The sequence below is a fragment of the Sphingomonas sp. Root720 genome (assembly GCF_001428605.1).
Taxonomy (GTDB): domain Bacteria; phylum Pseudomonadota; class Alphaproteobacteria; order Sphingomonadales; family Sphingomonadaceae; genus Rhizorhabdus.
On the sequence record NZ_LMID01000010.1, the window covers coordinates 1 to 225,141 of the forward strand.

General features: G+C 67.2%; 214 protein-coding genes and 1 pseudogene (1 of these 215 only partly in view). 101 read left to right on the forward strand and 114 right to left on the reverse strand.

Annotated features, from left to right (window positions below):
• Positions 1 to 88: 88 nt before the first annotated feature.
• Positions 89 to 844, reverse strand: a complete 756-nt coding sequence (locus tag ASE22_RS07355) for a TlyA family RNA methyltransferase (RefSeq protein WP_056356848.1) — start codon at positions 842 to 844, stop codon at positions 89 to 91.
• A 149-nt stretch (positions 845 to 993) separates the two neighbouring features.
• Positions 994 to 3,366, reverse strand: coding sequence for a hydrolase (locus ASE22_RS07360; RefSeq protein WP_056356853.1), 2,373 nt, complete (start codon positions 3,364 to 3,366; stop codon positions 994 to 996).
• A gap of 193 nt (positions 3,367 to 3,559) precedes the next feature.
• On the opposite strand from ASE22_RS07360, the gene ASE22_RS07365 reads away from it, so the two are divergent.
• Complete coding sequence (locus ASE22_RS07365) at positions 3,560 to 5,452, forward strand: hybrid sensor histidine kinase/response regulator (RefSeq protein ID WP_056356855.1); 1,893 nt, start codon at positions 3,560 to 3,562, stop codon at positions 5,450 to 5,452.
• A gap of 52 nt (positions 5,453 to 5,504) precedes the next feature.
• Here ASE22_RS07365 and ASE22_RS07370 read toward each other — a convergent pair whose 3' ends face one another.
• Both ASE22_RS07370 and ASE22_RS07375 read right to left on the reverse strand, forming a co-directional pair.
• Positions 5,505 to 5,978 (reverse strand): NUDIX hydrolase, encoded by a 474-nt coding sequence (locus tag ASE22_RS07370; protein ID WP_056356857.1) that lies wholly within the window; start codon positions 5,976 to 5,978, stop codon positions 5,505 to 5,507.
• On the reverse strand, positions 5,975 to 6,394 hold the full coding sequence (locus ASE22_RS07375; RefSeq protein ID WP_056356860.1) for a secondary thiamine-phosphate synthase enzyme YjbQ: 420 nt from the start codon (positions 6,392 to 6,394) through the stop codon (positions 5,975 to 5,977). Before ASE22_RS07375 ends, ASE22_RS07370 begins: the two co-directional genes overlap by 4 nt.
• 166 nt (positions 6,395 to 6,560) lie before the next feature.
• Here ASE22_RS07375 and ASE22_RS07380 point away from each other — a divergent pair, with 166 nt between their 5' ends.
• Positions 6,561 to 8,276 (forward strand): ATP-binding protein, encoded by a 1,716-nt coding sequence (locus tag ASE22_RS07380; RefSeq protein WP_056356863.1) that lies wholly within the window; start codon positions 6,561 to 6,563, stop codon positions 8,274 to 8,276.
• Positions 8,277 to 8,279: 3 nt separating this feature from the next.
• Here ASE22_RS07380 and ASE22_RS07385 read toward each other — a convergent pair whose 3' ends face one another.
• Both ASE22_RS07385 and ASE22_RS27125 read right to left on the reverse strand, forming a co-directional pair.
• Positions 8,280 to 8,729, reverse strand: a complete 450-nt coding sequence (locus ASE22_RS07385) for a DUF3617 domain-containing protein (RefSeq protein WP_056356867.1) — start codon at positions 8,727 to 8,729, stop codon at positions 8,280 to 8,282.
• Positions 8,730 to 8,797: 68 nt separating this feature from the next.
• A complete protein-coding gene (locus ASE22_RS27125) occupies positions 8,798 to 8,983 on the reverse strand; it encodes a hypothetical protein (RefSeq protein ID WP_056356870.1) in 186 nt (61 codons plus the stop codon).
• Between the two features lie 69 nt (positions 8,984 to 9,052).
• Between ASE22_RS27125 and ASE22_RS27565 the strand changes: the two genes are divergently transcribed.
• Entirely contained in the window at positions 9,053 to 9,352 is a 300-nt protein-coding gene (locus tag ASE22_RS27565; protein WP_056356874.1) for a hypothetical protein, read from the forward strand.
• 53 nt (positions 9,353 to 9,405) lie between these two features.
• Complete coding sequence (locus tag ASE22_RS07400) at positions 9,406 to 9,672, forward strand: hypothetical protein (RefSeq protein ID WP_056356875.1); 267 nt, start codon at positions 9,406 to 9,408, stop codon at positions 9,670 to 9,672.
• Positions 9,673 to 9,742: 70 nt separating this feature from the next.
• Here ASE22_RS07400 and ASE22_RS07405 read toward each other — a convergent pair whose 3' ends face one another.
• On the reverse strand, positions 9,743 to 9,985 hold the full coding sequence (locus tag ASE22_RS07405) for a hypothetical protein (RefSeq protein ID WP_056356877.1): 243 nt from the start codon (positions 9,983 to 9,985) through the stop codon (positions 9,743 to 9,745).
• A 139-nt stretch (positions 9,986 to 10,124) separates the two neighbouring features.
• Between ASE22_RS07405 and ASE22_RS07410 the strand changes: the two genes are divergently transcribed.
• Entirely contained in the window at positions 10,125 to 11,930 is a 1,806-nt protein-coding gene (locus ASE22_RS07410) for a gamma-glutamyltransferase family protein (RefSeq protein WP_056356879.1), read from the forward strand.
• 231 nt (positions 11,931 to 12,161) lie between these two features.
• Here ASE22_RS07410 and ASE22_RS26745 read toward each other — a convergent pair whose 3' ends face one another.
• From ASE22_RS26745 to epsC, 4 genes are all read right to left on the reverse strand, one after another.
• Positions 12,162 to 12,800, reverse strand: coding sequence for a hypothetical protein (locus ASE22_RS26745; RefSeq protein ID WP_156397547.1), 639 nt, complete (start codon positions 12,798 to 12,800; stop codon positions 12,162 to 12,164).
• A gap of 190 nt (positions 12,801 to 12,990) precedes the next feature.
• On the reverse strand, positions 12,991 to 14,385 hold the full coding sequence (locus tag ASE22_RS07415; protein WP_056356881.1) for an alanine/glycine:cation symporter family protein: 1,395 nt from the start codon (positions 14,383 to 14,385) through the stop codon (positions 12,991 to 12,993).
• A gap of 248 nt (positions 14,386 to 14,633) precedes the next feature.
• Complete coding sequence (locus ASE22_RS07420) at positions 14,634 to 15,242, reverse strand: RBBP9/YdeN family alpha/beta hydrolase (protein ID WP_056356883.1); 609 nt, start codon at positions 15,240 to 15,242, stop codon at positions 14,634 to 14,636.
• Positions 15,232 to 16,206 carry a serine O-acetyltransferase EpsC gene (epsC, locus tag ASE22_RS07425; protein WP_056358643.1) on the reverse strand — a complete coding sequence of 325 codons (975 nt, stop codon included), beginning with the start codon at positions 16,204 to 16,206 and terminating at the stop codon, positions 15,232 to 15,234. The genes ASE22_RS07420 and epsC overlap by 11 nt, the downstream gene beginning before the upstream one ends.
• 153 nt (positions 16,207 to 16,359) lie before the next feature.
• Between epsC and ASE22_RS07430 the strand changes: the two genes are divergently transcribed.
• The 4 genes from ASE22_RS07430 to ASE22_RS07445 all read left to right on the forward strand — a co-directional run bounded on the left by ASE22_RS07430 (position 16,360) and on the right by ASE22_RS07445 (position 18,854).
• Positions 16,360 to 16,737: a winged helix-turn-helix domain-containing protein gene (locus tag ASE22_RS07430; protein WP_056356885.1), complete on the forward strand. Its 378-nt coding sequence runs from the start codon at positions 16,360 to 16,362 to the stop codon at positions 16,735 to 16,737.
• Between the two features lie 63 nt (positions 16,738 to 16,800).
• Positions 16,801 to 17,553 carry a molybdate ABC transporter substrate-binding protein gene (modA, locus tag ASE22_RS07435; RefSeq protein WP_056356888.1) on the forward strand — a complete coding sequence of 251 codons (753 nt, stop codon included), beginning with the start codon at positions 16,801 to 16,803 and terminating at the stop codon, positions 17,551 to 17,553.
• Positions 17,554 to 17,556: 3 nt separating this feature from the next.
• Positions 17,557 to 18,222, forward strand: a complete 666-nt coding sequence (modB, locus tag ASE22_RS07440; RefSeq protein WP_056356891.1) for a molybdate ABC transporter permease subunit — start codon at positions 17,557 to 17,559, stop codon at positions 18,220 to 18,222.
• Complete coding sequence (locus tag ASE22_RS07445; RefSeq protein ID WP_056356901.1) at positions 18,219 to 18,854, forward strand: ATP-binding cassette domain-containing protein; 636 nt, start codon at positions 18,219 to 18,221, stop codon at positions 18,852 to 18,854. The genes modB and ASE22_RS07445 overlap by 4 nt, the downstream gene beginning before the upstream one ends.
• 21 nt (positions 18,855 to 18,875) lie before the next feature.
• On the opposite strand, the gene ASE22_RS07450 is transcribed toward ASE22_RS07445, so the two are convergent.
• Together ASE22_RS07450 and ASE22_RS07455 are read right to left on the reverse strand one after the other, a co-directional pair.
• Positions 18,876 to 19,079 carry a hypothetical protein gene (locus ASE22_RS07450; RefSeq protein WP_056356903.1) on the reverse strand — a complete coding sequence of 68 codons (204 nt, stop codon included), beginning with the start codon at positions 19,077 to 19,079 and terminating at the stop codon, positions 18,876 to 18,878.
• 136 nt (positions 19,080 to 19,215) lie between these two features.
• Positions 19,216 to 20,802 (reverse strand): MFS transporter, encoded by a 1,587-nt coding sequence (locus tag ASE22_RS07455; protein ID WP_235536258.1) that lies wholly within the window; start codon positions 20,800 to 20,802, stop codon positions 19,216 to 19,218.
• Between ASE22_RS07455 and ASE22_RS27570 the strand changes: the two genes are divergently transcribed.
• From ASE22_RS27570 to ASE22_RS07465, 3 genes are all read left to right on the forward strand, one after another.
• Positions 20,684 to 20,956, forward strand: coding sequence for a hypothetical protein (locus ASE22_RS27570; RefSeq protein ID WP_235536259.1), 273 nt, complete (start codon positions 20,684 to 20,686; stop codon positions 20,954 to 20,956). The two genes, ASE22_RS07455 and ASE22_RS27570, sit on opposite strands and share 119 nt — an antisense overlap.
• Before the next feature lie 182 nt (positions 20,957 to 21,138).
• On the forward strand, positions 21,139 to 21,633 hold the full coding sequence (locus ASE22_RS07460) for a PilZ domain-containing protein (protein ID WP_056356905.1): 495 nt from the start codon (positions 21,139 to 21,141) through the stop codon (positions 21,631 to 21,633).
• 161 nt (positions 21,634 to 21,794) lie between these two features.
• Positions 21,795 to 22,160, forward strand: a complete 366-nt coding sequence (locus ASE22_RS07465; protein WP_056356907.1) for a PilZ domain-containing protein — start codon at positions 21,795 to 21,797, stop codon at positions 22,158 to 22,160.
• A 25-nt stretch (positions 22,161 to 22,185) separates the two neighbouring features.
• Here the strand turns inward: ASE22_RS07465 and ASE22_RS07470 are convergent, their stop codons facing one another.
• Genes ASE22_RS07470 through pip form a run of 3 tightly spaced genes read right to left on the reverse strand, consistent with a single transcriptional unit; the run spans position 22,186 to position 25,291 of the window.
• Entirely contained in the window at positions 22,186 to 22,884 is a 699-nt protein-coding gene (locus tag ASE22_RS07470; protein ID WP_056356909.1) for a 2OG-Fe(II) oxygenase, read from the reverse strand.
• Positions 22,885 to 22,903: 19 nt separating this feature from the next.
• Positions 22,904 to 24,328 (reverse strand): amino acid permease, encoded by a 1,425-nt coding sequence (locus tag ASE22_RS07475; protein WP_056356910.1) that lies wholly within the window; start codon positions 24,326 to 24,328, stop codon positions 22,904 to 22,906.
• Between the two features lie 6 nt (positions 24,329 to 24,334).
• Positions 24,335 to 25,291 carry a prolyl aminopeptidase gene (gene pip / locus ASE22_RS07480; protein WP_056356912.1) on the reverse strand — a complete coding sequence of 319 codons (957 nt, stop codon included), beginning with the start codon at positions 25,289 to 25,291 and terminating at the stop codon, positions 24,335 to 24,337.
• A gap of 25 nt (positions 25,292 to 25,316) precedes the next feature.
• Between pip and ASE22_RS07485 the strand changes: the two genes are divergently transcribed.
• The 4 genes from ASE22_RS07485 to ASE22_RS07500 all read left to right on the forward strand — a co-directional run bounded on the left by ASE22_RS07485 (position 25,317) and on the right by ASE22_RS07500 (position 30,476).
• The gene (locus tag ASE22_RS07485; protein WP_056356915.1) at positions 25,317 to 26,579 is read left to right on the forward strand and encodes a M24 family metallopeptidase; all 1,263 of its coding nucleotides are present in this window, start codon (positions 25,317 to 25,319) and stop codon (positions 26,577 to 26,579) included.
• Positions 26,580 to 26,645: 66 nt separating this feature from the next.
• Entirely contained in the window at positions 26,646 to 28,118 is a 1,473-nt protein-coding gene (locus tag ASE22_RS07490) for a CYTH and CHAD domain-containing protein (protein ID WP_056356918.1), read from the forward strand.
• A 37-nt stretch (positions 28,119 to 28,155) separates the two neighbouring features.
• Positions 28,156 to 28,746: a murein L,D-transpeptidase catalytic domain family protein gene (locus ASE22_RS07495; RefSeq protein ID WP_056356921.1), complete on the forward strand. Its 591-nt coding sequence runs from the start codon at positions 28,156 to 28,158 to the stop codon at positions 28,744 to 28,746.
• 131 nt (positions 28,747 to 28,877) lie between these two features.
• A complete protein-coding gene (locus ASE22_RS07500) occupies positions 28,878 to 30,476 on the forward strand; it encodes an NAD(P)/FAD-dependent oxidoreductase (RefSeq protein ID WP_056356925.1) in 1,599 nt (532 codons plus the stop codon).
• Here ASE22_RS07500 and ASE22_RS07505 read toward each other — a convergent pair.
• Positions 30,473 to 30,694: a DUF2093 domain-containing protein gene (locus ASE22_RS07505; RefSeq protein ID WP_056356928.1), complete on the reverse strand. Its 222-nt coding sequence runs from the start codon at positions 30,692 to 30,694 to the stop codon at positions 30,473 to 30,475. The genes ASE22_RS07500 and ASE22_RS07505 overlap by 4 nt on opposite strands.
• Positions 30,695 to 30,750: 56 nt before the next feature.
• Entirely contained in the window at positions 30,751 to 31,776 is a 1,026-nt protein-coding gene (locus tag ASE22_RS07510; RefSeq protein WP_056356934.1) for a potassium channel family protein, read from the reverse strand.
• A 104-nt stretch (positions 31,777 to 31,880) separates the two neighbouring features.
• Between ASE22_RS07510 and ASE22_RS07515 the strand changes: the two genes are divergently transcribed.
• Positions 31,881 to 32,816 carry a DUF808 domain-containing protein gene (locus ASE22_RS07515; protein ID WP_056356936.1) on the forward strand — a complete coding sequence of 312 codons (936 nt, stop codon included), beginning with the start codon at positions 31,881 to 31,883 and terminating at the stop codon, positions 32,814 to 32,816.
• Here ASE22_RS07515 and ASE22_RS07520 read toward each other — a convergent pair whose 3' ends face one another.
• Entirely contained in the window at positions 32,817 to 33,812 is a 996-nt protein-coding gene (locus ASE22_RS07520) for a GlxA family transcriptional regulator (protein WP_056356938.1), read from the reverse strand. It abuts the gene before it with no gap.
• A gap of 129 nt (positions 33,813 to 33,941) precedes the next feature.
• On the opposite strand from ASE22_RS07520, the gene ASE22_RS07525 reads away from it, so the two are divergent.
• Together ASE22_RS07525 and ASE22_RS07530 are read left to right on the forward strand one after the other, a co-directional pair.
• Complete coding sequence (locus tag ASE22_RS07525) at positions 33,942 to 34,769, forward strand: alpha/beta fold hydrolase (protein WP_056356941.1); 828 nt, start codon at positions 33,942 to 33,944, stop codon at positions 34,767 to 34,769.
• Between the two features lie 47 nt (positions 34,770 to 34,816).
• Positions 34,817 to 35,593: an SDR family NAD(P)-dependent oxidoreductase gene (locus tag ASE22_RS07530; RefSeq protein ID WP_056356944.1), complete on the forward strand. Its 777-nt coding sequence runs from the start codon at positions 34,817 to 34,819 to the stop codon at positions 35,591 to 35,593.
• Between the two features lie 35 nt (positions 35,594 to 35,628).
• On the opposite strand, the gene ASE22_RS07535 is transcribed toward ASE22_RS07530, so the two are convergent.
• Genes ASE22_RS07535 through bufA2 form a run of 3 tightly spaced genes read right to left on the reverse strand, consistent with a single transcriptional unit; the run spans position 35,629 to position 37,535 of the window.
• A complete protein-coding gene (locus tag ASE22_RS07535) occupies positions 35,629 to 36,375 on the reverse strand; it encodes an HvfC/BufC N-terminal domain-containing protein (protein ID WP_056356947.1) in 747 nt (248 codons plus the stop codon).
• A complete protein-coding gene (gene bufB, locus ASE22_RS07540; protein WP_414886256.1) occupies positions 36,372 to 37,202 on the reverse strand; it encodes an MNIO family bufferin maturase in 831 nt (276 codons plus the stop codon). The genes ASE22_RS07535 and bufB overlap by 4 nt, the downstream gene beginning before the upstream one ends.
• A gap of 57 nt (positions 37,203 to 37,259) precedes the next feature.
• Positions 37,260 to 37,535, reverse strand: a complete 276-nt coding sequence (gene bufA2, locus ASE22_RS07545; RefSeq protein ID WP_056356953.1) for a BufA2 family periplasmic bufferin-type metallophore — start codon at positions 37,533 to 37,535, stop codon at positions 37,260 to 37,262.
• 328 nt (positions 37,536 to 37,863) lie between these two features.
• On the opposite strand from bufA2, the gene ASE22_RS07550 reads away from it, so the two are divergent.
• From ASE22_RS07550 to ASE22_RS07565, 4 genes are all read left to right on the forward strand, one after another.
• On the forward strand, positions 37,864 to 38,214 hold the full coding sequence (locus ASE22_RS07550; RefSeq protein ID WP_235537539.1) for a response regulator: 351 nt from the start codon (positions 37,864 to 37,866) through the stop codon (positions 38,212 to 38,214).
• A gap of 45 nt (positions 38,215 to 38,259) precedes the next feature.
• A complete protein-coding gene (locus ASE22_RS07555; RefSeq protein WP_056550319.1) occupies positions 38,260 to 38,511 on the forward strand; it encodes a hypothetical protein in 252 nt (83 codons plus the stop codon).
• Positions 38,512 to 38,840: 329 nt separating this feature from the next.
• Positions 38,841 to 39,500 carry a pyridoxamine 5'-phosphate oxidase family protein gene (locus ASE22_RS07560; protein WP_082545843.1) on the forward strand — a complete coding sequence of 220 codons (660 nt, stop codon included), beginning with the start codon at positions 38,841 to 38,843 and terminating at the stop codon, positions 39,498 to 39,500.
• The gene (locus ASE22_RS07565) at positions 39,497 to 40,177 is read left to right on the forward strand and encodes a GNAT family N-acetyltransferase (RefSeq protein WP_056356961.1); all 681 of its coding nucleotides are present in this window, start codon (positions 39,497 to 39,499) and stop codon (positions 40,175 to 40,177) included. The genes ASE22_RS07560 and ASE22_RS07565 overlap by 4 nt, the downstream gene beginning before the upstream one ends.
• A gap of 7 nt (positions 40,178 to 40,184) precedes the next feature.
• Here ASE22_RS07565 and ASE22_RS07570 read toward each other — a convergent pair whose 3' ends face one another.
• Together ASE22_RS07570 and ASE22_RS07575 are read right to left on the reverse strand one after the other, a co-directional pair.
• A complete protein-coding gene (locus tag ASE22_RS07570; RefSeq protein ID WP_056356964.1) occupies positions 40,185 to 41,306 on the reverse strand; it encodes a PQQ-dependent sugar dehydrogenase in 1,122 nt (373 codons plus the stop codon).
• Positions 41,307 to 41,408: 102 nt separating this feature from the next.
• Complete coding sequence (locus tag ASE22_RS07575) at positions 41,409 to 41,843, reverse strand: hypothetical protein (protein ID WP_056356966.1); 435 nt, start codon at positions 41,841 to 41,843, stop codon at positions 41,409 to 41,411.
• Positions 41,844 to 42,004: 161 nt separating this feature from the next.
• On the opposite strand from ASE22_RS07575, the gene ASE22_RS27575 reads away from it, so the two are divergent.
• Positions 42,005 to 42,697, forward strand: coding sequence for an Npun_F0296 family exosortase-dependent surface protein (locus tag ASE22_RS27575; protein ID WP_162248292.1), 693 nt, complete (start codon positions 42,005 to 42,007; stop codon positions 42,695 to 42,697).
• Positions 42,698 to 42,715: 18 nt separating this feature from the next.
• Here ASE22_RS27575 and ASE22_RS07585 read toward each other — a convergent pair whose 3' ends face one another.
• The 4 genes from ASE22_RS07585 to ASE22_RS07600 form a co-directional block, all read right to left on the reverse strand.
• Positions 42,716 to 44,068 (reverse strand): amidase, encoded by a 1,353-nt coding sequence (locus tag ASE22_RS07585; protein ID WP_056356972.1) that lies wholly within the window; start codon positions 44,066 to 44,068, stop codon positions 42,716 to 42,718.
• A gap of 87 nt (positions 44,069 to 44,155) precedes the next feature.
• A complete protein-coding gene (locus ASE22_RS07590; RefSeq protein ID WP_056356975.1) occupies positions 44,156 to 45,979 on the reverse strand; it encodes a DUF885 domain-containing protein in 1,824 nt (607 codons plus the stop codon).
• Positions 45,980 to 46,064: 85 nt separating this feature from the next.
• Positions 46,065 to 46,850, reverse strand: coding sequence for a transglutaminase-like domain-containing protein (locus tag ASE22_RS07595; protein ID WP_056358650.1), 786 nt, complete (start codon positions 46,848 to 46,850; stop codon positions 46,065 to 46,067).
• 97 nt (positions 46,851 to 46,947) lie between these two features.
• On the reverse strand, positions 46,948 to 47,592 hold the full coding sequence (locus ASE22_RS07600) for a hypothetical protein (protein WP_156397541.1): 645 nt from the start codon (positions 47,590 to 47,592) through the stop codon (positions 46,948 to 46,950).
• 49 nt (positions 47,593 to 47,641) lie between these two features.
• On the opposite strand from ASE22_RS07600, the gene ASE22_RS07605 reads away from it, so the two are divergent.
• Positions 47,642 to 48,229, forward strand: coding sequence for a hypothetical protein (locus tag ASE22_RS07605; RefSeq protein WP_056550315.1), 588 nt, complete (start codon positions 47,642 to 47,644; stop codon positions 48,227 to 48,229).
• A gap of 181 nt (positions 48,230 to 48,410) precedes the next feature.
• Here ASE22_RS07605 and ASE22_RS07610 read toward each other — a convergent pair whose 3' ends face one another.
• Positions 48,411 to 48,656, reverse strand: coding sequence for a hypothetical protein (locus tag ASE22_RS07610; protein WP_056358653.1), 246 nt, complete (start codon positions 48,654 to 48,656; stop codon positions 48,411 to 48,413).
• 227 nt (positions 48,657 to 48,883) lie between these two features.
• Here ASE22_RS07610 and ASE22_RS07615 point away from each other — a divergent pair, with 227 nt between their 5' ends.
• Positions 48,884 to 49,150 (forward strand): hypothetical protein, encoded by a 267-nt coding sequence (locus ASE22_RS07615; RefSeq protein WP_056356982.1) that lies wholly within the window; start codon positions 48,884 to 48,886, stop codon positions 49,148 to 49,150.
• Complete coding sequence (locus tag ASE22_RS07620) at positions 49,147 to 49,383, forward strand: hypothetical protein (protein WP_056356985.1); 237 nt, start codon at positions 49,147 to 49,149, stop codon at positions 49,381 to 49,383. The genes ASE22_RS07615 and ASE22_RS07620 overlap by 4 nt, the downstream gene beginning before the upstream one ends.
• A gap of 28 nt (positions 49,384 to 49,411) precedes the next feature.
• Here the strand turns inward: ASE22_RS07620 and ASE22_RS07625 are convergent, their stop codons facing one another.
• The 8 genes from ASE22_RS07625 to purT form a co-directional block, all read right to left on the reverse strand.
• Positions 49,412 to 50,206, reverse strand: a complete 795-nt coding sequence (locus tag ASE22_RS07625) for a sulfite exporter TauE/SafE family protein (protein WP_056356988.1) — start codon at positions 50,204 to 50,206, stop codon at positions 49,412 to 49,414.
• Positions 50,207 to 50,222: 16 nt separating this feature from the next.
• The gene (locus ASE22_RS07630; RefSeq protein WP_056356991.1) at positions 50,223 to 50,963 is read right to left on the reverse strand and encodes a 3'(2'),5'-bisphosphate nucleotidase CysQ; all 741 of its coding nucleotides are present in this window, start codon (positions 50,961 to 50,963) and stop codon (positions 50,223 to 50,225) included.
• The gene (gene cysN, locus ASE22_RS07635; RefSeq protein ID WP_056356994.1) at positions 50,960 to 52,873 is read right to left on the reverse strand and encodes a sulfate adenylyltransferase subunit CysN; all 1,914 of its coding nucleotides are present in this window, start codon (positions 52,871 to 52,873) and stop codon (positions 50,960 to 50,962) included. Before cysN ends, ASE22_RS07630 begins: the two co-directional genes overlap by 4 nt.
• Positions 52,873 to 53,796, reverse strand: coding sequence for a sulfate adenylyltransferase subunit CysD (gene cysD, locus ASE22_RS07640; RefSeq protein WP_268797113.1), 924 nt, complete (start codon positions 53,794 to 53,796; stop codon positions 52,873 to 52,875). The genes cysN and cysD overlap by 1 nt, the downstream gene beginning before the upstream one ends.
• 330 nt (positions 53,797 to 54,126) lie before the next feature.
• Entirely contained in the window at positions 54,127 to 54,441 is a 315-nt protein-coding gene (locus tag ASE22_RS07645; RefSeq protein WP_056357000.1) for a UrcA family protein, read from the reverse strand.
• A 161-nt stretch (positions 54,442 to 54,602) separates the two neighbouring features.
• Positions 54,603 to 55,625, reverse strand: a complete 1,023-nt coding sequence (locus tag ASE22_RS07650) for an aldo/keto reductase (protein ID WP_056358656.1) — start codon at positions 55,623 to 55,625, stop codon at positions 54,603 to 54,605.
• Positions 55,626 to 55,682: 57 nt separating this feature from the next.
• Positions 55,683 to 56,066, reverse strand: coding sequence for a RidA family protein (locus ASE22_RS07655; protein WP_056357003.1), 384 nt, complete (start codon positions 56,064 to 56,066; stop codon positions 55,683 to 55,685).
• Entirely contained in the window at positions 56,066 to 57,250 is a 1,185-nt protein-coding gene (purT, locus tag ASE22_RS07660; protein WP_056357006.1) for a formate-dependent phosphoribosylglycinamide formyltransferase, read from the reverse strand. The genes ASE22_RS07655 and purT overlap by 1 nt, the downstream gene beginning before the upstream one ends.
• Before the next feature lie 160 nt (positions 57,251 to 57,410).
• Between purT and ASE22_RS07665 the strand changes: the two genes are divergently transcribed.
• Entirely contained in the window at positions 57,411 to 58,580 is a 1,170-nt protein-coding gene (locus ASE22_RS07665) for a GGDEF domain-containing protein (RefSeq protein ID WP_056357009.1), read from the forward strand.
• Positions 58,581 to 58,589: 9 nt separating this feature from the next.
• Here the strand turns inward: ASE22_RS07665 and ASE22_RS07670 are convergent, their stop codons facing one another.
• From ASE22_RS07670 to ASE22_RS07690, 5 genes are all read right to left on the reverse strand, one after another.
• A complete protein-coding gene (locus tag ASE22_RS07670; RefSeq protein ID WP_056357012.1) occupies positions 58,590 to 58,940 on the reverse strand; it encodes an ArsC family reductase in 351 nt (116 codons plus the stop codon).
• 129 nt (positions 58,941 to 59,069) lie between these two features.
• Positions 59,070 to 60,371, reverse strand: coding sequence for an ATP-dependent protease ATPase subunit HslU (gene hslU / locus ASE22_RS07675; RefSeq protein WP_056357016.1), 1,302 nt, complete (start codon positions 60,369 to 60,371; stop codon positions 59,070 to 59,072).
• A gap of 42 nt (positions 60,372 to 60,413) precedes the next feature.
• Positions 60,414 to 60,965 (reverse strand): ATP-dependent protease subunit HslV, encoded by a 552-nt coding sequence (hslV, locus tag ASE22_RS07680; RefSeq protein ID WP_056357017.1) that lies wholly within the window; start codon positions 60,963 to 60,965, stop codon positions 60,414 to 60,416.
• 119 nt (positions 60,966 to 61,084) lie between these two features.
• Positions 61,085 to 61,420, reverse strand: a complete 336-nt coding sequence (locus ASE22_RS07685) for a DMT family protein (protein WP_200933311.1) — start codon at positions 61,418 to 61,420, stop codon at positions 61,085 to 61,087.
• 46 nt (positions 61,421 to 61,466) lie between these two features.
• Positions 61,467 to 62,123 (reverse strand): cistern family PEP-CTERM protein, encoded by a 657-nt coding sequence (locus ASE22_RS07690; protein ID WP_235537537.1) that lies wholly within the window; start codon positions 62,121 to 62,123, stop codon positions 61,467 to 61,469.
• 515 nt (positions 62,124 to 62,638) lie between these two features.
• Between ASE22_RS07690 and ASE22_RS07695 the strand changes: the two genes are divergently transcribed.
• Both ASE22_RS07695 and ASE22_RS07700 read left to right on the forward strand, forming a co-directional pair.
• Positions 62,639 to 63,580 carry a hypothetical protein gene (locus tag ASE22_RS07695; RefSeq protein ID WP_056357024.1) on the forward strand — a complete coding sequence of 314 codons (942 nt, stop codon included), beginning with the start codon at positions 62,639 to 62,641 and terminating at the stop codon, positions 63,578 to 63,580.
• Complete coding sequence (locus ASE22_RS07700) at positions 63,577 to 64,545, forward strand: 2-hydroxyacid dehydrogenase (RefSeq protein WP_056357027.1); 969 nt, start codon at positions 63,577 to 63,579, stop codon at positions 64,543 to 64,545. Before ASE22_RS07695 ends, ASE22_RS07700 begins: the two co-directional genes overlap by 4 nt.
• Positions 64,546 to 64,547: 2 nt before the next feature.
• Here the strand turns inward: ASE22_RS07700 and ASE22_RS07705 are convergent, their stop codons facing one another.
• The 11 genes and pseudogenes from ASE22_RS07705 to ASE22_RS07755 form a co-directional block, all read right to left on the reverse strand.
• Entirely contained in the window at positions 64,548 to 64,808 is a 261-nt protein-coding gene (locus ASE22_RS07705) for a hypothetical protein (protein ID WP_235537536.1), read from the reverse strand.
• Positions 64,809 to 64,830: 22 nt separating this feature from the next.
• Positions 64,831 to 66,453 (reverse strand): AMP-binding protein, encoded by a 1,623-nt coding sequence (locus ASE22_RS07710; RefSeq protein WP_056357033.1) that lies wholly within the window; start codon positions 66,451 to 66,453, stop codon positions 64,831 to 64,833.
• Positions 66,450 to 67,985 carry an AMP-binding protein gene (locus ASE22_RS07715; RefSeq protein ID WP_235537535.1) on the reverse strand — a complete coding sequence of 512 codons (1,536 nt, stop codon included), beginning with the start codon at positions 67,983 to 67,985 and terminating at the stop codon, positions 66,450 to 66,452. The genes ASE22_RS07710 and ASE22_RS07715 overlap by 4 nt, the downstream gene beginning before the upstream one ends.
• A 53-nt stretch (positions 67,986 to 68,038) precedes the next feature.
• Positions 68,039 to 69,442: an aldehyde dehydrogenase family protein gene (locus ASE22_RS07720; protein ID WP_056357039.1), complete on the reverse strand. Its 1,404-nt coding sequence runs from the start codon at positions 69,440 to 69,442 to the stop codon at positions 68,039 to 68,041.
• A 53-nt stretch (positions 69,443 to 69,495) separates the two neighbouring features.
• A pseudogene (locus ASE22_RS07725) lies at positions 69,496 to 71,747 on the reverse strand (TonB-dependent receptor).
• On the reverse strand, positions 71,744 to 72,220 hold the full coding sequence (locus ASE22_RS07730) for a cytochrome C (RefSeq protein ID WP_235536250.1): 477 nt from the start codon (positions 72,218 to 72,220) through the stop codon (positions 71,744 to 71,746). Before ASE22_RS07730 ends, ASE22_RS07725 begins: the two are co-directional and overlap by 4 nt.
• Before the next feature lie 8 nt (positions 72,221 to 72,228).
• Positions 72,229 to 72,693: a c-type cytochrome gene (locus tag ASE22_RS07735; protein ID WP_156397603.1), complete on the reverse strand. Its 465-nt coding sequence runs from the start codon at positions 72,691 to 72,693 to the stop codon at positions 72,229 to 72,231.
• Between the two features lie 2 nt (positions 72,694 to 72,695).
• The gene (locus ASE22_RS07740) at positions 72,696 to 73,253 is read right to left on the reverse strand and encodes a methylamine dehydrogenase light chain (RefSeq protein ID WP_056357050.1); all 558 of its coding nucleotides are present in this window, start codon (positions 73,251 to 73,253) and stop codon (positions 72,696 to 72,698) included.
• Between the two features lie 29 nt (positions 73,254 to 73,282).
• Entirely contained in the window at positions 73,283 to 73,876 is a 594-nt protein-coding gene (gene mauD, locus ASE22_RS07745) for a methylamine dehydrogenase accessory protein MauD (protein WP_056357052.1), read from the reverse strand.
• The gene (locus ASE22_RS07750) at positions 73,873 to 74,373 is read right to left on the reverse strand and encodes a MauE/DoxX family redox-associated membrane protein (protein WP_056357053.1); all 501 of its coding nucleotides are present in this window, start codon (positions 74,371 to 74,373) and stop codon (positions 73,873 to 73,875) included. Before ASE22_RS07750 ends, mauD begins: the two co-directional genes overlap by 4 nt.
• Positions 74,374 to 74,378: 5 nt before the next feature.
• The gene (locus ASE22_RS07755; protein ID WP_235536249.1) at positions 74,379 to 75,509 is read right to left on the reverse strand and encodes an amine dehydrogenase large subunit; all 1,131 of its coding nucleotides are present in this window, start codon (positions 75,507 to 75,509) and stop codon (positions 74,379 to 74,381) included.
• Between the two features lie 188 nt (positions 75,510 to 75,697).
• On the opposite strand from ASE22_RS07755, the gene ASE22_RS07760 reads away from it, so the two are divergent.
• The gene (locus ASE22_RS07760; RefSeq protein WP_235536248.1) at positions 75,698 to 76,363 is read left to right on the forward strand and encodes a TetR/AcrR family transcriptional regulator; all 666 of its coding nucleotides are present in this window, start codon (positions 75,698 to 75,700) and stop codon (positions 76,361 to 76,363) included.
• On the opposite strand, the gene ASE22_RS07765 is transcribed toward ASE22_RS07760, so the two are convergent.
• From ASE22_RS07765 to ASE22_RS07790, 6 genes are read right to left on the reverse strand one after another with little or no spacing between them, the layout of a single operon-like run.
• Positions 76,358 to 76,810: an aconitase X swivel domain-containing protein gene (locus tag ASE22_RS07765; RefSeq protein WP_082545840.1), complete on the reverse strand. Its 453-nt coding sequence runs from the start codon at positions 76,808 to 76,810 to the stop codon at positions 76,358 to 76,360. The two genes, ASE22_RS07760 and ASE22_RS07765, sit on opposite strands and share 6 nt — an antisense overlap.
• Complete coding sequence (locus ASE22_RS07770) at positions 76,804 to 78,027, reverse strand: aconitase X (RefSeq protein WP_056357064.1); 1,224 nt, start codon at positions 78,025 to 78,027, stop codon at positions 76,804 to 76,806. The genes ASE22_RS07765 and ASE22_RS07770 overlap by 7 nt, the downstream gene beginning before the upstream one ends.
• Positions 78,024 to 78,956, reverse strand: a complete 933-nt coding sequence (locus ASE22_RS07775; protein WP_200933293.1) for an ornithine cyclodeaminase family protein — start codon at positions 78,954 to 78,956, stop codon at positions 78,024 to 78,026. Before ASE22_RS07775 ends, ASE22_RS07770 begins: the two co-directional genes overlap by 4 nt.
• Before the next feature lie 6 nt (positions 78,957 to 78,962).
• Positions 78,963 to 79,865, reverse strand: a complete 903-nt coding sequence (locus tag ASE22_RS07780; RefSeq protein ID WP_056357067.1) for a 3-keto-5-aminohexanoate cleavage protein — start codon at positions 79,863 to 79,865, stop codon at positions 78,963 to 78,965.
• Between the two features lies 1 nt (position 79,866).
• Positions 79,867 to 80,625 carry an SDR family oxidoreductase gene (locus ASE22_RS07785; RefSeq protein ID WP_056357070.1) on the reverse strand — a complete coding sequence of 253 codons (759 nt, stop codon included), beginning with the start codon at positions 80,623 to 80,625 and terminating at the stop codon, positions 79,867 to 79,869.
• Positions 80,626 to 80,643: 18 nt separating this feature from the next.
• Positions 80,644 to 81,099: an acyl-CoA thioesterase gene (locus ASE22_RS07790; protein ID WP_156397539.1), complete on the reverse strand. Its 456-nt coding sequence runs from the start codon at positions 81,097 to 81,099 to the stop codon at positions 80,644 to 80,646.
• A gap of 132 nt (positions 81,100 to 81,231) precedes the next feature.
• Here ASE22_RS07790 and ASE22_RS07795 point away from each other — a divergent pair, with 132 nt between their 5' ends.
• From ASE22_RS07795 to ASE22_RS07805, 3 genes are all read left to right on the forward strand, one after another.
• On the forward strand, positions 81,232 to 83,358 hold the full coding sequence (locus ASE22_RS07795; RefSeq protein WP_156397536.1) for a TonB-dependent receptor: 2,127 nt from the start codon (positions 81,232 to 81,234) through the stop codon (positions 83,356 to 83,358).
• A gap of 67 nt (positions 83,359 to 83,425) precedes the next feature.
• A complete protein-coding gene (locus tag ASE22_RS07800) occupies positions 83,426 to 85,432 on the forward strand; it encodes a S9 family peptidase (protein WP_056550309.1) in 2,007 nt (668 codons plus the stop codon).
• On the forward strand, positions 85,425 to 86,711 hold the full coding sequence (locus ASE22_RS07805; protein WP_056357087.1) for a spinster family MFS transporter: 1,287 nt from the start codon (positions 85,425 to 85,427) through the stop codon (positions 86,709 to 86,711). Before ASE22_RS07800 ends, ASE22_RS07805 begins: the two co-directional genes overlap by 8 nt.
• A gap of 16 nt (positions 86,712 to 86,727) precedes the next feature.
• Here ASE22_RS07805 and ASE22_RS07810 read toward each other — a convergent pair whose 3' ends face one another.
• Complete coding sequence (locus tag ASE22_RS07810; protein WP_056550305.1) at positions 86,728 to 87,468, reverse strand: GntR family transcriptional regulator; 741 nt, start codon at positions 87,466 to 87,468, stop codon at positions 86,728 to 86,730.
• Between the two features lie 16 nt (positions 87,469 to 87,484).
• Positions 87,485 to 88,675: an acetylornithine deacetylase gene (argE, locus tag ASE22_RS07815; protein ID WP_056357092.1), complete on the reverse strand. Its 1,191-nt coding sequence runs from the start codon at positions 88,673 to 88,675 to the stop codon at positions 87,485 to 87,487.
• A gap of 180 nt (positions 88,676 to 88,855) precedes the next feature.
• On the opposite strand from argE, the gene ASE22_RS07820 reads away from it, so the two are divergent.
• On the forward strand, positions 88,856 to 89,776 hold the full coding sequence (locus ASE22_RS07820; protein WP_162248291.1) for an alpha/beta hydrolase: 921 nt from the start codon (positions 88,856 to 88,858) through the stop codon (positions 89,774 to 89,776).
• 54 nt (positions 89,777 to 89,830) lie between these two features.
• Here ASE22_RS07820 and ASE22_RS07825 read toward each other — a convergent pair whose 3' ends face one another.
• Complete coding sequence (locus ASE22_RS07825; protein ID WP_056357098.1) at positions 89,831 to 91,219, reverse strand: L-serine ammonia-lyase; 1,389 nt, start codon at positions 91,217 to 91,219, stop codon at positions 89,831 to 89,833.
• Between the two features lie 381 nt (positions 91,220 to 91,600).
• Between ASE22_RS07825 and ASE22_RS07830 the strand changes: the two genes are divergently transcribed.
• The 6 genes from ASE22_RS07830 to ASE22_RS07855 all read left to right on the forward strand — a co-directional run bounded on the left by ASE22_RS07830 (position 91,601) and on the right by ASE22_RS07855 (position 101,722).
• Positions 91,601 to 92,788: an aromatic amino acid transaminase gene (locus ASE22_RS07830; protein WP_056357100.1), complete on the forward strand. Its 1,188-nt coding sequence runs from the start codon at positions 91,601 to 91,603 to the stop codon at positions 92,786 to 92,788.
• A gap of 108 nt (positions 92,789 to 92,896) precedes the next feature.
• Entirely contained in the window at positions 92,897 to 93,160 is a 264-nt protein-coding gene (locus tag ASE22_RS07835; RefSeq protein ID WP_156397530.1) for a hypothetical protein, read from the forward strand.
• Between the two features lie 214 nt (positions 93,161 to 93,374).
• Positions 93,375 to 95,858 (forward strand): hypothetical protein, encoded by a 2,484-nt coding sequence (locus ASE22_RS07840; protein ID WP_056357106.1) that lies wholly within the window; start codon positions 93,375 to 93,377, stop codon positions 95,856 to 95,858.
• Between the two features lie 171 nt (positions 95,859 to 96,029).
• The gene (locus tag ASE22_RS07845; RefSeq protein WP_056357109.1) at positions 96,030 to 99,041 is read left to right on the forward strand and encodes a hypothetical protein; all 3,012 of its coding nucleotides are present in this window, start codon (positions 96,030 to 96,032) and stop codon (positions 99,039 to 99,041) included.
• 49 nt (positions 99,042 to 99,090) lie between these two features.
• Positions 99,091 to 100,908, forward strand: coding sequence for a caspase family protein (locus ASE22_RS07850; protein ID WP_156397527.1), 1,818 nt, complete (start codon positions 99,091 to 99,093; stop codon positions 100,906 to 100,908).
• Between the two features lie 142 nt (positions 100,909 to 101,050).
• Positions 101,051 to 101,722 (forward strand): Crp/Fnr family transcriptional regulator, encoded by a 672-nt coding sequence (locus ASE22_RS07855; protein WP_235536247.1) that lies wholly within the window; start codon positions 101,051 to 101,053, stop codon positions 101,720 to 101,722.
• On the opposite strand, the gene ASE22_RS07860 is transcribed toward ASE22_RS07855, so the two are convergent.
• The 5 genes from ASE22_RS07860 to ASE22_RS07880 form a co-directional block, all read right to left on the reverse strand.
• The gene (locus ASE22_RS07860; RefSeq protein ID WP_321163670.1) at positions 101,716 to 103,299 is read right to left on the reverse strand and encodes a tetratricopeptide repeat-containing protein; all 1,584 of its coding nucleotides are present in this window, start codon (positions 103,297 to 103,299) and stop codon (positions 101,716 to 101,718) included. The two genes, ASE22_RS07855 and ASE22_RS07860, sit on opposite strands and share 7 nt — an antisense overlap.
• Entirely contained in the window at positions 103,236 to 103,736 is a 501-nt protein-coding gene (locus ASE22_RS07865) for a nucleotide synthetase (RefSeq protein ID WP_235536246.1), read from the reverse strand. Before ASE22_RS07865 ends, ASE22_RS07860 begins: the two co-directional genes overlap by 64 nt.
• Before the next feature lie 9 nt (positions 103,737 to 103,745).
• On the reverse strand, positions 103,746 to 105,320 hold the full coding sequence (locus ASE22_RS07870) for a toll/interleukin-1 receptor domain-containing protein (protein WP_235536245.1): 1,575 nt from the start codon (positions 105,318 to 105,320) through the stop codon (positions 103,746 to 103,748).
• Positions 105,321 to 105,521: 201 nt separating this feature from the next.
• Complete coding sequence (locus tag ASE22_RS07875; RefSeq protein ID WP_056357125.1) at positions 105,522 to 109,733, reverse strand: translocation/assembly module TamB domain-containing protein; 4,212 nt, start codon at positions 109,731 to 109,733, stop codon at positions 105,522 to 105,524.
• Positions 109,733 to 111,763, reverse strand: a complete 2,031-nt coding sequence (locus tag ASE22_RS07880) for an autotransporter assembly complex protein TamA (RefSeq protein ID WP_235536244.1) — start codon at positions 111,761 to 111,763, stop codon at positions 109,733 to 109,735. Before ASE22_RS07880 ends, ASE22_RS07875 begins: the two co-directional genes overlap by 1 nt.
• Positions 111,764 to 112,090: 327 nt before the next feature.
• On the opposite strand from ASE22_RS07880, the gene ASE22_RS07885 reads away from it, so the two are divergent.
• The gene (locus ASE22_RS07885) at positions 112,091 to 113,056 is read left to right on the forward strand and encodes a 2-hydroxyacid dehydrogenase (RefSeq protein WP_056357129.1); all 966 of its coding nucleotides are present in this window, start codon (positions 112,091 to 112,093) and stop codon (positions 113,054 to 113,056) included.
• Positions 113,057 to 113,122: 66 nt separating this feature from the next.
• On the opposite strand, the gene ASE22_RS07890 is transcribed toward ASE22_RS07885, so the two are convergent.
• The gene (locus ASE22_RS07890) at positions 113,123 to 115,390 is read right to left on the reverse strand and encodes an NADP-dependent malic enzyme (protein ID WP_056357132.1); all 2,268 of its coding nucleotides are present in this window, start codon (positions 115,388 to 115,390) and stop codon (positions 113,123 to 113,125) included.
• 187 nt (positions 115,391 to 115,577) lie between these two features.
• On the opposite strand from ASE22_RS07890, the gene ASE22_RS07895 reads away from it, so the two are divergent.
• From ASE22_RS07895 to ASE22_RS07910, 4 genes are all read left to right on the forward strand, one after another.
• Positions 115,578 to 117,389, forward strand: a complete 1,812-nt coding sequence (locus ASE22_RS07895; RefSeq protein WP_056357134.1) for an ABCB family ABC transporter ATP-binding protein/permease — start codon at positions 115,578 to 115,580, stop codon at positions 117,387 to 117,389.
• Between the two features lie 82 nt (positions 117,390 to 117,471).
• Positions 117,472 to 118,560, forward strand: a complete 1,089-nt coding sequence (locus tag ASE22_RS07900; protein WP_235537534.1) for an acyltransferase family protein — start codon at positions 117,472 to 117,474, stop codon at positions 118,558 to 118,560.
• A 115-nt stretch (positions 118,561 to 118,675) separates the two neighbouring features.
• Positions 118,676 to 120,442, forward strand: coding sequence for a DNA helicase RecQ (recQ, locus tag ASE22_RS07905; protein ID WP_056357139.1), 1,767 nt, complete (start codon positions 118,676 to 118,678; stop codon positions 120,440 to 120,442).
• Positions 120,443 to 120,456: 14 nt separating this feature from the next.
• Entirely contained in the window at positions 120,457 to 120,873 is a 417-nt protein-coding gene (locus tag ASE22_RS07910) for a TIGR01244 family sulfur transferase (RefSeq protein ID WP_056357142.1), read from the forward strand.
• Positions 120,874 to 121,006: 133 nt separating this feature from the next.
• On the opposite strand, the gene ASE22_RS07915 is transcribed toward ASE22_RS07910, so the two are convergent.
• From ASE22_RS07915 to ASE22_RS07950, 8 genes are all read right to left on the reverse strand, one after another.
• On the reverse strand, positions 121,007 to 121,702 hold the full coding sequence (locus ASE22_RS07915) for an endonuclease/exonuclease/phosphatase family protein (protein WP_056357145.1): 696 nt from the start codon (positions 121,700 to 121,702) through the stop codon (positions 121,007 to 121,009).
• Between the two features lie 151 nt (positions 121,703 to 121,853).
• Positions 121,854 to 123,203: an ammonium transporter gene (locus tag ASE22_RS07920; protein ID WP_056357148.1), complete on the reverse strand. Its 1,350-nt coding sequence runs from the start codon at positions 123,201 to 123,203 to the stop codon at positions 121,854 to 121,856.
• Positions 123,204 to 123,217: 14 nt separating this feature from the next.
• On the reverse strand, positions 123,218 to 123,556 hold the full coding sequence (locus ASE22_RS07925; RefSeq protein ID WP_056357155.1) for a P-II family nitrogen regulator: 339 nt from the start codon (positions 123,554 to 123,556) through the stop codon (positions 123,218 to 123,220).
• Positions 123,557 to 123,722: 166 nt separating this feature from the next.
• Positions 123,723 to 124,271 (reverse strand): DUF924 family protein, encoded by a 549-nt coding sequence (locus ASE22_RS07930; protein WP_056357158.1) that lies wholly within the window; start codon positions 124,269 to 124,271, stop codon positions 123,723 to 123,725.
• Positions 124,271 to 125,104 (reverse strand): patatin-like phospholipase family protein, encoded by an 834-nt coding sequence (locus tag ASE22_RS07935; RefSeq protein WP_056357161.1) that lies wholly within the window; start codon positions 125,102 to 125,104, stop codon positions 124,271 to 124,273. Before ASE22_RS07935 ends, ASE22_RS07930 begins: the two co-directional genes overlap by 1 nt.
• A gap of 36 nt (positions 125,105 to 125,140) precedes the next feature.
• Complete coding sequence (gene tldD, locus ASE22_RS07940; protein WP_056357164.1) at positions 125,141 to 126,571, reverse strand: metalloprotease TldD; 1,431 nt, start codon at positions 126,569 to 126,571, stop codon at positions 125,141 to 125,143.
• A 73-nt stretch (positions 126,572 to 126,644) separates the two neighbouring features.
• The gene (locus ASE22_RS07945; RefSeq protein ID WP_056357169.1) at positions 126,645 to 126,851 is read right to left on the reverse strand and encodes a zinc-finger domain-containing protein; all 207 of its coding nucleotides are present in this window, start codon (positions 126,849 to 126,851) and stop codon (positions 126,645 to 126,647) included.
• Between the two features lie 52 nt (positions 126,852 to 126,903).
• Entirely contained in the window at positions 126,904 to 127,221 is a 318-nt protein-coding gene (locus ASE22_RS07950) for a hypothetical protein (RefSeq protein WP_056357171.1), read from the reverse strand.
• A gap of 35 nt (positions 127,222 to 127,256) precedes the next feature.
• On the opposite strand from ASE22_RS07950, the gene ASE22_RS07955 reads away from it, so the two are divergent.
• The 4 genes from ASE22_RS07955 (at position 127,257) to nadB (ending at position 131,241) form a co-directional block, all read left to right on the forward strand.
• Positions 127,257 to 127,643, forward strand: a complete 387-nt coding sequence (locus tag ASE22_RS07955) for a reverse transcriptase-like protein (RefSeq protein WP_268797087.1) — start codon at positions 127,257 to 127,259, stop codon at positions 127,641 to 127,643.
• Between the two features lie 98 nt (positions 127,644 to 127,741).
• Positions 127,742 to 128,677, forward strand: coding sequence for an SPOR domain-containing protein (locus ASE22_RS07960; RefSeq protein WP_056357174.1), 936 nt, complete (start codon positions 127,742 to 127,744; stop codon positions 128,675 to 128,677).
• 52 nt (positions 128,678 to 128,729) lie between these two features.
• On the forward strand, positions 128,730 to 129,653 hold the full coding sequence (locus ASE22_RS07965) for an ABC transporter ATP-binding protein (RefSeq protein WP_056357179.1): 924 nt from the start codon (positions 128,730 to 128,732) through the stop codon (positions 129,651 to 129,653).
• Positions 129,646 to 131,241, forward strand: a complete 1,596-nt coding sequence (gene nadB / locus ASE22_RS07970; RefSeq protein WP_056357182.1) for an L-aspartate oxidase — start codon at positions 129,646 to 129,648, stop codon at positions 131,239 to 131,241. The genes ASE22_RS07965 and nadB overlap by 8 nt, the downstream gene beginning before the upstream one ends.
• An 18-nt stretch (positions 131,242 to 131,259) precedes the next feature.
• Here the strand turns inward: nadB and ASE22_RS07975 are convergent, their stop codons facing one another.
• Positions 131,260 to 131,703 carry a hypothetical protein gene (locus ASE22_RS07975; protein ID WP_156397524.1) on the reverse strand — a complete coding sequence of 148 codons (444 nt, stop codon included), beginning with the start codon at positions 131,701 to 131,703 and terminating at the stop codon, positions 131,260 to 131,262.
• A gap of 150 nt (positions 131,704 to 131,853) precedes the next feature.
• Here ASE22_RS07975 and nhaA point away from each other — a divergent pair, with 150 nt between their 5' ends.
• Positions 131,854 to 132,984 (forward strand): Na+/H+ antiporter NhaA, encoded by a 1,131-nt coding sequence (nhaA, locus tag ASE22_RS07980; protein WP_056357188.1) that lies wholly within the window; start codon positions 131,854 to 131,856, stop codon positions 132,982 to 132,984.
• Between the two features lie 13 nt (positions 132,985 to 132,997).
• On the opposite strand, the gene ASE22_RS07985 is transcribed toward nhaA, so the two are convergent.
• Together ASE22_RS07985 and ASE22_RS07990 are read right to left on the reverse strand one after the other, a co-directional pair.
• The gene (locus ASE22_RS07985; protein ID WP_056357192.1) at positions 132,998 to 133,528 is read right to left on the reverse strand and encodes a YceD family protein; all 531 of its coding nucleotides are present in this window, start codon (positions 133,526 to 133,528) and stop codon (positions 132,998 to 133,000) included.
• Positions 133,525 to 134,046: a ubiquinol-cytochrome C chaperone family protein gene (locus ASE22_RS07990; RefSeq protein ID WP_056357196.1), complete on the reverse strand. Its 522-nt coding sequence runs from the start codon at positions 134,044 to 134,046 to the stop codon at positions 133,525 to 133,527. Before ASE22_RS07990 ends, ASE22_RS07985 begins: the two co-directional genes overlap by 4 nt.
• Before the next feature lie 146 nt (positions 134,047 to 134,192).
• Between ASE22_RS07990 and ASE22_RS07995 the strand changes: the two genes are divergently transcribed.
• Positions 134,193 to 134,675 carry an outer membrane protein assembly factor BamE gene (locus tag ASE22_RS07995; protein ID WP_056357198.1) on the forward strand — a complete coding sequence of 161 codons (483 nt, stop codon included), beginning with the start codon at positions 134,193 to 134,195 and terminating at the stop codon, positions 134,673 to 134,675.
• 65 nt (positions 134,676 to 134,740) lie between these two features.
• Here the strand turns inward: ASE22_RS07995 and ASE22_RS08000 are convergent, their stop codons facing one another.
• Together ASE22_RS08000 and tsaD are read right to left on the reverse strand one after the other, a co-directional pair.
• A complete protein-coding gene (locus tag ASE22_RS08000; protein WP_082545837.1) occupies positions 134,741 to 135,736 on the reverse strand; it encodes an NAD(P)H-dependent glycerol-3-phosphate dehydrogenase in 996 nt (331 codons plus the stop codon).
• On the reverse strand, positions 135,733 to 136,767 hold the full coding sequence (tsaD, locus tag ASE22_RS08005) for a tRNA (adenosine(37)-N6)-threonylcarbamoyltransferase complex transferase subunit TsaD (RefSeq protein WP_056358670.1): 1,035 nt from the start codon (positions 136,765 to 136,767) through the stop codon (positions 135,733 to 135,735). Before tsaD ends, ASE22_RS08000 begins: the two co-directional genes overlap by 4 nt.
• A 59-nt stretch (positions 136,768 to 136,826) precedes the next feature.
• Between tsaD and ASE22_RS08010 the strand changes: the two genes are divergently transcribed.
• The 5 genes from ASE22_RS08010 (at position 136,827) to ASE22_RS08030 (ending at position 142,366) form a co-directional block, all read left to right on the forward strand.
• Positions 136,827 to 138,368, forward strand: coding sequence for a hypothetical protein (locus tag ASE22_RS08010; RefSeq protein ID WP_056601394.1), 1,542 nt, complete (start codon positions 136,827 to 136,829; stop codon positions 138,366 to 138,368).
• A gap of 63 nt (positions 138,369 to 138,431) precedes the next feature.
• A complete protein-coding gene (locus tag ASE22_RS08015; protein WP_056357218.1) occupies positions 138,432 to 139,817 on the forward strand; it encodes an MATE family efflux transporter in 1,386 nt (461 codons plus the stop codon).
• 50 nt (positions 139,818 to 139,867) lie between these two features.
• Positions 139,868 to 140,794 carry a hydroxymethylbilane synthase gene (gene hemC / locus ASE22_RS08020; protein WP_056357221.1) on the forward strand — a complete coding sequence of 309 codons (927 nt, stop codon included), beginning with the start codon at positions 139,868 to 139,870 and terminating at the stop codon, positions 140,792 to 140,794.
• Positions 140,791 to 141,480: a uroporphyrinogen-III synthase gene (locus ASE22_RS08025; protein WP_056357224.1), complete on the forward strand. Its 690-nt coding sequence runs from the start codon at positions 140,791 to 140,793 to the stop codon at positions 141,478 to 141,480. Before hemC ends, ASE22_RS08025 begins: the two co-directional genes overlap by 4 nt.
• 31 nt (positions 141,481 to 141,511) lie before the next feature.
• A complete protein-coding gene (locus ASE22_RS08030) occupies positions 141,512 to 142,366 on the forward strand; it encodes a hypothetical protein (protein ID WP_056357228.1) in 855 nt (284 codons plus the stop codon).
• Positions 142,367 to 142,418: 52 nt separating this feature from the next.
• On the opposite strand, the gene ASE22_RS26150 is transcribed toward ASE22_RS08030, so the two are convergent.
• Complete coding sequence (locus ASE22_RS26150; protein WP_082545836.1) at positions 142,419 to 142,589, reverse strand: DUF1674 domain-containing protein; 171 nt, start codon at positions 142,587 to 142,589, stop codon at positions 142,419 to 142,421.
• 82 nt (positions 142,590 to 142,671) lie between these two features.
• On the opposite strand from ASE22_RS26150, the gene htpX reads away from it, so the two are divergent.
• From htpX to ASE22_RS08055, 5 genes are all read left to right on the forward strand, one after another.
• On the forward strand, positions 142,672 to 143,640 hold the full coding sequence (gene htpX / locus ASE22_RS08035) for a zinc metalloprotease HtpX (RefSeq protein WP_056357231.1): 969 nt from the start codon (positions 142,672 to 142,674) through the stop codon (positions 143,638 to 143,640).
• An 82-nt stretch (positions 143,641 to 143,722) separates the two neighbouring features.
• Entirely contained in the window at positions 143,723 to 144,994 is a 1,272-nt protein-coding gene (locus ASE22_RS08040; protein WP_082545867.1) for an RsmB/NOP family class I SAM-dependent RNA methyltransferase, read from the forward strand.
• A 59-nt stretch (positions 144,995 to 145,053) separates the two neighbouring features.
• Positions 145,054 to 145,716: a ribulose-phosphate 3-epimerase gene (gene rpe, locus ASE22_RS08045; RefSeq protein ID WP_056357237.1), complete on the forward strand. Its 663-nt coding sequence runs from the start codon at positions 145,054 to 145,056 to the stop codon at positions 145,714 to 145,716.
• A 10-nt stretch (positions 145,717 to 145,726) separates the two neighbouring features.
• On the forward strand, positions 145,727 to 147,454 hold the full coding sequence (locus ASE22_RS08050) for a heparinase II/III family protein (protein WP_056357239.1): 1,728 nt from the start codon (positions 145,727 to 145,729) through the stop codon (positions 147,452 to 147,454).
• A gap of 82 nt (positions 147,455 to 147,536) precedes the next feature.
• Complete coding sequence (locus ASE22_RS08055; RefSeq protein WP_056357241.1) at positions 147,537 to 148,064, forward strand: glycine cleavage system protein R; 528 nt, start codon at positions 147,537 to 147,539, stop codon at positions 148,062 to 148,064.
• Positions 148,065 to 148,235: 171 nt separating this feature from the next.
• Here the strand turns inward: ASE22_RS08055 and ASE22_RS08060 are convergent, their stop codons facing one another.
• Positions 148,236 to 149,456 (reverse strand): TetR/AcrR family transcriptional regulator, encoded by a 1,221-nt coding sequence (locus tag ASE22_RS08060; protein WP_056357244.1) that lies wholly within the window; start codon positions 149,454 to 149,456, stop codon positions 148,236 to 148,238.
• A gap of 170 nt (positions 149,457 to 149,626) precedes the next feature.
• On the opposite strand from ASE22_RS08060, the gene ASE22_RS08065 reads away from it, so the two are divergent.
• The 3 genes from ASE22_RS08065 to ASE22_RS08075 all read left to right on the forward strand — a co-directional run bounded on the left by ASE22_RS08065 (position 149,627) and on the right by ASE22_RS08075 (position 152,628).
• Complete coding sequence (locus ASE22_RS08065; RefSeq protein ID WP_056357247.1) at positions 149,627 to 150,355, forward strand: Crp/Fnr family transcriptional regulator; 729 nt, start codon at positions 149,627 to 149,629, stop codon at positions 150,353 to 150,355.
• Positions 150,356 to 150,391: 36 nt separating this feature from the next.
• A complete protein-coding gene (locus ASE22_RS08070) occupies positions 150,392 to 150,889 on the forward strand; it encodes a VOC family protein (protein ID WP_235538149.1) in 498 nt (165 codons plus the stop codon).
• A gap of 68 nt (positions 150,890 to 150,957) precedes the next feature.
• Complete coding sequence (locus ASE22_RS08075) at positions 150,958 to 152,628, forward strand: MFS transporter (RefSeq protein WP_056357253.1); 1,671 nt, start codon at positions 150,958 to 150,960, stop codon at positions 152,626 to 152,628.
• Positions 152,629 to 152,646: 18 nt separating this feature from the next.
• Here the strand turns inward: ASE22_RS08075 and ASE22_RS08080 are convergent, their stop codons facing one another.
• On the reverse strand, positions 152,647 to 153,054 hold the full coding sequence (locus tag ASE22_RS08080) for a nuclear transport factor 2 family protein (RefSeq protein WP_321163669.1): 408 nt from the start codon (positions 153,052 to 153,054) through the stop codon (positions 152,647 to 152,649).
• 164 nt (positions 153,055 to 153,218) lie between these two features.
• Here ASE22_RS08080 and ASE22_RS08085 point away from each other — a divergent pair, with 164 nt between their 5' ends.
• The 4 genes from ASE22_RS08085 to ASE22_RS08100 all read left to right on the forward strand — a co-directional run bounded on the left by ASE22_RS08085 (position 153,219) and on the right by ASE22_RS08100 (position 155,884).
• Positions 153,219 to 153,569: a Rieske (2Fe-2S) protein gene (locus tag ASE22_RS08085; RefSeq protein ID WP_056358678.1), complete on the forward strand. Its 351-nt coding sequence runs from the start codon at positions 153,219 to 153,221 to the stop codon at positions 153,567 to 153,569.
• A 75-nt stretch (positions 153,570 to 153,644) separates the two neighbouring features.
• Positions 153,645 to 154,058 carry a nuclear transport factor 2 family protein gene (locus ASE22_RS08090; protein WP_056357256.1) on the forward strand — a complete coding sequence of 138 codons (414 nt, stop codon included), beginning with the start codon at positions 153,645 to 153,647 and terminating at the stop codon, positions 154,056 to 154,058.
• 9 nt (positions 154,059 to 154,067) lie between these two features.
• Positions 154,068 to 155,075: an NADP-dependent oxidoreductase gene (locus ASE22_RS08095; RefSeq protein WP_056357259.1), complete on the forward strand. Its 1,008-nt coding sequence runs from the start codon at positions 154,068 to 154,070 to the stop codon at positions 155,073 to 155,075.
• Positions 155,075 to 155,884, forward strand: coding sequence for a ThuA domain-containing protein (locus ASE22_RS08100; protein ID WP_056357261.1), 810 nt, complete (start codon positions 155,075 to 155,077; stop codon positions 155,882 to 155,884). Before ASE22_RS08095 ends, ASE22_RS08100 begins: the two co-directional genes overlap by 1 nt.
• A 29-nt stretch (positions 155,885 to 155,913) precedes the next feature.
• On the opposite strand, the gene ASE22_RS08105 is transcribed toward ASE22_RS08100, so the two are convergent.
• Positions 155,914 to 156,678 carry an SDR family NAD(P)-dependent oxidoreductase gene (locus tag ASE22_RS08105; RefSeq protein ID WP_056357264.1) on the reverse strand — a complete coding sequence of 255 codons (765 nt, stop codon included), beginning with the start codon at positions 156,676 to 156,678 and terminating at the stop codon, positions 155,914 to 155,916.
• A 74-nt stretch (positions 156,679 to 156,752) separates the two neighbouring features.
• Positions 156,753 to 158,996 carry a TonB-dependent receptor gene (locus ASE22_RS08110; protein ID WP_235538150.1) on the reverse strand — a complete coding sequence of 748 codons (2,244 nt, stop codon included), beginning with the start codon at positions 158,994 to 158,996 and terminating at the stop codon, positions 156,753 to 156,755.
• Positions 158,997 to 159,170: 174 nt separating this feature from the next.
• On the opposite strand from ASE22_RS08110, the gene ASE22_RS08115 reads away from it, so the two are divergent.
• Together ASE22_RS08115 and ASE22_RS08120 are read left to right on the forward strand one after the other, a co-directional pair.
• On the forward strand, positions 159,171 to 160,184 hold the full coding sequence (locus tag ASE22_RS08115) for an NADP-dependent oxidoreductase (RefSeq protein WP_056357270.1): 1,014 nt from the start codon (positions 159,171 to 159,173) through the stop codon (positions 160,182 to 160,184).
• Positions 160,184 to 160,912: an SDR family NAD(P)-dependent oxidoreductase gene (locus ASE22_RS08120; protein WP_056357273.1), complete on the forward strand. Its 729-nt coding sequence runs from the start codon at positions 160,184 to 160,186 to the stop codon at positions 160,910 to 160,912. Before ASE22_RS08115 ends, ASE22_RS08120 begins: the two co-directional genes overlap by 1 nt.
• A 217-nt stretch (positions 160,913 to 161,129) precedes the next feature.
• Here the strand turns inward: ASE22_RS08120 and ASE22_RS08125 are convergent, their stop codons facing one another.
• On the reverse strand, positions 161,130 to 161,609 hold the full coding sequence (locus tag ASE22_RS08125) for a VOC family protein (protein ID WP_235537533.1): 480 nt from the start codon (positions 161,607 to 161,609) through the stop codon (positions 161,130 to 161,132).
• Between the two features lie 26 nt (positions 161,610 to 161,635).
• Positions 161,636 to 162,394, reverse strand: a complete 759-nt coding sequence (locus ASE22_RS08130; RefSeq protein WP_056357279.1) for an SDR family NAD(P)-dependent oxidoreductase — start codon at positions 162,392 to 162,394, stop codon at positions 161,636 to 161,638.
• A gap of 133 nt (positions 162,395 to 162,527) precedes the next feature.
• Here ASE22_RS08130 and ASE22_RS08135 point away from each other — a divergent pair, with 133 nt between their 5' ends.
• Positions 162,528 to 163,334: an SDR family NAD(P)-dependent oxidoreductase gene (locus tag ASE22_RS08135; RefSeq protein WP_056357282.1), complete on the forward strand. Its 807-nt coding sequence runs from the start codon at positions 162,528 to 162,530 to the stop codon at positions 163,332 to 163,334.
• Between the two features lie 38 nt (positions 163,335 to 163,372).
• Here ASE22_RS08135 and ASE22_RS08140 read toward each other — a convergent pair whose 3' ends face one another.
• Complete coding sequence (locus ASE22_RS08140) at positions 163,373 to 165,007, reverse strand: AMP-binding protein (protein WP_056357285.1); 1,635 nt, start codon at positions 165,005 to 165,007, stop codon at positions 163,373 to 163,375.
• Between the two features lie 126 nt (positions 165,008 to 165,133).
• Here ASE22_RS08140 and ASE22_RS08145 point away from each other — a divergent pair, with 126 nt between their 5' ends.
• Both ASE22_RS08145 and ASE22_RS08150 read left to right on the forward strand, forming a co-directional pair.
• Positions 165,134 to 166,318, forward strand: coding sequence for an aromatic ring-hydroxylating oxygenase subunit alpha (locus ASE22_RS08145; protein ID WP_056357288.1), 1,185 nt, complete (start codon positions 165,134 to 165,136; stop codon positions 166,316 to 166,318).
• 40 nt (positions 166,319 to 166,358) lie between these two features.
• Positions 166,359 to 167,120: a sugar phosphate isomerase/epimerase family protein gene (locus ASE22_RS08150; RefSeq protein ID WP_235536243.1), complete on the forward strand. Its 762-nt coding sequence runs from the start codon at positions 166,359 to 166,361 to the stop codon at positions 167,118 to 167,120.
• Between the two features lie 19 nt (positions 167,121 to 167,139).
• On the opposite strand, the gene ASE22_RS08155 is transcribed toward ASE22_RS08150, so the two are convergent.
• Positions 167,140 to 167,826 (reverse strand): SDR family NAD(P)-dependent oxidoreductase, encoded by a 687-nt coding sequence (locus tag ASE22_RS08155; protein WP_056357294.1) that lies wholly within the window; start codon positions 167,824 to 167,826, stop codon positions 167,140 to 167,142.
• A gap of 4 nt (positions 167,827 to 167,830) precedes the next feature.
• Positions 167,831 to 168,535, reverse strand: a complete 705-nt coding sequence (locus ASE22_RS08160; RefSeq protein WP_235536242.1) for a TetR/AcrR family transcriptional regulator — start codon at positions 168,533 to 168,535, stop codon at positions 167,831 to 167,833.
• A gap of 199 nt (positions 168,536 to 168,734) precedes the next feature.
• Between ASE22_RS08160 and ASE22_RS08165 the strand changes: the two genes are divergently transcribed.
• Positions 168,735 to 170,054, forward strand: coding sequence for an aromatic ring-hydroxylating oxygenase subunit alpha (locus ASE22_RS08165; protein WP_056357297.1), 1,320 nt, complete (start codon positions 168,735 to 168,737; stop codon positions 170,052 to 170,054).
• Between the two features lie 157 nt (positions 170,055 to 170,211).
• Here the strand turns inward: ASE22_RS08165 and ASE22_RS08170 are convergent, their stop codons facing one another.
• Together ASE22_RS08170 and ASE22_RS08175 are read right to left on the reverse strand one after the other, a co-directional pair.
• Positions 170,212 to 171,954, reverse strand: coding sequence for a thiamine pyrophosphate-binding protein (locus ASE22_RS08170; RefSeq protein ID WP_162257089.1), 1,743 nt, complete (start codon positions 171,952 to 171,954; stop codon positions 170,212 to 170,214).
• Positions 171,955 to 172,038: 84 nt separating this feature from the next.
• Positions 172,039 to 173,238 (reverse strand): cytochrome P450, encoded by a 1,200-nt coding sequence (locus ASE22_RS08175; protein ID WP_056357303.1) that lies wholly within the window; start codon positions 173,236 to 173,238, stop codon positions 172,039 to 172,041.
• Positions 173,239 to 173,446: 208 nt separating this feature from the next.
• On the opposite strand from ASE22_RS08175, the gene ASE22_RS08180 reads away from it, so the two are divergent.
• Positions 173,447 to 174,301, forward strand: a complete 855-nt coding sequence (locus tag ASE22_RS08180) for a helix-turn-helix transcriptional regulator (RefSeq protein WP_056357306.1) — start codon at positions 173,447 to 173,449, stop codon at positions 174,299 to 174,301.
• A 3-nt stretch (positions 174,302 to 174,304) separates the two neighbouring features.
• On the opposite strand, the gene ASE22_RS08185 is transcribed toward ASE22_RS08180, so the two are convergent.
• Genes ASE22_RS08185 through ASE22_RS08195 form a run of 3 tightly spaced genes read right to left on the reverse strand, consistent with a single transcriptional unit; the run spans position 174,305 to position 176,711 of the window.
• Positions 174,305 to 175,084, reverse strand: a complete 780-nt coding sequence (locus ASE22_RS08185; RefSeq protein ID WP_056357309.1) for an SDR family NAD(P)-dependent oxidoreductase — start codon at positions 175,082 to 175,084, stop codon at positions 174,305 to 174,307.
• 26 nt (positions 175,085 to 175,110) lie between these two features.
• Positions 175,111 to 175,932, reverse strand: a complete 822-nt coding sequence (locus ASE22_RS08190; protein WP_056357312.1) for an SDR family NAD(P)-dependent oxidoreductase — start codon at positions 175,930 to 175,932, stop codon at positions 175,111 to 175,113.
• The gene (locus ASE22_RS08195; protein WP_056357314.1) at positions 175,929 to 176,711 is read right to left on the reverse strand and encodes an SDR family NAD(P)-dependent oxidoreductase; all 783 of its coding nucleotides are present in this window, start codon (positions 176,709 to 176,711) and stop codon (positions 175,929 to 175,931) included. The genes ASE22_RS08190 and ASE22_RS08195 overlap by 4 nt, the downstream gene beginning before the upstream one ends.
• 143 nt (positions 176,712 to 176,854) lie before the next feature.
• Between ASE22_RS08195 and ASE22_RS08200 the strand changes: the two genes are divergently transcribed.
• Together ASE22_RS08200 and ASE22_RS08205 are read left to right on the forward strand one after the other, a co-directional pair.
• Positions 176,855 to 178,264 carry an aromatic ring-hydroxylating oxygenase subunit alpha gene (locus tag ASE22_RS08200; protein WP_056357316.1) on the forward strand — a complete coding sequence of 470 codons (1,410 nt, stop codon included), beginning with the start codon at positions 176,855 to 176,857 and terminating at the stop codon, positions 178,262 to 178,264.
• Between the two features lie 74 nt (positions 178,265 to 178,338).
• Positions 178,339 to 179,031 (forward strand): ThuA domain-containing protein, encoded by a 693-nt coding sequence (locus ASE22_RS08205; RefSeq protein ID WP_235536255.1) that lies wholly within the window; start codon positions 178,339 to 178,341, stop codon positions 179,029 to 179,031.
• A gap of 32 nt (positions 179,032 to 179,063) precedes the next feature.
• Here ASE22_RS08205 and ASE22_RS08210 read toward each other — a convergent pair whose 3' ends face one another.
• Positions 179,064 to 180,164: an acyl-CoA dehydrogenase family protein gene (locus ASE22_RS08210; RefSeq protein WP_056357321.1), complete on the reverse strand. Its 1,101-nt coding sequence runs from the start codon at positions 180,162 to 180,164 to the stop codon at positions 179,064 to 179,066.
• A 159-nt stretch (positions 180,165 to 180,323) separates the two neighbouring features.
• Between ASE22_RS08210 and ASE22_RS08215 the strand changes: the two genes are divergently transcribed.
• Complete coding sequence (locus tag ASE22_RS08215) at positions 180,324 to 181,097, forward strand: helix-turn-helix transcriptional regulator (protein WP_056357324.1); 774 nt, start codon at positions 180,324 to 180,326, stop codon at positions 181,095 to 181,097.
• A 105-nt stretch (positions 181,098 to 181,202) separates the two neighbouring features.
• The gene (locus ASE22_RS08220; RefSeq protein ID WP_056357328.1) at positions 181,203 to 181,469 is read left to right on the forward strand and encodes a DUF2171 domain-containing protein; all 267 of its coding nucleotides are present in this window, start codon (positions 181,203 to 181,205) and stop codon (positions 181,467 to 181,469) included.
• A 51-nt stretch (positions 181,470 to 181,520) separates the two neighbouring features.
• Here the strand turns inward: ASE22_RS08220 and ASE22_RS08225 are convergent, their stop codons facing one another.
• Complete coding sequence (locus tag ASE22_RS08225; RefSeq protein ID WP_056357332.1) at positions 181,521 to 182,195, reverse strand: spermidine synthase; 675 nt, start codon at positions 182,193 to 182,195, stop codon at positions 181,521 to 181,523.
• A 99-nt stretch (positions 182,196 to 182,294) separates the two neighbouring features.
• On the opposite strand from ASE22_RS08225, the gene ASE22_RS08230 reads away from it, so the two are divergent.
• Positions 182,295 to 182,987, forward strand: a complete 693-nt coding sequence (locus ASE22_RS08230; RefSeq protein ID WP_056357335.1) for a pentapeptide repeat-containing protein — start codon at positions 182,295 to 182,297, stop codon at positions 182,985 to 182,987.
• A gap of 51 nt (positions 182,988 to 183,038) precedes the next feature.
• Here ASE22_RS08230 and ASE22_RS08235 read toward each other — a convergent pair whose 3' ends face one another.
• Entirely contained in the window at positions 183,039 to 184,658 is a 1,620-nt protein-coding gene (locus tag ASE22_RS08235) for a GMC family oxidoreductase (RefSeq protein WP_056357337.1), read from the reverse strand.
• Positions 184,659 to 184,786: 128 nt separating this feature from the next.
• Between ASE22_RS08235 and ASE22_RS08240 the strand changes: the two genes are divergently transcribed.
• The 7 genes from ASE22_RS08240 to ASE22_RS08270 are packed head-to-tail and all read left to right on the forward strand — an operon-like array spanning position 184,787 to position 191,564.
• Complete coding sequence (locus tag ASE22_RS08240) at positions 184,787 to 185,194, forward strand: Zn-ribbon domain-containing OB-fold protein (protein ID WP_056357340.1); 408 nt, start codon at positions 184,787 to 184,789, stop codon at positions 185,192 to 185,194.
• Positions 185,191 to 186,336 (forward strand): thiolase family protein, encoded by a 1,146-nt coding sequence (locus ASE22_RS08245; RefSeq protein WP_056357343.1) that lies wholly within the window; start codon positions 185,191 to 185,193, stop codon positions 186,334 to 186,336. The genes ASE22_RS08240 and ASE22_RS08245 overlap by 4 nt, the downstream gene beginning before the upstream one ends.
• Positions 186,336 to 187,544: an acyl-CoA dehydrogenase family protein gene (locus tag ASE22_RS08250; RefSeq protein WP_056357346.1), complete on the forward strand. Its 1,209-nt coding sequence runs from the start codon at positions 186,336 to 186,338 to the stop codon at positions 187,542 to 187,544. The genes ASE22_RS08245 and ASE22_RS08250 overlap by 1 nt, the downstream gene beginning before the upstream one ends.
• Positions 187,545 to 187,563: 19 nt before the next feature.
• Positions 187,564 to 188,535 carry a thiamine pyrophosphate-dependent dehydrogenase E1 component subunit alpha gene (locus ASE22_RS08255; RefSeq protein WP_056357347.1) on the forward strand — a complete coding sequence of 324 codons (972 nt, stop codon included), beginning with the start codon at positions 187,564 to 187,566 and terminating at the stop codon, positions 188,533 to 188,535.
• A 16-nt stretch (positions 188,536 to 188,551) separates the two neighbouring features.
• Positions 188,552 to 189,562 carry an alpha-ketoacid dehydrogenase subunit beta gene (locus ASE22_RS08260; RefSeq protein ID WP_056357350.1) on the forward strand — a complete coding sequence of 337 codons (1,011 nt, stop codon included), beginning with the start codon at positions 188,552 to 188,554 and terminating at the stop codon, positions 189,560 to 189,562.
• 11 nt (positions 189,563 to 189,573) lie between these two features.
• On the forward strand, positions 189,574 to 190,998 hold the full coding sequence (locus ASE22_RS08265; protein WP_056358682.1) for a dihydrolipoamide acetyltransferase family protein: 1,425 nt from the start codon (positions 189,574 to 189,576) through the stop codon (positions 190,996 to 190,998).
• Positions 190,999 to 191,027: 29 nt separating this feature from the next.
• Complete coding sequence (locus ASE22_RS08270) at positions 191,028 to 191,564, forward strand: VOC family protein (protein ID WP_056357354.1); 537 nt, start codon at positions 191,028 to 191,030, stop codon at positions 191,562 to 191,564.
• A 34-nt stretch (positions 191,565 to 191,598) separates the two neighbouring features.
• On the opposite strand, the gene ASE22_RS08275 is transcribed toward ASE22_RS08270, so the two are convergent.
• The 3 genes from ASE22_RS08275 to ASE22_RS08285 are packed head-to-tail and all read right to left on the reverse strand — an operon-like array spanning position 191,599 to position 197,330.
• On the reverse strand, positions 191,599 to 193,038 hold the full coding sequence (locus tag ASE22_RS08275; protein WP_056357357.1) for an efflux transporter outer membrane subunit: 1,440 nt from the start codon (positions 193,036 to 193,038) through the stop codon (positions 191,599 to 191,601).
• A 2-nt stretch (positions 193,039 to 193,040) separates the two neighbouring features.
• Positions 193,041 to 196,178: an efflux RND transporter permease subunit gene (locus tag ASE22_RS08280; protein ID WP_056357360.1), complete on the reverse strand. Its 3,138-nt coding sequence runs from the start codon at positions 196,176 to 196,178 to the stop codon at positions 193,041 to 193,043.
• A gap of 12 nt (positions 196,179 to 196,190) precedes the next feature.
• Positions 196,191 to 197,330 (reverse strand): efflux RND transporter periplasmic adaptor subunit, encoded by a 1,140-nt coding sequence (locus tag ASE22_RS08285; RefSeq protein WP_056357364.1) that lies wholly within the window; start codon positions 197,328 to 197,330, stop codon positions 196,191 to 196,193.
• A gap of 145 nt (positions 197,331 to 197,475) precedes the next feature.
• Between ASE22_RS08285 and ASE22_RS08290 the strand changes: the two genes are divergently transcribed.
• Both ASE22_RS08290 and ASE22_RS08295 read left to right on the forward strand, forming a co-directional pair.
• Entirely contained in the window at positions 197,476 to 198,171 is a 696-nt protein-coding gene (locus ASE22_RS08290; RefSeq protein ID WP_056357367.1) for a response regulator transcription factor, read from the forward strand.
• Positions 198,171 to 199,268 (forward strand): ATP-binding protein, encoded by a 1,098-nt coding sequence (locus ASE22_RS08295; protein WP_235536241.1) that lies wholly within the window; start codon positions 198,171 to 198,173, stop codon positions 199,266 to 199,268. Before ASE22_RS08290 ends, ASE22_RS08295 begins: the two co-directional genes overlap by 1 nt.
• 27 nt (positions 199,269 to 199,295) lie before the next feature.
• Here ASE22_RS08295 and ASE22_RS08300 read toward each other — a convergent pair whose 3' ends face one another.
• The 3 genes from ASE22_RS08300 to ASE22_RS08310 all read right to left on the reverse strand — a co-directional run bounded on the left by ASE22_RS08300 (position 199,296) and on the right by ASE22_RS08310 (position 203,123).
• Positions 199,296 to 200,267: an XdhC family protein gene (locus ASE22_RS08300; RefSeq protein ID WP_056357370.1), complete on the reverse strand. Its 972-nt coding sequence runs from the start codon at positions 200,265 to 200,267 to the stop codon at positions 199,296 to 199,298.
• 209 nt (positions 200,268 to 200,476) lie between these two features.
• Positions 200,477 to 202,075: a cisplatin damage response ATP-dependent DNA ligase gene (locus ASE22_RS08305; RefSeq protein ID WP_056357371.1), complete on the reverse strand. Its 1,599-nt coding sequence runs from the start codon at positions 202,073 to 202,075 to the stop codon at positions 200,477 to 200,479.
• Between the two features lie 52 nt (positions 202,076 to 202,127).
• Positions 202,128 to 203,123, reverse strand: a complete 996-nt coding sequence (locus ASE22_RS08310) for a ligase-associated DNA damage response exonuclease (protein WP_056357374.1) — start codon at positions 203,121 to 203,123, stop codon at positions 202,128 to 202,130.
• A 142-nt stretch (positions 203,124 to 203,265) separates the two neighbouring features.
• Here ASE22_RS08310 and ASE22_RS08315 point away from each other — a divergent pair, with 142 nt between their 5' ends.
• The 3 genes from ASE22_RS08315 to ASE22_RS08325 are packed head-to-tail and all read left to right on the forward strand — an operon-like array spanning position 203,266 to position 206,506.
• Positions 203,266 to 203,727 carry a (2Fe-2S)-binding protein gene (locus ASE22_RS08315; RefSeq protein ID WP_056357377.1) on the forward strand — a complete coding sequence of 154 codons (462 nt, stop codon included), beginning with the start codon at positions 203,266 to 203,268 and terminating at the stop codon, positions 203,725 to 203,727.
• 2 nt (positions 203,728 to 203,729) lie between these two features.
• On the forward strand, positions 203,730 to 205,889 hold the full coding sequence (locus ASE22_RS08320; protein ID WP_156397505.1) for a xanthine dehydrogenase family protein molybdopterin-binding subunit: 2,160 nt from the start codon (positions 203,730 to 203,732) through the stop codon (positions 205,887 to 205,889).
• Positions 205,886 to 206,506, forward strand: coding sequence for a hypothetical protein (locus tag ASE22_RS08325; protein WP_056357380.1), 621 nt, complete (start codon positions 205,886 to 205,888; stop codon positions 206,504 to 206,506). Before ASE22_RS08320 ends, ASE22_RS08325 begins: the two co-directional genes overlap by 4 nt.
• 63 nt (positions 206,507 to 206,569) lie before the next feature.
• Here the strand turns inward: ASE22_RS08325 and ASE22_RS08330 are convergent, their stop codons facing one another.
• The 7 genes from ASE22_RS08330 to ASE22_RS08360 all read right to left on the reverse strand — a co-directional run bounded on the left by ASE22_RS08330 (position 206,570) and on the right by ASE22_RS08360 (position 212,159).
• Complete coding sequence (locus tag ASE22_RS08330; RefSeq protein ID WP_056357383.1) at positions 206,570 to 207,661, reverse strand: 2OG-Fe(II) oxygenase; 1,092 nt, start codon at positions 207,659 to 207,661, stop codon at positions 206,570 to 206,572.
• Between the two features lie 18 nt (positions 207,662 to 207,679).
• Entirely contained in the window at positions 207,680 to 208,435 is a 756-nt protein-coding gene (locus tag ASE22_RS08335) for an anti-sigma factor family protein (RefSeq protein WP_056357384.1), read from the reverse strand.
• Entirely contained in the window at positions 208,425 to 208,952 is a 528-nt protein-coding gene (locus tag ASE22_RS08340) for a sigma-70 family RNA polymerase sigma factor (RefSeq protein ID WP_056357387.1), read from the reverse strand. The genes ASE22_RS08335 and ASE22_RS08340 overlap by 11 nt, the downstream gene beginning before the upstream one ends.
• Before the next feature lie 186 nt (positions 208,953 to 209,138).
• Positions 209,139 to 209,510, reverse strand: coding sequence for a hypothetical protein (locus ASE22_RS08345; protein ID WP_056357388.1), 372 nt, complete (start codon positions 209,508 to 209,510; stop codon positions 209,139 to 209,141).
• Between the two features lie 66 nt (positions 209,511 to 209,576).
• Positions 209,577 to 210,359 carry an SDR family NAD(P)-dependent oxidoreductase gene (locus tag ASE22_RS08350; protein WP_056357391.1) on the reverse strand — a complete coding sequence of 261 codons (783 nt, stop codon included), beginning with the start codon at positions 210,357 to 210,359 and terminating at the stop codon, positions 209,577 to 209,579.
• A 19-nt stretch (positions 210,360 to 210,378) separates the two neighbouring features.
• Positions 210,379 to 211,566 (reverse strand): zinc-dependent alcohol dehydrogenase, encoded by a 1,188-nt coding sequence (locus tag ASE22_RS08355; RefSeq protein WP_056357394.1) that lies wholly within the window; start codon positions 211,564 to 211,566, stop codon positions 210,379 to 210,381.
• Complete coding sequence (locus ASE22_RS08360) at positions 211,566 to 212,159, reverse strand: SRPBCC family protein (protein WP_056357396.1); 594 nt, start codon at positions 212,157 to 212,159, stop codon at positions 211,566 to 211,568. The genes ASE22_RS08355 and ASE22_RS08360 overlap by 1 nt, the downstream gene beginning before the upstream one ends.
• Positions 212,160 to 212,344: 185 nt before the next feature.
• Here ASE22_RS08360 and ASE22_RS08365 point away from each other — a divergent pair, with 185 nt between their 5' ends.
• Positions 212,345 to 212,857 carry a hemerythrin domain-containing protein gene (locus ASE22_RS08365; protein WP_056357400.1) on the forward strand — a complete coding sequence of 171 codons (513 nt, stop codon included), beginning with the start codon at positions 212,345 to 212,347 and terminating at the stop codon, positions 212,855 to 212,857.
• A gap of 389 nt (positions 212,858 to 213,246) precedes the next feature.
• Positions 213,247 to 215,418, forward strand: a complete 2,172-nt coding sequence (gene purL, locus ASE22_RS08370; protein ID WP_056357403.1) for a phosphoribosylformylglycinamidine synthase subunit PurL — start codon at positions 213,247 to 213,249, stop codon at positions 215,416 to 215,418.
• Between the two features lie 45 nt (positions 215,419 to 215,463).
• Here purL and ASE22_RS08375 read toward each other — a convergent pair whose 3' ends face one another.
• Positions 215,464 to 218,121, reverse strand: a complete 2,658-nt coding sequence (locus ASE22_RS08375; RefSeq protein WP_056357406.1) for an EAL domain-containing protein — start codon at positions 218,119 to 218,121, stop codon at positions 215,464 to 215,466.
• Between the two features lie 66 nt (positions 218,122 to 218,187).
• Positions 218,188 to 218,979 (reverse strand): metallophosphoesterase, encoded by a 792-nt coding sequence (locus ASE22_RS08380; RefSeq protein WP_056357407.1) that lies wholly within the window; start codon positions 218,977 to 218,979, stop codon positions 218,188 to 218,190.
• Between the two features lie 228 nt (positions 218,980 to 219,207).
• On the opposite strand from ASE22_RS08380, the gene ASE22_RS08385 reads away from it, so the two are divergent.
• From ASE22_RS08385 to ASE22_RS08410, 6 genes are all read left to right on the forward strand, one after another.
• Positions 219,208 to 220,626, forward strand: coding sequence for an SAM-dependent methyltransferase (locus ASE22_RS08385; protein ID WP_056357410.1), 1,419 nt, complete (start codon positions 219,208 to 219,210; stop codon positions 220,624 to 220,626).
• Between the two features lie 138 nt (positions 220,627 to 220,764).
• Complete coding sequence (locus ASE22_RS08390; protein ID WP_056357413.1) at positions 220,765 to 221,757, forward strand: KpsF/GutQ family sugar-phosphate isomerase; 993 nt, start codon at positions 220,765 to 220,767, stop codon at positions 221,755 to 221,757.
• Positions 221,758 to 221,771: 14 nt separating this feature from the next.
• Positions 221,772 to 222,575: a 3-deoxy-manno-octulosonate cytidylyltransferase gene (locus ASE22_RS08395; RefSeq protein WP_056357416.1), complete on the forward strand. Its 804-nt coding sequence runs from the start codon at positions 221,772 to 221,774 to the stop codon at positions 222,573 to 222,575.
• 9 nt (positions 222,576 to 222,584) lie between these two features.
• Positions 222,585 to 223,610: a phytanoyl-CoA dioxygenase family protein gene (locus ASE22_RS08400; protein WP_056357418.1), complete on the forward strand. Its 1,026-nt coding sequence runs from the start codon at positions 222,585 to 222,587 to the stop codon at positions 223,608 to 223,610.
• Positions 223,611 to 223,677: 67 nt separating this feature from the next.
• A complete protein-coding gene (locus ASE22_RS08405; RefSeq protein ID WP_056357422.1) occupies positions 223,678 to 224,868 on the forward strand; it encodes a hypothetical protein in 1,191 nt (396 codons plus the stop codon).
• An 87-nt stretch (positions 224,869 to 224,955) separates the two neighbouring features.
• Positions 224,956 to 225,141: the beginning of an SLC13 family permease gene (locus ASE22_RS08410; RefSeq protein ID WP_056357425.1), read on the forward strand. Its footprint extends 1,593 nt past the window's final position; only the first 186 of its 1,779 coding nucleotides appear in the window; its start codon is at positions 224,956 to 224,958; its stop codon lies beyond the right edge, outside the window.

Here is a 225,141-nt window from a genome sequence, read left to right on the forward strand (position 1 = left end):
ATGCCCAGCAATAGGATTGCCGGAACGCAGATCAGGGCCCAGCGCATATAGGCGATCCGCAACTGGCGGCGCGATGCCAGCTCAGCCATCAAGCTTCTACTTCCGCTGCCTGACGGACGGCGCCGATCAGGAATTCGACATTGCCCTCCGGTCCGGTGATCGGGCTCGGCGTCACGCCGGCGAGGCGCCACCCCTGCGCCTCGATCCAGGAAGCGACATCGGCGCAGACGCGCTCGTGGACGGCCGGGTCGCGCACCACACCGCCCTTGCCGACTTCGTCCCGGCCCGCTTCGAATTGGGGTTTGATCAGCGCGATCAGCCACGCGCCCGGCTTAGCGAAGCCCAACGCCGCCGCTAGTACCTTGGCCAGCGAGATGAAGCTCGCGTCGCAGACGATGACGTCGACCGCCTCGGGGATATGCTCGCCGGTCAGGAAGCGCGCATTGGTTTGCTCATGGACGACCACGCGGGGATCGGCGCGAAGCTTCCAAGCGAGCTGGTTCGTCCCCGAATCCACCGCATAGACTTTCACCGCACCGTGGCTCAGCAGGACGTCGGTGAAACCACCAGTCGAACTACCGACGTCGATCGCGACAGCGCCCTTGGCGCTCCAGCCGAAATGCTCCAGCCCGTGCGCCAGCTTGATTCCGCCACGGGAAACCCAGGGGTGATCGCGCCCCCGCACCTCGATCGCCGCATCCGCCTTGATCGGCTGCCCCGCCTTCTCGATCTTGCGCTCACCCGAAAAAACGAGGCCGGCCAAGATCAGGGCCTGCGCCCGCGACCGGCTCTCCACCAATCCGCGGTCCACCAGCAACTGATCGGCACGCATGCCCGCCGCCATCGGCTCTCTCTAGAAAATGGTGGGCGATGACGGGCTCGAACCGCCGACATCTTCGGTGTAAACGAAGCGCTCTACCACTCTCAATTTCCGTCTACCCGCGATTGACGGGAAAGTCAAGAACAAAATCAGAACATTGGATGACAGCCGCGTCAGGCCGCCTTGCGCGCCTCGCTTGCGGCCTCGCGCCGCACGACCGGGCGGAAGGCGATGCAAAGCTTGTAATCGCCGCTGCTTGCCGTCGGCAACGGGGGCACCAGCAACGCCGCATCCGGCGTACAGCGGAACAGGTCGCCCGCGATCGGGTCAAATCCCTCCCGGACATGCGGCGCTTCGATGTCGGGCCGGTCGCTCGGCCCCGCTTCCGCGCGCGGCGGATCGATCGGCTGGAAGCTCACATCCTCGATCTGGACCGCCTCGTACGATCCGCCCAGCAACACCGCCACCGTCAGGTCGGTGCGCGCCGGCACGACGAGCCGGTAATAGCCGTCATGCGTCGGATGAGCGGTCATCTCGACCAGGCAGTCCTCGCGCGCATTGGCGAGGATGACGGGCACCGGCATGCCGCCCGCCTGGAAATCGTTCTCGCGGATGTCGAGTGCGCCGCGCACGATCCCGAACAGTGCCAGGTTCAGCGCCAACCCCTGGTCCTGCAGTTCGCCCGGCAGGAACATCCGCGCCGTGCGCTGCACATAATGGAGCCCGCGCCGCCGCAGTCCGCGCGTCGCCCGGGAGCCGTCGAGCATCTTGAGATGGCTCGACGATCCCATATTGGCGTCATGGGTGAAGTCGCCGATCACCGCCACTTCGTCGGCCGACGGCAGATACATGAAACGCGCCAGCACGCCCGCCGCCATCCGCCGGCGGCATTCCGCATCGTCGGAGCGGGCGGTGCGGCCCATCGCGGTCGCCGCATGACCGTAGGCGATGGCACCGGTCTGGATGCGGTCGCGCGTCGCGCTCTGCGCGCCCTTTTCCGCCGGCATCTCGTGGACCGGCTCGCCGTCGGGGCGATAGTCGATCACCGATCCCTTGGCCTGGGTGCAGATCTGCTCGATGACCGCGATCGACGATCCCAGCGCGATCAGCGCCTCGCGGGCATAATGGCGCTTGTCGAACCACCCCTTCTTGTCGAGCCCGGTGGGCAGGTTCTCGCGTAGCAAAAGGTAGCGCCCCGCCACCTCGACGTCCATGCGCGCTTTCAGTACCGGCGCGATCCGATCCTGGACGGTACCGTGATAACCCAGGTCGACGATCATCGCCATGTCGCCGTCCTGCACGCCCGCACGCTTCATATGCGCGATCAGCCGCTCGGCGTTGCGCGCCGACCGGCCGACGATCTTCCGTGCGACCTCATCGTCGAAGACCGCCTTTTCCAGTTCGGGCACATCGCCCTGCGGCCCGACCAGCCTGCGCGCCTCATGCGTATCGAGCAGCAACAACCCCGCCAGCACGTCGAACCGGTGCTTCATCGTGTCGCGCTCGATCTGCGCGCGCACGGCCGCCTCGTCGGTCAGCCCGGCCTGCCCGGCCGTCAACCGGCTGACGGAGATCTCACCCGCCGGAATGTTCGTCCCCAGGGTCTCGAACAGCTTCATCGGCAGATAGCCGTCGCGCATCAGGAACAGCGTCTTGACCGGCCGGCCGCAGCGCTTCGACAGCGCCTCAGCCTCGTCGCGTACCCATTCCGCGAAGCCGTGCAGCATGGGCCCGATCACGTCATGGCCCAGCACGAAGGCTGGGTCCTGCTCCTCGCGCAGCGACAGCAACGGGCGGTGCGGCTGCATTGCCGGTACCGTCTGGCGCGTATTCGCGTCGATCATCACCGCCGCCATCGCCTCGTGCCGCAGCCGGATTTCGGTCGCCGGATCGAATTGCCGGAAATGCGCGGTGCCTATGCCCAGAGCGGCAGGCGCTTCCTGATCGGCACGGATGTTGTCGCCGAGGTGCAGGATCGCCCCGGGCACGACCTCCAGCGCATCGAGCACCGGTACGAACAACCCTTCGGCCTTGCTCATCCCATGGTCGGATGAGGTGAATATGCGGTCGATCGAACCGGCTATTTCGATCCCCGCCGCACGCTCGATCAGCGTGCGTAGCTGTGCCGCGCTGAAATAGGTATCGCTGACGATGATGACCTGTAGACCGCGCGCCTTCGCCGCCGCGATCAGCGCGACGACCGGAGCGAAGGCGAAACAGTGCCGTGCTTCGGCATCCAGTTCGCGTTGCACGGCCTCCGCCAGCGTCGCTTCGTCGGCACCGGGCAGCAGGCCGGCGTGGATCGTCTCGATCGAGACCTCGTTCCGCGCCGTGCGGAAAGCCTCGGTCTTGCGCATCTTGCGTTCGGCAAACACGCGCGGCTCGACCGATCCGCCTTCCATGCCAAGGTCGACGAACACGTCCGATGGCGCCTGTGCGTTCCGCCACAACAGCGTGTCGAAGCAGTCGAGCGAAAGCACCGCCAGATTGGCGGACGCCTGATCGAGCAGGTTGGGGATTTGCTGCGCAAGGACGCTGGTCTTCATCGGTCTTCCATCCGGTGGAGTGTCGCCCCGCTATCCCCGATCCTTCCTAAGATCGCGTTAACCATGAAAATCGCCTGCCCTTGGACTCGATGGGACTTCTTTCTGGAAAATCGCCGATAATGAGTGGAACCACATTCGATCTGCGGGGGTTGATATCCTCGGGCCACTGTGCCCGGGGGACCTTTCGAGCTAGATGACCGATCAATCGACTTTCGATACGCAGGCGACGGAGCAACGCTACCAGCTTCTCGTCAACGCCGTCAGCGACTATGCAATCTACATGCTCGATCCGACTGGCCGGATCATGACGTGGAACGCCGGCGCCCGGCGCTTCAAGGGATATGAGCCCGAAGAGATCATCGGCGAGCATTTCTCCCGCTTCTTCACGCCGGAAGATCGCACCGCCGGCGCCCCCGAGAAGGCTCTCCGCATTGCTCTCGAGGAAGGCCGTTACGAGGCCGAGGGCAACCGTATCCGCAAGGATGGCAGCATCATCTGGGTCCATGCCATCGTCGATCCGATCCTAGGGCCGGATGGCGATCTGGTCGGTTATGCCAAGATCACCCGCGACGTAACCGAACGGCGCGAGGCCGACCGCGCGCTATTCGCCGCCGAGCAACGTTTCCGCATGCTTGTCCAGGGCGTGAAGGATTATGCGATCTACATGCTCGATCTGGAAGGGCGCGTTACCAACTGGAACGCGGGTGCACAGCAGATCAAGGGCTATGCGGCCGCAGAGATCGTCGGTGAGCATTTCTCGCGCTTCTATACCGAAGAGGATCGTATCCGCGGCGAACCGGGCCTCGCGCTCGAAACCGCGTTGCGCGAGGGCCGCTATGAACGAGAAGCTGAACGTGTCCGCAAGGATGGTTCGCGCTTCTGGGCGCATGTGGTCATCGATCCGATCCGCGACGAGAGCGGCACCCTCATCGGTTTCGCCAAGATCACGCGCGACATAACCGACCGGCGTCGTGCGCAGGAGGAACTGGAACAGGCGCGCGCCGCTATCTTCCAGTCGCAGAAGATGCAGGCCCTTGGCGAGTTGACGGGCGGAATCGCCCATGATTTCAACAATCTCATGACGGTGATCCGCGGTTCGGCCGAACTGCTCCAAAAGGAGGATCTCGCGCCCGAAAAGCGTCGGCGCTATGTCCGTGCGATCACCGAAACCGCCGACAAGGCGACCGCGCTGACGGCTAAGCTGCTCGCCTTTGGCCGGCGCCAGTCGCTGAAACCGGAAGTCCTCGATCTCGGCAGCCGCCTCGATGCCTTCGGCGAAGTCCTCAGTCGCACGCTTGGCAGCCATATCAAAGTGCGGCTCGATCTCGCCGTCGATCTATCCCCGGTCGAGGCTGATGCGGCGGAACTGGAAACCGCTTTGCTCAACGCGGCTTTCAATGCCCGCGATGCAATGCCCGACGGCGGTACGCTCATCATTTCGGCGCGAAACGTCAGCGAGGAGGAAGCCGTCCGCATCGCTTTGACCGACAATGGCCAGGGCATCCCGGCCGATATACTGGAACGGGTCTTCGATCCGTTCTTCACGACCAAGCCGGTCGGCAAGGGCACGGGCCTTGGCCTAAGTCAGATCCACGGTTTCGCCGCGCAGACAGGCGGCCGCGCAGAGATCGCCTCGGACATCGGCATTGGAACCACGGTCAGCATCACCCTGCCGGCGACCGACAGGCAACCCGATGGAGGCTCGGCCGTGCGGACGGCGATCGCCAATTGGGAAAGACTCGACGTTCTGTTGGTCGAGGACAACGACAATGTCCGCCAGTTCGCCCGCTCCATGCTGGGCGAGCTACGCGCGGAGGTCACGGATGTCGAAAGCGCCGAAGCGGCGCTGGCTCTTCTTGGACAGCGGCATTTCGACCTCGTCTTCTCGGATATCGTCATGCCGGGAATGAGCGGTCTGGACCTAGCCCGCCATCTCCGCGAAACTGCGCCCGGCCAACGCGTCCTGCTCGCCACCGGCTATAGCCGCGAAGTCGCCGGCGGTGAGGCTGCGGGCTTCCACATCGTTCAGAAACCTTATGGCGCAGAATCTCTTACCGTAGCGATCTCGCTCGCGCTCGCGGATTAGGTGCGGGCTCGTATCGCGTCCCCTGTAGGGGCCAGGGAATGGAATAGGACGATCATTTCGGCAAGGTAATCGTCTCAAGGAGGCGGTCGAGCAGCGGAATCTGGCTGGCCAGCATCATCCCGCGAGCGGCCCCGCTGTCAAACCACCGCGCTGCGTCGATCTCGGGGAAAGACTGAACTCGCCCGCTCCGCGGCGGCCATTCCATCTCGAAGCTGTTGCTGCATAGGGCCGCCGGGTCGAGGTCGGCCTCGACCGCAAAGGCTTCCACGATCTTGCCACCCGCCTGCCGAATCTCGCCGAGCGCCGCCGCCGCTCCCCGGACCGCCATGCCCAGTTCCTCCTCCGCCTCGCGGAATGCCGCCGCCACAGGCTGCTCTCCGGGCTCGATCAGCCCCTTGGGAATCTGCCAGGCGCCCGCATCCTTGTTGCGCCAATAGGGACCGCCGGGATGGACGAGCAGCACGTCGATGGCATGGGCCCGCCGGCGCCAGACCAGCAGCCCTGCACTTCGAAGTGCCCTCTTCATTCGCCGAGCAGATGAAGCGCCAGCGACCGGCGATGCGGCCGACGCCGGTGCTCGAACAGATAGATGCCCTGCCAGATGCCCAGTGCGAGCCCCCCGTCGATCAGCGGGATCGACAACTGCACCTGGGTCAGCGCCGCACGCAGATGCGCTGGCATGTCGTCCGGGCCTTCGTGGTCATGGACATAAGCCACCGGGTCTTCAGGCGCGATCCTGGCGAAATAGCGCTCGATATCGCCCCGCACTTCGGGCGCGGCATTCTCCTGGATCAGCAGCGACGCCGAGGTGTGGCGGCAGAAGATCGTTAACAGACCGTTGCGCATGTCCGCCGCCGCGACCCATGCCGCTATCACGTCGCCAATCTCGATCAGCCCCTGCCCGCATGTGTCGACCTCGATGATGCCATGGGCTTGTCGCATGAACGATACTTCTTCCCCGCCATAGGCCGCGTCAACAGCGTGAACACTCGACCGCCTGGCAGGTTTCCACCCCAATATGCCGGAACGTTACGGTATCGGATGGATCTTTAGGTACGGCGCGGATATGCTAGGAGCGAGTTTCAGTTGTTGCGTTGGGGGTCAAGGCATGCGGCCGGCCGGGGTCGATGGCGATTGCAATGCAAGTGGTCCGCTTGCTGAGCGCTGGTCGCTCCTTGCCTCCGCGATCGAACGGCTGAGCAACGCGCGGACGCTGGACGACGTCACCGGAATTCTGCGGGACTCGGCACGCCGCATCGCTGGCGCCGACGGCATAGCCATCGTCCTGCGGGACGGTAATCTGTGCCATTATGTGACCGAAGACGCGATGGCCCCGCTCTGGGCCGGCCAGCGCTTCCCAATCGAAACATGCATCTCCGGCATCGCCATGCGGGATCGGCAACCGATCGTGATTGGCGATGTGATGGCCGATCCGCGTGTTCCGCACGCCGCCTATGCGCCGACTTTCGTGCGCAGCATGGTGATGGTGCCGATCGGCACGCCCGATCCGATGGCGGCGATGGGGGCTTATTGGTCAGACACGGGCGAACCGGGCGAGGCGGTCGTGACGCTGCTCCACACGCTCGGCCGCGCCGCGACCACCGCGCTGGAGAACGGTCGGCTCTTTGCCGCGCTCGCCGAGCTGAACCGAGTTCTCGACGCCCGGATCGCCGATCGCACGGCTGAGTTGGAGCAGGCCCAGGCAATGATCCGACAGTCGCAGAAGATGGAGACTATCGGCCAGCTCACCGGCAATGTCGCCCATGATTTCAACAATCTGTTGATGCCGATCTTCGGCAGCCTCGATCTGATCCTATCCGGCTCACCACTCGACGATCGCATGCTGCGCACCGTGCGCGTCGCGATGGACGCGGCCGATCGGGCGCGGCTGTTGGTCGATCGCCTGCTCGCCTTCGCCCGGCGTCAGCCGCTGGCGCCGAGCCCGGTCGACATCCGTGCCCTGATCGAAGGGATGCATGATCTGCTCGTCACCTCGCTCGGGGCCCGGGTGGCGCTGACGATCGATGTGGAAGCGGACATGCCGGCCGTTCGCGGCGACCGGCACCAGTTGGAAATGGCGCTGCTGAACTTGGCCGTCAACGCGCGCGACGCGATGCCCGACGGAGGGACGCTCGCGCTATCGGCGCGCCGCGCGCCGGTGGAAGGCCGCCCCTTCGAACTCGCCGACGGCCACTATCTGCGCATCTCGGTGACTGACAATGGTCAGGGCATGGACGAGGCCACCCGCAGCAAGGCCGTCGAACCCTTCTTCAGCACCAAGGGCGTCGGCCACGGCACCGGTCTCGGTCTCTCTATGGCACACGGCTTGGCCGCGCAGCTCGGCGGTGCGCTGGCGATCGAGAGCATGGCTGGGCTCGGCACGACGATCGCCATATGGCTACCGATAGCCCTCGACGAGCCGGCGAGGATGATGCCGGTTCGCGAGGCGCCGCCCGCCTCCGACGAAGGCGGCGGCCTCGTCCTGGTCATCGACGACGAGCCGCGCGTCCGTTCGGCCACCGCCGAAATGCTGCGTTCGCTCGGCTATGATGCGATCCAGGCTCCGAGCGCGCAGGAGGGACTCGCCCTGCTCGACCGCGGGCTCGATCCCGTCATCGTCATCACCGACCATATCATGCCGGGGATGACCGGGGTGGAACTCGCGCTGCATCTGCGTGCTACCCGTCCCGATCTCGCCGTGTTGATCATGTCCGGCTATCAGGGGATCGAGTTGCTCGCCCCCGATATCCCGCGGCTGACCAAGCCTTTCCGTCACGACTATCTCAGCGACGGGATCGCGGCGGCGCGAACGCTGGTAGCCTGACGGTTATTCCCCCGTGCAGGGGCCGAGCCGCCGCCCGGTGCTCGCCGACGTCATACGCATGCTCATCTTGCCGCTCATCACGGCGGTCGATGTGACGTTGAACGATGTCGGCGTATATTTGCCGCTCGCCTGTGCGGTCATCGTCCCGCCATTCTGCGCGCAGGTCATGGCGGTCGAAATGACACCGCCCGTCATCGAATATTTGGTGAAGTGACAGGACGGGTTCTGCTTGAGCATTTCCTGCGGCCCTTTCGCCGCCTGCTCGGGCGTGATGCAATAACTCTGCCGCGTCGTCTTGCCCTTCATCATCGCGGCCACCTGCGGCGGTGCTCCGGGCATGTCGATCGACTGGACGATGACGGTGGCTTCCCACTGGCCTGGCTGGACCTGCGCCTGCGCGGCGGCGGAAAGCATGGCCGCGAAGACGAAAGCGAAACAGTTCGAACGTCGCATATGATTCTCCCCTGCCCCCGCCTGCAATCTGCTCCCATGCACACCGGTTGGGAAGGTCTCTCCTGGGCTCAGGACGCCTTCAGCCAGCCGACCAGAGCCTGGATCTGATTGAGATCGGCGGTGCCGTCATCGGCATTGGCCGTCGGATCGCTCTGCCCGCCTTCGGATCCGACGAAGCTCACCGCGCTCCACAATATGCCGATGCTCCAGAGGAGAGCGAGCCAGCGGCTGCGGAAGAGGGAACTGTAACGCATCGCCTACAGGCTAGCGCCGCGAGGTTAGGAAGCGGTGAACGCGACCGTCGCTATTTAGATCTCTGTGCAGTGCTCGACGTCACGCACAGCGCCGTTGGAATCGCAAGGCGCCGGATCCCCTCGTTGCCGAAGATTTCCGTCGAACGACCGTCATTGCCGAAGGCGCTCTCATTCGACTTCGCTGCGGCGGAAGCTGCGGCGATGCCTGTCCCGCACGACTCCGGCAAGGCTGCCGATTATTGGCGTGTGTCACTCAACGAGCTGAACGTTAACCAGAATTTTCGGGGATCGATATTTGAGCTTCTCTTTGCGGACGAGGATCGCACCTTGTGTTCGAGAGCATTCGACCAAGACATGACGGGCCGTTAACTATTTGTTGGGAAGGTGGTCTCCAATGTGTCCCCTGAAAGGGGTTAAAGGCCATGGGAAGCTTTCTTGCCGGCGGCGCGATCGTGAGCGCCAACGATATGGACGCACTGCTCGATCTCGGCTTCGCCTATTCGACGGGGTCGAAAGGCTATCCCGTCGATTTCGTCACCGCTCACAAGTGGTTCAACCTCGCAGCTCTGGCTGGCTCGCCCCAGGCACAACATTGCCGCGCCGATATCGCAGACCAGATGTCGTCGCGCGACATCGCCGAGGCGCAACGCCGGGCGCGCACCTGGCTCGCCGGGCACGCCGCCCACTGATCGATCGATCGATCGGATGCGCGAGGTTCGCGCGTGCGTAACGGCAGCGCTGGGCGATCGCCCGAGCAGCCTAGATCACGTCCTCTTCGGCTACGACCGGGCGGCTTTCACGGGTGCCGCGAACCCGGCTTTCGGGCTTGTCCGGTTCGGACAGCAGCATGACATGGTCGTCATGCACCTCGACCAGCGTCCCGACGAAGGGAAACCCCTCCAGGCTTCCTGTCACGCGATAGCTCACCAGATCGCCCACTTTGAAGGTTGCCGCGTCGAAGTTGAACTCGAACGGACAACTCCCATCACCCATATTCTGCATTGCCGTCTCTCCTCGCGCCGATCGTAGGGGAAATGACGGCCGTGCATCAAGCGCCGCAACCTCCTCGCTTTCCAAGCGGACAGGGCGCCGATACAACCCGTTCCATCACGTCGACCGCCCTCCATAAAGGACAGCGACCATGGACCGCAGAAGCTTCCTTGCCACCCTTCCCGCCGCCGCCATCGCCGCACCGGCCTTCGCCGAAGCGGCCGTCCTCCCTCCCCGCTGGACGACTGGTGCCGATCGCTTCGAACGCTCCGATCTGCACGGTGGAGACCGCCCGGTCGGCGCGAGCTTCGCCTCGCGAACCGCCGCTTACGGCCTGTCGGGCGCCGCCGGCACCGCGCACCCGCTCGCCACGCTCGCCGGCATCGAAATCCTCAAGAAGGGCGGCTCGGCCGTCGACGCGGCGATCGCGATCAATGCCTGCCTCGGCTTTCTCGAGCCCACCTCCTGCGGCATAGGCGGCGACTGCTATGCGATGCTCTGGGATCCGAAGGCCGGTAAGGTCATGGGCCTCGCGGGCTCCGGCGCCTCGCCGCGCGGCCTCAGCCTGGAAACCGTCCGTTCGCGCGCGAAGGGCGGCGCCTTGCCGCCGCTCGGCGCGGTCACCGTCTCGGTGCCGGGCGCGGTCGACGCCTGGGGCATGCTCCACGAACGCTATGGCAAACTCAAATGGGCCGAGTTGTTCGAGCCCGCGATCGATCTGGCGGAGAATGGTGCGCCGGTTCCCGACATCATCGCTTATTATATCCGCCGCAGCCTGGTGAACTTCCGCAAGCCCGGCGTCGGGATCGAGGAGGTCGACAACGCGCTGCGGACCTATGCGATCAATGGCGAGGGTCCGAAAGCCGGCGGCGTCTTCCGCAACCCCGATCTCGCCAGAACCTACCGGATCATCGCCAAAGGCGGGCGCGATGCCTATTACAGGGGGGAGATCGCCGCGACGATCGACGCCTATTTCCGCCGCATCGGCGGCTGGCTCCGCGCCGGGGACCTCGCCGCGCACAAGGGCGAATGGATCGCCCCCTACAAGACCGACTATCGCGGCGTCGGCGTCCACGCGCTCGGCGCCAACACCCAGGGCATCGCCACCCTCCAGATGCTCAACATCCTCGAGAATTTCGATCTGGAAGGTGCCGGCTTCCAGTCGCCCCTGTCGATCCACCTCCAGGCGGAAGCCAAGCGCCTCGCCTATGAGGACCGCGCCCGTTACTATGCCGATCCGCACTTCGCGAAGGTGCCGGCCGAATGGCTCGTGTCGAAGGACTACGCGGCCCAGCGGGCAAAGCTGATCCGTCCTGACCGGATCAACCCCGACGTCCGTCCCGGCCAGGCGCCGTCGAAGGGCGACACCACCTATTTCACCTGTGCCGACAAGGACGGGATGATGGTGTCGATGATCCAGTCCAATTTCCGGGGCATGGGATCGGGCCTCGTCGCCGACGGCCTCGGTTTCATGTTCCAGGACAGGGGCCAGCTCTTCGCGCTGCAGGACGGGCATCCGAACGTCTACGCCCCCGGCAAGCGCCCCTTCCAGACGATCATCCCCGGCTTCGCGACGATGGGCGACCAGCCCTGGATGAGCTTCGGCGTGATGGGTGGCGACATGCAGCCGCAGGGCCAGGTGCAGATCATCCTCAACCGCCGCGACTATGGCCTGGAGATCCAGGCCGCCGGCGACAGCCCGCGTTGGCATCATGAAGGCTCGTCGCAGGCGATGGGCGAGGACTCCCCCGGCCTTCCGGCCACTGGCCTGCTTCGCCTCGAAAACGGCGTCCCCGAGAAGACTCGCGCGGCGCTCGCCGGCATGGGCTGGACGATCGGTGCCTCGGACGCCGCTTTCGGCCGCTACGAATGCATCGAACACCGCATGGACGGCAGGGACCGGGTCTACGCCGCTGCGAGTGAAATGCGGGCGGATGGGTGCGCTTTGGCTTACTGATGCCAGTCACCCATCCAAATAAGCACCAATAATAATAGAAATTACGATTAATATAGGGATGATAAATACGCGGTGTAATATTCTTTATTTAAAATCCATCCAACTATAATTGGGATAGAAATTATATAGAAGAAAACATATTTTAAAAAATACATTGCGAAAATAGAAAAAAATACTACCAAAATTACCTGTAATAAAATTGGTAAAATTCTATTATCTCTTGTAGCTATATCACCGATTATTGTCATTTCCCTTTCCTTTTTTATGACGATCGATCATATACATTTGCGCGCTAGAAGCATTAACCGGAAAACCAAGCTGATAGGCCGGCCATGATGTATAATGCTTGAGGGAATCTGTAGGAGACGTAATCGTCGCGGTATTTAAATTACCATGTTCACTATCTTTCAAATAGACCTTCACGGCCCTACCGGATGTACCAGGAAGAAGATGTTCGTATGCCGAGGCTGAATGTGTCGAAGTGACCTTCTTCCAATTATCGCGCGAAAAATCAGGTAAGCGGCCCACCCGGGAAAACTCAGAACTCAGACCAACGGTAGCGCCGGATTTTCCTACCCCTTGGATATTGTTCAAGGCGTCGTTCGTGGCCGCTGTCATTCTATCGATGGAAGCACGGTCCGTGGGAATGGAAGCGCTCTGCTTGAAACGGTCGTAAGCATTTTTCAAACGTTGCCCATCGCTCCCCCCCTGCGCGCGGAGCATGTCATAGCCATTCCAATTCGGGTTAGGAGCTTCGGCTAGGCGGATCGGGTGATCCTTTCCCAACTGCCCTATGGTCTCAAGTTCATCGCCCTTACGATCTAGCTCATCCCAACTCATGATCCCCGCGCGGCTCTGCTCGTTGGGCATCCGTCGACCTTCGGGCTGTGCAGCACCTCGCTCCTCGTCCAGCTAGATGACGTTCCCGTTCTCATCGACCCTGAATAACCGGGACATCTTGCCGTCCGCGCCGGGTAGCGATTTGATCTCGGCATATCGATCATAAGCCATGCGAATCTCCACATTCAAAAATAGAACATAGAGTGAACAAAATCAAATCCTATATTGCAACCGGAATCCGGCGGGAGCCTCTCTGCCGCCAGTAATCCCGGACGTCCCGCCGCAATTCTCCCGCGCACAGGAACAGCGCGATCACATTGGGCACGGCCATCAGGAAAAAGCTGCTATCGATGATGTCGATCACCCGGCCGAGATCGATCACCGCCGCCGGCGGCAGCGCGACGACGTAGAGGACCTTGTAGCTCCACCGCGCCCTGGGGCCGTGCCCAAACAGATAGCCCCATGCCTGCAGGCCGTAAAAACCCCAGGCGACCAAGGTGGAATAGGCGAACAGCACCACGACGACCGCCAGCAGCCAGGGAAACCAGGAAGAGACCTGCGCGAAGGCGGCGCTCGTGATCTGGATGCCCTTCAGCCCCGCATCGTCCCACGTCCCCGCCACGACCAGCGCGAGCCCGCCCACGGCGCAGACGATCATCGTACCCAATAGCGGTTCGAACAGCGCCACCATGCCTTCCGACACCGGCTCCTCGGTCCGGGCGAGGCTGTGCGCCATCACCGCCGATCCCACCCCGGCCTCGCTGGCGAACACCGCGCGCCGCATGCCCGCGACGAAGGCGCCGACCGCCCCGCCCGCCGCGGCATCGAGGCCCCAGGCGCCATGCCAGATCCGCGCCAGCGCTGCGGGCACTTCACCCGCATGCAGGATCAGGATCGCTGAGACGCCGGCCAGATAGACCGCGACCTTGAGCGGGGTGAGCCGCTTCGACACCTCGCCCAGCCAGCGCGCGCCACCCAGGGTCACCAGCGCCACCGCGAAGGCGAGGCCGATGCCATAGGCCCAGCCATTGTTCAGGCCGGTGACGACGCTGACCTGCGCGAAGCTCTGGTTGACCTGCACCATCGGGATCGCCCCGAACAGCGCGAAGAAAGCGTAGAAGCCGCCGAGCACCATGCCCAGCCTCGGCAATCCCTTCCGCTCCAGCACCGCCTTCAGCACATACATCGGCCCGCCATGGACATGGCCTTGCGCGTCGGTGACGCGATATTTCAGGCCCAGCGTCACCTCGGCCATCTTCACCGTCATCGCGAACCAGCCGATCGCGAACATCCACAGGATCGCCCCCGGCCCGCCCATCGTCAGCGCGACCGCGACCCCGGCGATGTTGCCGAGCCCGATCGTCCCCGCCAGCGCGGTGGTCAGCGCCGCGAACTGGCTGACGTCACCCTTGGCCTCGCCCTCGCGCGGCTGGTTTCGGAGGATGCGGAAGGCATGGCCGACACAGCGGATATTGGGGAAACCGAGCCACAGCGTGAAGAACAGCATCGGCACGGCGAGATAGAGCACGATCAGCTCGATCTCGACGTCGAGCAGCGGCACCTTGAAGAACACCGCGCTGGTCAGCGCATCGACGGCGCGGTTGAAACTTTCCATCAGGGGAGGATGAACGAGAGCGGGGTCGATGTCATCCGCGTCGCCCGGAGAGTTCCGCTAAAAAGTAACCCTTCGCACGTTCCGATCGTTCATGCAGCCGCCCGCTGCCATCCACTAGAAATCATGTACCATCGCTGCGAACACGATCGCGCACAAATAGAGGCCGCAATAACAGCGGAATCGACACGGCGATCACCAGCACAAGCTGAAAGGCAATCGGGCCCAAACGCCCCTATTCGCGATCGCTCCTACGTTGCAAGCCTCTTCGGCCGCTGCACCGGCAATCCGATCCGAAATGGCGCACTCGCCTCGATCAACTCCTCGAGCAGCACCTCGCCGTCTGGCCAGTCGCCCAGCCCCGACCCGGCGTTGATATGCCCGGCATGGCCGACATCGACGAAGCGGCTCCCCCACGCCCGCGCCAGCGCCTCCAGCCGATCGAACGCCGCATAGCGATCGTTGCGGCTGGCGACGAGGATCGACGGAAAGGGCAAGGACGTGCCCGGCGCCGGAGCGAAGCGGCGGACGAAGGGATGCGCGTCGACCGCGTCGACATCGGGCGGCGCCACCAGCAGCGCACCGCGAATCCGCGCCAGCCGCTCATGCGAGGCGCCGAGCGCCCACCAGGCGATCGTCAGGCAACCCAGGCTGTGCGCCACCAGCACCAGCGGCCCTTCGGTCATCGCCAGCGCCGCGTCGAGCCGTTCTGTCCAGATGCGCCGGTCAGGTTCGGACCAGCAGCCGAGATCGACCCGGCGGCAATCGCCGCGCTTCTCCTCCCACAGGCTCTGCCAATGGTCGGGCCCCGAATTGTCGAGGCCGGGTACGACCAGGCACAGGGGATTTTCACGCGACATCCTCGCCTCCCATCGGCTCGAGCAACGCGGAGGCGGTGGCGCGATACGCGCGCGCCTGGCTGAGCACGCTGCCCGGCGGCACGCTTGTCGTCAGCCAGACATTGCCGCCGATCGTCGATCCCGCGCCGATCGTCACCCGGCCGAGGATCGTCGCGCCGGCGTAGATCACCACATCGTCCTCAACGACCGGATGCCGGGCGATGCCTCGGCGGATCGCGCCGTCAGCATCGGCCGGAAAGCTTCGCGCGCCAAGGGTCACCGCCTGGTAGAGTTGCACCCGCCTACCGATGATTGCGGTCTCGCCGATCACGACGCCGGTGCCATGATCGATGAAGAAGGATTCGCCGATCGACGCGCCCGGATGGATATCGATACCGGTGCGCGAATTGGCGATCTCGGAGATGATCCGCGCGACCAGCGGCGCACCCAGGCCGTGGAGCAGGTGCGCCAGCCGGTGGTGGACGATCGCCAGCACGCAGGGGTAGCAGATCAGCACCTCGTCGACGCTGCGCGCCGCCGGGTCACTGGCATAGGCCGCCTCGACATCGGTATCGATCAGCCGTCGCAGCCGCGGCAGCTCATGTGCGAAATGGCCGATGATCCGCCCGGCCTCGCCGTCGACCAACTCGGGGGAGGTCGCCCCGATCGCATAGCCGAGCTCGAGCCGGATCTGGCCGTAGAGCCGGCTCAGCGCGGTCTGCAGCGTCTCGGCGACGAACGCCTCCTCATTGTGCTGCCGCACGAAGCTCGGCCCCAGTCGCAGTGGGAACAGCGCCCCGCACAGCGCGACCATGATCTTGTCGACCACATGGCGCGACGGGAAACCCGCCGCGCCATGTTCGGCATGACGCTTATGTGCATTACGCCAGTCCTCCCGCGCGTTACGCAGTTCGGAGGCGATCAGGTCGATATCCCAATAATGCCCTGCGGGCGCCTCGATCGGCTCGTCATAGGCGTCGGTCATCTGCCCCTCGTCTGAAAGCATGGCGACGGCTTAGACGTCTTGGCGAAAGGGAAAAGCAATTTTTCTCTATTAAATCGATAGAAAATATATTGGAACCCATCCGCCGCGGCGGATGGGATGACGGGAGCGCAGAGGACTGCTAGGAATCGGCGGATGGTTCCTCGTCTCGGCCCCCTGAAACTCAAGGCGCAGATATTCTGCGGCGACGAACCGGCCATGGGCCCGGGAAAGGCCGACCTGCTCGACGCGATCGACAGCGAAGGTTCGATCTCCGCCGCTGGCCGCGCGCTCGGCATGAGCTATCGCCGCACCTGGCTATTGGTCGACAGCATGAATCGCTGCTGGGCCGAACGGCTGGTCGAGACGACGCCCGGCGGCGGCCAGGGAAGCGGCGCCCGCGTCACCCCGTTCGGCAAGCAGGTGCTCGCGGCCTATCGCGCCCTCGAACGATCGATGCTTGCTGCCGCCGACACCGACGATTTCGCATCGCTTGCCGCCCTGCTGCGGGAACGCCCCCTGCCCCCGGCCTGAGCGCGCTTGCCATATACTGCAGAATATAGCATGCCGCGACGATAGCCTGCGGGAGGTGATCGAATGTCTGCCATCGTCCTGGCCCTTCGCTGGCTGGCCCTGCTGGGGGCGATGCTGTCCGCCCCGTTGCTGGCCGCCGAAACCCAGGTTGCGGTCGCCGCCAATTTCTCCGAGCCCGCCAAGGCGATCGCCGCCGCCTTCGAAAGGGCGACCGGCCACAAGGCGGTCCTCGCGTTCGGCGCATCGGGCGCCTTCTATACGCAGATCAGCCACGGCGCGCCGTTCGAGGTCTTCCTGTCCGCCGACGCCGAACGGCCGACCAAGGCCGATCAGGACGGCCTGGCCGTGTCCGGCACCCGCTTCACCTATGCTATCGGCAAGCTCGTCCTCTATTCGACCATCCCCGGCACGGTCGACGCGAGCGGCGCCGTTCTGAAGAAGGGCGGTTTCGACAAGATCGCGATCGCCGACCCCGCGACCGCCCCCTACGGCGCGGCCGCGGTGGAGACGATGCGGAGCCTTGGCGTCTATGATCGCCTCAAGCCGAAGATCGTCACCGGCAGCTCGATCGCCCAGGCCTATCAGTTCACCTCGACCGGCGCGGCGCAGCTCGGGTTCGTCGCCCTCAGTCAGGTGATTGTCATTCCCGGCGGCTCGCGCTGGATCGTGCCCGCGAAGCTCCACGCGCCGATCGATCAACAGGCCGTCCTGCTCAAGACGGGTGCGCAAAACCCGGCTGCAAAAGCGTTTCTCGCCTTCCTGAAGGGCCCGACCGCCCTCGCGATCATCCGGCGCTATGGCTATGCGACCCGGTAGCTGATGGGTCTCGTCCTCGCGACGACCGCCGAACTGGCGTTCGTCACCACCATCCTCCTGCTGTTGCTCGCCACCCCGCTGGCCTGGTGGCTGGCCCGCTCGCGCCGCTGGTGGAAGGAGGTCGTGGGAGCCGTCACCGCGCTACCGCTCGTCCTGCCGCCCACCGTGATCGGCTTCTACGTCCTGATCGCGCTCGGCCCGGCCAGCCCATTGATGGCCTTGCTGGAACCCTTCGGCATCCGCACCCTGGCCTTCACCTTCACCGGCCTCGTCATCGGCTCGCTCTTCTATTCGCTGCCCTTCGCGATCCAGCCGCTGCGCACCGCCTTCGAGGCGATCGGCGATCGCCCGCTCGAGATCGCCGCGACGATGGGCGCGAAGCCGCTCGACCGCTTCTTCACGGTGGCCCTTCCCCTCGCCCGGCGCGGCTTCCTGTCCGCGGCTATCCTGGTCTTCGCGCATACGGTGGGGGAGTTCGGCGTGGTGCTGATGATCGGCGGCAACATCCCCGGCAGGACCGAGGTGCTCTCGACCCGCATCTACCAGCTCGTCGAAAGCCTCCAGTTCGGCGAGGCGCACCGTATCGCCGCAATCCTCGTCGGCTTCTCCTTTGCGGCGCTGCTTGCCCTGCTGCTCGTCGAGCGCCGGATCGGGACGCCCCGCCCATGACGATCGCGGTCGCCCTCGACGGGAAGGTCGGCGGCGCCTTCCCGCTACGCGTCGCCTTCGAGGCCCCGTCGTCGGGCGTCACCGCGCTGCTTGGGCCGTCGGGCTCGGGCAAGACAAGCATCCTGCGCGCGCTCGCGGGCCTTGAACGGATCGCGGGCACGATCATCGTCGATGGAGAGATCTGGCAGGACGGAGCGACCTTCCTGCCGCCCGAACGACGGCGCATCGGCTATGTTTTCCAGGGCACGGGGCTGCTCCCGCATCTCAACGTCGCCGCGAACCTCGCTTATGCCGAACGCCGCGCCGCCGCCGGCCCCTTCTCCCGCGAAGAGATCGTCGCGCACACCGGCATCGCCTCGCTTCTCGATCGGCGGCCGGCTTCGCTCTCGGGCGGCGAGGCCCAGCGCGTGAGCATCGCTCGCGCCCTGCTCGGTCAGCCCCGCCTGTTGCTGATGGACGAACCCCTCTCCGCGCTCGACACCGCGGCGCGTGCCGAGCTGCTCGAATGGCTGGAAGACCTGCTCGCAGGGATTGCCATCCCCGTCTTCCACGTTACCCACGACCACGCCGAGGCCGCACGCCTCGCCACCCGCACGATCCAGATCAAGGACGGCAGATTGATCGAATCCTGATCCGGCGCAGGCTGCTCGCGATCAATCGAGCCGGCTGGCCGCGATCGAGCGAATGGTCCGAAAGGAACGGTCGGCCGACGCCTTGGCGGCCCTTACGGCGAGAGCCGTCTCCATCGCCGCGGCCTCGCGGTCCAGACTGGCCGCCACGTCGAGCAGGCGCCCTTTTTCCGCTTCGCCGAAGGCGTTGTCTGCAAGCTTCCGTGCCTTGGCGGCTTCCCGCCGCAATTGCTCTGCGCTTCCGGAACTGGACACGATAGGATCTCTCGACGCCAATATACTCGTAATGCGAACGCTTTTGACCGGATCGATATGAACAGACCGTTACGGAACTGGCGATTTCACACGAATTTGCAAAGGCCGTTCAGGCGGTGCGCGTCGGATCGTTCATCTGGGCATCGACCGTCACCGGTTCATGACGGCGCGCGCTGGGCAGCGATCCGGTCTGCCGCTCGATCATCCGGTGGACGCGGAGGGGCATGCCGTCCTTCTGCAACTGCTGGAGCTCGGCGCTGTTTTCGGCATCGGCATGGGTGCGGCGCTGATTGTGCCGGATATAGTCGTGCCAGGTCGCGACATGGTAACGCTCGACCCACAGCTCGGGCTCGTTGAGATCGCGCAGCAGGGTCCAGCCATGCGCGCCGTCGCGACGGCGGATCCGGCGTCGTTCGGTCATCGCCGATAGGAAGGCGACGATGTTGTGCGCCTCGATTCGATATTCGATGGTCACCACCACCGGGCCGCTGCGCGGCTCCAGGGGGACCGCCACCTGAGGTTCCTGCCACTGGCTGAGCGGCGTCAGGTTGAGATCGTCGACCTGCGGCAGCGGCATGACGAAGCCGAGCAGGATGGTGACCGTCAGGAATGCGGCACTGACGAGCAAGCCGGCGGCGACGCCATGGCCGTCGGCGACCATGCCCAGCACCCATGCACCCACTGCCATGCCGCCGAACGCCGCCATCTGATAGACCGACAGCCCACGGGCGACGACCCAGCGCGGCGAAGCGAGCTGCACGCTGATGTTGAAGGTCGAGAGCGCCAGGACCCAGCTGAAGCCCGCCAGCATCAATGCCGCGATGGTCAGGACGATCGAGGGACTGACCGCGGTGATCGCGGTACCCGCCGCCAGCGCGAAGGTGGACAGGCGAACGATCCGCTCGGTCGACAAATGGCGGCGCGCCGGTCCCGACGACAGGCCGCCCACGACGGCACCGATGCCGAAGGAACCCAGCAGCAGCCCGTAGGTCAGTGCCCCGCCTTTCACCAGATCGCGAGCCACCAGCGGCATCAACGCCGAAACTGCATTCGCCGCGAGCCCGAACGCCATTGCGCGACCTACTACGATCCGCAGATTGGGCGACATCGCGACGTAACGCAGCCCTGCCCCCATCGCCATGAACAGCCCTTCGCGCGGCAGCAGCCTGGGCGTCTGTGGCCGCTGCCAGCGCAACAGCACCAGGATCAGTCCGACATAGGACAGGGTGTTGATCAGGAACGCCACCGCAGCCCCCGCCGTCGCCACGATCGCGCCACCGATCGCCGGCCCGGCGGTCCGGGCAGTATTGAACCCCATCGAGTTCAGGGCGACGGCGGACGGCAATTGTTCTCTCGACACTATATCGCCGACCGATGCCTGCCAGGCAGGTCCCCCGATCGTCGTCCCGCAGCCGATCAGGAAGGTAAACGCCAGGAGCAGCCAGGGCGTCAGCCAGCCCTCCCAGGCGAACAGCGCCAGCACAGCCGAGACGCACAGCATGAAACCCTGGGCCACCAGCATCACCTTGCGCCGGTCGAGGTTGTCCGCCATCGCGCCGGCCCACAGCGCCAGCAGCATGAAAGGTAGCACCGTGGACGCCTGGACCAGCGCGACCATCTTCGGTGACGACGTCAGCGACGTCATCATCCAGGCCGCTCCGACCGACTGGATCATCGCGCCGAAATTGGAAACCAGCGAAGCGATCCAGACCGCGCGAAAGATGGGAACATCGAACGGAGATGCCGGGCGCGATCGCGGAGCCGATTGCATGTCGGATGCCATGGGGGTTCCAATGCAGGAGCGGCAGGCTTGTGCCAACACTGTTTCGCAGTGCGTTTCGCCGAGCTGAGGCTGCGGACGATCGTTCCCGTCCCGACATGGCGCGGTTCACGCAAAAATACCCCGGAATTCCTTCCTTCCGGGAATTTACGTATAGGGGAACCCCCGAGTCGTGCCGTGCGTCTCTCCTTCGCATCTTTCACATGAAAGCGTTCCTGGAGAATCGCTTTCATCACCGAGTTCGGATTGTAGATGACTAGCTTTTCCGTTGAATCATCCGAGCGTCGTCAAGCGTTCCGCTTTGCCATCCGGCATCAGTCGCGCCTGCGGCTAACCCTCGAAGGGGCTGCCGACAGCGAAGAGATTGACGGCGTGATGCTTACCGACATCTCCCAACAGGGCCTGATGGCGGCGGGTGCGGGACATCTCGTACCCGGCGCGCTGATCATGCTCGAAGTACCGCTGGTCGGCTGGCGCGAAGTGGAGGTGATGTGGATCGCCGAGAATCGGGCGGGCTGCCGCTTTACCCAGCCGCTCAGCTTCGATGAATTGCGGCTCGCGGCCGCGAGCAGCGAAAGGTTGGCGCTCGAATTTCCGTCGCTGGGTGCAGATATAGCCAGACTTCCGGCCATTGCCCACTCCATGGAAGAGCAGGACGAGGCCGTCGAGGCGAAGCCATGGCTCCTGCCGGTCGGATTGCTGGCTTTTGCGCTACTCGCCGCGCTGGGTTTCATGCTCGTCTACTGAGTACCTCGCCGGTGCAGCTGTCCACGACCCTCCGGCCTCGGACCACCCGAAATCAGCCTTAGCGCCGCGTTCACCAGTTCCCATAAGCGTTCATATGCCGTCGGCGTCTAAATCGTCCTCGCCTGCCTATGTTCGAGCAGGCGAGGAAGGATTGCGTACCCATGTCGATAGCGTCTGTCCTGGGCCTGAAACGCCGGTCCGACCTGCGCCAGAGCGAGCGTAGCCGCGTCCTCCTCACAGGGAAGATGCTGGTGTCGGGTCGCCCCTGTCAGATCCATCTGCTCGACTTGTCCCGCCACGGGGCCCTGGCGCATGCCAGCGAACCGCCGGCGGACGGAGAGATCGTCTGGGTGGTCTGCCGCGGCGTGGAGCTTCTGGCGCGCACCGCCTGGATCCGGGGCAACCGCTTCGGTCTCGCTTTCGACTCCGGCCTGCCGGCGGCGAAATATGAGATCCTCCTGAAGGAAGGGCGCCGCGCCCTTGCCTCCGAGACGCCCACCGTCATCGGCCGGCCCGTCGCCGCCTGACCCGCGGATAGGCTTTCGGTGCGGCTCAGGACGCGTCGTGGAAAATGATCCCCAGCACATGCCGATGCCCGCGACGCACGGTGGCGACGCCATGCCGCATCGTCACCCGATGATCGCCGCGCGATCCGCTGCGTGGCCGATGCGCGACCGCGAAGACCACCGCATCGCCGCATTCGAGCGGCACCACGTCGGCGCGTGACTGCATCCTTGGCCGTTGCTCGGTGAGGATGAACTCCCCGCCTTCGAAATCCCTGCCCCGTTCCGACAGGAGCACCGCCGCCTGCAACGGGAAGACATGCTCGCCGTACAGATCTTGGTGGAGACAGTTATAGTCGCCTTCGCCATAGCGCAGCAGCAGCGGCGTCGGCCGCATTTGTCCCGCACCATGACAGCGCTCGATGAAGTCCGCATGCCTGTCCGGAAAGCGCACCGCCGATCCGAGCCGCGCCTGCCAGCGATTGGCCACCGGCGCGAGCCGCGGATAGAGCGCCGTGCGCAGCCGCTCCACCAAAGGGGGCAGCGGATAAGCGAAGTAGCGATATTCGCCTTGGCCATAGCCATGCCGCTGCATGGTCACCTGTCGGCGGAAACGCTCCTCCTGATCGTAGAGGTCCAGCGTCGCCGCGCAGGCTGCGGCATCCAGGAGCTGGGGGATCAAGGTCCAGCCTCGTTCGTCGAGGTCGGTTGCGGCGCGCTGCCAGTCCTGCTGTTCGATCGCTGTCATCGGCGCTGTCTCGCCGATCCTAGCTGGCCGCGCCTCCCGCTTCTTGCTCCGGCTTTGCCAGCGCGCTGTGTCGGCGCGCATAGCCCAGGTAAATCAGGATACCGATCAGGTTCCATGCCAGGCACCAGAGCAGCGTCTTGGTCGGCAGGCTCGCGAATAGGTAGAGGCAGCCGAGCACCGCGCCGAGACCGACGAGCAGAGCGCCCGGCGCCCGGAACGGGCGCGACAGATCGGGCCGGCTGCGGCGCAGCACGATCAGGCAGGCCCCCACGGCCATGAAGGCGATCAGGGTGCCGGCATTGGCGAGCGCCGCGATCTCGCCGATCGGCAGCAGGCCGGCCAGGATCGCGACGAGCACGGCGGTCGCCGTCGTGATCCGCGCCGGTGTCCCCCGCTTCGATATCCTAGCCAGCGAACTGGGCAGGAAGCCGTCGCGCGCCATAGCGAGGAAGATACGGCTCTGGCCGTAAAGAAAGGCAAGCAGCACCGTCGGCAGCGCGATGACCGCTGCCGTCGCGACGATGCGGGCGACGCCCGGCCGGCCCAGCTCGCGCAGGATCAAGGCCAGCGGCTCGGGGCTGTCGGCGAAGCCCTTGAAGGGGACCGCTCCGATCGCTGCCGCCGCGACCAGGATGTAGATCAGCGTACAGGCCAGCATCGATCCGACGATGCCGATCGCCAGGTCGCGCTCGGGCCGCTTGGTCTCCTCGGCGGCCGTGGAAATCGCATCGAAGCCGTAGAAGGCGAAGAAGATGATCGCCGCCGCCGCCATGACGCCCCGCTGCACGCCGTCGGGTCCTGGCGCCGCGCCGAAGCCATAGGGCATGAAGGGGGTCAGATGCGTCGCATCGAATTGGGGCATCGCGACCGCCACGAACAGCGACAGGGTGGCGATCTTGACGGCCACCAGCACGGTGTTGATCCTTGCGCTCTCCCGCGTTCCGAGCAGCAACAGCCCGGTCACCACGGCGATGATGAAGATCGCGGGCAGGTTGACGAGCCCGCCCAGTTCGGGACCCCGCATCAACGCGGCGGGGAAGCCTATCCCCGCCAGCAGCGGCGAGGCATAGCCGGACCAACCGACGGCAACGGTCGACACGACGAGCGAATATTCGAGGATCAGGCTCCACCCCACCACCCAGGCGAAGATCTCGCCCAGCGCAGCATAGGAATAGCTATAGGCGCTGCCCGCGGCCGGCATCATCGCCGCCAGTTCGGCATAAGCGAGCGCCGCACAGGCGCAGACCGCGCCCGCGATCGCGAAGGACAGTAGCACGGATGGCCCCGCTCGGTCGGCTCCGACGCCGATCAGGGTCAATATTCCGGTCCCGACGATCGCGCCGACGCCGAGCGCGAGCAGATGCGGCCAGGACAAGGTCGGCGGCAGCCGATCTCCGTGCCGCCGAGCCATACCGATCGGCTTGCGCCGCATGAACCCCGTCATTCCTTCCTACCTCCTCGCGAAGCGATCGGTCGCCTTCATCAATTGGTCCAATATGCCCGGCTCGGAATAGGCGTGGCCAGCGCCTTCGATCAGGTGGAAATCCGCCTCGGGCCAGGCTTTGTGCAGCGCCCAGGCGTAATGCGCCGGACACGGCATGTCGTAGCGGCCATGGACGATCACGCCGGGGATGCCGCGCAGCCGACCGGCATCGCGCAGCAACTGATCGGGCTCCAGCCAGCAGTCATGATGGAAATAATGATTCTCGATCCGCGCGAAGGCGATCGCGAAACGGTCGTCGCCATGCTGGCCAGTCAGCGCGGGGCTCGGCAGCAACGTGATGGTCTCGCCTTCCCACAGGCTCCACGCCTTCGCCGCCTCCAACTGCGCGGCGGGATCGTCTCCGGTCAGGCGACGACGATAGGCAGCGACCATCTCGCCGCGTTCCGTCTCGGGGATCGGCGCCACGAATCGCTCCCATTTGTCGGGAAACATCTGCGACACGCCCCATTGATAATACCAGGATATCTCGGCGCGGGTCGCGGTGTAGATGCCGCGCAGGATCAACTCGCTGACCCGGTCCGGATGCGTCTCCGCATAGGCCAGCGCCAGGGTCGAGCCCCAGCTGCCGCCGAACACCATCCATCGGTCGATGCCCGCCATCACCCGGAGCCGCTCGATATCGGCCACCAGGTGCCACGTCGTGTTGGCGGTCAGGTCGGCATGGGGCAGCGATCGGCCGCAACCGCGCTGATCGAACAGAAGCAGGTCGTAGCGCGCTGGATCGAACAGCCGGCGATGATCTGGCGAGCATCCGGCTCCCGGCCCGCCATGCAGGAAGACCGCTGGCTTCGCGCCAGGCGTTCCCACCCGCTCATAATGGATGCTGTGACCGTCGCCGACGTCGAGCATCCCGCTCGCATAGGGCTCGATCGGCGGATATAGCTGACCGGACATTGCTGACATGGCTACAAACTAGCGGAGTCCCACGATGCGCGCCAGCCGACGACAATTCTTGATCGGCGGCGGTCTCGCCGGCCTCGCCATGATGACCACGTCGCCCGGGTGGGCGGCCGACAGCGCCAGCGGCCTGACCCCGATGACGGGCAATGCGAAACCGATCTCCACCGAGGAACGGCTGGGGCGGATCGCCCGGGTCCAAGAACTGATGCGCGCGCAGGATATAGCCGCGCTGTTGGTCGAGGCCGGCTCGTCGCTCCTCTACTTCACCGGCATCGACTGGTGGCGCAGCGAACGGCTGACCGCCGCGGTCATCCCCGCCGACGGCGACGTGCTGATCGTCACGCCCGGCTTCGAGGAACCCTCGATCCGCGAAAGCCTGGCCGTACCCGGCGATGTCCAGGTGTGGCAGGAGGATGAGAATCCGATCGCTCTGATCGGCGACTTCCTCCGGCGCCGCAAGCTCGACAAGGGCGCCATCGCCATCGAGGAGACCGTGCGCTTCTTCGCGGTCGACGGGCTGCGACACGCGCTCCCCGATGCGCGGATCGTCTCGGGCGCCCCGGTGGTGCGCGGCTGCCGGATGATCAAGTCGCCTGCCGAGCTGGCGCTGATGCAGGTCGCCGCCGACATCCAGATCGCCGCCTTCCGCCACATCGCGCCGCGCATCGAACGCGGCATGAGCCAGCAGGACATCCAGGCGATGCTGATCGCCGCCAGCCGCGCGCTGGGCGGGGAAAGCGACGGCGGCCTGATCCTTATCGGCGAATCCAGCGCCTACCCGCACGGATCGCACACCCCGCGCCGGGTTGCCGACGGCGAGGTGATTCTGTTCGACGCCGGCGTCACGGTCCACGGCTATCAGTCGGATATCTCCCGCACGATGGTCTACGGCCGCGCCGCCGACGCACGGCAGCGGCAACTGTTCGATCAGGTCCGGCGCGGCCAGGACATCGCAATGGAAACCGCGCAGGTGGGCACGCCAGCCGGCAAGGTCGACGACGCGGTTCGCGCCTATTACGCTACCCTCGGCTATGGCCCCGGCTACAAGCTGCCCGGCACGCCCCACCGCACTGGCCATGGCATCGGCATGGACGGGCACGAACCGGTCAACCTCGTCCATGGCGAGGCGACGCCGCTGGCACCCGGCATGTGCTTCTCGAACGAACCCGGCATCTACATCCCCGGCGCCTTCGGGGTGCGGATCGAGGATTGCTTCCACATGACGGCCGAAGGCCCGCGCTGGTTCACCCGCCCGCCCGCCTCGATCGACCGCCCGTTCGACATAAATTGATCGAAGTCATGACTTTGACTTCCCGACATTCTATGGTGACGAAAGGCGTGACCGATCCGGACCGAAATGAACCAACCCGTCGAGATAGAACTCAAGCTGGACTTTGATCCGGCCGACCGGGAGAGACTGGCGGCCTGTTCCCTGTTGGGCCCCGCACCCGCGGCCACCCGCCGGTTAGCGGCTACTTATTTCGATACGCCCGCCCGTCATCTCGACAAGGCCGGCTATGCGCTGCGTATCCGCAAGGAAGGCGGCAAGCGAATCCAGACGGTGAAGGCCGCCTCGAGCGACGCCGCCGGCCTTTTCGTACGCGGTGAATGGGAACGGCGGGTCACCACCGATGCACCCGTTTTCGACGATCGATCCGGGCCGTTATCGCAGCTGTTCGAGGCCGATCTACTGGCCAGGGTCGAACCGGTCTTCACCACCGCGATCGACCGGACCGAGGGCCCCGTCGACCGACCTGATGGCAGCCGGCTCGAATATGCGATCGACGTCGGCGAGGTTCGCGCCGGCACGCGCAGCAGCGCCGTCTGCGAGCTCGAGCTGGAACTGAAGCAGGGCACGCCGCAGCTGCTGTTCGATCTCGCCCGCACGATCGGCGAGCAGGTCCCGCTCCGCCTTGGCGTTCTGACGAAATCCGAACGCGGCTATGCGCTCGCGGAAAAGGCCTTCACCGCGGCCGTAAAGGCGGAGCCGCTGAAGCTGGACAGGACCATGGCCGCCGGGGATGCCTTCGCCGCCATCGCCGCCGCCTGTCTTCGCCAGTATCGCCGCAACGAGGACCTCCTGCTGCTGTCGGCCGGGGTCGAGCAACTGCATCAGGCACGGGTCGCGCTGCGGCGCCTGCGGTCGGCCTTCTGGCTGTTCAAGCCGCTGCTGGAGGGCGACGCGCGCGCCGTGACCTTCGCGTCGGAGCTCCGCTGGCTCGCCGGCGAACTGGGCGAGATCCGCGACATCGACGTCCTCGTGCCCCGGCTGGAGGACCCCGCGCGATCGGCCTTGTTTGCCGTCCGCGAGAGCCGCTTCGGCCATCTGCGCAACCAGTTGGACGGCGGCCGGGTCAGGCGGCTCCCGATCGAACTCGCCGAATGGCTGGCGCTGGGCCAGTGGCGAACCGAACCGGCCGATCCAGGCCCGCGCGACCGCGACATCCGCTCCTTCGCCGGCGAGCGGCTCGATCGACTTCGCAGGCGGATCAAGCGCGAGGGTAAGGGCCTGGCCGACATTGGCGACGATCATCGCCACGAGGTCCGCAAGGACGCCAAGAAGCTGCGCTACGCGACCGAATTCTTCATATCGCTGTATCCGGGGCGGAAACCGCGGCAGCGAATCGACCGTTTCCTTGACCGGCTCGAGGCGTTGCAGGACAAGCTGGGACGGCTCAACGACATAGCCGCCGCGCCCGGACTGTTCGAACAGCTGGGGGTGGAGGCCGAACTGCCACTGCCGGGCAAGAAGGAGCGCAAACGCCTGCTTGACGATGCCGAGGATTGTTTCGAAGCCTTCATCGACAGCAAGCGTTTCTGGCGCGACTGAGGCCGCACGCCCGGGTTTCGCGCTTTCGCGCCGGACGATGATCGCCTCGGCGATGGCCGTGCTGGCCATTCCCGCCGTCGCGCGTCAGCCCGGCCTCGCCACCGCTGCCCCGATGATCGACCCGCGCCTGGCCGATCGCGCGCTGGCCGCGCTGTTCCGGCATCACCGCCATATCTGGTCGCGCGACGTCGTGGCGATCGCCGATTTCGGACTCCCCTCCGCGATCCCGCGCTTCTTCCTGGTCGATATCGTGCGGGGCACCACCACCGCGCTACTGGTCGCGCATGGCAAGGGCTCCGACCCCGATCATAGTGGCATGCTTCAGGGCTTCTCGGATGCCGTGGGGTCTGCCGCCACCTCCGAGGGCGCCTATCTGACCGGCGATCCCTACGACGGCATCCATGGCCCGTCGCGCCGGCTGATCGGCCTCGATCCAGGCAATGCCCATGCCGAGGAACGCGCGATCGTCATCCATTCGGCTTGGTACGCCAATCCCGATATGGTCGCGAAGCAAGGCAAGCTAGGTCGCAGCGACGGTTGCTTCGCCTTCGGGGAACAGGATATCGCGACGGTCCTTGCCCGTCTCGGCAAGGGCCGCATGCTTTATGCTGGGAGAGCCGATGGCTGAATGGTTTCGCCGCAACCTGGGCGCGATCAGTGGAGTGCTGGCGTTGATCGCCTGGTTCGCGCTGCTCTACTTCATGTTCTGGGACGTCCTCTGACATTGCCGTCGCCGCGCTGGGCTCGTAAAGGCGCGCCATGCTCCGCATTTCAGAAATCAAGCTGCCGCTCGATCATCCGGCCGAGGCGCTACCCGCCGCGATCGTCGCGCGGCTGGGGATTCCGGCCGCCGATCTGCTGAGCTGGGAGGTCGCCCGCCGCGCCAACGACGCGCGTCGCAAATCGGCGATCCTGATGGTCTACTCGGTCGACGTGACCCTCGCCGACGAAGCCGCGATTCTCGCGCGCTTCCCGGGCGACAGCCATGTCCGCCCCAAACCCGATACCGGCTATCGTCCCGTCGCCACGGCACCCGCCGACGGGGCGCGCCCGGTCGTCATCGGCGCCGGCCCCTGCGGACTGTTCGCCGGGCTGATCCTCGCGCAGATGGGCTTCCGCCCGATCATCCTCGAACGCGGCAAGGTGGTTCGCGAGCGGACCAAGGATACTTGGGGCCTGTGGCGCCGCAACGTCCTCAATCCCGAATCCAACGTCCAGTTCGGCGAGGGCGGCGCGGGCACCTTTTCCGACGGAAAGCTCTATAGCCAGATCAAGGATCCCCGCTTCCTCGGCCGCAAGGTGTTGACCGAGTTCGTGAAGGCCGGCGCACCCGAGGAAATCCTGACCGAGGCTCATCCCCATATCGGCACCTTCCGCCTCGTCTCGATGGTCGAGAACATGCGCGCCACGATCGAGCAACTCGGCGGCGAATATCGCTTCGAGCAACGGGTCGTCGATTTTGATATTCGGGACGGCCGGCTGCGCGGTCTCCACCTCCACAGCGGCGAGGTCGTCGAAACGAGCCACGTTGTGCTCGCCGTCGGCCACAGCGCGCGCGACACCTTCCACGCCTTGCACGATCGCGGCGTCCATATCGAAGCGAAGCCCTTTTCGATCGGCGTCCGCATCGAACATCCGCAGAGCTGGATCGACCGCGCCCGCTTCGGCCCATGCGCCGGCCATCCCGATCTCGGCGCCGCCGCCTATGCGCTCTCGCACCACTGCGCGAACGGTCGCTCGGTCTACAGCTTCTGCATGTGCCCCGGCGGCCGCGTCGTTGCGGCGACGTCGGAGGAGGGCCGGGTCGTCACCAACGGCATGAGCCAATATTCGCGCAAGGAGTTCAACGCCAATTCGGGCCTCGTCGTCGGCATCGATCCCGAGCGCGATTATCCCGGCCATCCGCTCGCCGGCATCGCCTTGCAACGCCATTGGGAAGAGCGCGCCTTCGTCGCCGGTGGATCGAGCTACGAGGCGCCGGGCCAGCTCGTCGGCGACTTCCTCGCGCACCGTCCGTCGACCATGTTGGGCGCGGTGGTGCCGTCCTACAAGCCGGGCGTCCATCTGACCGATCTGGCGGGATGCCTGCCCGATTTCGCGATCGCGGCGCTGCGCGAGGCGCTGCCTGTCTTCGGCCGCCAGATCCCGCGATACGACGATCCCGACGCAATCATGACCGGCGTCGAGACGCGGACGTCGTCACCGATCCGCATCACCCGTGCCAGGGATTTCCAGAGCCTCAACGTCGCCGGCCTGTTCCCGGCGGGGGAAGGCGCGGGCTATGCGGGCGGCATCCTTTCCGCCGCCGTCGACGGGATCAAGGTCGCGGAGGCGGTCGCCCAGAACCTCGTCGGCTAGACGCGACGACGAAGCTTGGCGGCACCACCCGCGGCATGGGCGGCATGCGATTCGGCCGGCCCGCGATAGGGTTCCTGATGCTCGACGCTCCAATAGCGCAGCTCGTTGAGCGGTATGCTCTCGCCCGTCACCGCGCACAGCACATGGTCGCCACGCTGGACGATCGTGAATTGGGGGGTGTCGTACCGCAGGATCGCAAGCTTACCGGAGAACAGCATGGCGACACCCTACAGGACGGGCGCCGGAGACGAAACCCCGTCCCCGACGATCACCGTCAGGCCCTGGGCACGACTTCGACGATCTGGTCGCCGGATTGCAGCTTTCCGGCGGCGATCTCCCAGAAGCCGTGGCATTCGCCGTCGCGGTAGATCCGCAGGCCCAGGCCGGTGGTGATCGCCGCCAGTGGCCTGCCGACCTCGTCCGCGCTCACGACCCGCTCGCGCAGGGTCACCCTTCCATCGGCATTGGCCAGATCGGCCATATAGTCGGCGATATGCGGCCCGTGAGTCGATCCGGCCAGCAGCAGCCCGGCGAAGCTGGCCGGGTTGATCACCGTGTCGGCGCCCGCCTGGCGCGCCAGCGTCTCATTGTCCTCGGATCGTATGACCACGCTGATCGGCGCATCAGGTGCGAACCGCCGCGCGGTCAGCACGATCAGGATCGAGGTGTCGTCGCGACCGGCCGCGACGATGATCGCCTTGGCCTGCGCGACCCTCACCGCCTCCAGCGTGGCATTGCGCGTCGCGTCGCCCTCGATGACGTTGGCGCCGATCGCCTCGGCCGCCCGAAGATTTTCCTGGCGCGGATCGATGACGACGATCTCGGCCGCCTTGGTCCCGCGCCGGATCAACTCGCTCGCCGCTTCGGATCCCGTCGTGCCGTAACCGGCGATCACGACATGGCCGCGCAACGTCCGCTGGATCACGCTCATACGCCACTTCTCCCAGACATGCTTGAGCAGGAATTCATAGGCCGTCCCCAGGAAGATCAGCCAGACGAATAGCCGGACCGGCGTGACGACGAAGGTGTCGAACAGCCGGGCCCGCTCGGTCACCGGCACGATATCGCCATAGCCGACCGTCGTGATCGTGATCATCGTGAAGTAGAGCACATCGACGAAGCTGATGTCGCCGTCGATATTGTCCCTCAGCCCGCCTCGGTCGATCCAGTGCCCCGCCAGCGCGACCGCTATCAGCGCGAAGGCCAGCAGCACCCGCCAGACCAGCGACAGCCAGACGGGCTTGCCGCTCTTGCGGTGGAGGATCAGCCGCTGATCGCGGCCTGGCCTTGGACGGAGCACGGCATCCCTTTCGTTTGACCGGTCACAACGGAAACAGTTCGCCTTTGATCCGTTCGTCGCTCCCTCTACAGGGATGCACGAAGCGCAGGCGGGAAGGAAGATCGATGGCATCGGGCTTGGTCGCATTGCTGGACGATATCGCCGGGCTCACCAAGCTCGCGGCGGCATCGCTCGACGATGTCGGCGCGGCGGCGGGCAAGGCCGGCAGCAAGGCGGTCGGCGTCGTCGTCGACGATGCCGCGGTGACGCCGCGCTACGTCACCGGCCTGACGCCCGACCGCGAACTGCCGATCATCGCCCGGATCGCCGTGGGCTCGCTCCGCAACAAGCTGCTCATCCTGCTGCCCGCCGCGTTGCTGCTCAGTGCATTCGCGCCGTGGGCGGTGACGCCGCTCCTGATGCTCGGCGGCACCTTCCTCTGCTTCGAAGGGGCGGAGAAGGTGATCGAGGCGATCGGCGGCCACCATCCGGTCGAGGAGCATGTCGCGACCACCGACCCGGCGACCCTGGAGAAACAACAGGTCGCGGGCGCGATCCGCACCGACCTGATCCTCTCGGCCGAGATCATGGCGATCGCGCTGGCCGAGGTCACCGATCAGACGATCCCGATACAGGCGGGCGTGCTCGCGGCGGTCGGCATCGCGATCACCATCGGCGTCTATGGCGTCGTCGGGCTCATCGTGAAGATGGACGATATCGGCCTGCACCTCACCCGGCGCGATGCCACCCGGACGGTCGGTACGCTGCTGGTCAAAGGAATGCCGGTCGTGATGCGCTGGCTGTCGATCATCGGGACCGCGGCGATGATCTGGGTCGGCGGCGGGATTCTCGTGCACGGACTCGAAGTCCTCGGCATCCCCGCGCCCGCCCATTTCCTGCATCATCTGAGCGAAATGACCGCCCATGCCGTGCCGGTCGGTGGCGGCGTCCTCGGCTGGCTGGTCACCGCGCTCGGGTCGGGCATCGTCGGCCTGGCCGTCGGCGGCGCGATCGTCCCAATCGTTCACCTGGTCAGCACCTTGCGCGGCAAGGCGCATTGATCAGGCCGCGACGGCAACTTCCCCGCGCCCGACGCCGAAACGCTGGCGATAATCGCCTGGCGACAGGCCGATGAGGCGGTGGAACAATTTGCGGAAGGCGGCAGCATCCTCATAGCCCACCGCCCAGGCGATCTGCTCCACCGGACGCTTGGTGAACTCCAAAAGCTCGCGGGCCTTGCCGATGCGCAGATGCTGCGAATATTCGTTCGGCTTCAACCCCGTCGCCGCCTTGAACCGCCGCAGGAAGGTACGCTCCTCCATCCCGGCCTGTCCGGCCATGTCGGCGACGCTCACCGCCCGCGCACCCTTGGCCTGGAGCCAGTGCTGGACCTTCAGGATCGGCTCGTCGCCATGGGTCATGCGCGGCGAAAAGCTGCTATAGTGCCGCTGCTCGCGGCCCGCCGGATCGACCAGCAGGAACCGGCCAGTCTCGACCATGACGGTCGGTCCGAACAGGCGGTCGACCAGCTTCAGCCCCAGGTCGGTCCACGCCATCAGCCCGCCGGCCGTGATGATGTCGCCATCCTCGATCACGATCTTGTCGGGATCGAGGAGCACGTCGGGAAAGCGCTCGCGAAAGGCGTTGGCGAATAGCCAGTGGGTCGTTGCCGGACGGCCGGAGAGCAACCCGGTCGCGGCCAGTGCGAACGCCCCGCCACAGTTCGACGCGAGGATCGTACCCTGCGCGTGTCGGTCCAGCAGGAAGCGGGCATAGGGCTCCGCCTCCACCGCATCCATCACACCGCTCAATCGGCCCGGCACGATAAGATAGGCGGGATCGCCCGACTCGTCGGCATGGGTGTCGTGGCAGCGGATGAAGCCTCCCTTGTCGTGCAGCCGCCAATGGCTGACCCGGACCGGTTGTCCCCCGTAATTGCTGGCGAACTGGCCGGCGATATAAAGCAGGTCGGTCATGCCGTGGACCATCGCCATCTGGCATCCCGGATAGAGGACCAGACCCACCTCGGGTCGCGCAGCCGCCGCGTTCCGTACCATCGCCAGCTCCTTTGTCGGTTTTGACCCGGATAATGTCGAATCCGCCAATCCCGACACTGCACCATGCCGCCTATTCCTTCAATCACCGGGCGGGAATGCCCCCCACGCTCAGACGGAAGGGACAGAGACATGACCACGATCACCACCAAGGACGGGGCCCGCATCTTCTACAAGGACTGGGGACCCAGGGACGGACAGCCGATCATCTTCTCGCATGGCTGGCCGCTGACAGCCGACGCCTGGGACGCCCAGCTCGTCTTCTTCGCCAACCAGGGTTTCCGCGCCATCGCCCATGACCGCCGCAGCCACGGCCGCTCGGATCAGGTTTGGGACAACAACACTATGGATCAATATGCCGACGACCTGGCCGAACTGATCGAACAGCTCGGCCTGCACGATATCATCCTGGTCGGCCATTCGACCGGCGGCGGCGAGGTTACCCGCTATATCGGCCGGCACGGCACGGCGCGGGTTACGAAGATCGGCCTGATCGGCGCGGTCCCACCGCTGATGCTCAAGACCGAAGCCAATCCGTTCGGCCTGCCGATCGAGGTGTTCGACGGCATTCGCAAGGGCACCTTCGACAACCGCTCGCAGTTCTTCAAGGATCTGTCGATCCCCTTCTACGGCTACAATCGCGAAGGCGCCCTGGTATCCGAAGGCATCCGCGAAGAGTTCTGGCGACAGGGCATGATGGGCGGCCTCAAGGGCCAGCTCGACAGCATCCGCGCGTTTTCCGAAAGCGACTTCAACGAGGACCTCAAGAAGTTCGACGTGCCGACCCTGGTCCTGCACGGCGACGACGACCAGATCGTACCGATCGGCGCCGCCGCGCTCTCGACCGTCAAGATCGTCAGCCAGGCCGTCCTCAAGATCTATGAAGGCGCCGACCACGGTCTGACCCAGACCCACCAGGACCGGTTCAACGCCGACCTGCTCGACTTCATCCAACAATGAAAAATCCCCTCCCTTCGGGGAGGGGACGCCAGACAAGGAAACTCCCCATGTCCAACAAGGCCCTCATCACCGGCGCTTCCAGCGGGATCGGCGAAGTCTATGCCGACCGCCTTGCCCGCCGCGGCCACGACCTCGTCCTCGTCGCCCGCAGCGCCGGCAAGCTCGAAGCCCTCGCCGCCCGGCTCCGCGCCGAAGCCGGCATCTCGGTCGAAATCCTGCCCGCCGATCTCGGCAAGGCCGACGACCTCGCCAGGGTCGAGGCCCGGCTGCGCGACGACACCGCCATCGACATGCTCGTCAACAATGCGGGCGTCGCCGGCGAAGGCCCGTTCGTCGATGCCGATCCGGCTTTCCTTACCGGCCTGATCAACCTGAACATCATCGCCGTCACCCGGCTCGCCGCCGCGATCGCGCCGCGCCTTGCCGCCAAGGGCCGGGGAACCATCATCAATCTCACCTCTGTCACCGCGCTGATGCCCGACGCCTTCACCGCCGTCTATCCGGCGACCAAGGCCTTCGTCCTCGCGCTTACCGAGGCGCTTCAGGTCGAGCTCGGCGCCAAGGGCGTCCGCGTCCAGGCGGTGTTGCCCGGCATCACCCGCACTGCCATCTGGGAGGAGGAGCAGATCCGGAACATTCCGGCAGAGATGGTGATGGACGTCGACGAGATGGTCGACGCGGCGCTGGCCGGGCTCGACCAGGGCGAGAAGATCACGCTTCCGTCCCTACCCGACAATGCCGACTTCGATGCCTATCTCGAAGCGCGGCTCGCACTGCGACCCAACCTGTCGCACCAGCACGCGGCGGCTCGCTACGGCCTCTGAAAGAGGGGGCGGCGTCGATCGGGCGCCGCCTCCGGTCAATCGATCCCGACGACCAGGCCGTCGCCGATCCAGCGCCCGAGCAGCTGGCCGGCGGCGGCAACGCCGCCCTCTTCTCCCAGCAGGTCGATCATCGCTACGCATATCGCCGCGAAACCGGCCCCCGAGCGTGCCAGCGCGATCGCCATCGCCTCGCCGGGCTCGGCCGTGCGAAAACGGGGCATCAGCTCGTTCCGCCATACCAGCATCGTCACCGGTTCGGGCAGAAGCCTGGCGGCGGGCGGCATTTCCCCGGTCGACAGTGCCGACCAGATCGCCGCTGCATTGCTGCGGAAATCCTTCGTGGCCAGCGTCGGCGACAGGCGCAGCACCGCCGTGTCCCAATCGACTTCGCCCAGTCCGGCCGGATCGACCGACGCGGCGTCGGGCCCGACAAAGGCTTCCGACAGGGTCAGGTCCAGCCAGCCGAGCTCGGCGATCTCGGGATCGTCGCGAAACAGCAGATCCAGCGTCTCGGGGAAGTCGCGCGCATAGGCGTCGAGCGTCCAGGCATGTGGCGGCGTGACGTCGATGTGCGCGGCCGTCGTCGACCAGAAGCGCTCGTCTCCGACCCACAGGTGCACGCGCTCGAAGGCCTCGGCCAGGCAGTTGGTCAGGGCGGCGCGGTAATTATTGTGGTAGATCTCGAGTCCGGACCGCGCACCGTCGCCGATGCGCGCCGCGGCATCCTCCGACGATTCCGACAGCCAGGCCCGGAAGTCGCGCTGCATCGCCAGCAGGCTCACGCCGCCCTCCGCACATAGGGGCGTGCCATGTCGCGCGCGACCTGCAACTCCTCCAGCAATTCGGCCAGCGGCGGAATATTATCGTCGCGTTCGATCATCGTCGCAACCGGGCCCACCTTTTCGACAGCCGCCTCATAGAGCGCCCAGACCGGCGGCGGCACCGGCCTGTCGTGCGTGTCGACAAGCAGCTTGTGGCCCTGGCTGTGCCCGGCGAGATGGATCTGCGCGACCCGGTCGGCGGGAATGCCCGCCAGATAGTCGCGCGCGTCGAAGCCGTGATTGGCCGCGCTGACATAGATGTTGTTGACGTCGAGCAGCAGCCCGCAACCGGTACGGGCGCACATGGCGTCGAGGAATTCCCATTCGGTCATCGGCGCGTCGGCGAAGGCGACGTAGCTCGACGGATTCTCGATCAGCATCGCCCGGCCGAGCATGTCCTGCGCAACGCCGATATTGGCGCAGACCAGGTCCAGCGCCTCCTCGGTATAGGGCAGCGGCAGCAGGTCGTGCGAGTTGAAGCCTTCCACCCGGGTCCAGCACAGATGGTCGGACACGAACAGCGGATCGACCGAGTCGACGAGCAGGCGGAGCCGCGCGAGATAGTCGCGATCGACCCCGTCGGCTGACCCCACCGACATCGATACGCCGTGCAGGGCGACGGGATGGCGATCGCGGACACGGCGGAGCGTGTCGCGCGGCCGGCCGCCGGGAACCATGAAATTCTCGGAGATCACCTCGACGAAGTCGACCGCGACGGGCTTCTCGCCGTCGAGGAAGTCGCCGTGGTGCGGCTTGCGCAGGCCGAGACCGAAGATCGCGCTGGTCATGTCGGGCATCGACGGACGCCGGCCGGACGAAACATGTCGTCCGACCGGCTCCAAAGCTTATTGCTTCTTCGGATCGGTGGTGACGCCGCCGGCGGCCGTGCAGGCTTCCGCGGTCATCGCCTTGTAGCCATGGCCCTTGCAGCTATTCTGGCCCTTGCACGAATGCTCGGCGGTGGCACAGTCGGAGGTGCCCTTGCAGCTGTTGACGCCGTAGCAGTGGACGGTCTTTGCTTCCTTGGTGGCACCGGCAAGCGCGGGAGCGGCCTGCATCGCGGCGAAAGCGATGAGCGCGGCGGAGGTGGCGGCGCTGATGCCGGTCTTGACGGTGATCATCTTTCAGTTCTCCCCTGATTATGCCTTCGGTGGCTCGGTCAGATACGCGGTGACCCGAGACCAGGTTACACTGCCGGACAAATATTTCACCAATATAGCAGCGGCGAGTCTCATGTCGTCGAACGGTCGGGCTGGGCCGATATGGATCGGCTGGGCCGGACGATCGTTACCGGGATGTGCCGACGCCTTCGGATGATCGTGCAGCCTTATCCTGGGCCCATGGCCCCAACAGCTGGATTCCATAGCGAGAATCGGGCACCCAAGGATCGACGACATGCCGGTGGGACGAACGGAGTTGCTGGAAAGGACGTTTTCGACCCGTAACCAGATGACCGTTCTCGTCGTCGAAGACGAACTATTCGTGCGCATGATAGCGGTCGATGCCCTCGAAGACGCAGGTTATACGACGGTTGAGGCGCAGGATGCCGATCAGGCGCTCATCCTGCTCGAAGTTCGCGACGACATCGATCTCGTCTTCACCGACGTCAAGATGCCCGGCGCGGTCGACGGGCTGGGGCTGGCGCTTCGGGTGCGCGAGCGTTGGCCCGACCTTCCGGTCATCCTGACCTCGGGACATCTTTATCGGGAGGACACGATGATGCCGGCATCGGTTCCCTTCCTGCAGAAACCCTATCGCGCTGCGACGCTGATCGCCGAAATGGGCAGGTTGCTGGGCTAGTTAGATCGCTTTGGCACCGAATGCCGGGTCGCACGTTGGCCATCCATGCAGAAACAGACTTGCGATGTGGAAAGCGAAGGCCGGCAGCTCGTTCAGTTGGTGCGCGAGGCCGCGCTTCGGCACGCGACCAGCTGGGAAGCGCTTGTCCCCAATGCCTTCGAGATAGATCTGGACGCCGAAGAGGCGGAGGAATCGGCCTATGCCGACATGGCGCTGGCGAAGCGCGCACTGCGGGATCATATCTGCGCCGTCTACGGCATCAGCCTGCGCGAGTTGGGAAGTCTCGCAGCTCCCTGATCGCGAAGCGCCATCGCCGACGATCGAAATGGCGGCAAACCGGAACCTGGCTCGCGCCGGACGGTTGTGAACGGGCCGGAAAAGCCCCCCTACCCCCGGCATTAGTAGAACGAACCCGCCGGGACCACGGCCCGGCGGGTTTTTCCTTTTTCGATAGCGCGGCGGCGAGCCGCCCCTCTCGCGACGGCTCGGAAAATGCGCTATAGCCTCGTCAGGGCACAACGCCGCGCATATTCGGGGGCGGTTTGTGCTTGAGCGTGCCCCGCCCCGCCGTCCTCCAGGGCGGGGCGTCACGCCCACAAGATTATCCGTATCGGGGGTTTTATCTCTTGCCGTCCTCGCCGCCCAGTGCGCGCACGCGCGTCAGGCGCGTTCACCAGCGCGCCTCCTATGATCGCGATACCCTGCATGCCGTGCTCGACGCCGGCACGCTGTGCCATGTCGGCTATGTCTTCGACGGCTATCCCGTAGTGACGCCAACCCTGTACTGGCGCGAAGGCGACGCGATCTACTGGCACGGCTCGAGCGCCAGCCGCGCGTTGCGCGCCAGCGAGGATCTCGATGTCTGCCTGACGGTCACCCACCTCGACGGGCTTGTCCTGGCCCGATCGGCCTTCCACCATTCGGCCAACTACCGATCGGCGATGATCTTCGGCACCGCCCGTCTACTGACCGGCAACGCCGCGAAGCTGGCCAGCCTGAAAGCGATGATGGAGGGCCTCTTTCCCGGCCGCTGGAAGGAACTGCGGCCCGTGAACGAGCAGGAGCTTAGGGCGACCCGGATCCTCTGGATGCCGCTCGACGAAGCCTCGGTGAAGATCCGTACCGGCGACCCGGTCGACGACGATGAGGATATGGGCGACGCGGTATGGGCGGGCGTGGCGCCATTCCGCCTGACTATCGAGGCGCTGGAGCCCGATCCACTTACGCGCGCCGCAACCCGACGCCCGCCCGCCATCACCGATCGACTCGTGACGCCGAAGCGATGAGCGAGCATCCGCTCGACCGGCCGATATGGGACGCGCTGGGGCACCGGCACGCCGGCTTTGCGCTCGGCGACATGCGGGCGCGACGCTATCGCGCCGATATCAGCCCTTTCGCCGCCGCCCGTGACGCCTCGCCCGAAGCGCTGGCGGCGCTGGCCGCACTGCTGCCGACCGAAGGCGGCATCGTCCTGCTGGAAGCCGGGACGATCGCAGTGCCACCGGGCGCCGTCGTCGAGAAGCAGGCGTCGGGAGTCCAGATGGTTGCGGGGGCGCTCGAACCGGACGGCCCCGACGACAGGGTCGTAACGTTGACCGACGCCGACGCGCCTGAAATGCTCGCCCTGGCGACGCTGACCGAACCCGGCCCGTTCCTCGCCAATACCCACATGTTCGGCGGTTTCATCGGCGTACGGATCGATGGACGGCTCGCCGCCATGGCGGGCGAACGGCTGAAGCCGCAAGGCCATTGCGAGGTCAGCGGAGTCTGCACCCATCCCGAGTTTCGCGGGCGAGGCCTCGCCGGCCTGCTCTCCCGCATCGTCGCCAACCGGATCGCCGCGCGGGGCGAGACTCCCTTCCTTCATGCCTATGCGACCAACACCGGCGCGATCCGTCTCTATGAGGCGCTGGGCTTCCGCATCCGGACCGAGGTTTCGGTCCTCGTCCTGCGTCGCGCCTAGAGCCGATCTAGCTTGCCGGCGTTAACTTGAGCAGCCGCCCGCCGTCCTTGTCCTCCAGCACATAGACGGCACCGTCGGGACCCTGATCCACCGCCCGGATGCGATTGCCCATCTGGTAGCGCGCCTCTTCCCTGGCTCCGTCGCCGTTCAGGCCGACAAGGATCAGCATCTCGCCCGACAGCGCTCCGACCAGCGCCTTGCCGCGCCATTTCGGGAAGAGCTTGCCCGAATAGACGAGCAGGCTCGACGGCGAGATCGACGGGTTCCAGCTGACCTTCGGCGCCTCTAGATCGGGCCGGGTGACGTGGTCTGGGATCGGCTTGCCGTCATAATGATCGCCGTTGGATACGATCGGCCAACCATAGTTGCGGCCCGGCAGGACCAGATTGACTTCGTCCCCGCCCTTGGGGCCCATCTCGGCCTCCCACAGCCGTCCCTGTGGATCGAAGGCGAGACCGAGCGGATTGCGATGTCCATAACTCCACACCGCGGGATCGAAGCCTTTCGCCGCCAGCGGATTACCCGGTGCGGGCTTGCCCTCCATGGTCAGGCGCACGACCTTGCCAAGCACGCCGTCGGGCTCCTGCGCGGGGGTGAACTTCTGCCGCTCGCCCATCGCGAAAAACAGATGGCCGTCGGTTGAAAACGCGATCCGTCCTGCATAATGCCCACCACTCTTCAACGGATGCGCACGGTAGAGGGTCGTTACTCCCTCCAGCCGCGCGCCTCCGAGATCGCCAGCCAGCCTGCCCCGAGCCAGGACGACGCCATTGGGTGAGCCCGGTACCGAATAGCTGAAATAGACCAGGCGATTGGCGGGGAAGTCCGGATGCGGCACCACATCTCCCAAGGCCCCCTGCCCGCCGGAATCGACCGCGGGAATCCCTTCGACCGCCGTCCGCCGCCGGCCGTCGGGGGACAGCAGCAGCAGGCGTCCCGCCTTTTCGGTCACCAGCATGTGGCCGTCGGGCAGGAAGGCCATCGCCCAAGGACTTTCGAAGCTCGCCACCGCGACGGTCGCGAACGGCTTGTCGGCAAAAGGGCGGTTGCCGGTGATCGGCGCCTGCGCGGCGAAAGCCGGTACGCCGGCGGCAAGGAGGAACGCGAAGGGCATGGTGAAGCGACGCATCGATCTGCTCCTAGGGATATACGCCCAACGTAGCACCCGTCGGAGAGTTGCGCGGAAAGGAAAGACAAAGGGTTGGCAATCAGGGCGATATACCCGCCCGGCTCAGCGCCTCGCTTCGTTCGGCCGCCCTGCTTCGGCCTGCCGCTTCCGCTCGCTGGGCGGGATGTTGGTGATCGTCGCCGCATATTCGGCGAACAGCACCAGCACCCAGATCTCGACGCCTTTCCATTCACCGCTGACGACCCCCGAGAAGACGTCGAGCAACAGGAGGACCAATGCGACGATCCGGAACCAGCGCATGCTGAAGGCCGGGATATCGGCGCGCAACGACGCAGTGACCATCATGAAGAGGCTGAACAGCCCGGCGATGATCTGCGACGTCAGCGACGTGGCGATGCGCAACTGGTCGAGCGCGGTGAGAAACCAGAAGAGGCGCGAAACCGCATATTGGCTCTGCCGGGTGATCTGGCAGAACTTGATGATCGGCGGCACGAACAGCGTCTTGCCGACCCACACATCGATATCCAGAATGCTCATTGTGGCGATATAGCAGGACTTTAGTCTTATGCCACCGCCGGCCGCCACATCCCGCACTACCGCTCATCGCGCGACGATGATAGACAAGCCGATGGACGGGGGGCGTCCGAGTGTAACGGGGTCGCGTGCGTATGTTTCGTGCAATGATAATCGCCTTGGCGATGATGGGGGGTCTGTCGGCACGCTCGGCCGGCGCCGCGGTCGTGGTGTCGGTCAACCAGGCCGGATCGGCTGCGGCCAGTCTTTCCGGCTATGATTTCTCGGTCGCCAACCTCGACGACGCTCCGAACGGTTTGCCGACCATCCAGTTCGCGGGTTCGTCGATTACGGGCACGGGCATTGCCGGCTTCGTCAACATCGGCGGAGCGAACGTCTATGGCGGTGCGGGCGGCAACGGTCTGTTCGGTACCGTCCAGGGTGATCCGGCGATCTATCAGTTGTCGCAATCGGTCAATTATTTCGGCCTCTGGGGTTCGGCGCTCGACGGCAACAACACCGTCGAACTCTACAACGACGACAGCCTGCTCGGCAGCTTCGCCCTCCAGTCCTTGTTGCAGAACGCACCGGGCTTCGGCAGCGCTTATTATGGCAACCCGTTCGGCGGCGGCAACGGCGGCGAAATGTACGCCTTCTTCAATTTCGAGAGCGATATGGGCTTCAACCGCATCCATCTCGTGCAGAATGGCGGCGGCGGCTTCGAGTTCGATAATCTGACGGTCGGCTCTGCGGTGGTCAGCACTGCGCCCGAACCGGCGAGCTGGGCGATGATGCTGCTCGGCTTCGGCGCGATCGGCGCGACGTTGCGGCGGCGATCACGGCTCGGCGCTTTGCCGCGGTCGGCCTGGGCGCTCTGATCCGGCCTTCGGCCGGCGCTATCGCGCCTGGGACGGCGAGCCTGACCGGTGCCAGTCGCTGATCCGCTGAAAGCCCATGCCAGCGCCCAGCAACAAGGCTTCTTCGGCAGGCCGCCCGATAAGCTGGAAACCCAATGGCAGACCATGCTCGTCGAAGCCGGCGGGTAGGGCCAGGGTGGGGTGCCCCGTCACATTGAACGGCTTGGTGAACCGCGCGCCCATCGGATCCGCCTTCTCCATCGCCGCCGCCCATTCGCCCGTCGTCGGCGTGTCGATCGTCAACACCGGCAGGATGATCAGGTCGGCCACGCCGAACAAGCCGTCGAGCCGCTGACCATATTCGGCTCGGATAGCATCGAAATCCTCGAGATCCTCCGGTCGCATCGACCAGCCCCGCTCGATCGTCGCGGCAAGCCCTGGCCCGTAATCCTCGACATGCAACGGATACCAGGCCGCATGCACGGACGCCGTTTCCCGGGCCTGCCGTCGGGCTGCGACGGCAAGCAGATCCGCGACCGGCGGCATTGCCACCTCGACCGCCTCGACGCCGAGCCCGACGAACAGATCGATCGCCCGCTCGATCGCCGCGCGGCTTTTCGGGCCGGTCCCCTCCAGTTCCCGGCGGTCGATCCCGAGCCTGACACCCGCGAGATCGGCGACCGGGTGGCACGCCTTGCCTCGGCCGATGATGGTCATAGCCGCCGCTAGATCGGCGACGCTGCGGGCCATGGGGCCGACATGGTCGAACGAGCGGGCGGATTCGAACACGCCTTGGGCGTCGACCCGACCATAGGCCGGCTTGAGGCCGCTGACGCCGCAACACAGCGATGGCAACCGGATCGATCCGCCGGTGTCGGTTCCGATCGCCACCGAACAGAAGCCTGCCGCCACGGCGACGCCCGCGCCGGTCGAAGACATCCCCGGGAAAATATCGTCGCGCCATGGCTGGCGCGGAAACGGCCGATCGGCCGCCGGATCGACGAAGGCGCCCGCCGTCGTATAGGTCTTGCCGATCAGCACCGCCCCCGCCGCGCGCAGTTGGGCCACCACGGCCGCATCGCGCCGGGGCAGGCGCTGCGCGAAGCCGCGCAGCCCGACCGTCGTGGGCATGTCGCGGGTCAGGCAGAGATCCTTGACCGTCACCGGGATGCCGTGGAGCGGCCCGCGGTCGATGCCGGCGGCCAGTTCGGCTTCCGCCAACCGTGCAGCGGCCAGCGCTTCCTCGCCCGCCAATGCCGTGAAGGCGCCCAGCGTCCGATCGAGCCGCGCGATCCGCTTGGCCAGCCCGCGCTCGACCTCGACCGGCGACAATGTCCGGTCACGGTATCGCCTGCCCAGTTCGGCCACATCGAGCTCGAACGGCTCTTCCATCGGCTTGCCCTCCCCGCCGGAAGGTTTTCGCCGCCCGGTCGGGCGCCGGCATCGTCCAACTGGACGAGCCCGCACCCGGCACGGTGATCAGGCCAGTAGCGCCTTCGTCCGCGTCTCTACCAGGCGCTCCATCACGGTCAGCGGCATCGCCCCGCTCTTCAGCACGTCATGGAACTGGCGAATGTCGAAGCGACTGCCGAGCGCCTTCTGTGCGTTGGCGCGAGCACGCATCCAGGCCATATGCCCGACTTTGTAGGAACAGGCCTGCCCCGGCTGAGTGCAGTAACGTTCCACCTCGCGTTGCGAGCGGGGCTGGGCGAAGCCCGTCGTGTCAACCATATAGGCGGTCGCCTTGTCGCGGTCCCAACGCTTGGTGTGGATGCCGGTATCGACGACGAGCCGCGCCGCGCGAAACAGGAAGGACTGGAGATAGCCCGCACGTTCGAGCGGATCGGCATAACCCTTCAATTCGTCGGCAAGTTGCTCGGCATAGAGCGCCCAGCCTTCGCTATAGGCGCCGAAGAAGCCGATCTTGCGCAGGGTCGGGATGTCCTTCGATTCCTGCGCCAGGCTGATCTGGAGATGATGGCCGGGAACGCCCTCGTGGAAGGTCAGCGACGGCAGCGTATATTTGGGCCAGTCGCCGACATCCTTGAGGTTGATGAAGTAGATCGCCGGCCGCGTACCGTCGAGCGTGGCGCGCTTGTAATAACCGTTCGACGCTCCGTCCTGGATCTCCACCGGCACCGCGCGGATCTCGAGCGGCGCGGTAGGCACATGCGCAAAGTCCTGCGGCAGCTTCGCATACATCGCCTTCACGCTCTCGTTGAGCGAGGCTATGAGCGCGGCGCGGCCCTCGGCGCTATCGGCGTAGAGCTGCCTGGGATCCCTGTTGAGCGCGGTCAGCCGCTCGCCGATCCCGCCCTGGGTCAGCCCTTGCCCCTTCAGAATACTGTCGAGCTCGGCGCTGATCTCGGCGACCTGATCGAGGCCCATCTTGTGGACCTCCCCGGGGGAAAGGCTGGTGGTGGTGGCCTGCGCCAGCGCGGCCGCGTAGATCGCATCTCCGTCGCGCAATCGCCAGACGCCCGAACCTGGCGCCGTCGTGGCGCGCAGCTGCTTCATCAGCGCGATCTGCCGGTCGAGCGCCGGATAGATTTTGGCCTCGACGACCTTAGCGGCCGGAGCCGAGAAATCGCCCTCTATTCCTTTTTCCTTCGCACGCCGGACCAGCGACCTGACCAGCGGATTGTCTTCGGCTGGCAGGTTGCGCAGCTTCCCGAGCTGACCGAGGGTCAGGTCAATCGAGAAATCCGGGGCGGTGATGCCCCGCGCCGAACGTTCCCTCTGCACTGCGGTGTCTGTGTCCAGCACTCCGGCCAACGCATCGAGCCGGGCCAGATAAGCGTCGCAATCGGTCTTGGTGGCAATCACATGCGCGTCGTTCAGGAAATCGGGCTGTTGAAAATAAGCGCCGCCCTGCTGGAAGATGCGATAGGGCCGCACCACGCTGTCGATCCCGAATCTCTCGGACGCGACGGTCTGGTTGCGAAGCGAGTAGGTGACGATCTCGCGGTTGAGCGCGCCGGCTTCCGACAGCCCTGCAGCCGGAAAGGCCTCGAGCTCGGCCAGCCACGCCTTCGTACGGGCCAGGTCGGCGCGCATCCCAGCGTCGCTATTGTCGTCGAGTCGGCTCTTGGCGGCAGCCCGATCGCCCTTGTCATAGCCGAGCGCGGTACAGAATTCGGGCGAGGCATCGAGCGTGCCGGCGAAGATGCGGTCGAACAGTGCATTGAGCCTCGCGTCGGCTGCCGCCCCCCCGGCGAAGGCCTGGGAAAGACCAGCAGCGGGCCCAAGACCCGCGATCAGGGCAGTGGTGCCGGCGGAGGCGATGAAGGTACGGCGATCCATGGCGATCCCCTCTCGGATCAAGTTTTTGATATGAGGCGATATTAGGCGAAACACCCGTTGCCGCGCCAGAGGGTCTCGCCAGGCTTCAATCGCCGCCGATCCGCTCAACCCTTATAGTCTGTTCGATAAGATCGGCGGCCCCGAAGATCGTCATGAAGGCGATGTCGGTCGCATCCCGCCCCACCGCGATCCGCACCAGGCCGTCGAGCGGGGCCAATTCGGTCGGGTCGACCAGATACCAGTCGCCCGCCAACCAGACCTCGACCACAGCGTGGAAATCCGGCGGATCGAGCTGCCAGGCATAAGCTGAAGCCAGCCGCGCCGGCACACCCGCCGCCCGGGCCAGACTGGCGAGCAGATGGGCAAAATCTCGGCACACGCCCTGCCGGGAAACGAACACGTCGACCGCGGTGGTCCGTGCATCGGTGGAACCCGGACAATAATCGAGATGCTCGCGAATCCAGCGCGCCATCGCGAGGATCTTGCGGCCATGATTATCGCCCGGAAACTCGCGCTCGACAAAGGCCTCGAACCGGTCCGCCTCGCAATAGCGGCTCGGCCACAAATAGGGAATTACACGCGGGGGCAGGTCACGGCGCGGGGTGATCGGCAGCTCGTCAATCGTCACCGGACGCCGCTCGACGTTCACCACGGCCTGATAGCGTGCATGAAAATCGCCCTCGGCGCGCATCCATTGACGCCTTCCGATCCCATCCTCGCCGTCGATCGCCCGCAACGGACCAATGCCATCCACGATCAGGCGCTCGTCGACAGGGCTCTGGTCCGCCATCCGCGCGACCTCGACCGCCAGCAGGAGGTCGACCGGCTCGACCATCGAATAGCGCAGGTCCGTATCGATCTGTAAGCGCATGATCGGATTCCCTTTCGCGCGGCGCACGACGCGCCGCGAAAATGGAGGACCCGGGCGGAGCCCGAAAGTTCCATACGCTTCGCCACCGACCTGCGGATCAGGTCAGCGCGGCAAGGCCCAGCACGGCCGCGTTCATCCGTCGCTGATCCTCCTCCCCCGCGGCGCGCTTCTCCCGGCACGCGGCGATCAGGCGATCGAGCCAGGCCGGACCGAACTCGAAATGATGGTCGACGCACAGGCTCTCGACCGCCCGACGCACGTCGCGCCCACAATCGTCCAGAACCACCAGCCGCCGGTTGAGCGCTGCCTCTAGCTGCGCCGCGCGCTCCGCGTCGCCACCAGCGCCCGATCGCAACACGCCCCGCCCGACCATCTCGCGGTAAAGGCCTCCGCTCGGCGCCAGCTCCGCATAATGCGACCAGTAGAGCTTGGAGAGGACCCGCCCCGCATCGCGCATCGCATCGCCGTCGCGCACCGGATGGGCGAGCAGGCCGGCCAGCCAGGCGCGGCCGACCGCGTCGACCGCCTGCCCAAGATCGCCCGTCCCGATCATCGCGGCGGCCTCTTCCGCCCTGCCGCGTTGCCACAGCCGCTGCGCGGCGGGGTCGAGCGGTCCGGCGCGCAGAGCACGGTGCAGCCGCAATTCCGCCGTGCCGCGATCGAGGCGCGATCCGCCGATCGCTATCAATCGGCCCGCCTTGTTCCGTTCTCCTGCCTTACGCTTGCGTCCAGCTCTTGCCATGATCGATCGCTCCTCATCGCAGGTCGGCCTCCATCTGCCGACAAATTGATTGAACAATTTCGCACAAGATTTACTGACAACCCTGACTGGTGGCGAATGGAACGAACCGATGTCCCTGCCCTTCGAACGCATGCGTGTTCTGCGCGCCCGATCAGGGCTGTCGATGCGCGCCTTCGCGGCCTTGCTCGGCAGTCCGCTCGACACCCGCTACGCCTATTATGAGGAACGCCGCTTCACCGGCCTGCTGCCGGTCGATGCCGCCCGCCGCATCGCCGCCGCCCTCCAGTCTCATGGCGTCGAGCCGCGCGAGGTGTTCGCCCTCGCTGGCTTGTCCAGCGACGAGGCCGAGGTTGAGATCGCATCTCAGGCACCGGCCATCCAATATGTCCGCCTCGACGTTGCCCTTCCTAGTGCAGAAGCGCTGACCCGGATGTTCGAGACCATGCTCGAGGACGAAGTGCCCGCTGCCCGTCGCGACGCGCTCGCGCGAACGCTTGCGCTGCGTCTGCCATCCGCGCTTCAGCGCACGACAGCATCGCCGCCCGTGCCGGCTCGGGAGAGCTGGATTGCTCCTGCCGAAGACGCCGCATCGCCTGCCAGGCATCATAAGCCTCGCCGGCCAGGATCGCACATCTGACGTCGCAAGCCGGGCACTGCAAGGTGCAGCCCGGCGAAGTTCGATAAACCGGCTTTCCCATCGATCGACTCGTTTTTGTTCCCGTTATGTTCAATCCTATCCGCGTAATCCTACTTGTCTAGGATTTTTCCTATCGCTTTGGCAAAAAAAGCCCGCGAGCGACGCGCGGGCTATGGGGCGATCACGACGAACGGGGAACTTCGCGGATCGATCGATAGGGTTGCATGGCCGATGGGGCGGGAATTTCGGGACGATCCAAGACCCCGGCCATGCCAGCGGCCTGCTCCATCCCACGGAAGGAAGGAGCTATCATCCAAGAGGGCGGCATAGGACGAGGCTTTTCCGAAATGCGGACGGCCATCTCGACGAGGGCGTCGAAGGGAAGGCTCTCCGCCTGCTCCAGCCAATTCGTCGTCATCATGTTCATCGCGACTCGTCCTGCTCCTTGGTGCCCGCTCACCCTCTGCACCTCTGCGACGAACAAGAAAATAGGACTCCTTGCGAAGTTACAATTGTTCACACCACATCGAAAAAATCGCCGATTTCTCGGTGCAACACGAGTTTGCAAATGCGCGTCCGGTAACGGACTCCCAGAATTTCGATTGACTTTGTACAAAAATATTGTACGCATCTCGACCTCTTTTCGGAGGCGAGATGACCTTCCACCAATCCATCGACACCGGCTGCCGCGAGGTAGCGGAAATAGACAGGCTCCAGCGTGCCCTGCGCAATCTCCGGCACTGGTCGACGACGGTCGCGACGCGCCGCTCCTACGTCGACGATCGGGGACGACGTCTCTTCGCCACTGCGGCCGGCCTTCGGGAAGCGGCATGGCTCGATTGCCTCCACGCCGCCTACGGGCTGTTCGAGATCGATGCGATCCATCGGGCCTGGACCGATGCGGGCGGGCGCGGCGCATGACGGCCGGCGACGAGCATCGCGGGCTTCGGTTGGCGGCGATCCTGTCGGTCATCGCGCAGGCCGATGAGAAGGCGCATCGCCATGACCGTTCGCGAGGTGACCGAGATCGGCATGCCGAGGCCGCGCAACATGCGGACCGATGCGCGGAGGCGGGTCGGTCGCTTGCCCGGATATTGATCGAAGACGCCTTCCCCGGCGTCAGCTGGGCGATGATCGAGCGCGCCGCCCTTTAGGCGCGGCGAAGCTCCATCGACATTCCGCCTAGACCATCACCAGCTTGATGCCGGTAATGAACAGGATGACCGCCAGACATCGCTGGACGATCCGTTCGTCGAGCATCATCGTCAGCCTCGACCCGATGACGATACCGGGGATAGAGCCGATCAGCAGCATGCCCAGCAGCCGCAGGTCGACGCTGCCCGCGATCATATAACCGATCCCGCCCACCAGGGTGAGCGGCACCGCATGCATGATGTCCGTACCGACCAGCTTTCGCGCGGTCAGCCGCAGCGGATAGAGCATCAGCAACAGCGTGGCCCCCAGAGCGCCCGCCCCGACCGACGTCAGGGTGACAAGCGTCCCCAGAAGCGCACCAGCTGCCATGGTCAGCACCGGCTGGAACCGGATGAAGCGGCGCGCCTTCATCTCGTCGTCGGTGTCGATCATGGCGCTGACGAGCTGGCGGCGGAACAGCGTGGCGAACGAGGTGATGATCAGCATGGTGCCGAGCAGCGTCACGATCAGCCCGCTCTTGGTCTGGTGCCCACCGAACTCGAACAGCAGCAACAGGGTCGCGACCGCTGCCGGAATACTACCCAGGCACAGCCAGCCGACGATACGGTGGTCGGCGCTCTCCTGCCGGTGATGGACGATCGACCCGGCGGTCTTGGTCACTGCCGCGAACCACAGGTCGGTGCCGACCGCCGTGGCTGGCGCCACGCCGAACAGCAGGATCAGGATGGGCGACATCAGCGAACCGCCGCCGACCCCGGTTATACCGACGATGACCCCGACCAGCAGGCCGGCGAGCGCATTGAGCCAATCTACGGCGATCATCAGCTGAGCTGCGCGCTCACGCGGCCGCGCTCGCGCTTCCGACGAGGCGAAGCACCTCCTCGGCCAGATCGGCCGGACAGATCAGCAGGTCGGGCAGCCATGGATTCGCATGGTTGTAGCTCAGAGGTGATCCGTCAATCCGCGAACAGTGGAGCCCCGCTGCGCGGGCGACCGCGACGGGCGCACAATTGTCCCACTCATATTGGCCTCCGGAATGGAGGTAGATGTCGGCTTCGCCGCGCACCACCGCCATCGCCTTGGCGCCCGCGGAGCCCATCGGCACCAGCTCAGCACCCAGTTTTTGGGCGACATCCATCGCTTCGGCCGCCGGCCGCGTGCGGCTTACCAGCATGCGCAGCGTCGCCGGGCGCGGCTTCGGCGGCATCGGCCTGGCCGAATCGAGCGTCAGGCCCAGCCCCGGCAATGCGACCGCGCCGAGCGTCGCCTCCCCGCCGACCGCCATTGCGACATGCACCGCCCAGTCGGTCCGGCCCTCGCCATATTCTCGCGTGCCGTCCAGCGGGTCGACGATCCACACGCGTTCGACCGAGCAGCGTGCGGTATCGTTGACCTCCTCTTCGGAGAGGATCGCATCGTCAGGCCGCTCGCGGCGCAGCGTCTCCATGATGAACGCATTGGCGATGCGATCCCCCTCGACGCCGAGCGCCTTGCCCTCGAAACCGCTGGTTTCCCGCAGGTCGAGCAGCATCCCGCCGGCGCGTTCGGCGATATGGATCGCCAGTTCGACGTCGTTCATCCTTCTTCGCCCAGCAGTTTCGCGATGATCAGCTCGGCAGCTTCCTCGGGCGACAGTGCGGCGGTGTCAATGTGGATCTCCGGCTTCTCGGGCGCCTCATAGGGGCTGTCGATGCCGGTGAAGTTCTTGAGCTGGCCCGCCCGAGCCTTCTTGTAGAGGCCCTTCACGTCGCGCTGCTCGGCATCGGCCAGCGAGGTGTCGATATGGACCTCGATGAACTCGCCGGGCTCCATCATCGCACGCACCATCTCGCGCTCGGCGCGGAAGGGCGAGATGAAGGCGGTGATCACGATCAGGCCGGCATCGGTCATCAGCCGCGCCACCTCGCCCACCCGGCGGATATTCTCGACCCGGTCGGCATCGGTGAAGCCGAGATCCCTGTTCAGCCCATGGCGGACGTTGTCGCCGTCCAGCAGGAAGCTGTGCCGATTCATCCGAGTCAGCTTGCGCTCGACGATATTGGCGATGGTCGACTTTCCCGCCCCCGACAGCCCGGTGAACCACAGCACCGCCGCTTTCTGGTTTTTCAGATCGGCCCGTTTCTCCCGGGTCGTGTCGGTTGCCTGCCAATGGACGTTCTGCGACCGCCGCAGACAGAAATGCAGCATGCCGGCTGCAACGGTCGCGTTGGTCAGCTTGTCGACCAGGATGAAGCCGCCCAAGGTCCGGCTGTCGGCATAGGATTCGAACACCAGCGGCCGGTCGGTCGACAGATTGGCGACCCCGATCGCATTGAGGCTCAGCGTCTTCGCCGCCAGATGCTCCATGCTGTTCACGTCGACCTGATATTTGGGCGACTGGACGGTGGCGGTGACGGTCTGGGTGCCGAGCTTCAACCAGTAGGGCCGGCCCGGGAGCAAATCGCTTTCCGCCATCCAGACGATCGTAGCCTCGAACTGGTCGGCGACCTGCGGCGGATTGTCGGCGATGGCGATGACGTCGCCGCGCGAGCAGTCGATCTCGTCGGCAAAGGTCAAGGTAACCGACTGGCCCGCGACGGCGCTATCGAGATCGCCGTCCAAGGTAACGATCCGGCTTACGGTCGAAGTCTTGCCCGACGGCAGCACCCGGATCGCGTCGCCCGGCTTCACCTCGCCGGTCGCGATCAGGCCCGAAAAGCCCCGGAAGTCGAGATTGGGCCGGTTGACCCATTGCACCGGCAGGCGGAACGGCCTGGCGCGGCTGGCCTGCTGGTCGATCTCTACGGTCTCGAGATGATCGATCAGCGTCGGCCCGGAATACCAGGGTGTCCGCTCTGACTCGGTCGTGATGTTGTCGCCGTTGATGCCGGAGATAGGGATTGCGGTGAAGCTGGTGATGCCGATCTCGGTCGCAAAGGCGCGATAGGCCAGCATGATGCGATCGAACACCGACTGGTCATAGTCGACCAGATCCATCTTGTTGATGGCGAGCACGATATTCTTGATGCCGATCAGGTGCGCCAGATAGCTGTGCCGCCGGGTCTGGGTCAGCACGCCCTTGCGCGCATCGATCAGGATGACGGCGAGATCGGCGGTCGAGGCGCCCGTCACCATGTTGCGGGTATATTGCTCATGTCCGGGCGTGTCGGCGACGATGAACTTGCGCTTCGGTGTCGAGAAGAAGCGGTAGGCGACATCGATCGTGATACCCTGCTCGCGCTCGGCGGCGAGGCCGTCGACAAGGAGGGCGAAGTCGATGTTCTGCCCCTGGGTGCCGACCCGCTTGCTGTCCGCCTCCAGCGCGGCGAGTTGATCCTCGAAGATCATCTTGCTGTCGTAGAGAAGCCTCCCGATCAGGGTAGATTTGCCGTCGTCCACCGACCCGCAGGTGATGAAGCGCAACAGCGATTTCTCGCGCTGCTGCTCGAGATAGGCGGCGATATCCTCGGCAATGAGGGCGTCCGCCTCATATTCATAAGGCGCGGACATCAGAAATATCCCTCTTTCTTCTTCTTCTCCATCGAAGCATCGCCCGCGTCCTTGTCGATCGCGCGGCCTTGCCGTTCGGAGGTGGTGGTGAGCAGCATCTCCTGGATGACCTCGCTCAGGGTGGCCGCCTCGCTCTCGACCGCCCCGGTCAGCGGGTAGCAGCCGAGCGTGCGGAAGCGGATCGAGCGGTCGACCGGCACCTCGCCGGGCTCGAGCGGGAAGCGGTCGTCGTCGACCATCAGCAGCATGCCGTCGCGCTCCACCGTTGGGCGCTGCGCCGCGAAGTAGAGCGGCACGATCGGGATATCGTTCAGCTGGATATATTGCCAGATGTCGAGCTCTGTCCAATTGCTGATCGGGAAGACGCGGATGCTTTCACCCTTCGACTTCTTCGCATTGTAAAGGTTCCATAATTCGGGCCGCTGGTTCTTCGGATCCCAGCCATGCGAGGCGGTGCGGAAGGAGAAGATCCTCTCCTTCGCCCGGCTCTTCTCCTCGTCACGCCTGGCGCCGCCGAACGCTGCGTCGAAACCGTATTTATCAAGCGCTTGCTTGAGACCTTCGGTCTTCCACATGTCGGTGTGGAGGGGACCATGGTCGAACGGGTTGATCCCCCGCTCCTGCGCCTCGGGGTTGTGATAGACGAGCAGCTCCATGCCGCTCTCGCGCGCCATCCGGTCGCGGAGCTCGTACATCGCCCGGAACTTCCACGTCGTGTCGACATGGAGCAGCGGGAAGGGCGGCGGCGAGGGATAGAAGGCCTTGCGCGCCAAATGCAGCATCACCGCCGAATCCTTACCAACCGAGTAGAGCATGACCGGTCGCTCGCACTCGGCCACGACCTCCCGCAATATATGGATGCTCTCGGCCTCGAGCCGCTCGAGGTGGTTCATGACGTCTTTCATGGCCTTTCCTGTACCCACAGCGCCAACCCCGCGCGCCAAAGTAAAAATTGCCGCACGCTTAGGAAAATGTGGAGCTTATTGAATTTTCACTCAACCCAAGCATCCGCTTTATAGCGGCGGCATCCCCTTCTTTTCCATCGTCACCATTTCAGATCGACCAAGAATAGTCAGTTGAAAGTTGATCACATATGGGATGAGCCGTGGTCGACGGCTCGAGAAGGCGCATGGTAGCGCGACGGCCTGGCCCAAGGCTTCCACTCTGATCCGCCACCGGACGAAAAAGGCCGCCAAGGAAGGCTGGAGACCTTCGCCTGGCGGCCTTGGTGGAGGCCATTTATGTCGGCCGGATCAGCGAGCGGCGAGCTTCAGCTCCGAGCCCTGGCCGGCAAGGGCCAGCTTCGCCTTGGCGGTGCCGATCGCGTCGTGGCGGCAGTTGGCGACCTTGATGTTGGTGCCGACGTCGGCCCGGCCACACACCTCGTAGGCGGCGCGACGAATACGGGCGTCGAGTTGGGCGGCACCGGCTTCGCTCTGGATGTTCAGATCGCCATAGGCGACCGGAACACCGACCGTTTCGGCGCGCAGCGGTGTGGCCGCGGCGACGGTGACGAAGGTGGCGGCCAGGGCGAAGGTGCCGGCGACGGTGTTCTTGAACTTCTGCATTTTAAGGTCCCTTTCGATGTGCGTTGTGGATGCCCATCTCTCAGCAGGAACCGTGCCAAATCCATTTCCCTTGAAAAAACCGTGATTTCTTAAAATTCCGAATTCAAGTTTCGCCAATTCTCGTATAAATTTTCCGCTTTCTGGCAATATTTACCAACACGTCAACGCGACGTGACCGACTGGCGGTCGAACATCCAGCCGGGATATTCCGAAGGCAGCGCGCTGGCCGCGCCGAGTGCCGCCAGTTCGTCCGCGCTGAGCGCCACCTGGGTGGAGGCGATGTTGTCGGTCAGCTGGTCGGCCCGCTTCGCGCCGACGATCACGCTGGTTACGGCAGGCTGATGGAGCAGCCAGGCGAGCGCTACCTGCGCCACCGACACGCCCCTCGCCTCGGCGATCGGCCGCATCGCGTCGATCGCCCCGCGTGCCCGGTCGCGGTCGACGGGCGGGAAATCGAAGCCGGCGCGACGCCCCTCGCCGCTCTTCTCGTTGCCGATGTCGAACTTGCCCGACAACAGGCCGCCCGCCAGCGGGCTCCAGACCATCAGGCCCAGCCCCTCCGATTGCATCATCGGCACCAGCTCGCGTTCGAGGTCGCGACCCGCGATCGAATAATAGGCCTGCAGAGAGACGAAGCTCGCCAGACCTCGGCGCTCGGAAATGCCCAGCGCCTTGGCGATCTGCCATGCCGCCCAGTTGGACACGCCGACATAGCGGACATGGCCATGGCGCACGAGCGTATCGAGCGCCTCCAGCGTTTCCTCGATCGGCGTCGTCGCATCGAAGCCGTGGACCTGATAGAGATCGATATGATCGAGGCCGAGCCGCGCCAGGCTGGCCTTGACTGCCTCCATGATGTGGTAACGCGAAAGGCCCAGCTGATTGGGCCCCTGCCCCATCCGCCCCATCACCTTCGTCGCGACGACGATCTCGTCGCGCGCGATACCGAGATTGCGGATCGCCTGGCCGGTGATCTGCTCGGACCTGCCTTCGCCATAGACGTCGGCGGTGTCGAGGAAGTTGATACCCGCGTCGAGCGACTGGCGCAGCAACCGGTCGACGTCGCCCTGCTGGAGGTTGCCGATCGACGCCCACATCCCCTCGGTACCGCCGCCGAAGGTCATCGTGCCGAGGCACAGCTCGGAGACGTAGAGGCCGGTCCGGCCAAGGGGCTTGTAGCGCATCATTCGTCTCCTTTGCACGGCGGCGACCGGAATGGCCGACTTCGACTCAGCGTCGGCTCATCGCCGCCGGAGCGCCGTCACCTCGATCTCCACCTTCATCTCGGGCTTGATCAGCCCGACGACCAGCGCGGTCGCCGCCGGGCGGATGTCGCCGAAGGCCTCGCCCAGCACGGGCCCGACCTCGTCCCAATAGTCGGCCTGCGTGAGATAATAGGTAGCCCGGACGACGTCGGCCATCGCGAAACCGGCACCCTCCAGCGTCCGTGCGATCAGCGCCAGCGCGTTGCGGGCCTGTTCGGCCGCGCTTTCCGGCATGATCCGCGTTTCCGGATCATAACCCGTCGTCCCCGCCACGAACGCCCAGTCGCCATCGATCAGCGCCCGGCTGTAGCCGGCCTGCTTCTCGAACGGCGATCCCGAAGAGATCGGCGTGCGCGCCATCACTCCTCTCCGTCATAGACGATCTTCACCTTGGCGGCGGCGGCGCGGGCGACGGCCCGCGCATCGTCCGCCGTCCCCTTGCGCGCCAGCGCCAGCGTGACGGCCATCCGGCGATTGGGCCGCGTCGCCGGCTTGCCGAAGATACGAAGATCGGTCTCGATCCCAGGCACCGGCGCCAGTGCCTCGGCCGCCCCCTCGAAATGGAAATCCTCGGCGTGACGATCCGCGAGGACCACCGCGGAGGCCGCCGCGCCGTTGAGATGGATGTGCGGGATCGGAAGGCCCAGGATCGCGCGCGCATGCAGGTCGAACTCGGTCAGGTTCTGCGAGATCAGCGTCACCATGCCGGTATCATGCGGCCGGGGCGACAGCTCGGAGAAGATCACCTGCTCGCCGGCGACAAAGAACTCGACCCCGAACAGGCCATAGCCGCCAAGATCATCGACCACCTTCCGCGCCATGTCCTGGGCGGCGGCGAGCGCCTTCTTCGACATGGGCGCAGGCTGCCAGCTTTCCTGATAGTCGCCGCGCTCCTGCCGGTGGCCGATCGGTTCGCAGAAGAGGACGCCCTGCCGTGTCCGGATCGTGAGCAGGGTGATCTCGTAATCGAAGGCGATGAACGCCTCGACGATCACGCGCTGCCGATCGCCGCGCATCCCTTCGACCGCATAGTCCCAGGCGGCGTCGACCGCCTCCTCGGCGGTAACGATGCTCTGCCCCTTGCCAGACGAGGACATGACCGGCTTCACCACGCAGGGAATGCCGACAGCCTTCACCGCCGCACGCATCTCCTCGAGCGTCTCGGCATAGAGGAAGCGCGAGGTTACGAGGCCAAGGTCGTTCGCGGCGACATCGCGGATGCGGTCGCGGTTCATCGTCAGCATCGTCGCGCGCGCCGACGGCACGACCGAGAAACCGCGATCCTCGAAATCCTTGAGGACCTCGGTGCGGATCGCCTCGACCTCGGGGACGATATGGTCCGGCCGGTGCTTCTCGATCACCGCCGCCAGCGCATCCCCATCGAGCATGGAGAAGACCTCTTGATCGTCGGCGACCTGCATCGCCGGGGCATCGGCATAGGAATCGCAGGCGGTGACATGGGCACCCAGCCGCTTGGCGGCGATCGTGAACTCGCGGCCGAGCTCGCCCGAACCGAGCAACAATATCCTTGCGATGGGGGTCATAGCGGAATCTCCTCGGCTATGGCGATAGACAGGAAACCCCCGCAGGTGAAGCGGCTCGCTCCGGACGGCTCGGGCCGCGGGGAGACATGCATATCTTCGTTTAACGTCGCCTTCGGAAGAGGTATGAAGGCGAGGGGTTTTCGGGGGAGGATCCGGCCAGATGTCGGTGGATTTCTTCATCTTCGCGGTGTTGCTGCTCGTCAATGGCCTGCTGGCCTTGGCGATGCTGCTCGCCGCGCGGACATTGGGCCAGCCGAAGATGGCGTTGCTGCTCGCCGCCGCGTTCGGCGGCAATGTACTGCTCTATGCCGCCGATGCCGCCTACTTCTACTTCTTCAAGGGTGACATCTGGGTAAACCTGGCGGTGAGCTGGGTCGCGATGACGCCCCCGATCCTCGCCGCCATGGCCTATCGCATGCGCTCGGGCCTACCCTACCGGGCGGGGCCGCTGCTCGCCAGCCAGCTCGCCGGGCTGCTCCTGATCCTGTGGTACAGCGTCGGCGAACCCGACCGCGGCATGCGCAACGCGATCGTCCCCTTCTACGCCGCAGCCGTCCTGATCTTCGGCGTTACGACGGCACTCTGGCACCCCGGTCGCGAGCTCCGGCTCGGAGAGCGGCCGATCATCTTCACTTGCTTCGGGCTCGCGGCGGTCGAGTTCGCCGGCGGCGTGGTGCTCGCGGCGATGGGCAATGGCGAATCGGCCCTGCTCGACCGCGTCTATATGTACATCGTGTTCCTCGGGCTTCCCGCGATGACGGTCGGAGCCGGCATCTTCTCGCTCTACCTGATGGGCGGCGACCTCGCCGAGAAGCTGCGCCTCACCGCCGAGACCGACTCGCTGACCGGTGCTCCGAACCGCCGCGCGGCCGAAGCCGCCGGACGCCGAATGATAGACGAGGCCCGCGCCAGCGAGCAGCCGCTGTCGGTCGCCATCTGCGACGTCGACCATTTCAAGGAAATCAACGATGTTTACGGCCATGGCCATGGCGACGACGTGCTGTGTCGGCTGACCGAATTGTTCCGCGAACAACTGGCCGGCGCCGACCATTATGGCCGCTTCGGGGGCGAGGAGTTCGTCCTGTTCTTTCCTGGCAGCAGCCCCGAGGTGGCCCGCCTCCTGGTCGAGGCCTTGCGCGCGCGGATCATGGAGATCCAGATCGGGGACCTGCCGCTGCGCCTGACGGCCAGCTTCGGGGTTGCCGCGATGAGCGCCGGCGACCATGCCCTCGCCGACATCCTCAAACGCGCCGACAGGGCGCTCTACACATCGAAGGAAAGCGGGCGAAATCGGACGACCGTCGATCGACAGGTCCAGCCCGCCTTTTGACCGGCGTGCCTATCGGCCGAGCGCCTTCTCGTAGAGCTCTGGCTTAAAGCCGACGAGCAGTTCGCCGTCGATATCGAGCACAGGCCGCTTGATCATCGATGGTTGCGCTTCCATCAGCGCGATCGCCTTGGCTTGGTCGATATCCGCCCGGTCGGCGTCGGGCAGCTTGCGGAAGGTCGTCCCCGCCCGGTTGAGCAGCACCTCCCAGCCGACCACGCCCGCCCACGCCTCCAGGGTCGCCCGGTCGACGCCCGACGCCTTGTAGTCGTGGAAGCCATAGCCAAGCCCGTGACCCTCAAGCCAGGTGCGGGCCTTCTTTATCGTGTCGCAATTCTTGATGCCGTACATGGTGATCGTCATCGTCGAGCCCTCCCTTCACGGCACTTTTCCAACCGTCATCCCAGCGAAAGCTGGGATCTCTCTTTCTCTTTCAAGGCAGGGAGATTCCAGCTTTCGCTGGAATGACGGGTAGGAACAGCAAGCCAACCGTTACAGCACATATTTCGACAGATCGGTGTCGCGCGCCACTTCGCTGAGCTGGCCGTTCACATAGGCGGCGTCGATCGTGATCGTCGTGCCCTTGCGGTCCTCGGCTCCGAAGCTGATCTCCTCGAGCAGCTTTTCCATCACGGTCGACAGCCGGCGCGCGCCGATGTTCTCGATCTGCCCGTTCACCTCGGCGGCGATCCTCGCGATCGCGGCGATGCCATCCTCGGTGAACCCGATCTCGACCCCTTCGGTCCCGATCAGCGCGCGATACTGCTCGGTCAGGCTGGCCCGCGTGTCGGACAGGATCCGCACGAAATCCGCCTCGGTCAGCGCCTTCAGCTCGACCCGGATCGGCAGGCGGCCCTGCAATTCGGGCAGCAGGTCCGACGGCTTGGCGACATGGAAGGCACCGCTCGCGATGAAAAGGATATGGTCGGTCTTCAGCGGGCCGTATTTGGTGGCGACCGTCGTGCCCTCGATCAGCGGCAATAGGTCGCGCTGCACGCCCTCGCGGCTCACCGATCCGCCGCGCACGTCGCTGACCGCGATCTTGTCGATCTCGTCCAGGAAGACGATGCCGTTCTGCTCGGCGTCCTGCAGCGCGAGCCGGCTCACCTCGTCCTGGTCGAGCCGCTTGTCGGCCTCTTCGTCGACCAGCTTCGACCAGGCGGCGCGCACCGTCATCTTGCGGCGCTTGGTGCGTCCTTGCCCGAACGCCTTGCCCATCATGTCGCCCAGGTTGATCATGCCGACCTGGCCGCCCATTCCGGGGATCTCGAGCGGCATGCCGCCGCTGTCCTCGACCTCGATCTCGATTTCCTTGTCGTCGAGCTGGCGGTCCTCGAAACGTTGGCGGAAGGCGAGGCGGGTCGCCTCGCTGGCATCCTTGCCGACCAGCGCGTCGAGCAGGCGTGCCAGCGCCGCTTCCTCGGCCTTGTCCTTCACCGCCGCGCGGCGGCGTTCCTTCTCCAGCCGCACCGCTTCCTCGACCAGGTCGCGGGCGATCTGCTCGACGTCGCGGCCGACATAGCCGACCTCGGTGAACTTGGTCGCCTCTACCTTGACGAATGGCGCATCGGCCAGCTTGGCAAGGCGCCGGCTGATCTCGGTCTTGCCACAGCCGGTGGGGCCGATCATCAGGATGTTCTTCGGCGTCACCTCGTCGCGGAGAGACTCGGGCAAGCGTTGGCGCCGCCAGCGATTGCGCAGCGCGACCGCGACGGCCTTCTTCGCATCGGACTGCCCGACGATATGCGCGTCGAGGGCGGCGACGATCGCCTTGGGGGTGAGATTGTCGTTCATTGGGAGTGTTGCTTTCAATTCGTCGAGGCTGCGCGGCACCGGTCAGGCGGCGCTGTCGAGCGTCTCGATCGTCAGGCTGTCATTGGTGTAGACGCAGAGTTCGGCGGCGATCGCCATCGCCTTGCGGCAGATCGTCTCGGCATCGCCCTCATAATCGACGAGCGCGCGCGCTGCCGACAGGGCGAAGTTGCCGCCCGATCCGATCGCAGCGACCCCGCCGACCGGCTCCAGCACGTCGCCATTGCCGGTCAGGATCAGCGTCACGTCCTTGTCGGCGACGATCATCATCGCCTCGAGATTGCGGAGATATTTATCGGTCCGCCAGTCCTTGGCCAGCTCGACTGCAGCCCGCAGCAACTGTCCGCCATGCTGCTCCAGCTTGCGTTCGAGCCGGTCGAACAGCGTGAAGGCGTCGGCCGTCGCGCCGGCGAAGCCGCCGATCACCGATCCATCGCCCAGCTTGCGGACCTTGCGGGCGTTGGGCTTCATCACCGTGTTGCCCATCGAAACCTGGCCGTCGCCGATAACGACCACCTTGCCGCCCTTGCGCACCGACAGGATCGTGGTGCCATGCCATTTGGGAAGTTCGCTCATATTCGTCCTACTAGCGATTTCCAGGCTGGTGGGACGCCAGCCGGCTCGGAAATCGCGCCCAACCTGATATGCTTTGCGAAGGGCGATATGGGGTGCCCCTCCCGCCAGCGCAATCGGGATCAGTTTCGGCCCAGGAACATGAAGCACGCGGCCCCGATCATACAGGCAAAGGCGCCCAGATGCCGCCAGCCGAGCTGCTCGCCGAGGACGAGCACCGCGAACCCCGCGAAGACCAGGAGCGTGACGATTTCCTGCGTGATCTTGAGCTGCCCGGCGGTCCAGCCGTGCAGGTAGCCGATCCGGTTGGCCGGCACCGCGAAGCAATATTCCGCCAGCGCTATGCCCCAGGAGGCGAGGATCACGATCCACAGCCGCGTATCGGTGAACTTCAGATGGCCGTACCAGGCGACCGTCATGAAGATGTTGGAGCAGATGAGGAGCAGCAGCGGGGTCAGGGTCATGGCCGCAGCCATTACCCCGAACGCTACCGCTGGAAAAGGATCAGGCTGCTTGCGGAAGCAGGGTGGGGCCCGCGCGCCGGCGGAGCATATGGCCGACGAGCCCGAAACCGACGAGCAGCATCAGCCAGGTACCCGGTTCCGGCGCAGTGATGGGACTTCCGCCGCCGCCGCTGGCCAGCGACCCGATCCCGACGCCCGAACTCGATCCGTTGATCGTCGGGTTGATCGACTGGAAACGGACCGCGAAATTGTCGAACGTCACCGATTCCATGACATTCGCGAAAGTGATGGCGAAGGTCCCGGTTCCGGATTCGTCGGGATTGGACCTCAAACCGCCCGGACCGCCCGTGCAGCTTCCGTTGCCCGTCGCTATGAAGCACAGGTCGAGGCGCCCCAACCCCACCGGAAACTGGCCGTCCAGGTCGGTATACTGGTAGGCCCCGGTGGCCGAAAGGCTGGTCACGGTGCCGCTGGTGTCAAGGCCGAACGAACGGATGCGCGAGTCGACGATCGAGTCGTTGGTCATCGCGTAGCTGAAATTAAAGGTCCGCCCGTTGTTGGTCACGCCATCGAAGGTGAAGTCGGCGAACGCGCTCACCTGATCGGTCCAGGCCTCGGCGACGTAGCCCGCATAATCCATCGAAAAATTATAGCCGCTATTGGCCGAACTGATGACCACCGCGGCAGACGCCGGCACGGCTAACGAAAGGATAGCGACGACCGCCCGAGTCGCCCGTTGAAACATACGCAGCATACACATACCCCCAACGTTAGCCGGCCCTACCCGGGTAACGAAAGGACAGTATAGCACACTGGCGAAACGCCTGCCAATATTGGCGGCCTGTCGAGCCAAGTGGTCGACGCGACGGCTTCCCGACGATTCCTGCCATAAAACATGGCCCGCCGATTGCGCCGAAAGTCTAATGACAGGAGGCAAATCTGCCACCCGCCGTTAACGTCATGTGCAATATCATCGGTTTAAGAGAGCGCACACCCGGATCGGGTGCGTTTGGTAGCGTAGCGTCAAGACCGCCGCCCGGCGTACGGGCAGAGCCGGCCTGCCGGCATCCCTCTCGCGCGGGCAGCGTCGGCGAGCCGCGCCGTCGACCGCCTGATCCGAGTGCCTTGGACAAACAGCGTATTGTTTCCGGCGTGATGCTCGTTAGGAGAGTTGCTCGGCCGCTTCCGGCGGCGTGATCGGGTGATGCTGGCATGGACATCGACGTCGCGGCTTTTCTGCGCTCGGAGAGACTTCCCGCAACATATCGGCAGCAGGTCGATGGCTATTGGAGGGAACTGGGGGACCGGATCCTGGCATGGCGCCGCGCCGCCACCGCACCGATCGTCATAGGCGTCTGCGGGTCGCAGGGCAGCGGAAAATCGACGCTGGCGAGACTGCTCGCGCTGCTCATAGCGGCCGATGGCCGGTTCCGCGCCGAGGTCCTGTCGCTCGACGACATCTATCTCCCCCGGGCCGACCGTCTCCGGCTGGCAGCCGACGTCCATCCTTTGCTGGCGACGCGAGGTGTCCCTGGCACGCATGACGTCGGCCTCGGCATCCGGACGATCGACGCCCTGACCTCCGGCGGAGCGGGGCCTTCGGTGCCCCTGCCCGCATTCGACAAGGCGGTTGACGACCAGATGCCCCGCTCCCGATGGAGACGGGCCGCCGCGCCCGTCGATATCGTCCTGTTCGAAGGCTGGTGCGTGGGCGCCACCGCGCAGCCGGCGGAAGCCTTGTCCCAGCCGGTCAACGCCCTGGAACGGGACGAGGACACTGACGGCCGCTGGCGGTGCCATGTCAACGACCAGCTTGCCGGCCCCTATCGCCCACTGTTCGACCGGCTCGACCATCTCGTCTATCTGAAGGCCCCCGCCTTCGCGGCGGTCCGCCGCTGGCGCGGTACGCAGGAGGCTAAGCTGCGGAACGCAACGGCCGCGAGGGCACCGGCCTCGACCGGCCGCCACTCCGGCATCATGGACGATGCCGGCCTCGACCGTTTCCTGCTGTTCTACGAACGCATCACCCGACATCTGTTCGCCACCATGCCGGACCATGCCGACATCACCTATCTGCTCGACGAAGACCAGCGCGCAGCGCAGCGCATCGCCGTCGCCCCTTGCCCGCCCCACTCTCCGGATGCTGCCTCATGACATTGCGAGTCCTCGTAACCCGGCGCTGGCCCGAACCGGCCGAGGCCTTTCTACGCGACCGTCACGACGTCACGTTCAACACCGAAGATACGCCACTCGACGCGCAGCGGCTGGCGGCGGCGCTCCACGACTATGACGCGATCCTGCCAACCGTGACCGACCGGATCGACGCGGCGCTCCTCGCTGGCGGTCCCTTCCGCACCCGGTTGATCTGCAATTTTGGCGCCGGGGTCGATCATATCGACCTGGCCCGCTGTCGCGAGCTCGGCATCACCGTCACCAACACCCCCGACGCGGTGACCGAGGCGACCGCCGACATAGCGATCCTGCTGATGCTCTCCGCCACCCGCCGGTCCGGTGAGGCGGAGCGCATGGTGCGCGCGGGCCGCTGGGACGGCTGGTCGCCCACCTCCCATCTCGGGCTCGACCTGCGCGGGCGGACGCTGGGCCTGGTCGGCTTCGGCCGTATCGCCCAGGCGGTGGCACAGAAGGCGAAGGCCGCCTTCGGCATGGCCATCGCCTACCATTCGCGCAACCGCCAGCCGCGCGCGGTGGAAGCAGCCTTCGGGGCGGTCCATCACCCCGATCTCGACGGCCTGATCGCAGCGTCGGACATCCTGTCGCTCCACTGCCCGGGCGGTCCCGATACCGAGGGGCTGATCAACCGCGAACGGCTGGCGCGGATGAAGCCCTCCGCGGTGCTGATCAACACCGCCCGCGGATCGGTGGTGGACGACGACGCGCTGATCGACGCGCTCAAGCGCGGCGTGATCGCGGCGGCGGGGCTCGATGTCTACCGGGGCGAACCCTCGCTGCACCCCGGCTATCTGGACCTGGAGAATGCCGTGCTGTTGCCGCACCTGGGCAGCGCTACGATCGACACGCGGACCGCGATGGGGATGCGCGCCGCCGCCAATCTCGACCAATGGGCGGCGGGAGAAGTCCCGCGCGACCGCATCTCTTGACGTCAGTGCGTCGCCCGCGGCTCCGGCCAGCATTTCTCGCAACGCCGCCAGCAAGTCGTGTTCGGCATCAACTCGCGGGCGCGCGGCGCCGGTCGCACGGCAAGCCCCGCGACGATTTCCGGTGCGATCCCATCGGGCGGCACTTTGTGGCAGAGCAGGCAACGCTGGCGGTACGTCTCTCGGGTCAGCACCGCCTGTCGCGGCTTGTGCGCCCACAATGGCTGCGTGCCACCGGTCAGCAGGGCGACCGCGACCAGCAGCATGGCAGGCGGCCGGACCTTCGCCTCAGGCCGATTCATCGGCCCCTATCGACAGCTCGGCGACCATCATCTCGCGCATGGCGAATTTCTGTACCTTGCCGGTGACCGTCAGCGGGAAGCCCTCGACCAGACGGACATGGCGCGGCACCTTGTAATGCGCGATCCGGCCGCGACAGTGGCCGATCACCGACGCCTCGGACAACGAACCGCTGCGCGAGATCACCCAGGCGCAGACCTCCTCGCCGAACTTCGCATCGGGCACGCCGAAGATCTGCGCGTCGATGATGTCGGGGTGGGTGAGCAGATGCTCCTCGATCTCGCGCGGATAGATGTTCTCGCCACCGCGAATGATCATGTCCTTGATCCGGCCGACGATCCGGCAATAGCCCTGCTCGTCGACGGTCGCGAGGTCGCCGGTGTGCATCCATCCGTCGGCGTCGACCACGTCGGCCGTCCTCTCGGGATCGCCCCAATAGCCGAGCATCACCGAATAGCCGCGCGTGCAGAGTTCGCCACGCTCGCCCAGCGGCACGATCTCCCCGTCGGGGCCGATCACCTTGGCCTCGAGATGCGGCTGCACCTGCCCCACCGTCGAGACGCGCAGCTCTATCGAATCGTCCATCGCCGACTGGAAGCTGACCGGACTCGTTTCGGTCATGCCATAGGCGATCGTCACCTGGTGCATGTTCATCCGGCCAAGCACCGCCTGCATCACCGAGATCGGGCAGAGCGAGCCGGCCATGATGCCGGTGCGCAGGCTGCTCAAGTCATGCCCGTCGAAATCGGGATGCTCGAGCATCGCGACGAACATGGTCGGCACGCCGTAGAGCGCGGTGCACCCCTCCGCCGCCACCGCTGCGAGCGTCGCGCCCGGATCGAAGCCTTCCCCGGGAAAGCACATCGTCGCGCCATGGGCGACGCAGGCGAGATTGCCCATCACCATGCCGAAGCAATGGTAGAGCGGCACCGGGATACAGACGATATCGGCCGGCGACAGGCCAATCCGATGTCCGACCATATAGCCGTTGTTGACGATGTTGCGGTGGGACAGCGTAGCGCCCTTGGGCAGGCCGGTGGTACCGCTGGTGAACTGGATGTTCGTGGGTTGATCGGGCCGGACGTCCTCGGGCAGCGGCGCGGCGCCACCGCCCATGATCTCGGCAAGCGGCCGGCAGCCCGGATGTTCGCCCTCGCCGATCGAGAAGACCAGGCGAAGATCGGGCAGTTCGTCACGCACCTCGGCGAGCATCGCGATATAATCGCTCGACTTGAAGGACCGCGCGAGCACCAGCGCCGCGCAGCCGACCATCTCCAGCGCGCGCGCCATCTCGCCGGCGCGATAGGCCGGGTTGATGTTGACGAGGATCAACCCGGCACGCGCCGCCGCGAACTGGACCAGCACCCATTCGACACAGTTGGGCGACCAGATGCCGATCCGATCGCCCGGACGCAGACCCGCCAGGACGAAGCCCCGCGCGAGATCGTCGACCCGGGCGAGCAACTCGGCGTAGGTCCACCGGATAGACTGGTGGCGGACGATCAGTGCGGTCGCATCGGGCAACCGGCTCGCTGTAGCGGCGAGCAGTTCGCCGATCGTCACGTCCAGCAGCGCCGGAAAATTCGGCCCCTTCACATGCGAATCGATCACACCGCTCCCTTCTCCCATTCGCGATCGCGCAGTTCCTTGCGGCGTATCTTGCCGCTCACCGTCTTCGGCAGGCTCGCGACGAACTCGATCTTGCGGGGATACTTATACGGGGCAGTCGTCGATTTCACGTGGTCCTGCAATATCTTCACCAACGTCTCGGACGGCTCGAACCCGGCGGCAAGGATGACGAACGCCTTGACCACCTCGCCTCGGGTCGGATCGGGGCTCGACACCACCGCACTCTCGGCGACGGCGGGATGCTCGAACAGCGCGCTTTCGACCTCGAACGGACCGATGCGATAGCCCGAGGACAGGATCACGTCGTCGGACCGGCCGACGAACCAGAAATAGCCGTCGGCGTCGACGGTCGCCCGGTCGCCGGTCAGGTACCAGCCATGGCGGCGGGTGCCGGCGGTGCGCTCCGGGTCGTCGCGGTAGCGGGCGAACAGTCCGGGCGGGTCGCCGTCGGCGATGCGCAGCGCGACATCGCCTTCGCTGTCGGGCGGTAGCCGGTTGCCCTCGCCGTCGATCACTGCCAGGTCGAACGCTGGGGCCGGACGGCCCATCGATCCCTGGCGTGCAGCATCGGGTCGGTTGGCGCAGAGCAGCACCGTCTCGGTCTGTCCATAGCCGTCATGGATGTCGAGCCCGGTTGCCGCCTTCCACAGGTCGATCACCTCGGGATTCAGGGGCTCGCCCGCACTCACGCAATGGCGCAGCGCCTCGAAGCGCCGGCCGGTCAGATCGCTGCGCACGAGCATGCGATAGGCGGTGGGCGGGGCGCACAGCGTGGTTACGGGCATCCGCTCGAGCAGGTCGAGCGTCGCGACCGGGTCGAAGCCCGGCGCATGGTGGACGAAGATCGCGGCGCCCATCAGCCACGGCGCGAACAGGCTGCTCCAGGCCGCCTTGGCCCAACCCGTGTCGGACAGGTTCCAGTGCAGGTCGCCGGGCTTGAGGTCGAGCCAGTAGGACCCGGTGATGCGATGCGCGAGCGTATAGCCATGCGCATGGATCGTCATCTTCGGCTGGCCGGTGGTGCCGCTGGTGAAATAGCATAGGGCGTCCTCGTCGAAGCCGGTGTCGGCCCCATCGACGATCGGTGCAGCCGTGGCCCGCGACGCCGCATAGTCGAGCCAGCCTTCGCGCGCCCCGCCCACATGGAGCAGCGTGGCATCCCCCCCGGCCAGTGCCGTCTCGACCCGCGCCGCCATGTCGCCGCTCGCCACAACGCACCGCGCGGCGGCGGCCTGGTGGCGATAGGCGATGTCCTTGGCCATCAGCTGGGTGGTGCCCGGCGACGCGATCGCACCGATCGCGATGCAGCCCAGCATCAGCTCCCACCATTCGACCTCGCGGTTGAGCAGGATCAGCACGGTATCGCCGCGCCCGACGCCGGCCTCCTTCAGCACCGCCGCCGCGCGGGCGGCGGCGGCGGCCATCTCGGCGAAGCTCCGCCGGATCACCGCCCCGCCGGGGTCGGTCCAGACCATGGCGGTGTCGTCGGGCCGCAGCTCGGCCCAACGTCCCATGACATCGCGTGTGAAGTTGAACGAAGCGGGACGATCCCCGAAATCGAGCATCTTTATTTTGCCTCGTTGATCACGTGAATCTGGGTGAACTCGTGCAGCCCTTCCTCGGCGAATTCGACACCCAGGCCCGACTGCTTGGCTCCCCCGAAGGGCATGGTCGGCCCGAAGTCGAGATGCTTGTTTATCCAGACCGTGCCGCTCTCCATCCGGCCGGCCAGGTCGCGGGCCGCCTCGCGGTCGGTCGACCAGATCGACCCGCCCAGCCCCATGTCCGAAGCGTTGGCGCGCGCGAGCGCATCCTCGGCATCCTGATAGCGGATCACCGGAAGGATCGGGCCGAACTGTTCCTCGTCGACCAGCTTCGTGCCGTCGCTGATGTCGCGGACGATAGTGGGCCGGATGAAATAGCCTGGCCGGTCCTCGACGACGCCGCCCGCGACGATCGTGCCGTTGGCGCGGGCATCGTCGAGGAAGCCCTTAACCTTCTCATATTGGGCGGCGTTCTGGAGCGGGCCGATCTGGACGCCCTGCTTCAGTCCATCGTCGACGATCGCCTCCTCCGCCAGCCGGCCCAGCTCGGTGCACAGCGCGTCGTAGATGTCCGCATGGGCATAGACCCGCTTGATCGCCAGGCACACTTGCCCGGCGTTCAGGAAGGCACCGCCGAAGATGCCGGGCGCGACCTTGGCCGGATCGACATCGCCCAGCACGATCGCCGCGTCGTTGCCGCCCAGTTCCAGCGTGAGCCGCTTGATCGATGAGGCAGCGCTCGCCATCACCTTGCGGCCGGTCTCGGTCGATCCGGTGAAGCTGATCTTCGCCACGTCGGGATGGGTCGACAGCTTGCCGCCCAGGTCGTTCTGGTCGGTGATGACGTTGACGACGCCGGCGGGGAATATCTCCGCCATCAATTCGCCCAGCTTGAGCGTGGTCAGGGGCGTGGTCGGCGCGGGCTTGATAACCATGGTGTTGCCCGCGAGCAGCGCCAGCGGCAACTTGAAGGCGACGATCAGGACCGGGAAATTCCAGGGGATGATCGCCCCGACGACGCCCAGCGGACGGCGCCGCTGCTCGACCCGGCGGCGATCATTGTCCTCGAGCACCTTGACCGGCAGGTCATGGGTCGCGAGCTGGCGGATGAAGGCCTGGGCATAGGCGATTTCGGCGGTCGCCTCGGCCAGCGGCTTGCCCTGTTCCTGGGTCAGCAGCCGGGCGAAGGCCTCCGCATCCGCCTCGATGGCGTCCGCCAGCTTCAGGATCAGCGCGCGACGCTCCTCGATCGGCTTGGCGGCCCAGGCCGGAAAGGCCCGCTTCGCCGCCGCGACCGCTTCGTCGAGCTGCGCCTCGGACGCGCGCGGACAGGCGGCCAGCACCTCCTCCGTCGCGGGGTTGATCACGTCCATCGTCGCGGCGCCGTCGACAAGACGGCCGCCGATCAAGAGCTTGTAGTCGGGCATCACACTCTCCTCGGCCGGGCCATCCCGCACATGCGGGCGGCCCGGCCTCTTTCCTAGAATTTATATCCGACGGTCACGCCATAGGTCCGTGGTGCTCCGACATGGTTGTAGTCGAAGCCGAAGCCACCGACGAGATCGACCCGCGATGTGAGATAGTAGCGGTTGGTCAGGTTCTTGCCCCAGACCGACGCGCTGAACGGACCACGTTCGAAATCGATATGCCCACCGAGCAGCGTGTAGGCGCCCTGCTTCAGCCGGGGGACGTTGAACACTTCGAAATACTGGCTCGACACATAGCTGATGTCGGGATGGATGCTGATCTTGCCGGCATCCGCGTCCATCACGGTGATGTCGAGACCGCCGTTCGCGCTCATCGACGGCGCGTTCGACAGCTTGTTGCCACTCACGTCGGCGCCGCTGAGAATGCCCTTCTTGATCCGCGCGTTGAGCAGGCCGAGGCCCGCGCGCAGGCTGACCCATTCGTTGGCGCGAACGTTGAGTTCGGCCTCGCCGCCATAGATGCGCGACTTGTCGACATTGACCAGGGTCTGCGCGGCCGTAAGCGGGCTGATGTTGATGAACTGCTGGTTCTTGTAGAGATAATAGAAGCCGGCGAGGTTCAGGGTGACCCGGCGATCGGCGAACTGCAGCTTGGCGCCACCTTCGAAGGCGTCGATCGTCTCGGGCTTGGCGACCGAGGCTTCGGACGGATCGAAGAAGGCCTGCGCGTTGAAGCTGCGGGCGCGATAACCGCGGCTGTAGTTGGCGTAGAGCGCGTATCGCGGTCGACCTTGTAGTCGAGGCCGATCTTGCCCGACAGATTATTGGTCTTGAAGCGCAGGTCGGTCGGCGGAATCAGCGCCGCCACCAGCACGCCGTCCGCCCCGACGGCATTCGACGTCAGCCCGGTCTGGCTGCCGTCGTCACGCGTGAAGCGGAGGCCGCCCCGCAGGGTGAAGCCGCCGCCGAAATCATAATGCAGGTCGCTGTAGAGCGCGTAGCTGTGCTTCAACTGGTCGAACCGGTTGACCACGCTGCACGCCGCGGGCAGCCCTGCCGCGCAGTCGGCCGCATCGATCGTGCCGTTGCCGTCGATATCGGCATCCTTGAAGATGCCGAAGTCGGTCGTGTTGAACACCTTCTCCCGGTTGTAATAGGCGCCGAGGATGAAATCGAACGGTCCGCCCCAATTGCTGGCGAGGCGCAGGTCCTGCGAGATCTGGGTCGCGCGGTCGCCGTAGAAGATCTCCAGCGCCTTGTTCGGCGCTCCGTCGGTATCCTCGCCGAAGTTCAGGCGGCCCTTGTCCCAGGACGACACCGACACGATCGAAAGGTCGTTGCCGATATCGAACGTCGAGGTAAGCGAGACCGCATAGGTCCGCGCGCGGCGGCGCGGCGTATATTCGGACTCGATCTCGCGCCGGCCGAGGCCGCTACGGAAATAGCTGGTCCCCTGACCCAGCGATTCATAGAGCCCCGCGCCCACGCCGTCGGGGCCCGGCGCACCGTAGATTCCGTAATTATAGGGATTCTGGTAGCTGGTCGAAGCGCGCAGCAGGAAGGACACGCCGTCGCGCGGTTCCCAGAGCAGCGATCCGCGCAACGCATATTCGCGGGTGCCGTTGAGATCGGGCTTGCCGGGCAGCTGGTTCTTGAACCAGCCGTCGGCGCGGGCGACGGTGAAGGCGAGCCGCGCGGCGAGCGTCTGGCCCAGCGGCACATTGATCGCGCCGTTCGCCTCGCGCCGGTTGTAATTGCCGTAGCCGAGGTTGAGATAGCCCTCGGTCTTGCCGATCTCGGGCTTGCGGCTGATCAGGTTGACCGCGCCGCCGGTGGTGTTCTTGCCGTAGAGCGTGCCCTGTGGGCCGCGCAGCACCTCGACCCGCTCGAGATCATAGAGCGCCACGCCGAGGAAAGCGAAATTGCCCTTGTAGACCTCGTCATAATAGGTCGCGACCGGACCCGACTGGTTGAGGCTGTAGTCCGACATCGAAACGCCGCGCAGGGCGAAGATCGGGGTGCCGTCGCCGACGGTCGACGTCAGCTGGAGGTTGGCGACCTTGCTGACCAGGTCGTCGGCCGAGGACAGGCGCTGCTTGCGGACCGCGTCCCCGCCGATCGCCGAGACCGAGATCGGGACGTCCTGAAGGCGCTCGCTGCGCTTCTGCGCGGTGACGACGATTTCCTGGTCGTTGGGTGCCGCCGTCTCGGTCGCGGTCTGCGCCATCAGCGCCTGACTCGACAATCCCGACAGCAACAATGCCAGTGTACGCAACGTCCGGGCTGAAACTCTCGACTTGCTCATTGACCGTCCCCTTTTTGATTTCTTGCTGCGTCGATGCGCCTGTGCATCTCGAGGGCGGCCACGAGCCGCGCGCGCTTCGCGGCCGCCTCGATCCGGAGCGGCGTTTCCCGCAGCTTCCGAATTTCGTCTGTCGTATAGGGCTGGAACCCGGCGGGCATATGCACCGGATCAAATCGCTGCAGCGTCCAGTTGAGCAGTTCGGCAAGCTGGTCGTCGGGCAACGCCGCCGTCGCGACCCCGGGCACCTGCCCGAGGAACTCCCGCCCGCCCGGCACGGCCAGCAGCCGCGCCACCTGTCCCGCCATCGCGGGCGCCGTCGTCGGGGTACCCTGCCCGTCCGGGCGGTGGCAGCCCTGGCACTTGACCATCCAGTTGACGTGGGCGCGCTGCGGATTGGCCACGCCCGGCATCGCCGTGCCAATCGCGGCCGCTGCTCCGGCGGCCATTCCGATCCCCAGGATCGCAACGACCACCGCCGCCCTCATTTGCCCGACAGCTTCGGCTGGAGGCGGGCCACGGCGGCGGCGTCGAGCCCGGCCCCGCTGTCCTGGGCCATCCTCACTTCGGCAGCGGTGAACGGCTTCACCGTCCGGCCGCCGCCCGCGATCTCGCCCGTCACATGACTGAGCACCGCCGCGACCGCCTCGTCGTCGAGGCCACTCTGCGGCGGCATCATCCCGCGATAGGTCTTGCCTTCGACGGTCAGCGGACCCGACAGCCCGCTGGTCACGGCCAGCACCAGATAGCGGCGCCCCTCCGGGATGCCGGCCAGCGCGCGAACGTCGGCCTGGAGCGGCGGGAAGGCGCCAGGGACGCCCTTCCCCGTCGGCAGGTGGCAGGCGGCGCAGCGCTGATAGACCTTCGCTCCGTCCGCCGCGGCCGAAGCCAGGGATGTCGGCAGCACCGCCGTCATCAGCGCGATCGGGAAAAGGGCGCCGGGCCGCATCGTCACCTGGTCTCCAGCGCCGTGCCGAGGATTACCGCGGTAGAGCAGTTGTAGACCGATCCGCTCTCGGTCCCGAGGCACCAGTTGATGTCGTTGTTCGACTGCGGGCGGACCATCGGCCGGTCGCTCTCGTTGCGGTTGCACAGGCAGCGCCCGCACGAGGATTTGCCGCAGCAGTCATTATAGCTGATGATGTAGGACCGCCCGTCGGCGGGGTTCAGGCAGGTGCCGATCCAGGTTATCGGCGACATCTCGGTTCCCGGCGGGCAGGCGCTCGCACTGCCGCCGCAGCAGGAGCAGAGGAACCCGTCGATCGCGCAGTATCGCCAATAGTCGCACTGGGTCTGGTCGCCCGGATCCTGCGGATTGCCCGTCGTCTGCGGCGGCTGGCCGCTCTGGCCACCGCCATGGGTCGACGCGACGGCCCGCGACACCGGCAGCACCGGGATGACCGCCGCCCCGGTGATCGCCCCGCCGATCAACGTCAGCAGGCTGCGGCGGGAGGTGCGGCGCGCAATCCTGCGCGCGGTGCGTTCGGCAAAACTGTCCATGTCCGACATATCACGCTGCCCCTTTTTTCATGTTGCGCTCAGGCACCGGCCAGGAACTGCTGGATCGAAGCGACGCCGCGCTCCTTGGCCTCGAACAGGCTTTCCAGATGTTCGCGATTGTTGATCAGGCCGAGGGAGGCGATCTTGCCCTGTTCGTCGAGCAGCACCGCATAGGGCAGCTTCGAGACCCCCAGCGACCGGCCCAGCGTCTCCGACAGGACATAAGGGATACCCGCCAAGTCCTGCTTCATCACCATCCGGCGATGCTCGGCCTCGTTCTCGCCATCGCTCGCCAGAACGGTGTCGACCCAATGCGCCTCGGCCCGCGCGGCGGAGCGCAGCACCGGCATGAGCGTCTTGCAGATCGGGCAGTCGGGCGAGAGGAAGAAGAGCAGTTGGCTGCGGCCCTGGCGCTGCCCGCCGATGCGGACCCGCCCGCCGTCGAGCGCGGTCAGCTCCATCTCGGGGCCCTTGTCGCCGACCGACACCTTCTGGTGCAGGGTCAGCGCGCCGGCCGGGGCGATGCGTTCGTGGAGCACGCCGACCTGGCGGGCGAGCGCCATGACCAACACGCCGAGGACGCCGACCGCGATCCACAACATGATCTGAGATGCGAGAGCGAAACCGGTCATCGAGCGAAGCTCCTGCCAGTGGAGGGAACCGCGGCGAGTTCGCCGGCGGCAAGATAGAGGGCGAAGAAGGCGAGCGCCGCGAACAGGTCGAGGACGCCCGGTATCGCTGCCGGCATCAGCCCGACACCGATCGCCAGCGCGGCTAGGACGGCGGCGCGCTTGGCCGGATAGAGGGTGACGACCTTTGGCTGGGCGCCGAAGCTGCAGCCGCAATCGAAAGCGCGGCCGGCACGATGGGCGCGCAGCAGCAGGACCGCATATGCCGTCCACAGCAGCGCCGCGACGAGGGCACCCGCCGGACGCGCGGCCGGCATCACCAGCGCGAGTCCGGCGCCCGCCTCGACCGCGGCGGCGGCCAGGCTGAGCGGCTGGCCCAGCGCAGGGGCGGCGCCGGCCAGCCGGGCGGCGGCGGCGGCCAGCCGATCCCGGGCGACGAGCTTGTGCATCGCCGCCGTCAGCAGGACCACCGCCAGGAAGAGAGCGAGCGGGGATGCCATGGCGATCACCGTGACGCCGTCATCGTCATCGGGTCGTGGACGACCTGCGCCAGGGTGCGCTGGAAAGCGCCGTTCGTGCCGTCATAGACGTCGAGCGAACCATCGATGCGCGAGGCGACCAGCAGCGGCGTGCTCTGCGCCGTGACCTCGACCGACACCGCCGGGTTCTTGAGCGGAATGCGGGCGACGCGCTGCTTCCTGGCGGGGTCCACGACCCACACCTCGCTGCCGCCATCCTTGTGGCTGCCTTCCTTGCCGGCCGGGTTCATCAGGATATAGAGCCTGCCCGCCGCGTCGGCGCTGATCACCTGCCAGCCGCCCGGCCGCCATTCGCCCTCGGCCGTCTTCTCCTTTGGCATCTGGAAGGTGCCGAGGTCGCGGGCCTTGGTGTTGGCCAGGTCGAGGCCGTGGATGTTGCCCTGGAAGGTGACGAACCAGGCGGTCTTGCCGACCATCGCGGGCGTCATGAACATCGGATCATGATCGATGTCGTTGATCGGCTTGCTGGTGCTGCTGCTCGCGACCTTGCCCCCGGCGTCGAGCTCGACGCTCGTCATCGTCCCGTCGGCACAGAGCGAGGTGAAGCCCCGCGCACCGCTCGGATAGATCAGGGAGCAGCCGGGCAGGTCGATCTCGTTCAGGACCTTGCGCGCATCGATGTCGATCACCGACATCGACGAGGCCGGAGTGAAGTTGAACAGCAGCGCCCATTTCTCGCCGTTGGTGAGCTGGAAGCTGTTGCGCAGCGTGACGAACTGGCCGCGCTTGCCGCCGGGCAGGACGATTTCGCCCTTGGGCTTGAGCGTCGCCTTGTCCCAGATCGTGACGACGTCGGTTCGCTCGCCCCGCGTCATCCGCGAGAAAAAGGTTTCGGCGACGTAGATCTCCGGCTTGGTCGTCGCCGGCAGTAGCGTTCCGAACTGCGCGACGGGGACCTGGCCCTTGAAGGCGCGGGTCTCGGCGGCGACGTCGACGATAGCGGCGCGGCCGTCGGGCAAGCTGTTGAAATGCAGGTCCTGCACATAGACCCAGCTTGCGGGATATTGCGCCGACAGCTCGGCGACGCTGGGGATCGGCTCGTTCGGCAGCGGCTCGGGATAGCTCGCCGCATGGGCCGCGCCCGCCAGGACCGTCATGGCAACCGCCCCGAGAAATCTTCCCATGTTCATCGACGAATACCCTCCCGCGCCCATCGACTCCGATGCGTCGAGCAAATCTTTGTCACTTGACCAATTTATGTCAAGCGTCAAAAATACTTACGTACCTTGTTGCCGTGCAGCGTCAGGATTAAGGCCGGGAGATCAGTGTGTTGGGGGTTGTCCCGTTGACCGAATCAGTTGTGCCGGACCTGAAGATCACCCCTCGGGAAGGCGGCTATGCGCGCGGACAGGAAGGTCTCGAGCAGATCCTCTATGCGGCGCTCAACATCCTGGTCGAACAGGGATCGAAGGCGCTGACCCTGCGCCGGATCGCGTCCGAATGCGGCATGAAGGCCGGCAATCTCGCTTATTACTTCCCCTCGAAGGAGGAACTGCTCCGCGAGTTGCTCAACGCGATCATCAGCAGTTATGAGGACGCCTTCGACGTCATCGTCCACGATCCGGCTGAACCCGCCGAGAAGCGGCTCGAGAAACTCGTCATCCTGATCCTCGACGACATCACCACCAAAAAGACGACCCGCGTCTTCCCGGAACTATGGGCGCTGTCGAACCATGATCCGTTCGTACAGGAACGGGTGACCGAACTCTATCAGCGCGCGCGGGTCGCGATCCTCGAACTGGTCGAGGAGATGAACCCCGCCCTGCCCGCCAACGAGCGCGAGATTGCCGCGCTGTTCATCTCAGCCTCGATGGAGGGGATGACGATGTTCGCCGGCTATGAAAAGCCATGGCGCGATCAGATGCCTGCGATCGAGCGGATCGCCGTCAAGGCCTTCCTGCACGTCATCACGTCGCTGAAGCCCGGCGAGATCGGCACCGGGCCCTCATAGGGCGTCGTCCGGAAGGGATCGGGACGCACCGCCCGATCGCAGGCTCGCTGATGCCGTCGATGCGTCCACGGTCCAAGCGCCGGCTTCGTGGAGGCGCGGCCAGTCCGCCGTACCGATCGTCACGATCGGGATACGGATGCCGTAGAGGTCGTCCGCGACGAGCGCGCCGACGACCAGGATCGGATCTTGCGCGGTCAGGATGATCGCGGTCGGCGCCCGCCCGGCCCGGGCCAGCTCGACGAGCGCGCTCGACGAGGACGACGACCCACGCGAGGCGGGCATGGCGAGGATATGGCCCGGGATGCACGCCCCCGCCTGGGGATGCGTCCGATCGACGATCCGGCCATCGGCAAGGTCGATCCCGCCCCACAGGCTGAGCGGCGTATCGAGCAGCAGCAGCGGCCCCGACGCCCAGCCCGGCGCGAGCGTGCGACCCTCGATCAGCATGGCGCCACGCGTCCCGTCTCGGCCGATCGCAGGCAGCGTTCGAGGGTCATCAGGCCGATCCGCCGGCCGAGATTGCCGGGACCGTAATGGGCATATTTCACCGAGTTGGTCAGGATCGCCCCGGCCCGCTCGCGCACGACCGGCGCCAGATAGGTGCAGGTATCGACGACGATGCTGACGCCATAATCCCGCAACGGGGCGAAGACCTCCTCTCGCTCGACGATCGCCGCGATCTCGCGCGAGGTGGACACATAGACCTCGATCGCCGATCGCCGGCCCGCCACCGCCGCGCTCAGCCCGCGGAATTCCTCGAGCGAGAAATGCGGGGTGCCGAGGCATATCGCCGCGACCGGCTCGCCCGGCTCGATCGGGCACAGCCGCTCGACCGCGGCGCGCAGTTGCGCCCCGTCCACCCGCATCACCGGCAGGCCGTCGATCAGCGACGCCGCCCAGTCCGCCTCGGGAGTGATTCCCTCCGCGTGAAACAGCGCCATCGCGCCGCCCGATGCCCCGGCCGCCCCGAGCGCCTTCAGTTCGTCCTCGCTCGCGTCGGCAGGCAGGCCGCGAAGGAAGGCGACCTCGCCCCTGAGCAATTCCCCGACGACATAGCCCACCGCACCGAACAGCAGGTCGCGGGGCATCTCGATCGCCGGCAGCTCGACGACCGCGCGCGGACGCCGGTTCGCCTCGATGTGGAGCCCCGCCAGCGGCACCCGTCCGGTCAGCGCGGCGCATAGGTCGGCGAAGTCGCCATAGCGATCGGTGCGCGCGCCGAGCACGCTGTTGACGAACACGATCGCGTTCGATTCCGCCCAGGCGACATCTTCGCCGATCAACGGTCGCGCCATGCGCTGGTAGGGTGCGCAGGTCAGCGTCGGCAGGCAGCCCAGTTGCTCGTGCAGCGCAGTGAGCTCGCGCTGCTCGTCGAGCAGCCCGGGTGCCCCGCAATGCCAGCCCGGGTGAACCGTGTCGACCGCGGCGACGTTGAGCGTCGTCGGCACGCGAACCCGGCCGCCGAGATCGACGAAGCGCCGCACGAAGTCGATGCTCGACGGACCATGGTAGAGGCAGCCGTCGATATGCGCCGACGCGACCGGGATGAAGCGCTCGGCCCCGCTCGCCTCGCCATAGCGCAGCAATATCTCCATCGCGCGCCGCGCGGCGGGGCCATGCTTGCCGTCGAGCAGTTCGCGGTCGATCGGTTCGAGCAGGATCAAGCGTCCAGCCCCAGCGCCAGCCGCGCGGCGGCAAGGTCCTCGATCCCGGTGCCCACCGATTTGAACAGCGTAATCGCGCCTTCGTCGCCGTCGCGGCCGCGATGCGTCCCAGTACACAGCGCGGCGAGGTCGCCCTCGATCGCATCGACCGAGATATCGCCCGCCGCGATCGCCTGGATCAGGTCGCCCGCTTCCGACAGCGCGCCATCCATCGTGTCGACGAAGGTGCGCGCCCGGGTGAAACAGGCTCCATCGGCCTCGCACATGTCGGGGCGGAAGGCGCCGATGAGGTCGACATGCATCCCCGGCCGCAGCGCCGCGCCACGGATCAGCGGGCTGGTCGCGAGGGTCGCGGTGCTGACGATGTCGGCGATGGCGATCGCCGCGTCGAGATCGGCACAGGCTTCGACCGGATAGCCCGATGGACGGTTCGCCTCGACGGCCGCCGCCACCTTGTCGGGGTCGCGGCCCCAGATCAGGATCCGGTCGAGCGCGAAGCTGCAGCCATAAGCCTCGACCAGCGGCTGGATCAGCGCCCCGGTGCCGATCAGCAGCAGCGTTCGGGAGTCTGGCCGCGCGAGGAAGGATGCCGCCAGCGCCGAGGCTGCGGCAGTGCGGCGGCGGGTGAGCATCGTCCCGTCGAGAATCGCGATCGGGGGACCGCCCATGGTGTCGGCCAGCACATAGGTCGAGCGGATCGATGGCCGCCGCCGGGGATCGACCGTGACGATCTTCACCCCGCCCGCCTCGTCGTCGCGCCACGCCGGCATCAGCAGCAGGCTCGCGCCGTCCATGTCGGTGTTGAGACGTTCGGGCGCATGGTAGCTGCGCGCGGCGAAGGTCGCGCGCAACGCCGCGATCAGCGCGGGAAAGGGCGTCGCTTCCGCAACCGCCGCGCCGTCGAGATAGGGAATCATGTCGATCGTCATTCGGCCTCAGCTGCCCGGGGTACGCAGCTTCAGCATCTCGCGCGTTTCGGCCGGGGTCGCAACGCTGTAGCCGCCGATCGCGTTGACGACCGAATAGGCGCGCTCGACGAGCTGCCCGTTGGTCGCCCAGACGCCGCGCGACATGTAGAGATTGTCCTCCAGCCCCACGCGGATATTGCCGCCGAGCAGCAGCGTCTGCGCGAGCATCGGCATCTGTTCGCGGCCTATGCCGAACGCGCCCCAGATGGTGCCCGGCGCCATCAGATTACGCTGGTAGAGGATCGTGTCGACGCCGTGCGGCGCCGCCCATTGCACGCCCAGCACCATCTGCATCATCGGCGGGCCGTCGATCAGCCCCTCCTCGAGCAGCTTGTTGCCGAACAGGATGTCGCCCGCGCCGAACACTTCCAGTTCGGGCTTCACGCCCGCGGCCTGGAAGCGCTTCGCCATCGCGCGCAGCGTATGGGTAGGGCTGAAATAGATATATTCGGTCGGTCCCTCGACCTGGTTGTTGGTGACGATGTCGAGCGTCGCGATCTCGGGCAGCAGTTCCTCGACATGCGCGACACGCTCGTCGACGCCGACCACATCGCTGCCGGGCAGCATATGCCCCTCGCGCTCGGGATCCGGCAGGAAATAGGCGCCCATGCCGCAGGTCAGGTTGAGGACGATGTCGACGCCGGTCTGGCGGACTCGGTCGACTACCTCGCGGAAATGCGCGCGGTCGCGATTGCCCTCGCCGGTCGCCGGATCGCGGACATGGATGTGGACGATGCTGGCGCCCGCCGACGCCGCCTCGATGCACGCATCGGCGATCTGCTTCGGCGTGATCGGCATGCTCGGATGCTTCGGATTGAAAGGCGCGCCGCCGGTGACGGCGCAGGTCAGGATCGTCTTTTGCCCGCTCATCTCATTCTTCCCATTCCATGTTGCCGCTGAGCGCGATCGTCTCGCCCGTGACCTTCGCGCCCGCTGGAGAGGTAAGGAATTCGACCATGTCGGCGAACTCCGAGACCTGAACCTTGCAGCGCAGCGAGACGTAGCGGAGATAATCCTGCTCGATCTCTTCGAAGCTCCGCCCCGTCGCCTCGACATTGCGGTTCACGACGAAGCGGAAGCGGTCATTGTCGATGATGCCGGGCAGGATCGCGTTGCAGCGGATGCCGAACGGCCCCAGCTCGCGCGCGCTGTTCTTCGTCAGTCCTTCGACACCGGCCTTCGACGCGATGTACGGCGCGCGAAAGGGAATGCCGGTGCGGGTCGAACAGGTCGAGAAGTTGACGATCGAACCGCCGCCATTGGCCTTGAGCAGCGGCACGGCGCGTTTCATGCAGTAGAACATCCCGCTCAGGTTGACGGCGATGGTCTTGTCCCATTCGTCCTCGTCGATATCCTCGATCGCCCCGCGCGGACCGGCCATGCCGACCACGTTGACGAGGATCGTCAGCCCGCCGAGCGCGGCACGTGCATCGTCGAACAGCGCCTCGACATCGGCGCGGACGCCGACATCGGTAACGCTGCCCGTCAGGCCCGGATTGGCCTCCAGCGTCGCGGCGACCGCATCGGCCCGCACGTCGCAGATATGGACCTTGTCGCCGCGGCCCAGGAAGCGTTCGGCTATCGCCCGGCCGACGCTGTCGCCGGCCCCCGTCACTAATATCCGTTCCATCGGTTGCAGAACCTCACTTCATTGCGATTGGGGAAGGGACGGCAGCATCAGCCCGGCCGCGCGGGCGCGATGCTCGTCGGTCAGCGGGATCGAGACGCGCGCATCGAGGTCGAAGCGCACCGTCACGCCCTCCATGATCGTGCAGACCCGGCCGTCCGAGCGGCGCACCATCGCGGTGCGGTGGCGCAGCGACGAGCGCCCGACCGACACCAGGCCCGATCGCAACACCAGCAGGTCGCCGGCGACCAGTTCATGCAGATATTGGATCTCGTGGCGGACATCGGCCCAGCCCAGGCGACGGTCGCCCACGACCTCGGTCACCGGGCCGAACTCGCCGAGCAGATGATAGACCGCATTGTCGAGCAGCGGCATCTGATGCTGCACCGACATATGGCCCATCGAGTCGCAGAACCAGGGGTGGACCACCCCCCGAAGCGTCTCCACGCCCGCATTTTCCAAGCCTGTGTGAGTCACCTGACGCTCCCGATCCGCCTTGGGAAACGTGGCCTAAACGCACGCTATTGACTTGTCTACACAGATTATACAAATTGTGTTCACGAGGAAACGACCTTGCCGAAAACAACCGGCTGACAAGGGGGAAAAGACGTGCGTGATCATTTGAGGAAGGCAGTAGGAACGGGCGCGGCGACGATGGCGATGGCCTGGCTGCTCGCGGGCACGGCCCATGCGCAGACGGTGGCCGGGGCCGAAGCGGTTGGTGAGGACGAAATCGTCGTCACCGCGCAGAAGCGTCAGGAACGCCTCCAGGAAGTGCCGATCTCGGTCGCGGTCCTGGGCGGCGCTGCGCTCGACGCGCAATCGAACGGCGGCGTTTCCGAAGCGCTGCGGAACGTCGCCGGCCTCTCGCTGACCAACACCGCGCAGGGCGGCGGCAGCCAGCTCACCATCCGCGGCGTCGCCGCCAACGGCGCGACCCTCGCCGGGTCCAGCACGACGGCCTATTATATCGACTCGGTTCCGTTCGGCCTGGTGAAGTCGGCGATCCTTCCCGACACCAACGCCTATGACATGGAGCGTATCGAGGTGTTGCGCGGGCCGCAGGGCACGCTCTACGGCGCCAACGCGCTCAACGGCGTGGTCCGCCTGCTGACCAACGACGCGAAGCTCGACCGCTTCGAGCTGAAGGGCCGTGCCGGCGTCTCGACCACCAAGGGCGGCGAGGCCAGCTATCGCGGCGACGTCGCGGTCAATGTGCCGATCGTCGAGGACAAGCTGGCGGTGCGCCTCGTCGCCGGCTTCGAGAATGCCGGCGGCTGGATCGAACAGCCCAATCGCGGCATCAAGGACGCCAACGACCAGAAGTCGCGCAACCTCCGCGTCAAGGTCAACGCGCAGCCTACCGAGCGGCTCAACATCGGCCTCGGCGTGTCGATCTCGCGGATCGACCAGGATTCGCCCAACTATGCCAATGCGACGAATGTCCAGACCACCACGGTCCCACTGCCGCAGCGGCTCGACTATGACGCCTATAGCGCCCGCATCGGCTACGACTTCGACGGCTTCACCGCGACCAGTGCGACCAGCTACCTCAAGTTCGCCAATGTCGGCGAGCGCGACTACACCGCCTTCGGCCCGCTGCAGACGCTGCATACCGATATTCGCTCCAAGGTGTTCACCGAGGAGCTGCTGCTCAACTCGACCACCAGCGGCAGCTGGCGCTGGTCGGCCGGCGCCTTCTATCGCGACGCGAAGGACGATCTGTTCCAGACGCTCTTCCTGCTCCCGGCACCGATCAATTTCCGGGACAAGTCGCGCTCCTATGCGGTGTTCGGCCAGCTCACCAAGGCGATGTTCGACGGCAGGCTCGAGCTGAGCGGCGGCCTTCGCTACTTCAACGACCGCGTCTCGCAGATCGAGGTCACCCCGGTGACGGGTAACCCGGCACAGGCGCTCGCCCGGCGGACCGAGACTTTCGACGCGGTGACGCCGCGTGCGGTGATCACCTGGCTGCCGAGCCGCAACTTCACCGCCTATGCCTCCTATTCGCAGGGCTTCCGCAGCGGCTTCAACCAGAGCCCGACGATCATCCGCTCGGCACCCGGCATCCCGCCGGTCAAGGCCGACCGGCTGCACAATTACGAAGTCGGCGCCAAGGGGACGATGCTCGACGGCGCGCTGACCTTCGACGCTGCGGTCTACTATATCGACTGGAACAAGATTCAGCAGAACCTCAACGTCAACCTCAACAACATCGTCTATGCGGTGACCGTCAACGGCACCGGCGCCAGCGGCCTCGGCGTCGACCTCAGCCTGACGGCGCGGCCGGTGCGCGGCGTCGATATCGGCGGTACCTTCAGCTGGAACGACCTCACCCTGGACGATCCGGTCGTGACGCAGACGGCAGGCGGCCCCGTCACCCTCTATGACAAGGGCGACCGTCTCGCCTTCTCTCCGGAATATACGGCGAGCGGGTTCGTCGACATCGGCTTCCCGATCGGCACGATGGAGGGCAAGCTGTCCGGATCGATCAACTATAGGTCGAAGATCCCGGCGCGCCTGCTGAGCGCGGGCGTCGTCCGCCGGTTCATCAGCGATGCACCGCTGACGACGCGGGCCAGCTTCGCCCTCAAGGCGCAGAACAACTGGACCGCCACGTTGTTCGTCGACAACCTCACCAACTGGAACAAGCGGGTCCAGCCGGCTACCGACTTCAGCCAGGAATTCCGGTTGCGTCCCCGGACCATCGGCCTTCAACTGGAATTCGGCCTCTGATCAGAAGGAAGGCGCCACGGATCGTCCTCGCCGACGGTCCGTGGCGGCGATGGAGCCGAGCGAAAGAATGACGATGATCGACCCACAGGCGCTCGGCGCCATCGAGCGGCACGTCGCGGACTATTTCGACACGGTCTACCGGCCGGGCGCCGACCGGCTCCACGCGATCGTCCATGTTTCCCCGCATCCGAGCGACGGGCGCATAGCCTTCTCCGGACCGGTCTATCGCGCCGGCGGCGGCTTTCCCGTGACGCGCACCCTGCTGCTGGCCGACGACGGCGAACCGACATGGATCGGCGCGCCCGACGCCAATCTTTCCGATCCCCGTTGGTCGCCCGACGGACGGCTGATCGCCTTCCTGTCGGACGAGGGTCATGGCGCCGGCAATCTCCAGCTCGTCGTCGCGGATGCGGCCACCCCCGATCGCCATCGCGCGACGGTCGTGCTCGACGGCGAAGCGGTCGAGAGCTTCGCCTGGTCGCCCGACGGCACTCGCATCCTGCTGCAGACCGCCGATGCCGGATCCGACGCGGCCGGATCGGCGGCGACCGCCCGCATCGGCAGCGCGGCCGAGGCCGAGCGGCCGAGCTGGGCGCCCATGGTGGAGACCAGCGACCATGCCGACAAATGGCGCCGCGCCCATATCTGGGAGGTCGCGACCGGCCGGCTGACCGGCATCGGCACTGCGGGACAGAATGTCTGGGAATGCGACTGGCTCGGCCATGACCGGGTCGTCGCGATCCTGTCCGGCAATCCCGGCGAGGGTGGCTGGTACCAGACCCATGCCGGCGTGGCTCCGGCGGCTGGCGGCGCCTTCGTGCGCCTCGCGGACTCCGATCTCGAACTGGCGGGGATCAAGGGTTCTCCGGACGGACGCCTTGTCGCACTGATCGAGGGCCGCTTCCACCGTACCGTCCAGCTTGGCAGCCTGGTGCTGATCGATGCGCCCACAGGCGTCACGTCGCGCCCCGCTATCGATGCCGAGATATCGACCCTCGCCTGGCGTGATCCGGGCCGGCTGTTCTTCGCGGGGTTCGCCGCGCCGGAGACGGTGGCGGGAACGCTGGAGATCGACGGCGGCCAGGTCGCGATCGAATGGCGCACGTCCGGCACCGCGGGCCGCAAGGTTCCCTTCGCCGCGCCCACCGGCCAGCAGGGCCTGCTCGCCCCCGTGCACGGCTTCGACACCTATCAGCAGCTTCGGCACATCGACGCGGATGGCGCATCGGCCACCCTGCTCGATCTTGCCGACCCTCCCGTTCTCGCGCTCCAGCAACAGCTGGGGTCGGCGGCCGCGATCGAGTGGCCGGGCGCCGAACGGATGCCGATCAAGGGCTATCTGGCGAAGCCGGCGGGCGTGGAGCGGCCGCCGCTGGTGCTGTTCGTCCATGGCGGCCCGTCGCACCTGTTCCGCGACAGCTGGACCTTCGACAATCCCTTTGCGGCGCTGCTCGTGCGCGCAGGCTATGCCGTACTCGCCTGCAACCCGCGCGGCAGCTCGGGCCGGGGCCTCGACTTCGCCGAGCGGGTGATCGGCGACTGGGGCGGCGCCGATCATGTCGACCTGCTCGCGGGCGTCGACCATGTCGTCGCCGAGCACGGCGTCGATCCCGATCGGCTGTTCGTGATCGGTGGCAGCTATGGCGGCTATATGACGAGCTGGCTGGTGACCCGCACCGACCGCTTCCGCGCAGCCTGCGCCATGGCGCCGGTCACCGACATGCGCAGCCAGTATTTCACCGCACACCACCCCGAATTCCTGACCCTCTACACGCGCGGCTCGCCCTACGAAGTCGGCGGGATCTTCGACCAGCGCAGCCCGCTCCGCCACGCCGACAAGGTTGTGACCCCGACCCTGCTGATCGCGGGCGAGGTCGACCACACAACCCCATCGAGCCAGGCCGTCCAATTCTATCGTGCGCTGGCGCTGCGCGGCGTCCCGACCGAGCTGGCCCTCTATCCCGAGGAAGGCCATGCTCCGCTCCGCTACGAGGCGCAGGTCGACCAGGGCACCCGTATCCTTCGCTGGTTCCGCCAATGGGACCGGCCGGCCGGCGAGACGCGTCTTGGCTGATCCGGCGACGGGTGGTGCGGCGCCCTTTCCGCTTACGCCCGCCCGGCGCTGGCTGTTCCTCGCGATCCTGTTCCTCGCGGGCACGTCGAGCTCGGTCGACCGGGTGGTGATTTCGGTCCTGCTCGAACCGATCAAGCGGGAATTCCAGATCTCCGACACGCAGCTCGGCCTGCTCAGCGGGCTGTCCTTCGCGCTGCTCTATTCGGTGCTCGGCCTGCCGATCGCGCGCTTCGCCGACCGCGGCAACCGCAAGCTGCTGATCGCGGGCGCGATCACGGTGTGGAGCGGCATGACGATGCTCTGCGCGATGGCCGGCAGCTTCTGGCAGCTGCTGCTCGCCCGGATCGGCGTCGGCGTCGGCGAGGCGGGGGCGACGCCGCCCGCCCAATCGCTGATCGTCGACTATTTCCCGGCGGCGCAGCGCGCGCGCGCCATCGGCATCTTCGCGACCTCGGGCACCGCCGGCTATCTGATCGGGCTCACCATCGGATCGCAGCTCGTCACGGCCCATGGCTGGCGCCTTACCCTGGTCGCCTTCGGCCTGCCCGGGCTGCTGATCGCGGCGCTGATCATGCTCGTGCTGGTCGAGCCGCGCCAGGCCGATCCGATCGCGGCCGCGCGCGCCGGATCGGGCGAGCCGCTTGGCGCCTCGATCCGCGCGCTGGCCGCCAAGCCCTCCTTCGTCCGGCTGCTGATCGGCTTCACCATCTACCATTTCGCCGCCTATGGCGCGCTGGTCTTCGTGCCGTCCTACCTGATCCGGGTGATCGGTAGCCCGATCGCCGATGCCGGTCCGGTCTACGGCCTGACCTCGGCGTTGGCCGTGCTGGTCGGCAGCCTTGCCGGCGGTGCGTTGTGCGACATGCTGTCGGCCCGCGACCGGCGCTGGATCGCCTGGTTCCCGGCGCTCGGCTTCGGGCTGGCGGTCATTCCCAATGTGCTGATGTTCATGATCGACGATCTTAACCTGTTCCTGGTCGTCAGCACGATCGGCGGCGTCCTGCTCTATGCCGCCCTGCCCGCCGGCTTCACCGCGATCCATGCGGTGTGCGGCGGCGCACGGCGCGCGACCGCGATCGCGATCATCCTGTTCTTCGGCAACCTGCTCGGCTTCGGACTTGGGCCGGTGATTACCGGCGCGCTCAGCGATCATTTCAGCGCGGTCCATGGCCCGGCGGGTCTTCGCTATGCGCTGATGATCGTGATGGCGATGCTGCTGCCTACCGCCCTGCTGATGTTCGGCGCGGGACGCCGGATCGTCGGCGACCTCGAGGATTGAGGTCGGGCGCGGGGGGTCAGGCGCGGGCGACGAGCGAGAAGTCGTGCGTCGCGACACCGGCGACGAACGCTTTCATCCGCTCGCGGAATTCGTCCGAATGGGCATAGACCAGCCGCTCGGCCAGTTCGGCGTCACCGGCGCGGATCGCCTCGATCATCTCGCGGTGCTGTTCGATCACGTCGCCGTAGCTGGCCAGCTGCGCGCTGTTCTGGCGGAAGGCGAGCAGCGACAGCCGCATCACCCCGCGCAGCATCTTCGAGCAGTCGTTGGCGAGGAAGCGGTTGCCGCACGCTTGGTTGATCGCGTCGTGAAACGCCCAATTGGCCTCGACGATCACGCGCGGCTCGCCGGTCGCGGCGGCGACGGCGAACTCCTCGTTGCGCCGTTCAAGCAGCGCCAGATGATGGGGTTGGCGGCGTAGCGCCGCCCAACGCGTGGTCGCGCGCTCGTAGAGTTCGAGCGCCTCGAGCACCTGCGGCACCTGATCGAGATCGAGCGAGGCGACCCGTGCGCCCCGGTTGGGCGCCAGGGTCACCAGTCCTTCGGCGGCGAGGCGGATCAGCGCCTCGCGGGTCGGAGTGCGCGAGAAACCGAATTCGCGGCTGATCTGCACCTCGTCGAGCTCGGCGTTGGGCGCGAGCTCCAGGTTGAGAATCTGTTCGCGCAGCAGCGAATAGACCTTCTGCCCACTCGACTGGCGCGCGCCCTCGTCGAGTACCGCCACCTTCGCCGATTTGCCTGCGCGTTTCCCCTGCATGGCCATCCTCACACCATTAGTCGCGGACAAATGCAACCAGCCGCGCCATGAAGCGGGCGCCGGCCTCGATCTGGCTGATCTCGATATATTCGTCGGGCCGGTGCGCCTGCTCGATCGAACCCGGACCGCAAATCACCGTCGACAGGCCCGCCTGCTGGAAATAGCCCGCTTCCGCCCCATAGGAGACGGTGGTGCTCGGCGCGTTGGTGCCGCTCAGCATCGTGCAGAGCGTACGCGCCTCACCGTCCTCCTCTTCGCGCAGCGCCGGCACCGCGGCGAGACGGCGGACAGAGATGTCCCCGCCCTGCGCTCGCCTTGCAAGGTCCGTCCGCGCCTTTTCGACGGCCGTCCAGAAGGGCGCCAGGATCGTATCGACGTCTCGATCGGGCACGGTGCGCAGGTCGAACGCGAAGCGGCATTCGCGCGCGAGGATGTTCGGGGCGGTGCCGCCTTGGATCACGCCGATGGTCAGTGTCGACCAGGCCGGGTCGAAGCGGGGATTGCGGTGCAGCCGCTCCTCCGCCTCGGCGATCCGGGTCAGGACGTGCATCACCTCGACCGCGATCATGTTCGCCGAGACGCCCTCGTGTGACAGGCTCGAATGCGCCTCGACCCCAGTGACGACGACTTCGTAGAGATGGATGCTCTTGTGGCTGTCGACGATCTTCATGTTGGTCGGCTCGCCGATGATCGCCACCGCCGGCGTGCACTGCTGCAGCAATTCGCCGATCAGGTCGCCTACACCCAGGCACCCCACCTCCTCGTCGTAGGAGAAGGCGAGATGGATCGGCCGCCGCAACCGGCGTTCGGCCAGATGCGGCACCGTCGCCAGCGCCAGCGCCAGGAAGCTCTTCATGTCGCTTGTCCCGCGCCCGTAGAGACGCCCGTCCCTGCGGGTCAGGGCGAAGGGCGGCATCGTCCAGGGCTGGTCGGTGACGGGGACGACATCGGTATGCCCCGACAGCACGATCCCGCCATTTCCCGCACCGCCGATCGTCGCGATCAGATTGGCCTTCCCGCCATGGTCGTCGGCCACCCGTCGCGCCTCGATCCCGAAGCCCGCCAGATAGGTTTCGACATGGGCGATCAGCGCGAGATTGGACTCCGACGAGGTGGTGTCGAAGGCGATCAAGCGGTCGAGGATAGCGATCGTATCGGCCGCGATCCGATCGATGATCTCCGCAGGCGGGACCTGGATCTCAGCCATGCTCGCGAGCCTTTGGTATTGCGGAAACGGGGATTGGCGAACTGTGCCGCGCGGCCGCTTCGAAGAGGACCGCCGAAAGTGATGTCACGTTGAAACCCCTTGAACTTCCTTGTATACATATTGTATTTCTACCGTGCACAGTCAATAGCCATTCGGCGCATCAGCGGGGACATGATGGGCATGACGATCACCGGAATGGTCCGGCGAAGCCTGGTGTCGGCCTGGGCCGGAGCAGCCTTCCTGCTCCTGCCGGCCGGAGCGGAGGCCGCACCGGTGGGGGTGGAAGCGGTCACCGCCTATGTCCTCGACCATAGCGAGGTCCGCACGATGCACGCGGCCGCTGGCGACAGCTATCGCATCTACGTCCAGCGCCCGGCCACCCCGCCCCCGCCGGGCGGCTATCCGATCCTCTACCTGCTCGACGGCGACCAGAGCTTCCCCGTCGCCGCCGCCATCGCCGGACAATTCGGTCCCTATCTGGGCCTGGAGCCCGGGGTGATCGTGGCGATCGGCTATGGCGGCCCGTCCCGCCGCGTAGCCGACTACACGCCGCCGGTGCCGATCGAGGCCAGATTGGACAAGTCCCTGCCTCGGTCCGGCGGGGCCGACCGGCTGCTGGCTTTCATCGCCGACGAGCTTCGCCCCGCGGTCGAACGCGACCTGCCGGTGGACCCCGATCGCCGGACGATCGCGGGCTACAGCCTGGGCGGCCTGTTCGTCCTCCACGCCTTCTTCGCGCGGCCCCAGCTGTTCCACAGCTATGTCGCGTCGAGCCCGTCAATCTGGCTAGTCCGCGATCATCTCTTCAGGGCGGCCGACGCATCCGCACAGCGAAGGCCCGCCTTCGCGCGACGCCGGTTGCTGCTGTCGGCCGGCCAGTGGGAGGAGACACCCGACCCCGGCGCCAGCGCAGCCGATCATGAGCGCCTCGCCCAGGCACATATGATCGGCAACGCCCGTAACCTGTCCCGCCGCCTCGCCACCCTGCCCGGCCTGACGGTGCGCTTCGACATCGTCCCGGGCGAGACGCATGCGAGCGGATCGCTGCCCTCTATCCGCGCCGCCCTGGTCGAGGCCTTCAGCCCGCGACCGGCGCCCTAGATCGAAGGATTCCGCTCGCGTGGAGCGGGGAATCCCGCTGACACGACCTCTAGCTCAGCATTCCACGACATTGACCGCCAGGCCACCGAGACTGGTCTCCTTATATTTGGAGCGCATGTCGATGCCGGTCTGGCGCATCGTCTCGATCACCGCGTCGAGGCTGACGACGTGGCGCCCGTCGCCGTGCAGGGCAAGATAGGCGGCATTGATCGCCTTGATCGCGCCCATCGTGTTGCGCTCGATACAGGGCACCTGGACGAGCCCGCCGATCGGATCGCAGGTCAGGCCGAGATTATGCTCCATGCCGATCTCGGCGGCGTTCTCGATCTGGCCGTTGCTGGCGCCGAGCGCTGCCGCCAGCGCCGCCGCCGCCATCGAGCAGGCGACGCCGACCTCGCCCTGGCATCCCATCTCGGCGGCCGAGATCGACGCGCGCTTCTTGTAGAGGAAGCCGATCGCCGCCGCCGTCATCAAAAACAGCCGGCTGCCCGCCGCCGTCGCGCCGGGCACGAACACCTCATAATAATTGAGCACCGCCGGCAGCACGCCCGCGGCACCGTTGGTCGGCGCCGTCACCACGCGCCCCCCGGCGGCATTCTCCTCGTTGACCGCGAGCGCCCAGAGGCTGACCCATTCGAACACCGTCGAGGGGTCGCTGCGCGGTCCGCGCGCAACCAGCCGGTCATGGACCGTCTTGGCGCGCCGGCGGACGTTGAGCCCGCCCGGCAGCACCCCCTCCCCCTTCAGCCCACGCGCGATGCAGGCGAGCATCGCCGCGCGAACCTGCGCGAGAAAGGCTTCGGTCTCCTCGGGCGCGCGCCAGGCCTCCTCGTTGGCGGTAACGATCTCGCCGATCGAAAGCCCGGTCCGCTCACCGATCGCGAGCAGTTCCGCCGCCGAGGAGAAGGGGTGGCGCAGCGCGACGTTCGCGCTCCGAACTGGATCGCCCTCTCGCAGGATCGCGCCGCCGCCGATCGAAAAATAGGTCGCCTGCTCCTCGCCGCCATCGGCATGGAAGGCGGTGAAGCGCATGGCATTGGCGTGGCCGGCAAGGAACTTGCCGCGCAGGAACGGCAGGTCGGTCGCCTCGTCGAACGGAATCTCCGGCCCGCCGTCGAGCGGCAACGCCTTGCGGGCGCGGATGTCTGCGGCCTTCGCCTGGATCCGGTCGGGATCGACCAACTCGGGCGTCTCGCCCGCCAGTCCGAGCAGGATGGCGATATCGGTGGCATGGCCGAGGCCGGTCAGCGCCAGCGAGCCGAACAGCTCGCACCGGACCCGGACGACCTGGCCCCGCGCGGCCGCGCGCTCGACGAAATCCTTGGCGGCGCGCATTGGCCCGACGGTGTGCGAGCTCGACGGCCCGACCCCGATCGTGAACAATTCGGTGACGCTGATCGCCCGGTCCGCGACCGGAGCGACCTTCTCGCTTTTTGCCGCCATCACCCGGCCGTCCAGCTGCCGTCACCAACCATGCTTGGGCCGGTCGGCACCGACGCGGCCGATGCCGGGAAAATCACCATATCCATCAGGCCTTCGATCCTTCCAAGGGGCCCGGCTTGATCTTGCCGAGCACTCGCCGAGATAATCCCTATCCCCCAAGAACGGCCTGGTCATCGACGTTTCGATCAACGTCGGCCAGTGATGCCGGACCGGGTGGCAACCGAATTGAGCCTCGCAACTCGCGGGATCGCGGTGCCTGCGTGCACCGTTTACGCCCTTTCTGCAGCTCTCATGCGCATACGTTCGATTTTTCGAAGAAGAATGCGACCTATCCGCGCGCCCATGCGGCCATAATGCAGCCGAAATCCAAGGATTACCGGAATGATCTCGCATTTTGCCGCTCTTCGCCCGCAGCCGATCGACCCCATACTTGCCCTGGTCGACATCTTTGCGAGTGACGAGCGTCCCGACAAAATCGATCTCGGCATCGGCGTCTACCGCGACCCGGCACAGCGCACGCCGGTCATGGCCGCGGTCAAGTTGGCGGAGCGCGAACTCGTCGAAAAGCAGGACAGCAAGGCCTATCTGGGCTGCGGCGGCGATCCCGCGTTCCTTGCCGCACTGACTTGCCTGCTGATCGGCGACGGGGCCCTCGGCAAACAGATATCGGGCGTGCAGACGGTGGGAGGCACCGGCGCATTGCGGCTCGCGGCAGACCTGCTCGCGGTCGAACGGCCTGGACGGACGATCTGGATCGGAACGCCTACCTGGCCCAATCACCTACCGATATTCCGCACGGTCTTCGCCGACGTCCGCACCTATGAGCAGTTCGATCCATGGACACAGCAGATGCGCGCGGACGCGGTGCTGGACGCCATGTCGCAGGCCGTTGCGGGCGACGTATTCGTCCTGCACGGTTGTTGCCACAATCCGACCGGCATCGACCCGGACATGGAAAGCTGGTCCGCAATCGCAAGTCTCGCGGAACGGCGCGGCATCCTGCCGATCGTCGACATCGCCTATCACGGCTTTGGCGATGGCCTGGAAGGGGATACGATCCCGCTGCGACTTCTGCTCGACCATGTGCCGGCGGCTTTGATCGCCTACTCGTGCAGCAAGAATTTCGGGCTCTATCGCGATCGCGTCGGCGCGTTATTTGTGGCCGGCGATCCCCAGGCAAGCGACGTTGCCTGCTCGAACCTGCTGCAACTGGCGCGCACAAGCTATTCCATGCCACCCGACCATGGGGCCGCCGTGGTCCGCACGATCCTCCAGTCTCCCACGCTCGAGACCGAATGGCGCGCGGAGTTGGAAAGCTATCGCATGCGCCTGCGCGGGCTGCGCGAGCGATTGGCATCCCATGGCACGGTCGGTCGGATCGACCTGGCGCCGCTGGCGGATCAAAAAGGCTTCTTCTCGCAATTGCCGCTGAGCATCGACCAGGTCGATCGGCTGCGACGCGACCACGGCATCTATATGGCGCCCAGCGGTCGGATCAACATCGCGGGCCTGGGCGACCGGCAGGTTTCGGTCTTTGCCGCAGCGCTGGCGGGGCTCTCCGAACGGTAAAACCCGCACCGGAGAACTGATCCCGCGACCGTGAGGTCGGTCACGCATCGCCCCGCACGCGAGGGCGTAATGAACGGGCTGTCCATCGACCCGATGGGAGGAGCGTTCATGATCAATCGTGCCGTAAAGCTGGACAGGCTTGCCGAGGTGCTGGCCGCGGAAGCGGGCGTCGTCTGGCGCGATCTGTCGGATTATCCCGGTTATCTGAAGGGTCGCTGGCGCGACCAGGGACGCTCCGTGGCGGGGCAATCCTCCGCAGGCGTACGCTTCATCGAAGGCAGGCCTCAGTGGGATGGATCGACGAGTGACGAACTCGTCTGCGATCTTCCTGAGAATTTTCTGACATTGGCGGGATTAAAAGAGATTTCGTGATGCTGGTCACGGGCATCTGACGAACATCCGCGTCATATTACGATTCGATGAGACAATACCGGCAGATTATTTCTGAATCCGTCGGGATATATTCTCGATATCCGCGAATATCGGAGAAAGGACATTAGTGTCCAAATCTTCGTATCCGGTAGTTTTTCTGAATCTCTAATCCATTCTTAGGATTATCGACGGGCATTCATAGAAGGAGGTTGTCGTGACTGAAGCAATCGGACCGATTTTCGCGGCGGGTTTCCAGACCGTGACCAAGGACGGCTATCCCCTGCTGTTCCTCCCCGATGCCAACAACGATGCGCTGCAACGCGAGGGCAAACCGCCGGTTTACCACTGGCTGCCGAACAGCGTCCGCCTCGCGCGCAAGGACAATGGCGACTATAAATTCTCCTTCCTCCAGTTCGTCGGCGTCCAGAACGAGGACACCAATGTCGGCGTGGAAGGGACCCAGGAGGTCGCTGGCGCGCTTTGCGGTTTTTCCACAACCAGCTCGCCGCCACCCGAGGTGCTCAAGCAGGCCGGCGACGAGCTGGTCGACCGCTTCCGCGGCAGCGACGATTATTATTGGGGCTGGCGTTCCCCCGCCACTCCGATGATCCGCCCCGCGCCGATCGTCTCGAACACCATGTCGATCACCAGCCTGTCGCCCAACGGCGACGGTTCGATGCCCTCGGTCGCCCCCAGCGGCGGTGCGGCGCCGAGCCCGGCTCCGGCCCCCGCCGGCCCTGGCGGTCCCCCGAGCCGTTCGCTGATGGCCGCCCCCGAACTCAGAGGCGTGACCCGCCCGCCGCTGCTGACCGAGCTGCCGCGCACCACCACCCTCGATCGCGCGATGCGCGCCTCCAATCTCGACGCCTGGTACGCCAATCTGGCGGGCAGCGGGCCGGGCTCGGTCACACCCTTTGCCGAGAACGCCTTTTCGGGCCTGCTCGGCAGCTATCCGGCGGCGATGGTTTACAGTTCCTTCCACGGCGGGCAGTCGGCAATCACCGTCTGGCAGATCCTGCAGCTCAAGGTGTGGAGCCCGATCTGCGAGATCCGCATCCGCGGCGATTGGAGCCGCATCCAGGATCATTTCTCGGCGGCGGCGCATGCCGGCGGCTGGTTCTGGTCGGCGGACATCAAGGCCGAGTTCAATTCGATGCGCCAGAACGGCACGATCGAAAGCGAAATCCTCGTCGACTCCACCCTGCCCAACGCCGAGAAGATTCAGGAGATGATGGAGAAGCGCTCCGATCTCGTCTTCCAGAAATTCCTCGATCAAGCGAACAAGGTGATCTTCGAGCCCGCGCCCTATGACGAGAAGGCCGCCGAGGCGAGCGGCGGTTTCCTGGGACTGGGCGGCGGCGGCGCGGTCAAGCTGCGGCGCGACCGGGTCGATCTGCACCTCGAATTCCACGAGAAACGGCAGATGGCCTATCTGCAGCCCAATCCGATCAGCGGCCAGCTCGAAGGCATGTACGACGAGATCAAGGCCAATCCCGACGCCGAGAAGAAGTACTTTCAGAAAGTGTTCCTCGACGACTGGAACCGCTCGGTCACCCGCGTCTTCAAGCCGGTCGTAAACTGGCCCGACCCCGCGAAGAAGTGGGTCGGCCAGCCGGTCGCCTTCCTGTCCGCGCAGGTCGGCTACCCCGACACCGAGGGCAACCTCCAGTGGACTGGGCACATGTTCCAGGCGAGCGACAAGCCCGACGATAACTGGCGCATCAAGATGACGATGAAGCGCAAGGACGAGGTCGAGAATCCGCCCGCCGGCTGGGAACCCGACAAGACCTTCATCAAGCGCCAGGTCCATTTCGGCGAACCGCCGAACGAAACGGAAAATCCGTTCGTCCGCGTCTCGATCGAGAAGAATGTCGTCGACCTCGATCCGGGCGATGCCGGGGTCCCGCTGAACCTCGTCAACAACGAGATCCGGGTCGACAATGTCGGCGGGATCAATTGCGGGCCGATTTTCCTCGGCGCCGACCTGGAGAACGACAAGCAGATCGTCGAGGTGAGCTTCCAGGCCGACGGCAAGACCGAGGACGGCAAGGACCGGGCCCCGGTCACCTTCTCCTGGCGCTTCGGCGACCAGACCGAGCCGCGCTATTGGATGGTTTACACGGGCGACCCCGACTATCTGCCCAAGTTCAAATATCAGGTGCGCGTGCTGGTCAAGGGCAGCATCTTCACCAAGGGTCAGGAATGGATCGGCCCCTGGCAGGAGGCCAGCGGGAACGGCCCGATCATGCTGACCGTGCCGACGCCGCAGGACGCGGGCGTGGTCACCCGCGAGCTCAGTATCCCGATGGTCGGATCGAAGACCAAGCCGATGACTCCGTCACCCGTCGTCACGCCGCCGGCATCGGGCTCGGGCACCCGCCCACCCGCGTCGAGCAATGGCGCACGTCCTCCCGCGACGCCTTCGGCACCGCCGTCGCGCAGCATCGCGGCGAAGCCGAAGACGGTTGCCGGCTATGCTCTGGGATCCGGGGCGAAGGGCGCCAAATCCAAGGCGGCCACACCCCCCGGCACGGCCGGTGCCCAGGATCGCGACCGTCAGCTGGCCGCCAGCGAAGCCCAAATGCGCGCGGTGTCGAAGCGGCGGCGCAAGGCTTCGGAAGAGATGTTCGGTCCCGTGCCGAGCGAAAGCGAAGCCGCCGCGCAGGAACGTGCGCTGCACCTGAACGGCGCGTCCTGACGGCGTGCGGCGGGAAAGGACAGGATCATGTCCGGTCCGAAGGAAAAGCGGGGGGCCTCAAGCCCCGGTAAGCCGGAGTTAGCGCCCCCCGCCTCCGCTGCGTCCACCGAAGATCGGGGGCTGGTCCTGGCCCTCGATCAGGCGGGCCGGGCGAAAGCGTCGATCACCATCGTGCTCGATCGTCGCCCGCCTGCCAGCGGAGCGTCGATCGAGCCCCATGTCTCGCACGCGCTGATCGCCCTGACCGGGCAGCTCGACAGCCCCGCCTTTGCTCGCTCCGCCAGCTTCGTATTGCGCGACGGCGACATCGCCTTGCAGAAGTTCGGCGCGATGGGCCTGCGACCGACGGCAGCCTTTTCGCTGACGCTGGGCCGGGAGGCGGCGCTACGGGTGCTTGCGGCGCTGCGCGGCGAGGCGAGCGGGATGGGGCTCGAATGCCAGGTCGAACGACGGGGTGCGGCGTCGGCCGAGGCGTTGACCGTCAGGGGGCGGCTTGCGGACGTGGTGGCGGCCCTCGGCACAGCCGATCTGCTCGACCGCACCGGGATCGGCGGCATAGCGAGATCCATGCTCGCCAGCGGCCGCCTGTCGGTGTCGACTGAGGTCGAGCCCGACGACGAGCGGCTGGTCGACGGCTTTCTGGCAATGGCGCGGCCCATTCTTCGCCCGATTACCACCGAGGCAGGGCGCCGCTGGAGGGTGCTGGCGGTCACCCCCAATCCGATGACCTTGTCAGGCCGGATCGAGAGCGCCGATGCCGCGACACTGGAGCAGCGGATCTACACGCGCTCGCTCGAAGCTCTGCTCGCGCCGGTCGCCACCGCCGATGACATCGACACGTTTGTCCGGATCGTCGCGCCCGACGGAAGGGGCGGCCTCGGACCGGTACCGCGTCTCCTGTCGCAGCCCACGAAGCGGGGTGGCCCAACGACAATCAAGCTCGCCCGCTTCGGTCGGGCCGACCTGGTCCAGCTCCAGGCCGTCGCCCAACCCTCCAGCGCCAAGGTCAACGCTCACGCGATGATCGCGACCGCGAATGCCGCGCCGTTGGCCGCGACCGCGACGATCAAGCCGTCCTATGTCGCGATCGCCGACCTTCAGATCCTGCCGCTACAGGGCACGCCCGGCGCGGAGGCGCTCCCGCAGGTCGACCAGAAGACGGCGCCGCTCTGGCGCGACCAGATCGACCCGAACCGCTTCTGGTATCCGCCGGCCTTTTCGCTCGCCCTACCCGCCGCGGCCGACGATCCGGACGGCGCCGTCTTCGGGATGACGTTCCGCGCCGAGGGACATCGCAGCGATGGAACGCCGGGCCTGAACGGCAACGTATATTTCCGGCTCGAGCGCGGGATGAGCGCGGATACCCAGGCCGCCTGGGAAGCGGCGGGCAAGCCGGCCATCGCGCCGGTTCCGGCGGACAATCTTTCGGTGCAACTGCTGGTCCCCTTCCGGGACGAAGCCGGCGAGACGCGGACCCAGGCTTTCGCCGCCGATCTGCGCGAGGAGGGCGAGGCGGTCCATGCCGAGATCGGGCTGATCGACGACTGGGTGCGGCTCGCTTATGGCAGCCTGGCCTTTTCCGGGTTCCAGAACCGCCCGCCCGAGCTGTCGGTCGCCTACAGCTTTCGCGGCTATGTGCCGATCACCGAGGGCAATCTGCAACTTCTGTTCGATCGCAAGGCCGCACTGGTCGCGCTGGCCACCGGCCCGCGCACGCGGTCACTGGACGTCGGCTATCTCGATACCGAGATGCTGGCCTGGTCCGATGGCGCTGCGTCGGTGAAGCTGACGCGGGAAGCCGATGTTCCACGCACCAGAGCGGCCTTAACCCCGCGTCCAGCGATCGGAGCGGTCGCGACGCTGGCGGTGAAGCCGAACCTGCTCCAGGCCGCGACGGTCACCGAGCTGCTACGTAAGCACAAATATGGGGTGCAGGGCATCGCCCGCGCGCAATTGCTGCCGGCTGCCTTCCCCTGCGATAATTTCGGCGCCTTCTACCGTGAGGAGAAGGACGGCGCGTTCACGGTGATCGGCTGTCAGGATGCCTTCCGCCTCGGCCAGACGGTCTATCGCCAGTTCGAGCGCATCGACGACCTGAGCGATGCTGCCGCCAGCGTCTGGCGCTCGCTGCAGCAGCCCGGCCGTTTCCTCGTCGTCCCGGCGCGCTGGTCGATCGGCCGGTTCGACCAGGAGTCGCCAGCCGAGCGCGCCTATCGGCCCGCCATCTTCCTCTATTCCAGCGTCGATCCCGACGATGCCTCGAAAAACCGTACCGCGATGCTGGCCTCGCTCGTTCCCGACATCGACCCGGCCCGCACGCTGGCGATCCGGCAGGACCTGCGCGGGCTGGCCAGCGCGCCGCTGCTGCTGTCGCTCAACGATATCGAGGCACAGATCGACTTCCGCTGGACGGTGCCGACCCTGCCGGGACTGACCGTCAACGCCGTCAAGCTGGGTGCGTGCATACAGGTCACCGCCGAATGCCCGCTCGACACGACCCCGCTGCTGCTGTCGATGCTCGAGACCAGCGGCCTCACCGGCGCGGTGGGGTTCGCCCTGCCCGACGGCACGAAGATCGATTGCGACCTCGGCATCGACCTCGCCCGCATCATCGGGCCGATGCCGGGCGGCCCGGTCGTCGTCGAGCGGGGCGACGGCGTGATCCGCCTCCGCAATCCGATCGAGCGCCCCGTCGACATCAGCGAGATCGTGGCTGAGCCGGCCGACGGCGAGCCGGTGAGGATCGCCGTCGACCGCCGCATCGAGCCGGGCGCTTCGATCGATATCGCCGCGGAGCCGCCCGCAGGCGAACTGACCGTCGTCTGCGCGCCGGCCGACGGCACCGCGACGCTGACCGAAATCCGCAGCTTCATCGAGGACGTCCACACCAACGTCACCTTCGTGAACCTGGTCAACTACGCCAACCACGCGCTTGCCGCGCTGACCGCCGAGGTCCGCATCCGCGACATCGAGGGTAGCCAGCAGCTCCCGCTCGACGAGAACCAGCCCGTTTGCTCGCTCGGCTTCGTGCTGCCGCTGACTCGCTACCTGGTCAGCCCGATCGTCGAGTTCGCCGTCACCAAGAGCTTCGACGACGGCACCACATCCACGACCGGCTGGCTCGAATGGAGTCTGGCCGACGACGGCAACGTCGTCAGCCTTACCTGGGAGAGAATTGCGTAACCGCCGGAATATCCCGGCTTTCTTGAGGAGAATGACGATGGCTATGGGGATGTCTATCCACATCGGGCTCAACAACCTCGATGTCGCAGCATATGGCGAGCAGACCGTCCTGGCCGGCTGCATAAACGACGCCGACGCCATGCAGAGCCTGGCCACGAACCGGGGCTTCCAGACCCGGCGGCTGGTCGAGGACGAGGCGACCGCCGATGCGGTCATCGCTGCGATCTCCGATGCGGCCTGCACCTTGCGATCGGGTGACATGCTGTTCCTGACCTATTCGGGTCATGGCAGTCAGGTGGACGACGCGGACGGCGACGAGGCGGACGCGCTCGACGAGACCTGGTGCCTCTACGACCGGATGCTGCTCGACGACGAGCTCAGCCAGCTATGGTCGCAGTTCGAGGCTGGCGTGCGGATCCTGATGCTGTCCGACAGCTGCCACAGCGGCACCGTCGCCAAGCTCATCAAGGAGCGCAAGCTCGCCAATTCGCCGCAGCTGCGGGATATGTTCACTCCGACATCGGTAAAGGCCAGGCCGGCGACGCGCCCGCTCCTGACCCGCGATCGCGGGACGCCGCCGCCGGCCGTCGGCATCGCGCGCCCCACCCCGCCGGTGGCGCTTCCCGCCGATCCGCAGCGCATCCCGCCGGCAGCGCCCGGAGAGGTGACCTTCCGCTGGCTGGATCCTTCCGCCCGGCGCCGCAGCATCGAGAAGAATGGCGGCCTCTACGGCACGCTGCAGCGGCTGATCGGCCGCGACATAGACGACGACATCCAGGCATCGGTGATCCTGATATCCGGTTGCCAGGACAATCAGCTGTCGGCCGACGGCGACGGCAACGGCCTCTTCACCGAAACCCTGCTCAGGGTGTGGGACGATGGCGCCTTCTCCGGCGATTATCGCGCCTTCCACAAGGCCATCCTCGATCAGATGCCGTCGACCCAGTCGCCCAATTACTTCACGACGGGGGCATCCGATCCGGTGTTCGAGGCCCAGGCGCCTTTCACCCTCTCGACCGACGCGACAAACGAGCCCGTATCATCGTCGCTGTGGGTGACCGGCCCCGATCGGATGGACAGGTCGGATGCGCCGCCCACCTTCAGCGTCAACACGGGTCCCAATCCCTATTTCATCTTCGAGATCACCAGCGAAGCGAACCTGTTCGACACTGGCAATGTCGGCGACGGCGAACGGACCGACGACAATTTCTACGGGTCATGGAGCGATTCCGAACACCATAGCGGCACCGAATACAGCCTGCCGGAAGCGGTTTGGGACCGGTTGAAGGCCGCCGACACGCTCTATTACCGGATCGGTTCGACCGAAGCCTCGACGGGCTGGGGCAATTACATGGTGTCCACGCCCGACCAGCAATATGACCTGGCACCGTCGATCTCGCTCAGCGGCGACGTCATGTCGGGCGAGCAGGAACAGCCCGCCGATGGCGCGGTGACGGGTGGCTCTCCGGCGATCAGCGGACCGGGCAGCATGGCCGCCGACGATCCGGCGCCCAGCTTCACCATCGATCGCGCGGGCGCGGCCTATGCCATCGTCGAGGTGGCGACCGACAGCGCGCTGTTCGCGGACGACAGCGGTCGCACCGACGACAATTTTTACGCGACCTGGCAGGACAGCGGCCTGCTGACCTCCGACGAATGGGACATGCCCGAAGAGGTTTGGGCCCGGCTCGCACCGGCCGGGACGATCTATTATCGCGTGGGAACGACGACCAGCGAGACAGGCTGGGACGATTACATGGTTTCGACCGAGGACGGCGACGCCGACCAGGCGCCGATGATCTCGGTCGGCGCGACCCGCAGCCGGACGAGAAGCAAGCCGAAGGCGCTCGCTCCCGCGATGGCCTGACCGACCCAGCTGCCCGGTGCGGGCTGAACACCGCGCCGGGCAGCGCCATCTCGAAGCCTATCTGCGCCGAACGACGGTCGGCCGAGATTATCGCCGCCACGAAACTGGGCTATGCCGGTCGACGCACCGATGGCGCCCATCGATGCAGGGGACATTGCCGTTGGAAGTCGATGAGCGAATTGTCGCGGTCCGGGCCATCTTCCGCTGTGATGAAGAAACCGCGCGGCTGCTCGACGCCACGCTCGTCCATCAGCATGTAGCGCCCAAGCAGGTGATCGCCAGGCAAGGCGACCGCTCGGCGCATTGCTGGGTCGTGGTCGACGGCTCGATCCGGATCCACATCTTCGGCGTCGACGGGCAGCGCCAGCAACTGGCGCAACATGGCCCGGGCGAACTGTTCGGCGCCTATCCCCAGCCGACGACCCACCGCGCCGAAATCATCGCCCAGACCGATTCCCATCTGCTGCGCGCGGACGCGACGTCGCTCGCCGCACTCGCCGCCGATCATGCCCAGATCGGATCGGCCATGGCGATCCTGCTCGCGCGCCAGCTCGACATGGCGCTGGACCGGATGGTGGCGCGCACCACCTACAGCGCCGCGGGGCGGGTGCATGCCCGGCTGGTGCAGCTCGCCGGCGACGGCCATCGCATCGCGCCGCCGCCGGTAGTAACCGCGCTCGCGCTCAGCGCCAACACCACCCGCGAGACGGCGTCGCGGGCGCTGGCCGCGCTGATCAGGCGGGGCATCGTGCGTCGCACCGAAGAGGAGCTCACCATATTGGCGCCCCGCATGCTGCTCGAGCTGATCTACTGACGGGTCGGATCGGCCGCCGCCAGCGGGAACATGCTGATCGGGATATCGCCCAGCGGCGTGACGATCTCTCCAGCCGATTCGAAGGCGAGATCGGGCGCGTGCAGTTCGAGCGCCAGCGCTCCGGGGCAAGCGGCCAAGACGCTCGACGGCGGCGCAGCGCGGGCGAGCAGGATCGCCATGTCGGCCGCTTCCGCCAAGCCGTCGCCACCAGGGTCCACGACCCGATAATCCAGGCCAGCCCGGTTGCCCGGCATCGCGCGGAGGATATCCACGGCAAGCGGCGCCGCGTCGGCGAGTTGCTCGGCGAAGATGACCATGTGCCCCGCTACCGTCCGCACGCCGGCCCCCGGCGGCAGGGATATTTCGGAAGAGCAGGACGTAGCCAGCGCCAGGACCGCGCACCGGCTTCGTTCCACCAGGCGATGGTCGCCCCGCGCCGCGGACCTCCCCACCATGATGTCGTGATGGGCAAGGCCGCGGTCGCGCCAGACGCGTTCTGGCGGAGATGCGGCGTCGGTCGGCCTGCGCACGCGCAGCGCGACCGCCTCGCTGGCCAGCGTCCGCGCGCGGCGCAGGGCCAGGCCCATTGAAATCTCTTCGCCTAGGATGATGGCGGCGTCGGACAGCCGGTCGATGTCGGGCACGGTTTCGACGACGTCGGCGGCCTCGATCAGCCTGTCGAAACGCTCGGCCCAGTGTGCGCCGAACCGCGCGACGGATTCGCCCCGAAACAGGTCGACCGGCGCCGGGAGGACGACATGGAGATGCGCGCCCCGCGCCATGGCCAGCTCGGCGATCACGATGTCGGCGCCCGCCGCGAGGGCACCGAAGACGAAACCGGGCCGGATCGTGTCGAGAGCGCTGCCGATGGCGGCCCGGATCTCCTCGTCCTCGGCCGGCAAACCGATGAGGCCGCTGAAATGGAGGCTGACCGGTGGGCGCAGATGATCGAGGATGTCGGTCGCCTGCTCCATGCGCTCCAGTACGAAGCGCAACTGCCGTAAGGTCGCCGCATGGTCCTCCCACGCGGCCGGCGTCCCGGCGATGGCCCGTTCGAGCGCAGCCTTGCCGGCGTCGACCCGACCGAGCAGCAGTTCGGCTTCGGCGCGCGTCGCGCCGAGCCAGTAGCTGGTCTCCGGCTCATGGTCGCCACTGTCGAGAAGCGCGATCGTCCGTCCCGCCAGTTCACGGGCCCGCTCGGGCTTGCCGTTGAGAAAGGCGATGGTGGCCGCATTGATCAGCGGATAGGTCGCGCGACGGTCCCCGGCCGCACGCAGATAGGCGGCTTCCGCCTGATCGAAGAACGAGGACCGTTCCTCGCCGGAACTTTTGAGCGCGCGGTCCTTGAGCAGCCGCCCCCGCAGGCTCAGAGCATCATCCTCGGCCGACCCCAGCAGGCCGGCCGATTCGAACATGCGCCACGCGCGGAGCGTGTCTCCTGCACGCGCCGCCTGTCTGATCAGTGCAAGGCTCGACAGCGTCACGTCATCTCCTTCGGTCGATGCTCGCCATATCAGCTCTGCTTGCGCATCGGAGGCGGATTCTTGATGTCGGGATCGATCGTCATCGCGATCCACTTCGGCCCGGCCTCATCATGACGCTGCAGGAAGTCGACATTGACGTTGAAGCCGTGCGTCGTGTCATATTTGCCGCCGCTGTTGTGCCGCGCCGCAAAGCGGGCGATGCGGTAGCGATCGAGCTTCTCCTCATAGCCGTCATATTCGAGGCCCCCGTAGAAGAAGGAGAGCTCCTCCTTAGTCGTCACCGCGTCCATCTCCTTGGAGAAGTAGAGCTGATCGCCGTGCAGGGTGACCTCGACCACCATGTCCTCCTCGATCGCGACATAATCATAAGCGGCCCGGTCCTTTTCGCGGGCCCTCTCCTGCTCGAAGCGCAGCGCTACCCGCCCGTCCTCGACGCCTAGCAGGATATGAAAGCGGATCGTCCCAGCCGGCTTGATGCCGACGGGCGCCAGTCGGCCGAGTTGTTGCTGGATATAGGTTGGACGGCACATCGGCATCTCCTAGGGGTGGCTGGGCTCGTTGAGTTTCTCGCGCCAGACGCGCCAGTCCTCGTTCTGCGGGTCCGAGGCGATCAGGCCGTCGATCACCCGCCGGGACTCGGAGATCATCGCGTCCGCCTCGGCCGGCTTGCCGAGCGCGCGGAGCAGTTCGGAGGTCGAATAGCGCGACAATATCCAGTCCTGGCGATAGCTGGCGTTCCTGGGATCGCCGGCGAGAAGACCGTCGATGATCGCGCGCTGCCTGTCGCGATGAACCATGGCCTCCTCGTCGCGGCCCATGAGGCGCAAGGCGTCGGCCATCCAGGCATGACGGTTGGCGAGATCGCTGCGCAGGCCGGGATCCTCCGGCGTAGCCCGGACGATATGCTCGATCGTCGATAGCGCCGCCGCGCAAGCCTCGAGGCTGTCGCGCGGGCCTTTGCGCGCGACGGCGATCGTGCAGATATTGCCTTCGGCATAGCCGAGCTCGCGATGATATTTCAGATTGGCGGGGCTGATCCTGACCAACTGGCGGGCGAGATCCCGATAGGCCACGAACCTCGGCAGCGCCTGCGCGTAGCGGAAGCGCAGGAAGTCCACATAGCCCAGCCAGAACTCGCTCTGGGCATGCGCGAAGATGCGAACGGGATCGTCGGGCTTCGCCGCCAGCAAGGCCGCGGTCACCCTATGGGCCTCGCGGAAGGTTGCGAGGGCCGCGGCATGGTCGCCGCGCCTGTGATCGTCCTCCCCCATCGCGTGCAGCACCCGCGCGCGGCGTTCGAGTGACTCCGCCGGCAACCGGCTCAGGTCGGATTGATCGCCATAATAGGAGAGCGCGCGGGTGTTCACCGACTGAAGGATTTCGAGCCTTCCTACCCCTTGCAATCTGGTCCTCAGGTCGGTGAGCATAAATTCGATCAGGCCCTCCGCCTGCCGGCGCTGATGTTCGGCCTCGCTCCGCGCGACGATCGCGTAGACGAGCAGCATCGCCATGATTAGGGCGAAAGCCAGCGCGGCAACCGTGACGGTGATCACACGTCGCAACTGCCGTTGCGCTTCGCGCTGGATCAGTTCGTCTAGCGCGAGACCGGTCAGTCCGCCGACGATCTTCAGGCGCGCGAGTTTGGCGCCATCATGATTCTTGCGGAAATCGGCGGCCACCGGCTCGTCGACGAGCCCGGCGGCATCAGCTTCGAGCAACGCCTCCGGAAAGACCTGCCCCGGCTCGCCCGTGAGCAGGGCGGCGATGATCGGACGATCGGGATGAAGACGCCGGAACAGCCTGATCTCGGCGTTGACCCATAAGGACGCGCGGGCGGCCGGCGAACAAAGCACGAGCAGCGCATCCGATCGCGCCAATGCATCCTCGACCGCCGCATTGAGGCTGGAGGCGGCGGGCAATTCCTGCCGATCGCGAAAGATCGGGGCCAGATGGCCCGGAACTTGGCCCAGAGGGGTCGTCCGCCCGACGAGGCGGCGCGGAATGCGATACGCCTCGAGCCAGCGATGCAACCGCCGAACGAAGGCCTCGTCGCTGTGACTATAGCTTATGAACGCCCGATACCGGCGATCGCCACGCGTTTCGCTGGCTTTCACGATCGCCAGTCGACCATCGGCACAGCCATCGAAACTGGCCCCCATTCGTCCCAAGCGACGCCCGCCAGCGCTTGAGGCCGGCACGGATATTAAGGGATATTGCCGGGCCGAAGGGAAGCGCCGAACTTACGGCCCGACAGGAGAACGAGACGAAGCGCTGCAATTGTGGGATATTCGGCACCAGGCCCCAGGAACCGGCGGTCAATAATCCTTCGAGTAGCGCAAACTGACGTTCGAGCCGCCGAAGGATCCGGTCGAGCTCAGGATCGAGAGGGTCTTCGACAGTGCGACCTCCAGCTGGGTGGCGGTGAAGCCCCGCGCATCGGTGATCACCTCCACATAGACGTCGTTGGAGATGTACTGCCCGGCGGCCAGCGCCGTGCCGCGGCCCGCCGTCTTGTCGGCGCCGAGCACGCGCAGGCGATCGATGCCCGAGGCCGAGCGAAGCTTGCCGAGCGGATTGAGGCCGCCGCCCGACCCGCGCAGCGAATTGAGCGCGGCGGCGAGCTGGATCGCCTGGGTCGGCGACAAATTGGTCAGCGACGACCCGAACAACAGCCGCGACAGCACCTCGTCCTGCGGCAGGTTGGGAGTCGAGGTGAACGACACCTGCGGATTGAGCGCATGGCCGCCGATATTGATCGTCGCCGTCACTCCCTCGACCGTCGTGTCGGCCGACAGGTCGAGTTGCGGATCGTTCACGGGACCGCCTTCGAAGCGGACCTCACCGTCTTGGGCCAGTTCGAAACGACGGCCGGCGAAGCTGTAGGTACCGCGCACGACGGAAAGCTTGCCGGTCACGCGGGGATCGCTGGCGGTACCGCCGACCCTTAGGTCGGTCGCCCATTCGGCCTCCAGGCCCATGCCGCTGACGAAGATCTTGTTGTCCGCCCGCACCCGGATATCGAGCTTCCAGTTGCTGGGAAGGGCGCTCGGTTCGGGCTTGGCCGCGCCGGGATCTGTCACATCCTTGCGACGGCGCACGCCGGTCAGTTCGGCTACCTCGGCGGCGCCTTGGCGGATGATCTGGTAGCGGGCCTCGGGGATGGTCAGGTCGCCCTTGATGAGCGCGCCGGCGGCCTTGCTGTTGGTGACCGCGATCGTGCCCGAAACGGTCGCGCCGAGCGCATCGCTGCGCGCGAGCTGCGCGCGATGAAGTTCGGCCTTGAGGTTGATCGGGAAACCGCTGGCGGCATCGAGGCCGATCGTACCGCTGGCGCTTAGCGTGCCGCTGCCCGCCTTCCCCTTCAGCGAGACGATCTCCAGGCGTGAGCTGGTGAAACGGCCGTCGAGAGCAATGCCCGAGATCACGGTGCCGTAGGCATCGTTCTCGTAGCGCAACGCGCTCGCCCGGACGACGCCGGTGACGGTCGGCTGGTCGAGCCGCCCGCCGAAATCGGCGGCCAGCGCTATCGAACCGCTGACCTGCTGGCCCGCAATCCCGGTCAGGGTCCACAACACGTCGGCGGGGCCGTTATAGCGGATGCCCCCTGACAGCGGGGCCGCGAACAGGCGCTCGGTCAGCGTCGCGCCACCGCCCAGCGGCGCGAGCCGCGCCTGCATCCGGCCGACGATGGCGCCGCCGCGCCGGACCAGCGCGCGGATGTCCCCGCCCGAAGGATCGAGCGTGGCGAGCATCGCGATATCGACGGGGGCGGACACGACATAGGCCGCCGTTCGGGTGAACTTCGCGATGTCGAGCCGCGCGCGCAGCGTGGGAATGGTGGCATCCGGGGCCGCCATATAATCGATCGTCCCCGTGGCGCGGCCGCCGAGGCCGAGCCCCGGCACGACCGCCTGGACGATCGAGACGTCCATATTGGCGAGCTTCGCGCGCAGGCTGGTCGACGCGCCATAGCTGCCGCTCAGCTCTACCTGCCCCTGCGGGACGACGATGGTCGCCGGGTCCAGGCGCCAGTCGGCGCCGACCCGGCTGACCGTCGCCGGCGCGGCCAGCCGGAAGGCGACGCCGTTGGCATGGCCCTTGATATTGGCGACGATCCGGGTCGGCGCGATCGCCGCCTGCATGGCGACGTCGAACGGCACGCCGCTGCGTCCGTTGGCGACCAGTGCGACGGTGCCGCTGCCGTCGCGATAATCGACCCGGCCCTGGGCGCGGCCGATCGTGGTTTCGCCCTGCCGAACATCCGCCAGCGCGAAGCGACCGGTCACCGCGGGTCCTTTCGGATAGAGAATCACGCGCGCCTTCACCGTGCCAGCGCCGATGCTGATCGGAATGTCTCCGGGGATGCGCGCGGCCTTGGCGGTCAGGTCGATATCGGCTTGCTGGTTCGCACCGGCGGCGGCAAGCCGGACATTGCCGTTCAGCCCCGAACCGGCGAGCGCCAGCGTTCCGGCGAACGGGCCGCCGGGCGTCTGGACGATCGAGCCCGAGACATCGATGCCGGCAAGGGTCGCCTTGCGGACGTCCACCGCCAGCGGCCCGCGACCGCTGCGGATGATGACATCGGCACTGACGGGGCCGTAAGCCGACTGGCCCTTCGCCCGCACCGCATAGCCGGTCGGCACACCGCGCAGCTCGGCCTCGACCGCGCGCAACCCGATGCCCATTCCAGGACGATCGGCGCGCAGCCGCACCAGCGGGCGTTCGAGCGTTCCCGATGCGGTGACCGACAAGGGCCCATAGGCTTTCGACGTCGCGCGGGCGGCGAAGGCGATCCGGCCGGTGTCGACGCTGTAGCTGCCGCGCCCGCCGACGATGCGGAAATCGGGTGCGGTCAAGGTGAGGCCGGTCAGCGTCGCGACACCGTTCTCGTCGAAGCCGAAGCGCGCGGTGGTCACGGCATTGCCGCCCAGCGTATCGCGCAGCGTGGCGTTGTCGAGGCTGCGCGTGACGATCCGGAACACGCCGCTCACGCCGAAGCCACCCTTCGGGCCCGGCACCAGCTTCGCATCGGTGGTCAGGCTGATCCGGCCGAGGCCGTCGATCCGGTAATCGTTGACCCTGCCCTTGATCGCGCCGGTATACCGGCCCTTCGCGATGTCGGCGAGGACGATCGCGGTCGCATCGATCTGCGACGATTTAAGTTTGAGATTGTCGGACAGCAACCGGCCGTTCGACCATTTGAGGTCGCCGTCGATCGCGAGATTCGTCAGCAGCCCGCCCGCCGCCACGTTCAGCCCGGTGACCGCCCGCGCCGTGGCATGGACCGGGATCGCGATATGGTTCGCGTCGATCACCGCGCGGCCGGTGGCCTTCAGCCCCTCGACCCCCATCGATCCGAAACCGATGGCGTCCGCCGACAATCTATAGTCGATCGTGGGCGTGCCGAAGGGACCGTCCAGCGTGGCCGACAGCCGCACGTCGCGGCCCCGGACATTGTCGGCGATCGCGCCGGGCGCGATCAGCCGCGCGTCGACGCGCAGGCCGCCGAAGCGATTTCGCCCCAGATCGACGAGACCGATCGCGTCGACGGCCGCGGCGTCCGACCGCGCGGCAAGGCGCAGGTCGACCTTTCGCTCGGCCAGCGTAGCGGCCAGGTCGATTGCGAGCTTCGGCGCGGTGAGCCGCGCGGCGGGACCGCTCAGGACCGCAGCGGGTATCGTGTCGCCCTTGACTGTGAAGCGTCCGTTGCCCGCCGTTATCGCGAGATCGGCGAGGCTTGCGTCGCCAGCCCGCGCGGTCGCCTTGCCCGTCCAGTTCGCCCAGTCACCCCGCCCGGTCAGCTCCATCGACAGCGGTTTGCCGAGCCCGGAATAGCTGTCGACCAGCCCGCCCTTCGGCGCGGCCAACCTTGCATCCACCAGCAAACGGTTGGAGGCGGGTACGGCATCGAGCCTGACCCGAAGCATGTCCCCACCCGCAACGTCGCGCGCCACCAGCGCCCGCGCGTCGAGATCGAGCCGGGCCCGCCCGTCGGCGATGTCGGCCGATCCGGCGATCCGCACGATGTGCCGGCGGCCCGTGACCGGAGGCTCGATGACGAGCCGGTCGATCGCCACCCGGCCGACCGCGATGTCGATATCGGGCAGAAGGGGCGCGTCGGGATCGGCCAGGGTCGGGCGGAACGCCGGACTCCGCAATAGCTGGATCTCGGGCGACGCAAGTTCCCGGATATCGACCTTGCTGCCGGTCAGATAGGCGAGCGGGCGCCAGTCGAGGGTCACCTCTCCCGCGCGCAGGAAGACGCCGCGGGGATCGCGCAATTCGAGACCTTCGATCTTCATGCGGCCATAGATCGAACCCTCGATCCGTCCGATCCCGACCCGCATCCCGGTTTCGGTCTCGAAACCGGCGATGCGATCGGCCAGGAAGCGGCGCCCCGGGCTGGTGTCCAGCCCCAGGACGATGATCGCCAGCAGCAGCAACAGGCCGCCGATTGCGACCCCGGCCCATTTGGCGATCGACAGCCAGAGCGGCCGCGCAGGCGTGACGGGGCGTTCGTCGGCCATCAGAAGGCCTGCCCGATCGAAATGTAGAGTGCGACCTTGGATTCGCCCGGCTGGCGGTTGATCGGGGTGGCGAGATCGATGCGGAACGGCCCGAAATTGGTATAGTAGCGGACGCCGATGCCGGCCCCGTAGCGCATGTTGCTGATCGATGGCGTCGAGCTTTCGCCAACCCGGCCCGCGTCGAAGAACGGAACGATGCCATAGTCGCCGAAGCGGTAGCGTGCCTCGATCGCGAACTCGGTCAGCGACCGGCCGCCGATGGGATCGTCGTTTACGTCCTTGGGGCCGAGCTGCTGATAGCCGAAGCCCCGCACCGAACCGCCGCCGCCGGCATAATAGCGCCGGGACGGCGCGATATCGTCGCGCGCCGCGCCGACGATCGACCCCACCCGCGCACGCCCCGCCAGCACGATCGCCTCACCGATCGGATAATAGGCGCTGCCTTCGGCAAGGAGCCGGGCATAACCGTCGAACCCGCCGCCACCGGTGCGTTTCTGCGCCTCGGGGCTCAGCCGACCGCTGATCCGGAAGCCCCTGGTCGGATCGAGCAGGCTGTTTGAACGATCATAGCCGATCTGGAGGGGGACCGCCGCGATCAGATAGGTGCTCTTGTCGCGATCGAGCATCGCGGTTTCGAACGGGGTCTCGCGGGTCGCGATCAGCTCGCCTCCGACGCTCCACGTCCAGCGCTTCTGGAAGATCGGCGTGCTCTGCCGCGACAGGCTGCCCGACAGGGTGATCGTCTGCGCATTATAGGCGTCGAAATCCTGCCGCGCGACCGAGGCGCCAAGCGCGAAGCTGCGATCGCGCTGCCCGGCGTTGGACCGGCGAAACGTCGTGCCCACGCTCTGCTGCAGGGTGCCCGCGACCGCTTCGACCGTCAGCGCCCCCTCCGGCGGAAAGAGGTTGCGGTGCGTCCATGATCCGGTCAGCTTGATGCCCTCGCCGGTGCCATAGCCCGCGCTCCCGGCCAGCTGGCGCGCGGGGCCGCGCGTCTGGTGGACGAGAATGTCGACCACCTCGGTGCCGTCCTCGCCCACCCGCCCGGTCTTCACCGGCTCGATCGCGTTGGTGGACAGCAGGCTGGTCGCGATCAGGGCCTGGCGAAGGTCGTCGACCTGCCGGCTGTCATAGAGCTCGCCGGGATCGAATCGGCTGATCACGTTCAGATGCCCGGGCGTGAACACCGGGTCGCCGTCGGTCCGGATCGCACCGAAACGGGCTTTCGGTCCGGCATCGAGCGGCAGGCTGTAGTCGCCTGTGTGATCGCGGTCGTCGAGCAGGATGTCGCGCTGGCCGACGCTGGCGAACGGGTAGCCGCGCTCCGGCAGGCGCAGCGCGATATTGGCCTCGGCGCTCTGGACGTCGGCAGCAACGATCGGCTCGCCGGTCTTGAGATCGAGCGCCTCGCGCGCGAACCGGGTCGGCTCGGGCGGCGCGTCGGTGATCGCGATATCGCCGAACATGTATCGCGGCCCGGGGGTGGCGGTCAGCGTCACCGTCAGGCTGTTGGTCGCGTTGGGCAGCGTGTCGATTGTGGCAGCCGCGATGCCGTCATAATAGCCTTCCGACCGCAACAGCCGCTCGGCCAGCTTCACGTCCTCGTCGGCACGGGCAGACACCTGCGCGGCGTTCGCGGCGTCGCGTCCGTCCTGGAGCAGGGCGGAAAGATCGCGAAAGACGTCCTCCAGGCCGACCGGCTTCAATCCCCGGACCACCAGCTTGTACCGGATCTCCGCCGCCTTCTCGTCGGCCACCTCGATTTCGGGTGGGGGGGCTGCGTCGAAGGTGGCGATCGGCGGCAAGGGCGCGGCCAGCTCCGGGTCGGCAGCAGGCGCCGCGGACGCGTCGACGGGCGCCTCCGACGATGGCGGCTCCGACGATAGCGGGATCGTGGCGTCGAGCGGCGGCAGGCTCTTCTCGAAGGCCGGGTCCTCGAGCGCCGTATCGTCGGGCGACAGCTGCGCCAGTGCCGGCACCGCAAGGCCGAAGCTTGCGCCGCACAGCAGAATCAGTGGCCGTATGAACACGCTACCCCCTCGACCACACGCCGTCGGCTCCGCCGGTCGTGCGCGCTTCCTGGGCCTGTTAAAGTTTCAGACGCGCCAATGTTCCTTGAAATCATGCGAAGCGCCAACCTCGGTCGATGAACGGGCGGCGATCGGCGGCCGGTCGCGGCGCGGATCCCCGTGACTGCCGCCAGATGCTCGACACCGACCTGACCGCGCGGTTCCCGACCCACCACGCGACGGGACGCATGGTGCAACCCGAAGATATCGCCCATATGGTCGCGTCGCTCGCCAGCCATGCGGGCGGCTCATCACGGGCCGGTCCATCGGCACCGATGGAGGCTTCGAATGACGATCCTGCAGACCTCTCCGCTCGCCGCCCCCCGCCAGCCCGTCGACATGCTGGATCATCCGGTACCGATGCTCGACCGGCTCGACGATCCCGACGGCTGGCTCGCGGAACATGGCGGCTCGGTCGAATGCCTGATCACCCATGCCATGTGCGGGGCGTCGGCCGACCTGCTGGCGCGCCTGCCGAAGCTGAAGTTGATCGCCAATTTCGGGGCGGGCATCGATCTCATCGACTTCGCTGCGGTGCGCGCGGGCGGGATCGCCGTGACCGCGTCGGGCGACGTGCTGACCCACGACGTCGCCGATCTCGCCTTGTGGCAGATGCTGACCCTGCTCCGCGGCAATGGCGGGGCGGACGCCTTCGTGCGAGCGGGCGGCTGGCTCGAGGGCCCCCTGCCCCTCGGCCGATCGACCCAGGGGCGCAAGCTCGGCATCCTCGGCTTCGGCCGGATCGGGCAGGCGATCGCGCACCGTGCCGACGCGGTCGGGATGCAGGTCGCCTATTTCAGCCGCCGCCCGATCGCCGGATCGGCCGCGAGCCACGAGGCCGATGCGCTGGCCCTCGCCCGCTGGGCCGATATCGTGACGATCGCCCTGCCCGGCGGCGCCGCGACCCATTCGTTGGTGGACCGCGCCTTCCTCGATGCGCTCGGCCCCGACGGCCTGCTCGTCAACATCGCGCGCGGCAGCGTGGTCGACGAGGATGCGCTGGCCGCCGCCCTGCATGAAGGCCGGCTGGGCGGCGCGGCGCTCGACGTCTTCCGCAATGAACCCGCGATCGCGCCGGCGCTGCTGTCGGCGCCCAATCTCCTCCTCACCCCGCATATCGGTTCGGCCACACAGGACGCCCGTCTCGCGATGCTCGGGCATGTCGTCGACAATATCCGCGCCTTCCTCGAAGGAAGGCCGCTGTCCGGCCTCGTTGGCGCGAACGCACAGGACGATGCGACGGCTCTGAAATAGCTCTCGGGTGGCCCCATGGAATGTCCGGGATCGTCCATCCGGATCCGATTGCTCCACGACCGCCGATCAGCGCCGCCGGACCACCTCCGCCGCCGCGATCGCGGTCAGGTTCAATATCCCGCGTGAGGTGACTCCCGGGGTCAGGACGTGGATGGGCTGGTTCAGCCCCATCAGCATCGGCCCGACCGTCGGCGAACTCGACGACGCCCCCAACGCGCTCAGCGTGATGTTTGCGGCATCGAGGTTGGGCATCACCAGCAGATTGGCCGATCCCTCGAACCGCGTGTCCGGGACCAGCCGCTCGCGCAGCGGCTGCGACAGCGCGGCATCGGCATGCATCTCGCCGTCGACGCACAGGTCGGGGGCGATCCGGCGGACGATCTTGAGCGCCTCGCGCATCTTGCGCGCGCTGGGACTGTGCGACGCGCCGAAGTTGGAATGCGACAGCAGCGCCACGCGGGGATCGAGGCCGAACTGGCGGACGGCGCGTTCGGCCAGCACGGTCATCTCCGCAATCTGGTCGGGGGTCGGATCGGGCACCATATGCGTGTCGGTGATGAACAGCGCGCCGGCATCGAGGATCAGACCCGACAGCGCATAGACGCGCTGGGCCGCCTCCGCCCGGTCGATCGTGCGCAGCACATGCTCGACCTGGCCCCAATATTCCGAATTGCCGCCGACCAGCGCCGCTTCGACATGGCCGGTCTGCAGCAGCATCGCGGCGGTGACGGTCGGCCGGCGATAGACATGGCGGACGATCTCGGCGGAGGGCACGCCGCGCCGCCCGGCGACGGCGCGATAGGCCTCGGCCAGCGGACCGAGGATGGCGTGATCGGTTTCAGGATCGACGACGTCGACGTCGCGGTCGAGCTCGAAACGCAGCCCGAGGCTCGGCATCTTCTCCGCGAGGATGCGGCGGCGTGCGATGATGGTCGGCCGGACTATGCCGTCGTCGAGTGCGTCCTGGACGGCGCGCAGGACCCGCTCGTCCTCGCCTTCGCCATAGGCGATCCGGGCGCGCGCGCCGCGCGCAGCCTCGAACACCGGCATCATCAGCTGGCCCGAACGAGCATTTTGCTGGGCGAGGGTGCGGCGATAGGCGTCGACGTCGATCGGCCGCCGCGCGACGCCCGAGTCGATCGCCGCCTGCGCCACCGCCGGCGCGATCTCGGCGATCAGCCGCGGATCGAACGGCGTCGGGATGATATAGTCGGGCCCGAAGCCGAGCTTGCTGCCGCCATAGGCTTGCGCCACGCTCTCATGCGCCGGCAGGCGGGCCAGGGCGGCGATGGCTTCCGCCGCCGCCACCTTCATGGCTTCGTTGATCGTCGTCGCCCCGACGTCCAGCGCACCGCGGAAGATATAGGGGAAGCACAGGACGTTGTTGACCTGGTTCGGATAGTCGGACCGCCCCGTCGCCACGATCGCATCCGGTCGCGCGGCACGGGCGATCTCGGGCAATATCTCGGGCTCCGGGTTGGCCAGCGCGAAGATCAGCGGCCGGTCCGACAGCAGCGGCAGCCATTCGGGCTTGAGCACGCCGGGCGCCGACAGGCCCAGGAAGACGTTCGCACCGGGCAGCACCTCCGGCAGCGTCCTGGCATCGGTCGCGCGGGCGTAGCGCGCCATGTTGGGCGCCATGCCTTCCCGCCCGGCATGGACCACCCCGTCCTTGTCGGTCAGCGTGACGTTGCCGGCCGGCAGGCCCATCGAGACGAGCAGGTCGACGCAGGCCAGCGCCGCGGCGCCGGCACCCGACGTGACCAGCTTCGCGTCCGACAGGCTGATATTCTGCAGCACGAGCGCGTTGCGGACTGCGGCGGCCACCACGATCGCGGTGCCGTGCTGGTCGTCGTGGAAGACCGGGATGTTCATCCGGTCCCTGAGCGCCGCTTCGATCGCGAAGCATTCCGGCGCCCTGATGTCCTCCAGGTTGATGCCGCCGAAGGTCGGCTCGAGCAGCGCCACCGTCTCGATGAACTTCTCGGGGTCGGTCGTGTCGATCTCGATGTCGAACACGTCGATGCCGGCGAACTTCTTGAACAGGACCGCCTTGCCCTCCATCACCGGCTTCGACGCCAGCGCCCCGATCGCGCCCAGGCCGAGCACCGCGGTGCCGTTCGAGATCACCGCCACCAGGTTGCCGCGCGCGGTATAGTCGAGCGCCTTGTCCGGATCGGCCGCGATCTCCTCGCACGGCGCCGCCACGCCGGGCGAATAGGCGAGCGCCAGATCGCGCTGGTTGACCATGCGCTTCGTGGGTTCGATGCGCATTTTACCGGGCTGCGGGAATCGATGATAATCGAGCGCCGCTCGACGAAGCGTGTCTTTCATGGCGGGGTCATTCCTGTGCAGGCAAGGCGATCTGGAGCACGCGCTGTACCAGCGATGCCGGAATCTTCAATGATCGCGCGGGTATGGGACCATGCCCGTGGCGTCTGGCGACATCCAGGGGGCCGCGCCGGCGGCATCGCAGTCTCGGTCTTCCGCTGGACCCCGAGCATCCCTATCTTCGCCCCCGATGCCACCTGACCACGCTTCCTCCGCCGGCCGCCCCGAACAGGGCTGGGCCACCCTCCGCCGCTTCCTGCCCTATCTCTGGCCGAAGGACGCGCCCTCGCTGCGCGCCCGGGTCGTGATCGCCCTCCTCCTGGTGCTCGCCGCGAAGGTGGCGGTGCTGCTCATGCCCTTCGCCTACAAGGCGGCGATCGACCGGATGGCGCCCGGCTTCGAGCCGGGGGTGATGATCGCGCTGGCGCTGGTCGCGGCCTATGCCGGCGCCCGCTTCGGCGGCGTGCTGTTCGACAATATGCGCAACGCGATCTTCGAGCTGGTCGGCCAGGACGCCGCCCGCCGCCTGTCGATCGAGGTGTTCGCGCAGCTTCACCGGCTGTCGCTGCGCTACCATCTCGAACGGCGCACCGGGGCGCTGACCAAGATCGTCGAACGCGGCACCAAGAGCATCGACACGATGCTCTACTTCATGCTGTTCAACATCGGCCCGACGATCTTCGAGCTGACCGCGGTCTGCGTGATCTTCTTCGTGAAGTTCGGCGCCGGCCTGGTCGCCGCGACGCTGGCCGCGATCGCCGCCTATATCCTGTTCACCCAGAAGATCACCGAATGGCGCGCCAAGATGCGGCGCGAGATGGTCGAGCACGACACCCGCGCCTCGGCGCGCGCGGTGGACTCGCTGCTCAACTACGAGACCGTCAAATATTTCAGCGCCGAGCAGCGTGAGACCGACAATTACGGCAAGGCCGTCGCCGCCTATGCCCGCGCGGCGACCAAGAACGAGAGCTCGCTCGCCCTGCTCAACGTCGGGCAGGCGCTGATCACCAACATCATGATGGCCGGCGCGATGGGGTACAGCGTCTATGGCTGGAGCAAGGGCTGGTTCTCGCCCGGCGACGTGGTGTTCGTGAACACGATCCTGATGCAGCTGTTCCGGCCGCTCGACCTGCTCGGCATGGTCTATCGCGAGATCCGCCAGGGGCTGATCGACATGGAGGCGATGTTCCGGCTGATCGACACCCCGGCCGAGGTGGTCGACGCACCCGATGCGGTACCGATCGTCGTGACGGGCGGGCTGGTCCGTTTCGAGGACGTCCATTTCGGCTATGATCCCGATCGCCAGATATTGAAGGGCATCGACTTCGCGATCCGTCCGGGCGGCACGCTCGCGGTCGTCGGCCATTCGGGTGCCGGCAAGTCGACCCTCGCCCGCATTCTCTACCGCTTCTACGAGATCAGCGGCGGGCGGGTGACGATCGACGGGCAGGACATCGCCGGGGTCACCCAGGCGTCGCTGCGCCAGGCGATCGGCATCGTTCCCCAGGACACGGTGCTGTTCAACGACACGATCGGCTACAATATCGGCTATGGCCGCGAGGGCGCGACCCAGGCCGAGATCGAGGCGGCGGCGAGGGGCGCGGCGATCCACGACTTCATCCTGTCGCTGCCGCTGGGCTACGACACCAAGGTCGGGGAACGCGGCCTGAAGCTGTCCGGCGGCGAGAAGCAGCGCGTGGCGATCGCCCGCACCCTGCTCAAGAATCCGCCGGTCCTGATCCTAGACGAGGCGACTAGCGCGCTCGACAGCCGTACCGAGGCGGATATCCAGGCGACCCTGCGCGGGGTCGAGCAGGGCCGCACGACGATCGTCATCGCCCATCGCCTGTCGACGATCGTCCACGCCGACGAGATATTGGTGCTCGAAGCCGGACGGGTCGTAGAACGCGGCTCCCACGCCGAACTCATGGCGCGCGACGGGCTCTATGCCGACATGTGGATGCACCAGGCGAGCGAGGCCGAGGAGAAGGAGGCGGCCTAGGCTCGCCCCGCCCTCGCAACTCGCGCTTCACCCACGGAGCCATCTGTGGTGAATATGGACATCGACCCCAGCCTCCGCTGGGGTGACGGGGGTTCGAGAACGCGCATTGCAGGTACGGCACGAACTTCGTCCGCTCACCTCGGCGCGCGGGATCGCGGCCTGGTACGTCGTCCTCTATCATATCCGCGACAGCGCCGCCGGATCGCTGCCCCCTGCGGTGATCGGCTTCTTCGCGAAGGGCTATCTGGCGGTCGACTTCTTCTTCGTCCTGTCGGGCTTCGTGATCTGGCTCAACTATGGCGAGATGCTGCGCCGCCATGGCGCGCGCGCGGTGCCGCATTTCCTGTGGCGGCGGCTGTCGCGCATCTATCCGCTCCACCTGCTGATGCTGCTCGTCGCCATCGCCTTCGCGATCGTCTGCGTCGCGACCGGGCGCGGCATGCCGCAGGACTTCGCCTGGGACATGCTGCCCTTCCACCTGCTGCTGGTGCAGAATTGGGGCTTCGCGCCGCTCGGCTGGAACGTGCCCGCCTGGTCGATCAGCTGCGAGCTGGGCGCCTATCTGCTGTTTCCGCTGCTGATGGCCGGTGCCGACTGGCGGCGGACGTCCACCCCGATGCTGCTCGCCGTCCTCGCGCTGCTGCTGGCGAGCCTGTTCGGGCTGTTCGCCGCGACCGGCGCGCAGCTTCTCGGCGACGACATCGCGCATCTCGGTCTGCCGCGCTGCCTGTTCGAGTTCGGCATGGGGACGATCGTCGCGGCGCTGTGGCTGCGCTGGCGCGAGGCGCCGAAGCGCCCGGCCGCCACCGCGGCCATCCTGTCGGCGGCGGCCCTGGCCGCCTGGTTCGGCGGAGTGCCCGAGACGCTGGCCCTGCCCTTCGCCTTCGTCGCCCTGCTGCTGCTGCTTGCCCTTACCGCCGAGGGCCGCAGCCCGATGAAGGGCCGGGTGATCCACTGGTTCGGCGAGATCAGCTATGCGACCTATCTGGCCCATGCGCTGCTGTTCCTGGTCTTCAAGATAGTGTTCGTCGGCGATGTGGGCGGCGTGCCGCTGCCGGTGCTGGGCCTGTTCCTGCTGATCGTCCTGGCGGCCTCGGCGATCCTCTATCACGGGTTCGAGCTGCCCGCCCAGAAATGGATGAACCGGCGTGGGCCGAAGCGACCGGCCTGACCCGGCCCGGTCGATATGTCTATACATTAAATCGTCGCGATTTCCGCACCCGCCGGAGCGACGAATTGTCGGCGCGGCGGCTCGACACCCCGCCATCTTCGACTAGAAGGGCCCGATGCCCACCCCTTTGGAAGCCCTCCACACGACCTTCGGCTATTCCCAGTTCCGGGGACGCCAGCAGGACGTGATCGACCGGGTGATGGCCGGACTCAACACGCTGGCGGTGATGCCGACCGGGGCGGGCAAGTCGCTGACCTACCAGATCCCCGCGCTGTGCCGGCCGGGCACCGGCCTCGTCGTCTCGCCGCTGATCGCGCTGATGCACGACCAGGTCCGCTCGGCCGAGGCCGCCGGCATCCGCGCCGCCGCGCTGACCTCCGCCGACGATAATCGCGACGAGACGATCGACCGGCTGCGTGCGGGCGAGCTCGACCTGCTCTACGTCGCCCCCGAGCGGGTCTCGACCGAGGGCTTCCGCCGGCTGCTGGGGCAGGTGCCGCTTGCCCTGATCGCGATCGACGAGGCACATTGCGTATCCGAATGGGGGCATGATTTCCGCCCCGACTACCGGCTGCTGCGCGGTCTGCTCGAAACGCGGCCCGACGTGCCCCGCCTCGCGCTGACCGCGACCGCCGACCGCCATACGCGCGACGACATCCTCGCCCAGCTCGGCATCGAGGACGAGGGGCTGATCCTCGCGGGCTTCGACCGTCCCAACCTGCGCTACGGCATCACCCCGCGCGACGGGGTCGGCCGGCAGCTGGCGACCCTGCTCGACGAGAATCCCGGTCCCGGCATCGTCTATGCCCCGACCCGCGACGCGACCGAGAAGCTGGCCGCGCAGCTCGGCGCCTCGGGCCGTCCGACGCGGGCCTATCATGCCGGGCTCGACGCCAGGATCCGCGCCGCCAACCAGAAGGCGTTCGTCGCGTCCGAGGACATGGTGATGGTGGCGACGGTCGCCTTCGGCATGGGCATCGACAAGCCCGATGTCCGCTTCGTCGCCCATGCGGGACTGCCCAAGTCGATCGAGGCCTATTATCAGGAGACCGGTCGCGCCGGCCGCGACGGCGAGCCCGCCGTCACCCAGCTCTTCTGGGGCGCCGAGGATTTCGCCCGCGCGCGCCGGCGGATCGAGACCGACGTCGAGGAAGGCCGCCGTTCGGGCGAGCGCCAGCGGCTCAACGCGATGGCGATGCTCGTCGAGGCGCCGGGCTGCCGCCGCGCGATCCTGCTCCGCCACTTCGGCGAGGACCCGCCGCCCGCCTGCGGCAATTGCGACAACTGCCTCAGCCCGCCGACCGGGGTCGACGCCAGCGTCGTCGCGCAGAAGCTGCTCTCCGCCGCCTTCCGCACCGAGATGCGCTACGGCGTCACCCATCTCGCCGATGTCCTCTCGGGACGCGAGACCGAGAAGATCCTGATGCTGGGCCACAACCGGCTGTCGGTGTTCGGCATCGCCGACGACGCCGAGCAGAAGCTGATCAAGCCGGTCGCCCGCGCGCTGCTGGCCCGCGATGCGTTGCGCGCCGACGATTATGGCGGCCTGTCCTTCGGCCCGGCGGCGCGTGCGATCCTGAAGGGCGAGGAGCAGGTTCCCCTCGTCCTGCCCCCCGAGCGGCAGCGCCGGCGCAAGTCGCGCGACGGCGTCGACTATCCGCACGATGCGCTGTTCGACACGCTGCGCAGCCTTCGCCGCGACCTCGCCCGCGAGCAGGGCGTGCCGCCCTATGTCGTCTTCAACGATTCCACGCTGCGCGAAATGGCCGCGGTCAAACCCGGCACGCTGTCTGGCCTTGCACGGATTTCGGGCGTAGGGGCGAAGAAACTGGAAACCTATGGCGAGGCCTTCCTCGCCGCGATTCAAGGCCATCAGGGCTGAGGGAGAACGCCGCCATGTTCCGCAAGATCGACGACAGCATCTCGGTCGCTCCGCAGATCGGCGTGGAGGAGGTGCGGGCGGCGGCCGAGCAGGGCTTCGTCATGATCATCAACAACCGCCCCGAGCAGGAAGAGCCGGGCCAGCCATCGGGCGAGGATATCCGCGAAGCCGCGCGGGCCGCCGGGCTCGCCTATGTCGCGATCCCGATCGGCCATGGCGGCTTCTCCGCCAACCAGGTCGCCGCGATGCGTGATGCGCTGGCGAATGCGGGAGGGCCGGTGCTGGCCTTCTGCCGCTCGGGCACCCGGTCGACCTTCGTCTGGGCGCTCGCCAAGGGCGCCGACGGCGAGGATGCCGAGGTGCTGGCCCGCAAGGCGGCCGGCGCGGGATATGACATCTCGCCGATCAAGCCCCTGCTCGGCCCGCACTGATTCCCCGATCGAGCGTCATTCCAGCGGAAGCTGGAAACTCACTGCCTTCGCGCGCCGGAGAAAAGTGAGATCCCGGTTTTCGCCGGGATGACGGGCGAAGAAGCAACGCCACCGGCGGGCCACGACGCCGCGTTCAACCCGACCAGTTCAACCGCGCCCAGATCGGCAGGTGATCCGAAGCCAGCCGCGCCCGTTCGCTGATATGCACGCCGCAGGAGACGAGGTGCAGGTCGGGCGTCAGGATGATCCGGTCGAGGCAGCCGATCGGGCGCTTGCTGTGGTAGCTGCGGCCCGTCGGCGCGACGTGGAGGCCGGGGGCGAACTCGCGAATGCAGCCGCCGTGGAGCGACCATTCGTTGAGGTCGCCCATCAGCACGGTCGGCATCCTGTGCCGTCGCCGCCGGATATGCTCGATGATCGCTCGCACCTGCCGCCGTCGCCATAGGCCCGACAGGTCGAGGTGCATGCCGACGACGCGAAGCTGGTTGCCGCCGATCCGCAGCTCGGCCATCACCGCGCCGCGCGGCTCGAGCGTCGGCAGCGCGATCGGCTCGAACTCGGCGATATCCACCGAATGGCGGACGAGAATAGCATTGCCGTGCCAGCCGATCCCGCCGGGCCTTATGTCGAACGGCACCGCCTTGTACTCGCCCTGGGCGATCAGTTCGACCGGCAGCGCGCTCTGCCGCGCACCGAAGCGGCGATCGGCCTCCTGCAGCGCGACGATGTCGGCATGGATCTCGTGCAGCACTTCGAGGATGCGGTCGGGCCGGCGGCGGCGGTCGGTGCCCAGGCCCTTGCGGATATTGTAGCTCGCGACGGTGATCATGATGGGCGGGTTCTATTGTCCATGGGCGGGGCGTCTCGCATAATCTGCATCAACAACAAAAAAAGGGCCGATGGGTTGCCCCACCGGCCCAGTGCGTTCGCAGGAGGAACGCTCGGAGGGGCCACCCGTAACGGGCGGCCCCAATTCGCAATCAGTAGTTGTAGGCGCGCTCGCCATGCTCCGAGAGGTCGAGGCCTTCGACCTCGGCTTCGGCGCTGACCCGGAGGCCGGTGACCAGCTTGGCGATGTAGATGGCGATGGTGGTGCCGATCGCCGCCCAGATGATCGTGGTGCCGACGGCCATGACCTGGACGACCAGCTTGGCGCCCATGTCGTAGTCGGCAGCGCCCGGGCCGCCGAGCGACGGAGCATAGACGATGCCGGTGCCGATCGCGCCGACGATGCCGCCCACGCCGTGGATGCCGAAGGCGTCGAGCGAGTCGTCATAGCCGAGCATCGGCTTGATCTTGGCGACGGCGATGTAGCAGATCAGCGAAGCGACGGCGCCGAGCACGATCGCACCGAACGGACCGGAGTTGCCGGCCGCCGGGGTGACCGCGACGAGGCCGGCGATGATGCCCGAGCAGAAGCCGAGGGCCGACGGCTTGTGGCCGAAGAGCTTCTCGACGACCAGCCAGGCGAGACCGGCCGAGGCGGTGGCGACGAAGGTGTTGATCATCGCGAGACCCGCCGAACCATTGGCCTCGAGGGCCGAGCCGGCGTTGAAGCCGAACCAGCCCACCCACAGCAGGCCGGTGCCGACGAAGGTCAGCGTCATCGAGTGCGGCGCCATGCTGTCCTTCATGTAGCCGATGCGCTTGCCGAGGATGATGCAGGCGACCAGCGCCGAGACACCGGCGTTGATGTGCACCACGGTACCGCCCGCGAAGTCGAGCGCGCCCATGTCGAAGAACAGGCCGCCGGCCGCCCAGACCATGTGGGCGATCGGGAAATAGACGATGGTGAGCCAGATCAGAGCGAAGATCATCACCGCCGAGAACTTGATGCGCTCGACGACCGAACCCAGCACCAGCGCGACCGTGATGGCGGCGAAGGTCATCTGGAAGCAGACGAACACATATTCGGGGATGACGACGCCGCTGGTGAAGGTAGCGGCCGTCGAGTCGGGCGCGATGCCCGACAGGAACGCCTTGCCGAAGCTTGAGATGAACGGCTTGAGGCCGTCGGAAGCGTCGGGACCGAAGGCCATCGAATAGCCCCAGCAAACCCAGACGATCATCGCCAGGGCGGCGGCTGCGCCGATCTGGGTCATCACCGACAGCATGTTCTTGGTGCGGACGAGGCCGCCGTAGAAGAGAGCGAGGCCGGGCAGGATCATCGCCAGGACGAGGACGGTCGAAACCATCATCCAGGCGGTGTCACCCTTGTCCGGAACGGGAGCGGCCGCCGCGGCGGCGTCCTGGGCCCAGGCGGGCATGGCGGTCAGCGCGGTGACGGCGAGAGCGCCGAAACCCGTCGCCAGCTTGTTGTAAAGCTTCATGTTTCCCCCTTTTATCAGAGCGCGACGTCGTCGGTCTCGCCGGTGCGGATCCGCACCGCCTGCGCGACGTCGAGGACGAAGATCTTGCCGTCGCCGATCGCGCCGGTGTTGGCCGACTGCTGGATCGCCTCGACGACGCGGCCCGCCAGGTCGTCGGTGGTGGCCACCTCGACCTTGATCTTCGGAACCATGTTGGTGCTGTACTCGGCCCCCCGGTAGATTTCCGTCTGGCCCTTCTGCCGCCCGAAGCCCTTGACCTCGGTAACGGTCATGCCCTGCACGCCAAGACCGGACAGGGCTTCCCGCACCTCGTCCAGCTTGAACGGCTTGATGATGGCAATGACGAGTTTCATTCTGCCTCCCTCTTTTCAGCCCGATTGTGCATCGCAATAAGCGTGCCAGTTACGCGAACCGCTGGATTCACGGGCTCGATGTCTCGGGAGGTTGAAAAGGGAACCAAAGGACTCGGAAGGCGTTTGCGTAAAAGTTAAGCCCTGCCCCTTTTTTAGGCAGGCGCTTCTACCAATCGCTGCTCATTTCGATGGCACTCTGCTCGCCGGGACGGTCGGCGCGGCCGAGCGCGGCGTTTCGTGCGGGAAAGCGGCCATGGCGCGCGATCATGTCGTGGTGCGCATGCGCGAAGGCGAGCGACTTCTCGTCGCCCAGCGCGGTGAACAGCGCCAGCGAACGTTGCTGGTCGGCCGGAACCTCGCTGTGCTGGAAGGGCATATAGAGGAAGCCGCGCTCGCCGGGCGCCAGCGCCTCGTCGAGCCCGCGCTCGACCGCGCCCTTGGCGATTGCGAGCGCGAGCGGGTCGGTCGAAAAGGCGTCCGCATGTCCCCGGAACATGTTGCGCGGGAACTGGTCGAACAGGATCACGCCTGCCAGCGCCTCGCGCGCCGAGCCGAGGAAGCTCGCCGGGGTCCGGCTGCGCCATTCCTCCCACAGCTCCCGGAAGCGGTCGACGATCGCCGCGTCGGTCTGGTCCGAGCGGACCCACCAGCGATCGGGCCCGATTTCGCCGAACCAGTAATCGAGGATCGCCGCGGTGGCTTCGGCGGGCTCCATCAGCGCCGCACCGGCCTGCGCGGCGGACGGCCCACCAGCGCCCGGATGTCGTCGATCCGTTCCTCTACGGTGCGGCGGCCGATCGCGATCAGCTCGTCGGCGCGCGTGAAGTCGTGGATCTCGACATGGCCGACCGGCAGGGTCAGCGCATAGTCGGGCGGATCGAGCGCCAGCGAGTGGCGCGCCAGTTCGGCCATCAGCAACATCGTGGAAGCTCTAACGACGGCCATCGACGGATGGTTGCGCGCCGGCCGCGCACGGATCGCCGTGGCGACCCGGCGACCATGATAATCGCCCTGGAGATTGACCGACAGCACCGGCAGGTGGGGGGCTAGTTGCCGCGCCGCCAGGACGGGCACCGGCATCACCACCCCGCCGTCGACCAGGACCTTGCCGTCGAACTGGACCGGCCGGAACAGCCCGGGGATCGCGATCGAGGCCATGATCGCCGGATTGACCGGCCCGCGATCGATGACGACCGGCCGACCCGAGACGAGATCGCAGGCGACGGCGGCGGAGGGGATCAGCAGTTCCTGGAACTGGAGCCGGCTGAAATGCATCTCCAGGTCGCGCAGGATGCCGCGCCCGCCCAGCATGGCGCCGGGCCGGAAATGGATGTCGAGATAGGAGAGCACGCGCAGCCAGTTGGTCGATCGCGCGATCCGTTCGAGCGGGTCGAGCTTGCCCGCCGCATAGGCGACCGCCGCGAGCGCACCGATCGAGGTGCCCGCCGCCGCGCGGATCGGAATACCGTTGTCCTGCAGCGCGCGGAGGACGCCGATATGCGCCCAGCCGAGCGCCGCTCCTCCACCGAGCGCGATCGCGATACCCATGGCTATCGGCTGTGGCCCACGACTGTGGACCTTCCGTTACGCGGCGGTGCCGCCGACCGTCAGCGCCGAGATCATCACCGTCGGCTGGCCGACGCCGGCGGGAACCGACTGGCCGCCCTTGCCGCAGATGCCGACGCCCTCGTCGAGCGCCATGTCGTTGCCGATCGCCGTGACCTTGGTGAGGACCGACGGACCGTCCCCGATCAGCGTCGCGCCTTTGATCGGCACGGTCAGCTTGCCGTTTTCGATCTTGTACGCCTCGGTGCAGGAGAAGACGAACTTCCCGCTGGTGATGTCGACCTGCCCGCCGCCGAAGCTCTTGGCGTAGATGCCGTTGCCGGCGCGCGCGATGATCTCTTCCGGATCGTCCTCGCCGCCATACATGAAGGTGTTGGTCATGCGCGGCATCGGCGCATGGGCATAGCTCTCGCGACGGCCGTTGCCGGTCGGGTCGACCCCCATCAGCCGGGCGTTGAGCCGGTCGTGGATATAGCCCTTCAGGATGCCGTCCTCGATCAGGACGTTGCACTGGGTCGGCGTGCCCTCGTCGTCGATGGTCAGCGATCCGCGCCGGTCGGCGATCGAGCCATCGTCGACGACGGTGACGCCCGGCGCCGCGACCCGTTCGCCGATCCGGCCCGAGAAGGCCGAGGTGCCCTTGCGGTTGAAGTCGCCTTCCAGGCCGTGGCCGATCGCCTCGTGCAGCAGCACGCCGGGCCAGCCGGGTCCGCAGACGACGGTCATCTCGCCGGCGGGTGCGGCGACCGCGTCGAGGTTGACGATCGCCTGGTGGAGCGCCTCGTCGATCGCCCGGTTCCACTGCGCCGGCTCGAACAGGCGATCGTACAGATAGCGGCCACCCAGGCCAAAGAAACCGGTCTCGCGGCGGCCGTTCTGCTCGACCACGACCGAGACGTTGAGGCGAACCAGCGGGCGCACGTCGAAGGCGGTGAAGCCGTCGGGACGGACGATCTCGACCACGCTCCACGATCCCGACAGGCCGACCGTGACCTGCTGGACGCGCGGGTCGCGGGCGCGCGCTGCGGCGTCGATCTGCTGGCACAACTCTACCTTCCGCGCGAAGGGAATCAGGCCCAGCGGATCGTCGGCGGTGTAGAGGCGGCTGTTGGTCCGGCGCGGCGGCGCGGCACGGTGGCCGGTCGACGGATCGAGCAGACTCATCGTCTCGCCGGCGCGGATGATCGCGGCCTCGCTCAGCTCATTGGCGTGGGCGAAGGCGGTCGTCTCACCCGAAACCCCGCGCAGGCCGAAGCCGGCCTGGGTGTTGTAGTCCGCGGTCTTGAGCCGCCCGTCGTCGAAGCCGAAGCTCTCCGACGACAGATATTGGAGATAGAGCTCGCCGTCGTCGCAGTCCTTGAGCGTCTGCGCGGTGAGACGCAGCGCCGCATCGGGATCGAGCGCATCGCGATAGAGGAAATGGCGGGGGTCTGCGGGGAGCATGGTCATGGGGCCGATATAGGCGCTCCGACGCGAAGCCCAATAGCGATATTTGCAGGAACGGCGCCCTACCCGCCATCCGTCAATGGTGCGCGGGCGCGCCCTTGCCGTCGAGGACGAAGCGGCGGTCGCAATAGCCGCAGTCGGCATAGCCGAGGTCGGCGTCGATCTCGATGAACACGCGCGGATGGCCGAGGGCCTCGCCGCCGGGGATATCGCTCGCGCCGTCGCAGACGACGCGGGTCGAGGTGACGGTGACGGTTTCGGGAGTCGGCGCCGGAATGCTCATATGCGCCGATTAGCAAGCGGCGGGACGACGCGCAACGCCCGGAACGACCCGTTCAGCGCCCGAAGCGGCTATTCTCGAAAGCGATGGCGATCTGCCCGTTCTCGCCGACCGGTGCGACCGCCGATCCGAATACGCCACGCGCGCCGCCGGTGCCGACGAACATGCCGACCTCGCCATGCACGCCGCGATCGAGCCCGTTGATCGCGGGTTCGCCGATCATCCTGGGCGCGCGCGCCGCGGCAGCGTCGAGGAGCTTCTCCTTGGCCTCGGGGCTGAGCGCCACCACCGTCTCCTCGGCAACAGCCGCCGATGCTGCCAGCAGCGCGGCGAGCGCAAGACCATATCGTGCAAGGGAGCGATGTGCTGTCATGGGTCGGATGATGATAGCCGACAAGTGAAGCGCAGGTGAACGAAAAGCACGACGCCCCGGTAAAGATCTACTTCGATGGCGGCTGCAGGCCCAATCCGGGCGCAATGGAGACCGCCGCCGTGCTGCGCGGCGTCGCCCATTTCCGGCGCGATCTGGGCGACGGCAGCAACGAGGACGCCGAATGGCTCGCCCTGCTGCACGCTCTGGAGCTGGCCGCGAGCCGGGACGAGACCGACCTCATCCTGATCGGCGATTCGCTGTCGGTCATTCGCCAGGCGCGCGGCGTCCAGCGCGGCGACTGCGATCGCATCGCGCGCTACCGCGCACTGGCGCGCGGCTTCGCCCGGGTGCGGCTGCGCCATGTCGGGCGATCGCAGAACCTGGCCGGCATCGCGCTCGACAAGGCGCGCCGAGGCCGCTGACCGATTCCGTTCGGCCCGCGATCGACTCGCACCGGCGCAACGACTCCTGACAGGCCGGCCATTGCCGCGCATGACGGGCGCGGGAGGAGCGGTTGCCGATGAACGTCCGGATTCTTGCAGGCTGGACGACGGCCCTGACCGTCACCGCGCTCGTCCTCGCCGGCTGCGGCAGGAAGGCGGTGCGGACCCCATCGCAGGTCCCGCCCGCAACCAGCCTTCCCCGACCCACGCCGCCATCGGGCGCGATCGAGAATCTGCGCCTGCCCGAAAGCGACGGCAAGGGCGGCTATCGCACCGTCAATTCGGACCTCTCCGTGGCGGAGGCGATGTGGCACCTGCGTTCGGCGCTCAACGTCGCCGCCCTGACCTGCGACCGGAACGGCACGCTCGGCCTCGCCGCCAGCTACAACCGCCTGCTCGGCCGCCAGCGCAGGACGCTGGCCGCGGCCTATCGCGCCGAGGGGACCCGCTTCGGCAGCGCCGCCGCGACCGACGCGCATGTCACCCAGGTCTATAATTTCTTCGCCCAACCGCCCGCCCAGTCCCGTTTCTGCGCCGCCGCGGCCAAGGTCGCGACCGAGGCCGCCGCCGTGCCGGCCGAGAAGCTGTCGGACTTCGCCCCCGCCGCGCTCGACCGGCTCACCACGCCGTTCACCGACTTCTATCGGGATTATGCCCGCTATCAGGTCGCGCTGGCGGATTGGAAGAAGGGCGACCGCTCGCCCGCGCGGCCCGCGGTGGCGCTGGCGATGCGGGCGGCCCCGGCGATCGCGCCGGTCTCCTCGTCGGAGCCGCCCTGGCGCATCCAGCTTGGCGCCTATTCGGGCGACCGCGCCGCGCGCGATGCCTGGGGCCGGATCCGCCAGCGGATGAAAGGCGCCGCCGATTTCGAGCCGCACTACGAAGACGTGCCCGACAGCAAGCTGGTCCGCGTCCGCATCGGCCCGGTCAGCGATCGCGGCCAGGCGATCGCCCTGTGCGCCGCCGCCGCCGGCGCGGGCCTCGACTGCCTGCCGGTCCCACCTAGGGCCTGAGCCCCGCATCTTCCTTTTGCGCGAGCGCCCGCCACCCGCTATGCCCCCCGCCATGAGCGACGCGGCGATCAGCATCCGGGGCCTTTCCAAGATCTACAAGGGCGGCAAGCAGGCCCTGTTCGACGTGGATCTTGAGATACCGCGAGGTCAGATATTCGGGCTGCTAGGCCCCAATGGCGCGGGCAAGTCGACGACGATCAACATCCTCGCCGGGCTGGTCAACAAGAGCGCGGGCCAGGTGTCGATCTGGGGTTTCGATATCGACAGGGACCCGCGCAACGCCAAGGCGTCGATCGGCATCGTCCCGCAGGAAATCGTCTTCGATCCCTTCTTCACCCCGCGCGAGACGCTGGACAACCAGGCCGGCTTCTACGGCGTCCCGAAGGACCGACGGCTGACCGACGAGCTCCTGCGCGCCGTCCACCTCGAGGACAAGGCCGACGCCTATGCGCGCTCGCTGTCCGGCGGCATGAAGCGGCGCCTGCTGGTCGCCAAGGCAATGGTCCATTCGCCGCCGGTGCTGGTTCTCGACGAACCCACCGCCGGCGTCGACGTCGAGCTGCGCCAGCAGCTGTGGGAATATGTGCGCGAGCTCAACGCCAACGGCGTGACCGTGGTGCTCACCACCCATTATCTCGAAGAGGCCGAGGAGCTTTGCGATCGGATCGCAATCATCAACCATGGCCGGGTGATCGCCAACGAGCCGACCCGCGAGCTGGTCGGAAAGGCGCAGGAAAAGGCGGTCTCGGTGACCGTCGACCGCGACCTCGACAAGGCCCCCGACGCCATCTGCTTCGACAAGGTCGAGCTGAAGGGCAGCCGCACCCTCGTCATCACCTATTCCAAGGACAAGGTGAATGCGGGCGAGGTGCTGGCGGCGGTGCAGAAGAACGGTCTCGGCATCGTCGACGTCTCGACCCAGGAAGCCGACCTGGAGGATGTGTTCCTGGCCTTGACGCGCGCGGGTAATGACTGAGCACCGGTTCGATGTCGTCGTGATAGGATCGGGTGCCGCGGGCCTGACCGCGGCGCTCAATCTTGCCGATCGCTTCAGGGTCGGCGTGCTCGCCAAGGCGGGCATCTCCGACGGATCGACCGCCTGGGCGCAGGGCGGCATCGCCGCCGTGCTGGAACCCGGCGACACCTTCGAATCGCACATCGAGGACACGATGGTGGCGGGCGCCGGGCTCAACGACCGCGAGTCGGTGGAGTTCGTCGTCGAACATGCCCCGCGCGCGATCGAGAAGCTGGCGGCGCTGGGCGTTCCCTTCAATCCCGGCGAGGCCGGCGACAAGGACCGCTGGCACCTGACGCGCGAGGGCGGGCACAGCCACCGCCGGATCGTCCATGTCGACGACGCGACCGGCCACGCCGTCCAGCTGGCGCTTGAAAAGGCGGCCGTCGCGCATCCCAACATCACGCTGTTCCCCGACCGTGCCGCGATCGACCTCGTCACCAGCCGGCATGGCGAACGCTATTCGGGCGACGGCCATGTCTGGGGCGTCTATGCGGTCGATCGCGCGACCGGCGCGATCGAGACCTTCACCGGCCGTGCGACCGTGCTCGCGACCGGCGGCGCCAGCCGCGCCTATCTCTTCTCGACGTCCCCTCGCGGCGCGACCGGCGACGGCATCGCCATGGCGTGGCGCGCGGGCTGCCGTGTCTCCAACATGGAGTTCATGCAGTTCCACCCGACCTGCCTGTACAATCTGGAGGTCAAGAATTTCCTGATCACCGAGGCGATGCGCGGCGAGGGTGGACAGCTCAAGCTCCCCACGACCGGCCGGCGCTTCATGCCGCGCTTCGACAAACGGGCCGAGCTGGCGCCGCGAGACATCGTCGCCCGTGCGATCGATCACGAGATCAAACGTCTCGGTCTCGACTATGTCCATCTCGACATCAGCCACCAGCCGGCCGATTTCGTCATCGGCCATTTCCCGACGATCCACGCGAAGCTGCTCGGGCTCGGCATCGACATCACGAAGGAACCGATCCCGATCGTGCCCGCTGCCCATTATACCTGCGGCGGCGTGATGGTCGATCTGGACGGCCGGACGGACCTGCCCGGCCTCTATGCGGCGGGTGAGGTCACCCAGTCGGGCCTGCACGGCGCCAACCGCCTCGCCTCCAACTCGCTGCTCGAATGCTTCGTGTTCGGGGATGCGGCGGCCGAGCATATCAAGCGCCATTTCGACGACATGCCCCCGCCGCCGCCGATCCGGCCGTGGGACGAAAGCCGGGTCACCGATTCGGACGAGGAGGTGATCGTCCAGCACAACTGGCGCGAGATCCGCCGTTTCATGTGGGATTATGTCGGGATCGTCCGGACGACCAAGCGGCTCGAGCGCGCCGCGCATCGGGTCGCGATGCTGCGACAGGAAGTCGCCGACTATTACGGCAATTTCCGCGTCACCTCGGACCTGATCGAACTGCGCAACCTGCTCGACGTCGCCGACCTGATCGTGCGCTCCGCGCTCCACCGCAAGGAGAGCCGGGGCCTGCACTATACGCTCGACTTCCCGGACATGCTCGACGAGGCGAAGGACACGATCCTGGTCCCCTGACCTGCCGGGCATCCCGGATCACGCGCCCGCCGCCGCCCGGATCGGTAGTGGCTCGGCCGGCCGTGCGAGCAACAGGCTGTCGGCCACCCAGCGCTCGCGCGCCATATGCGCCTTCACCTTGGCCAGCAGCGCCACCACCGCCGGTCGATAGCTCGACCAGTGCGCGGCGATATCGAGGTTGGTGCAGCGTGCGACATGCTCGAGGAACTCCGCGCCCATCGCCTCGCATTCGCGCTTCATCTGCTCGGCCAGGCGCGCCTTGTCGGGCGGGCCGTTGCGGATGATCGGGTTGAACAGCTCATGATGCTTGAAGGCCTGGTAGGCCGCCAGGATGCGGGTCAGCTCCCAGCGCGACCGGCTGAGCAAGCCTGGATCCGGCTCGGCACAGGGTGCGAGCAGGTCGTCCCCCCGCCGGATCACGGCGAGCGCCTTGGCCTGATGCTCGTCGAGCCTGGCCAGCAAAATTTCGCGTTGCGATATCATGCCCCCAGCGCTGAACGAAGATGATGACCGGGGGGTTACCATTCCGCCATCTGCGGCCGGATTTGCGACCAAGGTATGAGAAAGCCGGAAGATTTCGACAATCGCGGCACAAACCTCTAGTCTCGAACGATGCGTACATTGCTCCGAAGCTTCCTGATGACCGAGGCCGCCGGCGGAATCATCCTGATCGTCGCCGCGAGCGCAGCGATGATTGTCGCCAACAGCCCTTTGGCTCCCACCTATTTCGAACTTCTCCATGCGAAGTTCGGCCCGCTCAGCCTGCTGCACTGGATCAACGATGCGCTGATGGCGCTGTTCTTCCTGCTGGTCGGCCTGGAAATAAAGCGCGAATTCCTGCGCGGCCACCTCTCCCGCTGGTCGGACCGCGTGCTGCCCTGCATCGCGGCGGCGGCGGGCATGGTGGTGCCGGCGCTGTTCTACCTGAGCTTCGTCGGCGGAATGGACGATCTCGCCCGCGGCTGGGCGATCCCGACCGCGACCGACATAGCCTTCGCGATCGGCGTGCTCGCACTGCTCGGCAGCCGCGCGCCCGCATCGCTCAAGCTGTTCCTGACGACGATCGCGATCGTCGACGACATGGGCGCGGTCGCGATCATCGCGCTGGCCTACACCGCCTCGATCAGCGGCCCGGCGCTGCTGGCCACCGCGGTCATCCTCGCGGTCATGGTCGGGCTCGGCCGGCTCGGCGTCAGAATGCTGTGGCCGTATCTGCTTCTCGCGGCGCTGCTGTGGCTCGCAGTGCTGCTGTCGGGCGTCCATGCGACGATTGCCGGCGTGCTCGCCGCGCTCGCAATCCCACTGGGCAACGACGACAATTCGCCGCTCGAACGGCTCGAACATCGCCTCCACCCCTGGGTGGCCTTCGCGATCGTGCCGTTGTTCGGCTTCGCCAATGCCGGCGTCTCCTTCGGGGGGATCGGCATGGAACAGCTTCTGGCGCCCCTACCGCTCGGCATCGCGGCAGGCCTTTTCCTCGGCAAGCAGATCGGCATCTTCGGCAGTGTCCGTCTGGCCGTCGCACTCGGCCTCGCGCAACGCCCGGCGGGCGCCGGCTGGACGCAGGTCTATGGCGTGGCCCTGCTCTGCGGGATCGGCTTCACGATGAGCCTGTTCATCGGCGGCCTGGCCTTCCGGGATCCGCTGCTGGTCGACGAGGTGAAGATCGGCGTGCTGGGCGGATCGATCCTGTCCGCGATCGGCGGCTATGTGCTGCTGCGGTGGAGCGGCGGGAAAAAATAACCCGGCGTATGGCTTACTTGCCCAGCTTGTCCTGCAGCGCCTTCAATGCCGCGAACGGGCCGGTCGCGACCTCGTCCTCCGACAGCACCCCGGCCTCGCGCAGCACCGTGTCGGCGTCGGGCGCGCGCGGGAAGGGATCGAGGCTCAGCGCCAGCGTCTCGGCCACCGCCTCGCCCAGATCGATCATGCCGCCGCTATAGTCGATCGTGTCCCAGTCCTCAGGCGCCAGTTCGATCTCGGTGCCTTCCTCGACCTCGCCCTCCGGTACGAAGCGCAGGCTGAAACCCTCCTCGATCGTCGCGGGCACCGGCGCACCGCTGGCGACGCAGGCCTGCTCGGCCGAAGCGCGCAACCGTCCCTCGGCGAGGACCGCCTCACCCTCGCGGTGCAGTTCGGCCTCGGCCGACAACGCCGCCAACGACACCAGGCCGAAGCGCCTCGCCAGCGCCGCACGCTCGGCTTCGTCCGCCTCGATCGCGATCGTGCGCTTGCCCTCTCCCAGCGTGTCGATCCGCACGGGCCGTGAGAATTCCGGGACCGTCATCGCAGCTTGCCCGCCAGCAGGCCGGCCCACGGCATGACCTTCAACTCCGCCGCGATGCGTTGCAGGCGTTCGGCAGCCAGCACCGGCTTCGCTTCCCGGCCCGGTTCGCCGCGCCAGAGATTGCGGACCAGCGCCTCCGCGAGCGCGGTCCGATCGTCGATCGCGTCGCGATAGGCCGACAGGCGCCCGCCCATCGCCGCGACCATCTTGCCCAGATGCTTGCCGACGATGACATCGCCGATGCCGAGCTGACGGACCTGGCCCTCCATGTCGTCGATGAAGACCTCGGTGAGCAGCGCGCTGGAGGCCCGCCCCGCATTGCCTTCCGCATCGATGCGGACGAGGACGAGCGACAGGATCGCCGCCACCATGTCGAACCGGCCATCAAGCGTGTCGGGCACACCGGCCTCCGCATACCACATCGGATCGCGCGCCTCGGCGACGATCGCGCCGTAGAGCGGAACCAGTTCCTCGCGCGGATCGGGGCCGAAGCCGAACAGGGTCTTGAGAAATTTCACGCTTATCTTCCTTCACCCGTTCAGCGGGGATCAAGCGCCGCCCTCTATACCGTGCGCGGGCATCTTGCCACTGGGCGGGTCCCGCGCATATTGAGGCGGTTCGCGCCGGTCGCAAGGGCGCCCTTTCGTGTTTCAAGGAGAAGTCGATGCCCCGGACCCTGCTGCGATCGGCGGCCATCGCCGGAACGATCGCGATTCTGGGCCTGACGGCCGGCTGTGCCCGCATCCGCGACCATAAGGGCTATGTCGTCGACTCGACCCTGATCAACACGGTCGCCCCCGGCGTCGACAACCGCGAATCGGTCGAGAAGACGCTCGGTCGTCCGAGCTTCGCCGGTCAGTTCGACGATGATCGTACCTGGTATTATGTCGCTCGCGACACCCGCCAGGTCGGCTACCGCACCCCCAAGCCGGTCGCGCAGACGGTGCTTGCGGTCAAGTTCGACGCGAAAGGCAATGTCACCTCGGTCGAACGGAGCGGCCTCGAAAAGGTCGCACAGGTCTCGCTCTACGGCGAGAAGACCCCGACCCTGGGCAGCAAGCGCGGCTTCTTCCGCGAACTGTTCGGCAATATCGGCCGGGTCGGCTCGGTCGGTCAGTCGGGCGGCACGGCCGACAATCCGAATTAAGGCTGCGCCTTAATCGGTATTTGTTTTTGCCTCAGGCACCGGGTGCCTGAGGGCGAAACAAAAACTTACAGCCCCTCCTGCTTCAGCGGTCGCGCCAGCAGCGCGCTCACCACCTGGTCCACCGTCGCCCGCCCCGCCAGCAACGCGCAGACCGCATCGACGATCGGCATGTCGACGCCTGCCGCCCGCGCGGCTTCGGCAAGGACGGGAGCGGTCGTCGCGCCTTCCGCCACGGTGCGGCGGTCGCGCAGCAGCTCGGTGGCGGGCACCCCCTCGCCCAACCCCTTGCCGAGCGAGAAATTGCGCGAGCTGATCGACGAGCAGGTGAGCACGAGGTCGCCGAGACCCGACAGCCCGCCCAGCGTCTCCGCCCGGGCGCCGCGCGCCATGCCGAAGCGGGTCATCTCCGCGAAACCGCGGCTGATCAGCGCTGCGCGGGCGTTCTGGCCTAGCCCGGCGCCCTCGACCACGCCGCAGGCGATCGCCAGCACATTCTTGACCGCGCCGCCGATCTCGGCCCCCACCACGTCCTGCGACAGATAGGGACGGAAACCCGGACGCCGCAGCCGCTCGGCAAGAGCGAGGCCGACGGCCTCGTCGGCACAGGCCAGCGTGATCGCGGTCGGCCGGCCGGCCGCGACCTCGTGCGCGAAGGTCGGACCCGACAGCACCGCGATTGGCGCGCCGGGGGCGGCGTCGGCGGCGACCTCCGACATCAGCCGGCGGGTACCGGCCTCGATTCCCTTGGCGCACAGGACGAGCGGCACGTCATGACGCGGCAGCTGCGCCAGCACCGAACCGAGGAACTGGGCGGGCACCACCACCACCAGCGCATCGCACCCGGCCAGCGCGGCGAGGTCGCCGGTAGCGCGGATGCTCTCGCTGAGCGGCAGCACCGGCAGGAAGACCGGGTTGTTGTGCGTGTCGTTGATCGCGGTGACCACCTCCGGTTCCCGCGCCCAGAGCAGCACGTCGGAGCCGTCGCTGGCGATCACCTGCGCCATCGCGGTGCCCCAGGCGCCGCCGCCGACCACGCCCAGTGTCTGGAGCTTCATCATCATGCCTTCACTCCGGCGCCGCGCGCCTTTTCAGCGTTGGGATCGAGCGGCCATCGCGCCCGCGCCGGTACGTCCATATCGTCGATCAACCCGGCCGCGAAACGCTCGGCGCCCGCCCACGCGATCATCGCGCCATTGTCGGTGCACAGCCACAGCGGCGGGGCCGAGAAAGCCAGCCCGTTCTCCACCGCCAGCACCCCCAGCGCGGTACGGATCGCCTGGTTGGCGGCGACTCCGCCCGCGACGACCAGCGCGGTAGCCCCGTCGGCGACGCCGATGGCGATACGGGTGCGATCGACCAGGCAGTCGACCACCGCCTGCTGGAATGACGCGGCGATGTCCTCGGGCCGGTGAACGCCCGCGTCGCGGGCGCGCAGCACCGCGCTCTTGAGCCCCGCGAATGAGAAATGCGGTTCGCCGCTGCCCACCAGCGGACGCGGAAGCCGCACCACCTTGGGATCGCCCTCCAGGGCCGCGCGCTCGACCGCCGGGCCGCCGGGAAAGCCCAGCCCCAGCAGCTTGGCGGTCTTGTCGAACGCCTCGCCCGCGGCGTCGTCGATCGTGGTGGCGAGCCGGCGGTAATCGCCGACGCCGCGCACCAGCAGCAACTGGCAATGGCCGCCCGAGACGAGCAGCAGCAGATAGGGAAAGGCCAGGTCGCGGTCGGCGAGGCGCGGCGACAGCGCATGGCCCTCCAGGTGGTTGACCGCGATCAACGGCTTGCCGACGGCATGGGCGAGCGCCTTGCCCGTCATCAGCCCGACCATCACCCCGCCGATCAGCCCGGGGCCCGCGGTCGCCGCGATCGCATCGACATCGGCCAGGGTGACGCCGGCATCGGCCAGCGCACCTTCGACGAGCGGCACCGCCATCTCGACATGCGCGCGGGCCGCCAGTTCGGGGACGACTCCGCCGAACGGCCGATGCGCCTCTTCCTGCCCGGCGAGGCGATGCGCCAACACGCGACCGTCGCTGGTTACCAGCGCGGCGGCGGTCTCGTCGCAGCTTGATTCGATACCGAGGATCAGGGCCATGCGCCGCATCTAGGGTATCGGATGCGGAATGTTAACCTCGGCCGGCTAGCGCGGCGATCATGGTTGCGATCGTCCTCGCCCCCAGTCCCGATGCGGCGATCGCATCGCCACGCCCGGCCCTAATCGCCCGGCGTGTGCCGGCGGCCGTGCTGCTCGGCATCGTGGTCGGCTGGCTGGCACTCGACCTCTTGATGCTCTGCCGCTTCGTCGGGCTGGCCCAGCCGCTGGTCTATGCGGGCTGGGCGATGCTGAGCGCCGGGCTGTTCTGGCTGCTCACCCTGCCGCGCCGCCGTGACCTCCATGCCGGGCCGACCGTCGGCACGCTGCTCGCTTGCGTGGGCGTTGCGGTGGCGCTGCTGTTGCTCGGCGGCGAGGGGCGGTTCTTCTATGCCAATGTCGACTGGCAGGTCCGCGACGCGGTGCTGCGCGACATGACGGTCAATCCCTGGCCCTTCGCCTACGCGTCGGGCGATCTGCTGCGCGCGCCGATCGGCATGTATCTGGTGCCCGCTCTCGCCGGCAAGCTGTGGGGACAGGCCGGTGCCGACCTTGTCCTGCTCGGTCAGAACGGGCTGCTGCTCGGCCTGCTGTTCGCGATCGGCGCGACCCTGTTCGCGGACCGACGCAAGCGGTTGATCGCGCTGGCCGTCTTCCTCGCCTTCAGCGGTCTCGACATCCTCGGCCAGGTCAAGGTTGGGCATGCCGCCCTTCTGGTCCCCACCGCGCATCTCGAAGGCTGGGGCCCGACCCAGTTCTCCTCGACGATCACGCTGGCCTTCTGGGTGCCGCAACATGCGATCGCGGGCTGGATCGGCGCGCTCGGCTTCCTGCTCTGGCGGGTCGACCGGCTCGGGCTCGGTTCGCTGCTGATGCTGCCGCCGATGACCGCGCTCTGGTCGCCGCTCGCAGCGATCGGGGCGATGCCCTTCATCCTCCACGCCGTCTGGACCGAGCTGCGGCGCCGCCGGATCACGCTCGCCGACATCGCCCTGCCTGCCTGCGCGACGGCGATCGCGCTGCCGGCGCTCGCCTATCTCGCGGCGGCGGGCGAAGCCGTCGGCGCGCGATTTTTCCCGATCCGGCCCGACGTCTATCTGGTCTTCCTGACGATCGAGCTCTTCCCATGGCTGCTGATCGCCTTTGCCGGACGGCGCGCGCGGTTCGGCGGTCCGGTACTCGCCATCGCCACGGGATCGCTGCTGGCCATGCCGCTGATCCAGGTCGGCTGGTGGATCGACTTCGCGATGCGCGCTTCGATCCCGGCGCTTTCCATCCTCGCCCTCCATCTCGCCGATGGGCTTGGCGGCACCTGGGCCTTGTCGGCGCGGCGCAGGGCCGCGCTCGTCCTGCTCCTCGCGCTCGGGAGCGTCACCGGCCTGACCGAGATCGCCCGCGCACTGACCTTCCCGGTTTCGCCGCCGCCGCGCTGCGGCTTCTCGCGCGCCTGGGACGAGAGTTTCTCGGCCTTTCCGAAAGGCAGCTACCTGGCCCCGCTCGCCGGGGTGCCGACCGTCATCCGGCCCGTGGCCCCGGCCCGCGCCCGGCCCGATGCCACGGCCGACTGCTTCCCCACCGGCTGGCCCAAGCCACCGCTGTTCTGATCGCCTGGCGCGGTCATCCGGGCGGGGTGGCCTCGGCTGCCCCCGGCGGCTAAGGACGCCGCCATGGACCATGATGGGAATCCCGAGACGCCCTGGCGTACGGAGGCGCAGGCGCTGCTGTCGCTCGCTCTGCCGCTGGTCCTCGGCAACCTCGGCTGGTCGGCGATCGCGGCGACCGACCTGCTCCTGCTCGGTCGGCTCGGCCCCGACGCGGTCGCGGCGGGATCGCTGGCGCTGAACCTCCATCAGGCCTTCCTGGTGTTCGGCATCGGCCTGACGACCGCCGCCTCCCCGCTGATCGCCAGCGAGCGCGGGCGCCGGCTCCATTCGGTACGAGACATCCGCCGCACCGTGCGCCAGACGATCTGGGCGGCGGCGATGTTCTGCCTGCCCGCCTGGGCCGTGCTGTGGCACAGCGAGGCGATCCTCGTTCTGCTGGGGCAGGATCCCGAGCTGTCCGCACAGGCGGCGCAGCTTGTCCAGAGCCTGCAATGGGGCCTGCTTCCCTATTTCGTCTTCCTCGTCCTGCGGAACTATGTCTCGGCGCTCGAGCGGCCGATGTGGGGCGTGATCGTGACCCTCGCGACAGTGCCGTTCAATGCGCTGGCGGGCTATGTGCTGATCTTCGGCCATCTCGGTTTCCCGGCGATGGGGCTGCACGGTGCCGGGCTCGCCGGCCTGCTCACTTCGATCTTCATGGGGCTGGGCATGGCTCTGGTCGTCAGCCTTCACCGCGTCTTCCGCCGCTATCGTCTGTTCGGCCGCTTCTGGGTGCCCGACTGGCCGCGACTCCAGACGGTGTGGAAGATCGGCCTGCCGATCGCGATCACCGTGGGATGCGAGGTCACCGTGTTCAACGCGGCGGTGTTCCTGATGGGCCTGATCGGTCGCGCGCCGCTCGCCGCCCATGCCGTCGCCGTCCAGATCGCCGCGCTATGCTTCATGGTGCCGATGGGGATCGGTCAGGCGGCCACGGTGCGGGTCGGCTATGCCCATGGCCGCCGCGACCGGGCCGCAATCGGCCGTGCCGGCTGGCTCGCCCTCGGCGTCGGCACCGCGTTCGCGGCCTGCACGGCGACGCTGCTGATCAGCGCGCCGCGCTTCCTGATCGGCGGCTTCATCGATGTCGACCTGCCCGCCAACGCCCAGGTCGTCGATTTCGCCGTCTCCTTCCTGGCGATCGCCGCCCTCTTCCAGCTGGTCGACGCCGCGCAGGCGATCGGCGCGGGCGCCTTGCGCGGGCTGCAGGACACGCGCGTGCCGATGATCTTCGCTGCGATGGGCTATTGGGTGATCGGCATCGGCACCGGCATCCTGCTCGCTTTCCCGATGAAGATGGACGGCGTCGGCATCTGGCTGGGCCTTGCCACCGGCCTCGGCGTCGTCGCGGTCATGCTCGTCTGGCGCTGGTCGCGCCGCGAACGGCTGGGCCTCGTTCCAGCCGCCTGACGGCAAAGCGGCTTTTGCTTGCCTCCCTCCTTCTCTATTGAGACGCCGATATGACCGTTTCCCTTTCCCGTCCCCTCCGCCTCGGCACACGCGGCTCGCCGCTCGCGCTGACCCAGGCCCGCATGGTGATCGCCGCACTTCGAGCCGCCCATGGCTGGGACGAGGATGCCGTCGAGATCGTCGCGATCAAGACCAGCGGCGACCGCATCCAGGATCGCGCGCTGGCCGACGTCGGCGGCAAGGCGTTGTGGACCAAGGAGCTCGACCGCGCGCTGATCGACGGCGAGATCGATTTCGCGGTCCATTCGATGAAGGACGTCGAGACGATTCGCCCGGCAGAGATCGTCATCGCCGCGATGCTGCCCCGCGCCGACGTGCGTGACCGGTTGATCGGCGCGGCCTCGCTGGCCGCGCTACCGCCCGGCGCCCGGGTCGGTACCTCCTCGCCGCGCCGCTCGGCGCAGGTGCGGCGCGCGCGCCCCGATGCCGCGATCGTGCTGTTCCGCGGCAATGTCGACACCCGCCTCGGCAAGCTGGCGGCAGGCGAGGCCGAGGCGACGCTGCTCGCCGGCGCCGGCCTGCTCCGGCTCGGCCGCGACGAGGTCGGCCATCCGGTGCCGGTCGAGGAGATGCTGCCCGCCCCGGCCCAGGGCGCGGTCGGGATCGAGACGCTGGCGACGCGCGAGGATATCCGCGCGCTGCTCGGCGCGATCGATGACGGCCAGACCAACGCCTGCGTGTCGGCCGAGCGCGCGTTGCTCGCGGCCCTCGGTGCCGATTGCCGCTCGCCGGTGGGGGCGCTTGCCGTCCGTTCCGGCGCGGGGCTGCTGCTGCGCGCCGAGATCCTGACCGAGGACGGGAGCGAATGCCGCGCGGGCGAGGCGCTGCTGCTCCGCACCGGGGATGCCGCCGCGCTCGCCCACCGGCTGCTCGAAAGCGCCTCGCCCCGCCTCCGTGCGCTGTTCGCCGGCGCATGAGCCGCGCCCCCCTCCTGATCCTGCGCCCCGAGCCGGGCGCGAGCATGACCGCCAAGCGCGCCTTCGACCAGGGCTGGCGGCCGATCGTCTCGCCGATCTTCCGGATCGAGCCGATCGCCTGGGGATCGCCGCCCGCCACCGACTATGACGCGCTGTTCGTCACCAGCGCCAACGCCGTGCGCCAGGCCGGCAAGGCGGTAACGCCCTATGCCGTGATCCCCGCCTATGCGGTGGGCGACGCCACCGCCCGCGCCCTCAAGGCGGCGGGCTTTACCGATATCCGTACAGGTCGCGGCGACGCCGCGATGATGCTCGAGGCCGCCGCCGAGAACGGCGTTGCCCGCGCGCTGCATCTGGCCGGCGAGGATTATCGCGACGTGGGCCACGACGCGATCGCGATCGACCGGCGCATCGTCTATCGCAGCGCCGCGATCGACAGGTTCGGGGAAAAGGCGCTGGCCGCCCTGCGCGAGGGCGGCGGCGCGGTGCTGCTCCATTCGGGCCGGGCCGCCGAACATTTTGGCCGACTGTGCGACGAGGCCAAGATCGCCCGCCGCCATGTCCGGATAGCCGCTCTGGCCCCCGCCGTGCTGGCCGCCGCTGGCACCGGTTGGCGGGCAGAAATCGCTGCCGACAAGCCCGATGACGCGGCGCTGCTGGCGGCGGCGGCGCGGCTGTGTCAATAAGACGGGCAGAGCAGGAGTAGAGACGAACCCCATGCCCGACCCCGCCCCCGATCGCTCTGGCGCCTATGGCGCACGCCGCCGGTCCATATTGCCGATCCTGCTGACGTTGATCGTCGCGCTGCTGATCGGCATGGGGGCGATGGCGTGGCTGTTCAACCGCTTCGATCAGGTCGCCGAGATCGTCAAGCCGACCGTCCCGGTCATCGTCCCGCCCTCGCCCGAACGGCGTCCCGCGCTGGTCAACATCGCGCCGCCGCCTGCCGCCGACATCGTCCAGACGATCGTCGACCAGCGGATCGACCGCATCGAGGAGAAGGTCGACGACATCGACGAGCGCACCGCCGCCGCCACCAGCGAGGCACACCGCGCCGAGAGGCTGCTGATCGCCTTCGCCGCGCGCCGCGCGATCGATCGGGGGGCGCCGCTCGGCTATCTCGAGGCGGTGCTGCGCGAACGCTTCGGTCGCACCGAGCCGCAGGCGGTAGCCACCGTGATCAGCGCCGGCCGCCAGCCGGTGACGATCGGCGAGCTGCGCGACGGGCTGGAAGCCCTGGGCCCGCGCCTGTCGTCCGCCGCGGACGATGCCGGCTGGTGGGAATCCTTCCGCCGCGAGATGGCCGACCTGGTGGTCATCCGCCGCGCCGACGTCATCTCGAACGCACCGGTCGACCGCTTCGCCCGCGCGCGGAACGACCTGGCCGCCGGCCATGTCGATGCCGCCCTGATCGAGGTCGCCCGCCTGCCCAACCGCAGGATCGCCACCGATTGGATCGCGGAAGCCCGCCGCTACGTCCAGGCCCGCGTTGCGCTCGACCGGATCGAAAGCGCCGCGTTGCTCGAGCCTGCGCCGGCGGTGGTGGCGGAACAGGCTTCAACGGCGCCCTAGTCCATTCCGTCATGCCGGCGCAGGCCGGCACGACGTGGTCGGGCCGTGGCCCTCAGAAATCGACCGCGATGCCCTTCAGCTCCCAGTCGCCATAGCGGGTGGGATCGGGGCCGTCGCGGCCGCCGGCCTCGGGCGTGGCCTTCACCTCTTCGGGCTGCGGCACGGGCGTGTTCGGCGACAGGTGCGCCGGGGGCTTCACATGGGGCGGGCGTTTGCCGGACATCGATCGTTCCTTTCGGCGCCCGCATGATTGAACCGGACGCCCGTTCTCCCCACATTGTCGTGGCAAGGAGCAAAGGCAAGAGATGAACATGCTGAAGACGACGATGCTGCTGGCGGCGCTCACCGCGCTGTTCATGGCACTCGGCTTTACGATCGGCGGAACGGGCGGCGCGATGGTCGCGCTGGTCGTCGCGGCGGGCATGAACCTCTTCACCTTCTGGAACGCCGACAGCATCGTCCTGCGGATGCACGGCGCGCGCGAGGTCGACGCGCGCAACTGCCCCGAATTCGTCGGCCTGGTCGCCGGCCTCGCCCGGCGCGCCAACCTGCCGATGCCGCGCGTCTACATCATCGACAGCGATCATCCGAACGCCTTCGCCACCGGCCGTAACCCGAAGAATGCCGCGGTTGCCGCCACCACCGGCCTGCTCGCGATCCTCGACCGCGACGAGATCGAGGGCGTGATGGCGCACGAACTGGCGCACGTCCGCAACCGCGATACGCTGATCATGACGATGACCGCGACGATCGCCGGTGCGATCTCGATGCTCGCGAATTTCGGCATGTTCTTCGGCGCCGGGCGCGACCGCGACGGGGGCCAGGTGCTGGCGACCATCCTCGCGGTGTTCGTCGCCCCTTTCGCGGCGATGATCGTCCAGATGGCGATCAGCCGCTCGCGCGAATATCAGGCCGACCATGGCGGCGCCGAGATCAGCGGCAAGCCCCGCGCGCTCGCCTCCGCGCTGGCCAAGCTGGCACGCGGTGCGGCGCATATCCCCAATCCCGTCGTCGAGCGGAACCCGGCGGCTGCGGCGCTCTACATCGTGCCCGGCATGAAGCGCGGCGGCGACAGCCTGTTCTCGACCCACCCGGCCACCGAAAACCGCATCGCTCAGCTCGAGATGATCGCCAACGATATGGGCGTGCTGACGGCGTCGCCCGACTTCGCGGCGGTGTCGGCCCCGCGATCGGGCGCGCTTCCTTCGGTGCCGCGCACCGGTCCGCGCACCAAACGGCGCGCCAGTGCGCTGGACCCGCACGGGCGCGGTTAGATCGCCTCCCCCGCCCGTGCGGGAAATGTTCTTTCGGACACATCCCTCGACTTCGCCCGGAATCAAAGGCTAGGGGTTGCGCGTGACTCCTGATCCCACCGGTACCCCCGCCCGCCGCGCGGCGCTGAAGCTGCTCGACGCGGTGCTGCGCCGCGGGCTTCCCCTCGAAGCGGCGATGGACGGCGCATGCGCCGACCTCGACCGCGGCGACGACCGCGCCTTCGCCCATGCCATCGCCGCCGAGGTGCTGCGCCGCACGACCGATCTCGACGCGCTGATCGATGCGGCGACCGAAACCGCACTCCCCGCCGATGCCAAGGCCCGGATGGTGCTGCGGATCGCGCTCGCCCAGGCGCTGGCGCTCGACACGCCGCAGCATGCCGCAATCACGACGGTGCTGCCGCTCGTCGACGGCGGCCCCCGCAAGCTCGTCCATGCCGTCTTCTCGGCGGTGATGCGCGACGGCGGCGCCCTCCCCAGCCCGCCACATCTGCCCCCCGCCATCGCCGAGCGCTGGTCGAAGAGCTGGGGGGCCGACGCGGCCGATGCCGCCCGCCGGTCGCTGGCGGCGCAACCGCCGGTCGACCTCACCCTCAAGCCCGGCGCCGACACCGCCGAATGGACCGGCCGGCTGGATGGCGAAAGCCTGGCCCCCGGCCATGTCCGGATCGCCGCCGGCCGGCGCATCGTCGACCTGCCCGGCTATGACGAGGGCGATTGGTGGGTGCAGGACATCGCCGCATCGATCCCGGCCCGTCTGCTGGGTGCTGGCGACGGGCGCCGCGCGCTCGACCTGTGCGCCGCACCGGGCGGCAAGACGATGCAGCTCGCCGCCGCCGGCTGGACCGTGACCGCGGTCGACATGTCCGAGGCGCGGATGGTGCGGCTGGTCGAGAATCTGGAACGAACCGGCCTCGCCGCCGATCGCCATGTCGCCGATGCCGCCGGCTTCGCCGATGGCGCCCCCTATGACGCGGTGCTGCTCGATGCGCCCTGCTCGGCGACCGGCATCTTCCGCCGCCATCCCGACGTCCTCCACCGCGCCGGGCCGCGCATCGTCACCGACGCGGCGGAGACGCAGGAGACGCTGATCGACCATGCCGCAAGCCTCGTCGCCCCCGGCGGCCGGCTGGTCTATGCCGTCTGCTCGCTCGAAGCCGACGAGGGCGAGCAGATCGCCAAGGCGTTCGTCGCCCGGCATCCCGACTGGCGGATCGATCCGGTCGCCGCCGGGGAGCTGCCGGAAGGCATCGTACCCGACAAGGTCGGCCGGGTCCGGGTGCGCCCCGGCACGCTGGCCGATCGCGGCGGCGCCGACGGCTTCTTCATCGCCCGCTTCCGGCGCGACGGGTAGACATAGTTGGCGGCGCCCACCTTGCCCCTCTCCCGCCACCCCGCTAATCGGAACCGATCATGACCAGTCCCGTCCTCATCTCCCCGTCCATCCTCTCCGCCGACTTCGCCAAGCTGGGCGAGGAGGTCCGCGCGATCGACGAGGCCGGGGCCGACTGGATCCATGTCGACGTGATGGACGGCCATTTCGTCCCGAACATCACGATCGGCCCGGCGGTGGTGAAGGCATTGCGCCCGCACACGGCCAAGCCGTTCGACGTCCACCTGATGATCTCCCCGGTCGACAGCTTTCTCGAGGATTTCGCCAATGCCGGGGCGGACATCATCACCGTCCATCCCGAGGCCGGCCCGCATCTCCACCGCACCATCCAGCGGATCAAGGGTCTCGGCAAGAAGGCCGGCGTCTCGCTCAACCCCGCCACCCCGGCGAAGATGCTCGACTATGTGCTGGAAGAGGTCGACCTCGTCCTGGTGATGAGCGTCAACCCCGGCTTCGGCGGGCAGAGCTTCATCGAGAGCCAGCTGCGCAAGGTCGAGGCGATCCGCAAGATGATCGACAAGACCGGCAAGGATATCCACCTCGAGGTCGATGGCGGCGTCGATGCGAAGACCGCGCCGCGCGTCATCGCGGCCGGCGCCACCGCGCTCGTCGCGGGCACCGCGACCTTCCGGGGCGGCCCGTCCCAATACGCCGCGAACATCGCGGGCCTTCGCCAGGCGTGAGCGACGCGGGATGAGCGACGCGGGCGGGCCCGGCTTCGACGACGGCGTAGAGCCTGGCCGGCGCCTGATCCGGGTCGAGCATGACCGCAGCCATTCGCTGGCCGAACGCCTTGCCGGACGGATTCATGCCCTCTCGTGGCGGACGCCGGTCCACGGCCTGCGGCTGCGCGGCCGTTACCCGCTCAAGCTCTACGACGTGCCGCCCGATCCGATCGAGGGGCTCGTCCGGCTCGGCGGGGCAATGCTCGACGGCGAGATATTGTGGCAGGGCGAAAGCGTCGCGATCGAAAGCTACGACTTCCGGCCCCGTGCGATGTCGACCGCGTTCAGCGATCATCTGCAGAGCTTCGCCTGGCTGCGCGACCTGAGCGCGGCGGGGCCGCGCCAGCGCGTCGCGCCCATCGCCGAGCTGCTCACCAGCCGCTGGCTGGCGGCTTTCGGCAAGCAGATCCACGAGGCCGCCTGGCGGCCCGACCTGTGGGGTCGCCGCATCCTGTTCTGGGGGTGCCACGCGCCACTGATCATGTCGTCGGACGAGCTGCGCGCGCCGGTGCTCAACGCGCTCAACCGCGGCGCCAAGCATCTCGACCGCAGCGCCGACAAGGCCGCTCCCGGCCTGCCGCGCATCGCGGCCTGGGCGGGCGTGATCGCGGCGGGCCTGCTCATCCCCGGCGGCGAACCGCGTCAGTTCTACGGCGAACAGGGGATGGAACGCGCACTCGCCGGCGCGCTCCATGGCGACGGCGGCATCGTCAGCCGCTTGTCGGTCGAGCAGATGGACCTTGTGGCCCTGCTCGCCATGCTGCGCCGCTATTACGAAATGCGCGGTCAACGGCTGCCGGGCCCGATCGGCGATGCGATCGTGCGCGCGGTGCCGCCGCTGCTGGGACTGACGCTGGGTGACGGCGGATTGTCGAGCTGGCAGGGCGCGGCTCCGATCGACGGCGGACGGATCGACGCGATCGTCACCGCATCGGGCGTCCGTGCCCGGCCGCTGCGCCAGTCTCGCGAATGGGGCTATCAGCGGCTGTCGGTCGGCCATAGCCGGATCGTCGCCGATGCGGCCCCCCCTCCGATCTCGCGCTTCGCGACCCACGCCTGCGCATCGACCCTCGGCTTCGAGATGTCGGACGGGCCCTGGCGGCTGATCGTCAATTGCGGCGGCGGCCGGGGCGCCAACAACGCGCTCCACCCCGAGCTCGCGCAGGCGTTGCGCAGCACCGCCGCCCATTCGACCCTGGTGCTGGCCGATAGCAATTCGACCGCGATCCACGCCGACGGCACGCTCGGCAAGGGCGTCACGGAGGTCGAGGTCGACCGGCAGGAGGACATGCACGGCAGCAGCATCGACATGCGCCATGACGGCTATGTCCGCCGCTATGGCTTCAGCCATCGTCGCCGCATCGCCATCGGTGCGGGCGGGCGCGAGGTGCGCGGGCAGGACATGCTACTGCCCGCGGGGCGGCGCACACGCGGCGAAGGCGCCGACTATGCGATCCGCTTCCATCTGGCGCCCGAGGTCGATGTCTCGGCGACCGCCGACGGCAGCGGCGCGCTGTTGCGCATCGCCGGCGGCGCCCTGTGGCGCTTCCGCGTCACGGGCGGCGACGTCGGGATCGAGGACAGCCTGTGGATCGATTCGCGCGGGCGGCCGCAGGCGACGCGTCAACTCGTCATCTCCGGCACCGCGACGGCCGACGGGATCGACGTCAACTGGGTGCTCAGCCGGTCCGAATAGGATCGGTGTCCGGCGCAACCGCATTGCACTGCGCCCGCGGAGGGCGCACATTCCGCGACCAATTTCCTACCGGAGAGGCATAATGCAGCAGCAATCCGTCATCCTCGCCGTCGTCGGCAGCGACCGGCCCGGCCTGACCCGCGCGCTCGCCGACGCGGTCTATGCGGCGGGCGGCAACTGGCTCGAAAGCCATCTGTCGCGGCTCGGCGGAAAATATGTCGGATCGGTGCTCGTCGAACTGCCTGGAGACCGGCTCGGCGAGCTCGAAACTGCCGCGCGGGCGATCGACGCGGTCGGCCTCACCGTCACGATCGTTCCCGCGGCGACCGGGGGCGACCGCGACGGCCGGCCGCTCGGCATCGAGATCGTCGGCCAGGACCGTCCCGGCATCGTCCGCGAGGTGACGACCGTGCTCGCCGGGCTCGACGTCAATATCGAGGATTTCACCAGCGCGATCGAGGGCAGTGCCTGGTCGGGAGCGCCGCTGTTCCGCGGTCGGGCGAAGCTGTTGCTGCCGGCGTCGGTCTCGACCGACCAGGTCCGCGATGCGCTCGAAAGGATCTCGGGCGAGATCATGGTCGACTTCACGATGCAGACAGAGGCGGTCTAAGTCCGGCTCTCCGTCATTTCCGCGACGGCGGAACCCCAGCACATCTTCGTTATGCCAGCGCAGGCTGGCATCTCGTGAGATGAAAAGCCGCACCTTTCCAGAGATGCCAGCCTTCGCTGGCATGACGGGAGGGAGCGATGCGCCAAACTTTCGCGGAATGGCGGTGAAATCCTACCGGGTGGTCCAATGCGCCCCGCGCAGGATCGTCCCGATATCATGGGCCAGTTCCTCGCGAACGCGATCGAGGTCGGCCCGCCGCCCGCCGGTAGCGACGATGCGGATCAGCTTGCCGATGCACAGCGCCTGGAGAACCATCGCCCCGGCCGGGCTCGCCCCCGCCGGATCGAGCTGGCGCAGGATCCGCAGCCAGGCGCGGTTCTGATCCTCGATATGGGCGCGGACGATCGGCCAGAAGCCGGGACGGCGCGCCGCTTCCAGCCGGATCGCCAGGTCGGCGAGGGCGAGCAGGCCGAAGTCGGACGCCTCGCGCCGCAAGATCGCAGCCGTCCGGCGGGCCAATTGGCCCTCGTCGAGCGCGGCGCGATCGAGCCCCGCCAGGCCTTCGCGATAACGCGCCTTGGTGCGTTCGAACAATTCGACCTGAACCTCGCCGATCAGATCCTCGATCGTCGCGAAGTGATAGGTCGGCGCCGCCCGGGTCAGCCCGGCCCGATCGGCGACGGCGCGATAGGTGATGCCCCCGGGGCCCTCGGCCGCCATGATGTCGATCGCGGCGTCGAGGACGCGGCGCCGGGTCTCGGCGGCCTTGCGGCCCTTGCGCGGCGCGATGCGGTCGGATGCGGGCGCGTCGCGGGCGTCCGGCTCCTCGCGCAGCCCGCCGAAGGGCAGCCCCGCCGCTTCCGCCTCGTCCAGCCCGAGCGGCAGGATCACGAAGAACAGGCCGATGCACAGGTCGAGCCCGGAACGCGCCACTCGCTCGCTGTCGGCGATACCCGACAGCGCGGCGATGTCGAGCCACAGGTCGTGGACCCGGTCGAACCAGGAGCGCGCCAGGCGCCGCGTGGCGTCGCGCCGGGCCGCGTCGAGCATGATTTCGCACCAGGCGAGCGTACCGAAGCGGTGCCCGCCCGCGACATTGACGAGGAGGCGGGCGAAGAAGTCGCGAAAATCGATGCTCGGCCCGCCGCGATGGCGCGCCGCCACATGCCCGAACGACGCCACATAATGCTGAAGCAACTGGTTCGACGCCTCGGCGACGATGTCGGCCTTGGCCTCGAAATAATAGGTGGTCGCCGCCAGCGACACGCCCGCGCGGTCCGCGACCATCTTGTGCGTCACCTCGGCCAGCCCCCGCTCGCCGATCACGGCAATCGCCGCGTCGGCGATCTCCTGCTGGCGATGCGCGGAGCGCTTCTGCCGGGTGACGCGCATCCGGGCGGCCCCCGGATCGCCCGGAGCCTTCCGATTGCGCGGCGTTCGAATGACGGGTTCCCGGTGCGACACCCGCGCCTTCTATCCGCACGACGCCGCGCTTGGGAATATTGCGTATGTCGCCACGCACCGGAGCGAGCCATCGTCGGCGAGGAAAGCGAGGCGGGCTGATGTACAGGGATGCGAATGTCGAGGAAGCACCGGTCGCGGGTCGGGCGGCCAGCCTGCCCTCGTCCTGCGCCGACTGCCGGGTGCGGGCGTCGGCGATATGCTGTGCGCTCGACGACAGTGGGCTCACCGCGCTGAGCCGCCTCGGCCGGCGGATCACGCTTACCGCGGGGCAGGCGCTGCTGTGGGAAGGCGGTGAGGCGGTCACGGTGGGCAACGTCCTGTCGGGCATTCTCAAACTGTCGACAATGACCGGCGACGGGCGCGAACAGATCGTCGGCATCGTCTACCCGTCCGACTTCATCGGTCGGCCCTTCGGCAAGGACAGTCCGCACAGCGTGACCGCACTGACCGACGCGTCGCTGTGCGTCTTCGGCCGCAGCGCGTTCGACCGTTTCGCGCGCGAGCACGAGGCGATCGGCCATGCCCTGCTCGAACGGACGCTGGCCGAGCTCGACCGCGCGCGCCACTGGATGCTCCTTCTCGGCCGCAAGGCGGCGGGTGAACGAGTTGCCAGCCTGATCGTCGAGATCGCCGACCGGGCCGGCGGGGGGCCGAGCGTCGAACTTCCCTTGTCGCGCCAGCAGATGGCCGACGTGCTCGGCCTGACGATCGAGACGGTCAGCCGCTCGCTGACCCGCCTGAAGCGTGCCGGGATTATCTCGCTGCCCGGCCTGCGGCGGCTGACCATCGAACAACCCGACCGGCTGCGTGCCATCGCCTCGGGCTGACGATTGACCAACCAAGCGATTGGTTTTAGACACTCCATGTCGTGGCGCAAGGCAGCCCGGGGGCGGATGCGCGCGGCAGGGAGGGACGACATGATCAGCTATGTGACGATCGGGGTGGACTCGATCGCAGCCGCGCTGCCCTTCTACGACGCGGTCATGGCGGTGCTGGGTCATGAGCGCGTCTTCCTGACCGACACATGGATCGGCTACGGACTGGCCGACGGAATCTACATGCCCAAGGTCTGGGTGTGCATGCCCGAGAACGGCAAGCCCGCGACGGTGGGCAACGGATCGATGGTCGGCCTGCATGCCGCGAGCCCCGAGATCGTCGACCGCGCCCATGCGGCAGGCCTCGCGAACGGCGGCACCGACGAGGGCGCTCCCGGCCGCCGCTCGCGCTATCATCCGGGCTATTATATCGGCTATTTGCGCGACCCCGCGGGCAACAAGCTTTCCGCCTTCTGCAACACCGACGTCTTTGCGGAGCCCGAGCCCTGGCCGAAGGCGGCGACCCGGCGCGCGCCGCTCGGCTGATATCGCCAACACGCCCGCAAGCCTGTATCCCGGCCTGGGACGATCCCGGGAACAGGGGGGAGAGGTTGATGAACGACGTGACGGGCGCGGACCTGCCGAAACACCATGGCGCCACCCAGAACGAGAAGCTGGTGATCGCCGCCTCGTCGCTCGGCACCGTGTTCGAATGGTATGACTTCTACCTCTACGGCCTGCTCGCCACCTTCATCAGCAGCCAGTTCTTCTCGGGCGTCAACGAGACGACCGGCTTCATCCTCGCGCTGGGCGCCTTCGCCGCCGGATTCGCGGTGCGCCCGTTCGGCGCTCTCGTCTTCGGGCGGATCGGCGATCTGGTCGGCCGCAAGAATACCTTCCTGGTGACGATGGCGATCATGGGCCTGTCGACCTTCGCGGTCGGCCTGCTGCCCTCCTACGGCCAGATCGGAGTCGCGGCGCCGATCATCCTCGTCGGGCTGCGGCTGCTCCAGGGCCTGGCGCTGGGCGGCGAATATGGCGGGGCAGCCACCTATGTCGCCGAACATGCGCCCAACGACCGGCGCGGGCTCTATACCAGCTGGATCCAGACGACAGCGACGCTCGGCCTGTTCGCGGCGCTGCTGGTGGTGATCGGCGTGCGCTTCCTGATGGGCGAGGAGACCTTCGCGGCCTGGGGCTGGCGCGTGCCTTTCCTCGTCTCGATGCTTCTGCTGGCGGTATCGATGTGGATCCGCCTGCAGCTCGCCGAAAGCCCCGTCTTCCAGAAGATGAAGGACGAGGGGACGACCTCCAAGGCGCCGCTGACCGAAGCGTTCGGCCGCTGGGGCAACCTTCGATGGGTGCTGGTCGCGCTGTTCGGCGCGGTCGCGGGGCAGGCGGTGGTCTGGTACACTGGCCAGTTCTACGCGCTGTTCTTCCTCGAGAAGACGCTGAAGGTCGACGGTGCCACCACCAACATCCTGACCGCCATCGCGCTCGCCATCGCCACTCCCGCCTTCGTATTCTTCGGCTGGCTGTCGGACCGGATCGGGCGCAAGCCGATCATCCTGACAGGCTGCGCGCTCGCCGCGATCGGCTATTTCCCGCTGTTCGGCGCGCTGACCGTCGCCGCCAACCCCGCCCTCGCCCGCGCCCAGCAAACCGCGCCGGTCGAAGTGGTCGCGCATGGCGACGAATGTTCGGTGCAGTTCGATCCGATCGGCAAGAACCGGTTCGACGGCCGCAGCTGCGACATCGCCAAGGCGTTCCTCGCCAAGGGCGGCGTCAGCTACCGCAGCGTCGAGGCACCGGCAGGTGCGATCGCGCAGATCCGCATCGGCGGGCGTACGATCGCCGCGCCCGATCCCGCCACCGTCACGGGGGAAGCGCGCGCGGACGCGATCAAGGCCTTCCAGGACGAGGCTGGCGCGGCGCTCGAGGCCGCGGGCTATCCGGACAAGGCCGACCCGGCAGCAATCGACAAGCCCATGGTGGTGGCGATCCTGACCGCGCTCGTGCTGTTGGTGACGATGGTCTACGGCCCGATCGCGGCGCTACTGGTCGAACTGTTCCCGAGCCGCATCCGCTATACCTCGATGTCGCTGCCCTATCATATCGGCAACGGCTGGTTCGGTGGCTTCCTGCCGACGATCGTCTTCGCGATGGTCGCGGCGACCGGCAATATCTATCACGGCCTCTGGTATCCGGTCATCGTCGCGGCCCTGACCGTGGTGATCGGGCTGGTCGCCCTGCCGGAGACCCACCGGCGCGATATCGACCAGTGAGGGGCGGCGGCGAACGCTCTAGGCGGCCTTCTTCGCCGCGCAGGCGGCGACGATCGGGGCGGGGTCGAAATAATAGGGCTTGATCTCACACAGCCTGCCGTCACGGAAGCGGAACATCTCGCACAGCTCGGCGGGCGGCAGCGCGGGATCGGCGAAGCGGAAGATCAGGATCGTCACCGCATGGTCGCCGCCGACCGTGGTCTGGATGCGGTCGAGCGCGGCCACGTCCATCATGCCCATCACCTTGGTGTACAGCTCGCGCAGCGCGTTGGGGCCGCGATAGGTGCCGGCCATAGGCAATGTGTCCGCCTCGACCACCACGAAGTCGTCGGTCAGCATCGAGGCCGCTTTGTCCCAATCGCCCGTGCCGGTGGCGGCATAGAGATCGTCGATGAAGCGTTCGATCTGCTGCGGCGTCATGCTCATGCCCGGTCTCCTCTTCCGCTCGCGGTTTTCGTCCAATCGGCGGGGGACGAAAGCTAGCGATATGACTAGCCTGGTCCGCGCGCCGCCGACGCTATGAGGGCCGGTGACAGCCGCCCGCGATCGATGCATGATCGGCCGCGCACGGAATAAGACAGAGGGTGCAGGTGAGCGACAACTGGCAACCGCTGATCGCGGAGAGCGAATTTCCCGAGGACGGCAAGCTCGCGGCGCGGCTGGCCGGCTGGTACGTGCTGATCGGTCGCGGCGAGGATGGGTTCCATGCCGTCAACGACCGCTGCACCCACCAGGCCTCGCTGCTGTCGAGCGGGCGCATCCGGCGCGGCGCGATCATGTGCCCCCTGCATGGCGCGCGCTTCGAGCTGGCGACCGGCCGCTGCCTGGGCGGCGCCTATAAGGACCTGCGGCAGTTCCCGGTGCGGATCGAAGCGGGCATGATCGAGGTCGAGGTTCCCGACAGCCCGCCCGGCATGGACGAGATACCGGTCAGCGTGTGACCCTCGCCATTCCCACAGGTTCGCAGCGCGCACGGGGCGGCTAGTCTCGACGCCAAAGCAGCGAGGAGAGACCATATGCCCTTCACCGGCCCCGCCGAAGACCGGCTCGCCCTGCGCGAGTTGCTCGAGACCTATGCCGACGCGGTGACCCGCAACGATGCCGACGCATGGGGCGCGACCTGGGCGGAGCAGGCCGAATGGTCGCTGCCCGATTATCCCGAGCTGGGCACCACGCGCGGCCGCCCGGCGATCGTCGCGATGTGGGTCGAGGCGATGAAGCACTATCCCGGCATCATGTTCGAGGCCTGGCCCGGGTCGATCGAGATCGATGGCGACCGCGCCGTCATGCGCAGCTATACCTCCGAGGTCTATGACCAGCAGGGCGCCACCAAGCGCGACCGCGGCGTCTATGAGGACGTCTGCGTGCGGATCGACGGCCGCTGGCTGTTCCAGCGCCGCACCTTCCGCAACATCCATCGTCAGGGTTGATCGCACGTCATGACCGTCAACCGCTTCTGGCGCCTCGACAGCCGCCCCCAGGGCCAGGACTTCGCCGCCGCGCTCAGCTTCCAGCAGGAGGAGCTCGCCCCGCTCGGCGCGGGCGAGGTCCGCATCCGCAACCAGTATCTGTCGATGGACGCGGGCACGCGCATGTGGATGAGCGCGCGCACCGACGGCTATCAGCCGCCGCTGCCGCTGGGCGCGAAGATGGCCGGCCTCGGCGTCGGCCGGATCACCGAAAGCCGCGATCCGCGCTTCCCGGAAGGGGCGCTGGCGCGCTGCTTCGGGCAATGGGCCGACTACACCACCGTCCCCGCCGATGGCGCCAGCCTCGCCGTGCTGGATGAAGGCGTGGGCGATCCGCGCCACCATATCGGCGCGCTCGGCATGAACGGTTGGACCGCGCTGGTCGGCGTGCGCGAGACGGCGGCGATCCGGCCGGGCGAATGGATCGCCGTGTCCGCGGCCGCCGGGGCGACAGGCAGTCTCGCCTGCCAGATCGCCCGCAACCTGGGCGCCCGGGTGATCGGCATCGCCGGCGGACCGGAAAAGGCCGCTTTCCTGCGGGAGAAGATCGGGGTCGACGTGGCGATCGACTACCGCAACCAGGATGTCTCGGCGGAGATCGCCCGGATCGAGGGTGGGGTGAACGCCTATTTCGACAATGTCGGCGTGCCGCTGCTCGACGCAGTGATGCCGCACATGGCGCTGCACGGCCGCATCGCGGTCTGCGGGCTGGTGGCGACCTACGACAGCGAAACACCGCTGCCCGGCCCCGCCGCCTTCGACCAGGTGCTGATGAAGCGGCTGCGGATCGAAGGCTTCTTCCTGCCCGACCATCTCGACCGCGCCGATGAGTTCTTCGCCACGCTGCGCAACTGGGTCGGTGAGGGCAGCCTGTTCGTGCCGTTCGACGAGACCGAGGGGCTTGAGAATGTCCTGACGGGCTATGCCCGAATGCTGACCGGCCGCAACATCGGCAAGGTCGTCGTCAAGGTAGCCTGATGCCGGCGATCCGCCACCACGCACCGATCCAGTGCCTGGTGGCGGTGCGCGGCCATCCGTTCGATCGCACCGCCTTCGACGCCGTCTTCCAGGCGATGGACGGCATATCGGCGACGATGGTCGACCAGCCGGCGGCGGCGCGGCTGATGAATCCCGATGGGATGCGCGGCTTCGATGCGCTCGTCCTCTACGACATGCCGGGCCTCGATTTCGATGCGCCCGGCGACCCGCCCGCCCATCTCGACCCCGGTCCCGAGCTGCGGGCCGGCTTCCGCGCCCTGCTCGAGCAAGGAACGGGGATCGTCGCGCTCCATCATGCGCTCGCCGGCTGGCCCGCCTGGGTCGACTATGGCGAATGGCTGGGCGGCCGCTTCCTCTATCATCCGGGCGAGGTCCGGGGCCGGACGGTGTCCGACAGCGGCTACCGCCATGGCGTCGCCCATGCGATCGAGCTGGTCGCCGACCATCCCGTCACCGCCGGCCTGCCGTCGCGCTTCACGCTGACCGACGAGCTCTATCTTGCCGAGGTGTTCGAGGACGGCCTGACCCCGCTGCTCCGCTCGAACGCCTGCTTCGATCGCGACCATTTCTGGTCGGCCGAGCTCGCGGTGCGCGGGCGCATGCACGACCGCGAAGGCTGGGACCATCCGCCCGGATCGAACCTGGTCGGCTGGGCGAAGCAGGCCGAGGCGAGCCGGCTCGTCTATCTCCAGCCCGGCGACGGGCCGTCCGCCTATGACGATCCGAACTATCGCCGTCTGGTCGAAAACGCGATCCGCTGGGTCGCAACGGGAGCGGCGGCGCCCTAGAACAATCGCCGCTCCCCGCATTCCGCTCGCTACTGCGCCGTCATACCGCCATCGACGACGAACTCGCCGCCAGTGATGTACTTGGCCTCGTCGGAGGCGAGGAACAGGTTCATGTTGGCGACGTCGTCGGGCTCGCCGAGGAAGCCCATCGGTACCAGCGCGACGGTGGAGTCGTAATTGGCGGCATTGTCCTCCTGCGCCACGCCCTGCATGTTGGTCAGGATCATGCCCGGATGGACGGTGTTGACCCGGATCAACTCACGCGCGGTTTCGACCGCGACCGCCTTGCTGAAGATGCGGACACCCCCCTTCGACGCGGCATAGGCGCCGCAGGCGGGCACGCCCAGCAGGCCGGCGACCGACGAGATGTTGATGATCGAACCGCCCTTGCCGGTCTTGCGCATCGCCGCCACCGCGCGGCGGGTGCCGTAATAGACGCTGTTGAGATTGACGTCGTTCTGCAGTTTCCAGTCCTCGGTCGTCAGGTCGGCGATCGGCCGAAGCACGGCGATGCCGGCATTGTTGACGAGGATGTCCAGCCGGCCATGCCGGCCGTCGATCGCCGCCATGACGCGGTCCCAATCGGCCTCGCTGGTGACGTCATGGCCGTGCGCCTCGGCCTGCCCGCCGGCCTCGCGGATCGCGGCCGCGATCGCTTCGGCCCCGGCCGCGTCGCGGTCGCTGACATGGACGAACGCGCCCTCTTGCGCGAAGCGGTGCGCGGTCGCGCTCCCGAGCCCCGGCACCGAGGCGCCTCCGGTGATGAGCGCGATCTTACCTTTCAGGCGTCCCATGACAGTCTCCATCAAAAAATCGGGGCGCATCCGATGCCGGACGCGCCCCAGGAAAGATCAACAAGGGGAGTTGATCAGAACTTGACCCCTAGGGTCGCGCCATAGGTGCGCGGCTCGCGGGCCGAGGCGAAGGAGAAGAGCCCCGCCACGGTGAATGCCGCCGTGGTGCCGCGGTCGTCGAGCAGGTTGCGCCCGAACAGCGTCAGATAGGCATCGGTACCCGACATCTTGAAATTGGCGGTCAGGCTGGCGTCGAGCAGGTTCTGCGTGTCGGTCCGGACGCGCGGGTCATTGCCGTTGACGATGACCGGACCGGTGTTGAAATTGCCGGTGAGCGGGCCGGTCGAGATCTGCTGGTCATAAGGGCTGATGTGGCGCAGCCCGGTCGAGGCCACCATGCTGCCGAAGCTCGTCGGCAAGCTATATTCGGCACCCACCGACCCGCTGAACTTCGGCGAGTAGATCGGCCGATTGCGCGAATAGTCGAAGGGGACGAGCACGCCCGTCGGCGAGATGTTGCCGGCGAGGAAGGTCTTGAAGTCGGCATCGAGCAGACCCATCGTCCCGGTGAGCTTGAGCCCTTCGGCTGGCCGGATGGTAACGTCGAGCTCGAGACCCTTGATCGTCGCGCGGCCGACATTGGAGGTGATCGTCTGGTTGCCGGTCGGGCCGCCGGGGATCGTCGTGTTCTGCTGCAGGTCCTTGTACTTGGACAGGAAGGCCGCGACGTTGAACTGCAGCACCCGGTCGAACAGGTCGAGCTTGCTGCCGACCTCGTAGCTGTCGACCGTCTCCGGGCCGAACGGTGTGCTCGCCGTCGCGGCGGTCGCCGCGCGCGGGCTGAAACCGCCCGAACGATAGCCGCGCGACCAGCTGGCATAGAGCATCGTCTGGTCGTTGGGCCGGAAATCGACGCCGATCTTGGGGGTGAACTTCTTGAAGCTGGCATCCCCCTGTCCGACCAGGCCCGTCGTTGCGAAGCTGTTGGTCAGCTTCTTCTGGTCATGCGTGTAACGACCGCCGAAGGACAGGCGCCAGCGATCGGCGAAGGCCCAGTTGAAGTCGCCGAACCCCGCATAGGATTCGGTGCGGCCCCGCACGGTTTGCGCATTGGTATCGAACACGCGCGGATCGATCGCGTCGTTGAGCCCGAAAACCCGGGTCCACTGCGTCAGGCTGTAGCGGGAATTGAAGTAGAAGCCGCCGACGACATAGTCGAAATTATCGCCAAGATCGCCGGAGAAGCGCAGCTCCTGGCTCCACTGCCGGTAACGCTGTTGGCGATATACATAATAGAGATCGGTGGTCGACGCATCGAAGTCCTGCGTCTGGCGCTCCTTCGATTTGCGCCAGCCGGTGATCGAGGTGATCTTCACCGCTCCGGCGTCGTAGTTCAACTCCAGCGTCGCGGCCGGCGCGCTGTAATAGCTCGTCGCCGGGGAGCCGAACACCGTGTAGAGATCGCCGGTGGTGTTCCGGTTGCACTGGTCGGCGGGCTCGAGCCCGCAGAACGCTTCGCCGGTCTGGGTGATATTCGAGTTGACGACGTCGAACTTCTGGTTCTGCTTCTCGACGGTCAGCAGCGCGCTGAAATCGCTGTCGGTCGGCCTCAGCAGCACCGAGACGCCGTAATTGTCGCTGTTCGATCCGCCGGCGCGCTTGCCGGTGATTCCGTGGCGATAGAAGCCGTCGGATTCATTGTGGAAGAAGAAGCCCTTCACGCCCACCGTCTCGCCGTTGCCGGCATTGACGACGGCGCGGGTCGACCAGCTGTTGAACTTGCCATAGGACGCCTCGACCTTGCCGCCGAACTCCATCGTCGGGCGCGAGCGGGTGATGTTGATCACGCCGCCGATCGTGTTGCGGCCGAACAGCGTGCCTTGCGGGCCGCGCAGCACCTCGATCTGCTCGATATCGAAGAAGTCGAGCAACTGGCCGGTGTTGGTGCCGATGAAGACGCCGTCGATGACGACGCCGACGGTCGGCTCCTGCGACTTCTCGATATCGGCATAGGTCAGGCCGCGGATCGAGAGGTTCGCCGCCTGGGCGCCCGAGTTCTGCTGGGTGATGAGAAGGTTCGGCGCCGCGCCCTGCAGGTCGCCGATATTGGTCGATGCCTTGTTCTCGAGCATCGCCGCATTGATCGCGGTGATCGCGACCGGCGTGTCCTGCAGCGATTCCGCACGCCGGCGGGCCGACACGATGATTTCGTTGGCGTCGCTGGTGACCGTCTCGTCCGCCTCGGGACCGCCGGTCGCCTGTGCGAACACCGGCGCCGAAAGCCCACCCAGCGAAGTTGTCACGAAAGCAGCCAACATGGCACGACGCATGGCAGTTCGCCGCATCTTAATCCTCCCCATGTATAGGGCATCGCGTCTCTACCGATGCCTGCGATCTCAATTTATACTTTCGCCGGCAGAACCATACTGCGACTTTTCACAGGTGCTTTGATCTGGCGCCGCGGCGAGCATAGACTGGTTTGGGAGAGCCTCATGACGTCGAATCGCCGGTTTCTGCTCGTGCGCCGTCCGCACGGAACCCCCGTCCGCGAGGATTTCCGCCTGGTCGAGACACCTGTTCCGGTCCCGCCCGCCGGCGGCTTCGTCGTGCGCAACCATTATGCCTCGCTCGATCCCGCCCAGCGTGGATGGATGGACGACGCGCCGAGCTACATGCCGCCGATCCCGCTCGGCGATCCGGTACGCGCGACGACGGTGGGTGTCGTTCACAGCTCCGACAATCCCGACTTCGAGCCGGGCGACTGGGTACTCGGCCTGAACGGGCTCGAGGATTATTCGGAGGTTATGCCGGGCGGCTTCACCGGTCACATCGATATCTCGCTCGCCGACTCCCCGTCCAAATTCCTCTCGGCGATGGGCGCGGTCGGCCAGACCGGCTATTTCGGCCTGCTGGAAGCGGGCAAGCCCAAGGCGGGCGAGACCCTGCTCGTCTCCGGCGCGGCCGGCGCCGTGGGATCGGTCGTCGGCCAGATCGGCAAGATCAAGGGTTGCAGGACGATCGGCATCGCGGGGGGCGCCGACAAGTGCCGCCGCCTGATCGACGATTACGGCTTCGACGTCGCGATCGACTATAAGGGCAAGTCGGTGGCGGAACTGTCGGCCGAGATCGGCGCGGCGGCGCCCGGCGGCGTCGACATCATCTTCGAGAATGTCGGCGGCGACGTGATGGATGCCGAACTGATGAACCTCGCCAAGCGCGCGCGGATCGTTCTCTGCGGCCTGATCAGCGAATATAATGCGCCCGAGAAGATCGGCATCCGCAACCTGTGGCAGGTGCTCGTCCAGGAGGCGACGATCACCGGCTTCCTCGTCATGGACTATGTCCCGCGCTTCGCCGAAGGCGGCGCCCAGATCGCCCGGTGGATGGCCGAGGGCAAGCTGCGCATCGACGAGGATGTCCAGATCGGTCTCGAAAACGCCTATGACGCCTTCATGCGCCTGTTCGCCGGCGCCAACACCGGCAAGCTCGTACTGAAGATCGCCTGATGGCGCCAGGCGAGGCACATGGCCGGCTCGAAGGGCGCAGCGCGCTCGTCACCGGGGCGGGATCGGGAATCGGCGCCGCGACCGCGCGGCGGCTCGCTGCCGATGGCGCCCGCGTCTACCGTGTCGACCTCCAGGGCGAGGTCGACCGCCATGCCGACGTCACCGCGCCGGGAATCAACGCCGAGTTGGTGGCGGAGGCGGTCGCCCGCCACGGCGGACTCGACATCCTCGTCCCCTGCGCCGGCATCTCGGCCTTCCATCCGCTGGAAGGCCATGACGACGCCTATTTCGACCAGGTGATGGCGGTGAACGTCACCGCCGTCTTCCGCCTGATCCGAGACGCGGTGCCCGCGCTGAAGCGATCGCCCCATGGCCGCATCGTCACGATCGGGTCGACGATGGCCAGCTTCGGCGACGCGGGCCTCGTCGCCTATGGCGCCTCCAAGCATGCGGTGCTGGGCATGACCCGCTCGGTCGCCTGCGAGCTCGGGCCGTTCGGCATCACCGCCAACTGCCTGCAGCCCGGTGCGATCGAGACGCCGATGACCGCGCCGGCCTTCGCCGATATGCCCGAGTTCAGGGTCTATTGGGAGAAGAAGGCCGCGCTCGGCCGGCTCGGCCAACCCGAAGACATCGCGGACGTGATCGCCTTCCTCGCCTCGGACGATGCGCGCTTCTTCTCGGGCCAGGGCTTCTTCGTCGACGGCGGGGCGATGCAGCGGCAATAAGCACGCCTTCCCGCGCCCGTTCGTCCCGAGCGACGTCGAGGAACGTTGGCGCGCGGAGACGTGTCTCGACTTCGCTCGACACGAACGGTTTTTGTGGAGCACGCCTCCCCACCCGTCGCCCCAGCGAAGGCTGGGGTCCATGTCTCGCCAGCCAGACGACCATTGGGGGGAGAACAGACATGGATGCCGGCCTCCGCTGGCATGATGATCCAGCGGTTCAGATCGGCTTCAACGCCTCGTTCGGATGGATCTCGATCAACTCGAAGACATTGCCGAACCAGTCGCGGCAATAGGTCGCCGAATAGCCGCTCTTGTTGCCCTGCGCGTCAACGGCGATCGTGCCGAGGTCGGGCGGCGCGTGGAAACGGATGCCCTCCGCCGACAGTCGGTCGTAGCAGGCCTGGATGTCCTCCACCTGCAGCGCGAAATGGGTATAGCCATGCTGGTTCACGCCGCGATCCGGGTCCTGCGGATCGGATCGCGGCGCATGATATTCGAACACCTCGATCTGGGTGTTGCCCAGCCGGCAGATGAACTGGTCGGCGATGCTGCCTTCGAGCCCGATGACCGAGTCGATGAAAGGATTGTCGCGCCAGCTTAGTGGCTCCACCTCCTCCACCGCCCCGAGCAGATCGATGTAGAAGCGCCGCGCCTTCGCGAGGTCAGGGACCGACACCGCGATATGATGCACGTCCATAATGCCGGCGACCGCCGCCATGGCGCTCAGAACTGGACGCGCTTGGTATAGCCGCCGTCGATCACGACATTGGTGCCGGTCGTGTAGGACGAAGCCGGGCTGGCGAGGAAGACCACCGTCTTCGCGACCTCCTCGGGCCCGCCCCAGCGGCCGAGCGCGAACTGCGCCTCCGTGGCGTCGTAGAGGCCCGGCATCGCGCCCTTGATCGCTTCCCAATTGCCGCCGGGAAAGGCGATCGGCCCGGGCGAGACCGCGTTGACCCTGATGCCCTTGGGGCCGAGCGCCTGGCCGAGCTGCTTGGCATAGACCAGCAACGCGCCCTTGATCGCATTATAGGCCTGCGGGACGATGAAGGTCTCGAGCGCCGCGGTGCTCGACATGAACACGATCGACGCCGCGTCGGATGCTTCCAGATGAGGCTGCAACGTCTCGCAGCCGATAACCGTGCCCTTGACGTCGGCGTTGAAGCAGACGTCCCAGTCGCCGGTCGCACCCTGCCCCGAGGAACTCGCGCCGGGAACGAAGATGTCGCAGCCGCCCAGCCGGTCGGCGGCCGAGTTCAGCCAGCCCGGATAAGCGGCGAGATCGGTCATGTCGAAGGCCTCGCCGATCACCTTGCCGCCATGGCGCGACAATGACTTCACCGTCGCCTCGACCTGCTCGGCGTTGCGCGAGAAGAAAGCGACGTCGCAGCCCTCTTCGGCGAAGATTTCCAGCGCGGCGCGGCCGATGCCGCGGCTACCGCCCGTCAGGATGACCTTCTTGCCCTTGAGCCCGAGATCCATCTTTCCCTCCTATCCATTTCAGCGTTGCCTCGTTCTCCCTCCGCGCGCGCGGAGGGACCACTCGCCTTTTGATCAGGGCTGGGCCGGCCGCGACCGGTGCTAGCCCGGAGGCGAGAAGAAGGAGAGGGATAACATGGCGCGTCTCGCAGGCAGGAAAGCCGTCGTCCTTGGGGCCGGCAGCCCGGGCAACATGGGCCAGATCATCGCCCGACGCTTCCTGGCGGAAGGGGCCGAGGTGCTCGTTGCCGGCCGCAAGGCGCCGCCGCTCGCCGCCTTCGCCGCCGACACCGGCGCGGCCCATGCCCTGTGCGACATCACCGACGAGGCGAGCCTCGCCGCGCTGGCCGATGCCGCGATGGACGCGATGGGGGGGATCGACATCGCGGTCAACGCGACCGGCTGGGGCCTGCTCAAGCCCTTCCTCGACACCAGCCGCGACGAACTGGAGACGATGACCGCGCTACAGTTCATCGGCCCGTATCAATTCTACCAGGCCATGATCCGCAAGATGGGCACTGCGCATGGCGGTCGCGGCGGATCGATCATCCAGATCAGCTCGGCCACCGCGACGATCATGCTCAACGACCATGCCGCCTATATGGGCACCAAGGCGGGGACCGACCATGTCATACGCTGCGTCGCGCACGAGTTCGGCAAGGAGGGCATCCGCGCCAATTCGATCTCGCCCGGATTGACCGACACTCCGATGACCGCCGAGGCCAAGACCGTACCCGGCCTGTTCGAGGCCTTCCTGCCGGGCTATCCGCTCGGCCGGATCGGTTCGCCGGACGACATCGCCGCCGCCGCCGTGTTCCTCGCCAGCAACGAATGCTTCATGAGCGGCGAGAATCTCCAGGTGAACGGCGGCCTGACCCTCCGCCGCAACCCGACCAACGACGAGATTGCGGCGAGCGTGGCAAAGGCAACGGGGCAGGCCTGAGCTTCGGGTCGAGCATCGGGCCTCCCCCCCTTTCTGCCTCAGTCGGCGACCTCGCCCAACCGCCGCTTCACGTCCTCGCGCAGCATGTCCTTGCGGATCTTGCCCGATGCGGTGCGGGGGAAATCGTCGACGAACAGGAACAGCTCGGGAATCTTCTGCTTCGCGAGCCCGCTGTCGGCGACATGCCTCGCGAGGTCGGCGACGGACGGCGGCTCGCCGTCGGCGATCACATAGGCGCAGATGCCTTCACCCAGCCGGTCGTGCGGCATGGCGACGACGCTCGCCTCGCGCACCCTGCCGTGCGCGTGGAGGACGTCCTCGATCTCCTTGGCGCTGATATTCTCGCCGCCGCGGATGATCAGGTCCTTCTTGCGGCCGGTGACGGTAATCGCGCCCTCGGGCGACAGCACGCCCAGGTCGCCGGTGCGGAAATAGCCATCGGGCGTGATTGCCTCGGCAGTCTGCGACTGGTCGGCATAGCCCATCATCATGCCCGGCCCCCGCGCGAGGATCTCGCCCTCCAGCCCGGCGGCCACGTCGCGGTCGTCGGCGTCGACGATCCGCACCGCATAGTCGACCACCGCGCCGTCGGTCGTCGCGGCGAGATGGGGATCGTCGGGCCAACCGAAGGTGACGAGCGGCACTTCCGACGCGCCGAATACCCGGAAGGGACGGCAGTTGTCGAAGGCCGCGCTTGCCGCCGGGATGAGGTCGGCGGGGACGGCGGCACCGCCACAGGCGAAGAAGCGGAAGGAGGGCAGCCGGTTGCCCGCCGCCCGCGCCGCCGCCGCCAGCTCGACCAGGAAGGGCGTCGCCGCGACGGTACCGATCAGGCCGTACCGATCGATCAGCTCCAGCGCCGCCACCGCGTTCCAGCTTTCCATCAGCACCGTCCGCGTGCCCCACACCAGCGGCATCTCCAGGCCGTTGGCATAGCCCGAGACATGGGTGACCGGCGACGGCATCAGGGTCGCCTCGCCCTGGCCGATGCCCCAATGCGCGGCGCTCATCCGCAGGATGCGCTGGAGCGTGACATGGCTGTGCAGCACGCCCTTGGGCCGCCCGGTGGTACCCGAGGTATAGAGCACCATCTTGACGCCCAGGGGATCGACCTGCGGCCGCCGGAAATTGCCATGCCGCCCTTCGGCGACGAGCGCGGCATAGTCGTCCGCCCCCTCGCCCCGCACGGTGAAGACATGCTCGAGCGACGGCAGCGAGGCGCGCACCCGCCCCGCCATCGTCGCGAAATCATAGCCGCGGAAACTCGAGGCGACGAAGAAGGCGCGTGCGCGGCAATCGCCCAGCATCTGCATGACCTCATGGTCGCGGTAGATCGGTACGATCGGATTGACGACCAGGCCCGACATAGCGGCGGCGAGGTTGATCACCGCGGCCTCGCCCCAGTTCGGCACCTGGAAGGCGACGACGTCGCCGGGGCGCAGTCCGCGCGCAGATAGCGCCGCCGACAGGGCCTCGGCCGCGACGAGCAATTGTTCGCGGGTCATCGTCGATTCGCCGTCGATCAGCGCGACGAAACCGGGGTCGGCGGCGGTCAGCTCGATCGCGAGATCGGCGATCGTCCGGGAATCCCAGACGCCCGAATCCGCGAATGGCCGCTGATGCGGGGCGGGAATGTCGAGCCAGGCCCAGGGCGGATCGCGTCTGTCGTTCATCGCCGAAGGGTGCCGTCCCGGAGGCGCCCGGCCAATTGGCCAAAAGGCGAGGAACCTGTCACCTGTCCCAGCTTGTCGTCCCTCTCTCGCTTTGCTCAACTCCCTGCAAAGATCGCTGCTCGGGAGATGGCTGTGGACCGCGTACAGAATATCGGCGACGTCGCCGAAACGATGCTCGACTATGTCGAGAACAACAAGACCTACCTGACCGGCACGACCATGAAGGTCCCGACCAGCAGCTATACCGATCCCGACCAATGGCGCGCCGAAATGGAGCTTGTGTTCATGCGCGTGCCGCTTCTGCTGGCCTTCACCGCCGAATTGCCCCGTCCGGGCGACTTCAAGGCGATGGACGCGATGGGGAAGCCGGTGCTGATCAACCGCGACAAGGCGGGCAAAGTCCGCGCCTTCCTCAACGTCTGCTCGCATCGCGGCGCGCCGGTGGCGCCCGAGGGCCATGGCAACTGCCCGCGCTTCACCTGCAAATATCACGGCTGGACCTTCGGTCAGGACGGCAAGTTGCTGGCAGTGTCCGAGGCGAGCAAGTTCGGCGAGGTCTCCAAGGTCGAGCGCGGCCTGCGCGAACTGCCCTGCGAGGAACGGGCGGGGATGATCTTCGTCTGCCTGACGCCGAACGCCCCGATCAACCTCGACGATCATTTCCGCGGCTATCTCGAGGATTTCGAGGCGCTGGACTTCGACAGATGGTCCTATCTCGGCTCGCGCGTGATCGAGGGCGCCAACTGGAAGATCGCCTTCGACGGCTATCTCGAAGGCTATCATTTCGCGTCGCTCCACCCGACGACGATCTTTCCCCGCACCCCGTCCAACTGCACCCATTATGAGGGCTTCGGCCCCAATATCCGCATCGGCTTCCCGCAGCGGCGGATCGCCGAGGCGCTGCGCGACGTGCCACGCGAAAAGTGGGGGACGCAGGAGAATAACGGCTTCGATTTCGTCCGGATCTTCTTTCCGAACGTGTCGATCTTCATCGCCCCCGAGATTACCCAGATCGCCCAGCTGTTCCCGGGGCCGACGCCCGACCGCAACCGCACCGTCCTCAACTATCTGCGACGCGAGGCGCCGAAGGACGATGCCGACCGCGCCAATATCGAGACGATGATCGATTTCTTCCGGGACGTGACCTACACCGAGGACTACGTCATCGGCCTGGAGATCCAGAAGGGACTGGAAACCGCCGCGCACGACGATCTGGTGTTCGGCCGCAACGAGCGCGGCAACCAGTATTTCCACGAATGGCTCAACTGGTACCTTCAGGACGATCCCGACCTTCCCGAGCCGGTGATGTAGGAGGCGGATCCTGAACCCGATCTCGCTCGCCTCGGGCGTCGTGCCCGAGTTCGGTCCGGTCGACACGATCCGCGCGGCGGCGGCCGGCGGCTTCGACGCGGTCGGCCTGTGGATCGAACCGGCCGACTGGACCGCGCCGCTGTTCCGCGAGGTCCGCGCCGCGCTGGCCGATACCGGCCTGCCGCTGCTCGACGTCGAGGTGATCTGGCTGAAGCCCGACAGCGCGATGGACGACCATCGCCGCACGATCGACATCGGCGCGGAGCTGGGCGCCGCCAACGTCCTGTGCGTGTCGTCGGACCCCGATCCGGGCGCGACGGCGACGCGCCTGGCCGACCTGTGCCGCCACGCCGAGGGCAGCCGCATGCGGGTCGCGCTCGAGTTCGGCATCTTCACCGAGGTGAAGGATCTCCCCGCCGCGCTCGCCATTCTCGATCGGGTCGGCCATCCGCAGCGCGCCCTGCTGCTCGATCCGATCCATGTCGACCGGTCGGGAACGCCGTTCGAGGCGCTGGCGGCGGTCGACCGTGCCCTGCTGCCCTATGCGCAGATTTGCGACGCTCCCGCCCACCGCCCCGACCCGGCCGATTTCGACGCGGTAATCGTCGACGCGATCGACCTGCGCGAGCAATGTGGCGACGGCGCGCTGCCGCTCGACATCTTCCACCGCGCGCTGCCGGCGGGCATCCCGCTCAGCGTCGAGCTGCGGTCGAAGGCGCTGCGGGACTCTTATCCCGATGCCGACGCCAGGGCGCGCGTCGTGGCGGAGGCGACCCGGCGGTGGTTGAAGGCGGCCGGCTGAAGCTCCGCGTCGCCGCCCCTCACCAGGCGTGCGGCTCGCCGTTCCATTTGTAGAAATCGCCGCTCTTCTCCAGCGTCCAGCCCTCGGCGAGCTTGCGGATGCCGCTGGCGCTCTCCTGCGGGGTGATGTCGGCACCGGGGCCGCCCATGTCGGTCTGGACATAGCCGGGGTGGATGATGCCGACGACGATCCCGCGTCCCTTCAGGTCGATCGCGACCGAGCGCATCATCCGGCCGAGCCCGGCCTTGGCGGCGGCATAGGCATAATAGCCGCCATAGGGCCAGGTGGATGAAGCGAGCTGGCTGGAGAAGTTGATCACCTTCGATCCCGCGCCCATCCGCGGCAGGAAGGCCTGGAGTACGCGCATCGGCCCCTTCAGCATGATGTCGATCGCCTCGTCGAAGGCGTCCCAGTCGGTGCTGTCGAGCTCGGGGCCGGGGATGCCGAGCACCCCCGCGACGTTATAGAGGATGTCGATCGGCGCATCGCCGGTCGAAGCGGCGCCGGCCCCGATCGATGCCGCATCGCTCACGTCCATCCGATGGACACTGAGCCGGCCGTCGGCACCGGCCGTCAGAGCCTCGAGCGCCGTCGAACCGCCCGGATCGCGGAGCAGCGCGAAGACGCGGTCGCCCGCCGCCAGGTGCTGCCGGGTCAGTTCCAGCCCAAGGCCACGCCCGGCGCCGGTGATCGCGATGTTCGCCATATGCTTATCCTTCCTCAGTCGGGCATTCCGCCCTTGTTCGCGGCGTATCGTGCAGCCGCCGGTTGACCGCGCGGACCAGATTGCGGACCCGCTCCAGCCGTTCCTCGCCGAACGCCGGGCGCTGGAGCAGCAGCCCGAGATGCGCGGCGATGGTAAAATCGTTGGCGAGCTGCATCGCCTCCCAATGGGCCTCCCATTGCGGATGGAAGCGGATCATCTCCTGCCGCCACAGCGCGTCGTAGCGGCGCAGCGCGGGTTCGAGCAGCTGGTCGAGCTCGGGATCGGTGCGGGCCGCGACCGCCAGCTCGACATAGGCGGCATATTCGCGCGTCTCGACGCTCTTCCAGTGGAGGTCGCTGCCTATCTCGACGAGCGCCTCCTCGCCCTGTCCGGCGCCGTGCGCGGCCAGCGCCGCGGCATAGGCGGCGAGGAAATCGGCGAGCCGCTTGTGGAAGACATGGTCGACGAGGCCCGCGACCAGCTCCATGCGGGTCGCGAAATGATGGTGCATCGCGCCGCGCGACACCCCGGCGCGCTCGGCGACCAGACTGGCCGACAGGCCGCCATGGCCGCGCTCGACGAGGCAATCGATCCCGGCCTCGAGCATGGCGAGGCGCGTCCGCGCGCTCTTCCGCTGCTGCCAGCGGACCGGCCCCTCGGCCTCCAAGGCTGGGCCCGTCTCCCGCTCCGGCGGGCGCGTGGCCGTCATGTTCCTCATCGCATCGTCACGCCGTTCGCCCAACAGACTCGCCCTCGTCGCAAGGGCCGGCCCATCGTCCGGGAGGGTGGCCCTCTTCCGAAACTAGCGATTGCGACAGGTTACGCCGACAGCGCTAATCCATAAAACCGGCACAAGCGCCTGTTTTATAACGTGAGGCGCTCCGGAAACCGGGGAGAGGACCCGCGAGATGACTGCCGAACCGATGCTGTCGCGCTATTCCGCCGAATATGACCTGCCCGTCCGCGGCGATCCGATCACGGCCGAACGCTATGTCAGCCGCGAATGGATGGACGCCGAGGATCGGAACCTGTGGCCGAAAGTCTGGCATCTCGGCGGCGTTCTGGCCGAGCTGGAGGAGGAAGGCGACTTCATCCGCCACAATTTCGGTCGCGAGTCGGTGATCATGGTCCGGCAGGAGGACGGGTCGATCAAGGCCTTCTACAATGCCTGCCCGCACCGCGGTAACCGCCTCGTCCTCGGCGATATCGGCAGCGCCCAGCGGCTGACCTGCGCCTATCATGGCTGGCAGTTCGACCTCGACGGTACGCTCGCCAAGGTCCAGGATCCCGACGATTTCCCCGGCGGCAACCCCTGCGGCCGGGTCCACCTGACCGAGCTGCGCTGCGAGACCTTCGGTCCCTTCGTCTTCTGGTGCATGGATCCCGACGCTAAGCCGCTGGTCGAATGGCTCGATCCCTTCCCCGCGCGGCTGGCTGGTTACGGCCTCGACAACTGGGTGCGCGTGCTCAACCTGTCGGCGGACTGCGATTTCAACTGGAAGATCATCCGCGACAATTTCAACGAGAGCTATCACCTGCCGACGATCCACCCGGAGCTGTCGACCTTCATCAACGACGGCCTGCCCGACACGCTGTTCGAGATGTATCCGAGCGGCCACAATTCGATGTGGATGAAGGGCCATCAGGCGACCACCCGCGCCGACCATGAGAGCGGCGACGTCCCCGCCCCGCTCGATGCGATCGCCATGGCCTGGGGGATCGACCCGGCCGACTACAGGGGCCGCACCGGCGAGGTCCGCCAGGCGGTGATCGAGGCGAAGCGCCGGCTCGGCGCCGAGCGCGGCTTCACCAACTATGCCGACATGACCGACCAGCAGCTCGTCGATTATTTCCACTGCACTTTGTTTCCCAACCTGACGATTACCATGTCGCCCGAACAGTGCCAGGTGCTGCGCACCGAGCCGCACCCGACCGATCCGGCGAAATGCGTGTTCCAGCACTGGGTGCTGGTGCCGCCGGTCGAGGGAATGAAGGAGGTCGAGACCCCCGTCGGCATGGTGCCGCTGCGCCACGCCGAGCATCGCCACTCGGTCTATGGCGACGGCCAGTCGCTCGGCTTCGTCGCCGACCAGGACCTCTCGATCGGCACCAGCCAGCAGCAGGGGCTCAACTCGCGCGGCTTCAAGGGGTGCATCCTTACCCACCAGGAAAAGCGCATCCAGCGCTTCCACGAGCTGCTCGACGACTATGTGAAGGGACGGGCCTGACCGCGCCTGGATTCCCTGTTGCCGACGCCCTACGACGGCGCTGGCGCGCGCATGCCGTTCGGCAGCCCGCCGCCGCCGCAGGGGGATCGCCGAAGGGGCGAAACCCTAAACGCGGATCGAGGCCTCGACCCTGCGAATGGGCACCGCGCCCAAGCCCTCACAATTGCTCCACCCGATGCGGTTGCAACTCCGCGCCCGGCATGATCGTCTTGACGAAGAACTCCCCATCCAGCGGGTGCGGCGCAAAGCTCACCGGGATATCGATCAGAGCGGTCACCGGCGACGCCATGGCGCGCGCGATGGCGCCTTCCAGTTCTTCGACCCTGGTGATGCGCTCGCCCTTGCATCCATAGGCCATCGCCACCCTCGAGAAATCGGTATCGACCATCGACGGGCCGAGCCTGTCGTTCTGGAAGACGAACTGCTCCAACGGCTTGTAGCATCCCCAGCAACTGTCGTTCATCACGATCATCACCAGCTTGATGCCGAGACGCGACGCGGTTTCGAGCTCCTGCCCCGTCAGGCCCGCCGAGCCATCGCCGCACACCACGAAGACCGGACGATCCTCGGCCTGGGCGACCTTCGCGCCGATGGCCATCGGCAGGCCGCAGCCCATATGACCCATGCCGCTTTCGAATTTAGCCGCATAGGGGCCGGCGGCTTCGAGGAAGGACATCGCCCAGGATGAGGTTTGTCCGCCATCGACGCAGACGATGGCATTTTCGGGGAGCAATCGCCTGATCTCCCGCATGAAGGCCGGTGTTCCGGGCGGCTGGGCCCCGGCCGTCTCGTTCGCCAGTCCGTCGAGCGCGGCGACATAATCGCCGCGCGCTGCGAGGAGGGAGTCGATCCAGGCACGATCGACATCCATCGCGATCCCATCCAGCCGGGCGAGCAGCGCTTCCAGCGTCTCGCGCGCATCGCCGACCAGGCCCAGCGCGATCGCCGCGTTCTTGCCGAGCATCGTCTCGTCGATATCGACCTGGACGATGCGCTGGCCAGCGACCGGCGTTACCGCAGGCGGCTTCGCGACCGGCGTCCAGCTCCCGAACTTGCAGCCGATGGCGAGGACCAGGTCGGCCTCCCGGCCGGCCTGCAGCGCGGCGAAGCCCGCGTGCCAGCCGGGACTGCCGATATAGAGGTCGCTGCGGGGATCGACCGCTCCCCACCCCTGGACCGAACTGATCGCCGGAATCCCGAGGCGGGCGGAGACCGCCCGGAACACGTCGACCGCGCCCGACCGGATCACGCCGCCGCCCGCGACGAGCAGGGGCCGCTGCGCCGAGGCGAGCATGGCGAGGAGCGCGTCGAGCTCGCTGCCGGACGGCCGGGGGCGTGGCGGCTGGACCACCGGCAGGCGATCGAGGTCATAGGTGCAGGCCATGGTCGAGACGTCGACGGGAAGGTCGATATGGACCGGGCCAGGACGCCCCGACCGGGCCAGCCCGATCGCACGTTCCATCAGTGCGCCCGCGCGCTCGGGATCGCGGATCTGCACATTCCATTTGGTGACCGGCTTGAACAGCGCGATCTGGTCGACCGCCTGCAGCATATCGGCATAGGGATCGAGCATCTTCAGCGGATTGTTCGCGGTCAGCACGATCATCGGGATATTGTCCGCCCAGGCCGCCGCGACCCCGGGAAGAAGGTTGGTGGCCCCCGGCCCGACCGTCGCGAAACTGAGCGCCATCTCGTCGCCGGCTATCGTCGCGCCGTGCGCCATATGGCCGGCGCATTCCTCATGACGGGTCGTGATGTAACGGAAGAAGGGATCCCGGCTGACGCCGTCCATGAAGATGCCCAGCTGGCCCGACGGCAGGCCGAATATGTTCCGCACGCCATATTTCCTGAGCAGCTCGATGAGTACGCCGGTCACCGTCGTCTTGATCATGCGGGGCATCATATAGGTCCTTGTAGGCATGGAGCCGGAAGCGGCGGTCCGCTCGGCAGCCGGGGTAGGTCGCTCGACGGGTCTTCGGCCCGTTCAGGCCGCGACGAAGCGCAGCGGAAGCTTCTCGAAGGAGGTGATCGTGTTCGACATCAGCACTTCCGGCTCACCGGCGCATTCGATGCGTTCGACCCTCTCGACGATGATCTTCAGAAGGGCGAGCGCCTCGGTCCGCGTCAGCATCTGGCCGATGCAATTGTGGATGCCGATGCCGAACGAGATGTGCTTGCCCGCCGCGCGGCCGACATCGAACCTTTCCGCGTCGGGCCATATCGATGCATCGCGCCCGGTCGCGCCGAGAAAGACCAGGATGCCGTCGCCCTGGCGGATCGTCTGGCCCAGCAACGCCGTGTCGCGATGCGCGACGCGGCCGAAGACGCGCGCGGGCGAAAGGTAGCGCAGAACCTCTTCGAACGCGCGCGCGCACAATCCGGGATCGCGCCGCAGCCGGGCATATTGATCGGGATTACGCGCGAAACAGTGGAGCATGTTCGCGATCGAGCCGGCGGTCGTGTCGACGCCCGCCGACAGCAAGCTCATGAGCAGGAGCCCGGCCTGTTCTTCCGAAACCTCCCCGCGCGCCTGCGCCTCATAGATGGCCGCGCCGAGGCCCTGCGGTTTCAGGGCGTCGCGTGCGCATTGGGCCTCGACCCACCGGGTTGCCTCCCCGGCACGCTCGACCAAGGACAGGAACAGATCGTTGACGGGCCCGAAGGTGTTGAGGATCGCGGCGCCGAAGGTGACGAGGTTCTCCCGGCCGCCATCGCGCAAGCCGACGGTATCGCCGAAGGCGGAGAGCACGAACGGCAGCGCGAGATCGTGGACGCCGTCGAACGGATCGCCGGCCGTTAGCCGATCGATCGCGGCGATCGCCGCCGCACGATAAGCCGCCTCGTGTGCGCGCAGCACCTTCGGGGACAGCACGCGGTTCATCACCGACCGGATGGCGCCATGATCGGGTGGATCGTCGGTCACCAATATGGCCGGCAACGGAAAATCCGGATGCGTGAACGGCCGTTTCGCCGACGAGAAATTCTCGAAATCGCCGAGAATCCGGTTCGCCGCCGCATAGCGGCCCGTCGCCCACATCCCATAGTCTTCCAGCCAGATCAGGTCGCCCGCGTCGCGGATGGCGGCATTCGTGGCGACCGCATCGACGATGGCGTCGGTGGCAAAGGGATCCAGCGCGGAGACCGGTGCGCCGGCAGGACGGGGCTTCCTCGTGTCGACCGCCATTGCTCGCTCTCCCTGTCGTTTCGGTCCCCCCGGGTCGGAATCGGTCGGGGCGACCGCTCTGGTGCGACACAAGGCACGTTCCGGCGAATAGCGATTACTACTCATCCCCTCGTCGCTACGATCGGTGTACGCTTTCCACACCTGTTCCGATGGCCTAGAAAAAGATCACGGGATATCCGCGCACGAGACGCGCGGCCGGGAGGATGCCATGGGCTCGCCATCGAACGAAAGCCTGTTTGCCGAGCTGACCCGGTCGATCGATGCCGTCGTCACGGCACGGGAGATCGAGGCGACCCTGCTTCGGCCGATCGCCGGCGCCATCGGTGCCGACGCCACCGCCCTGTTCGAACTCGAAATCGACAATGGTCTGCCCAAGGACATACGCGACGCGACGTTGAGCCGATCGATCGCCGGGGTTCTGGCGCCCTACCGCCGCTCGCTGTTTCGCGACGATCCCCTCTATGCCGCTCCCTCCAGGAAGCCGGCGGCGATGTCCGCCATCATGCGCGATGCGTGCCGTCCCGAAATCAGGGCCTATTATGACGGCTTCCTCGTTCCCCAGGGCATCGGCGACATCATCGGCGTCCATTTTCCGGTCGCGGCGCATTTCGGGCAGCGCAACTTTTCCGTGAGCTTCACACGCCGAACCGGCAGCCCGTCCTATTCGACCCGGGAAGCAGAGCTGCTGGGCGACATGCTGCCGCTGATCGCGCTTGCCTGCGCCAACGTCGCCCTGCGCGAGGACCTCGCGACCATGCAGGCCCAAATGGACGAGACGGCCGCGCGCGCTGGGCGGTCCCGCCCGGAGACGAACTGGCATCGCTTTCTGTACGATGGCGGCATGACCATGGCCGTCCTGACGGAGCGGGAACGCGAAATCTCGGGCCTCATCTATGACGGCTACACCAATCTTTCGATCGCCAGCGTCCTGGGCATCAGCATCCGCACGGTCGAGAACCACCTCCGCAACATCTACGAGAAACTCGGCATAGGAAGCCGGATGCAGCTCGCCGCCTGGATGCGCTCGAAGGAAATGTCCGGGGTGTCGACGAGGCCGAACTGACCGTCACACCTGACTGAACCCGCCGTCCATCAGGAATTCCGAGCAGGTCACGAAGCTCGCGGCGTCGGAGCACAGGTACACCACGCCGCCGCCCATTTCATCCGGGCGGCCCATGCGGCCGATCGGGTGGTTGGCGACGATGCTCCGTTCGGCGACCTCGCGCGAGGGGACGGCGCCCAGCTCGACATAGCGGTCGATGATGCCGCCGAGCATGGGGGTCTCGATCCCGCCGGGGTGCACGCTGTTGCAGCGGATGTTGTAGCCGAGCGCGGCGAACTCGGCACCCAGGCATTTGGACAGCATCTTCACCGCCGCCTTGCTGGTGCAATAGGCCGCGTTGAACGCCGCGCCGCGCAGGCCGCCAACGCTGGAGAAATTGACGATCGAGGCACCGCCCTTGCGCGCCTTGCCGCCCTCGCGCAGCAGCGGCAGCAGCGCCTGGGTGCCGATGATCACGCTGTCGACGTTGATCGCATTGACCCGGTGGAACTCCTCCAGGCTGGTATCCTCGAACTTCGTCACGATCGAGATCGCGGCCAGGTTCACCAGTGCGTCGAGCCGGCCATATTTCGCCTTCGCCAGCGCCGCCACCGCATCCCAGTCGGCCCGGCTGGTGACATCGTGGCGGAGATAGTCGTCCTCGCCCGCGCCCGGCGCCGCATCGGACAGGTCGGTCGCGATCACGGTCGCTCCCGCCGCCTTCATCGCGCCCACCACGGCGCGGCCGATCCCGCCGGCCGCCCCCGTCACCACGGCGACGACATCCTTCAGCTCGATCGTCATCTTCCCGTCCTCTCCGTTCGCGGCCGTTATTGCGCGGTCCAGCCGCCGTCGACGACGACCTCGGTCCCGGTCATGTAGCTGCTGTCGTCGCTCGCCAGGAAATAGGCGGCGCCCGCGATCTCGGCCGGATCGGCGAGACGACCGACCGGGGTGGTCGCGGCCATGGTGTCGATCAGGTCCTGCGGCTTTTCCGCGAAGCCCTTGTCGACCCAGCGCTGGAACCCGGCGTGGAGCAGCGGCGTCAGCACGAAGCCGGGATGGATCGAATTGGCGCGGATCGGCATCTTCTTGGTCGCGAACTCGACCGCGATCGCCTTGGTGAACAGCCGCACCGCGCCCTTGCTGGCGTTGTAGGCGGACGTGTCGGCATAGCCGACCAGACCCATGATCGAGCTGACATTGATGATGCTGGCGCCGCCCCGGACCTCGACCCCGCTCTCCGCCATCAGCGGCACGAATTGCCGCGTGCCCAGGAAAACGCCGTCGACGTTGATCGCCATGATCTTGCGCCAGTCGGCCAGCGCCAGCGCCTCGACCGGACCGGTCAGGTCGGTCCCGGCATTGTTGACGAGGATGTGGAGCTTGCCGTGCCGCTCGCGGACCAGGTCGCTCGCGCGCTTCCAGTCGCCCTCCTCGGTGACGTTGGCGGCGATGTAGCTCGCCGACGGACCGAGCCGCTCGATCACGCCGGCCGCCGCCGGGCTGTCGGCCGCGTCGAGGTCGGAGATCACCACCGAGGCGCCCTCGACGAGATAGCGCTCGACGGTGGCGAGGCCGATTCCCCGCAGGCCGCCGGTCACGAAGGCGACGCGGCCCTTCAGCCGCCCGTCCTGCTGCCCCATGCTCATACCCCCATCGTCCCCGCCGTGGTCGCGCCGTCGATCACATATTCACCGCCCGAGATGAACGCCGCCTCGTCCGAGGCGAGGAAGGCGACCAGGCCGGTCACCTCCTCGACCCGCGCCATGCGCTTCATCGGCGCCATATTCTCGAACTGCGAGCGTGCTACCGCCGGATCGGGGGCACGCTCGATCACGCCGCGGATCAGATCGGTCTCGACCACGCCGGGCAGGATCGCGTTGACCCGGATGCGATAGCCCCGGTTGCCGCAATGGACCGCCGAGGACTTGGCGAGCGCGACCACCGCCGCCTTCGTCACCGAATAGGCGACGAAATTGCCCATCGCCCGCAGCGCGTTCATCGACGAGTTGACGATGATCGATCCGGTCGGACCATCCGGATTGTCGCGCATCGCCCGGATCGCGTGCTGGATGGTCAGCATCACGCCGGTCTGGTTGACCCCGACGATCGCGTTCCAGTCGTCGAGCGCGATATCCTCGACGCTGGCGTCTCCGGCCTCCATGCCCGCATTGGCGAAGGCGATGTCGAGCCGGCCGTGCTCGCGGCGGATCTCCGCCATCAGCGCCGTCCAGCCGGCCTCGTCCTGCACGCGGTGGGTGCGGAAGGTTGCGCCGCTCTCGTCGCAGACCGCCTTCGCGGCCGCCTCGTTCGATCCGGTGAACCACACCGTCGCGCCCTCGGCCGCGAGCCGCTTCACCGCCCCCGCTCCGATGCCCGTCGTCCCGCCGGTGACCAGCGCGACCTTCCCGTCCAGCCTTCTGCTCAAGGCCCTCTCCTGATTTGCTCTGGCCGCAGCTTTGATCGATTATCGGCGTCCCGCAACCTATGCTTTCGACAAGGTGACGGGCCCGCGCGCAGGGGGCAGAACACCCATAAAAGCGCGATGATCTAGGATGAAGGACAAGACCGATGGCAGACAGGGATCCCAAGCTCCCCGGCCGCAGCCCGGGGATCAGCTGGACCGAGCTGATGGGGGTCGACTCGCGCCCCGCGCCGGCCTGCCTGACGCAGGAGCATTATGAATATCTCGGCTCCGATCCGCTGCAGGCCGAACGCTACACCAGCGAGGACTTCGCCCGCGCCGAGCGCGAACGGATGTGGCCCCATGTCTGGCAGTTCGTCGCCCGCGAGGAGGACCTTCCCGAGCCCGGCGATTATGTCGTCTACGAAAATGCCGGCCGGTCCTTCCTGATCAGCCGGCAGGAGGACGGGTCGGTCCGCGCGATGCACAATGTCTGCCTCCACCGCGGCCGCAAGCTGCGCACCGAGGACGGCACCACCGATCGCTTCGTCTGCCCGTTCCACGGCTTCGCCTGGCACAAGGACGGCAGCTTCGATTCGATGCCGTGCCAGTGGGACTTCACCCATCTGAAGCCCGACGCGATGACCCTGCCCCTGGCCGAGGTCGGCCGCTGGCAGGGCTATATCTTCCTGCGCGAGGAGGCGGGCGGGCCGACGCTGGAGGAATATCTGGCGCCGCTGCCCGAGCATTTCACCCGCTGGCGCCACGACGAATGCACCACGGTGATCTGGGTCGCCAAGCAGGTGCCCGCCAACTGGAAGGCGACCGCCGAGGCGTTCATGGAGGCCTGGCACACCGTCGTCACCCACCCGCAGCTGCTGCCCTTCACCGGAGACTGCAACAGCGCCTATTGGAACTGGGGCGACAATGTGAACGTCAACCTGGTGCCGTTCGGGATCATGTCCCCGCATGTCGACGCCGATGGCAAGACCCAGCAGTGGATCGTCGACGAGTTCGTCAAATATAACGGCCGCTCCGCCGACAATTACGAAACCGCGAACGACCCCTTCGCGGTGGTCGTGCCCGACGGGATGACGGCGCGCGAGGCGCTCGGCGCGGCGATGCGCGCGGGCTACACCGCCCAGACCGGCTACGACCATGAGGACGCGACCGACAGCGAGCTGCTCGACGCGCTGGTCTACAACGTCTTCCCGAACTTCGCGCCATGGGGCGGCTATATGCCCAACATCGTCTATCGCTGGCGGCCGGGTGCCACGCCCGACACCTGCCTGATGGAGGTGCGCGTCCTCTCCCGCGTGAAGAAGGGCGAGCCGATCCCGCGCGGGGTGCCGATGAACCTGCTCGGCATCGACCAGCCCTGGACCGACGCGCCCGAGCTCGGCATCCTCGGCGACGTGCTCGACCAGGACATGGCGAACCTGCGCTTCGTCCAGGAAGGGCTGCACTGCTCGAAGACCGGCAAGGTCCAGCTCGCCGATTATCAGGAGATCCGCATTCGCCAGTTCCATCGCACGCTCGAGAAATATCTGGGCGGCGAGGCGGGGGCCACGGCGTGAGCGACGTTGCTGGAGCCGACACCCGCCCGCCCCGGATCGACTGCGTCCTGATCTGCGGCGGCGTCTGGCACGACATGGACTTCGCCCGGCTGGAGCTGCTCAAGCTGCTGGCCGAGGACCAGAGCGTGCGCACTCGCGTGTTCGAGGACTATGAGACGATCGCCGCGATCGAGGCGGCCGATATCCTGATCACCTACACCTGCGACGTAACCCCCTCGCTCAAGGCGCAGGAAGCGCTCCGCGCCTGGCTGGCGAAGGGCGGCCGCTGGTACGCGCTGCATGGGACCAACTCGGTGCTGCGCCTGCTCGACAACGGGCTATGGGACGCGCCGCGCTGGGCACCGCTGATGATGGACATGCTCGGCAGCCAGTTCATCTCGCACCCGCCGATCGCGCCCTACCGGGTCACCGTCGCCGATCCTGCCCATCCGCTGGTCGCCGGGGTCGAGCCGTTCGACACCACCGACGAGCTCTATCACATGGAGACCCATGGCGACCTGCACGTGTTGCTGGAGACCGAGTGCACCGAGCCCGGCACCGGCTTCGTCGAGGCGGCGGATGCGCCGGGCACCCAGCCGGTCTTCTACATCAAGCGGCATGGCGCGGGCGCGGTGCTCTACCTGACGCTCGGCCATTGCCGGGGACATTACGACCTCCAGCCGATGCTCGACTGGTGGCCGACCGTCGATCGCTGCGCCTGGGACCTGCCGGTGTTCCACGAACTGCTGAGGCGGGGCGTCGCCTGGATCAAGGCGCGCGAGGCATAGTTCGCCGCCCTATAATGTCTATACAATAAGCCTCAGGCGGCGATTCCCGCAAATCTGTCCAGCGCCGTTTCTGGATCGTCGGGCCAGCGCGACAGGACCAGCAGGCGCTTGTGGCCGTGGCCGATCGCCAGTTCGTCGGTCACGCCCATGCCGCCGTGGAACTGGATCATCTCATGGCCCAGTTCGATCGAGGCGGGTGCGATGAAGGCGCGCAGGCCGCGCACCGCGTGCTCGAAGCCCTCGCCGCCATGGTTGACGAGCGCCTGGTTGAGCAGGCCGCGACTCTGCTCGATCGCGGCATATTGCGCGACCATGCGGTGCTGGATCGCCTGGAAGTCGGCCAGCGCGCTGCCGAATTGCCGACGGGTGCGCAGATAGTCGGTCGTTTCAGCGAATATCCGCTCCATGATGCCCAGTGCCTCGGCCGAGCGGGCGAGGTCGGCGATCGGCTCGATCCCGGCGACGTCGGAAACACCGCCGTCGAGGCGTTCGGCCGCGACCTGGGCGAAGTCCAGCGAGGCGGCGGTGCTGCCGTCAGCCATGCGCCATTCGTCGATCGACAGCCCGGCGGCACCGGCGGGCACGAAATAGAGGCCGAGCCCGTCGGCCGTATCGGGCGAGCCGGCGGTCCGCGCGCTGACGACATAGCCATCGCACCCGGCCCCGGCGGGGACATAGGCCTTGCCGCCGTCGATCCGCCCTGCCGCATCGGCGCGGGTCTCTATCCAGAGGTGACCGCCGCGCGCCTTCGTCTCGGCATGGGCGAAGGCGATGCGGCGTTCGCCGGTCAGCAGCCCCGGCAGCCAGCCGTCGCGCAGCACCCCTCGCGCGGTAGCGGCGAACAGCCGTCCGGCGAGCAGGACATTCTCGATCAGCGGTTCGACGACGAGGCCGCGGCCCAGCGCCTCGAAGATGGTGGCGATGCCGGTGGCGTCGAGCGCCATGCCGCCCGCCTGCTCGTCGAAGGCCGCCGCGATCAGCCCGAGTTCGCCGAGAAGCGCCCAGTTGGCGGCGGAAAAACCGTGCGGCTCGGCGAGGAACGACCGGCGGCGCTCGATATCGTAATTGTCCGCGACGAAGCGTTCGGCCAGGGCCTTCAGCATCTCTTCGTCTTCGCTGAGATCGAAATTCACCGGCAATCCTCCCTGCCGCCCCCTCTCGCCGACGATGTAGCATCAACCTTCGCGCCGCCACGCTGCGCAAAAGACTAGGGTCGGGCTATCCGGCTTTGTCGGAAGGCAAATTGCCTGTACGTCCTGCAAGGATTAAAAAAGGGGAGGACGGAGGCCAAGGTGTCGATACTGTCGCAAGAGAAGATCGATTCCGTCCGGATCTCCCGACTGGCGGACATCCGCCCGGCGGCCGAGGCGCTGCACGCGATCGCGCTGGAAAGCGGCCTGCGTGCCGCCCCCGCGCACGACATCGCCGACAAGCGGACCCCGGTCGATGCCGACGGCCATGTCCTCGCGCTCGACGTGTTCGGCTGGAACGACACCGACCGGGTATGGTGGCGCAATTCGCGCATCGCGCTCGATTCCCCGCTCACCACCGCCTGCCGCTTCGAAAGCCAGCCCTTCTGGGTCAACGCCGAGGGCTTCCGCACCCGTGTGCCCAATGCCTATCTCGACTCGATCGAACTCGCCAACTTCGAGACGCGGGCGATGACCAAGGCAGCGATCGTCGTTCCGGTCCACCTGCCCTTCGGGCAGATCGGCGCGGTCAGCTTCAACCCCCTGGACCGCGAACGGACCGACCTGGAAGCCGATTTCCTCGCCATCGGCGACGCCTTCGGCGTCTACGCGCGCACCTTCATCGGCACCTATGTCCACCTGATGGGATCGACCCAGGCCCTGCCACCCGGCTCGCGCCTTTCGAAGCGCGAGGTCGAATGCCTGCGCTGGGCGGCGATCGGCAAGACCGACCTCGAGATCAGCATGATCATGTCGCGCAGCCGGGCGACGGTGCGTTTCCACATCCACAACGCCTCGATCAAGCTGAACGCGGTCAACCGCAGCCAGACCGTCTTCAAGGCTGCGCAGCTGGGCTATATCTCGCTCAACACCTAGCGCGCCGGCCGGCCCCGGCGGCAACCTCGACCCGATCGCCATCGCCGATGATGGACCCGATGGCCCTCTCTGCGCGTTCCCCGGGACCGCAATAGGAGACATGCGATGACGGACCTCAGCCAGATCAGCGAGCATATGGAAATCGTCGGCGCGGACGGCGTTCATGTCGGAACGGTCGACAAGGTCGACGGCGACCGCATCAAGATGACGAAAGCCGACAGCGGCTCGCATTCGGATCATCACCATTATGTATCGGTCGGGCTGGTCGCCGCCGTCGAAGGCAATCAGGTCCGGCTCTCCGCCACCGGGGCCTCGGCCATGCTCCTCGAGGAGGAGAATGACGGCGGAGCCCTGGCGGACAAGCGTTCCTAGGACGATAGGAAGCGCCCCGCCGACGATGTTCGGCGGGGTGGCTACGGCGGGCTAGGCCGGCTGCGCGAACCAGATGACGTGGCGCGGCCCCTTGCCGTTGCTGCGCGCGCGGACGGCGACTTCGTCGACGTCGAAGCCGGCACCGCGCAGGCGGCGGACGAAGGCCACGTCCGGGGCGGCCGACCAGACCGCCAGCACCCCGCCCGGCCTGAGCGCCGCCCGTGCCGCCGAAAGGCCGCGCATCGAATAGAGCCAGCCATTGGCTTCGCGGACCAGACCGTCGGGCCCATTGTCGACGTCGAGCAGGATCGCGTCATAGGTGGCGCGGCCGGCCTGGATCACCTCGGCCACGTCACTCTGCACGATCGTCACCCGCCGGTCGTCGAGACAGCCCGCGGTAAGATCCGCCATCGGCCCCCGCGCCCATTCGATGATCGTGGGCACCAGTTCGGCCACCGTCGCCCGGGCTGTCGCGGGGAGCATGCCCAACGCCGCACGCAGGGTGAATCCCATGCCATAGCCGCCGATCAGGACATGCGGCGACGCGATCCGGCCTCCCAGCCGCTCGATCGTCATCAGCGCGAGCGCCTCTTCCGATCCGCTCATCCGGCTGTTCATCAGTTCGTTGCGATCGAGCACGATCATGAAATCGTCCCCGCGCCGGAACAGCCGCAGCGGCGCGCCCCCCGGCACCTGCGCCGTCCCGATCAGTTCGCGTGCCTTCATCGATCATGCCTCCGAGTCCGGCCGCCGATACAGCCATCCTACCCGCCTTGGCGAGCACCCTCGTTGGAGCCGGCCGCAAAACCGCGCTAACATAGGCCAATGGATGACCTGTTCTCCGTTCGCCCGCTTGAGGGCCGGCGCCTATCCCGCGCCGACATCGACCATCTCGCGGCGGGCCCCTCGCCTTCCCATCTCGTAGACTGCGATCTGGAGGAGGCCGATCTTTCCCGGGTCGATCTGTCGGGCTGGAGCTTCGAACGCTGCAACCTGCGCCGCGCCGACTTCGCCGGCGCGCGACTGGGGGAGACGCTGTGGCGTTCCTGCCGCGGCGCCTTCGCGCAGTTCGTCGGCGCGGATCTCAGCGAGGCGCGCTTCGTCGCCAGCGACTTCAACAATTGCGCGCTGCGCCGATCGGTCCTTACCGCCGCGCGCTTCGAGCGATGCAAGCTGACCGGCGCGGACCTGTCCGACGCCCGCACCATCGACATCGGGTTCGAGGAAACGCTGCTGGTCAACGCCAAGCTGCCAGGCATGTCCTTCCGCAAGCAGCGGCTCAAGAAGGTGGACTTCAGCCAGGCCGACCTGCGCAGGAGCGATTTCCGCGCGACGATCTTCGAGGATTGCAGTCTGCGGGACGCGAACATGGCGGGATCGCGCTTCGAGGACGCCGACCTGCGCGACGCGGACCTGGGCGGCCTGCGGCTGATCGACGCCAATCTCTTTCGCGGCGCGACGATATCGCGCGAGCAGGCCGGCCAGCTTCTCGGCGAACTGGGGCTGAAGGTCCTGTGACGGGATGAGGACGTCACGACGGCGATCGGCCGCCGCAACCTCGTTCGACCTCTAGCCCCGGTCCTCCAGCACCATCGCCGCACCGCGCAGGCCGATCGCCATGGCGGGGGCGTTGGTGTTGCCGGTGACATGGTTGGGGATCACCGAGCAGTCGGCGACTCGGACACGCTCGACTCCGTTCACCCTTAGCCGCGGGTCGACCACCGCATCGGCGTCGCCGCCCATCCGGCACGACCGGATCGCGTGGAGGCCACAGCTCGACAGCTTGCGGAAGGCAGCAAGCAATTCCTCGTCGGACTGGAGCTCGACGCCGGGGACGATCTCGCCGCCAACCATGTCCGCGAGCGGCGGCGATGCCATGAAGGCGCGCATCGTCCGGATCATGCTCACCGCCGAGACGCGGTCATGCTCGGTGCTCAGCCAGTTGGGCAGGATCACCGGCGCATCGCCGCTGCCCGACCCTCCGATCCGCACCGATCCCTCGCTGGTAAGGCGCAGCAACTGGCCATAGAGGGTCACGCCCGGCCTGCGGTCGATCTTGTCGAGCGGCACCGGATCGTTGTCGTCGCCCACCTGGAAGGTGTAACCGCCCAGATAGAATTGCGTGTCCGTGCGGCCGTCGGGATGCGCCACGTTGCAGAAGGCGCCGACCTCGAACGGCCCGGTCGCCATGATGCCGTCGCGCAGGGCGAAGTAGCGCACCATCGCAGCGAGCAGGCCGATGCCGAAGAAGCTGCGATGCGTGCCCTTCCCCCGTTCGAGCCGATAGGGCATCGACAGCGAAAGATGCTCGATCATCCGCTCGCCGACATCGGGCGAATGGGCGACCAGATCGACCCCGGCCGCGCCGAGCCGGCCGCCATGGCCGATGCCCGATCGCTGGAGCAGCAAGGGGCTCTCGATCGCACCGCTCGACACGATGATCTCGCCGCGGCAGTCGAAGCGGCGGCGCTCGCCGTTCACGGTCGCCTCGATCCCGATCGCGCGCCGGCCGTCGAACAGGATGCGCTCGGCGAGCGCATGGGTGACGACCTTCACGTTCGGGCGCCTGCGGGCGGGCGCGAGGAAGGTGCGTGCCGAGCTTTGCCGGCGGCCCTTGCGGATATTGTGGGTGTAGAGGCCGATGCGCGGGCCGGTGGCGGCGTTGAGGTCGTCGACCCGCGCCATGCCCATCGCCACGCCGGTCTCGATCATCCGGTCGGCCAGCGGATAGCGGTAGATAGCGGGATCGACATGGACCCGGCCGCCACTGCCGCGCATCGGCCCGCGCCCGGCCGCATGGTCCTCCAGCGCCAGGAAGGCCTCGGTCATCGAGGCGCCGTTCCAGCCGGTCGCCCCTGCGGCCTCCCAGCCGTCATAGTCGGCGGGCTCGCCCCGGCTCCAGATCATGCCGTTGACCGAGGAGGAGCCGCCCAGCCCCTTGCCGCGGATCCATATCTCGCCCAGCGGCCCGCCCGCCTCGCGCGGCTGGGCAACCGGATAGGCCCAGATATGCGCCGGGTCGGTGACAAGCCTGGCGACGCCCTTGGGCAGCGTCACCCAGAAGCCGTCATTCTCGCCGCCCGCTTCGAGCACCAATACGCGCGAACGTCCGTCCGCGCTCAGCCGCTCGGCCATCACGCAGCCGGCCGAGCCCGCGCCGACAACGATGTAATCCCAGATGTCGGACATGTCTCTCCCCCCCTCGCACCCTCTCACAGCGGGGGGACCAGGCCACCCTAGCGTTTTGACGAGTCGGAAATCCGGCGGCGCGGGGGGTAAAGCACAGGGACCGGAATCGATACCGGGATGGGAGCGAGATGCACGCGATCGCCGAAGGTTTGTTTACGGAAGAGACGCCGCCGCGGCTGGTCGGCGGCCGCCACCGGCACACGGGGCGGATCGTCTTCCCCTGTCCCGCCGGCACCGACTACGAACCCTATCCGCTCCGGCGGCACGGCCGGCTCTGGTCCTACACCATCCAGCGCTACCGCCCGAAGACCCCGCCCTATGCCGGGCCCGAGGCGTTCGAGCCCTGGGCGGTCGCCTATGTCGAGCTGGCCGGCGAGACGATCGTCGAGAGCCGCCTCGCCAATGTCGCCTTCGACGCCATCGCGATCGGCATGGAACTGGAACTGATCCAGCTCCCGTTCGAACGCAGCGGCGCGGAGCCTGTGCTGGTCCACGCATTTCAGCCGCTCGGGCGGCCCGGCGGAGCATCGGCATGAGCGACGTCTGCATCGTCGGCATCGGCATTCACCCCTTCGGTCGGACCGACGGCCTGTCGGGCCTGGAACAGGGCGTATTCGCCGTGCGCCAGGCGCTGGGCGACGCGGGGGTCGACTGGAACGCCATGCAGTTCGCCTATGGCGGCTCCGATTCGGCCGGAAATCCCGATACGATGGTCGAGAGCCTCGGCCTGTCGGGCGTGCAGTTCATCAATGTCCGCAACGGCTGCGCGACCGGCGGATCGGCGCTGTTCTCCGCGCAGATGGCGATCAAGTCGGGCGAGTTCGAGCTCGGCCTTGCGGTCGGCTTCGACAAGCATCCGCGCGGGGCCTTCAACGCGATGCCCGCCGAATATAACCTGCCCGACTGGTATGGGGAGGCGGGCTACATGATCACCACCCAGTTCTTCGCGGCCAAGGCGATGCGCTACATGCACGAGCACGGCATCACCGCGACCGCGCTGGGCCGGGTGGCGCACAAGGCGTTCCGCAACGCGGTGCATGCACCGCACGCCTGGCGCCGCGAGGAAGTGCCGCTCGACACCATCCTGCAGGCGCCGATGGTCAGCGACCCCTTCACCAAATATATGTTCTGCTCGCCCGGCGAGGGCGGGGTCGCGCTGATCCTCGCCAGCGAGAAGAAGGCGCGCGAGCTCGGCAAGCCGCTGATCCGGCTGAAGGCCGCGGCGATGCGGACCCGCCCACCCGGCTCCTTCGAGGTGTTCGCGCCGTCGATCGACATCGACCGCGGCGGCTCCGCCACCCGCATAGCCTCCGCCGATGCCTTCCGCATGGCAGGGATCGGCCCCGAGGACATCGCCGTCGCCCAGCTGCAGGACACCGAGGCGGGCGCCGAGATCATGCACATGGCCGAGAACGGCTTCTGCGAGGACGGCGAGCAGGAGGCCTGGCTGGCAGAGGGGCGCACCGAGATCGGCGGCCGCCTGCCGGTCAACACCGACGGCGGCTGCCTCGCCTGCGGTGAACCGATCGGCGCCTCGGGTCTGCGCCAGGTCTACGAGAATGTCGTGCAGCTGCGCGGCGACGGCGGCGGGCGGCAGGTGCCGGGCGATCCCCGTACCGCCTACACCCATGTCTATGGTGCGCCCGGCGTGTCCGCCGTGACGATATTGGAACGCTGATGGACATCGAACTTTCCCCCGAGGATGCCGCCTTCCGGAACGATGTCTGCGCGTTCCTCCGGGATCATCTGCCCGAGGACGTGAAGGCCGGCGCCGCCGCGACCCCGTCGGTGTTCGTCGAGCCCGACATCGGCCAGACCTGGAACGCCGTTCTCAATGCGCATGGCTGGCTCGGCTATCAATGGCCCGTCGAGCATGGTGGCACCGGCTGGACGCCGATGCAGCGCTACATCTTCGAGAAGGAATGCGCCCTGGCCGGCGCGCCGAACCTGACGGTGCTCAGCCTCAAGCTGGTGGCGCCGGTGATCTGGACCTTCGGCACCGAGGCGCAGAAGGCGTTCTACCTGCCGCGCATCCTGTCGGGCGAGGATTATTGGTGCCAGGGCTTCTCCGAGCCCGGCGCCGGCTCCGACCTCGCTTCGCTGCAGTGCCGGGCGGTGCGCGACGGCGATCGCTACATCCTCAACGGATCGAAGATCTGGACCACGCACGCCCACCACGCCAACCGCATGTTCTGCCTCGTCCGCACCGATACCAGCGGGCGCAAGCAGGCGGGGATCAGCTTCCTGCTGGTCGACATGAACCAGCGGGGCATCTCGGTCCGCCCGATCCTGACCGCCGCGGGCGACCATGAGGTCAACCAGGTGTTCCTCGAAGACGTCGTCGTCCCCGTCGAGGACCTCGTGGGCGACGAAGGCGAAGGCTGGAAGATCGCCAAATTCCTGCTGGAGAACGAGCGCGGCGGTTCCTGCCATTCGCCCAAGCTCGGCTACGACCTCGACCAGCTCGAGGCCGACGCCCGCGCGCAGAGCGACGGACGCGGCGGCGCGATGGCGGACGATCCGCAGTGGCGGCGCAAGGTCGCGAGGGCGCGGCTCGAGGTGCAGGCGCTGGAAATGATCGAGATGAAGATCATCTCCGAGATCGCCAAGGGCCGCCAGCCCGGGCCGCAGACCTCGCTGACAAAGCTGCTCGCCTCCAACCTGCGCCAAAGGATCGACCTGCTCGCGGTCGACCTTTACGGCACGGCCGGCCTCCAGCTCGAACCGGTGCGGCCGCTCTACGGTGCCGACGCGCCGGACCCGGTGCATTCCCGGGCGGCACAGCTCGCGGCCCCGCGCTATCTCAACAGCCGTGCCTGGACGATCTTCGGCGGCACCAACGAAGTGCAATGCACCATCATCGCCCGCTCGGTGCTGGGCCTGTGAACCGGGATAAGGAAGACCGATGCAACTGAGCCGCGAAGCGCTGCTGCGCGCCTACCGCCAGATGAAGGTGATCCGCGAATTCGAGGAGCGCCTCCACGTCGAGATCCAGACCGGCGAGATCGCCGGCTTCACCCATCTCTATTCGGGGCAGGAGGCCGTCGCGGTCGGCGTGTGCGAGCATCTGAGCGTCGAGGACAAGATCATCTCGACCCATCGCGGCCACGGCCATTGCCTCGCCAAGGGCTGCGACGTCACCGGCATGATGAAGGAGATCTGGGGCAGCCGCGAGGGCCTGTGCAAGGGCAAGGGCGGATCGATGCACATTGCCGATGTCGAGCAGGGCATGCTCGGCGCCAACGGCATCGTCGGTGCGGGCGCGCCGATCGCGGTGGGCGCGGCGCTGTCGGCCAAGATCGACGGCAACGGCAAGGTGGCGATCGCCTTCTCGGGCGATGGCGCCTGCAACCAGGGGACCACTTTCGAGGCGATGAATTTCGCGGTGGTAACCGGGGCGCCGTGCATCTTCGTGTTCGAGAACAACCATTATTCGGAGCATACCGGGGTCGACTATGCGGTCGGCACCGCCAAGGACATCGCCAGCCGCGCCGAAGCCTTCGGCATGCCGGTCTGGCGCGCCGACGGCACCGATTTCTTCGCGGTGTACGAGACGATGCGCGAGGTGCTCGACTATGCCCGCACCGGCAAGGGCCCGGCGGCGGTCGAATTCGACACCGAGCGCTTCTTCGGCCATTTCGAAGGCGATCCGCAGCGCTATCGCGGCAAGGGCGAGCTCGACCGCATCCGCGAGGAGCGCAACTGCCTGATCAAGTTCCGCGCCAGCGTCACCGGCGCCAGCCTGCTGACCGATGCCGATCTCGATGCCGTCGACAAGGAGGTGCTGGAGAGCATCGACGCGGCGGTCGAGGCCGCGCGTGGCGCCGAACGCCCCACCCCGCAGGACGTCCTCGCCGACGTCTACATCTCCTATTGACGGCTGGAGCGCGACGATGGCCAAGATGATGTACCGTGAAGCCGTCCTCTCGACGATCGCCGAGGAGATGGAGCGCGACGACTCCGTCGTCGTCCTCGGCGAGGATATCGTGGGCGGCATGGGCACCGCCGGTGGGCCCGAGGCGATCGGCGGGATCTGGTCGACCTCGACCGGCCTCTACGACCGGTTCGGCAAGAACCGGGTGATCGACACGCCGATCTCCGAAAGCGCGATCATGGGCGCCGCGGCAGGCCTGGCGCTGGCCGGCAAGCGCCCGATCGCCGAACTGATGTTCGCCGACTTCATCGGCGTCAGCCTCGACCAGATCTGGAACCAGATCGCCAAGTTCCGCTACATGTTCGGCGGCAAGACCAAGTGTCCGGCGGTGATCCGCATGGCCTATGGCGCGGGCTACAACGCCGCCGCGCAGCACAGCCAGTCGGTCCACCAGATCCTGACTGGCTTTCCCGGCCTGAAGGTGGTGATGCCGTCGATGCCGGCCGACGTGAAGGGCCTGCTGCGCACCGCGATCCGCGACGACGACCCCGTCATCTTCCTGGAGCACAAGGCGCTCTACGGCATGAGCGGCGAGGTGCCCGACGGCGACTTCACCGTTCCCTTCGGCCATGCCCGGCTGTCGCGGGCGGGCGAGGACGTCACGATCATCTCGTCGGGCCTGCTGCTCGGCTTCTGCGAGACCGTCGCCGACAAGCTCGTCGCCGAGGGGATCGGCTGCGACGTGATCGACCTAAGGACCACGAGCCCGCTCGACGAGGAAGCCATCATCGACTCGGTCGAGGTGACCGGCCGCGCGATCGTCGTCGACGAGGCGCCGCCGCGCTGCGGCCTGGCCGCCGACATCTGCGCGCTGATCGCCGAGAAGGCCTTCGCCAGCCTCAAGGCGCCGCCGCTGGCGGTGACCCCGCCGCACACCCCGATCCCGTTCGCTCGCGAACTGGAGAGCGCCTACCTGCCATCGGCCGACAAGATCGAGGCGGCGGTGCGCAAGGTGCTGGGCTGGCGGTGAGGATAACGAACATGGCCGATATCCGACCTTTCTGCATGCCCAAATGGGGCATCGAGATGACCGAGGGCACCATCGCCGAATGGATGGTGAGGGAGGGCGACGCCTTCACCCGCGGCCAGACGCTGTGCCTGATCGAGACCGCCAAGATCACCAATGAGGTCGACGCCGAATATGACGCGGTCGTTCGCCGCGTGCTGGTCGGCGCCGGGGGCGAGGCCGAGCCGGTCGGCGCGCTGCTCGCGGTGTTCGCCGACGCGGCCGCGACCGATGCCGAGATCGACGCCTTCATCGCCGCCTTCCGCCCGGCCGACACCCAGGTCGCGGCCAAGGCGGGCGAAAGCGCCGCCGCTCGCCCCGCAGCGGCGGCGGCCGCATCCGCGCCGAAGAAGATCGTCACCAACCGGCCGATCAGTCCCGAGGCGCTGAAGCTGGCCGAGGCCGAGGGCGTCGCCATCGAGGACATCGAGGGATCGGGGCGCGGCGGGCGGATCACCTATCAGGACGTCCAGCAGGCGATGCGCCCGGCGGCGACGCCGGCCCTGCGCGGCACCGTCCCGCTCGACGCCGAGGTCGCGAGGATCTTCGCGTCGCCGCTCGCCCGCCGCATCGCCGCGCGGCACGGCATCGACCTGTCGGCGCTCAAGGGTACCGGCGCGCGCGGCCGCATCTCCAAGGGCGACGTGCTGGCGCTGGTTCCGCAGCCCTCGTCGACGCCCGCCGGCTTCGGGACGCCCAGTTTCGTCCCCGGCGAGAACCGGCCGGAGATCATGCCCTTCGACAAGATCCGCAAGATCGTCGCCCGCCGGCTGACCGACGCCAAGCAACAAATCCCGCATTTCTACCTGCGGATCGGCGCCCAGGTCGATGCGCTGGTGGCGCTGCGCAAGACCGCAAACGTCGTGCTCGGCTGCAAGGCGAGCATCAACGACTATATCGTCAAGGCGGCCGCGGTCGCGCTGGTCCGCCATCCCGACGTCAACGTCCAGGTGCATGGCGAGGCGATCCACCGCTTCCCCCATGCCGACGTCGCGGTCGCGGTCGCCAGCCCGAAGGGCCTGGTCACCCCGATCGTGCGGCAGGCGGACCGGATGCGGATCGACCAGATCGCGGCGGCGACCCGCGCGCTGATCGACAAGGCCAATGCCGGACGCCTCTCCTATGAGGACATGGACGGCGGCACCTTCTCGGTCTCCAACCTGGGCATGTTCGGGATCGAGCAGTTCGACGCAATCATCAATCCGCCGCAGGGCGCGATCCTGGCAGTCGGCGGGATCAGCCGGGTTCCGGTCGAGACCGACGATGGCGGGATCGCCTTCGAAAGCCGGATCGGGCTCACCCTGTCGGTCGACCACCGCGCGATCGACGGTGCCGCGGGCGCGCGGTTCCTCGCCACGCTCAAGGGCCTGATCGAGGAGCCCGAGGCACTGTTCGCCTGACACGGAAAACGACGGAAAAGGATCACGGCATGGCGGGCATCGGCTCGATCAAGGCGCTCGGCAACATCATCCAGATGGCCTATCTGCCCGAGGATTTCGACGCGACCCTGCGCTACTGGACCGACACGGTCGGGGTCGGGCCTTTCTTCCTGATGGAGAATATCCGGCTGGGCGACATGCGCTATCGCGGCCAGCCGACCGACGCGGTCTTCTCGATCGCGATCGCCTATTGGGGCGACATCCAGATCGAGCTGATCCGGCCGGAGAACGACGCGCAGTCGATCTACAGCGGCGACTATGCGGTGAAGGACCAGCTCCACCATGTCTGCATCTTCGTCGACTCGATTGCCGATGCCCGCCGCGCCTGCGCCGATGCGGGGGCCGAGATCCTCGTCGAGGGCAAGGTGGGCGACAGCGGCGAGGTGATCTATGTCGACGCGGGCGGCGGCCCCGGCCATGTCATCGAGCTGCTCCAGCCGATGGCCGGCTCGGAGGGCCTGTTCGCCATGATCAAGGACGCCGCCCGCGACTGGGACGGCAGCGAGCCGCTGCGCAAGCTGGGGTGAGGGTGCAGGCCCGTCCCGTTGCGCTATCCGGCCCTTACTTGCTCGGCGCCTGGTTTTCGTCTCCGCCGCCGAGCGCCCGGTAGAGGCCGGTCGCGCTGGACAATTCCTGCTGCCGCAGGTCGAGCATCGTCTGCTGGACCGCATATTGGCTGCGCTGGGCATCGAGCAGCTCGAGGCGGCTGTCGAAGCCGGCGCGGTAGCGCAGGGTGGACAGGCGTGCGCGCGTCTCGGCGGCCTCGACCGCCTTGCGCTGGGCATCGATCTGACGGGCGAAGGTGGTGCGGCCGGCGAGACCGTCGGCGACCTCGCGGAAGCCGGTCTGGATCGCCTTCTCGTAATTGGCGACGGCGATCGACGTCTGCACCTTGGCGAGCCGCAGCTCGCCGCGAAGACTCCCGCCGCGGAAGATCGGCTGGCTGATCTGCGGGGTGAAGGACCAGGTGCGGTTGTCGCCCTTGAACAGATTGTCGAAGGCCAGGCTGGTGAAGCCGAACAGTCCGGTCAGCGACAGGCGCGGGAAGAAGGCCGCGCGCGCCGCGCCGACATCGGCATTGGCCGCGACGAGCTCGCGTTCGGCCTGGCGGATATCGGGCCGGTTCGCGATCAGATCGGACGGCAGCCCGGCGGGTAGCTGGGTCATGATCGGCTGGTCGGCCAGCGCGATCGGCGCGGGCAGGTCGGCCGGCAGCGGCGCGCCGACGAGAAGCTGGAGCGCGTTGGACGCTTGGGAGAACGCCCGCTGCCGTCCGGCCAGATCGGCTTCCGCCTGGCGCGCCTGCCCCTCGGCCTGGGCGAGTTCGAGACCGCTGACCTGCCGCGCTTGATGCTGGCGCCGGGTGATGTCGAGCGAGACCTTCCAGTCGGCGAGCGTGCGTTCGGTCAGTGCCAGCTGCTCCTGCGCCAGCCGCTCGGCCAGATAGGCGTCGACGACCGAGCCGATCAGCGCGATCCGCGCCGCGCGGCGACCCTCGTCGCTCGCCAGATAGCGTTCGAACGCCGCCTGGCTCTGCGACCGCAGCCGACCGAACAGATCGATCTCGAAGCTGGTGAGCGCGGCATTGGCCGAATATTGGCCGAACTCGAAACCGCTCGGCACAGTGGCGCCGCCGCCGCCAATCGCGCCGCCGATCCCGGCCCCCGCCGTGCTGGTCGGGATGCGTTGGCGGGTGTAGCTGCCGTTCGCGTCGACCTGCGGAAGCTGCGCGCCGCGCGCGACCCGGAACTGCGCGCGCGCCGCCTCGACATTGAGCGTCGACACGCGGAGGTCGCGGTTGTTGTCCAGAGCCAGCGCGATGATCGCCTGAAGACGCGGATCGCCGAACATCGTCCGCCAGTCGATCGCGGCGGCGCTCGCCGGCTCCTGCGGCGCGGCTTCGGGATAGACGGTCGCGACCGGCGGCTTCGGGAGGTCGAGCCGCGGGTTCATCGAACAGGCGCCGGTCATCAGCAGCGCCAACAGGGTGATCCCGCGCATGCTCACTTCTCCATCGCCGGTGCCGGTTCGATGGCCGGATCCCGCGGCTTGCGCCTGCGGAAGCGCTCGACCAGACCCATCACCACGACGAAGAACACCGGCACGAAGAAGATCGCCAGCACGGTCGCGCTGATCATGCCGCCGAATACACCGGTGCCGATCGCGCGCTGGGTCTCCTTGCTCGCGCCTGTCGCCAGCATCAGCGGCACGACGCCGAGGGTGAAGGCGAGGCTGGTCATGATGATCGGGCGCAGGCGCAGCCGCGCGGCGTGGATCGTCGCCTCGATCGTCGACATGCCCTCGTCGCGCGCAGCCCTGGCGAACTCGACGATCAGGATCGCGTTCTTGGCGCTGAGGCCGATGATCGTGATGAGACCGACCTTGAAGAACACGTCGTTCGACAGGCCCGCGACCATCACCGCCGCGAGCGCGCCGAGCAGGCCGAGCGGCACGACGAGGATCACCGACAGCGGGATCGCCCAGCTTTCGTAGAGCGCCGCGAGCACCAGGAAGACGACGAACATCGACAGCGCGAGCAGCACGAGGGCCTCGTCTCCCGCCTGCCGCTCCTGCAGCGACTGGCCGGTCCATTCGACCGAGAAGCCGGACGGCAGCTGCGCGGCGAGCCGTTCCATCTCCTTCATCGCCGCACCGCTCGAATAGCCGGGCGCTGCCGCGCCGGAGATGCGCATCGCCGGATAGCCGTTGTAGCGGACGAGCTGGAGCGGCGTGACCTCCCAGCGCGGGTTGATAAGCTCGCCCAGCCGGACCGGCTGGCCGGCGCTGTTGCGGACGTAGAGGTTGAGAACGTCGTCGAGCTTCATGCGCGACGGCGCGTCGGCCTGCACGATCACCTGCTGGAGCCGCCCCCGGTTCGGGAAATCGTTGATGTAGGTGGACCCGATCGCCCCGCTCAGGGTCGAGGCGATGTCCGAGAAGGCCACGCCGAGCGTCTGCGCCTTGCGGCGGTCGATCTCCAGCTTGACGCTGCTGCCGGGCGGCAGGCCCTCGGGATAGACGCCCTGCAGCACCTTGCTCTGCGCGGCGAGACCGAGGAGCTGGCCCTGCGCCGCCATGAGCGCCTGCTGGCCCCTGCCCCCGCGGTCCTGCAGGCGCAGCGAAAAGCCCGACGAGTTGCCCAGCCCTTCGATCGATGGCGGCAGGACGCTCATCACCATGCCCTCGCGGATCGCGCCGGTCGCCTGCTGGGCCGAGGCCAGCTCGCTCTGGGCGGTGGCGTCGCCCCGGTCCTTCCAGTCCTTGAGGACGGTGAAGACGAGGGCGGCGTTGGGGCCCGAGCCCGAGAAGCTGAACCCCAGCACTGCCGTCGTGTGGCGGATGCCCGGCCGATCCTTGTTGTTGCGTTCCAGCACGGCGATCGCCTCGCTGGTGCGCGAGATGGTCGCGTCGGCCGGCATCTGGAACGAGGTGATGTAGAAGCCCTGGTCTTCTTCCGGCAGGAAGGCCGACGGAAGATTCAGGAAACCGACCCCGAGCAGGACCAGGACCACCGCGAAGGCCGCCATCATCCGCCCCGTCCGCTTGAGCAGGCGCGCCACCCAACCCCGATAGCCTTCGGTCAGCCCCTCGAACTTGCGATCGAACCAGCCGAAGAAGCCCTTCTTGTCTGCATGGTCCCGCACCGGCTTGAGCAGCGTCGCGCATAGCGCCGGCGTCAGCGACAGCGCCAGGAAGGCCGAAAACAGGATCGATACCGCCATCGAGATGGTGAACTGGCGATAGATCGCCCCGACCGATCCGCTGGAGAAGGCCATCGGAATGAACACCGCGGTCAACACCAGGGTGATGCCGATGATCGCGCCGGTGATCTCGCGCATCGCCTTGCGGGTGGCGTCGCGGGGGGACAGTCCCTCCTCCGCCATCAGCCGTTCGACATTTTCTACGACGACGATCGCGTCGTCGACGATGATGCCGATCGCCAGCACCATGCCGAACATCGTCAAGACGTTCACCGAGAAGCCGGCGATCAGCATCACCGACAGGGTACCGAGCAGCGCGATCGGGGCGACGATCGCCGGGATCAGCGTGTAGCGAAACTTCTGCAGGAAGAGGAACATGACGAGGAAGACAAGGACCATTGCCTCGATCAGCGTCTCCACCACCTTCTCGATCGAAATCCTCACGAAGGGCGCGGTGTCGAACGGCACCATGTAGGAGAGGCCCGGCGGCATCGACTTCGACAGTTCGTCCATCCGGTCGATCACGCCCTGGGACGTCGAGACCGCATTGGCGCCCGGCGACAGCTGGACAGCGAGGATGGCGGTCGGTTTGCCGTTCGAACGGGCGCCGCTGGCGAAATTCTGCGAGGCGAGCTCGATCCGCGCGACATCGCCGAGCAGCACGGTCGATCCGTCGCTATTGGCACGCAGCACGACCTGCTGGAATTGCTCGACCGTCTGGAGCTGGCCGTCGACGGTCAGCGGGATCGTCACCCGCCGCGCGCCGACCGTGGGTTCCGAACCGATCGCACCCGGCGCGATCTGGACGTTCTGCTCGGCGATCGCCCTGTTCACGTCGCCCATCGTCAGGCTGTAGGACAGCAGCTTGGCCGGATCGACCCATACCCGCATCGCGCGCTCGGAGGTGAACAGCTGGACGCGGCCGACCCCGGCCACGCGCTTCAGTTCCTCCGCCACGTTGCGTGCGGCATAGTCGCCCAGCACCCCGGGATCGACCTTGGGATCGTTGGATTGGATGGCGATCAGGGTCAGAAAGCTCGACGAGGCAGCCTCGACCATCACGCCGGTTTGCCGCACCACCTGTGGCAGGCGCGGCTCGGCGGTCTTCAGCCGGTTCTGGACGTCGACCTGCGCCAGTTCGGGGTTGGTGCCGGGCTTGAAGGTCGCGGTGACCTGGGAGGTGCCCGATGTGTCGGTCGAGCTCTCGAAATAGAGCAGGTTCTTCACGCTCGACAGCTCGCGCTCGATCAGCCCGACGACGCTGTCGTTCATCGTCTGCGGCGTAGCGCCCGGATAGGTGGTCGTAATGGTGATGCTGGGCGGGGCGATCGTCGGATAGCGCTCGATCGGCAACTGCGGAATCGCGATCAGACCCATCAGGACGATCGCGATCGCGATCACCCAGGCGAAGACCGGCCGGTCGATGAAGAAATGTGGCATGATCGTCGGGCCTCAGCGCGCCGCCGGGTTGTGCCAGGGCATCGGCTTGACCGCGGCATCGGGCTGGACGCGATCCTGTCCCTCGACGATCACCGTATCGCCGGCCTTCAGCCCGTCCCGGATGACGATCCGGCCGTCCTTCTCGTCACCGGTCACGACCTTGCGGACCTGCGCCTTGTTCCGGCGATCGACGATCTTGACCGTCGTCTCGCCGCTGGCGCCATGCGCGACGGCCTGCAGCGGCACCAGGATCGCGTCGGGCATGGCGAGGCGCGGCAGCCGGGCGCGGACGAACATGCCCGGCAGCAGCAGCCGGCCCCGGTTCGGCACCTCGACCCGCGCGACCACCTCGCCGGTGCCGGGATCGACGCTGATCCCCGAAAAGAGCAGCCGGCCCTTCACCGGATAGACGCTGCCGGTGCTGGAGACGATCTCGACCGGCGCACCCTGGTTGGCGGCGCCGGCGCGCGCCGCCTCCCGCAGCGCATCGAGGCGCGCGGCCGGCTGGCGGACGTCGACATAGACACGGTCGATCTGCTGCACCGTCGCCAGCGGATTGGCGTCGCCGGCGTTGGCGAGCGCGCCTTCGGTCAGCACGGCCTGGTCGATCCGGCCGGTGATCGGCGAACGGATCGTCGCGAAGCCGAGGTCGACCCGGCGCCGTTCGAGGTCGGCGCGAGTCTGGGCGAGGTCGGCCGCCGCCTGCTGGCGGGCGGCGACGGCATCGTCATAGGCCTGGCCGCTGATCGCGTCGCTCTTCACCAGCGGGGCGAGCCTTTGCTCCTGCAGCTTCGCGCGCGATAGCGTGGCCTCGGCGCGACGGACGGTCGCCGCCGCGCTGCCGGCGTCGGCACGAAACGGGGCGGGATCGATCTGGAACAATGGCTGGCCCTCGCGGACCTCGCTGCCCTGCTCGAACAGGCGGCGCTGGACGATCCCGCTCACCTGGGGACGAATCTCGGCGACGCGGAACGCCACGACGCGGCCCGGCAGCTCGTCGGCGATCGCGACGGCCGACGGCACGACCTTCACCACCGACACCTCCGGCGGCGGCGGCGGTCCCTGGGGCTTTTCGCCGCAGGCGGACAGGGCCAGCATCGCAGCGGCGCAAAGCAACGGCGCCGCACGGCGCCTGACATCGAACATCTTCATCGAACCGGATCCAGCTATCTCGCAGGTGGGCCTTTGCACCGGTCGCGTCGAACCATCGTGCGCATTATGTGGAGAAACTGTGGAGACACATGGCCTTCGGGGCCGGGGTTGCGCTACCAGATGGTCGGCAGGAGAGGAAAGCTTTTTGACCAACGCGCTGATATTGGTGGCCGAGGATGAGCCCGAGATCGCCGAGGTGATCGCCGCCTATCTCGAGCGGGAGGGATTCCGCACCGTCCGCGCGGCCGACGGCCGCACCGCGCTCGACCTCCATCTCGCGCTCAAGCCCGATCTCGTCATGCTCGACGTGCAGATGCCCCGGCTCGACGGCTGGGAGGTGCTGGCCGAACTGCGGCGGCGCGGCGACACGCCGGTGATCATGCTGACCGCGCTCGACCAGGACATCGACAAGCTGCAGGCGCTGCGCATCGGCGCCGACGACTATGTGGTGAAGCCGTTCAACGCGGTCGAGGTGGCGGCGCGCGCGCGTGCGGTGCTGCGCCGGGCGAGCGGTGGCCGCGGCACCGTCCTGCGGGTGGGTCCGATCGAGGTCGACCTCGACAGCCATCTCGCCAGCGCCGTCTCCGCGGAAGGGCCCGACCGGATCGCCCTGCCCCTGACCCTTACCGAGTTCCGCATCCTCGCGCACATGGCGCGGGCACCGAAGCGCGCCTTTTCGCGCGGGGAACTGCTCGATGCCTGCCTGCCCGGCGGCGAGGCGCTGGAACGCACCGTCGACACCCATCTCAGCAAGCTGCGCCGCAAGCTGGAGGAAGCCGGCGCACCCGGCTTCGTCAACAATGTCCGCGGCGTCGGTTTCCGCCTGGCGGACGTCGGTTGATGCGGGGGCTGATGCCCGGCGTCGGCGGCCTCGGGCGGCAGATCGTCCTGTCGATGGTGGTGGCGACGATCGCATCGGTGCTGCTGACGATCACCGGGCTCTACGCCTTCTACGGCGTCGTCATCCGCATGGCGCCGCACCTGCTGCCGATGACCGAGCACTGGATGCCGTCGCGGATCGAGTGGATGGTGATCCTGGCGCTGTGCCTGGCGGCGGCGGGCATCACGGTGATCGCCGCCCTGCGGCTGGCGCGACGGATCGTGGCACCGCTGGTCTCGGTCGCCCGCAGCGCGCGCCGCATCGCCGACGGCGATCTCGACGTCCGCGCCGAGGCGGGCGATCGATCGCTGTCCGAAGCGGCGATGCTCGTCGACGACTTCAACCTGATGGCCGACCGGCTGGAACGCGCGTCGCAGGCAGTGACCCGGTGGAACGCCTCGATCGCGCATGAGCTGCGGACCCCCGTCACCATATTGAGCGGCCGGCTGCAGGGATTGGCCGACGGGGTGTTCCAGCCCGACCCGCCATTGCTGCGGTCGCTGGTGGCGCAGGTCGAGGCGCTGACCCGGCTGATCGAGGATCTGCGCACCGTCAGCCTGTTCGAGGGCGGGCGGCTCGACGTCCGCCTGCAGCCGCTCGACCTGTCCGAGGAGGTGGAGGCGGTGGTCCGCCTGATGCAGCCGGGGCTGGAGGCGGCCGGCTTCACGGTCGAGGCCGATCTGGCGCCCTGCCGATGCGATGTCGATCCGGCCCGTATCCGCCAGGCGATCATGGCATTGCTGGAAAATGTGAAGCGCCACGCCCATCCCGCCACGGTGCGCATCCGGCTGACACTGGAACATGACCGGGTCCGCATCGACATCGCCGATCGCGGTCCCGGCCTGACCCCCGATTTTGCGCCTTACGCCTTCGAGCCGTTCCGCCGCTACATGGACCATGAGGGCCCGCTGAAGGGCAGCGGCCTCGGCCTCGCGGTCGTCCTCGCCATCGCCCAGGCGCATGGCGGCACGGCGAGCTACGCGACGGTGGACGGCGGCGCCTGCTTCAGCATGGACTTCCCCTGCCGCAGCGGCCAGCCGAAATGGCCCGCCAAATAGCGGCGTTCCGTCACGCGTAACTGGCGATCAGGCGACGTTGGCAGCCGCAGCGACCACATCGCGCAGCGCCTGCCCGCCGGCTTCGCGCAGCGCGACGACCTGGCCCAGCACCGAGAGCGCCAGCGTATCGGGATCGCGGGTCGCCGGGATCAGCCCGACCGGCCCCCGGATGCGCCGCAGGACGGCCTCTTCCACACCCCGCGCGCGCAACGCGTCGAGGCGCGCCGCATGCGTGGCGCGGCTGCCCATGGCGCCGACGAAGAAAGCATCCTGGCCGATCGCCTGGAGCAGCAGTTCCGCCTCCCAGTCATGGTCGTGGAACAGCAGGACGATGGCGCTATCGCGATCGGCGGCCAGGTGCGGGCTGGCGGCCGGCGTCTTCAGCCAATGTGCCGCGATGCCCTGCGCAGCCATCGAGTCGACGATGTCGCGTTCGGGAGTGAGCACCTGGACATCGGCGCCATAGGCGGCGGCGATCCGCGCCAGCGCACCGACCTCTGCCCCATGACCGACCACGAACACGCGCAGGTCGGGCCGATGCGCCGCGAAGAAGATATCCTCCTGCCAGCCGCTCGTCTCGCGGTCGTGCGGGTCGAGCGCCATTCCGCCGTCGAGGCCGATCGCCAGCGTCGCCTGCGCACGCATGCGCAATCGCTGCTCGGCCGCGCGGACGACGGCCGGCGCGGGCCGCGGCACGATCAGCAGGTCGAGACCACCTCCGCACGGCAGCCGGATGTCGATGAACGGCGATCCTTCGCCGAAGCGCAGCAATTCCGCCTTGCCAGCGCCGACGATGCGAATCGCTTCGCCGACGACGGCCGCCTCGACGCATCCGCCCGAAAGCCAGCCATGGAACGCGCCGGTCTCGCTGACCGCCATATGCGTGCCGGGCGCACGCGAGGAGCGGCCGATCACCCCGGTGATGGTGACGAGGGCGGTTCTCTCGCCGCGACCTTCCGCCTCGATCAGGAAGCGGAAGATGGATTGCGCGTTCTTCATTCGCGACTTCGCGGAGCCAGGATGGGACAGGCGACCATTGCCTTCGATGTAGGGGCAGGCCGGGGGACGAACAAGGCAGACCTTGCGCCTGAAAGACCAGTATCCGCGCGCTCTTCTCTTATGCCGTGGCGATGACGCCGCAGAACGCGCGACCGATGACGGAGACGGGACAGGCCGATCGCAATCGCTTGGCGCTCCGGTGCCGCTCGTCAAACGATGAGTTTTCTCAGATTCTCGATCGTGTCGGCCTCCCCGGGCGGCTTGTCCCTGCGGATGCGGGCGATCCTCGGGAAGCGCATCGCGACGCCCGACTTGTGGCGCTTGCTCTCATGGATGCTGTCGAACGCCAGTTCGACCACCAGCGTCTTCTCGACCTCGCGGACCGGGCCGAAGCGGTTCAGCGTGTGGTTGCGTACGAAGCTGTCGAGCCATTTCAGCTCCTCGTCGGTGAAACCCGAATAGGCCTTGGCGACCGGCAGCAATTCGCCTTCCGCGGACCAGCAGCCGAAGGTGTAGTCCGAATAGAAGCTCGACCGCTTCCCATGGCCACGCTGCGCATACATCATCACGCAGTCGACGCTCAGCGGATCGCGCTTCCACTTGTACCAGAGGCCGGTGCGCCGCCCCGCGATATAGGGACTGTCGCGGCGCTTGAGCATCACCCCCTCGACCGCCGCGTCGCGGGCGCCGGCGCGGGTTTCGGCGAGGTCATCGAAGTCGCGCGCCACGATCACCGCCGATACGTCGAACCGATCGGCGTCGAGCCGTGCCGCAAAGGCCTCGAGCCGGGCGCGGCGCGCGGTCCAGGGCTGCTCGCGCAGATCCTCGTCGCCGTCGATCAGCAGGTCGTAGAGGCGGACGAACGCCGGATAGTCGGCCAGCATCTTCGTCGAAACGTTCTTGCGGCCGAGGCGCTGCTGGAGCGCGTTGAACGACGCCGCCGAGCCGCCATGCTCGGCCGCGCCCTGCGCCTCGCCCCGCACCAGCATCTCGCCGTCGAGCACCGCGTCGATTCCCTCCGCGGCGCGGGCGATGTCGGGGAAGGTCGCGGTGATGTCGTCGCCCGCTCGGCTGTAGAGCCGGACCTCGCCGCCCGTGCCGACGATCTGGACGCGGATGCCGTCCCATTTCCATTCGGCGGCATAGTCGGCGAGGTCGACGGTGCCGTCCTCGAGCGGGTGCGCGAGCATGAAGGGCCGAAAGAACGGCGTACCGCGGGGGTCGGGACGCTCGCCGCCCGCGCCCCAGGCGAAGAGTTCGGCATAGGGCGGGCTGAGCGCGTGCCACACCTCCTCGACCGCATCGACGTCGAGCCCGAAGGCCTGGGCGAAGCCGGTCTTGGCGAGCCGCGCCGAGATCCCCACGCGCAATCCGCCGGTGGCCAGCTTGAGCAGCGCGAAGCGGCCGCTCGCATCGAGATGGTCGAGCATCTCGCCGAGTGCCGCGGGCGCCTCGACACGGCCGAGCCGCATCAGCCGGTCGATCACCGCCGCGAGGCTGAGCGAGCCGTCGTCGATCTCGGCGGGCTGGTCGATCCGCTTGGGCCAGATCAGCGCGACCGTCTCGGCCAGGTCGCCGACATAATCGCGGCTCATCCGGAACAGGATCGGATCGACCCGCTCGTCGACGATGGCGTGGATCGCGGCGCCCTTGACCGCGGGCAGGCTGAGGTCGCCGGTCAGCGCGGCGAGCGCCCAGCCCCGGTCGGGATCGGGCGCCTCGCGCATATAGTCGGCGATCAGCGCCAGCTTGGCGTTGCGCGAGCGGGTATAGACCAGGCCGTCGAGGAGCTGGGAGAAAGCGCGCATCAGCTAAATCTTCCCCTTCCTGGACGGGGAAGAGGATGATCATGGTTCGCGATCATCCCTCGTCCTCGTCCTCATAGCCGACCAGGGCGAGGGCTCGGGCCTGCATCTGGTGCATCGCGCACCAATGGACCAGCGCCTCCTCGCGGCCATGCGTCACCCAGATCTCGGATGGGGCCACTTCACGGATGGTCGCGGTCAGCTCGTCCCAGTCGGCATGATCGGAGATGACGAGCGGCAGCTCCACATTCTTCTGGCGCGCCCGCTGGCGCACGCGCATCCAGCCCGAGGCCATCGCGGTGATCGGGTCGGGCAGCCGCCGCGACCAGCGGTCGTTGAGGGCCGAGGGCGGGGCGACGACGATCCTGCCGCGCAACTGCTCGGCCGAGGCGGCGGTAGCGGAATGGAGCTCGCCCAGCTCGACCCCGAAGTCGCGATAGAGGTCGCACATCCGTTCGAGCGCGCCGTGGACGTAGATCGGATCGCGATGGCCGTGCGCGCGCAGTTCGGCGATCACCCGCTGTGCCTTGCCGAGCGCATAGGCGCCGACCAGCACGCAGCGCTCGGGTGCGGCGTGGAGCGCGCCGAGCAGGCGGTCCATCTCCTGGCCGATGTCGGGGTGGCGGAACACCGGCAGGCCGAAGGTCGCCTCGGTGATGAAGATGTCGCAGGGGACGACCTCGAACGGTGCGCAGGTCGGGTCGTCGCGGCGTTTGTAGTCGCCGGTCACCACGACCCGTTCCCCGGCATGTTCCAGCAATATCTGCGCCGAGCCCAGCACATGGCCTGCCGGCACATAGCTGATGTCGACGCCGCCGAGACGGACGGTCTCGCCATAGGCGACCGGCGTGCCCTCGCTGGTTCCGTAGCGCAGCGCCATGATTGCCAGCGTTTCGGGGGTGGCCCAGCTCATGCCGTGGCCGCCGCGCGCATGATCGGCATGGCCATGGGTAATCAGCGCGCGATCGACCGGTAGCGAGGGGTCGATCCAGGCATCGGCAGGACGGACATGGATCCCCTTGGGTGATGCTTCGATCCACTGAGCGGTCATATCTGTGAGACGATAGCCGACAACACTGGTTCCATCGATCTGGATAAAGCGCTGTAAATCGTCATATATAGCCGCCTTTTTGGTGACATGGCGACTAAACACGCTATGATGTTACCCATCGTAACATTTTAGGTCCAACGCCATGGCCTTCGCTATCAAAGTCAACGGCACCGATCGCAGCGTCGATGTCGATGAGGACACTCCCCTGCTCTGGGTCATCCGCGACGATCTCGGCCTCACCGGTACGAAGTTCGGCTGCGGCGTCGCTATGTGCGGCGCCTGCACCGTGCATATGGATGGCCAGCCGCTGCGGTCCTGCGCGATGCCCATCTCCGGCGTGACGGGCGAGATCACCACGATCGAGGCGGTCGAGGGACCCGAGGCCAAGGCGGTGCAGGCCGCCTGGGTCGCCCATGACGTACCCCAATGCGGCTATTGCCAGTCGGGCCAGGTGATGAGCGCGGTCGCGCTGCTCCGCGAGAACCCCAAGCCCAGCGACAGGGACATCGACCTCGCCATGAACGGCAATCTCTGCCGCTGTGCCACCTATATTCGCATCCGCGCCGCGATCCACGACGCGGCAAAGACGCTGGCGGTGGCCTGACCATGGGCGCGCACGACACCCGCTTCTCCCGCCGCGACGCGCTGAAGGCCGCCGGCGCCCTGGTCATCGGCATGTGCCTGCCCGTCGGAACCGGCAAGGCGCGGGCGCAGGCCAAGGGGCCGCCGCCGGTCGATCCCAACGCCTTCATCCGCATCGGTACCGACGACAGCGTCACGGTGATCGTCAAGCATATCGAGTTCGGCCAGGGTCCTTATACCGGCCTCGCGACGCTTGCGGCCGAGGAACTGGATGCCGACTGGGCACAGGTGCGCGCAGAGAGCGCACCGGCCAACGCGGCGCTCTATGCCAATACAATGCTCGGCGCGCAGCTGACCGGGGGCTCCTCGGCGATCGCCAACAGTTTTGATCAGATGCGCCGCGCCGGTGCCATGGCCCGGGCGATGCTGGTCCAGGCGGCCGCCGCCAAGTGGAAGGTACCGGCCGCCGACATCACCGTCGCCAAGGGCATCATCAGCCACGCGCCGAGCGGCCGTTCCTCGGGGTTCGGCGCATTCGCCGCCGCCGCTGCCAAGCTGCCGACGCCCAAACAGGTGACGCTCAAGCAACCGTCAGCCTTCACCCTGATCGGCAAGGACCGGTCCGGGATGCGGGTCGACAGCGCCGACAAGTCGACCGGGCGCGCCAAGTTCACCATCGACATGACCGCGCCGGACATGCTGACGGTGCTGGTCGCGCGCAGCCCGCGTTTCGGCGGCGCCGTCAGGAGCTTCGACGCCGCCGAGGCGCTGAAGGTCAAGGGCGTCGTCGCGGTCCGGCAGGTGTCGAGCGGGGTCGCGGTCTATGCGCGTGGCATGTGGCCGGCGATCAAGGGCCGCAAGGCGCTGAAGGTCGAGTGGGACGACAGCAGGGCCGAGATGCGCGGCACCGAGGAGATGATCTCCGCCTATCTCGAACAGACGCGCAAGCCCGGCCTCGTCCACCGCGAGAGCGGCGACGTGGCCAAGGCGCTGGCCGCCGGCGGCGAGGTGATCGAGGCGGAATATGTCTTTCCCTATCTCGCCCATGCGCCGATGGAACCGCTCGACGGCTTCATGATCTGGGACGGCACCACCGCCCGGGCCCGCTTCGGATCGCAGGGCCAGACGATCGACCAGGGTGCCATCGCCAAGGTCTTCGGCATCCCGATGGACAAGGTCGAGATAGAGACGCTGCTGGCGGGCGGCAGCTTCGGCCGCCGCGCCCAGACCACCGGCCATCTCGCGACCGAACTGGCCGAGGTCGCCAAGGCGATGCCGGTCGGCACGCCGGTCAAGCTGGTGTGGACGCGCGAAGACGACATCCATGGCGGTTATTACCGTCCGCTGTTCGTCCACCGCTTCCGCGGCGCGGTGAAGGACGGCAGGATCGCCGCCTGGTCGAACACGATGATGGGTCAGTCCTTCATGATCGGTTCGCCGTTCGAGGCCTTCGCCGTGAAGAACGGTGTCGACTCGATCATGAGCGAGGGCGCCAGCGAGCTGCTCTACGAGATCGCCGATTTCCGCTGCGACGCCCATGTCGCGAAGTCGCCGGTGCCGACCTTGTGGTGGCGATCGGTCGGCCACACCCACACCGGCTATGCGGTCGAATGCTTTGTCGACCAGCTGCTGGTCGCAGCGGGGCAGGACCCGGTGGCCGGGCGACTGGCGATGATGGGCAAAAATCCGCGCGCCGCCGGAGCGTTGAAAGCCGTCGCCGAACTGGCGCAGTGGAAAGGCCCGCAGGTCGGGAACGGCCGGGCGCGTGGCGTCGCCGTGGTCGAGAGCTTCAACAGCTTCGTCGCGCAGATTGCCGAGGTTTCGATCGGCGACGATGGCGCGCCCCGCGTCCACAAGGTGTGGGCCGGGGTGGACTGCGGCGTGGCCGTCAATCCCGACATCATCCGCGCCCAGCTCGAGGGCGGCATCGGCTATGCGCTGGGTCATGCCCTTTACGCCGAGGTGCCGCTGGCGGAGGGTCGGCCGACCGTCTCCAATTTCAACGATTATCGCTCGCTGAGGATCAACGAGATGCCCGAGGTCGAAGTGGTCGTGGTGCAGTCGGCCGAAGCGCCGACCGGGATCGGCGAACCGGGGGTTCCACCGCTGGCTCCCGCCGTCGCCAACGCGCTGGCCGCGCTCGGCCGCCAGCGTCCGGCCCGACTGCCGATGGTGCGCGCATGATCGCCCGGCTCGCCGTCGTCGCGGCCCTCGCCGCGCTCGCCGTCGCCGGGGCGGGGATCGCCGCGGATAAGGAGATCGCCGCGCCACCGATGGCGACCAGCCTGCGTCCGCTGTCGGACTTCGCCGGCATCAAGGATCGCAAGGCCCGCTCGCTTGCGCTGTTTGCCGAGGTCGGCAAGGTGATCCAGCATCCCCGCTGTCTGAACTGCCACCCGGCCGGCGAGCGTCCGAGCCAGACCGATGCCATGCGTCCGCACATGCCGCTGGTCGTGCGCGGCGACGGCGGCATGGGGGCGACCGGAATGCGCTGCATGACCTGCCACCATGAAAAGAATTTCGAGCCGGCGGGCGTACCGGGCAATCCGAAGTGGCAACTGGCACCCGAGGAGATGGCCTGGCAGGGCAAGTCGCTCGGCGCGATCTGCACGCAGATCAAGGACAAGCAGCGCAACGGCGGCAAATCGATGGCTGAACTCGTCCACCACATGGCCGAGGACGAGCTCGTCGGCTGGAGCTGGCATCCGGGCGGCAAGCGCACGCCGGCCCCCGGCACCCAGGCCGCGTTCGGGACGCTGTTCAAGGCCTGGGCGGATTCGGGCGCCTATTGCCCGGGCTGAGGCGGCTTCTCCCCGGGCAACGTGAGGATCCCGGGGAACGATCCCAGCTTGGCCGGAACGAAGCTACGCGTCGGCCCGATAGTTCGCCAGCTCGGCGCTCACCTTGCCCGACCGTGAGATCGCCTCGCGCTGGCGAGCTGCGGCGTCGTCATACAGGAAGGGCAGGCAGGCATAGCGCCTGCCGCGGGTGACCGGCGTGGCCTCGTGCAGCAACGAGCAGGAGAAAACCACGGCGCCGCCCGTCGGGGCGCGGTAGCGGCGGCTTCCGAACTCGGGAAAGACCAGGTCGCCGCCCTCATAGTCGTCCGCGTTGAGGTTGATCGTGCAGGCGAAACGCCGATGGGCGGTGCCCGCCGTCGTGTTGTCGCGGTGCGGCCGGAAGAAGCCGCCTTCGCTGCCGTCATAGCAGGCCACCACATAGCGTTCGAGGCGGGTCGCCCGGAACTGGAAGGCGCGTTCGATCTGCGGCAGCAGGAAGCGGGTGAGCCTCGCCCGGATCTGCTCGCGAAGGATATCGTCGCCATCGATGTGATAGTCGTTCCGCCGCTTCACGGCGGCATCCATCACGCCGACCGTCTTGCCGTCGACCTCGCGCATGAACCCCGACGGCCGGCCGCCATTCTCCTCGTAGAGGTCGATCAGGCGGCGACAGAAGGCCGGCTCGAATATGTTCGGAATCTGCAGGACGGGGGCGGGCACGTCGGGCTCGGGGCGGCCGAGGCGTGCCCGGAGGAAACCGAACAGCTTCTCGCCGGCGTCGATGGCGGCACGGCCGATCACCCGCAGCATCGGATCGCAGACCAGCCAGTGCGGCTGGGTCAGCCCGGCAGGCCCCACGGCCCGGAACCGCCGGGCGATCGACTGATCGGGGTCGAGGAACCAGCGGATACCCGGCATCAGATGCGCTATGCGCTGCTGGCCCACATCCTCGGGGTCGTTCGTCACGCCGAAGAAACAGGCCCTTCTGTCGTCGAACAGCTTGCGGTGGGCCATGAGCGTGGCCAGCGCGGCCTGGGCCTGGGCGCTTCCCGCGCTGGCCACGAACAGCAGCATGACATGGCGGCCGCCGACGCTGCTGAAATGGAACTGGGGCTTGTCGAGCGTCGGCGCGACGAACCAGGGCGCCGGGTCTCCCGGCTCGAGAAATCCGTTCATCGTGCGGCCGTGCCCCGATCAGATCGCATCTTCGGCAATATTCTCGGCCATTGTGTCCATGGTCTCTGGCTCCTCCGGCCCGGTGATCGCATAGGACATCTCGCCCTCGCGCCAATAGGCGACGGAAGCGCCCTCGTGCCGGACCGCGGTCGGCTCGACGGGGGCATCGCTCGGCGCGCGCACGGCGAAGATCGACAGTTTCTTCGCGTTGGGCGTGCGGATCATCAGCTGCAGCGCCGGGCCTTCCTTCGATGGGAAGATCTGGGCGTCGGTCACGACCCATTTGGCAGGCAGGCGGGGCACGCGAATCCGGGTGCTGCGCTGGACCTCGCCCGCATCGAAGCGCGGGGCCTCGATCTGCGAAACCATCGTCTCGCGTAGCAGGCCGGTGCGATAGGCCGCGACGGCGTCTCCGACATAGGCGGGCGGGCTGGCCTTCACGTCGCGGCCGGGCAGCACGACGATCATGATCAGCGCCGCCGCCGCGAGCCCCTGCGTGACGCGGCCGCCCCAAAGGTTGCGGAAACTCCGCACCGGGCCCTCGCTCAGCCGGTTCGACAGGCGGGCGGCGGCCGACAGCATCTCCGGTGGCGCATCGTCGAGTTCGGCGGCCATCAATCGCAGCGACGTGCGAAGCCTCAAATCCTCGATGAAGACGTGCGCTGCCGCCGCATCGGCAGCGAGGTGGCTTTCCACCTCGAGCCGGCGGCGAAGGTCGAGCTCGCCATCCAGATAGGCCTGGATCTCGGTTTCGGTGACGGGTTCAGGATGCATCCTTGCCTCCAACGACATGCAGGCGGGCCGCTTCGGCGACCTGGGGTTCGCGCAGGGCGGCGCGCGCGCGGTGCAGCCGCGACATGATCGTGCCGACCGGCACGCCGATGGCCGTCGCGGCCTCGTGATAGCTGAGTCCCTGGACACTGATGAGGCTTATGACCGCACGATGCTCTTCGGGCAGCGCCTCGAACCGGGCCGAGACCTCGCGGAGGATCACCGCCTGCTCCTGGCCGCCACTGGCGACCAGGCCTTCGCTGAGCTGGCTGAGCTTCGCATTGCGGCGCTGCTCACTGCTCTCGCGCCGCTTCTGGTCGATGAACAGGTTGTGGAGGATCGACAGCAGCCATGACCGCAGCGACCGGTCGGGCCGATAGGTCGACGCCCGTTCATAGGCGCGGAGCAGCGCCTCCTGGACCAGATCGTCGGCGGCTCCCGCCTCCCTCGTCAGGGCTCGCGCATAGCCGCGCAACCGCGGCAATTCGCGCTCGATATCATTGGGAGTCCATCCACTCATGCCCGGAGATACGCATGGGGCGAGCGATTATTCCATGATTAAGCAACGCGGCCGCCAGAGCGGCAATCGATGACCGGCTCAGTGGGTCCGGCACCTTGTCGTCACCGCCGGTACCGGCCGCTTCCCAGACATAGCGGGACGATCGAGATCGAGCTCAGATGCCGGAAAGCGGGCCCGGCCCCAATCTCATTCCTCGACCTTCTCCTTGTCCAGCGTCCGCGCGGCGAGAAAGTCGGCCAGCGCCACACCCGCCACGATGCCAAGCGCCAGGAACGCCATCTTGCGGCGGGGATTGGCCGGCGCAGCGATATAGGCGAGTGCCGCCAGGTCGAAGGCGTCCCCCGCCAGCCGCCATTTGACGGGCGTCGCATTCGCCGGCTTCATCAAGCCCGCGATGCCGGTGGCCACTTCGCGCGCGCCGACGATCCGGAACAGCCGGCCGCCCATGTCCGCTCCGGCGCCGATGCCGTGCCCGAAGCGCGGCCCCAGCACCAGGTCGGTGACACCGAAAGCCAGGCTCGCCACGCCGACCGCTCGCCCTATTATCTCCGTCTTCATCCGCGTCCCCTGTCCTGCCGCTTGAGCGGCCCGCCATCAACGCGGCCGCGAACCGAAAGCTCCTGCTCAGCGTTCGGCGGTGCCGGGCTCGGCCATCTTGCGGTGCATCTCCGCCAGCGTGGCGGCCGGGGTGACGCTCGCGATCGTCTTCTGGACCTTGTTCTTCCAGCCCGAGACGATATGGCCCTCGCCCTTCATCAGCGCGTCCCAGCCGTCCTGCGCGACCTTGGCCGCGTCGTCCTTTTCCTGGGTGCCCACCTTGGTGTCCATCATGTCGGCGCGTTCGAAGAACTCGGTCTCGGTCGGCCCGGGCATCAGGGTCGTGATGGTGATCCCCTTCTTCTCCTTCAGCTCGTTGCGGAGCGCGTCCGCGAAACTGTCGATGAAGGCCTTGGTGCCGTTGTAGACGGCCTGGAAGCTGCCCGGCATGTAGCCGGCGATCGAGCCGGTGATCAGCACCTTGCCGTCGTCCCGCGCGGCCATGGCGACGAGGACCTTCTGGAGCAGGTAGAGCGTCCCCGTGACGTTCGTGTCGATCACATGGCGCCATTCGGCGACCTCCTGGCCCAGGAAGTCGCGACCCAGGCCGTGGCCGGCATTGGCGCACAGCAGGTCGACCTTTCGCGCGCCGGCTGCGCCGAGCAGCCTGTCGACCCCTTCCAGCGTGGACAGGTCGGCCTCGACCGCCTCGACGGTAGCGCCTTCTCGGCGCAACTGATCGGCGGCGGCCGCGACATAGGTTTCGTCGGCAACGATCAACAGGTCATATCCCTCGCGCGCCGCTATGCGCGCCAGTTCCAGACCTATGCCGGACGATGCGCCGGTCACGATGGCGAATTTCTCGGCCATGGCTGCGTTTCTCCTTTTCTCAGTGGGTGGCCGTCATGCCGGGTTTCAGCACGACCTTGGTCACCTCGTTCTGTTCGTCGTGGAACATCCTGTAGCCTTCGGCCGCCTGTTCGAGCGGGAGGCGGTGACTGATCAGGAAGGTCGTATCGATCTTGCCTTCCATGATCGCGTTGAGCAGCCCGGGCATATAATGCTGGACATGGGTCTGCCCGGTCTTGAGCGTCAGCCCCTTCTCCATGAATGCGCCGAGCGGGAATTTGTCGACGATGCCGCCATAGACCGCCGGCATCGACACGCGCCCACCCTTGCGGCAGGCGACGATCGCCTGGCGGATGGAGTGGATGCGATCGGTGCCGAGGAAAGTGGAGGCCTTGATCTGGTCGATCACATTGTCGACGAAGAAACCGTGCGCCTCGAGGCCGACCGCGTCGATCACCGCGTCGGGCCCGATTCCGCCGGTCATCTCCATCAGCGCCTCGTAGGTCTTGCTCTCTTCGAAGTTGATCGTCTCCGCGCCGAAGCCCTTCGCCAGTTCCAGCCGGCGCGGGAAATGATCGATCGCTATGACCCGTTCCGCGCCCATCAGGAAGGCCGACTGGACCGCGAACAGGCCGACCGGCCCACAGCCCCATACCGCCACCGTGTCGCCGGGTTCGATCTGGGCATTCTCCGCCGCCATCCAGCCGGTCGGCAGGATGTCCGAGAGGAACAGCACCTTATCGTCGTCGACCCCGTCGGGAATGACGATCGGGCCAACGTCGGAGAAGGGAATCCGGGCATATTCCGCCTGTCCGCCGGCATAGCCGCCGGTCATGTGGCTGTAGCCGAACAGGCCGGCCATCGGCTGACCGTACAGCTCCATCGCGATGTCCTGGTTGTCGGCGGGGTTGCCGTTGTCGCAGGCCGAATATTGATGCTTGCCGCAATGGAAGCAGGAACCACAGGCGATCGTGAAGGGGACGACGACGCGCTGCCCCTTCTTCAGGGTCGATTTCGGCCCCGTCTCGACCACCTCGCCCATGAACTCGTGGCCGAGGATGTCACCCTTCTTCATCGTCGGGATGTAGCCGTCGTAGAGATGGAGGTCCGATCCGCAGATAGCAGTCGACGTGATGCGGATGATCGCGTCGCGCGGGTTGAGGATTTCGGGATCGTCGACCGTCTCGACGCGAACGTCGTGCTTGCCGTGCCAGGTGAGCGCGCGCATCAGGCCTTCTCCTCTTCCAGCTGCTTTCTCGTGCGGGACGCGGTGGCGATCTCGCCGGTCTCCATGAGCTGCTTGAAGCGGCGGAGGTCGCGCCGCGCCTGGATGGCGGGTTCGCGCTGGAAGATCTTGGCGATGACCTTTCCGACCACGCCGGCCGGCGGATCATAGACGATCGTGGCGGTGACCTGGGTGCCGCGGCCGCCGGGCGCATCCCGGAAGTCGATGCGACCGCTGTTCGGCACGTCGGCGCCCTCGGCCGATACCCAGGCGATCATCTCGCCTTCGCGTTCCTCGGTGATGACGGCATCCCATTCGACGGTCCGGCCGGCAGGCGCTTTCACCACCCAATGCGAACGCCGATCGTCGATCACGTCGATCCGCTCGACATTGTCCATGAAACTCGGCAGCCGGGCGAAGTCGCGCCAATAGGCGTAGAGTTCCGCCCGCGGACGGTTGATCGTGACGGTGCGTCCGATCAGGGTATCGCCCTTCGCCTCGGCCAGCGCTGCGCTGGCCCGATCGACGGCATCGTTCTGCTTGGACGTAGCCAAGGGGGCATCGTCCCGCTGTTCGCGGGCTTGGGTGTCGGTCATGACATCCTCCGGTTTGATGATGCGCGAACAACCCCGGCTGCTCGTGCCCGTTCCTCTCATTGCGGGAACGTTCATGTTTTTTATCCGGACGATTAATCCAGGTTAACGCCCTGCTGAGAGTCATTCTCAAGGGGCACTTCCGCGCGGCGACATGCGTTCAGCAGCGTCCCAAACAGGAGGTATACATGGCTCAAGGCGAGTTCACCGACGCGATCGCTCTGCTCAAGGCCGACCATCGCAAAGTCGAGGGTCTGTTCGAACAATTCGAGAAAGCGACCGGCGCATCCACCAAGCAGAAGCTTTGCCATCAGATCTGCACCGAGTTGAAGATCCACACGATGCTCGAGGAGGAGATCTTCTACCCGGCGCTGCGCGGCAAGATCGAGGACGATACGCTCGACGAGGCCTATGTCGAGCATGACGGCGCCAAGGTCCTGATCAACGATCTGGAGAGCAGCGGTCCCGATGCAGACTTCTACGACGCGAAGGTCACGGTGCTGTCCGAGGAGATCAAGCACCATGTGAAGGAAGAGGAGATGCCGAAGGAGGGCATGTTCGCCCAGGCCCGCGAAACCGACGTCGACCTGGTCGCGATGCGCGACCAGATGCTGGCGCGCAAGCAGGAGCTGCTCGCCCAGGCGGAAGCATCGGGACTTCCCATCGCCAAACCCAGCGCCGTCAACCTCGTCACCGCCTGATCGTCTTGGCCGCACCGGCCTGCGCCGGTGCGGCTTCAGGACCGTCATGAACAAATATCCCGGTAGTCGGCTATGACCGAGACTGTCCGCGACATTAGCCGCCGATGTGGACGCCCTGACCCATGAGGTGCTGGCAGGCGAGCGAGCGGAGCCTGGCGCCCCCGCGATGACGGCCGGCTCGCCCGTCCGTCGCACGGTAAGTTCGTCCTGGCGGTGACGCTCCATTTTTGCCGTGTTGGCGGCGCCGGTCCGATCGTCCACCGCGAGGTCCATTTGGGGCCGCTCGGTCGCGGTCCCGTGAGGATCGCCTGTGTACGGATTGCGCTGGAGATGTTGAAGGAAGCGATCAAGGTCTAGGCGCGCGGCGATTCGCCCGCTATCGGCGGCGCATGACCCAGACCACCGAGATCACGCCCGCCATCGTCGCCGAGCACGGCCTGTCCATCGAGGAATATGAGCGCATCCTGCACGCTCTGGGCCGCGCTCCGAACCTGACCGAGCTGGGTATCTTCTCGGTGATGTGGTCCGAGCATTGCAGCTACAAGTCGAGCCGCATCCACCTGAAGAAGCTGCCGACCACAGGCCCGCAGGTCATCTGCGGCCCGGGCGAGAACGCCGGCGTCGTCGACATCGGCGACGGCCAGGCCGCGATCTTCAAGATGGAGAGCCACAACCATCCGTCCTATATCGAGCCCTATCAGGGCGCGGCGACGGGCGTCGGCGGCATCCTGCGCGACGTCTTCACCATGGGCGCGCGCCCCGTCGCCAACCTGAACGCGCTGCGCTTCGGCCGGCCCGACCATCCCAAGATGCGGCACCTGATCGCGGGCGTGGTCCACGGCATCGGCGGCTACGGCAACTGCGTCGGCGTGCCGACGGTCGGCGGCGAGGTCAATTTCCACGGTGCCTATGACGGCAACATCCTCGTCAACGCGATGACGGTGGGTGTCGCCGAAACCAACAAGATCTTCTATTCGGCCGCCTCGGGCGTCGGCAACTCGATCGTCTATGTCGGGTCGAAGACCGGCCGTGACGGCATCCATGGCGCAACCATGGCGTCGGCCGACTTCTCGGAGGATTCGGAGGAGAAGCGCCCGACCGTGCAGGTGGGCGATCCCTTTACCGAGAAGCTGCTGATCGAGGCCTGCCTGGAGCTCATGTCGTCCGACGCGATCGTCGCGATCCAGGACATGGGTGCCGCCGGCCTGACCTCATCCTCGGTCGAGATGGCGTCGAAGGGCGGGGTCGGCATCGAGCTCGACATGAACGCCGTGCCCTGCCGCGAGACCGGCATGACCCCCTATGAGATGATGCTGTCGGAATCGCAGGAGCGGATGCTGATGGTGCTCAAGCCCGGCCGCGAGGGCGAGGCCGAGGCGATCTTCCGCAAGTGGGAACTCGACTTCGCGGTGATCGGCAAGGTCACCGACACCGGCCGGATGGTGCTGCGCTTCGACGGCGAGACGGTTTGCGACATCCCGCTCGGCCCGCTGGCCGACGAAGCCCCGCTCTACGATCGCCCATGGGTCCCGACCGCCAAGCGCGAGCCGCTGGGCAAGGTCCCCGCCAAGGGCTCGATCGGCGACAATCTGGTGGCGCTGATGGCGTCCCCCGACCTCGCCAGCCGGCGCTGGATCTGGGAGCAATATGACCACATGGTCGGCGCCGACACCGTGCAGCGCCCGGGCGGCGACGCCGCGGTCGTCCGGGTACATGGGACGAAGAAGGGCATCGCGATCAGCACCGATTGCACGCCGCGCTACGTCTTCGCCGATCCGGTCGAGGGCGGCGCGCAGGCGATCGCCGAATGCTGGCGCAACATCACCGCCGTCGGCGCGAAGCCTTTGGCGACCACCGACTGCATGAACTTCGGCAACCCGCAGCGGCCCGAGATCATGGGCCAGTTCGTCGGCGCGATCGAGGGGATGGCAAAGGCCTGCAAGGCGCTCGACTTCCCGATCGTCTCGGGCAATGTCAGCCTCTACAACGAAACCAAGAACGACGACGGATCGGGCAGCGCGATCTTGCCGACCCCGGCGATCGGCGGCATCGGCCTGCTGGCCGACGTCGACAGCATGGCGACGATCGCCTTCAAGGCGGCCGGCGAGCATATCGTCCTGATCGGCGAGGACGGCACTCATCTCGGCCAGTCGCTGTGGCTGCGCACCGTCGCCGGCCGCGAGGATGGACCGCCGCCGCCCGTCGACCTCGAACTGGAGAAGCGCAACGGCGACTTCGTCCGCGAGCTGATCCTGCGCGGCCAGGTCACCGCAGTCCACGACCTTTCCGACGGCGGCCTGCTGGTCGCGCTCGCCGAAATGGCGCTGGCGGGCGGCATCGGCGCGCATGTCGACGAGCTCGACCATGTCCGCGCGTTCGGCGAGGACCAGGCCCGCTATGTCGTCACCACCGCCAATTCGGACGCGATCCTGGCCGCCGCGCTGACCGCCGGCGTCACCGCCCGCCGCCTCGGCACGACCGGCGGCGACCATCTCGTCGGCGTGCCGCTACACAAGCTGCGCGACGCGCATGAAGGCTTCTTCCCCGCGCTCATGGGGTAGCGAACCAGATCCTCCGTGCCGCGCAGCGGCGGGGAGGATCAGAACCTAGCCGGCCGCGCTGCGGACCATGCGCTGTGGGGTGAGCTGCTCGGCCTCGATCGGGTCGTCGAAGGCGACGCCGATGCGGCCCTCGTCGGCCCAGCGCACCACGCCGTCGATCGGATGGCCGTCTCCGAAATCGATCGCGACCGTCTCGCCCGGCCGGAAGGGGATGGCGCATTCGACCATCGCGCCCGAACGGGACAGGTTCCGCACCCGGCCCGGCTCGACGCCGCGCGCGCTGCGGATCGTCGCCGAGCGCAGCATCGCGACACGCGGATCGCGGGTGACGAGCAGGCCCGGCATGGCGAGCTTGCCCGACCCGGCGACGCGCGCGCGCGCCTCGTCCGACAGCATCGGCCTGCCGAAAATATAGCCCTGGATATGGCTGCAGCCGAGCGAGCGAATCAGCGCCAGCTCGTCGGGGGTCTCGGCGCCTTCGGCGGTCGTCTCCATCTCCAGGCTTTCGGCCAGCGCCACGATCGCGCGGATGATCGCGGCGTTGCGGTTGCCGGGAACGGCCGCGCCGCGCACGAAGCTCTGGTCGATCTTTATCTTGTTGAACGGCGCCTTCTTCAGATAGCCGAGCGACGAATAGCCGGTGCCGAAGTCGTCGAGCGCGAAGCGCACGCCGATCGCCTTGAGCCGGGCGAACATCGCATCGATCGCGGCATCGTCGTTGAGGAACACGCCTTCGGTGATCTCGAGCTCCAGCCGTCCCGGCGGCAGTTGCGCGGCGGCGAGCGCCGACATGACGGTCCCCGGCAAGGACGGATTGGCGAACTGGATCGGCGAGATGTTGACCGCGACCCGCACCGGATCGGGCCAGTTCGCCGCCTCCAGGCAGGCGGTTCGCAGCACCCATTCGCCGATCTGCGGGATCAGGCCGATCTCCTCGGCGACCGGAATGAAATCGGCGGGCGAGATCGGCCCGCGGGTCGGATGGTTCCAGCGGACGAGCGCCTCGAAACAGACGATCGTCTCGCTCTGGGCGTCCACGACCGGCTGATAGGCCAGATGCAGCCCGCTCTCCGTCATCACCTTGCGCAGGTCCATCTCGAGCAGACGCCGGTCCTTCGCGCTGGCATGCATCTCTGGCTCGTAGAAGCGATGCACGCCCTTGCCGTCGGCCTTCGCCGCATAGAGCGCCAAGTCGGCGTTGCGCACCAGCGCATCGGCAGTGGCACCGTCGTCGGGCGCGATGGCGATGCCGATCGAAGCGCCGATCGAGACGTGCGATCCGTCGATCAGATAAGGTTGCGACACTTCCTGGATGATCGCCGAGGCGAGGGTGGCGAGGCGGTTCCTCTCGGAGAAGCCGGGCAGCACGACGTTGAACTCGTCGCCTCCGAGACGGCCGACCTGGCCGTCCTGCTGTACCACCCGCTGCAGCCGTTCGGCCACCTGGCGCAGGAGGCTGTCCCCGACCGGATGACCGAGCGTGTCGTTGACCATCTTGAAACGGTCGAGGTCGAGCATGAACAGCGCCGCGCGCTTGGGTCGTCCGGCGATGTCGCGCAGCGATTCGTCGAGGGTGCGCCGCATCAGGATGCGGTTGGGCAGGCCGGTCAGCGAATCATAGCTGGCGAGGCGCTTCACCTCGGCCTCCGAGCGGCGCATTTCGGTCAGATCGGTGCCGCTGCCACGGAAGCCCAGGAAATGGCCATATTCGTCGAAGGCCGGACGGCCGGATAACGACCACCAGCGCACGTCATGCTCGCCGGCCGCACGCACGGCGATCTCGGAAAAGGCGAGCCGGGTCGACAGGTGGAAGCCCAGCGTCCGCTCGCCGGCACCGGTACCGGTACCGGCGCTGGCTTCATGCAGCACCAGGCCGGTCATCGGTGCCCCCAGCAGCTGGTCGACCGTCAGATCGAGCGCCGCCGCGATCTGCGGGGAGATATAGGTGATCAGGCCACGATCGTCGGTTTCCCAGAACCAGCCACGCCGGCTCTCCTCGAACTCGCTCAGCAGCAGCGACGCCTTCAGCGAGATCGCCGCATTGGCCAGCCAGCGGCGCGACACGACATAGCTGCGCTCCGAGATCCCGCCGAGCATGACCATGGCTATGCCGAGCAACGGCACCAGCATCACCAGCGTCGCCCATTGGCCGAGGATCACGGTGGCCGCGATCGACAGGCACAGCCACAGCGCCAGCGCGGCGGTGGGCACCGGCGCGAAGACGAGCGTGGTGATGACCAGCAGTCCGCAATGCGCGATTGCGGCGAGCGGCCAGTGCGGCGCGGCGATCCCGTTGGCGGAAGCCAGCAGCCACGCCGACCAGCCCGCGCCCTGAACCACCCCGAACGCCGCGACGAGGCCGTGCATCGCTTCGGGGGAGGACGGTCCCCGCCAGCCTCGCCGGGCGGCCAGCCGGATCGCTCCGCCCGCCCCGAGCATCGCCAGCATCGGCGCCACGATCATCCAGAAAGCACCGCTGCCGATCAGCGGACGACACAGCAGCCAAAGCCCGGCGGCGGCGATCAGGTCGGCGGCCAGCAGCAGTGGCAGCGCGTCGGTCGCCATGCGCACGCGGTTGGCGACGGATTGCTGGTCATGCACGTCGCCGCGCGGGAACAGGCCGCGCAGGAATCGCACCCCCTTCACCTCGACGTCGCCGCGCCCTTCTATGGCGAAGGCCGATCTTCCGCGTACCCGCCGCATCCGGCGATTCTCCCTCGATCACGCACGGATCGCGGGGACCCGTCCCCGCACCCGTCGAGTCGGGGCTTAACCCAAGCTGCTTAATTTCGTTTGAACTTCGCCGTCGATCACGCTGGCGCGCAGCAACCAGCGCCGGTCCCCCTCGAGACCCAGGGCGGTCAGCGTGCCGCTGCGATAGGCGCCGGTATCGATCCCCACGCGATTCGCCTGGACGTCGGGCTCGGTCGAAATCGAATGGCCATGGACGATGAAGGCGCCGTGATCCCCCTTGTGGTCGAGGAACTCGCGACGGATCCAGCGCATATCCTGCGGATTCTGCTCCTCCAGCGAAACCCCTGGGCGGACCCCGGCATGGACCAGGACATAATCGCCGAAACGGATCGCATCGGGCAGTGTTTCGAGGAACTGACGGTGGCGTTCGGGAATGTAATGCCGCAGCGTCTCGGGCGGCGGCAATTCCTCGCCCAGGGTCGCGACCGGCACGCCGTAGCTGGCCAGCGTTTCATATCCCCCGAATTTCAGCCACAGATTCTGGCTCTGATCGTCCTGGGGATCGAGCGCACGCAGCATGGCCTCCTCATGGTTGCCCATCAGGACGTGGAAGGTCGCGAAGCTGGGCAGGCCGCTGATCGCATATTCCACGGTTTCCGCCGAATAGGGGCCGCGATCGACGAGATCGCCGAGCAGCACGACATGGTTGTCGGCGTCCGATCGGGCGGCGATATCATCGCGGATATGCGCGAGCAGCGGCAGCAGCAGATCGAGACGGCCATGGATGTCGCCGACCGCATAGACACGCTGTCCCGACGGCACCTGCGGCCGAGGCGTGTCGGTGCGCCGGGCGGTCAGCGTATTCATCCGCTGCCGCCATCCCCTGTCACCGCCTTGTTCAAATCCCGGTTGGTCCAAAGCAACATCTCCAACCATCGGAATATGGCGCCGCGGCGACGGAATGGCAATGCGATCGGCCAAGACGGCAAGGTTAGGTTCAGCCGGAACCGTCATGCTGACGGCACCCATCGTCCCGTTCATCATCTACACGGTTGAAACCATGCACTTGTACGGCCATAGAGCAGCCGATCGATCATGACCGTAAACGCACCCATTCAATCCCACCCCGCCCAGCTACAGGAACGGTCCCTGTTTCGCTCCATCGCGACCCGGGTCTATCGTTGGTGGCACGACCTGCGCACCGGCGGGCGGCAGGACGAGGAGCCGGTTCTCCTCAAGCCCTTTTCCTTCTGGGCGGGTCAGACGAGCGCGCTCTCCGGCGAGGGCGGCGCCGATCCCAGCCTGGTGGCCGGCTATGCCTTCCACACCGACTATGTGCCGTCGACCGGCGGCCGGATGCGCTATCGGGTGCGGCTGCCCGGCCTGACCGGTACGCGGGGCCAGCTGACCATCAACATCAACGGGCTCACCGAGCTGGGCGAATCCGTATCACCCAAGGTGCTGACCTTTCCGATCGAAAAACTTGTCGCCGAGGGCGGCGAGTTCGAAGTCACCAAGTTCGGATCGCCCGGTCATAGCTATGCGATCATGGGCACGCTCAGCGAGGACGCGGATGCCCGCGCCGAGCGGATCGAGATCAGCCTGAAGGGTGGCGACAGCAGCGACGCGCTGCGCGCCCGGCTGGAGGCCGCGCGCCGCGAATTCCTTTCCGCGCCCGGCAGCGGGGCGCTCAAGAAGATCGTCGTGCGCCGCCGCGCGACGCTGGCGCATCCGATCTCGCAGATGTGCACCGCTTCGCAGATGGCCGAGCCGATTTACGCGGAATGGTGCCGTCGCATGGACAATGCCCCCACCCGCCACCGAAAGCAGTGGGAGTTCGTCTTCATCCTGCGCGCGCTGGAATATTATGGCGCGCTGCGGCCCGGTTCGCGCGGCCTCGGCTTCGGGGTCGGGATCGAGCCGCTGTCGTCGATCTTCGCCGCGACGGGCTGCGAGGTCGTCGCGACCGATCTAGCCGCCGACGACGACCGGGCTCAGGTCTGGAACAATACCGATCAGCTCGGGTCCAACCTGCGGCAGATCCACAATCCGCAGCTGTGCGACGAGGCCGCCTTCTTCGAGCGCGTTTCTTATCGCCCCGTCGACATGAACGCGATCCCGGCGGATCTCGTCGACTTCGACTTCACCTGGTCGTCCTGCGCCTACGAGCATCTCGGCTCGATCGAGGCCGGGCTGGCCTTCTTCGAGAACTCTCTCAAGTGCCTGGGCCCCGGCGGGATCGCGGTGCACACCACCGAGCTCAACCTGAGCTCGAACAGCTCGACCCTCGACAAGGGCGGCACGGTAATCTTCCGTCGCCGCGACTTCGAGACGCTGGCAGAGCGATTGCTGGCCCAAGGGCATGAGGTGATGCCGATCACCTTCGACAGCGGCGATACCGATCTGGACCGTTTCATAGATCTGCCGCCCTATTCCAGCGATCCGCATCTGAAATTGCAGTTGCTGCGCTGGGTTTCGACCTCTTTCGGGATGATCGTGAGAAAAAAGAGCTGATCATCAAGGCAACTTCGGAATGTCTCCGTCGTTGATACATAGCTCCATGGTCCGTTTTGGTGCATTGCCGCAATTTGCTATTGCAACAAATGCATCCCTGTATATTTTCAGGGCGCGCGTGGGGCCAGGGAGACGAGCGTGATAACACACGACATCCGGTCCGAAGCGACCGCGAAGCATTTATTGGAACGTGGCCGCCAGGTTTTGAGGGCCGAGATCGACGCCCTCGTCCAGCTCGAGGCCTATCTCGACGACAATTTTCCCACCGCCGTCCACATGCTCGATGCGACCAAGGGCCGCATCGTCGTGACGGGCATGGGCAAGTCGGGCCACATGGCCCGCAAGATCGCCGCCACCTTCGCGGCGACGGGTTCGCCCGCCATCTTCATCCATCCGGCCGAAGCAGCGCATGGCGATCTCGGCATGGTGCAGCACGGCGACACGCTGATCGTGTTGTCCAATTCGGGCTCGACCCCCGAGCTGACCCCGGTGATGCAACATTGCCGCAGCCTTCGCATCCGCATCATCGGCATCGCCTCGCGGCTCGATTCGCCGGTGATGCAGGCGTCCGACGTCCGCCTGCTGCTGCCGCAGGTGCGCGAGGCCTGCCCCAGCAACATCGCGCCGACCAGCTCGACCGCGATGATGCTCGCGCTCGGCGACGCGCTCGCCATGGCGCTGATGGATCTGCGCGGCGTCGCCCGCGACAATCTCAAGCAGCTTCATCCCGGCGGGGCGATCGGCCTGCGCCTGATGGCGGTGCGCGAGATGATGCACGGCGGCGCCAGCCTGCCGCTCGTCCGCCGCGACACGCCGATGCGCGACGTGATCATGACGATGACGTCGATGGGCTTCGGCGCCGCCGGCGTGTGCGCTGACGACGGCCGTCTGGTCGGCGTCATCACCGACGGCGACCTTCGTCGCCATGTCGGCGACCTGGGCGATGGCGTCGCGGCCGACGTCATGACGCGCAGCCCCAAGACGGTGCCGCCCGAAACGCTCGCCGAAGATGCGCTGATGATCATGAACGACTGCAAGATCACGACCGTCTTCGTGATGGAGGACGAGCGCCCCGACTATCCGGCGGGGATCGTCCATATCCACGATTTCGTGCGCTACGGCCTGAGCTGACGCCAGCCCCAGGCATGGCAGACATCGCGGTCGTCATTCCCGCGCGCTATAAGTCGTCGCGCTATCCGGCCAAGCCGTTGGCTCCCCTGGTAGGCGCCTCGGGCGTCGCCAAGCCGCTGATCCGGCGAAGCTGGGAATGCGCCACCGCGATCGCCGACCCGGGCTCGGTCTGGGTCGCGACCGACGACGACCGCATCGCCGATGCGGTGCGCGGCTTCGGCGGACAGGTGGTGATGACCGCCGAAGGCTGCGCCAACGGCACCGAACGGTGCGCGGACGCAATTGCGCGGCTGGGCATCGACCCGGAGGTGGTCGTTAACCTGCAGGGCGACGCGCCGCTCACGCCGCGCCATGTCGTTACTGCGCTGGTCGATGCCCTCCGCGCCACGCCGGGCATGGCGATGACCACCCCGGCGATCCGCTGCGCCCGGAGCACCTATGCCCATCTTGTCGAGGACCAGGCGCAGGGTCGGGTCGGCGGCACCACCGTGGTGTTCGGCGCCGACCGGCGGGCGCTCTATTTCTCGAAGCGGGTCATCCCGCACCTGCCGCCCGACGCGGCGGCGCTGGCCTTTCCGCCGGTCCATCTCCACCTCGGCGTCTATGCCTATCGGCCCGAGGCGCTGCGCCGCTACGTCGCGATGGGAGTCTCCGAACTCGAGCAGCTCGAGGGTCTTGAGCAGCTGCGGTTCCTGGCGGGCGGGGTCGCGGTCGGGGTGGTACCGTTCGACCCGATCGAATGGGATGCGATCGAGCTCAACAACCCGACCGACGTCGCCCCCATCGAGGCCATCCTCAAAGCCCGCGGGATCGAATAAGACACCCGCATGACCGGTTCGATTCTGCACAGGCTGATGGCACCCTGGTGGGCCGCGCAGTTGTTGACCGGCACCAAATCCTTCCTCGACAATCCGCTGATCGGGTCGGAGGACCTCAACCGGCGCGGGCTTCATGGCTGGCGGGTGGCGCGGGCGCGCCAGCTCGCCGAGCGCCGGCGGGCACGGCTGGCCGGCCGGATCGCACGCGAGGATCGGGAGGCGTTCGAACGCGACGGATTCGTCATAAAGCGAGACTTCCTGCCGCCCGCAACTTTCGCCGCATTGCGCGACGGGCTGCTCGACTGGGCCGGGCCCGCGCGCGAGATGATACAAGGCGACACGATCACCCGGCGCTACGCCGTCGACCCGGAACTGATCCGCGCCGTGCCCGCGATGAAGGAACTGCTGCGTGACGAACGGTGGCGGGGGCTCGCGCGCTATGTTGCCAGCTTCGACATCGAGCCGCTGCTCTACGTCCAGTCGATCCTCAGCCGCCGCCACGACGCGTCGCCCGATCCGCAGACCCGGCTCCACGCCGACACCTTCCATCCGACGATGAAGGCCTGGCTGTTCCTCGAGGATGTCGGACCCGGCGACGGACCGTTCAGCTATGTCCCGGGATCGCACCGGCTGACACCCGAACGCCTGGCCTGGGAAAAGCGCCGCAGCCTGACCGTCGGCCGCGACGGCGACCTCCTGTCGGCGCGCGGCTCCTTCCGGATCGGGGACGAGGAATTGCCCGGTCTCGGCCTGCCCCCCTCAAGGGCGTTCGCGGTTCCCGCCAACACGCTGGTCGTCGCCGACACCTACGGCTTCCATGCCCGCACCACCAGCGACCGGCCGACGACACGGATCGAGCTGTTCGCCTATAGCCGCCGCAACCCGTTCCTGCCCTTCACCGGCCTCGACCCGTGGAGCCTGCCCGGCATCGCCGAACGCCGCATCCCGCTGCTCTGGCTGACCCACGATATCTATCGCCGCTGGATCGGCCAGCCCTGGGCCAAGGCCGGCCGCAAGAGACCCGGCGATGAATAGCCTGGCGCCCCGCCGGGGGAAGCGCTTTGCGCTTCCACCTCAGACGATCAGGCTCTAAGGGGCGACGATGGAAGCGCACGCCCAGGACACCGCCCGCGACCTCGATCCGTTCGGATTCATGGTCGGTCATGGCAGTGCCATCCGCTCGCTCGGCGGCAAGGAACGCAGCCCCGACCCCCGCTATGTCTTCCACACGCCCTATGTCGAGTTCCAACCGGGCCGCGTGCTGTTCACGATCCGCTTCGATCAGCTCAAGGCCAGTTTCGGCGAGCTGCGGGTCAACATCAACGCCTTCATCCCGGGCAGCGGCCGTGACGCGATCTTCGTCACCTCGGCCCGGCTCCAGATGGCCGACTCCGCCGCCGTCGCGCGCGGCCTGTCCATCTCCTTCCTCAGCGTCGCCGGCGCGACCTATGCCGCCTTCGGCTATTGCGTCGAAGGGACCGACGCCCAGGCCGCCGGCATCTCGATCCACGCCGAGCAGCTCGAGGCCAACGACGAGGCCGGACAGCAGCCGCTGCTTCCCACCCATTTCACCGGCGTCGACCTTCAGATACCGACCCGCCTGGTCAGCGAGGATGCCGTCTCCTTCACCGATCCGGCATCGCAGCCGATGACCGAGGCACAGTTCGCCGAGCCCGGCTTCGAGCTGTGGGCGTCGCGGCTGTCACCCCGCCCCGCCTCGCCCGACGCGCAGTGGCGGCTCGCCTTCATAGCCCAGGTCCTCGATCGCTACGGCATGCTCCGATCGGGCGCGCAGGGGATCGGCTGGGGCGAGGAAAGCCGGGCGCTCGCCCCGATCTTCGCGGCGGCCCAGTGCGACGCGGTACTTGCCGCCCCCCCGGTCGAACCTGCCGGCATAGCCATCGCCTGGAACGCGCTCGCCTGCTCGGCGCTCGATGCCGTGCCCGGTCCCGATGGCTCGTTCCCAGGCAAGATCGTCTCGTTGGTCGAGCAACCGGCCGATCAGCGCGGTTTCGATTTCCTCTGGTCGATCGGCATGGCCGAGCAAGGCCATGCCGCCGGCAGCTCCGTGAACCTGCTGTGCGAGCTGATGGCGGTCCTGCGGCCGGGCGGCTATGCCGTCCACATGTTCGACCTGGCGGCGGGCGATGCGGGCGCGGGTCTACCCCGGCGCGAGGTCGAACGCCTGTCGGTCATGCTGATCTCCCGGGGCTTCTCCGTGGCCCAGCTCCATTTCGGCGCCATGGGCGCGCAGGGCGACATTCCCTTCGGTCTGGTCGTCCGCAAGGACTGACCTTTCTCGCCGTGCCGGTGCGAGCGTTGTTTCGGGCGCAGCAAATCGGCAACTGGTGCGTTTCTTGCCGCACGACCCGGAGCGTGCATGACCCAAACCCAATTCCTCGCCTTCGCGATCCTTGCCGGCATGATGCTCCTCTTCATCTGGGGGAGGCTGCGCTACGACGTCGTGGCGATGACCGCGCTGCTGGCTTCCCTGGCGGCCGGCACGGTGAAGCCGAAGGATGCCTTTTCGGGCTTCAGCGACGATATCGTCATCATCATCGGCAGC

Coding starts and splice junctions, on each gene's coding strand:
- ASE22_RS07355 (WP_056356848.1), bottom strand. CDS start 844: ATGGCGGCGGGCATGCGTGCCGATCAGTTGCTGGTGGACCGCGGATTG.
- ASE22_RS07360 (WP_056356853.1), bottom strand. CDS start 3,366: ATGAAGACCAGCGTCCTTGCGCAGCAAATCCCCAACCTGCTCGATCAG.
- ASE22_RS07365 (WP_056356855.1), top strand. CDS start 3,560: ATGACCGATCAATCGACTTTCGATACGCAGGCGACGGAGCAACGCTAC.
- ASE22_RS07370 (WP_056356857.1), bottom strand. CDS start 5,978: ATGAAGAGGGCACTTCGAAGTGCAGGGCTGCTGGTCTGGCGCCGGCGG.
- ASE22_RS07375 (WP_056356860.1), bottom strand. CDS start 6,394: ATGCGACAAGCCCATGGCATCATCGAGGTCGACACATGCGGGCAGGGG.
- ASE22_RS07380 (WP_056356863.1), top strand. CDS start 6,561: ATGCGGCCGGCCGGGGTCGATGGCGATTGCAATGCAAGTGGTCCGCTT.
- ASE22_RS07385 (WP_056356867.1), bottom strand. CDS start 8,729: ATGCGACGTTCGAACTGTTTCGCTTTCGTCTTCGCGGCCATGCTTTCC.
- ASE22_RS27125 (WP_056356870.1), bottom strand. CDS start 8,983: ATGCGTTACAGTTCCCTCTTCCGCAGCCGCTGGCTCGCTCTCCTCTGG.
- ASE22_RS07400 (WP_056356875.1), top strand. CDS start 9,406: ATGGGAAGCTTTCTTGCCGGCGGCGCGATCGTGAGCGCCAACGATATG.
- ASE22_RS07405 (WP_056356877.1), bottom strand. CDS start 9,985: ATGCAGAATATGGGTGATGGGAGTTGTCCGTTCGAGTTCAACTTCGAC.
- ASE22_RS07410 (WP_056356879.1), top strand. CDS start 10,125: ATGGACCGCAGAAGCTTCCTTGCCACCCTTCCCGCCGCCGCCATCGCC.
- ASE22_RS26745 (WP_156397547.1), bottom strand. CDS start 12,800: ATGCCCAACGAGCAGAGCCGCGCGGGGATCATGAGTTGGGATGAGCTA.
- ASE22_RS07415 (WP_056356881.1), bottom strand. CDS start 14,385: ATGGAAAGTTTCAACCGCGCCGTCGATGCGCTGACCAGCGCGGTGTTC.
- ASE22_RS07420 (WP_056356883.1), bottom strand. CDS start 15,242: ATGTCGCGTGAAAATCCCCTGTGCCTGGTCGTACCCGGCCTCGACAAT.
- epsC (WP_056358643.1), bottom strand. CDS start 16,206: ATGACCGACGCCTATGACGAGCCGATCGAGGCGCCCGCAGGGCATTAT.
- ASE22_RS07430 (WP_056356885.1), top strand. CDS start 16,360: ATGGTTCCTCGTCTCGGCCCCCTGAAACTCAAGGCGCAGATATTCTGC.
- modA (WP_056356888.1), top strand. CDS start 16,801: ATGTCTGCCATCGTCCTGGCCCTTCGCTGGCTGGCCCTGCTGGGGGCG.
- modB (WP_056356891.1), top strand. CDS start 17,557: ATGGGTCTCGTCCTCGCGACGACCGCCGAACTGGCGTTCGTCACCACC.
- ASE22_RS07445 (WP_056356901.1), top strand. CDS start 18,219: ATGACGATCGCGGTCGCCCTCGACGGGAAGGTCGGCGGCGCCTTCCCG.
- ASE22_RS27570 (WP_235536259.1), top strand. CDS start 20,684: ATGAAAGGTAGCACCGTGGACGCCTGGACCAGCGCGACCATCTTCGGT.
- ASE22_RS07460 (WP_056356905.1), top strand. CDS start 21,139: ATGACTAGCTTTTCCGTTGAATCATCCGAGCGTCGTCAAGCGTTCCGC.
- ASE22_RS07465 (WP_056356907.1), top strand. CDS start 21,795: ATGTCGATAGCGTCTGTCCTGGGCCTGAAACGCCGGTCCGACCTGCGC.
- ASE22_RS07470 (WP_056356909.1), bottom strand. CDS start 22,884: ATGACAGCGATCGAACAGCAGGACTGGCAGCGCGCCGCAACCGACCTC.
- ASE22_RS07475 (WP_056356910.1), bottom strand. CDS start 24,328: ATGACGGGGTTCATGCGGCGCAAGCCGATCGGTATGGCTCGGCGGCAC.
- pip (WP_056356912.1), bottom strand. CDS start 25,291: ATGTCAGCAATGTCCGGTCAGCTATATCCGCCGATCGAGCCCTATGCG.
- ASE22_RS07485 (WP_056356915.1), top strand. CDS start 25,317: ATGCGCGCCAGCCGACGACAATTCTTGATCGGCGGCGGTCTCGCCGGC.
- ASE22_RS07490 (WP_056356918.1), top strand. CDS start 26,646: ATGAACCAACCCGTCGAGATAGAACTCAAGCTGGACTTTGATCCGGCC.
- ASE22_RS07495 (WP_056356921.1), top strand. CDS start 28,156: ATGATCGCCTCGGCGATGGCCGTGCTGGCCATTCCCGCCGTCGCGCGT.
- ASE22_RS07500 (WP_056356925.1), top strand. CDS start 28,878: ATGCTCCGCATTTCAGAAATCAAGCTGCCGCTCGATCATCCGGCCGAG.
- ASE22_RS07505 (WP_056356928.1), bottom strand. CDS start 30,694: ATGCTGTTCTCCGGTAAGCTTGCGATCCTGCGGTACGACACCCCCCAA.
- ASE22_RS07515 (WP_056356936.1), top strand. CDS start 31,881: ATGGCATCGGGCTTGGTCGCATTGCTGGACGATATCGCCGGGCTCACC.
- ASE22_RS07520 (WP_056356938.1), bottom strand. CDS start 33,812: ATGGTACGGAACGCGGCGGCTGCGCGACCCGAGGTGGGTCTGGTCCTC.
- ASE22_RS07525 (WP_056356941.1), top strand. CDS start 33,942: ATGACCACGATCACCACCAAGGACGGGGCCCGCATCTTCTACAAGGAC.
- ASE22_RS07530 (WP_056356944.1), top strand. CDS start 34,817: ATGTCCAACAAGGCCCTCATCACCGGCGCTTCCAGCGGGATCGGCGAA.
- bufB (WP_414886256.1), bottom strand. CDS start 37,202: ATGACCAGCGCGATCTTCGGTCTCGGCCTGCGCAAGCCGCACCACGGC.
- bufA2 (WP_056356953.1), bottom strand. CDS start 37,535: ATGATCACCGTCAAGACCGGCATCAGCGCCGCCACCTCCGCCGCGCTC.
- ASE22_RS07550 (WP_235537539.1), top strand. CDS start 37,864: ATGACCGTTCTCGTCGTCGAAGACGAACTATTCGTGCGCATGATAGCG.
- ASE22_RS07555 (WP_056550319.1), top strand. CDS start 38,260: ATGCAGAAACAGACTTGCGATGTGGAAAGCGAAGGCCGGCAGCTCGTT.
- ASE22_RS07565 (WP_056356961.1), top strand. CDS start 39,497: ATGAGCGAGCATCCGCTCGACCGGCCGATATGGGACGCGCTGGGGCAC.
- ASE22_RS07570 (WP_056356964.1), bottom strand. CDS start 41,306: ATGCGTCGCTTCACCATGCCCTTCGCGTTCCTCCTTGCCGCCGGCGTA.
- ASE22_RS07575 (WP_056356966.1), bottom strand. CDS start 41,843: ATGAGCATTCTGGATATCGATGTGTGGGTCGGCAAGACGCTGTTCGTG.
- ASE22_RS27575 (WP_162248292.1), top strand. CDS start 42,005: ATGATGGGGGGTCTGTCGGCACGCTCGGCCGGCGCCGCGGTCGTGGTG.
- ASE22_RS07585 (WP_056356972.1), bottom strand. CDS start 44,068: ATGGAAGAGCCGTTCGAGCTCGATGTGGCCGAACTGGGCAGGCGATAC.
- ASE22_RS07590 (WP_056356975.1), bottom strand. CDS start 45,979: ATGGATCGCCGTACCTTCATCGCCTCCGCCGGCACCACTGCCCTGATC.
- ASE22_RS07595 (WP_056358650.1), bottom strand. CDS start 46,850: ATGCGCTTACAGATCGATACGGACCTGCGCTATTCGATGGTCGAGCCG.
- ASE22_RS07600 (WP_156397541.1), bottom strand. CDS start 47,592: ATGGCAAGAGCTGGACGCAAGCGTAAGGCAGGAGAACGGAACAAGGCG.
- ASE22_RS07610 (WP_056358653.1), bottom strand. CDS start 48,656: ATGAACATGATGACGACGAATTGGCTGGAGCAGGCGGAGAGCCTTCCC.
- ASE22_RS07615 (WP_056356982.1), top strand. CDS start 48,884: ATGACCTTCCACCAATCCATCGACACCGGCTGCCGCGAGGTAGCGGAA.
- ASE22_RS07620 (WP_056356985.1), top strand. CDS start 49,147: ATGACGGCCGGCGACGAGCATCGCGGGCTTCGGTTGGCGGCGATCCTG.
- ASE22_RS07625 (WP_056356988.1), bottom strand. CDS start 50,206: ATGATCGCCGTAGATTGGCTCAATGCGCTCGCCGGCCTGCTGGTCGGG.
- ASE22_RS07630 (WP_056356991.1), bottom strand. CDS start 50,963: ATGAACGACGTCGAACTGGCGATCCATATCGCCGAACGCGCCGGCGGG.
- cysN (WP_056356994.1), bottom strand. CDS start 52,873: ATGTCCGCGCCTTATGAATATGAGGCGGACGCCCTCATTGCCGAGGAT.
- ASE22_RS07645 (WP_056357000.1), bottom strand. CDS start 54,441: ATGCAGAAGTTCAAGAACACCGTCGCCGGCACCTTCGCCCTGGCCGCC.
- ASE22_RS07650 (WP_056358656.1), bottom strand. CDS start 55,625: ATGCGCTACAAGCCCCTTGGCCGGACCGGCCTCTACGTCTCCGAGCTG.
- ASE22_RS07655 (WP_056357003.1), bottom strand. CDS start 56,066: ATGGCGCGCACGCCGATCTCTTCGGGATCGCCGTTCGAGAAGCAGGCC.
- purT (WP_056357006.1), bottom strand. CDS start 57,250: ATGACCCCCATCGCAAGGATATTGTTGCTCGGTTCGGGCGAGCTCGGC.
- ASE22_RS07665 (WP_056357009.1), top strand. CDS start 57,411: ATGTCGGTGGATTTCTTCATCTTCGCGGTGTTGCTGCTCGTCAATGGC.
- ASE22_RS07670 (WP_056357012.1), bottom strand. CDS start 58,940: ATGACGATCACCATGTACGGCATCAAGAATTGCGACACGATAAAGAAG.
- hslU (WP_056357016.1), bottom strand. CDS start 60,371: ATGAACGACAATCTCACCCCCAAGGCGATCGTCGCCGCCCTCGACGCG.
- hslV (WP_056357017.1), bottom strand. CDS start 60,965: ATGAGCGAACTTCCCAAATGGCATGGCACCACGATCCTGTCGGTGCGC.
- ASE22_RS07695 (WP_056357024.1), top strand. CDS start 62,639: ATGGACATCGACGTCGCGGCTTTTCTGCGCTCGGAGAGACTTCCCGCA.
- ASE22_RS07700 (WP_056357027.1), top strand. CDS start 63,577: ATGACATTGCGAGTCCTCGTAACCCGGCGCTGGCCCGAACCGGCCGAG.
- ASE22_RS07705 (WP_235537536.1), bottom strand. CDS start 64,808: ATGCTGCTGGTCGCGGTCGCCCTGCTGACCGGTGGCACGCAGCCATTG.
- ASE22_RS07715 (WP_235537535.1), bottom strand. CDS start 67,985: ATGGGACGTTGGGCCGAGCTGCGGCCCGACGACACCGCCATGGTCTGG.
- ASE22_RS07720 (WP_056357039.1), bottom strand. CDS start 69,442: ATGCCCGACTACAAGCTCTTGATCGGCGGCCGTCTTGTCGACGGCGCC.
- ASE22_RS07735 (WP_156397603.1), bottom strand. CDS start 72,693: ATGCGGCCCGGCGCCCTTTTCCCGATCGCGCTGATGACGGCGGTGCTG.
- ASE22_RS07740 (WP_056357050.1), bottom strand. CDS start 73,253: ATGTCGGACATGGACAGTTTTGCCGAACGCACCGCGCGCAGGATTGCG.
- mauD (WP_056357052.1), bottom strand. CDS start 73,876: ATGACCGGTTTCGCTCTCGCATCTCAGATCATGTTGTGGATCGCGGTC.
- ASE22_RS07750 (WP_056357053.1), bottom strand. CDS start 74,373: ATGGCATCCCCGCTCGCTCTCTTCCTGGCGGTGGTCCTGCTGACGGCG.
- ASE22_RS07755 (WP_235536249.1), bottom strand. CDS start 75,509: ATGACGGTCCTGGCGGGCGCGGCCCATGCGGCGAGCTATCCCGAGCCG.
- ASE22_RS07765 (WP_082545840.1), bottom strand. CDS start 76,810: ATGCTGATCGAGGGTCGCACGCTCGCGCCGGGCTGGGCGTCGGGGCCG.
- ASE22_RS07775 (WP_200933293.1), bottom strand. CDS start 78,956: ATGACGATCGACATGATTCCCTATCTCGACGGCGCGGCGGTTGCGGAA.
- ASE22_RS07780 (WP_056357067.1), bottom strand. CDS start 79,865: ATGAGCGGGCAAAAGACGATCCTGACCTGCGCCGTCACCGGCGGCGCG.
- ASE22_RS07785 (WP_056357070.1), bottom strand. CDS start 80,625: ATGGAACGGATATTAGTGACGGGGGCCGGCGACAGCGTCGGCCGGGCG.
- ASE22_RS07800 (WP_056550309.1), top strand. CDS start 83,426: ATGACGATGATCGACCCACAGGCGCTCGGCGCCATCGAGCGGCACGTC.
- ASE22_RS07810 (WP_056550305.1), bottom strand. CDS start 87,468: ATGCAGGGGAAACGCGCAGGCAAATCGGCGAAGGTGGCGGTACTCGAC.
- argE (WP_056357092.1), bottom strand. CDS start 88,675: ATGGCTGAGATCCAGGTCCCGCCTGCGGAGATCATCGATCGGATCGCG.
- ASE22_RS07820 (WP_162248291.1), top strand. CDS start 88,856: ATGACGATCACCGGAATGGTCCGGCGAAGCCTGGTGTCGGCCTGGGCC.
- ASE22_RS07825 (WP_056357098.1), bottom strand. CDS start 91,219: ATGGCGGCAAAAAGCGAGAAGGTCGCTCCGGTCGCGGACCGGGCGATC.
- ASE22_RS07830 (WP_056357100.1), top strand. CDS start 91,601: ATGATCTCGCATTTTGCCGCTCTTCGCCCGCAGCCGATCGACCCCATA.
- ASE22_RS07835 (WP_156397530.1), top strand. CDS start 92,897: ATGATCAATCGTGCCGTAAAGCTGGACAGGCTTGCCGAGGTGCTGGCC.
- ASE22_RS07850 (WP_156397527.1), top strand. CDS start 99,091: ATGTCTATCCACATCGGGCTCAACAACCTCGATGTCGCAGCATATGGC.
- ASE22_RS07855 (WP_235536247.1), top strand. CDS start 101,051: ATGCAGGGGACATTGCCGTTGGAAGTCGATGAGCGAATTGTCGCGGTC.
- ASE22_RS07865 (WP_235536246.1), bottom strand. CDS start 103,736: ATGTGCCGTCCAACCTATATCCAGCAACAACTCGGCCGACTGGCGCCC.
- ASE22_RS07875 (WP_056357125.1), bottom strand. CDS start 109,733: ATGGCCGACGAACGCCCCGTCACGCCTGCGCGGCCGCTCTGGCTGTCG.
- ASE22_RS07885 (WP_056357129.1), top strand. CDS start 112,091: ATGACGATCCTGCAGACCTCTCCGCTCGCCGCCCCCCGCCAGCCCGTC.
- ASE22_RS07890 (WP_056357132.1), bottom strand. CDS start 115,390: ATGAAAGACACGCTTCGTCGAGCGGCGCTCGATTATCATCGATTCCCG.
- ASE22_RS07895 (WP_056357134.1), top strand. CDS start 115,578: ATGCCACCTGACCACGCTTCCTCCGCCGGCCGCCCCGAACAGGGCTGG.
- recQ (WP_056357139.1), top strand. CDS start 118,676: ATGCCCACCCCTTTGGAAGCCCTCCACACGACCTTCGGCTATTCCCAG.
- ASE22_RS07910 (WP_056357142.1), top strand. CDS start 120,457: ATGTTCCGCAAGATCGACGACAGCATCTCGGTCGCTCCGCAGATCGGC.
- ASE22_RS07915 (WP_056357145.1), bottom strand. CDS start 121,702: ATGATCACCGTCGCGAGCTACAATATCCGCAAGGGCCTGGGCACCGAC.
- ASE22_RS07920 (WP_056357148.1), bottom strand. CDS start 123,203: ATGAAGCTTTACAACAAGCTGGCGACGGGTTTCGGCGCTCTCGCCGTC.
- ASE22_RS07925 (WP_056357155.1), bottom strand. CDS start 123,556: ATGAAACTCGTCATTGCCATCATCAAGCCGTTCAAGCTGGACGAGGTG.
- ASE22_RS07930 (WP_056357158.1), bottom strand. CDS start 124,271: ATGGAGCCCGCCGAAGCCACCGCGGCGATCCTCGATTACTGGTTCGGC.
- ASE22_RS07935 (WP_056357161.1), bottom strand. CDS start 125,104: ATGGGTATCGCGATCGCGCTCGGTGGAGGAGCGGCGCTCGGCTGGGCG.
- tldD (WP_056357164.1), bottom strand. CDS start 126,571: ATGACCATGCTCCCCGCAGACCCCCGCCATTTCCTCTATCGCGATGCG.
- ASE22_RS07945 (WP_056357169.1), bottom strand. CDS start 126,851: ATGAGCATTCCGGCGCCGACTCCCGAAACCGTCACCGTCACCTCGACC.
- ASE22_RS07950 (WP_056357171.1), bottom strand. CDS start 127,221: ATGACAGCACATCGCTCCCTTGCACGATATGGTCTTGCGCTCGCCGCG.
- ASE22_RS07960 (WP_056357174.1), top strand. CDS start 127,742: ATGAACGTCCGGATTCTTGCAGGCTGGACGACGGCCCTGACCGTCACC.
- ASE22_RS07965 (WP_056357179.1), top strand. CDS start 128,730: ATGAGCGACGCGGCGATCAGCATCCGGGGCCTTTCCAAGATCTACAAG.
- nadB (WP_056357182.1), top strand. CDS start 129,646: ATGACTGAGCACCGGTTCGATGTCGTCGTGATAGGATCGGGTGCCGCG.
- nhaA (WP_056357188.1), top strand. CDS start 131,854: ATGCGTACATTGCTCCGAAGCTTCCTGATGACCGAGGCCGCCGGCGGA.
- ASE22_RS07985 (WP_056357192.1), bottom strand. CDS start 133,528: ATGACGGTCCCGGAATTCTCACGGCCCGTGCGGATCGACACGCTGGGA.
- ASE22_RS07995 (WP_056357198.1), top strand. CDS start 134,193: ATGCCCCGGACCCTGCTGCGATCGGCGGCCATCGCCGGAACGATCGCG.
- ASE22_RS08000 (WP_082545837.1), bottom strand. CDS start 135,736: ATGATGATGAAGCTCCAGACACTGGGCGTGGTCGGCGGCGGCGCCTGG.
- tsaD (WP_056358670.1), bottom strand. CDS start 136,767: ATGGCCCTGATCCTCGGTATCGAATCAAGCTGCGACGAGACCGCCGCC.
- ASE22_RS08010 (WP_056601394.1), top strand. CDS start 136,827: ATGGTTGCGATCGTCCTCGCCCCCAGTCCCGATGCGGCGATCGCATCG.
- ASE22_RS08015 (WP_056357218.1), top strand. CDS start 138,432: ATGGACCATGATGGGAATCCCGAGACGCCCTGGCGTACGGAGGCGCAG.
- hemC (WP_056357221.1), top strand. CDS start 139,868: ATGACCGTTTCCCTTTCCCGTCCCCTCCGCCTCGGCACACGCGGCTCG.
- ASE22_RS08025 (WP_056357224.1), top strand. CDS start 140,791: ATGAGCCGCGCCCCCCTCCTGATCCTGCGCCCCGAGCCGGGCGCGAGC.
- ASE22_RS08030 (WP_056357228.1), top strand. CDS start 141,512: ATGCCCGACCCCGCCCCCGATCGCTCTGGCGCCTATGGCGCACGCCGC.
- ASE22_RS26150 (WP_082545836.1), bottom strand. CDS start 142,589: ATGTCCGGCAAACGCCCGCCCCATGTGAAGCCCCCGGCGCACCTGTCG.
- htpX (WP_056357231.1), top strand. CDS start 142,672: ATGAACATGCTGAAGACGACGATGCTGCTGGCGGCGCTCACCGCGCTG.
- rpe (WP_056357237.1), top strand. CDS start 145,054: ATGACCAGTCCCGTCCTCATCTCCCCGTCCATCCTCTCCGCCGACTTC.
- ASE22_RS08050 (WP_056357239.1), top strand. CDS start 145,727: ATGAGCGACGCGGGCGGGCCCGGCTTCGACGACGGCGTAGAGCCTGGC.
- ASE22_RS08055 (WP_056357241.1), top strand. CDS start 147,537: ATGCAGCAGCAATCCGTCATCCTCGCCGTCGTCGGCAGCGACCGGCCC.
- ASE22_RS08060 (WP_056357244.1), bottom strand. CDS start 149,456: ATGCGCGTCACCCGGCAGAAGCGCTCCGCGCATCGCCAGCAGGAGATC.
- ASE22_RS08065 (WP_056357247.1), top strand. CDS start 149,627: ATGTACAGGGATGCGAATGTCGAGGAAGCACCGGTCGCGGGTCGGGCG.
- ASE22_RS08070 (WP_235538149.1), top strand. CDS start 150,392: ATGTCGTGGCGCAAGGCAGCCCGGGGGCGGATGCGCGCGGCAGGGAGG.
- ASE22_RS08075 (WP_056357253.1), top strand. CDS start 150,958: ATGAACGACGTGACGGGCGCGGACCTGCCGAAACACCATGGCGCCACC.
- ASE22_RS08080 (WP_321163669.1), bottom strand. CDS start 153,054: ATGAGCATGACGCCGCAGCAGATCGAACGCTTCATCGACGATCTCTAT.
- ASE22_RS08090 (WP_056357256.1), top strand. CDS start 153,645: ATGCCCTTCACCGGCCCCGCCGAAGACCGGCTCGCCCTGCGCGAGTTG.
- ASE22_RS08095 (WP_056357259.1), top strand. CDS start 154,068: ATGACCGTCAACCGCTTCTGGCGCCTCGACAGCCGCCCCCAGGGCCAG.
- ASE22_RS08100 (WP_056357261.1), top strand. CDS start 155,075: ATGCCGGCGATCCGCCACCACGCACCGATCCAGTGCCTGGTGGCGGTG.
- ASE22_RS08105 (WP_056357264.1), bottom strand. CDS start 156,678: ATGGGACGCCTGAAAGGTAAGATCGCGCTCATCACCGGAGGCGCCTCG.
- ASE22_RS08110 (WP_235538150.1), bottom strand. CDS start 158,996: ATGTTGGCTGCTTTCGTGACAACTTCGCTGGGTGGGCTTTCGGCGCCG.
- ASE22_RS08115 (WP_056357270.1), top strand. CDS start 159,171: ATGACGTCGAATCGCCGGTTTCTGCTCGTGCGCCGTCCGCACGGAACC.
- ASE22_RS08120 (WP_056357273.1), top strand. CDS start 160,184: ATGGCGCCAGGCGAGGCACATGGCCGGCTCGAAGGGCGCAGCGCGCTC.
- ASE22_RS08125 (WP_235537533.1), bottom strand. CDS start 161,609: ATGGACGTGCATCATATCGCGGTGTCGGTCCCTGACCTCGCGAAGGCG.
- ASE22_RS08130 (WP_056357279.1), bottom strand. CDS start 162,394: ATGGATCTCGGGCTCAAGGGCAAGAAGGTCATCCTGACGGGCGGTAGC.
- ASE22_RS08135 (WP_056357282.1), top strand. CDS start 162,528: ATGGCGCGTCTCGCAGGCAGGAAAGCCGTCGTCCTTGGGGCCGGCAGC.
- ASE22_RS08140 (WP_056357285.1), bottom strand. CDS start 165,007: ATGAACGACAGACGCGATCCGCCCTGGGCCTGGCTCGACATTCCCGCC.
- ASE22_RS08145 (WP_056357288.1), top strand. CDS start 165,134: ATGGCTGTGGACCGCGTACAGAATATCGGCGACGTCGCCGAAACGATG.
- ASE22_RS08155 (WP_056357294.1), bottom strand. CDS start 167,826: ATGGCGAACATCGCGATCACCGGCGCCGGGCGTGGCCTTGGGCTGGAA.
- ASE22_RS08160 (WP_235536242.1), bottom strand. CDS start 168,535: ATGACGGCCACGCGCCCGCCGGAGCGGGAGACGGGCCCAGCCTTGGAG.
- ASE22_RS08165 (WP_056357297.1), top strand. CDS start 168,735: ATGACTGCCGAACCGATGCTGTCGCGCTATTCCGCCGAATATGACCTG.
- ASE22_RS08170 (WP_162257089.1), bottom strand. CDS start 171,954: ATGCCCCGCATGATCAAGACGACGGTGACCGGCGTACTCATCGAGCTG.
- ASE22_RS08175 (WP_056357303.1), bottom strand. CDS start 173,238: ATGGCGGTCGACACGAGGAAGCCCCGTCCTGCCGGCGCACCGGTCTCC.
- ASE22_RS08180 (WP_056357306.1), top strand. CDS start 173,447: ATGGGCTCGCCATCGAACGAAAGCCTGTTTGCCGAGCTGACCCGGTCG.
- ASE22_RS08185 (WP_056357309.1), bottom strand. CDS start 175,084: ATGACGATCGAGCTGAAGGATGTCGTCGCCGTGGTGACGGGGGCGGCC.
- ASE22_RS08190 (WP_056357312.1), bottom strand. CDS start 175,932: ATGAGCATGGGGCAGCAGGACGGGCGGCTGAAGGGCCGCGTCGCCTTC.
- ASE22_RS08200 (WP_056357316.1), top strand. CDS start 176,855: ATGGCAGACAGGGATCCCAAGCTCCCCGGCCGCAGCCCGGGGATCAGC.
- ASE22_RS08205 (WP_235536255.1), top strand. CDS start 178,339: ATGGACTTCGCCCGGCTGGAGCTGCTCAAGCTGCTGGCCGAGGACCAG.
- ASE22_RS08220 (WP_056357328.1), top strand. CDS start 181,203: ATGACGGACCTCAGCCAGATCAGCGAGCATATGGAAATCGTCGGCGCG.
- ASE22_RS08225 (WP_056357332.1), bottom strand. CDS start 182,195: ATGAAGGCACGCGAACTGATCGGGACGGCGCAGGTGCCGGGGGGCGCG.
- ASE22_RS08230 (WP_056357335.1), top strand. CDS start 182,295: ATGGATGACCTGTTCTCCGTTCGCCCGCTTGAGGGCCGGCGCCTATCC.
- ASE22_RS08235 (WP_056357337.1), bottom strand. CDS start 184,658: ATGTCCGACATCTGGGATTACATCGTTGTCGGCGCGGGCTCGGCCGGC.
- ASE22_RS08240 (WP_056357340.1), top strand. CDS start 184,787: ATGCACGCGATCGCCGAAGGTTTGTTTACGGAAGAGACGCCGCCGCGG.
- ASE22_RS08245 (WP_056357343.1), top strand. CDS start 185,191: ATGAGCGACGTCTGCATCGTCGGCATCGGCATTCACCCCTTCGGTCGG.
- ASE22_RS08250 (WP_056357346.1), top strand. CDS start 186,336: ATGGACATCGAACTTTCCCCCGAGGATGCCGCCTTCCGGAACGATGTC.
- ASE22_RS08255 (WP_056357347.1), top strand. CDS start 187,564: ATGCAACTGAGCCGCGAAGCGCTGCTGCGCGCCTACCGCCAGATGAAG.
- ASE22_RS08260 (WP_056357350.1), top strand. CDS start 188,552: ATGGCCAAGATGATGTACCGTGAAGCCGTCCTCTCGACGATCGCCGAG.
- ASE22_RS08265 (WP_056358682.1), top strand. CDS start 189,574: ATGGCCGATATCCGACCTTTCTGCATGCCCAAATGGGGCATCGAGATG.
- ASE22_RS08270 (WP_056357354.1), top strand. CDS start 191,028: ATGGCGGGCATCGGCTCGATCAAGGCGCTCGGCAACATCATCCAGATG.
- ASE22_RS08275 (WP_056357357.1), bottom strand. CDS start 193,038: ATGCGCGGGATCACCCTGTTGGCGCTGCTGATGACCGGCGCCTGTTCG.
- ASE22_RS08280 (WP_056357360.1), bottom strand. CDS start 196,178: ATGCCACATTTCTTCATCGACCGGCCGGTCTTCGCCTGGGTGATCGCG.
- ASE22_RS08285 (WP_056357364.1), bottom strand. CDS start 197,330: ATGAAGATGTTCGATGTCAGGCGCCGTGCGGCGCCGTTGCTTTGCGCC.
- ASE22_RS08295 (WP_235536241.1), top strand. CDS start 198,171: ATGCGGGGGCTGATGCCCGGCGTCGGCGGCCTCGGGCGGCAGATCGTC.
- ASE22_RS08300 (WP_056357370.1), bottom strand. CDS start 200,267: ATGAAGAACGCGCAATCCATCTTCCGCTTCCTGATCGAGGCGGAAGGT.
- ASE22_RS08305 (WP_056357371.1), bottom strand. CDS start 202,075: ATGCGCGCTTTCTCCCAGCTCCTCGACGGCCTGGTCTATACCCGCTCG.
- ASE22_RS08310 (WP_056357374.1), bottom strand. CDS start 203,123: ATGACCGCTCAGTGGATCGAAGCATCACCCAAGGGGATCCATGTCCGT.
- ASE22_RS08315 (WP_056357377.1), top strand. CDS start 203,266: ATGGCCTTCGCTATCAAAGTCAACGGCACCGATCGCAGCGTCGATGTC.
- ASE22_RS08320 (WP_156397505.1), top strand. CDS start 203,730: ATGGGCGCGCACGACACCCGCTTCTCCCGCCGCGACGCGCTGAAGGCC.
- ASE22_RS08325 (WP_056357380.1), top strand. CDS start 205,886: ATGATCGCCCGGCTCGCCGTCGTCGCGGCCCTCGCCGCGCTCGCCGTC.
- ASE22_RS08330 (WP_056357383.1), bottom strand. CDS start 207,661: ATGAACGGATTTCTCGAGCCGGGAGACCCGGCGCCCTGGTTCGTCGCG.
- ASE22_RS08335 (WP_056357384.1), bottom strand. CDS start 208,435: ATGCATCCTGAACCCGTCACCGAAACCGAGATCCAGGCCTATCTGGAT.
- ASE22_RS08340 (WP_056357387.1), bottom strand. CDS start 208,952: ATGAGTGGATGGACTCCCAATGATATCGAGCGCGAATTGCCGCGGTTG.
- ASE22_RS08345 (WP_056357388.1), bottom strand. CDS start 209,510: ATGAAGACGGAGATAATAGGGCGAGCGGTCGGCGTGGCGAGCCTGGCT.
- ASE22_RS08350 (WP_056357391.1), bottom strand. CDS start 210,359: ATGGCCGAGAAATTCGCCATCGTGACCGGCGCATCGTCCGGCATAGGT.
- ASE22_RS08355 (WP_056357394.1), bottom strand. CDS start 211,566: ATGCGCGCGCTCACCTGGCACGGCAAGCACGACGTTCGCGTCGAGACG.
- ASE22_RS08360 (WP_056357396.1), bottom strand. CDS start 212,159: ATGACCGACACCCAAGCCCGCGAACAGCGGGACGATGCCCCCTTGGCT.
- ASE22_RS08365 (WP_056357400.1), top strand. CDS start 212,345: ATGGCTCAAGGCGAGTTCACCGACGCGATCGCTCTGCTCAAGGCCGAC.
- purL (WP_056357403.1), top strand. CDS start 213,247: ATGACCCAGACCACCGAGATCACGCCCGCCATCGTCGCCGAGCACGGC.
- ASE22_RS08375 (WP_056357406.1), bottom strand. CDS start 218,121: ATGCGGCGGGTACGCGGAAGATCGGCCTTCGCCATAGAAGGGCGCGGC.
- ASE22_RS08380 (WP_056357407.1), bottom strand. CDS start 218,979: ATGAATACGCTGACCGCCCGGCGCACCGACACGCCTCGGCCGCAGGTG.
- ASE22_RS08385 (WP_056357410.1), top strand. CDS start 219,208: ATGACCGTAAACGCACCCATTCAATCCCACCCCGCCCAGCTACAGGAA.
- ASE22_RS08395 (WP_056357416.1), top strand. CDS start 221,772: ATGGCAGACATCGCGGTCGTCATTCCCGCGCGCTATAAGTCGTCGCGC.
- ASE22_RS08400 (WP_056357418.1), top strand. CDS start 222,585: ATGACCGGTTCGATTCTGCACAGGCTGATGGCACCCTGGTGGGCCGCG.
- ASE22_RS08405 (WP_056357422.1), top strand. CDS start 223,678: ATGGAAGCGCACGCCCAGGACACCGCCCGCGACCTCGATCCGTTCGGA.